This is a genomic window from Paenibacillus sp. 19GGS1-52, from assembly GCF_022369515.1.
Lineage (GTDB): Bacteria > Bacillota > Bacilli > Paenibacillales > Paenibacillaceae > Paenibacillus_AQ.
Map to the genome: position 1 here is coordinate 3,402,270 of NZ_CP059724.1, position 230,686 is coordinate 3,632,955.

The window sequence follows — 230,686 nt, forward strand, 5'->3', positions numbered from 1 at the left end:
ACAGGCGGACACTGTTTAGCTGTGCCCATCTGTCGGCAGTCCCCCGTAAGGGAGATCCGCTTGCATGCTGAATCCATGGCTCACGGGCGACCTGCTCCGGTGTAAGGTTACGAACACCCTCAAAATGATGTCCAGGAGCAAAGATGAGGACAGCTTCATCGCGGGCAATGAGCTGGAAACTGAATGATTCATCACTCCAATCTGTGCTATGCAGAACCGCCATCTGAATCTCCCGGCTCCGTAACCGCTCTCGAACAAGAGCATCTGATTGTACCGAAAGGGATAATTGGATGCCCGGATTAATATTCATGAATTGAGATATTGTTTTAGGCAAAATATAAGTAGCAGGAATATAACCAGCTTCAAGCTCCAGACTTCCCTGAGAAGTTGAAGACGACTGTTTCACACTACGTTCGGCATCTGCCGCAAGACTTACGATTTTGACTGCATATTGGTGAAGGGCTCGTCCAGCATCTGTTAGGAGCACTCTGCCGCTTCGATATTCGAATAATGAGGTTCCAAGTTCACTTTCCAGGTTTTTCATATGAAAAGATACAGTGGGTTGCTTCAGGCCTAATTCGGCGGCAACGTCCGTCACTTTTTTATATTTCTCGATCAGTACTACAATCTGAAGCTTCATAATATTCATGGCTTTCCTCCGACTGAATGATTAGCTGTATTACAAATTATATCTTTATTATAGATTATATCTATAACGATATACATATTCTATTAGTATTTTTATCTTTCCCTTTACATAACTCAGATGTTTACCTAACGAACGAGCTCTAGAATAGGAAGAGTCAGAAGCGTCACAAAACAATCAGGAGGAGACAAACAAATGCAATTTAAAAAATCGTGGGTCATGACTTTGGCTTTAACAAGTGTATTGGCACTTTCGGCATGTGGTAACAATAATGGTGGAAATAATGCAACAACCAATAATGGGGGTACTAATGCAGCTGCAACTAATGCACCAACAGAAACAAGCAGCGGCGCTGAATTAAGCGGTTCGATTCTGGCTTCGGGTTCTACAGCCTTGCAACCACTGGTAGAGCAAGTAGCTGAGAAATTCATGGATGCTAATAAAGGCGTTGATATTCAAGTGCAAGGCGGCGGCAGCGGAACTGGCCTGACTCAAGTAGCTGAGAAACAAGTAGATATTGGTAACTCCGATGTATTCGCTGAAGAGAAGTTGAAAGATGCTGACGCAGCAAAGGCGGCAACATTGGTTGATCATCAAGTAGCAGTTGTAGCTATTGCAGCAGTAACTCATCCAGATGCAGGTGTTACTACCTTGACTAAACAACAGCTGGTAGATATTTTCACTGGTAAAGTGACTAACTGGAAGGAAGTTGGCGGTGCAGACCAAAAGATTCAAATTATTAACCGTCCAAGCAGCTCCGGTACTCGTGCAACTTTTGAAAGCTTTGCACTTGGAACTAAAACTGAAGATATCCAAGGTTCGATCCAAGAGGATTCTTCCGGTACAGTTAAGAAAATGATCGGTGAAACACCAGGCGCCATCGGTTATCTGGCTCTGTCTTACCTTGATGATACTGTGAAGACTCTTAATTATGATGGTGTTGAACCATCCGTTGATAATGTCATTGCTGGTAAATATCCAGTATGGGCTTACGAGCATATGTATACAAACGGCGAACCAAATGCAACAGTTAAAGCATTCCTTGATTACCTCATGACAGATGAAGTGCAATCAGGTGATGTAGTAGAACTTGGATACATTGCAGCATCAAAAATGCAGGTTACACGCGATGTAGCAGGTACTGTTACGACAAAATAATACAACATCAGGTTAAGATATTCATTAGAATTTCAAGTGATTAGAGGCGGAATTTATCTGCCTCTCTTTTCACTTTAGAAAGAGGGAGCAGCTTGAGGGTGAAACCAAAGAAAGCACGCATTGAAAAACATCATATTGAAGATTTTATAGGACGTACATATATGTCCTTTTGTGTGGCGCTATTGATCGTAATTATTGTATCGATGGTATATTTTGTAGCCTCTAAAGGGATTTCCACCTTTATTAGTGGGGATGTCACTGTTTCTGATTTTTTATTCGGCACCAAGTGGTCACCTGACGGGGATACACCATCCTTCGGAGCCTTTCCATTTATTGCTGGCTCTTTCTTAGTTACCCTTCTTGCTGCACTTATAGCCAGCCCGCTTAGCTTATGCGCCGCGTTGTTTATGACCGAGATTGTTCCGGGTTGGGGCAAAAAGCTCCTGCAGCCTGTCATTGAATTGCTATCAGGTATCCCTTCGGTCGTTTACGGCTTTATAGGATTAAGTGTAATTGTACCGTTTCTGCGCAACACGCTGCCTGGTCAGGGTATCGGGGTAGCTGCAGGCGCGCTTGTGCTGTCGGTAATGATTCTGCCGACCATTACAAGCGTGGCTGCAGACGCGCTGGCTTCATTGCCGCAAAATTTGAAAGAATCTTCCTTTGCGCTTGGTGCCACCCGGTGGCAGACGATATCCCGGGTCATCATCCCAACTACGTTTCCTGCCATTATGACAGGGATTGTTCTAGGTATGGCCCGTGCATTTGGTGAAGCACTTGCTGTACAGATGGTTATTGGTAATGCTCCATTCATACCACGCTCGCTCTTTGAATCGGCTTCTACCTTAACAAGTGTGATCACGCTCGGAATGGGCAACACCACTATGGGCTCGGCGCATAATAATGCACTGTGGAGTATGGCGCTGGTGTTAATGCTGATGACCTTTGTATTCGTCTTCCTCGTAAGACTGCTTGAAAGGAGAAATAAAATTTGAAGCCGAGAACTGTAGACAAGATTGCTACTAGTCTGATCGTATTTTTCGCACTTTTTATCGTAGCCATTCTTGTAGGTCTATTAGGATATATTCTATTCAGGGGTTTAAGTCATGTCAGTTGGGATTTCCTTACCTCTGCACCCCAAAAGATCCGTGCAGGCGGCGGGGTTGGGCCACAGCTATTCAACTCAATCTTCTTGCTCGTATTGACATTGATTATTACGGTACCACTTGGTTTAGGCGCCGGTATTTTCATGGCCGAATATGCTCGGCCCGGCAAGCTTACCGGCTTCATCCGTCTGATCGTGGAAGTGTTGTCTTCTTTCCCTTCCATCGTAGTTGGCTTGTTCGGATTGCTATTGATTGTCAATTACTTTAATCTGGGGTTCTCCTTAATTTCCGGTGCGCTGGCGCTGACAGTATTTAATCTACCGCTGATGGTGCGGATTACGGAGCAGGCCTTCCGAAGTGTACCCAACCAGCAAAAAGAGGCAGGCTTTGCGCTTGGATTATCCAAGTGGAAGATCGTAACCTCCGTACTGTTACCGGTGGCTCTGCCAACAATTATTACCGGAACTATACTGTCCGCAGGCCGTGTATTTGGGGAAGCCGCCGCGCTGATGTTCACAGCCGGTATGAGCAGTCCACGTCTGGATTTCACTAACTGGAACCCGCTAAGCCCTTCTTCACCGCTGAATCCATTCCGTCCGGCAGAAACACTGGCTGTGCATATTTGGAAGATCAACAGTGAAGGACTGGCTCCCGATGCCGCTCAAATTGCCGCAGGGGCTTCAGCAGTGCTCGTATTAACCGTATTAATCTTTAATCTGGCCGCACGTTACTTCGGCAGATTGATATACCGCAAACTCACTGCATCAAAAAGCATGGACTAATGCGGGCTTATAGTAGAAACCTTTAGGAGGAGTAAGTCATGGGAGCAACGGCAATAGAAACACCAGTTGGTGAAGCTTTTCAAACAGAGCAGTTGAGTATTTTCTACGGAACGTATGAGGCGGTAAAAGGAATTAGTCTTCCATTTGCACAGAATACCGTTACCGCATTAATCGGCCCTTCAGGCTGCGGTAAATCAACCTTTCTTCGTTCGCTGAACCGGATGAATGACGAAATCTCCGGATCGACAACCAAAGGCAGTATCTGGATCGATGGTATCGATATCAATGCCCCGGGTACGGATGTGATCAAGCTGCGGCAGAAGATTGGCATGGTCTGGCAGAAGCCCAACCCGTTCTATAAATCTATTTATGACAATATTGCCTTTGGACCCAAATATCACGGAATTAGAGGTAAGAAGGCCCTGGATGAGATTGTGGAAAGCAGCCTGCGCCGCGCCGCACTGTGGGATGAAGTGAAGGACCGTCTGAAGGATTCAGCGTTGGCTCTGTCCGGTGGACAACAGCAGCGACTTTGTATTGCCAGAGCATTATCGGTTAATCCGCAAATATTGCTACTAGATGAGCCAGCTTCGGCTCTTGACCCTGTCTCTACTGGTAAAATAGAGGAGTTAATCAAAGAGCTGAAGGAAGATCTGCGGATTGTCATTGTGACGCATAACATGCAGCAGGCCGCTCGTATTTCTGATTATACCGCCTATTTCTACTTAGGCACGCTTGTTGAATATGATAAGACCGAGAAGGTCTTTACAAATCCAACGAATCAAATGACCCAGGAATACATCATGGGCCGGTTCGGCTGATGGAAGGAGGCACTATCCTTATGGGGATGGTGCTTTTTTTATTTATTATGCGTGCCCAGAGGCACGCATTATCTAGTTGGTGAAAGTCCAACCCAAGGAGGGGCCAAGCCACCTTGGTAGCTAGGATGCTTGCGCATGGAGAAATCTGTGTGTAAAAGCGCATCGACAAAAGTACCTGTCAGAGACAGGGCGAGCGACAATCCAGGCCGCAACATGAAGTGAATCCTGCCGCGTCGTCAAAAAGGCCCTGCAAAGGGGAAAAGAGGGTGCCGAGTCTCGAGAATATAGACGAAGGCCATGGAAACTGTGCAGAACTTGGAGCAGCAGTGAAGAATCCTCCGGCGTATAGGGAACGGCATGGGTTTGAAAGATAATGCAGTGAACTGGGGAGACCCTCCCCCACACGGGATTTTTTTTTTTTTAGGAATCCGTAAAGAGGCGCTCTATAAGTCCAGAAGACGAAATGAACCGTCTGTGGGAAGGGAGTCCGAGGGGCTCATAGTACCAAGGAACCTAAGGACAACATAACCTTAGGGAGGGAAGGAGCCCTGCTTTGTTTATGCTTTTGGAGGAGGTACGAGTGAGTGAATGCCAACCGGCTAACGACACCCAAGGAAAAAGTTCAACAACTCCAAAAAAAGCTAGGTCATGCGGCCAAGGCGAACAAAAAGCGTAAATTCCATGCATTGTATGACAAGATCTATCGGTGGGATGTATTGTGCGAAGCGTGGAAACGAGTGAAAGCCAACAAGGGAGCTGCGGGAGTAGATGCCGTGACGCTAGCAGACATTGAGGAACAAGGAGAAATATGGTTTCTCAAGACATGTGAGCGAGAACTTAAAGAAGGTAACTACCATCCGCAACCCGTAAGGCGACACTATATCCCGAAGAAAGACGGAAAGCAAAGGCCATTAGGCATACCCACCGTACGGGATCGAGTCATACAGATGGCAACCAAACTAGTGATTGAACCCATCTTTGAAGCAGACTTTGGGGAAGTATCCTTCGGTTTTCGTCCGAAACGAAGTGCTAAAGGGGCGTTGGAACGTATTCGTAAAGCCTGCAACCGCAAAGGAAATTGGGTAGTCGACGTCGATATCCAAGGCTACTTCGACAATATTAATCAAGAGAAGCTTATGAAATTGGTGCAAATGCGTATCAATGACAGGCGGATACTGAAATTAATGAGGAAGTGGCTACAAGCGGGAGTTATGGAAGAAGGAACGGTAAGACGCTCGGATTTAGGGACTCCGCAAGGAGGCGTGATTTCACCGCTCCTTGCGAATATCTATCTAAATTACTTCGACCAATTGTGGGAGAAACACGGGAAAGGAGTAGGGGAGCTCACGAGGTATGCAGACGACTTTGTAGTGGTTTGCAAAACGAAAAAGGACGCCGAACATGCGTATGAGCTCATACGCAAAATCATGGAGCGTTTGGAGTTATCCCTACACCCGACCAAAACCCGCATTGTAGGATTATGGACGGGAGACGAAGGATTCGACTTCTTGGGGATGCATCACCGAAAAACGAGAGCAGAAACATCCCAAGGCAAGGTGTACTACACCACACAACAGTGGCTAACGAAAAAGGCAGAGGAACGCATTCGAGAGGTGGTCAAAGAAAGATTGGCTCCCCCGAGCATGCGCTCGAAATCGTTTGCGGAACAGGTGAAATGGCTCAATCCAAAGATCCAAGGATGGAGAAATTATTACTACACGAACTACAGCCAAAAGAGATTAGCCAAGTTGGACTGGTATATTTTGCAGCGATTAACCCGGTGGTATGCCAAGAAAAGACAACGTAGAAGATGGATGGGTTCACTGAAAGAGGTTAGATATATTGCCGTCCAGTATGGACTTAAAACGCTATTGTAAACTGTATGCCCATGAATGACGAACATCGGAAAGCCGTATGAGGGAAAACCTCACGTACGGTTTGATGAGGAAGGGCTGGTCAGGCCAGCCCTTTACTCTAGAGCTATTTGCTAAAAAAATAAGGAGACTGTAAAATTATGTGATTATTCTCAGGTGATCAATAACCAAACAAATATACCGAAAATGAGGCGAGATTATGGCAGTAGATCAAATCATTTACTGGATCGGTGGATCGGCATGTGCAGGTAAAAGTACATTAGCGAAGATGTATGCAGATAAGTATGGGCTTGAACTATATGCTTGTGATGAACACTCTGATATACATATGCAGAAAATTTCACGTAACAAACAGTCCGCTATGCATAAAGTATCTAAGATGAAGCCTAACGAAGTTTTTTATACCAGGGATGTTGAAGAACAATTACGAGTTTATCTCCAATTCGTTAGGGAAGATTTCTCAATGGTCTTAGAGGATCTTGCTGCCAAGCCTAACCTACCTATTGTAGTTGAAGGAAATCAATTATTACCCCATTTGGTGTTACCCCATATGAGAGAAAAGCATAAAGCAATATGGATTGTTCCTACTGAACGTTTCCAAAGGGAACATTATAGCCAGAGAGTTTGGGTACAAGAATTATTACAGCAAACAGACGATCCTGCGGTTTCTTTTGATAAGTGGATGTCGAGAGATGCTCTGTTTGCTGAGCTTGTCCAACAGGAAGCCAATCATTTAAAGCTGAATTTGTTAAAAGTAGATGGAGTCAAAGGCTTGCAAGAAAATTTCAAAATCATTGTAGAATATTTCTCTTGTGAAAAAACATAGAACTTGATCAGCTCCCCAAAAGCTTAACTACTATGAGATCTGCAGTGATAATTAGGGAAGGACATCTAGTATTCATCAACCCGTTGAATGATCAAGAAACTCAATTCCTGAGCTCTACTGGCCTGGTATTTCGTCATCCTTGAAGTTATAAGCTACAATTTTGGTGTGTCCATAATTTTGAGCGCAGAAATATTCACGGAAGGGTAGATCTTCTAATTGAAATCCTGGTCGAACCAAAACTTGAGATAAAACAGTCATATCCTAGGTGTAATTTCTATATTGCAAAACTAATCACATTAGTTTATATTTAAGCTAATGACATTAGTTTATTGGAGGGATACCTATGAGAGTTACTCGTGAAGGCCAGTTGCTACAGCTTACTTGGATGCCAAGATTGTTCCCAGTGAATTGTTACATTGTTGAAGAAGAGAAAGACTTGACTCTAATAGATGCGGCGATGCCTTTTAGTGTGAAAGGAATTGTCCGCACCGCAGCGAACTTAAATAAGGAGATCACCCGAATTGTCCTGACTCACGCTCATGATGACCATGTGGGTGGGTTAGACGGACTTAAGAAAAAGTTCCCTAATGCGCAGGTGTATATTTCGGAGAGGGATGCAGGCTTGCTGCGTGGAGATCGTTCTTTACGGGTTGGCGAGCCCCAGAGTCCTATAAAGGGTGGTGTTCCCAAGAAGGTTTTGACTCAAGCGGATGTATTGCTGTATGAAGGGGATACGGTTGGATCATTGACGGCGATCAGTACGCCTGGTCATACTCCAGGTTCGATGTCATTTCTGGATAAGCGTAGCGGAGCCGTTATTGTCGGAGATGCTTTTCAGACCTTCCGGGGGACGGCCGTATCGGGGACTGTTGTTCCGTGGTTTCCTTTTCCGGCCCTGGCTACCTGGAATAAAGGCTTGGCTTTGGCCAGCGCCCTCAAGCTGCTGGAGGCTTCACCGTCGTTACTAGCAGTAGGTCATGGAGATTTGCTTAAAGAACCCGTTCACAAGATCAAGGAAGCTATTCGTACGGCACAAATTAGACAGGGACAGGAGTAGATCAACATGTCACCAAGAGCAGGCTTAGACACCCATACCCTTGTAATGGCCGCAGCGGATATAGCTGATGAACAAGGAATTGAAGCAGTAACCCTGGCTGCGCTGGCAGCCAAGCTGGGCGTGCGTTCCCCTTCCTTGTACAATCATATTAATGGGTTGCAAGGTTTACGGACTTTACTGGCTATTTACGGACTGGAACAGCTCTACACAAGGATGTCAGCAGCAGTAGAGGGAGTTAGTGGTGATATCGCAATTCACGCTATGAGCCAAGCGTATGTCGATTTTGCAAGAAGCCGTCCGGGTCTGTATGAAACAACATTGCGGGCACCAGAACAGGAGAATGTTCCACTAGAATTGGCAGGCAATCTTATTTTGTCACTGATGATTCATGCGCTAAAAGCGTATGACCTGGGAGCTGAGGGAGAACTGCATGCCATTCGAGGGCTGCGTAGTATTCTGCACGGCTTCACTTCATTGGAGCATAAGGGAGGGTTCGGTATGCCGCTTGACGCCAATATCAGCTTGTACCGGCTCATTAGTACGTTTATTGCGGGTATAGGAAATATGAAGGCTGTAGGAAAGGGATGAGAGTGCAATGAAGAGTATGGAAGAACAGGTTAGCATTACAACTTATGAAGAGGCGGCGGAAATATTAGCGAAGGTCGGTATTTTGCCACTAGCCCCGCTAATCCCTGAACATCCTTCAATAAGTGGAATCACAAAGGCAGAGAATTGGCATACCGGTACAGAGCTGGACCCCTGGGCGTGGCGTGCACGATTTCCCGGAGAGGGTCTGGCTGGATACGGAAAGTTCATCAAGAAAAAGGCAGTTTTAGTATCTAAGGAGTGGTTTCCCGTATTCGTAGCGGCAGCCGGTAGCTCCCTTGCTCTGGAAGAACGGTACAATAATGGTCTTTCCAGCCGAGAAGCGCTGACTTTATTGAAGATCATTCGTACTAATCAAGGTATAGATACACGCAGCTTGCGGGCCGAAGCAGAGATGAAGGCGAAAGAAAAGAAGTCACAGTTTGACAATGCGGTTACAGAGCTGCAAGGATCACTGGATATCGTTATTTCGGGAGTGAAGGAACGCCATAATGCGGTGGGAGAGAAGAATGGCTGGAACAGTACTTCTTTCGAAACGGCAAGTCACTGGTTGAAGGAGAGCGGTCTATCCATGAATCCTGGCACTCGGGAGGAAGCCATTCAGTGGTTGCATTCAAGAATGGATGGCATATGGACACCAGCTGCGATAACATGGATCAACAAGGCATTATCCTGGTAAACATAAAAACGGCTAGTCATAGCCCAAGGTGAGCGAGATTAGCCGTAAGCGTTCTCTATTAAGTTGTATATACATAGCCAACGATTACAGCATAGGCGCCAAGTATTCAATTACGAAGTATAGAAATCCGAATAGCAGCATGACAAAGGCGGTATATTTGATTGCATTAGATGCAAAGATACTTGAATCAGTGGGCTTTTGGTCGTCAGTCCGTTCAGTTTCTACCATGTCCATTTCTTTAGATGATGGATCCTTAATCATGTTGATCTCCTCCTTGGAAATTCAATCCTTAACTGTATTGTGACATATTTGTGAATAAAAATCAACGATATTGTGAACATATTTTGAACAAATATTCAAATTTGATGTATTTGCACGGCAGATATTCGATTCTTCGAGAAATATAAGGATAAGTTATTGGGTAAAACATATAAATTCTTATATTTACAAAAAGACGACCCGCTTTTCCTTGATAAGAAGGAAAAAGCGGGTCGTCTTCTGTTTAAGCTATTAAGGAAGTTAGGTGTTTAGGCCCAATTGCCATTTCGGAATATCGGTTCGCTTGCTCCATCATCCGTGATCCCATCAATATTCATGTCTGGAGAACCCATCATGAAGTCAACATGAGTAAGGCTTTGGTTCATGCCTTTTTCCGCCAGTTGCTCTTTAGTCATATGGATACCTTCTTGCAGGGTGAAGGCATAGGCTGCACCTATTGCCAAATGGCAGGAAGCATTCTCGTCAAACAGCGTAGTGTAGTAAAGAATTCCGCTTTCCGAGATGGGCGAGTGGAAGGGCACCAGTGCTACTTCACCAAGAAAAGCAGAACCTTCGTCCATGGAGAGTAGAGCAGCTAACGTTTCACTGCCTTCTTCTGCGGTGTAGTCTGTTACTTTTCCATTCTCCAAAGTGAGGGTAAATCGATCAATGATGTTGCCACCATAGCTGAGTGGCTTCGTGCTGCTGACCTTGCCGTTGACTCCTGTCTTAAGCGGAGCTGTAAATACTTCCTCCGTCGGAATATTGGCTACAAAAGGGACTCCGCGGCCGTTCACGGCACCGGCTTGACACCAAATATGTCCTTCGGGCAATTCGATAGTCAGATCCGTTCCAGGCGCTGTATAGTGCAGCTTGCGGTATTTTCTATTGTTTAAGGTAGTGCAACGCTTCTGAAGTCCATCGAGATGTTGCGTCCAGGCGGCAATAGGGTCCTCCTGATCCGCACGGACCGCTTTGAAAATGGCATCCCATAATAGATCAACCTGTTGTTCAGGCGGAGCAGTAGGGAATACTTTTGCCGCCCAAGATGGTGAAGGGAACGCAAGGCCGTTCCAACTGATGTGATTCCCCATCATTAGCTCACGGTAAGGAGCCATAGCCTGCCCTGTTGTCCGTTGATTGTCGGCAATTCTTCCAGCCTCTATACCGCTTAGTAGATCCGGATTGGTGGAGATGATCGTCAGAATGGCCGCACCCTTCTTGCCAAGATCCTCCATCTCATCCGCATGCCATTGCGGTGCTTCTAGAAAGGAAGCGGAGGGAGCCAGCTCGTAGCGGGCGCGTGTAACGAATTCATCACTATAAATAACTTTGACAAGCTTGGCGCCTTCCTCATAAGCCTTGCGCACAACTAAACGCACCAGTTCTGAAGCTGCGATATCGGCATTCACGACAAGAGTCTGTCCGGGTTGGATATTAACTCCGATTTTGACTGCCAGAAGCGCGTAATTCTCCAGCTTTTGCTTGAAATCCAACATGGTTTCTGCTCCTCCCAATAACTCTGGTCTCTCTAATTTCGTTCCTAAAATGCCCAATTCCCCTTCAGGAATACGGGCTCCTTGTTGCCATCAGCTGTAATCCCGTAAATATCCATCTCAGGTGAACCAATCATGAAATCGACATGAGTCACGCTTGTGTTCAGTCCGTGTTCGATCAGTTCCTCCTGAGTCATTTCTTTGCCACCCTTAAGGCAGAATGGATAAGCAGTACCAATGGCCAAGTGATTGGAGGCATTCTCGTCAAACAGTGTATTGTAGTATAAAATATTGGATTCGGAAATGGGAGACTTGTGCGGAACTAGCGCGACCTCGCCGAGGTATTTCGCACCTTCATCCAGACTGATCAAATACTCCAGCGCTTCCTGCCCCTTTTCGGCAGTTACACTTACAATTTTGCCGTTCTCGAAGGTAATAGAGAAATCGTCAATAATGTTGCCACCATAGCTCAGTGGTTTCGTGCTGTGGACCGTACCATTAACACCTGTCTTCAGCGGAGCTGTGAATACTTCTTCCGTTGGCATATTGGCCACAAAAGAATGGCCTTTAGCGTTAACACTGTCGCCTTGCGCCCAGATATGGCCTTCAGGCAGCTCAATACTAAGGTCTGTGCCTGGTGCTATGTAGTGCAGCTTCTTATATTGCTTGGCATTGAGAACATTGGCCTTTTGTTCCAACGTGTCCAGATGCTCCTGCCAGGCTGCCAATGGATCTTCACGGTCAAGGCGCACCGTATGAAAAATAGCCTCCCAAAGCTTGTTAATTCTGTCTTCGGCAGGAACGTCGGGAAATACCTTGTCTGCCCAAGCTTGGGAAGGTACGGCTACGACACTCCAACTGATCTTGTCTGACATCTGGTATTCACGGAACTTGGACATGGCCGTTCCCCGCGTTTTTTGGAAGTTGGCAATCCGTTCAGGATCAATGCCTTTAAGGGCATCCGGGTTTTCAGCGACAACGGCAAGTATAGCGGCACCATTCTCGGCAAACTCAGTCATCTCACCCGCTAACCAGGTTGGAGCTTTAGTGAACACTTCTGGTGCTGCATGCTCGAATTGCTGGCGCGTAATACTCTCGTCGCTCCAGTTTACTTTGACTAAGCTTGCACCAACGGCATAGGCCTTGGCTGTAATGAGGCGAACGAATTCTGCAGCTGTAATTGGTGCATTCACGACCAAAATCTGGCCGGGTTGAATGTTTACACCTATTTGGACAGCCAAATCTGCGTATTTACTAAGCTGAGCCTTGAAATCAGTCATTGTTATTTCCTCCATTTGTTAATAATCTAGATCTTTACAAGCGTTGCTCTAAATTATTAACCGCCGGATGAAAAAAGTCAATTACAGCTTAAAGAGAGGTAATTACAGCCCGTTCAATGATATAATGTGAGAGTTAGAATGATTAGACGAAAGGAATGAAAGCGCATGAAGGTTGAGATATTTAGTGCGGAGATGGGCCGCAAAGAGGACCGTAGTTATGTAGGGAGAACCATATTTACTCTTGAAAACCATAAAGCCCAATATGAAATAACTTTTTTTAGCACAAGAGGTACGGAATGGGATTACAGTCTCAGCTTTGCCGGTGAGCCGGGGAATGAAGAGCAATTCCTAGAAACAGATGCCTTGCTGGAAAATGATGACGATGTGTACAATCAATTGCTGGATGCAGCACTCGATGCTCAGGAAATCCCAGAAGAAGAGTAGAATCCAAAACAAGCCAGGTAACGATTGACGGTTTAATAACACCGCTTGATCGTTACCTGGCTTTGTTAGAACCTTTATCCAATAGTAATATTGCCTTCAGGATAACGGTAAAGTTCTTTGCTATTCTTGGGTTTAAGTGCGTAAGCTAGAGTGAGGGGTCCTATTCGTCCAACAAACATCAGAATAATCACAAGCACCTTGCCTAACGTAGTAAGCTCTGTAGTAAGGCCCATTGTAATGCCAGAGGTACCGAAGGCGGATATGGCTTCAAACAGCACACTCAGGAAATCAGCATTCTCCGTTACAGACAGCAACATGGTTGCGATAACTACTAACATCAGAGAGAGTAAGGTCATCGTAATAGCTTTGTAGACATTCCCTTTAGCAATTCTATTGCGGAACAATACAATATCCTCTCTGCCCCGCAATTTGGCGTACACAGCAGTCACCAGAATGGCAAAGGTTGTAATCTTTATGCCCCCGCCAGTTGATCCAGGTGCTGCACCAATGAACATCAGCAGAATCATCAGAAATTGTGTGGATTCACGCAATAATGGTATTTCGATGGTGGTGACACCTCCCGAACGTGGCGTGATGGCCTGCAGGAAAGAAGCCATAATCTTACCACTCGTATGCAGAGGTTTCAGGGTGTGATTCAATTCCAGTAAGAAAAATACTGCCGCACCGACCAAGACCAAGATGACAGAGGTAGAGAGGACAACCTTGGAATGGAGAGTCAGCCTTTTTCGTTTCGGGAAATCAATCACATCAGACAATACAATAAAGCCGATGCCGCCAAGGAATATTAACAGCATAGAGGTTAGATTGACAATCGGATCTTCCACATAACGTGTCAGCCCACTAAAGGGTCCGTGTATATCCCCAAAGAGATCAAAGCCTGCATTATTGAAGATGGAGACACTATGAAACAACCCGTAATATATGGCTTTGCCAAAAGGCATATCAGCCATAAATCTTCCCGCAAGCAGTATAGCTCCGCTGAGTTGAATGATGAGTGAATAGATCAGTACTCGTCGTATCAGCAGCACGATGCCCTGCATAGAATGCTGATTCATGGATTCTTGCAGCAGCAACCGCTCTTTTAGTGAGATTCGCTTGTTGAGCACTAAGGTGATCAAGGTCGCCATCGTTACGAATCCAAGACCGCCGAATTGAAACAGCACGAGCAATACTACTTGTCCGAAGGTGGTCAATTGTGTTCCGGCATCAATAACGGCAAGACCTGTGACACAGGTTGCTGAGGTAGCCATGAACAAAGCATCAATGAAGGAGATTCTTCCTCCAACAGATGCCGTCGGCAGACTTAATAGGGCAGTTCCAACGGCGATAAGCAACATAAAACCAAGCGACAATATTTTGGGCGGTGTCAGTCGTAAGTCGCCGAAGTTTAGGTTGGCCAATGATATTCTCCTGACGTTTTTATTAGAAATATGCTGACAAGAGTATAACACAACTGTTTATAGCTTCTCCAAGAGAAGGGAATTGACATATTATATCGAATTGGTTTAGAGTATATCCCACCCTGCAACTATAAAGAGGAGGTTTACTTACTGTGACAAGTCCGATTGTAAATCAGATTGGCGCTGTCTTCATTTCGGTTAGTGACATTGAAAGATCAAAGATATGGTATTGCAGCTTGCTCGGACTGCCGCTCGATGGAGAGGTGCTGTTCGGGCATTTGTATGTGGTTCCCATGAAGGGTCCGGGAATAGTGCTGGACAGCAAGATTTTCACCTCAGAATCGGTCTTAAATGTACCTGCCTTTCATCTGCTTACTGAAGATATTGATGCTGCATATGATTTTGTAAAAGCGAGCGGAGCGGAGATTCTAACGGATATTGAGCATGATCATTGGTTTAACTTCAAGGACCCGGACGGGAATGTCCTGATGATTTGCCGTATCTAAAGACTGATTCAGGGAGTGTGACATATGATTGTTACGTTGAGGAAGCTTGTTCCAGAGGACGCTGGTGAACTGCTTAGTCTTCAGCATCGATTGGACCTGGAATCAAGCTTCATGCTTCTGGAGCCCGAGGAGAGGCAGACAGGCATACAGAAGGTAGAAGAGATGATTGAGGGTTTTGTGGAGGCTGAAACTTCAATCTTAATTGGGGCGGAGGCAGATGGACGCCTGGCTGGTTTTATGTCTGCCAGAGGGGGAAGCGTGAACCGCAACCGGCATACTGCTTATATAGTAATTGGGATTCTGCAGCAATTCCAGGGCATGGGCATCGGCAGTGGATTGTTCCGGGAATTGGATACCTGGGCTTTAGGCAGTGGAATAGGTCGTCTCGAGCTTTCGGTCATGACTCATAATCAAAGAGCCTTGGCCTTATACACCAAAAGTGGCTTCGAGATCGAAGGAACTAAGCGAAAAGCACTTAGAGTAGATGGACAATGGGTAGACGAGTATTACATGAGTAAAATTCTGGACTAGGTTTATAATAGACAGACTTTTTTAGAAGAAGGTGAGAGCTATGTCTCGAAAATTGAATAACAGAACAGGCGCTCCGCTGACGGAACGCCTGTTTTATTATGATTAGCGTATGATTTTTTTATTACATCTATAGTGACGATTTTGCAGTACCAGCAGGCTCCATAACTAGCTCGACCTTACGAATGCGGTGCCTGTTCATCTCACGAATGGTCAGCTTTACATGATTAAGGATAATGCTCTTACCCACAGCTGGATCAGGCAAGTGACTATATAACCATCCGCCTACGGTAGTGACCTCTGCATCATCGAAATCCAGCCCCGTTAGCTGCTTAATCTCAAGCAGAGAAACCTTGCCGTCAAACAAATAATTGAACTCACTCAGTTTTTCTACATTTTTGCGTTCGTCCCCGTCGAATTCATCACGAATTTCGCCCACGATTTCTTCCAGGATATCTTCAATGGTAATCAGACCGGAGGTCCCGCCGTATTCATCCAGCAAGAGAGCGATATGCACACGCTCGAGCTGCATACGGGTTAATAGCGTCTTGACAGGTGTGACTTCAGATACGGTCAGGACCGGCTGAATCAAGCTTTTAAAATCGAAATCCGGATTGTTGTCGTACTGTAAATACAGCTGCTTCGTATTAATCATCCCAATGATATTATCTTTACTGCCCTCGGCAATGGGAAAGCGCGTATATTGCTCCTTACGGATAATATCGAAATTCTCTTTAAGTGAATTATTGCTATAAAGACATACCATGTCTGTGCGGGGAACCATGATTTCTTTGCCTAACATTTCATCAAAAGCAAAGATTCGGTTAACATAACCGTATTCTGCTTTATTGATTTTGCCGCTCTCATAGCTCTCGGACAAGATCAGGCGAATCTCATCCTCGGAGTGCGCTTCCTCATGCTCACTGGCAGGCTTCATTCCAAACACACGAACCAATAAATTGGCAGAGCCGTTTAGGAGCCAAATGAGAGGATACAGGATTTTGTAGAACAAAATGATCAATGGAGCCGTAAAGAGACTAATTTCTTCCGGTTTATTAATAGCTGCGGTCTTTGGAGCAAGTTCTCCAACTACGACGTGCAGAAATGTTGCAATAAAGAAAGCTAAGGCAAAAGAAAGAGGAAGAGAAAGGCTTCTATTAATACCGCTCCAATCAAAAAAAGGAAGCAGTAAATGTTCGAAGGCTGGCTCCGCAAGCGCACCAATTCCCAGCGCCGTAATTGTGATACCCAATTGGCAAGCGGATAAATATCCATCTAGATTGGCAGCCACACGTTGAACTGCTAATGCGTTCTTGCGCCCGTCAATGACCAATTGGCTAACCTGACTTCCTCGAATCTTTACCAATGCAAATTCCGTAGCTACAAAAAAAGCGGTTAAAATAATCAAAATGACCACCAACATCAAACTAAGTCCTATACCCATAAAATCTTTACCATCCCTCTCGTTCTATAAAATAGGTTATACTCAAATTATGAGTTCTTATGAACCTATTCTACGAACTTTTCAATGAAATATCAAATAGGGAGGGCTATCCAATATGGAAGCATTCACTTTAAGCCGAATAGAAATGTCTTGCCTGCTGCATTCACTGGCTGGGCTTTCAGACCAGAAGCCGTTACATATTCTAAAGGAGGCTTGGACAAAGTTTCATCATGAAGAGATTCAGAAGGGCATGTCCCTGCCAGCTTTTTTATCCACATATGTCCCACCCATTCTGCAGAAAATAATTAAAGGCGGCTGCGTGAAAGGTTTATCCCTTGGGGATATAGCCACATTAGGCCACCTTATAGAGTATTCCACACTTTCTGTAACTGCTATGCAAAATTGGGTGAAACGTGATTTTAAGGAATACCTGGGCTCGCCAAATGAAGGGAAGAAATATTCGGTTAATCAGGCAGCGCTGCTGTTTATGATTGATGATCTGAAGGCAGCGCTAGATTTTGAGAGTATTCGCCAGCTGTTTCGAATGTTGTTCCTGAAGCCAGAACGGGATGATGATGATTTGATCGAGCCCGCACAGTTGTACTATGCATACGCCAGTCTTTTTGAAGAGATCAAGCGTGATCCTTCCCAACAAGTCCAAGGGTTGGATGAACGCAGCTTACACCAGAAATATTCTGTAAAGGAAGATAGTCTTCTGGGGGCTTCCTCTCGAAAAATAATGATGAGACTGACCCATCTCACACGAACACAAAGTGAGGCTGTTCATAACATGTTGCTCATCGCGGCAATATCTGTGCAGACCTGTTATTTTCAAGCGCTCGCTAGACAATACTTTAATGCGGCGTTATTCCTTGATTTTTGAGCACGGCAATTTTAGAATGTGTAAGAGAAACAAGCTGTAGATAGCTTTAATAGATGGAGATGGAAAGTGAGGTCCTGAAGGTGAATCAAATGACGCTGCTGCGGAATCCCAAGCAAAGAAAGCTGCTCTTTAGCGCAGGCTTGAGTTGGATGTTCGACGCGATGGACGTCGGGATGATATCTTTTGTAGTTGCCGCTCTGGCAAAGGAATGGAAACTTGGACCGGAGCAGATCGGGCTATTGACGAGCATTAACTCTTTAGGGATGGCCGCAGGTGCTGCGGCAGCAGGTATTCTGGCGGATCGTTTCGGACGGAAGCCTGTGCTGCTGTGGACGCTGTTGATTTTTTCTGTGGCTAGTGGATTATCTGCTTTCGCCGCTGGCTTCGCGATATTATGTGTGCTGCGGTTTGTGGCTGGTTTTGGATTAGGTGGTGAACTGCCAGTCGCTTCTACCTTAGTTTCGGAAAGTATGCCTGCAGCCGAGAGAGGGCGGGCCGTTGTCCTGTTGGAGAGCTTCTGGGCAGTGGGCTGGATCGTATCTGCCTTAATCGCTTTCTTCATTATACCTGATTACGGCTGGCGGATTGCTTTTGCGATTGGTGCGGTTCCGGCTTTATATGCTCTATACTTACGGCGCGCGATCGATGATTCTCCACGGTTTGCCGAGATTAAGAAAGCTCCAGTCTCTTTGCGCAACCGTATAGCTGCTGTCTGGTCGGCAGAATATCGTCGTTCGACGATTATGCTCTGGATTCTGTGGTTTACTGTTGTCTTTTCCTATTATGGTATGTTTCTGTGGCTTCCTACGGTGATGGTCCTCAAGGGCTTCAGTCTGGTTAGAAGCTTTGAGTATGTACTGATCATGACCTTGGCTCAGCTGCCTGGATATTTTACAGCTGCTTATTTGATAGAGAAATTCGGACGTAAGTTTGTACTTGTAGTCTATCTATTATTTACGGCGGTTAGTGCCGCCTGGTTCGGAAATGCTACGACGGAAGGAATGCTCCTGGCGGCGGGAATTTGCCTATCTTTCTTTAATCTCGGGGCTTGGGGAGGGATGTACGCCTATACACCGGAGTTGTATCCGACTGCTATCCGTTCTACGGGAGCAGGCTTGGCGACATCTTTTGGGCGGATTGGCGGCATTATTGCTCCTCTATTGGTCGGGGTGCTAGTCGGGCGTGAAATGGCCATCGGCTCTATCTTTATGATATTTTTCGTGACGATTATTATCGGCGCGTTAGCCGTACTGTTCCTGGGTAAAGAAACCAAAGGAACGGAACTTCTATAGAGTGAATTCTTCGTTATCTTTACTTGAAGTTGTTCTACCAACAATGCTACTATTACAGATATGAGAAGTTTTTCGGATGAATTCGACAGAAGTGCAAAACGGTTCTTTCACAACTGTGAACAGGACCGTTTTTTACTTTTCTTTTCCAGAATGGGGTGATGGAATATGAGTAATGAAGGGAAGCAACCGCATTTCACTGAATTGGTCTGGGAAAGCGTGGAACAGAATGTGGCCATCCCTCCACGAAATTCCGCTGAAGAAGCACCGCCACAGAAGTCATCTACTAATAGAATAAAGTCAACCTCTGACGATACCGTACAACTGAAATTATGGGATATAGAGACCACCCAGGAACCTGTAACTACAACGGAAGGTCAATTCGTGCTGCGGGCTAAAGAACTGGTGCAGCGAAGCGAAACTGTGGCGGCCCTGTTTGTTCCTTTTAAGAGCTATTGGCCTACCTATGGTCATATGACAGGTGCGCAGAGCAACTGGTATTTCTATTGGCGTACTGAAGTAAGGCAGGGCAGATTCCATAAGACGGATCTTTCTTATATTTTTCTGCATGTATACGAACTTATCAATGGAGTGGGCTGGGAAGAGCCTACGGATGGTTATAGGCAGCTATGCCAATTATGGGAAGCTTATCGCGATAAATACAAACGGCTGGATCAATATCTTGGCGGTTGGATCGCTGATTTCTCCTTTGTCCATAAGCTCGATGTTCCGCTTTCAGTAATCGTTGCCCGTTCACGCGGACTTGCCGGAGATCTAGCTGAGCTTGAATTAATGCGTTGTCTGTCTTCTGCTCCTGAGCAGCTGTCCTTTGCCGTATTAACAGCTATGTCGGATTATGATATTAGCAAGTCCAAATTCTACATGGGCGAGGGTAAAGAAGCTGCTGAATTATATATTCCGCAGGTTATTGCCTTGATCGACGCTTACGTAACGCGAAAACACGGATCGAATCTGCTCGAAATGTTTCCGCCTGCCCCCCCAGTGCTGCGCGAACGTTTTTTATTCCGCAGTGCGGTATATGACATTTCATTATATGGGTATTCTGTGCTTGTACCCGTTGTACGCATCAGTAAATCCGTACCGCTACGCAGTCTCATTACACGCCTGTTCCGCCTAACTGAGAATAAGCTGCGGGAACTGCTGGGATATAGGGGAAGACTTAAAGGGATTAATGTAGACGACGATATGTCCAGTCTGGTGACACGCTTTCTGCAGCGGGAGTTCCATAAGCTCAAGCAGGAGGAGGCAGGTCCGGTGGTCGTAATTGATCAGGGTAAGCTGGAACGTCTCCAGACCGACTCTGAGATTGTTCGAACGTTGCTTACCGTTAATGATAAGGATATTATTTCTGAGACCGATGAGTCTGCTGTAAGTTCTACTGCGAGTGATGCTCCTATCACTGACCTCGAAGAGGAACCGCACGATAAAGAACCTGTATTTGAGCCCGTTGCAGAAACCGACCCTGCCAGTACTCCAGCAGGTGCTGTTACAGAATGGGAGCAATTTACGGCTGCGCTCAGTCCGCTGCAGCGGGAAGCCTTGCTGACCCTGAAGAGTGATAATGGATTGATGACGATACAGCAGTTGGCTGCTGAGAGCGGAACTATGCCGGAGCTGCTGATCGATGAGATAAATGAACTTGCCATGGACAATCTCGGTGACCTGCTAATCGACGGGGAAGAGATTGCCGAGGAATTTGTGCCTATGCTTGTATATATTAAGAGGTGACCGACTACGATGAATGAATTGAAAATACCAAAACGAATGACAACAGCAATCGTTAACTCGCTGACCGCCGGTGTAGTCCCGCGAATTGGACTGGAGCATATAGCTGTTGGACGCCGCCCTGAGGTAGAAGCCATCTTAAGAGATATGGACAATATCGCCGAAGGCGGAGCCGCCTTCAAGTTGATTACCGGCAAATTTGGCAGTGGTAAAAGCTTTCTTTTGCAGATTATCCGTAACTATGCCATGGATCGGGACTTTGTAGTTGCGGATGCTGATCTTTCGCCGGAACGGCGGCTGGTGGGGACAAAGGGGCAAGGACTCTCTACATATCGAGAGCTAATGAGCCATTTATCCACCCGAACACGTCCGGACGGTGGGGCGCTGGAGATCATCCTGCAGAAATGGATTTTCTCGCTGCAGCAGGCTGTTATGCAAGAACAGGGATATAGTCCTGATGCGCCACAGTTAGGTGAAGAGGTAGAGAAGCGGATATATGCGGTAACCTCCGAGATGCGGGGACTAGTGCACGGGTTTGATTTTGCCAAAGTGCTGGCTTCATACTGGAATGCCCACAAGCTGGCTGATGACGAACTGAAGCAGGATGCGCTACGCTGGCTGCGCGGTGAATTCGCCACCCGTACCGAAGCGCGGAAAGCACTGGGTGTAGGTGTTATTATCGACGACGATAACTGGTATGAGTATATGAAGCTGTGGGCCGAATTCACGGCTGCCATCGGCTATAAAGGGTTGCTGTTGTTTATTGATGAGGGTGTTAATCTATATAAAATCACTAACAGCATCTCACGTCAGAGCAACTATGAGAAGCTGCTCACCATGTTTAATGATACGATGCAAGGCAAGGCCGAGAGTCTGGGGATTTTTCTAGGGGGAACTCCACAATTCGTAGAAGATTCACGGCGTGGGTTGTTCAGCTATGAGGCACTGCGATCCAGATTAGTAGCGGGCCGTTATGGCGGAACGAGCATGAATAATTTCACTGGGCCTATTATTGCGCTGGATATGCTTTCACATGAAGAAATTCTGGTGCTGCTTACTAAGCTAAGAGATATTCATGCCCTGCATTATGGATATGTTGCCTTGCTGAGTCAGGAACAGCTGGTGCATTTTATGGAGGAGGCTGTGGGGAGATTGGGTGCGGACGAACTGCTTACTCCGCGAGAGATCGTGCGGGATTTCATGGATCTGCTGCATACTCTGCGCCAGCATCCGGAAATCTCTTTCGAGAAGCTTGTTGGCGAACGAACCTCAACTCCCGCCGATGCTGAACAAAGTGAGCTGGACGGGTTTCTGGCGGAGTTTGAATTATGAGCGACAATCCATTTTATCGGCTGGCTCCTTTCATTAAGGAGTTTATATATAAGAACCGTTGGGAGACATTGCGTGAGGCACAGGTCGATGCCTGCCGTGTGCTGTTCGACACACCACATCATCTACTGATTGCCTCTGGCACGGCTTCGGGGAAGACAGAAGCGGCATTCTTCCCCGCGCTTACCGAGCTCTATGAACGGCCTTCTACCTCTGTCGGGATACTCTATATCGCTCCACTTAAAGCGCTGATCAATGATCAATTTACACGACTAAATGATTTGCTTCGTGAAGGCAATATTCCGGTCTGGCATTGGCATGGGGATGTGCCACAGGCGGATAAGACAAAGCTGATGCAGAATCCCTCCGGAGTTTTACAGATCACACCGGAATCTTTGGAAGGCTTATTGATGAACCGTCCGAATGCCATTCCGGCCTTGTTCCAGGATTTACGATTCATCGTAGTCGATGAGGTACATGCGTTCATGGGAGCGGATCGCGGGATACAGGTACTCAGCCAACTGGCGAGAATTTCACGGATGGCCGGTTGCACTCCGCGCAGAATCGGACTTTCCGCTACCCTAAGTGATTACGCTTCAGTGACAGAGTGGCTGAGAGCAGGAACGAGAGAAAGTGTAGAAGTATCTGCTCCGCAAGGCGGTCGGAAGCTGCGGCTGAGCGTGGAGCATTTCTCTTTCCCGGACGCGCGGGATGAGGTACAGGCAGAACATTTAGAACGAGCCCAACGGGCTTATTTCGATTTCATATACGATCATACACATCTTAAGAAGGCACTAATCTTCACTAACAGCCGTTCGGATGCCGAGAGTGCTATTCTGGAAATGCGGCGGATAGCCGCAAAACGCGGAGAACGAGATGTATTTCACGTTCACCATGGGAGCATTTCCGCAATGCTGCGTGAAGAGACGGAAGCAGCATTGCGACAAGGCATAGGTCCTGCAGTCGCCGCCGCAACGCTGACTTTAGAGCTTGGCATCGATCTTGGCGATCTGGAGCGTGTGCTGCAGATTGGCGCACCTTATAGCTGCGCCAGCTTCGTACAGCGGCTGGGACGCTCCGGCCGCCGCGATGGCGCAGCATCCGAGATGATCTTCGTGACACCAGAGGAAGAGGATGAGGAAGCGCAGTTGCCTGCCCGCATGCCTTGGAGCCTGTTGCGAGCGATTGCGGTCATTGAGCTGTACGTCAAAGAGAAATGGGTCGAACCGCTGGTCGTACGGCAATTGCCTGTCGGGTTACTCTATCACCAGACGATGAGTATTTTGAAGAGCATGGGCGAAGCAGAGCCAGACGATTTAAGAGAGGCTGTGCTAAGCCTGCCATCTTTCCAAGGAATCGATCCTGAAGACTATGAGACTTTTATGACCTACATGTTGGGGATGGGACAGATTGAGCGGATGGACGAGGGAAATCTGCTCATTGGGCTGGCTGGTGAAAAGATCGTCAATAACTTCCGCTTCTACGCGGTATTCAAGGACGATGAGGAGCATGTCGTTTATAACGGAACTGAAGAAATTGGCTCCATTACCACGGTTCCGCCTCCAGGCTACTGCTTCACCTTAGCTGGCAAGCTATGGAAGGTCGAAGAGGTAGACACTCGTCATAAAGCAGTGTACGTCAAAACCTCCCGTGGTAAAGTGGATACCTTATGGCTTGGAACGGGAGGGGATGTACATACCCGTATTATGACGAAGATCCGTGAAGTTCTCGGGGAGACTGCCCTCTACTCTTATTTGGCCCCAAGTGCGGCAGCACGGCTGGAACGGGCTCGCCGTCTGGCCAAAGAGAGCGGCTTGCTTACGCGGTCTGTTCTGCCAGCGGGCGGTGATTCGATGTTCATCCTGCCTTGGGCGGGAAGCCGGCAGTTCCGCACCTTGGAACGTCTGCTTAAGAACAATCTGAAAGGTACACTCAAACTCCGTTCGATTGTACCGATGGAACCGTATTATATGGTTGTCGCGGGGAGCACGGATGCAGATACACTGGAAGCGGAGATCCTTGCAGAGAGTGCCGCCGCGACAGATCCTTTGTCTCTGCTATCTAAGGATGAAGCGCCTTATCTCGGAAAGTATGATGAGTTCATTCCGCACGAACTACTGCGTAAGGCATTTTCAATAGATGGACTTGATGTTCCAGGGTTAACTCATGTGCTGAAGCAATGGCGGCAGCCTACTTCCTGATTGCTGATATATTAGATTCGCTGAACCTCAATATCCATGGATGGCGAGCATTATAAAGATGTAATGAAAGAGGATATTTATTTAATTTCTGTGAGAAAATCACAACATGAGTGCGATTGAAATAAGCATGCCTCCCGCGAGGTTATATATCCATGGCGGGAGGCATCCGTTTTAATTGCGCAAGTAACTTTATGAATAAATTTAACATACCTAGAAAAAACAAACCTTAAACCTACATTTCCCGCCTTGATGGAAGCGCTTCAAAGAATGATAATAAACCTATCACTAAAACATCAATAACAGGGGGCATTAACGAATGGATAAAAAAAGAGTTAAACAATCAGCTACTTTTGCATTATCAGCTGCAATGGCACTAAGTTTAGCGGCTTGTGGAAATTCAAACAACAACAACGCCGACACCAGTACTAACGCCGCAACAAAGGCACCTGATAACGCAACAACTGCTCCAGCAAACACTGCAAGTGACAAAAAGGTCACTATCACTTTCCAAAATATTTATCCTGACCCTGCGACACCAGCTTACAAAATGATTCATGAACTGTCTGACGAGTATCACAAAGCTCATCCGAACGTAACCATTGAACTGGATACTTTGAATACAGATCAGCAAAAAGTGAAATTGAAAACACAAGCTGCTTCTAAAGAAATTCCTGATATCACGATCGTTAACCCGGCTGCACAAATGAAGCCTTTTGTAGATGCAGGATTGTTCTCACCACTGAACGACATGCTCGATCAAAACGGACTGAAAGATACTTACCAGGCAGGCTTGCTCGACTATTACAGCTTTGACAACAATGTGTACGCACTTCCTGATGGCAACAATATCGAAGTTGTGTACTACAACAAAGATCTGTTCGCCCAAGCTGGAATTGCAGCACCTCCGACAACTTACGATGAATTGCTCCAGGACGTTAAACTCCTGAAAGACAAAGGCATCACTCCACTGGCAATCGGTGAAAAAGATTCCTGGACTGGTTCATTCCTGTTCATGAATATCCTGCTTCGTACGAACGGCGGCCCTGGCTTCCTGAAAGACGTTGTAGACGGCAAGAAAACATTTGAAGATCCAGCATTCGTTGAAGCAGTTGATGCATTCCAGAAACTGGTTGCAGCTGGCGCATTCCCTGACGGTGCAACTTCCATCGATGCCAATGCGGGCGGTAACATCTTCAAATCCGGTAAAGCAGCTATGTGGGTAATCGGTACTTGGGAAACTGGCGCAATTGACGCTTCTTCTGTAGCTGGTAAAGTTGGAGCTTTCCAATTCCCTACAGTAGACGGTAAAGGCGATCCAAATGAATTCATGCTTGCACCAGGTAGTGCGTTTGCGGTATCCGCTAACAGCGAACACCTGCAGGAAACTAAAGATTTCCTCAACTTCTTCGCATCGAGTTATCCTAAAAAACAATTTGAGCTTAAAAATGCTGTAGGTCTGGGACAAAAAGTTGATGGAGACCTGAAAGCTGCTGGTTACTCTGATCTGGCTATCACTGTTGCCGGTCTGTTCAACCAAGTTAAAGGCGGCGACCTATCTTTTGACAATACGATGAACCCAGCAACATCACAAGTACACTTGAGCAGCATTCAAAATCTATTCGTACAAAAAGTAGATTCCGCTACAGTTGCCAAAGAACACCAAACTGCATTTGAAGCTAATAAATAAGTAATCGAATGATTGACTTAATCGATGCGAAGCAAGCTGATCCAAGCTTCTTCGCATCGAATTATGATAGAGATAGAAAAAAAGAATCTGCTTGTTTAGGAGGCGGGAAAGATGAAAGTACTTAAGGTACCAGCACGCACAATAGCCGTCTTCATAGTGCCATGTCTGCTCTTGTATGTGTGCCTTGTGTTTGTTCCCATATTGGTTTCATTGTATACAGGCTTATTGAAGTGGGATGGTCTTACTTCAGCGCATTTTATCGGTTTTGGCAACTTTAAAGAAATGTTCTTTCATGACCCAGTATTCTGGCCTTCGGTAAAAAGAACATTGCTGTACTCCGTAGCATCCATGCTGGAAATTCCATTATGTCTTGGAATGGCAATTTTACTTAACCGCAATTTGAAAAAGGGTAATACCTTGGTATCGATCTATTTCACACCAGTTATTCTATCCGTTGTAATCATCGGACAACTTTGGAAAACGATCTACAACCCAGCCTCCATGGGAGGCATGTTGAACGGAGTTCTGATTTCTCTGGGACTGGACAGTTGGACACACAACTGGCTCACCGAGCCCAAGATCGCCATGTTCGCACTTTATGTAGTGTCTCTGTGGCAGTATTTTGGTTACCATCTGCTGATTCAGTATACCGGGGTACAGAATATACCGGATGAACTTTATGAAGCGGCAAAAATCGACGGAGCGGATGGATTCAAAGCGGATCGTTATATTACACTTCCGCTGATCGTTCCGATCTTTAAAATATCTATTATCCTGGCGTTTATCGGTTCCCTGCAGGCTTTCGATCTGGTAATGGTAATGACAGCCGGCGGACCGGCGCATGCGACCGATGTAATCTCCACACATATGTATAACAGTTCCTTTATGTCCTTCAAGTACGGGTACGGCAGTGCTATTGCTACCTTCCTGGTTGTTGTCTGCCTTGTCTTTACCGCATTTATTAATACCATATTCAATAAACTCGAGAGAAAATACACTTAAGAAAGGAGTGCGCGAACATGTCGAAATTAAAAAAAGGAGTCGTGTATCTTCTTTTTGCAATCCCTGTAGTAACCCAATTGTATCCTTTGCTTTGGTTGGTACTGTATTCTTTGAAAACCAATGAAGAGATTATGGATGGCAGCTTTTTTTCCTTTCCAAAAGCTATTCAATGGCATAACTACTCCGAGGCTTATACATCAGGAAGCTATTTGAAGTATCTCACCAACAGCGTTTTCGTTACGGGTGTAACCATGATTTTCGTTATTCTACTGGCTTCGATGGCAGCTTATGCGATTTCACGGTTCCGCTGGAAGTACGGAAATATGGTCATGACGATCTTCCTAATGGGAATGATGATTCCTATGCAGGCCACTTTGTTGCCGCTGATGATCATCTTCAAACATATTCATGTACTTAACACGCACTGGTCATTGATCTTACCTTACGTTGCGTTCTCTACTCCAATTGCCGTATTCATCTTAACTGGATTTATGAAGGCTATCCCTCATGAAATCGAAGAATCGGCGTTTATTGACGGAGCTAATATTTACCGGATCTTCCGTAGTATTATTCTTCCGGTTTCGGTTCCACCAGTAATGACTGTATGTATTCTGACCTTCATTAACATTTGGAATGAATACATTTTGGCAGCAACCTTTATTTCTTCGGAGAAGCTGAAGACTTTGCCTTTCGGGGTCTATACTTTCGTCAGCCAGTATTCAGTCAACTACGGAGATATCGGTGCCTTCCTAGTTATGGGCGCGCTACCGGTTATCTTGATCTATTTCTTCCTTTCCAACCAAATCACAAAAGGTATGGTGGCTGGGGCAGTAAAAGGATAAACTTCATTGCAAACAAAATCGTAATAGCTTTATAATAAAGGAACGGCAGGACAGGATGTTGAGAGGAGGAGAGTCCAATGCTTAATGGCTTTCATTCCATACACCATCGTTTGTTCATGCTGTTCCTTTTTTGCATGTCAGGAATTCTGTTGATTGTCAGTCTGCTGTACTATAGCCGGACCACGGTGCAGATTCATGAGAAGATTAGTGATCTATCGCAGAAAAATGTCGCTCAAACGGCCGGATTGTTCAGTTTACTGTATAAGGGTTATGATAGTCTTTCCAAGTCGCTCAGCAATAATTTCGAGATGATTCGTTTGCTTAATGAAATAACAGATGAACCAGCAGTAGCCTATATTAATGAGCAAACGATTACGAATATTATCGGTGCCATCTTCTATTCACGCGATGACCTGATTGGTATTCACGTTATTTCTGATAAAGGGAAACTTTATAATTATGGAAACTACTTGAATGTGATGGACCCAAACTACAAGACCGAGGAGTGGTATCGTCAGATTCAGGCTTCTTCGGGCAAAATGGTCTGGCTTGGCGTGTATAAGCATTCTCTCATAGATCAAGTGGAAGACAGTCCGGTCTTTGCCTTTGGTCGGCAAATCTATGACCTGAATGAGCATAAGCCGATTGGGATCGTGCTGTATGAAACGAATCCTCAGCCTGTGCTGGATGCCTTGGATAATCTGAAGATCGGCGAGCATAGTCAGGTTTATCTGATGTCTCCGGATGGTCGTTTTGTATCGTCATCTACAGATCCGGCGCCAGACCTGAAGACTTTGCCTTCTTTGCAGAATTCCAGCAATGTTGTTGTTAAGCAAGAGAAGGGGCGTCTGATCGTCGCCTCCAAGCTGTCTTTTTCCGGTTGGTGGCTATTAAGTATAACGCCTAACCGTGATTTGAATGTGGAACTGGTGGAGATGAAGCGTTATCTGCTGATTGTGATCTCCATACTTATACTTGTATCCACCTTGATTGCTTCCATCGTATCTAAGACGATATCCTCGCCGCTCAAGAAGCTGATTCGTGAGATGAAACAGGTGGAGATCGGGAATTTTCGTGGAATGGTGAATGTGTCTTCCTATCAGGAGATCAATATTCTTGTTGCTTCGTTCAATCGAATGGTTATCCGAATTGAAGAGTTAATTGAACGGGTGAAGCTCTCCTCCGTTAGTGAGAAGAATGCTGAGCTCCATGCGCTGCAATCTCAGGTGAATCCTCATTTTCTATACAATACACTGGATATGATCTATTGGATGCTAGATGAGGAGGGCAATGAGCAGCTGGGTGAGCTCGTGCTCTCACTTTCCTCGATGTTCCGGTACAGTAGCCAGTGGGAAGACGGGGTCGAGGTAACGCTTCATGAAGAATTGGAACAGATCGGCCACTATTTAAAAATTATCTCCATCCGGTTAGAAGGCCGGGTGCAAATTGTGATGGATATTGACGAGCGTTTTTTAAATATACGTATTCCCAAGATGACAGTGCAGCCTGTCATTGAGAACGCGGTCAAACATGGCCTGGAATCATTGGGTCGTCAGGGAATCCTGAAGCTGTACACCCGAGAGGAAGGCTCTTCCCTAAAAATTATTGTTGAAGATAATGGTGTCGGCATGGATGAAGAACAACTGAATCGTATGCGTGACTCTCTTTATGGGCTAAGTCCCAAAGAGTCGGGCAAAAATGGAATCGGACTCCAGAACCTGCACAGCAGACTTCAACATATGTTCGGAGAGAGTTATGGTCTGCAAATTCAAAGTTTCCCGGGAGAAGGGACACAGGTTGCCATAGTGCTGCCGATTCCAACGGAAGGAGAAATACATTCGTGAACATTCTGATTGCTGACGATGAACGAGTCATTCGGGAAGGTATCAAGCGAAGCATCAGACAACTTTGTCCGGAATATGAAATATTTGTGGCTGCTTCCACTGAAGAAGCTATCAAAATTATGGAAGAACAACGAATTCATATCGTGTTGACCGATATTCTAATGCCGGGGATGAACGGTTTGGAGTTCATGAAGATTTCCAAACGTCGGTATCCCTATGTAAAATGGGTCGTTATTTCGGCGCACAGTGAGTTCTCCTACGCGCAAGAGGCTGTCCGTCTCGGAGCAAAAGATTATTTACTGAAGCCGATCGGTAAAAATCGATTGCTTGAGATCATCAATAACCTTGCTGTAGAAATCCAACAGGATACTGAATTATCCAAGAAAGGTGAACGACTGAAAGTAAGCCTGAAATTTCTGCGGGAAGGCGTATTTCAGCGTTTAGCCTCTGGACTCGATATCGGAAATCTCGACATTGCCTCTTTTGTGGAAGACTTCCACAACTATTATTTAATTATGGTGCAATTGGATGACGGAGATAAAAGTATCCGCTTGGAGCATTTTATTGTTGAAAATGTGTTGTCAGAACTGATCGAGCAGCGCGGGGGCGGTTTTGTTGTCAGCTATGACCGGCAAAGTCTGCTAGGACTGGTCACTTTCAAAGATGACTTTCAGATTGAGCAATTTCAAGAAGAGATCATGGTTCATCTGAAGCATTATTTGAAGATACCGTTCCAGATTATTCATTCCGGCTTATGTTTAGATTTCAATACGGTTCCGCAAGTAGTGACGCGGATGAGGAAAGCCTCGGCTTCGCAAGCCTTTGAATTAGAACCTATAAAAGGTAGCAGCGAGAAAGCCATTGACGTTGCTCTCCATTATATTAAGGAGCACTATTACGAGGATCTCACATTGGAGAAGATGGCGTCTGTAGTGTTCTTGAATCCGGCTTATTTCAGCCAATTGTTCAAGCAGAAGACAGGCCAGGGGTATAAAGAATATGTTACTTCTCTGCGACTGGAACAAGCGCAGCTGTTGTTGTTAAATCCTAAGCTGAAGCTGGCAGAAATTGCTGAACGTGTAGGGTATCAGGACATGCGGCATTTCACTCAAATGTTCCGTAAACGATTCCAGCTAACTCCTACAGAGTATCGGCAGCAGCAGAACATTAATATTCACATGGCCAATGGGACATCTCAGCAATAACAAAGAAGCTAGCACCGATGGGTATCGGCACTGGCTTCTTTTTTTGAATGAGGGTAATGTACAAATCTAAATGTTGTTGAAGTTGCTGAAGCCGTTAACGTTATCTCCGTTTAAAAATACAATCGCCAAAATAATCAAAACAATGATGACTGCATAGAGAATTGTGCCTACAATTCCACAGACCAGCCCCGCTATAGCCATACCTCTTCCTTGTTCATTGCGCATCCGGATTTCCTTCAGGGAGATCGCAGAGAAGATGATGGCGATAATTCCAAACAGTAGGCCGATGTACGGAAGAACAATGGATAAGATACCGAGCACCAGAGCAGCAATTGATTTGCCGTTAGTACGTGCCGGTGGGGGTTGGGGTGGATAATATTCCTGATTTCCATAGGGCTGATAGCTCATTATACAATACCTCCCAAATTAACTCTCATCTCATAATAAATGATTTCTCATCAAAAATATGTATATTATTTACTAAGGTATGGGTATTGAGGGTAATTAATCCAGTGTTCCAGCTTTACGACCGGTTTAAGTCCAAGGGATTCTGCTAATTGGATAGATGCATAGTTGTCCTCAAGCACGTGGTAACGCGGAATATAACCTTGTTCTAAAGTGTGAAATATTGCGGTGCGAACCACTTTTTGCGCCAACCCTTGTCTTCTCGCACACTCTACCGTATGAACCGCTCCGATTTCCCATATCTGCTGTGTATTCCTGAAAGAGAGACAGGTGCTAACAGCTACGCCCTCTTGAAATACAGACACAGAGAATGCACCTTCCTGGAAATACTCTATTATTTCCTCTATACTATATTGATTTGCTTCCCATAGCGGAATCAGTCTTTCATCGATGCTGTGATTTAATATTGTTTCTGTATCCTGAGGGGGAAATTGACCCGCCGAAGTACTGTAAGAGAAGAAACCGCGGACTTTGTGCAGTGAAAAATGTTCTGCGAGTGCAACTCTATATTCCTCCTCCTGTAGCTTGAAGACGAGGTTGGCCTGTGCTGGCAACAGTTCCAGCAGAGCCGGCAAAACGATGGGGCTGCTGTAATCCATAAATACAATGAAATCAGCTTCAGGATATACCCGGTGATCGTATGAATAGGCAGTTGAGGGTAGAAGCATAAGTATTCCCCATTGTTCCCCTTGTTCCACATGATGAACATCCATTACATCAGGATATGCGCTTAGCATTTTTAACAGGCTTATATTTCGCAAAGGGTTATTATATAATCGCTCCTTGATTAGAGCAGTTAACTCCACATTATTCAACTCCTCGATATATATACTGAATACAGTATTATTATACATAAAATCTATTGACAATGACTGATATAATATACTTAAAATTAAAGCTAGCTGTTTGTTGCACAGCCTAGATGATCGGAGGAACGCTTACACATGTCACAACCCAACGCAGTCACTGCAAGTAAAGTAGGAGGAGCAGGCTTATCCAAAAGTCTCATTCTGTTACTGGCTGCAACCTCAGGTCTTGCTGTAGCTAATCTGTACTATAATCAGCCACTTCTGGCTGATATTGGACGGACGTTTCACGCTTCCTCCAACGCTGTCGGCTATGTCTCGATGCTTACTCAGATCGGTTATGCGCTCGGAATGCTTTTATTCGTGCCCTTAGGTGACATCCGCGAACGGCGGACATTAATAACTCTTCTGCTGGTGGCTGTATCGCTCTCACTGATTGGCTTCGCTATGGCCCCAAGCTTGATTTGGCTTTATGTCGCAAGTTTCGCAATTGGTATCACGACGGTTGTACCGCAGATTATTGTGCCTCTCTCAGCACAGCTAGCTTTACCAGAGGAACGTGGCAAGGTTATTGGTACGGTAATGAGTGGATTATTATTCGGCATTCTGTTGGCCCGTACCGTCTCTGGAATTATAGGTGATGTATTTGGCTGGAGGGCCATGTACTGGATCGCTGCAGCAATTATGCTGCTGCTGTCGCTGATTTTGTACCGACTGCTGCCTGAGACTAAGCCGGAATCTAATTCCTCGTACATAGGACTGCTGCAATCGATGGGTCGATTGATACGCAAATATTCGGTGCTGCGTGAAGCATCGCTGATTGGAACCTTTATGTTTGGAGGGTTCAGTGTGTTCTGGACCTCGCTCGCTTTCTATCTGGAAGGGGCACCCTACCATTACAGCAGCTCCATTGCGGGATTGTTTGGACTGGTAGGCGTTGCCGGTGCAGCAGGTGCACCTGTTGTCGGAAGGCTGGCTGATAGGGTGGCACCCAAGAAGATTATTGGCGTTCTAATTGTACTGACATTGCTTGCTTACGGATTATTTGGATTATCCGGGCTATCCATTTGGAGTCTGATTGCCGGAGTGATTGTGCTCGATCTTGGAGTGCAGGGGACACAGGTTAGCAATCAGACACGGATATACGCGCTGGAGCCGGCCGCTCGTAGCCGGATCAACACAGTATTTATGGTCAGCACTTTTGCTGGAGGCGCCGTTGGCTCTACATTGGGAAGTTATGCTTGGCATCTGTGGGGCTGGAGTGGTGTCTGCTGGACAGGGGGAACCTTCATTGCTGTAGCACTAATGGTTTGGGGATTTCATCGTTTAGGAGGTGTCAAGCGTGGCAGAGAAGACGAAGGGCGTAGAGGTTCTTCCATATAATCCTGTGTGGAAGACAGAATTTAACAGAATTAAAGAACAGTTATTGACCTATGTAGGTGATCTTATTATTGGCATTGAGCATGTGGGCAGCACGTCAATAGAAGGGTTGTCAGCTAAACCCATTATTGATATTGATCTCGTGATGGAGAGCTATGAGGTTTTGCCAGAGATTATTGAACGATTGCAGCAATATGGCTATGAGCATCAGGGAAATCTGGGGATTGAAGGACGCGAGGCCTTCCGGAGAAGTGAGAATGACAGATTTATGAATTATCATTTGTATGTATGTCCGAAGAATGGTAAAGGTTATGTAGAGCATATCGCTTTTCGTGACTATCTACGTTCAAACACCGTGGCCCGCCTGGAGTACGAAGCGGTAAAGTTGCAGTTAGCGGAGCAATACCGACATGACATTGATGCATATGGTGAAGGGAAGACCGCAATCGTTACATCCATCCTAGAGAAGGCAATGAACTAGAGTAGCAGTTATTCTAAAGACGATCCGGACATTTCTGTAATGTTCCGGCTTGTCTTTTTTGTGCAAAGATAAAAAACTATTTTAATATAAGTTGAACTAGAAAACTTAGCGAGAGGTAAAAGTAACGGAGGGGAATTTTGGAACTGTAGGAGCGATAGCGACCGCCTGAATGCTTTCCGTAGGAAAGCTCGCATCGAAAGCAAAGGCTGTCTCCGGATTTCATCCGCAACAGCGGCCGGAAGTCCAAACATTCACCGCAGTTACGATTAAAGCCGATTCAGGAAAATCTTAAGTTCAACTTATATGAAATTAATTACTTCTTAATGATCAGCTAGTAGACTGGACTTACAGGCTAAAGTTGCAATTACTCGTATTCATGAAATCAAGCAGAAAGGAGCACTTATGAACAGAATATTGGTAATAGAAGATGAGAAGAATTTAGCACGGTTTATTGAACTTGAGCTCCAGCATGAATCTTATTCGGTAACCCTTGCCCATGATGGACTTAAAGGTCTGCAGTTGGCGTTAGATGAAGCATGGGATTTGATCCTGCTGGATTTAATGCTGCCTGGCTTGAATGGTCTGGAGTTGTGTCGTCGCATCAGAAAGGTGAAGCAGACTCCGGTAATAATGATTACAGCCAGAGATGGCTTGTCGGACAAGATAAACGGCCTGGACAGTGGTGCTGATGATTATATCCCCAAACCTTTTGCCATTGAAGAGTTGCTGGCACGTATGAGATCTTTACTTAGAAGGTCTGGTTCCCTTAATGAGGGGCGGATGCTGCAATGCCATGACCTGGAGCTGGATATTGAAGGCCGAACCTTGAAGAAATCCAATGAAATTATTGAATTGACAAAACGTGAATTTGAGATATTAATGGTGCTGATGGAGAACATAGGACGGGTGATGACCAGGGAAATGCTGATGGAGTCGGTCTGGGGTTATGATTCAGAAGTGGATATGAAGGTAGTGGATGTGTATATCAGCTATATTCGAAGCAAAATAGATGAGCCGGGACAACCGAGCGTAGTGCAGACACTGCGTGGCTTGGGGTATGTGATTCGAAAATGACTCGCTTGAGAGTAATCTTCTCACGGTTGTCCATTCGTTGGAAGCTCGCCATTTGGTCCTCCTTATTATTGTGTGTCTTATTCCTTGCCTATAACGGAATCCAGTATTTTGTCATTAACCAATGGATGTTTCATCAGGAGGAAAAGGCGATTCAGAAAAACATGGAAGAGATTCAAGGATATTTTACAGCCGAGAATGGGAATGCAGAGGAGATAATGAACAGTCACGCTTTTATTAATAGTATTAATGAGAGCCATCAGATGATTCGTATTCTGGATCAGCAAGGTATCCCCATACTTACCGTCTCGGAGATGATGCCAGAGGATTGGGTGAAACCAGAGGTTTCCATAAGGACTACTATGAGAAGCTCATGGCATGAGGAAGAGCACTTGTTGATCATCAGAAGTCCGCTGCAGACCTCTCAGTTCACAGGTACGATTGAAATCGTGAATAATCTGGAGAACTCGGACCAACTGAGTAATATGCTGCTGGCAGTTATGCTTGCGGGGTGGTTGGGGGCTATTGTGATTAGTGGCTTGGGAGGGATATTTCTGTCCCGTCAATTACTACGCCCAATACAGTCGCTAACGGACACGATGACTAATATTAAGCAAAAAGGGTTACAGGAACGAGTTGAGATTTCGAACAGCAATGATGAACTGGCTCATTTATCCATAGTTTTTAATGAACTTATGGATCAGTTGGAGCGGTCTTTTCATAACCAGAAACAGTTCGTTGAGGATGCTTCGCATGAGCTGCGGACCCCAATCTCCATCATCGAGGGGCATATCTCGTTATTGAACCGCTGGGGCAAACATGATCCTGATATTTTGGAGGAATCACTTAACGTATCCGTTCAAGAGCTGGGGCGTTTAAAAGGAATCGTAAATGAGCTGTTGGAGCTTACGCGAGCGGAAGCAGATCCTTCCTCCGGATATCATTTTTCGGCAGTTATAAGAGATACAATAGAGTATACCTTGAAGAATTTTGTTATGTTGCATACCGATTTTGGATTCCATCAGGATTTGGAACCTCTTGAACAGGCGAAGATAAATATCAATCCCAATCATTTGGAGCAAATTCTACTCATCCTGCTGGATAATGCCATTAAATATTCGGCTCAGATCAAGGAAATTTCGGTAGAGGGCTCATTAAAACATCAGAGAGTGTATATTAAGGTGACTGATCAGGGCATTGGCATTCCACAAGAGGATGTGCCTTATGTGTTCCAGCGCTTTTACCGTGTTGATAAATCAAGAAGCCGCGAGCAGGGAGGTACCGGTCTGGGTCTGGCGATCGCGGAACGACTGGTTGCCAGATATGATGGCGAGATCAGTATTACCAGCATATCTGGAAGGGGAACAATCGTGACCTTATCCTTTCCTCTTTCCAGGTAATACAGCAATCAATCGCTCATTGATTCGGATGAAAAAGTCCGGCAGCGGTTGAAGCCAAGAACGCGAGAGGAATACACTTACGCAGATGATAAAAGATAGTGCTCCGGCGCCTATAATGTCTCCTGGATAATGGACGCCTACGTATACTCTTGCAACCCCGGTCAGACAAGCCAAACCAAATGCCGCTAGGCCCCATTTGCGGTTGATAAACAACACGCTGAAGGCCAATGAAAAGGCAAGTGTGGAATGATCACTGGGAAAGGAGGGATCGGCACTATGCGGAATGAGCTGGTGGACAGTATGGCTTACGAACGGCCTAGCCTGATTAACCTCAGGTGAAATCAACAGGCTTGCCAGCAATAGTGCGATTCCGGCAGACAGGCATGCATAGAACACAGACCGTTGATCTTCTTTTGTACCAATGATCCATAATGTGACCAGCAAGGCTAGTAGTAACCATACGATATCCTGCGCAAATATTTCCATGACATCATCAAACCAGTCCATTCTCCCGGCAAAACTGTTGACAATCTTAAACAATTGATAATTCATTTCTCCACCCCTTTTTTTCTTTCGATTATAATCTTCAGTTATTAACAGACGCTTAAATTTATATATTTTTAATGATTGTTTCATAAACTGTTAATCATTGGGATGTATTGTAAATCTAAATAGACGTTACCAAAAAGGAGAAACCTACCGTGCAAATTGTCCACAATTTCCCCCTTATGGCTGCTTTGATCGCTATGATTGCCGCGCAGCTCATTAAAGTTCCTTTTAATCTGATTTGGAGTAAATCATGGAACGTTGCACTAGCAATCGGAACGGGAGGCATGCCCAGCTCTCATTCGGCTGCAGCTGCCTCTCTTACCGCAGCAATTGGCATAAGCGAGGGACTGGATTCCTCCACCTTTGCAATTGCGACCGTGCTCAGTGCTATTACGATGTACGATGCAGCAGGAATTCGTCGACATGCCGGGCTGCACGCTTCATTCTTGAATCGAATATCGAAATCTACTCCCTCACTGCTCAAAGATGATGGTCCAAAAATCATCGAGCTAAAGGAACTGCTAGGGCATCGTCCGATTGAAGTGCTTGCTGGTGCGATATTTGGGATTGGGATCAGCATTCTTTTGCATTACACGTTATATGCTTAAGAGAGTAAAGAGAGATCCAACTATTGGAGGATGGAGTGAGGCAGCATGCATCAAATCGTAGCCTGGATATCAGATACGGCCCTAAATCTTGTCAATACCATGGGTTTATGGGGCATTTGGATCGGAATGATACTGGAGAGTGCCTGTATACCGATTCCGAGTGAGGTAATTATGCTTAGTGGGGGCTTATTGGTAGCTCAAGGCACGTTAACGTTTACCGAAGTGGTGGCGGTTGGCGTATTGGGGAATCTTATAGGTTCGATTATCGCTTTTTACGTTGGGGCCGTTGGTGGTCGAAGATTGCTGGAGAAATACGGAAAGTATATCTTCTTTAATGCCCGCCACCTGGAACAATCGCAGCGTTGGTTCGACCGTTACGGGGAAAGTACTGTTTTTTTCACACGCATGCTGCCATTTATCCGTACCTTTATCTCTTTACCAGCTGGGATTGCCGGCATGAGAGCATGGAAATTTATTCTCTTTACCTTTCTCGGATCTTTACCCTGGAACATGGCGCTTGTGTATCTAGGCTACCGTTTAGGGGATAATTGGAGCATAGTGGAGACTTATCTGCGCCCTGTCAGTTACATCATCTGTGCAGCCGTAGTACTTTTGTTAATAGTATGGTTAGTACGCAGAAAAAAAGAGCGTGTTGCGTAAGTAGAAATTCCTACGCTTTAGCTCTCATTTATGCGTAATTTATTTCTGAATTCACTCGGCGACATTCCGCTCCATTTGCGAAACTGTTTGGAGAAATAAAGCGCATCATTAAAACCAACGGAGGAAGAAACCTGGTTGATGGTTAAGGAACCTCCCAGCAAATCCTTGGCTTTGTCCATTCGCACCTTGAGTAAATACTGCTTGGGTGACAGTCCCGTCTTCTGCTTGAAGACCTTGGACAGATGTGCCCGGTGATAGCCAAGGGTTGAGGCCATATGATCAATACTGATCTGTTGATAGAATTGCAGCGAGATCCAGCGGATAGCCTGGTCGATCTGGCGGTCGATCACATCCGGTAATTCCAGCGGATGGACAGGCAGGATGCTGCGATTGGTTAATCCAAAATGATGAAGCAGCAGGCGGAGCCAGCCCGAGGCCTCCAGACTTTCCAGTCGGGGATGGGCCGACTGCTGAAAGCATAAACGAATCCGTTCATAGAAGCTATAGAGCTCACTAGTGTCCTCTATGTGAATTAGTGGTTTATCTCTTGTAACGCCTATCTCACTGAGCAGTTGCTGGGCCGTATCGCCTTGCAGGGCAACCCAGACATAATGCCATGGTGTATTAAAGTCCGCCTGATAGCTGAAAAGCGATCCAGGGAAGATCACAAAAGTATCACCTGTGGTGCATTTCTGCGAGATACTTCCGCTCTGGTATGTTCCTGCTCCATCCAGTACCGTGTGAATGAGATAATAATCATGAACAGACGGTCCTATCTTATGCCCCGGGTGGGGGTTGCCTTCACCACTGAATAATACAGCTAGGTCATGTTCATCCGGCAAGAGATTAAAACCTGCGGTAAACTGATAATGTTCCGGATTCATGGACAGCCTCCTAAAGAGTAAGTATTCCTCTGAGAGTATAACAATCCTCGTTCAGATGCAACAAACATCCATATCTCTCTTGTATTTCTCCATACTCATTGTTAACACTTTAATTTATAGTTGGTAGTGAAGAGAGCAGCGAATAATACCTGCTATTCCGGCAATTATAAGCTATTCGGTTCCTTTAATAGTATCCATAATTGCGTTGACTGCGCAGGATCGCCTCTACAATAAGGAGGAGTATTTGTTATGTCCAAAATTACATTTATCGGTGCAGGAAGTACCGTATTTGCCAAAAACGTATTAGGTGACTGTATGGGAACACCCGCGCTTCAAGGTTTCGAGCTGGCCTTGTTTGATATTGATCTTCAGCGCCTTACCGATTCGGAAAATATGCTGAATAATATAAAAAGCAGCAGCGGGAGTACTTGCAAGGTCAAAGCCTATACGGATCGCAAAGAAGCGCTGCGCGGTGCAAAATATGTTATTAATGCCATTCAAGTCGGTGGTTATGATCCTTGTACGATTACTGATTTTGAAATTCCCAAGAAGTATGGCTTGCGTCAAACGATTGCCGATACGGCCGGAATTGGTGGGATCTTCCGCAATCTGCGTACGATTCCGGTCATGCTGGATTTCGCGACAGACATAAATGAGGTTTGCCCGGATGCACTTTTTCTGAATTATACGAACCCAATGGCGGTACTGACGAATGTGATGAACACTTATGGAGGTGTGCAGACGGTAGGGCTATGTCATAGCGTTCAGCAATGTATTCCCGGCTTGTTCGAGCATCTGGGGATTGATCAGACGGGAGTGCAAGCCAGGATCGCTGGAATTAACCATATGGCCTGGCTCTTGGAGGTATCGAAAGATGGGGAGGATCTATATCCCGAGATCAAACGGCGGGCTGTAGCGTTGCAACAGGAACCTCACGGTGATATGGTTCGCTATGAAATGATGTTGAAATTTGGTTATTATATTACGGAGTCATCAGAGCATAATGCAGAGTACCATCCTTATTTCATCAAACGCAATTATCCGGAGCTTATCGAACGCTTCCAAATTCCACTGGATGAGTATCCCCGCCGCTGTGTGGAGCAAATCGGGCGCTGGCAGCAAATGCGTGAGGAATTGGTCAACAACAAAGAGCTACAGCATGAGCGCTCACACGAATATGCATCTTACATTATGGAAGCCATCGAAACCAACATCCCCTTCAAGATCGGCGGCAATGTAATGAATACAGGGCTCATTACCAACCTGCCTAGAGAAGCTTGTGTAGAAGTTCCCTGCCTGGTGGACAGCAGTGGAGTCACACCAACCTTCGTCGGTGATTTGCCTCCGCAATGCGCGGCATTGAACCGCACAAATATCAACACACAGCTGCTTACGATCGAAGCGGCCGTTACAGGGAAGAGAGAGCATATTTATCATGCCGCGATGTTGGACCCACATACAGCAGCCGAACTGTCGATGGACGATATTGTAAGTATGTGTGATGAGCTAATCTCCGCACATGGAAAATGGCTGCCGCAGTATAACTAAAGGCGCGACAGCCAGATAATAAATTTTTAATTACTCAGTTACCACTCACCGGCAAGACACGGCGGGCTGTCGTATAATGCTCGTCCCACCAGCCAGTGTTCAAGTCAGTGACAGTCACTCCACCTTCCCCGAAGGTATGCAGTATTTTACCATCACCTATATAGACGGCTACATGATGAATAGGGGAGTAGAAGAACACCAAGTCTCCGGGCTGAAGCTGGCTTCTGGCTACAAACGTTCCAGCTGTGGATTGTTGTGTGGAAGAACGAGGTAGGGTGATGTTATTCTGTGCGAAGATATATTGTGTGAAAGAAGAGCAATCAAAGCTGGAGCTTCTACCTGCTTCGGCTCCGAATTCATAGGGAACACCTTCTAGACGGAGTCCATTGGCGATGATCTGATCCGCTGTGGTCTGTGCAGTTACGCTTTTAGTTGTTGATGCAGTTGCAGCGTAGGCTGTATTGGAGCTTTCAAACATTCCGATACCTGAAGCGGCTAATGCAATACTCAGACTGACACCGACACATACTTTGCGGAGTCGATTGTGGCTATTTGTGATAGACATATCCTAACCTCCTGTTTGTTTGGAATATTGGGAAACTACCTGTACAAACCTTATCACATTATAACTTCACATAAATTACCACCTGCTGCAACAATTCACGGCCACCAAGTGTTTGGGTCTGTTTATTAAAATATGATGAGAATATTAAGAATCTTTTTTCCTTGACAAGTTTTTTGAGCAGGTTTTTGAGCAGGAACGTCAAGTAGACCATAGGGATTCCCCATGGTCTTTTTGTCTTATAGTCCATATCGTAAAAGCCTATAGTCTATCTCAAAAAAATGCCAAGCAAGCGGATACCGAGTCAACCTTTATCGGCTTGTTGTTCAAAATAAAACACACTTCCGTAGCTTCCCTTGAACACGGGCTGGCCAAATTTTTCCACCCATTCTCTATATAGTTTTCCGGAGACACTGCTCTGCACAATGACATAATCAGGATGGTCGTATTTCACAATGTCCGGCAGATAATCAGAGAATCCATACATCGAACGTTCGAAAGCGGTCCAGCCCATAGCTCCAAGCGATGCTTTGGTGACAAAAGGGTCCTGTCTTCCGTCACAGAGGACATCGCCTCCCCGGAACATGACATAACCGGATGAACCGTACTTAGCCAGCACTTTGGGACGGTTCCCTTGAGGTGTGCGATCCAGAATATAGGTCATCTCCTCTACCGGATAGCTTTTGGCATCAATAACGGGTGGTACGATAAATACATAAGCCATATTAAAGAGCAATCCCAGGGCCAGACAGAGGATAAGGGTTCGCTTGCGTAATTGAAAGTTCCTGAGGAAACGTAAATTGGGAATCACTTCAAAGAACACCGCTGCAAAATAAGGGATGAACAGCCACATGAACAGATTTTGCTTGAAATTGGAAACCCCTAAATATAAAATACCAAGCATCATAAAGAAACGGAATGGCTTGCGATGAAGGGAAAAAGGCAGCGTCACCGCAAAGAACAACAGCAACAGCAGAATAGGGAAATTATCTGGTCGGTTGAACTGAATCGGCTGCCACTCATTGATCAGCATGTTAAAGTTCTTATGGGTTACCGTCAGAATATAGAGCAGACTCTTGATGCCGCCCGGATTCAGCAGCCCGACCAGTCCTACAAGAATGAACACTACAACCCTTCGCAATGTAAGCTTCTTCGCAATCAGTGCTTCAATAAAAGCCATTCCCGTAAACACAACGATAACCAGCCACACACCCGCATGAAAGTTGGCGATTGCACAAGAGAGAGCAATCATCGCTATAGCATATTTGGTTCGGGTCAACAGCTGGAATTCACGTAAATAAACGAAGAACCAGACAATCATAAATGAGGAAATCATCTGTGGTCTTCCTTTAAAGTAGTTGTAATAAATCCAGCAGGAGATGAGTAGTACAAAAGGAAGCAATAGCGGGTGCGCCTCCTGAAGTCCCAATTCTTTACGTGAGACTCTGCCTAACCGCAGCAGCCCAAGGATAAGAAAGAACAAACAAACAGCTGTCAGCACATAAACACCAGGCCACCCAAATGCTTGATATAAAGGGGCAACCAATAGCTGGAATCCGAATTCATGCGGCACATAGGGCAGCTTGTCTCCATAAAAGGTATGTATGGCATGGTGCAATATGGTTCCGTGTTCCAGCATATAGCGACCCACTTCAATGTGCCAGAAGGTATCCGGATCATTGTATGAATATTTAGGGATCATTAGCATGACGACAATAATAATTAGAGCTCCGTATAGCAATTTGAACCATTTTGATTTCATTAGTATGTATAACCCCCCCCGTGTAAGTCCAACTATACCTATACTTTCCTAATAAATGGTTAAATTGCTGACACCTTGAGATCCAAATGAAAATAAATTAATAATTTGTTAAGAGTTGTTTCACGTTCCGTTTATGATTGAGGATTAAAGTAAAGGGGAGCAAAGATAAAAAGGAGCCCTCTCATGAAACCAAATCCTGTTGTGATTATTGTATCTGCTGCCTTCGGAGACGGTCATGCCAAGGTAGCTGAGGCTATTGAACAGTCCTTTAAAGAGAAAGGAATAGACCAAGTATATATTGTGGACCTCTTCGCTGAAGTTCATCCTTATCTAAATGAACTATTCCAGAGGTTCTATTTGATTACCGCCGTCTATGTACCTAAACTTTATGGATTTTTATACAGAATCACGAGCAGAATGAAGCCTGAGCAGCCCCTCAGTCAGTTTCTGCATTCCATAGGCAAAAAAAAGGCGAAGTCCATTTTGGATGAGTTACACCCGGATATTATCATTCATACCTTTCCCTATCTTGTGGCCTCACAGCTGAGTGAAGAAGCAGGGAGTGAGGTATCTATATTTACCGTACTTACGGATTATGTCCTGCATGGCAGATGGCTTCACCCCTCTACGCTGAAGTATTTCACCGCTACGGAAAGCATGAAGCAGGCTTTGCTGTCTGCAGGTGTTCCTGAGGAGAGGATCACGATTAGCGGAATTCCGATTCGGGAAGCATTTTGTGAACCTATGGATCGGGAAAAGCTCTTGATCAAGCATGGATTCAGCAAAAGTCGACGCTATATTCTGCTGTCAGCCGGAGCCCATGGCATAATGTCCAATATCAGTATGATGATAACTACCGTACTTGAATATTCCGACTTCGATTTAGTTGTACTTTGCGGGAATAACCAAGGCTTACGGTTATCTCTAGTAGATCTTTATCTTCACAATCCCCGTATTCATATCTTGGGCTACACAGAAGAAATGCATGAACTCATGGCTGTTTCCTCCGGGCTGTTGACTAAAGCAGGAGGGATTACTCTCACTGAGGCTATTGCCATGTCACTGCCTGTTATCGTATACCGTCCGCTCCCAGGTCAGGAGGAAGGCAATGCTCACCTGTTAACTGGACTGAGGGTTATATATACTGCCTATAACAAGCATGAATTAATCCATAGATTGCGCCAGCTGGAAATCCAGCCGTGTCGGGAAGAAATGCAGCGTTTCATGCATACCATCACTCGTAAAGAGTCGTCTCAAACCATTGTTTCTGAGGTACTAGAGGCAACAGAGCAGGATCTATGTGCTCAACAAATTTAACTCCATGAGTAACATTAAAAGGGATCTGTGCCAGGACTATCTCCTTCCTTGCTTTCTGTCGTATGATTATAGGGGAGTGGTAGAATATTGTTAGAGAGGAACCCAAGTGATGTCAATTCGTATGAAACTGCTCTTATCCTATGCAGCCATGTTAATTATTCCGCTTATTCTGCTAATTGCGACCTCTCTGCTGCTTGCAGTTGTCTTTCGCGGTGATTTACAAAGTCTGAAAAGCGCCCATGAGATGAAATTTGAGGGGCTGGAAGAAAGTGATTATCATAGCCTGATCAAGTATACGATTCTGAACGACCCGGATTTACTGACGGACAAGCACTTTCTGGATGATATCTCTGCGGACATGCTCAATAAAAATACCTATCTATATATCCGCTCGGGAAGCGATGTACTGTATTCGTCGGATTATATTTTATCACAAAAAGAACTGATCGCTGGACTACCATCCTTCAAACATGCCGGTATCTGGAGTGAACTGAAAAATAAAGCGGACGGAAATGTCTGGTATCAGATTGTACAGTATGATCTCTCTACTAAGGATCTGCAGCCGGTCAGTTTGTTCCTTCTGACTGAGATTGACCCGCTCGTACATTTTGCCCGCAGCTTTTTCCCTATTTTGTTTCTTTCCACGTTGGTCATACTGGTGCTGACACATACGTTGCTGACCTATTTCATGTCCAAACGGATTATTCGGCCATTGCTTGAGCTGCGCAAGGCAGCACAGCAAGTTTCTGAGGGTAACCTTGATTTTCAGGTCCGGGTTAGCGGCAAGGATGAGATTGGCCAGCTCGGGATGGCTTTTGAAGAAATGCGATCACGCTTACAAGAATCAATCCAGATGCAGCTTCAGTATGAATCCAATCGCAAGGAACTGATCACTAATATCTCCCACGATTTGAAGACACCACTCACAGCTATCAAAGGTTATGTGGACGGTATTCTAGAAGGAGTGGCAGACTCGCCGGAAAAAAGTGAAAAGTACATGCGGACCATTGCCACGAAGGCGGGAGAAATGGATCGGCTGATTGATGAATTATTTCTGTACTCCAAGCTGGATATGCAAAAATTGCCCTTTACGTTCGAGTCTGTACCGATTTACGCCTTTTTGCAGGATTGGGCGGAGGAATTACAAATGGAACTGGAGAAGCAGGGGGTCAGGCTGAATTTGGAGATTGCAATTGAGGAAGGAATACACGTTGCGGTTGACCGCGATTCCTTTAAGCGAGTGCTGAGTAATGTGATACAGAACAGCATCAAATATATGAACAAAGAGCAGAAGAGAATCTCTTTACAGTCATTTGCCCAGAATAATAAAATCATCCTCGTTATTGAAGATAATGGTCCTGGCATTCCGGAAGCAGCAGTTCGACATATTTTCGAACGATTCTATCGGGCGGAGCAATCAAGAAATAGCTATACCGGAGGCAGTGGACTAGGATTGGCGATCGCTAAAGGCATCATGCTGGGACATAAGGGTGATATATACGCAGAAAGTGTAGAAGGAGAAGGCACACGAATTTATATTGTCTTACCGATTGAAGAGGAAGGAAGCTCGCAATGATGAATAAGAACATTCTAATTGTTGAAGATGAACCGGCTATTGCTGAACTGCAGCGAGACTATCTGGAGATGAGCGGATTCCTGACTGAAATCGCTGTGAATGGCGAAGAGGGACTGGAGAAGGGGCTGTCGGGCAAATACGATCTCATTGTGCTTGACGTAATGTTGCCAAAGTTGAATGGATTTGAGGTATGTAAAAAAATTCGCGACGAGCTTGATATACCCATCCTTATGGTTACGGCCCGTCGGGAAGATATCGATATCGTCCGTGGGCTGGGACTTGGAGCTGATGATTATATTACCAAACCGTTCAAACCTGCGGAGCTAGTTGCACGGGTAAAAGCTCATCTATCGCGTTATGACAGACTGAAGGGCCGCCGGACCTCATCCAATGAGGTCGAAGTCCGTGAGCTGAGACTGGACCCAGACACCCGCTGCACCTTTATGCGCGATGAGGAAGTAATGCTGACAACCAAGGAATTTGAACTGCTTCATTTCCTGGCGCTCCATCCGAACCGGGTATTCAGCAAAGATCAATTGTTCGAAAGACTGTGGGGGATTGATTCCTTAGGGGATACCCAGACAGTCACCGTCCATATACGCAAGCTGAGAGAGAAAATCGAGCCCGATTCGGCCAATCCCATCTACATTGAAACGGTTTGGGGCGCGGGTTACCGCCTTCGTGGCTGAGACATATCGTCACTTAAGATTTATTTAATATTCTCTTCACTAGGGATTTATATTTAGAGTCTAGACTGGTAGAGTAAGGCTAAATTTGTGTGAGAGGCAGGCTAAAGAGATGAAGAAGAAGTGGCTTATGACAGGAGGCGCTGTCGGAATCAGTGGTGTGATCATGCTGGCTACCGGTTTAACGGCGTTTGCAGGCACCTCGGGTTATGATGATTACAAGGCGGCGCTTAAGAATACCCAAGGACTAGAGAGTGTTACCGCCCAGGTATCTGCCGTTCTTAAGGATAATGGCAGTCTGCTAAGTCAGGCTCAAGGAAGCTTAAAGGCCAATTTGCAGGATGAAGCTGTAAGCGGTACTGTGAAGATTAGCGGTACAAAAGGTACGGAGTCCCTTAGTCTTTATAATCAGGCTGACGGAGAAGTATTGAAAAGTGATGCTTCCGACATTTACTACGTCTTGCCGGACAAATCCGAGCAGAAAGATAAGAGCAAGAACAAGGATGCAACATGGATCAATAATGAAGCAGAGACCGTAATTGATGCACTGGTAGGGAATTTACAGAATGAGGTCACATCGACCACTGCATCCGATGGCTCTAAGCATATTTCGCTGCAGTTAGAGAGTGCGCAGATTCCTGCGGTTGTCCAAGCTTTAGTTCCGATCGTATTTAAACATGCTTCTGCTGTTGAAGACAGACAGACTGAGGACAAGGGTGTCACGAAAGAGAATGATCCGCAAGCGCTCTTTCACCAAAGCCTGTTTGATTTCAAAGATCTATCGCTGACCGAAGGTGTGCAAATTCAAAGCGTAAGTTTGAATGCTGACATTAACGCTGCAAATGAGCTGGAAAGCCAACAGCTTATTGTTACGATTACTGGTAAAGATGCCAGCGGCACAACACATACACTAACATCCAATCTGGATGTACAGCTATCAGGCTTCAATGGAACCACTCCTGATTCTATTGACCTGACGGGTAAACAAGTGAAACAACTATCTATGCATCATGGGGATCGATTTCACGAATAAACGATAAGCAGCTTGCAATTCTAAGCATGTAACAGCGGATAAGGTGAGTTTTGCTTTATCCGTTGTTTATTTTAAAATATAAGAAGTTATAGGTTTCACACGATAACTTATCCTTATATTTCTCGAAGAAACGGGTGCCGTCCATGTAAAGGACGGCAAAGCCGTTTCTTCTTGCCAAAGGGGAGATAAGCTTGGAATGTATCGCTAAATTAAGCGGTTTGACGAAAGAATATCGGAATGGCAGAGGCATTCGAAATGTTGGACTTGAGCTGTATAAGGGAGATATTTATGGTCTGCTTGGCCCGAATGGTGCTGGCAAGACGACACTGCTCAAGATGATGACTGGACTGATCGCTCCGAAGCAAGGTTCAGTAACCTTATTTGGCCACAATACGGAGCAATCCTTTGCTGCTGCCATGAACAAGGTAGGTTGTATGATTGAATCCGCAGATTTCTATGACTATGTTACAGCAGGTCAATATTTGAAGTCGGTAGCTAGTTTCTACCCCAATGTGCAAAGGGAACGAATTCAGGAGGTACTTGAAATTGTTGGCCTCACTGCTAATGTTAAAGAAAAAATAAGACACTTCTCCACGGGCATGAAGCAAAAGCTGGCTTTGGCCGCTGCTATTATGCCATACCCCGAACTGGTCATTCTGGATGAGCCGACAAATGGCTTGGATATTGAAGGCATCGTACTCTTCCGTGAACTGGTAACCCGTTTATCAGAAACGGAGGGGATCACTTTTATAATATCCAGTCATATGATTCATGAACTGGAGCAACTATGCAATCGGGTCGGTATTATATATGAAGGAGAGCTAGTTCAGGAAGGAAACGTGTCAGAATTACTAAAGGATATTCCTTCACTGGAGCAGTACTATATTGGTGAGCTACAGAAGGCGAAAGGGGGGCCACGGAATGTATAATTTACATGCGGGACTTAAGAATGAATTACTGCTCATGTTGTATCGCCGGAAGACGCTGTTCTTCTTTATCCTTGCTGCTGCTATTCCAATTCTGCTGGCCCTGACCTTCCATGCTCTGCAGCCTATGCTGGGATTAGTCGCAGCCAGCTCTTCTTACCCTATACAAATGCTGAACCTTTATACGATTTTTATAATACCGCTGTTTCTATTCCTAACGATTGCTGATCTGTTTCCTCAGGAAATTTCGGCTCGGACTCTCAAAATAGTTCTCTTGCGGCCCATCCATCGCGTCAGTGTGTACACGGCCAAAATTCTTGCTCTGGGGATATCCATTGCTGCTGTACTTCTTATCTTGGCAGTAGTGACAAGTGCCTGTAATGCTTTTCTTGGGAGTCAGGAACTGGGAACGATAAACTGGCTTAGCTATGGAAAAGCATATATAGCCGCCTTTTTCTCGATGTGGGCGCTCTCCGCGGTGTTTGTGTTCGTTGCCCAATTTTTCCGAAGCGCCAGTGGATTTCTGGTATTCTCCATTCTTCTTTATGCGGCAGCCAAAGTTACTCCCTTCTTCTTAAAGGGTTTCTCCTCCTTTTCTCTAGCCTCCTATACGGACTGGTATATGCTCTGGTTAAGTCATACCGTATCTGCTGGAAAGTTGATCACGTCCTCATTGTTTGTTACATCCGGATTGATCTTGTTTTTCACCCTAGGCTATATTCTCTTTGATCGTAAAGAAGCTTAATGACGGAATACGATACAGCCACATCTTGGGTGCTCACTAAATGTTGTTTGCGGAACATTTAAGGTGAGCGGGGATCGTGGTTTTTTTGTTATTAGTAACAAGAATCTGTATTGATTGCCGAAGTAGGTGCTTCTGGATTGGGTTATCAGGCAGGAAATTTCAGTGAACCCACGAATACTCTATAAGGTGTATTATAGGATTCTAAATAGAGGGGGCTCATCTTGGATCAAATTAAGGGATTTATCAAACTATTTCTAATGGAGCCTAAGTGGTTTAAGGTATTTATTATGGTTACCTTGCTTACCTCGATTATTTTTAGCAGCTCAGCTTTTTCCAATATGTATTTTCAAAGCCTTTCTAAATTTGCTGCTGGCCTATTCTTTGGTGCTTATGGTATCAAAATGCGCAGGAATACTGCAATCTCACTGATCTTATTGGGTGCGGCGGTTGTATGTTTGTTTCTAGCCTGCTTTCATTTCGCGGTGGCGTATTATGGTTAGGCGTGAGGATGAGATGGATATCTATGGGGTTAAACTCCCTTTGGAAGACAATGAAGAGGTCGTATCCCAGCTTATGGGCGCCATTTCCACAGTCAAGCGGGAACGAATACGCCGCTTTGTGAAGAGGGAGGATTCCCTTAGGACGCTGATGGCCGATATCCTCTCCAGGCTTGCAATCTGCCGCAGGCTAAACATCAAGAATAGTGAAATCGAATTGAACTTTAATCGCTACGGAAAACCTTTGTTACAGGGAAATGAGACTTTGCATTTCAATAACACTCATTCCGTTAGTTGGGCCGTCTCCGCCATTTCCTCCGTACCTATCGGAGTAGATATGGAACAGATAGGCGAGGTACATCTGGAGATTGCAGAGCGATTCTTCTCCCCGCAGGAGTATAACGACCTTTTGTTGCACAAAGAAGGAGAAGCCAGACAGAAGTATTTTTTTGACTTGTGGACTCTTAAGGAAAGTTATATCAAAGCTACAGGTATGGGACTGTATCTTTCTTTGTCGTCTTTTACGATCAGGAAGAATAACGAAAGAATCGAGCTTAACACTCAGAATGAATTTAAAGTTTGTTATTTCAGACAATATGCCATCGATCCTGACTATCGGTTATCCCTATGTGCAGCGAATGATAGTTTCCCGGACCATGTGACATTACTCAGCTTTGAAGAGATGACCCAAGCCTTTCTGGAGTATATGTGATTGTGCTGGCATTCAGATGAATAATAGGGCCACCATGTGGTACGCTAGACCCATTAGGCAGCCCTTGTGAAATTGACTAATATTGAGGTTTCCCCTCAGACTTCAACGGATTTATTAGCCTTATGGAGCTGCACAATCCGTTGATCTAATTTCGTCTGCAGCGAATCCCTGTCCTCCAAGGTAGCATCGGGAATAGCATCCTCTAGATCGTCCTCCATATTGCGTAAAGGCTTGAATCTAAATCCCACTACAGACCAGATCAGAACAAGCGCTCCTACAGAGGCCATGAGTAGGCCTATTCCTCGCCCCGTGCCTACACCCAGAACAGGGCCAAGATAGGGGGTCAGGAATCCTCCCTTCTCCATTGCTTTGTTAAATACCGAATCTGCTAGTAGGCCTGACAGCCAGTATCCGATCGGCATGCTGGACATCGCGATCATCTGATTGGTAGCCAGAACCCGACCCTGGAGCTGAAGCCCCACCTTGGATTGAATTAGCGATTGCCAATGGGCATTCACGAGTGTGACAGAGAACCAAAGCCCAAAAAGGCCGACCGCGGTCATCAATATGTTAGCACGGAGTCCGGTCACGATCATGAAGAAACCCTCCAATATCACAAAACCAACCATCCCCGCAGCCCTTTTTTGGGTACCGCCCCAAAGACTCATCACAAGCCCGCCTGCCACTGCGCCAAGCGCGCCAAGCATTGTAACTGCAGCCAAATCTGCAGGCGTGCCAAAGGAAAGGACAAGTGGCTGAATTAGAACGGATGCGGCGCCGAATAGGATGTTCCCGATAAAAAAGAAAGCAATCATATACAGCAACCCCGGCCGTTTGACGATGAATTTCCAGCCCATAAGCACTTCCTTAAGAAAGGATTCTTCTTGTCTACTGAATAATGTGTTTGGAAATCTTACGATGAGCAGCGTGGTAATTGCGATAAAGAAACTAACCACATCAAGGATGAAGATATTCGCCATCCCAATCGTTGAGTAGAGAGCCACACCGAGCAGTGGTGCAATCATTTCACTGGTGGAACCGGCGAGCTGGACGATCCCGTTAGCGTGGCCCAGATACTGCTTGGGAATAATCTGAGCAATCGATGCCATGAAGGCTGGACGATGGAACGACCGTGACACCGAGCCAATGGCGGAGGAGACATAGATGTGCCAGACTTCAAGTGAATGAGTAGCCATTAATACGGCAAGCCAGGCAATGGGCAGGGCCATCATCAAGTCGCTGAATAGCATCACAAGACGACGGTCATAACGGTCAACGATGGCGCCCGCGAAAGGTAATACCAGGATGCCGGGTATCAGCGAGGCCGAAGAAATGGCTGCAAAGTCGGCTACCGACTGAGTTTGCGAATATACCCATACGCCAATTGCGATCCCGGTAAGACCGGAACCGAGGATAGACATCAGCTGACCAAAAATAACGGTGAAGAATATTTTTAGATTGGGGGACACACCTCTTTGCTTCCGCGCTATTACAGCTGGGGGGTGTGGAGAGGTGGACACTTGTATATCGCCTATATCTGTTATTAGAGCATCGTCTTTATCCTTCTGGGGAGATACAAGACCCAATGTTGCAGTTATGATTTCATTTAATTGATCCGCCTGATATTTGATGAAATAGTGACCGGAAAGCGGAATGACCGCCAGCTCCACCTGATTGCTGAAGTAGCCCCATTCCCGGAAGCGCTCTTCGTAAAGCTCGGTCGCTTTGTCTTTCTGGCCGATGATGCAGTTGATGGGGGTACTGAGCTTGGTGAATTCTTTATCCGAATAGGCAAAGGTATAGTAGTTCTCGCTCTCGCGCGCATCATGGCGTAGGCAACGTATCATGAAATCGCGTTCTTCGTTGTCCTCTACATCCGTGAACCCGCCAAGTGCCTTTAAGAACTCATGGTAGGATTTGTTGGACATGCTGCGGTCAGATGGAAACAGCTTGGAGAACCAATTGAACAGGCGGCCGGGAATTCGGGCAATCGGGAAGGTACCGCCCAGAAAGACGCCTCTTAATGGCATATTCTCCTGTTCCAGCTGTCTGGCAATCTCAATCGTCAGTGCACCTCCGACACAGTGTCCGTATAGAGCGACCGGTCCCTTGATGGAGCTTTTAATTTCCTGTATGCAGAGACGGGCAACCTCATGGATGGGGAGCAAGGCTTCTTCTTTTCTGCTGTAGTCATGACCGGGAATATCCATAGCATATAAATCTACCGTACTTGGCATATGCATCGCCAGCGGCTGGTAGGTAATCGCGCTGCCTCCCGCATAAGGAATGCAGACCAACGTCACGCGACCATTATGCTGTGGCCCAGATTTTGTTAATCTGTGCAGCAGATGATGTTCCGAAGGTTTACCTTGATCGATATATTCAGCCAAAGTACGGATTGTCGGATGTTTGAAGAAATCCATGATACCGATCCAATCCTCTAACCTCCGCACTACCTTAAGAGCTTTAAAGGATTCTCCTCCTAGTTCGAAAAAATTGTCATCAATCGAAATAGGTCCATCTCCCAGAACAGCTCTCCATACGTCTTCAATTCGCTGTTCCGTTACCGTCCGCGGCCCTTCGTCGGTTGCGTCTGCGGTATTCAGAGTCAGGTCCATAGCGGTAAGGAGAGGAAGATTTACTTTTCCATTGGGGTTAAGCGGTAAAGCATCCAACACAATAATATGATTAGGCATCATATAATCTGGCAGTATTTGCTTTAGCCTCTGCTTAAGCTCAGCGAGACTTTCCTCTACAGGGACTAGCTTGTCTAACACTGTATAAGCAACGATTCTTTTCTCTTTCTGGGTTAAAGACTTTAACAAAACAACCGCTGACTTCACGAAGGGGATAGACGTTAACACGGCTTCAATTTCCCCAAGTTCTATCCGATACCCACGGATTTTGATCTGACGATCCATGCGCCCTGTGATTTCTATCGAACCATCCTGCTGAAATCGAGCCCGGTCTCCGGTCTTATACAGCCGTTCCCCACGTTCTCCAAAGGGGCTGCGAATGAAACGCTCACTATTCAGTTCGAGGTTATTGTTATAACCCCGTGAGACCCCGTTCCCACCTATATACAGCTCTCCCGGCACACCGGCTGGAAGCAGATTCAGGTTAGGGTCCAGGATATAAGCTTGGACGTTAGCAATAGGACGTCCAATGGGCACTAGGCTTATTGAAGAGGTATCCGCATCTCCGATAATAGTAAAGGCAAGGGCAGACACTGTGGTTTCCGTGGGCCCGTAGTGGTTCTCAATCCTGCAGCTCGGCTGCAAGCTTTGGATTCTGGAGACCGTTTCCCAGCTTAACCCTTCACCCGCCAGAATGAGTATCTTATGTGGAATAATGAATTCAGGATGTTCCGCCTCTAGCAGGGCTTCACAATGACTGGGAACTATCTTCATGATATCGATTCTATTCTTCTGGAAGTATTGAGCCACTCCGTCAGGATCGCAGGAACGGTCGTAAGACAATACATGGAGCGTTCCCCCAGTGCATAATGCACCGAATATATTGGTTGTCCCTAAATCTGCGGCAAAGGTGGAGGCCAGGCAATAGCTGAACGGCTCCGTAATCTGCAGATGAAGAAGCATCCCCTGAATATAGTTGTGGAACTGGCGAAGCTCGACGCTAACTCCTTTGGGACGTCCCGTGGTACCTGATGTGAATATCATGTACATCAGGTTATGTGATTCGGTAGTCGTGACAAGATTCTCCGTATTGGCGTGAGTCAGCCATAACTCATCCTGATCAACATGCAGCAAGGCTATCTCTGCAAGTTCTTCAAGCTGGAGATCCACCGAAAGCTTGCGCTGCGTGATGAGGGTGGTCATTCTGGATTCCCGGATCATGAATTGCAGGCGGTCTCTAGGGTAGGAAGGGTCCAGCGGGACATAAGCGCCGCCCGCTTTAAGAACCGCTAGCAGAGCAATCACAACTTCGGCCGACCGCTCCATAACAATCCCAACCGTTGTCTCCGGGCCAACGCCTTGCTCCCGCAAATGATGGGCGATGCGGTTCGCGCGCGTGTTCATCTCTTCATAGGTGTAGAAGATATCTTCATTGACAAGGGCTATATGATTGGGGAACATTGCCGCTTGTGCTTCTATACACTGAACAAGATGGAAGCCTCCTTCATGTTCAGTGGAGTTCTTCACTCCGCTCCAATCTTCCAGAATTACATTACTCTCTGCTTCCGTAAGCAGATTAATATGGGCGATAAGCTGATCAGGTGCCGTGCTAGCGCGTTCCAACAGATTGCTATAATGCTCCAGCATTCCTATAACGGTTGATTCATGGAACAGATCACTGCTGTACTCTGCCTGAACCGATTCCTCAGTCGCCGAGAAGGTTAAATCAAACTTGGAGCTGCTTGTATTTCGGGAGCCATTAAAGTGCAATTGGAAATCTTGGTTATCCCCTCCGCCTACATGCATGTTCTGCAGTACAAACAGTGTCTGAAATAAGGGGCTATGACTAAGATCCCGCTCAATGGTAACCAGCTCCATAATCTTATCCAATGGAAGATCCTGATGCTCCAGGGCATCAAGCGAAAGCTGTTTTACCTGCTGCACGGTTTCTCTGAAAGTAGCGCCTTCATCAATCTGAAGCCTGAGGGGCAGCGTATTGACGAAAAAACCAATACTGCGCTCGATCTCAGACCGACTGCGATTGGCCGCCGCAGAACCCACAATCAGATCCTTCTGACCGGTATATCGATACAGAAAGATGAAATAGGCGGCCAGCATAGCCATATAAGGGGTCACATCTTCTTCCTTGCAAAATTGCTGCAATCTGGCGTATAACCCGTTCGGAAAGTTCTGGATGATTACAGCTCCATTAAAGCTTCTTTCAGGGAGACGGGGCTTGTCGGTAGCCAACTCCAGCACGGGGAGATCGCCTTGAAGCTTATCTTTCCAGTAACTTTGATGATAGCTCAGAACATCCCCAGTGAGATAATTCCTTTGCCAGCTGGCGAAATCAGCATATTGATAACGAATAGGCTCCAGCTCTAAGGGCTGATGATGGAGAAGTGCTGTGTATGCCTGCTGAATCTCATCCATGATGATCCCGATCGACCAGCCATCGCAGGCAATATGATGAATGTTCAGCAATAAACAATGCCTATTCTCATCCAGCGTATACAAATAGGCTTTAAGCGGAATTTCATCTTCCAGCTTAAAGGGTTCCAGCGACTTTTCCAGAATCAGAGCTTCCATCTGATCTGTTCTCTGTGTCTGGGGAAGATCTTCCAGATTCACCACTTCCAGCTTTAAAGTAGTGAAGGGATGAACGACCTGCAGACTTTCCTCACCGTACGTCTTGTATGTAGTGCGCAGAATTTCATGGCGCTCCACCAGCTGCTGAATGGCTTGTTCTAGCAAGATTGCATCGACCGCCATTGGCAGGTGAAAGACACAAGGAATATTGTAGGTCGGACTATCGGGTGCCCATTGATACAAGAACCAGAGTCGCTGTTGGGAATAGGAGAGGGGGAAGGTGTTGTCGAACTCACTTCTTGGGCTAGCAACCCACTCCGGTTCCGGAGTTTTACGGGCAGTTTTATCTTTGAGCCGTGCCATTAGCAATTCCCGCTTCTGGGGTGTCAGCTGGTTAATACGTTCGGATAGATGACTCAACCTTTTGCCCTCCTTTCCCCAATTGCGGTTAATAGACGTGCCCGCTGCTCTAAAGAGAGGTTGCTAATAGTCTCCATAATTTTGCTTGTAGCCTTATCTGTGGATGATGGGGCTATGGAAGAAATATTTTGGGTTGTGGTATCTACCAATTCCTGTAGATAGATTTCGAACGGTTCTATGCCCAGCTGGGCATGAAAATCTCTGGAGCGGTCATAGGAATCCATAGATAATGCGTCATAATGAACCCGGTTATCTACCAGCTCGCTCAAAGCAAGGCGCCAGGGTTCCAAATCTTGCTCAGGGATCACGGGGACAGGAATTTTACTGGCTAATACGGACTCATTAATATACTGTTTGATCGGCTGTACGGGAAGTATATAGTCAAGTCCAAGCTTGGCTTCGGGCAGACCTCCCACATGGCTGGCGATGACGGGGATACCGCGCAGCATAGCTTCCACTACGACCTGCCCGAAGGATTCTCCCCAAAGTGATGGCATTAGAAACACCTTGGTTAGCTTATAGATATCATTGATATTCTCGGAAGGTTCCAGAACGGTAATATTCGGTATGGATCTCAATGCATCCAGCTCATCATCGGTCGTAGCCCAGGTAGGAACAGCAGCAAAGGCAACATGGGGCATGACACGGGCTAAGCCTATAAAGATTGATATCCCCTTAATGGCAGACGGATTAATAACGGTAACATACTTATTATCAAAGTGTCCCAAATACGGAAAAGGGCTAGGTCCGTAAGACGGGAAATAAATGACCTTTGAATCAATGCCGGCATACGTCCAAAAATAGTTTTTTAAGTATTGGCTGACCGAAAGAATACCGTGAAGCTGCTTGTAGAGTCCAAGCTTGGAGGAATCCTCCTGGAAGCTCTCGGGACCGAAGGGAAGGGTAGCTTGGCTATGAGCGAGAAAGACAGTTCTCACCCTTGTCTCCAGTACGGTTTCGAGTAGCATATGCGTATTGTCTTCTGAGACGATTGTGATATCCGGTTGAAATTGTTCTATTTTACTTTTTAAGAAAGGAAACACTTTAAAAGTACCTTTTACCGTATGAGCTGTTACCGCTTTTTGGCGAATCGTGAATAAGTCCTCTTGATCTTCCAAAATGTCGAACTCGCCGCTGTCTACTTTGGTCTGCAGAAACTCTGCATATCCACGCACGTTAAGCGATGGTGTGATTACTAAACATTGATGCCCCCGTGCTGCCAGCCCTTCCATCAGAATACGATTTGCTTTGTGTGCTCCGCCCCAAGGGTATAAATATTCCATAGACTGAACAAGCAAAATTTTCATAGGGACCCCTCCGAGGTTTTAGTTTCGGCCGCATCCATGAGTTCAAGCTCTGTTAGCAGCTGTTCAAGCTCAAAAACATCGATCTGCTCCAGCTGATATTGCTCAATAGCCAGTGCAGTTTGTTCGATCGTTGGCACGGCATTGAAGATGATATGAAGCGGGATATCCATGTCTAAATAGGTGCGGATACGGGATACAATCTGTACGCTCATTAACGATTGTCCGCCCAATTCGAAAAAGTTATCATAAATTCCGACCTTGTCAAGCTTCAGGACCTCGCTCCATATTTCCGACAGGACATTCTCCAGGCTGCTTCTTGGTGCCGCGTACTCTATCTCCAGATTCGGTCTGCTATCTTCCATTGAGGGAAGACTATTCCGGTCAATTTTGCCGCTTGTCAAGACAGGGAATTCATCGAGGAACATAAATCTGGAAGGAAGCATGTACATCGGAAACTTGGTTAGTAGATAGTTACGGATCTGGCTGATATTAGGTCTAGGGAATATTGCGGATTTCAGATAGGCGATGATGAGATTCTTCTCCTTGTTATATAGGACAACCGCTTCTTCAACTGCCGTATATTCGCGCAGCGCAAACTCCAGTTCTCCCAGTTCAATCCGAATGCCGGATACTTTGATCTGATGATCCTCCCGACTGAGCCACTCAAGCTTTCCTTCGGAATCTTGCTGGCAAAGATCTCCTGTTCGATACAGAAATTCACTAAAACCGTCCGCATAAGGATTCGCAATAAAGGAATGGTTTGTCAATTCAGGAGCATTCAAATAACCTTTGGCTAGTCCGTTGCTTGAAATATACAGTTCACCTATCTGACCGCTAGCTACAGGTTGTAATTGATCATTAAGCAGATAGAGCGCCGTATTGGCAATTGGGTTGCCTAAATATACGGAAGTATCACTGGATTGGCATACATGCATCGTTGCACATACAGTGACTTCCGTGGGTCCGTAAGCATTGATGAAATTCAGCTTGGGTGCCCAGTACTGAACTAGCTTAAGGGTGCAAGCTTCACCTGCTGTAATGAGTGTCAACAGATCAGGAAGTTCTTCATGCGGCAAAGTAGCCAGTACAGAAGGGGTTAGTGTAACGATGGAAATTTCCTTCTCCCTCAGGATTTGCTGAAGCTTATCTCCCACTAGTAACCCGTCCTGCTGTAATAAAATAAGTGTGGCTCCAGCAATCAGTGTCGTAAAGATCTCGGAGACCGAAGCATCGAAGGCAACCGAAGCATTCTGAAGCACTCGATCCCCAACACGAAGTTGAAATTTTTTGATTTGTTCCAGAACGAGATTGGGAATGCCCTGGTGTGGGATCATGACGCCTTTTGGCTTACCGGTCGATCCGGAGGTGTAGATGATATAAGCCAAGTCCGAAGGAATGATCGGGTATAGTGGGTTGTGGCAGGGCTGCGATTCAACAAGCTCACGATACAGATCCAGGGATATATACTTAGCAGAGGAAGTATGGTTTAATTCCGCTAGCCGTTGTTCCAACAGCGAATGGGTAAGAATGATTACCGGATCGCATTCATCCAGCATGTAAGCTAGTCGCTCATTTGGAAAGAGAGTGGAGAGAGGGACGTATGCTGCCCCTGACTTTAAGATCGCAATCATTGAAATGATCATTTCAGGGCAACTTTCCTGGAAAATACCGACCAATTGGCCTGGGCCAGCGCCATTGCTTCGTAAATAGGCGGCAAGCTGGTTTGCTTTTTCATTGGTTTCCCGGTAAGTATACAGCTGCTCTCCATATTCCAGGCAAGGCCATTCGGGGTACTTTGCGGCGGTCTCTTCAATTAACGCAACGATAGATACTGCTGATTTCATAATCTTCTCTTCCTCCTCGTTATATAAACTATATGAAAGAAAAAGCCGTTTAGAGATAAACGACTGAACTACCGGACCTATCAGATAGGTTGTTAGGAGAAGATCTACACCGCTAAAATGGAGATTCAGTTAAGCGCTTTCATGAAGTGTCTGAACTGCAATTATTTCAACATGCTATGTGATTTTCTGGGAATAGCGTAGCGGAAGAGGAATAAAGAATCAAGTTGCGCAAACGTTTGCTTAACTTTTGGCATTATTATAGCACATGAAATTCCCACATGTAAATAAATAGTAATTATGCAGTTATTTCTTCATCGACGCTTGTGACAGCGGAATATTTGGGGTTAGGCTGTTCTTTTGTTGATTTTTTGATGTTTTGTCACAGATCGCCCACAAAACGCATTTACAATATGCCCCCGGGGGATATATTGTGATAATAGTTCTCAATCATAATAGATAGTTAAGGAGTGGGACAGATGAGTGAAGTCGTCATTTCCAGTGAAAACAGAGGAATTACAATCACTGAAATGTGGGAGAAGCATAGTGGCATGATCATTGCGTCTGCAAGTCTTTTGATGATCGGACTAGGTTGGATTACTGAGCGAAATGGGCTGGGGGGTTGGAGCATTATTTGTTTCGTACTGGCTTATGTTGTGGGTGGTTACCGAAAAGCCTGGGAAGGCCTGGAGACCTTGATTAAGGAACGAGATCTGGACGTAGATCTGCTTATGGTCGTAGCAGCCATCGGGGCAGCCAGTATCGGCTATTGGATGGATGGAGCGGTGCTGATCTTCATCTTTTGTCTTAGCGGAGCACTGGAGGATTACTCCATGGAGAAAACCAATCAGGACATTGCCGCAATTCTAAAATATCGCCCGGAGGAAGCCATGCGCTTAAGTGGAGATACTGAAACCAAAGTGAAAGCCTCAGAGCTGCACTTAGGGGATGTGGTGGTGGTTCGACCCGGCGAGCGTATTCCCTGTGACGGCATGATCCTAGCCGGAATCTCGGCAGTCGATCAAGCCTCCATTACCGGCGAGTCAATCCCTGTCGATAAAGCGACGAATGATCCTGTTTTTGCGGGAACGATGAATGGTCAAGGCGCACTTCAGATCAAGGTTACCAAAGCAGCTAATGATACTTTATTGTCGCGAATTATACATATGGTGCAAGAAGCCAAGAACGAACTCCCGCCTAGCCAGCTTTTCATTGAACGATTTGAAGGGATCTATGCCAAAAGTGTGGTTGGATTAGCTGTTATGCTGATGATATTACCTCCGTTTCTGTTTGGTTGGACCTGGAAAGAGACCATTTACCGAGCCATGATCTTCCTCGTTGTAGCTTCTCCTTGTGCTTTAGTTTCCTCCATTATGCCTGCCATGCTCTCTGGTATTTCCAATGCGGCCCGCAAAGGCGTGTTATTCAAAGGTGGCGTCCATCTGGAGCAGATTGGCAACGTCAACGCTGTTGCTTTTGACAAAACAGGCACCCTCACCGAAGGCAAACCTAAAGTAACCGATATCTTTCCGGTAGAAGGAAATTCAGAAGAGGATTTGCTGCGTCTCGCTGCCTCCCTGGAGCATCTTTCGGAGCACCCGATCGCCAAGGCCATCGTGGAAGCTGCACATAAGCAGAACCTCATACTTGAACAAGCGGCAACGATGCAGGCAGTAACTGGAATGGGTGTTAGTGGCACGGTAAACGGAAAGGAATGCCGAATCGGCAAAAGAGGACTGCTGCTCGGTCTTGTGCTCGATGCGGATAAATTAAACAAAGCGCAGCAACTGGAGTCCGAAGGGAAAACCGTTGTGTTTGTAGAATCGGAAGACCAATTCGCCGGAATGATTGCAGTTCAGGATATTTTGCGTACCCATGCCGTAGAGGCCATTCAACAGCTTAAGAAAATGGGGAAACATGTGGTGATGTTGACCGGAGATGCCAAGCTTACCGCAGAGGCGATTGGGCGAGCCGCAGGTGTGGATGAGATTTTTGCCGAGCTGATGCCTGACGAGAAGCTGCAGATGATTAAAAATATGACTAAGACGTACGGTAAAGTAGCCATGGTCGGAGACGGTGTTAATGATGCTCCGGCGCTGGCTGCAGCGTCCGTAGGGATTGCGATGGGAGCAGCCGGGACTGATGTAGCCTTGGAAACCGCTAATGTCGTGTTAATGACCGACGATATCCTCAAGATTCCTTATGCAATCTCCCTAGGGATACGTACAAGTCGGGTCATGAAGCAAAATATAACGTTTGCCCTTGCGGTTATCCTGGTATTGGTCAGTTCAAACTTCTGGGGCGGACTTAATCTGCCCTCCGGTGTGGTCAGTCATGAAGGCAGTACCCTGCTTGTGATCTTAAGCGGTCTGCGACTGCTGAGATAATCAAGACCCTAACTGGAGAACTGCGTAGTGAAAGCCGTCCGTAAGGATAATCAGGATAAAGTGCTGGAAGATCTGAATAGGGCGCTCGATAATTACATTCGTTAAATGTCACAGCTAACTCTCTGAAAATATGTTATTTTTGGCGAAAGTTTTTTTAAAAGATAAGAATTTATGTGATTCACATGCAGATTTGTACCTAGACCCAATAGAGGAGGCTTCAAAATGATTACACAAGAAACGCTTGAAGGTTATTATGTTACGATCGGCCGACTGAAGCAGAAATATTTATCAGAGAAATTTGAACAGGATCTGCCCACTTTCACATCACATGCGGAAGCTGCCGATTGGTTTCGTAGCTTATTTGCGGATAGCTTCGTATTTGTAGAGCAGACTGATGCAGCGGGCACGGGCGTCTACTACCTGTATGACATTATCCATGATAAAACCTTATGGGAAGCGAGACAGAAGAGCTTAAGCGAAAAGGGCACCGCCTCTGGACTGGGAATGTTACTCTGTACGCAAAGAGTCGATATTTATGAAGATGGTTCAGTTCAGTTAGCTTTTTAAGCTATAATTAATGGTATTAATAATGGTATTAATAACGTGAGAATCCTTAGATATAGAGGGTTCTTTTTTTTGTGAATCATGTGAATCAATAGTTGAGGACATATGTCCTTCTCAAATACCTGAATATATCCTTTAATAGTGGAGAGAGATAATTAGAGGAGAGAGCAGCAATGAAAGGGATTATATTTGCATTTATGGGTGGGGCTTGTATTACCTTGCAGGGAGTAGCCAATTCCCGGATTAGTCAAGATATTGGCATTTGGCAAGCAGCGACGATTACCCAGTTCACCGGATTTATTCTGGCCTTGGCTATCCTGCTGTTCGTACGCGATGGAAGAAGCCAAGGCTTTAAACAAGTGAAGCCGCTATATCTAATGGGTGGAGCTTTTGGAGCGGTCATCATTTTTAGTGAAGTCACAGCTATTCACCAGATCGGAGTTACCTTTACTATTTCAGCGTTGCTGATTGCCCAGCTCTGTCTGACGATTCTGATCGATATGAACGGTTGGTTTGGCGTGGTGAAGCAGAAGATGAGGTTGCCACAGTTCGCCGGTATTGGAATGATGATTGCGGGTGTGCTGATATTGAAATTTTGAGTGTGGATTCGGTTGAAATGGTGAATGCCTGGAGGTGACCTAAGCGTAATGGAAGAAATTCATGACCCCGAGCTACTGCAATCCTATTTGCAGGCTCATCACATCGAAGCTGTCTTTAATGCTCCATTAATGCCGCATTTGTCGTTATACCGCTTTGATCAAGGGGAACTCATCTGTTCCCAAGGAGAACCAGCACAGGTATTATACGTGCTTGTTAAGGGGAAATTGAAGACCTATACTACCTCAGCGGAAGGCAAAACCCTGATTCTTTCTTTCAAAACCCCGCTTGAGGTGATCGGAGATATTGAATACGTCCACGGGACGAACATCATCAACACGGTAGAGGCTGTATCCGCTGTCTGGATGATCGGTGTTCATCATCGATGTTTGAAACAATATGGCAGAGACCACGCACCACTGCTGCAATTTTTACTGGAAATCATCACCGACAAATTCTACCGTAAATCCACTTCCTTAAGCTTCAATTTGATGTATCCGGTAGAAGTACGATTGGCCAGCTATCTATTGTCTGTCTCCTTTGATGAATCCGATGCGTTATTTAAGGGGCAACTAAGCACATTCAGTCTAGTGGATGCAGCCAATTTAATTGGAACCAGCTATAGACATCTGAATCGAGTGATTCGAAAATTCTGTGCGGAGGGCCTAATTGAGCGGAACAAAGGGTTTATTCTTGTTAAGGACAGGGAAGGGTTAAACGTACTGGCAAGTCGGAATATTTATGAATGAATTATTGTAATGATCAGAAGAAATCAATCAAATGAGGAGTTGCAGGGATGTTTATAGGCCTATTATTGGCGCTTGCTGCCGGTTCGCTGGTCAGTATGCAGAATATTTTTAATACAAAAGTGAATGAACATACAGGGTCTTGGGCAACCACCACCTTGGTATTGGGCATGGGTTTTGTGGCTTCACTGACCATCGGCCTGCTCTTTGAAGGCAAACAGATGTTTACTTTGCCAAATATGCAGCCTTGGTACTGGATCAGCGGCCTGATCGGGGTAGGTGTGGTTATTTGTCTGGTGCAGGGGACAAAGCTACTTGGACCCACTTATGCTATCTCAATCGTGCTGACAGCACAACTCGCATTTGCACTGTTATGGGACTCCTTAGGCTGGTTAGGACTGGAACAGGTCCCTTTTACAATCAATAAGCTGCTAGGTGTATTGGTTATTGTTGGGGGCATCATTGTATTTAAATTAGGGGGTAGACGTGAGTCGCAGAAGTCCAAGGAGGCAAGTGTTTTAGGGTTGGAATAATTATTCTTCTTGACTTTCGAACGCCCAATTAAGTAGTATTAGACCCGTAACCTGATATAAGGCTTTGACCAAAGATATGATTTCCAGAGACGAGCTGTCCAGAGAGAGAAGTTCAAGCTGCAAGCTTCTCCAGCAACCGATTGGAAGATTACCCCTTTGTAGCCGTGGCGTTGAACCCGTTGATTCTAAGGATCACGGCTGTAAGCGGAACCGATTTATCCCCGATACCGGATACCAATGAGGTCTTTGCAGCTACATCCTTGGCGATCAGCCAATGGATATATTGCAGGTCGAATTAGGGTGGAACCACGAGCTGAACGCACTCGTCCCTTTCTGGGATAGATGCGTTTTTTTGCGTTCAACAGTAACAACATTTGAGAAATGGAGGCTAAATCATGGAGATCAACGTAACAGTGCCAGATGGAACAATTCGGAGGGTACTTCAAGGAACGACAATTTTAGAAGCAGCGGGTGCCATAAGTACGACACTGAAGAAAAGTGCTGTTGCGGGAAGAATAGATGGCAGATCTGTAGACCTTAATCAATCGATCTTGCATGATTGCCATCTCGAAATTGTTACGCTGGACAGTAAAGAGGGCTTGGAAATCTATAGACACAGCACAGCTCATATTATGGCTCAAGCCATCAAACGTATATATGGTCACGGGCAAGTGAAGCTTGGCATTGGACCAGTCATTGAAGACGGCTTCTATTATGATATCGATATGGAGCAACCGCTCTCCAGTGATGATCTTGTTATTATTGAACAAGAGATGGAGAAAGTCATCCAAGAAAACCTTCCTTTTGTTCGTCGAAGGGTAGACCGTACTGAAGCACTAAAGACATTTACCGAACTGGAAGAACCCCTAAAGCTGGAATTGATTCACGGCTTACCTGAGGCTGCTGAAATCACAATTTATGATCAAGGTGAATTTCTCGACCTCTGCCGTGGGCCACATCTTCCGTCGACAGGTCGGGTGAAAGCATTTAAACTCCTGAGTGTAGCGGGCGCCTACTGGCGTGGGGACTCGAATAATAAAATGCTGCAGCGAATTTATGGCACCTCTTTTCCCAAAAAAGTTCAGTTGGATGAACATCTGCATATTCTGGAGGAAGCGAAGAAACGCGATCATCGCAAGCTTGGCAAAGAGCTGGAATTGTTTATGTTCTCAGAGGAAGCGCCCGGAATGCCCTTTTATCTGCCGAAGGCGATGACCATTCGTAATGAGCTCGAAAACTTTGTGCGTGAATTGCAAAGACAACGGGATTATAGTGAAGTCCGCACACCCCTGATGATGAATAATCGGGTCTGGGAACACTCCGGACATTGGGATCATTATAAAGATAATATGTACTTCACACAGGTAGACGATACGAAATATGCGCTTAAACCTATGAATTGCCCAGGACACATGCTTATTTTCAAAAACACACTGCATTCTTATCGTGAGCTGCCTATCCGCCTATCGGAATTTGGTCAGGTACACCGCCATGAATTTTCCGGCGCTCTAAATGGAATGATGCGTGTGCGTACTTTCTGCCAAGATGATGCCCATCTATTCGTATTGCCTGAGCAGATTGAGGAAGAAATTAGCCGGATCATCGACCTGATTGACTATGTGTATCAAGTATTTGGTTTCGAATACAGGATTGAGTTATCGACTCGGCCGGAGGATTTCATGGGTTCTGAGGAGCAATGGAACCATGCTGAGGAATCTTTACAGAATGTCTTGGATAAACGCGGCATCGAGTATATTGTCAATGCAGGGGATGGCGCCTTCTACGGTCCGAAGATTGACTTTCACATCTTAGATGCGCTTAAGCGGAGTTGGCAGTGTGGAACGATCCAATTGGATTTCCAGATGCCGGAGAAGTTTGATCTCGCTTATGTGGGAGTGGATAGTCTTAAACATCGGCCAGTTGTTATTCATCGCGCTGTGTATGGATCGGTTGACCGGTTCATGGGGATTTTAACCGAGCATTTTGCCGGTGCTTTTCCACTGTGGCTTGCACCCGTACATGCGAAGCTGTTACCTGTCTCCGAGAATAATATCGACTATGCACTGCAAGTGAAGAAATCCTTGGAAGAAGCGGGATTACGGGTCGAAGTGGATATACGGAATGAGAAGCTAGGGTACAAAATTCGTGAAGCCCAGCTGGAAAAAATCCCGTATATGCTGGTAATCGGTGAGAATGAGCAGAATTCCGCAACTGTATCGGTGAGAAAACGTGGGATTGGAGATCTGGGTTCAACAAGTATTCTGGAGATTATTGCGCAGCTCAAGGGTGAGATTATACGGAAAGAGATTAATCATTAATTAACTTTATTGAGCAAAGGAGGTGACTCAGCAGCCTATTCATTCCATGGCGCTGGGCCAATCCTTTGCTCATCTTTCAATTTGGCAAATCGTAGATAAATCGCTCTACTGCCGTTATCGTGGCTTCAATATTCGGATTGGAGTTATCAATCAATATTATGCTCGAAGCAGGTAGTGGCCATTGTACAGAGCGGTTGCCAAGCGAAGCGCAGAATTCGTCCCAATGCCGAAATTTCCAATCATCCAATGATGAATGTCTGCCCCTAATCCGTTCTAGATACAATGCCTCATTGGCCAGTCCGACCAAGACGACCTTAACCTTAACATCTTGCAGGGAACGTCCAATCCGGGACAACTCGCTACCTATCCAATCCGGGTTATTGGCCTCCTGTGTAAAAGGTCCAACCACAAAGACGTCTATATCCAGACCGATATTATCGAGTGCGGCGTCCATCGTGATCCGATAGCCCAAATTGCGGCAGAGCTTCTTGTATTCGGCGGAATCCCTATCCGCTGGGTCTAGTCCATGCAAGGTCATGATGGCATCGGCTGCAGGCCGCAGTAGAATATCCATATCCAAAAAAGGAACTTTACGGCGGGAGGCAATCACTTTTGCCAGCGTAGTTTTGCCAGCGCCTCCAGGTCCTAGAAAAAAAACGAGTTTGTTCATTGTTGTGTCTCCTTAATCATCAATTCCATATGGAAGATCAATTCTATTTTCTATCATACGATATCATTCGGGAAGAGGGAAATTTATGAAGTTCATCGGACTCGATATCGGAACGACCACCATCACCGGGCTAGTCTATGATTTGGAACGCAAAACCATCCTGCATGCTATCACAGAGGATAATCCTTATTTGGACCAGAAAGGCTATGAGGAATGGGAAAGGCTGCAGGACTCCGATAAGATCTTTCTTCAAGTGGAAGATATCTTGAATAACCTGATCGGATGGGAGCCGGAAGTGCTTGGAATCGGCCTGACCGGGCAAATGCATGGGATTGTATACGTAGATCAGGAGGGGAAGCAAGTCAGCCCGCTCTATACCTGGCAGGATGGCAGGGGAAGTCTTGCTATAGACGACTCCCATTCCTATGCAGAGTATTTGAGTGAACATTCCGGATATACCATCACACCGGGATACGGACTAGTAACTCATTTCTATAATCTGCGAAACGGTCATGTTCCAGCTAGTGCGGTCAGCTTCTGTACCATTGCTGATTATGTGACACTCAGACTAACCGGCAGTGTAGTGCCCTTGATTGATCCGACTCAGGCCGCTGGAATTGGCTGCTACAGCTTTGAATTGAACGACTTTGATAAAGCGGCGATTGCTGCAGCGGGGCTTGATCCGGCCATGCTGCCCAAAGTAGTGCCTTCTGGAACGGTAATAGGCCTAACCAATCAGGGGATTTCTGTGTATGCCTCCTTAGGAGATAATCAGTCGAGTTTCCTGGGTAGTGTGCCTCATCCAGAAGAAACGGTTCTTATGAACATTGGCACGGGGAGCCAGTTGTCAGCGCTGCTTCCGGAATACTCCGGAACTGTAGTGGGAATGGAGGCCCGTCCTTATCCTGGCGGGGGAGTACTTATGGTCGGGGCAGCACTTAGTGGAGGCAAATCCTATGCGCTATTGGAAAGTTTCTTCCGTCAATTGATCGCGTCCTATACGGGGGATGAGCCAACTGACGTATACTCGCTGATGGACCAGCTCTTGAGAAATGAACAGAACGAAGCGCACGGTCTGCGCGTGAGCCCACGATTTCTCGGAACCCGGAGTGATCCAGACGCACGGGGTACTGTGGAAGGCATCTCACTAGACAACTGGACTCCAGGCAGCCTAGCCCATGCTTTTCTGCAAGGAATGATTAATGAGCTGCATGCTTTCTTTAGGGTAATTAATGAGAAAGTGGATAAACCGTTTGAGATCCTGATCGGTTCCGGCAACGCATTGCGTGCCAATCCGCTGCTGTGTACCAAAGCGCAGATGACCTTCGGGCTGCCGATGAAACTGAGTGAAGCTCCGGAAGAAGCCGCTGTCGGGGCGGCCTTGTGTGCCGCTGTGGGTTCGGGACAGATTGCCAGCTTCAGGGAAGCAGGGCAGTTCATCGTGAGCTTGCAGATATAGAGAATAGATCTTTTTCGGACCACTGCCGGAATTTACAGTTAAGTTTGAGGAACACAAGTATTAGAGGTGAGAAGATGCAAGGGAAAATAGAATGGCTAACCGAATATAGCTCTGCTGAATTAGAGGCAGTAAGAGCAGTTGAGAAAAATTTTTGTATACAATTTCCTAATGATTATCTTATTATAGCTATGAATTTTCAGGGTGGGGAACCCTCTTCTAAGATAATAGTTGTAAATGAAATCAATATAAATTTTGGATTTCTGTTGACATTTTTAGCTTTTGACGAGCTTGATATTTTGGATAAATACAACTCAGAAAGATATAATTTACCATGGAGACATTTTCCTTTTGCTATTGATGAGAAAGACAATATGTTTTGTTTTGATTATAGTGGTGGAGATGTTCCGGTTATCGTTTTTGTGGAGAAAGTAAAGGACAATACTATTAGATCTATTTTCATAGCGCATAGCTTTTCTGCTCTCATCCAAATGTTACAATAAATAGTCGCGATGGTGTAGTAAACCAGTAGAGGCAGGATCAGACGCTTTTGAACACCTATGGATGGTAGTATGAACCAGAGACTGGGACTTCAGAATAGGTTCATGCAATAGTTCTGGAATTGGAGGGAGATTATGAATTATCATAAACAACCAGCTCGTGAAAAAGCCATAGCATTAACTCAAGCGTTACTTAATAACACCTATTTCGAAGGCTTTAAATTTGATACATCATTTACTTTAAGATTTGGAAGGAATTCCAAAAAGTATTTTCAAGGGCACGAATTACCTACGGTAGTGGAACTTTATCTATTATGTGATTGGTGGTTATATTCAAGAGAAGAATGGGAAACAAGATTAACCTTTTTTCCAACGCCTGAAACAAAAGATCAAGAGGAACCTGTACAAGCTTTTGAGTTGGCGAATCTCAGATGGATTGGGAAATCTACGATTAATTCTGTAATTTTGAATGATGAAGTATTGTTTATTTCTTTTGAGAATGGAAAAACGATAACGATCTCTTGTGCCCCTGTAGATGGAGAATCATGGATATTAAATGAACATCAAGTAGAGGAAACCAATCGAAAATGGTCTGTCGTTTGTGAGAATAATGAGCTTTTTGTCAGAAATCCTCAACTATAATTTAAAATAACTATGTTTAATCACTAGCATAGAGACTATGCCATTCAAAAATTGTGGAAGGCTTGCAGGTTGCCGATGAATTTCAAGAATTTGTTCATTGATAATCCAGTTTAACATTAAGAGCAATTATCTAACGAAATATAACAAACTATGAATAAAATGGTTTCCAATGAAGGTTCCAAACTGGCCATATAAGCAAAGAAGGGCAATTGACTTTATTCGGTAAAAATTAACCCAAAAATAATGATGGGAGGAATTAAATTGGCATTAGAGGACTCTAAGAGAATTGATGCAATTGGAATTGATAAAGAGAAGAATTGCGTTACATTAGCATTAATTGATAGTCATGATTGGATAAATGAAGAGCAACATCTATTGTTGCTCCAAGAAAAACTAAACAGATATTTAAGTTTTATTGAAAGCGGTGAAATATATTCTTCTTATAAAGGAGCAGAGGGTAGAGATATAGAAATTTCTATTCATTTCAAGAACGACATTTCTGAGAATTGTACTGCTTTTTTGGATAACGCTCAGGGAACAATACGGAATGCCGGATTCATATTTAATTATCGTATCGGATAATAGGCGTATTAAACCTTGGTTGGGGCTGTTTTGAGAAAAGAGTGTTGGAGTCTGATATTTAGAAGTGGTCTTAGGAGGTATACAATGGGTATTTCAAATGAGAATAAGATGATAGCGAAATCTGCCCTACAAGCATTTGGGGGTAAACCAAGTGTTTCAAAATATTGGGATGACACAAAAGTAAGTAACATTGATTTGTTAACTGCAGTCAATAGACCTTACGATGGGGTAACATCTTACTCTACTATTGGACTATCTGACCATTTAATCGACTACAAAATTGATGGGAAGCCACTACGGTTAGAAATAGTGGGGGCGTGCGCAACAGAAAATGAGCAATATCCAAATGTACTAGCTACCTGTGCATTTTGTATTATTAACTCAAAATATACTGTTTCAATTGGAAAAGTATTTCGGGATATTGTGAAAATGTATTATCCGAGTAGTGAGATGAAGCATGTGCTATTTATATCACCTTTTCTGTGGGAAGACTTACAGACACTCGATTTTCCAGATAAAAAAGTAGCATGGTTGCTTGCCATTCCAATATCTGAAAATGAGTATTTGTTTGCACAAGAAAAAGGAACAGAGATACTTGAGGATTTGTTTGTGCAGAAAGAAATAGATATATTCGACATTGAACGAAAATCCATATTATAGATACTTTTTTACCTTGTAGAGTTTTGCAGGCATGGTTATTGGGAATTTAATGAAGATTGGGTAAATAGTATCCAGAAGGTGGTAAAGGATTTGGAGGTAATAAACCTATGAATCACCTTGATTTTTTAATTATTGATGATGACAGTGATCTGATCGTGGGAACTTGCAGAAACATACTTGGGATGACACGAGAATATGCTTTTGAAAATAACAGTGAATTATTTCATACCCTTATTGTAGAAAACCTGCAGGTTGAGGAAGAATTTAAAAGATACTACCAGTCAACTAAAGCCTCTATTTCTAATATTTATATTTCTATATTAGATAATACTGCGAATATATTAGGTAGTTACTTTTTTTCTCTTCAATCTCCGTTTTTCTTTCATAAGCTTAAGATGGAGAAAGATATAATTTCAATAGAACTAGTTGGAGCATTTGCTGAATCGCCTTCCAAAGAGGCACTGGGGATTTGGAAGATATGGAGTGAAGGCGTTCCAAAGTCTAACAATTCCTGGTCAAGGTTCACAAAAGAATATCGAACCGGATGGTTAGAGGTTGTACGATTGCATAATAGTGTGTTAGGAATACCCAAAGACCAACAGAACCTTGATTATGATTTGGATTTAACTTTGGTATCAGATGTTGTTTCTTTCTTCTGCGCGTTAGGAGAGGCAATGAATGGTCCTAGTGGATATTACGGATATGATTTAGTTAGTCTGAAAGATTGCTTATGCGGAGGGTTCGGATCCAAACCGCCTTTTACCCTTTATTTGCGAGAATCAAATATTCAAACTCAGGATTTCATTCAGGAGCAAAAGGTTTTTATCGGAAAATTTAAAGAGCTTGCTGCTGTAAATACCATAATTATCCGGCAAGAGTAAGGAAGGTGAGCGCACCATTTGGCCGCTATTGTTCAACCCTCTTGATTCTGGTGCAATTAAAGTGGATTCCTTATTAAAAAAGGACCTGACCTAGGTTAATTCTAAGTTTCACGTTAAGGTTTGGATGGAGGTGTAAGGGTGAGAACTTCGGTTGAAATTTCAGAGGATGTTTGTAGTTATTATCAATGGTTTGAAAAAAATAAATTTCCAAAAGGGTCCTCTGGATATGGTGTTTTAAGTTACAGCGGTTATTTTTTATATGGTAAAAATAAAAGAGATCACTTTATTAACCTGTGTGGTCAGTTTTTCCAGGAGATATGGAAGTTGGATGTAGTATCACAGTATACACTTTATATTCAAATAAACATCCAGGCGCGGAGTCGATCAAGATTGGATAATTACTTAAAGGTATGGAAAAATGTTCAAAGAAGTTGGGAAATAGATGCTTTTGGTAAAGGTCCTGAGGTTGAAATCGTTATGGGTGATGATATTTATTTTTCAAGTATTGCTAAAATTGAATCTTCGGATTTAACTAAGGCATTTCGTATTATGGCTACTTCTCCATATGAGGGTATGGTTTTTGCAAGTCAAAACAAGGAAATACAAAATGAAGACTCAGTCAAAGAAATGTTTCTTTGTTCCTTTGGAAACAACATTCAGCATAGGGTGAACTATCAAAACTTGGTGTTAAAGTATCAGGAGAACCTGTTCTTCAGGTGGGGAGATTCAGCAGAAGAAGCCGAATTTGCAATAATAATAAAGAACAGTCTTCTGGAAAAAATCACATTTTAGGTGACATAGGAGATATCCAATTGACTAATATTATCTGCATCGTTACCAAGCAAAGAGGATATCTAAAATTCCACTTCCATAAATTATCATTAATACTCCTAATATAATTCCGACGACGCCAGCAAAACGGTAGAAATTTCTTGAATTTGGAGTCGTATGATCTGAAACCGTTCTTCTTCCAGAATATTTCTCATAGAGTAGGATCTTCTTGCCAAAAATAAAGAAAACAGACTGAATTAAAATTGATATTCCCATAAATCTAGCAGCCCAATCAAGCAGTGACCATTCATTCATATCCGCACGCTCCTCTAAAACCTTATTAACCTTTTTTTTGACTTTCTACCCTAACGAGAGAAAAGAACGGAGTAGCTGAAATTGAATATAGAGCAAGAACAAAAAGATATTTGTATAAAGTATCAAGCTGATTTTTTTGAAGTTAGAAATGATTTGAAGGTAGGTATTTCTGACACTGTTAAAGGAAATATGCTACCCATCAATGGTCTACGTATACTTCCAAAGGGTGATACTACTGGGTGGTATATATGGGCAGGGGAGGAATTTTCAAAAGACCCCGAATTTTTTGTTCCCTTACACGTTGAGCATGTTGATGAATGGGTTCCCAACATTAAAAAATATTTAGGACTAGCCCCTGGATGGAGATTTTTGTTAGCAGGAGATTTCGAGGATGTTTGGTATGATCCTGAACTATTGAGAAATTTATAAGTGGAATTTTTGAATCAAACAAGAGGAAATGATATAGGATAGATGAAATTGAGGGTGAAAAAGTAATTCAATACACTATTGATAGTAATTTCGGCTTTGTTAAAGATGATGATGGGCATAGAGAATCTATTACAGTTCTTGCTATTTGTAGTTACGATCATAATGAATTTTACTTATTTGCATGTTGATGAATGACCTAACCTTGATCGGCTTCAGGCCTTTCAGGGTCTTCTTTTTGATGGGGCGAAGAAAGTATTTCATATAGAAGGAGAGTATGCACCATGAAAAATCCCAATGAAAAAATATCTGATTTTCATCATAAACAAATGAAGTTTGGTTTTTTACAATATGTGGTTACCCGTATTCTGAGGGTGATTTAAATGGATTGTTAAAATTACTTATTTATATGAATCAATTTCATAATCCCAAAGCCTTATTGGGCTTGAGTTTTTAAGGCATGAAAAAGGAGTACCTCCCTAAATCTCGAAGTGTTAAGTACCACTACCAAACACTGAGAGAAAGGAAGAACTCCAGATGTAAAGTATTCAACAAGAAAGTCTGTTCCGATTTATTAGAAATGTCATCCAAGGATACCTATGGTTATCTGTTTGAGACGTTAGACATCTCTCCATTCTTATGTGTGGTATCGAAAAAAGCCTTTCTGGGAGCACCGACTCCGCTCAATTATGCGGCCATGTTGCAATCCCTGTTCATTCGAATCGTCGAACGAATCCCGACGATTAAGGATCTACGGCCACGTTTGAAACGAAGTATCGAATTCAGCATGGATTGCGGGTTTAGCGGCTCCGATGGGATTCCAAGTGAAGCTTCGTACACCCGGTTAATCCAAAAGCTTCAACAATCTCAGGTATTTCAGCAATCGCAAGAAGCATTGGTTCAGCAAGCTTTTCAAGAGGGCTTAATGGATGCGACTGTGGTTGCTATGGATGCCACTCATGTCAAGGCTAGAGATCGCCAACCCGAGAAGAAGAAGGACGATGTAGAACCAACTGACACGCCACTTCCAAATAAAAAACGTAGGCGTAAACCCAAAAGCGAGCGAGAGCAATGGCTAAAGGAACAGCTAGAACTCGAAGAAAATCGTGCCTTGTTCGAGAAAAAGGTCGAAGCTCAATTACCGTACACCTATGACGAGTTGGTAAAGGAAATTCCGCTATCCCCCGCTTGGGGCGTGAAAAAGAACTCCGAAGGCAAAAAAGTATTCTGGTATGGCTTTAAAGCTGAAAGGTTTCGCTGAAAGACATCCTAACTTACCGGTGGCTCATGTGCTGGCAGATGCTGGCTATGATTTAGTACCGATTACAAGCAAGCGGAGGCCATTGGTGCGCGGTCACTTATCGATTACAATCGACGCAAGGAGCAACCGGATGTAGCAATGGGCAAATATTTCCGTAAGGAATATCCGTTTAACGAAGGACAATGCCAAAAGGTATTCAATAAGAAAATTAGCGATAATCCTAGAAAATATACCGTCCCTGCTCGTGGGAGTGACAGCCATTACGAATTGTACAAAAACGAACCTCCGTCGAACTCGTCAATGCCTACTTGAAAGAATACTTTCAGTTGAACAATATTCGTCATCGCGGAGCCCTTGCTAAGGTTGATTTCGAAATGACTTTGTGGCTTTACCCCCAAACCCCAATAAGCAAAATACCACTAAAGATAACACCCGAGCACACAATCCGCCGCAAGCCCTGCTGCTCCTTCAGAAGGAGGATGCCGAGGAAGGTAGCGAAGATCGTCCCTACCTCCCGCAAGGGGCTGATATGGGCGAGCGGGGCTTGCTTCAGCGCGAAGAGGAATAACAGGTAGGAACCCGGATTCAGCACGCTTCCGAGCAGAATGGTAGATCTGTTGAACTGCCATTCCTCGCGCAGCTTGCGTGAGGTCAGGACCGCCGGGGTCAGGCCGGCTAGAAAGCCGATATTGGTCAACTCAAGCAGCGAAAGCGGAGAGATATACTGCAGGTTCAGCTTATCGACGAATACATAACAGGTCGTGCATAGTCCTACGGTTAAGGCCATTAGAATCGGTATATAGCCTGGGTGGGTGCTCGTTAAAGATTGGCGTCTTGAACCCAGCAGCCCGCTGAGTACAGCGAATCCACCGAGCATACAGCCGATGCCGATCCATCCATAGAGAGACAAGGATTCACCCAGAAAAATCACACCGATAAGTGGGATGAGCAGGGTACTCGTTCCGCGCATCATCGGGTAGATTTGTGATAAGTCGCCCAGCTCATAGGTCCTGGATAAGAGCCATGAATATAAAGCCTGCAGAGCTACAGACAGCAGCAGCAGAGCGTAGGCACCGGCAGATAGTGGCGTTGACCACATCTCAACTATCAGGACCGGGAGCAGCAGAATTGTGGAGATCATCATGATCGACCACAGGAAGACGCTTTTACTCAGGCTTCTTTTGGTAAACATGCTCCATACAGCGTGACAAATCCCGGAAGCCAGAACCAAAAGAATTGGCAGCAGCATTGATTTTTAACTCCTTAAGAAATGATTAATGTTCTGAATTGGTAGCAGGGTCAGGTGTATGGATTGGCTGTTCCAGAAGTAGCGAGCCATCTTCAAGTCGGATCCACGTATCGAACTCTTTATCGCCCTGGGTCAATCGGATGACGCGCGCTCCCCTCATGAAGCCTTCCCGTCCATATGTATTGTAGCCGGTGGCTCGACCATAGCTGAGACGGATGCCATGCAGGCTACCGGTGAAATCATTTATATGATCATGTCCGCAAAAAGTACCCACCACATCGCCCATCTCCAAGAGAGCCGTAAACAGTCCGGAATTCAGGACTGGAGCGCAGACTTGCTCGAGCTTCTGTCCATAGCAGATTTGGGTAGCCCACATCTCAGCATATTCGGGAAGCGGGATATGGAAGAACGCCAGCGCAGGCAGTTTATCCTGGCCTGTTCCGGGATTCAGCACCGCCGATTGTTCCCTTAGCCAATTAATCTGGCTCATCCGGACCCAATTATAGCCGGGGATCTGCTCAAGCCCGGAGTAAGCCCCAGTGTCCAGCATATAGAGAAGTGCACCCGTTCTATTGTCAGTGCCTTCAATCTCGAGGCTGTAATTGCTTGAACCGGCAAGCTCCTTAGGACCGACTTCAGCTAGGCAGTGAGGATGCTCCAGCGCGATCTGCATCAGCTCGCTATAAGTAACCCCCTTCTCTGTATCATGATTACCGAATACAAAAGCCCAAGGGACACCTGACTCCTCTACAGCGGCGACGGCATTGCTGAACGCTTGCCGGGGATTCTCGCATTCCTTTTCCCCCTTAGGAACGGGTCCGGTATAGATCAGATCGCCTGTGAAAATAACCAGGTCCGGCTGCTCCGCTTCCAGCACACGCTCCATAAGCTCCCGGGTGCGCTGATCCTCAGCCCTTCCGTCCATCCAGTGAAGATCGGTGAACTGTACAATGGTGAAGCTTCCGTCCTTTTGGAAGGATAGTTTACTCTTCATGTTGAAATCTCCTCTCTGTTCATCAATCAATTACTCCACCAATCCAGTAATTCCTTTACGGTAAAATTGTATTGTTGTAGATGTTGAATGATCTTTTATTATGTTGTTTCATGTTGATTTTAGGTTGAATATTTGGTTCTGTCAATCCATAAAAGCTGAAAAAGGTAATTATTTTTACAGGAATGGCGTCATTGACAAGGGGGATTCCGGCCCATATACTGATAAAATCAACATCAATACACTCAAAACAACATTCATTATAGCTATACATAATTTGAAGGGCCAATTCACTATTTGCGAAATTACTACTACTGGAGGAAGATGGATGTCTCTGACCTATGAAGAACGCCGGCACACGATCCTCTCTCAACTAGAGCTGGAGGGGAAGGTGCAGGTACATTTTTTGTCCGAGCGGTTCGGTGTCACTACAGAGACTATACGGCGCGATCTCGACCGTCTGGAGAAGGAGGGACGTTTGCGCAAGGTATATGGCGGAGCCTTACGGGGCCGTTCTGAAATGAATGAGCCTAACTTCATGAAGCGCTCCCAGATGCATCCGCTGGACAAGCAGTCCATCGGCAAGGTGGCGGCTTCCCTGATTCAGGATGGCGAGACAGTGATCCTGGATAACGGGACGACCACGCTTGAGATCATGCGGCAGCTTAAAGACCGAGCACATGTGACGGTCATTACCAACTCGGTCCCGATCCTGAATTATGCGCTGGAACAGTTTCAGGGGAAGATTATTTTTACAGGGGGCGAAGTGAATGCCGGTTATCAGGCCGCGGTAGGTATCACCGCTCATGAACTGCTGGGTCAGTTCAAAGTGAACAAGGCCTTCATCTCGGCTGGAGGTCTGTCGCTCTCGGAGGGAATTACCGATTATCATTTGGAAGAGGCACTCATCTCCCGGAAGATGATAGAACGGGCCGAAGAATCGATTCTCGTTGTTGACCATTCTAAATTCGGCGTCACCACATTTGCCCAGATTGCTCCGATTGAACATATCTCCATGGTCCTCACCGATAGCGGCTGCTCCAGGGAATGGAAAGAGACCTTTGCCCGGCTGGACATTGAGCTGCTGACAGGTTCATAACCCGGAGCTGCAGTCGTAAGGCACAATAAGAAGCTGCGTCAGGTTCCAGCAACGTAAAAAGCGCAAACCTCTTGTAAACCATAAGGTGAACAGGGATGGCGCTTTTTGGTGTGCAACCCCTGGGTGGAGATTTTTGTTAGCAGGAGATTACGAGGATGTTTGGTATGATCCTGAACTATTGAAAAATTTATAAGTGGAAGTTTTCAATCAAACAAGAGGAAATGATATAGGATAGATGAAATTGATGGTGCAACAGTAATTGAATACACTATTGATAGTAATTTCGACTTTGTTAAAGATGATGATGGGCATAGAGAATCTATTACAATTCTTGCTATTTGTAGTTACGATCATAATGAATTTTACTGATGAATGACCTAACCTTGATCGGCTTCAGGCCTTTCAGGGTCTTTTTTTTGATGGGGCGAAGAAAGTATTTCATATAGAAGGAGAGTATGCACCATGAAAAATTCCAATAGAAAAACATCTGATTTTCATCATAAACAAATGGAGTTTGGTTTTTTACAATCAATTAATTTATTTCGTAATATTAATGATGATGGTTGTTCAGAATATTCTTTAAATATTACATTATGTGGTTACCCGTATTATGAGGGAAATCAAAAATTAATATTAAATTTTTGGGGTGTGAAAGATATTGAAATTGGTGATTTAAATGGATTGTTAAAATTACTTATTTATATTACTGATATATCAGAAGATCAAATGGAAGGAATTAACTATAGGGTGAAGGAAGATGAATATCAATTATTTTCTTTTTACTGTGAAACATTTGAATATGAAATAATCTAAATACTTAGATCCTATTCAGAAATCTTAAGCACAGATGAACTGATTAAAAAAGCAGAAGAGGTAGTTCAGTTCTATTCGGGAGTGTTCATCGGGATTAAGAAGGGTAAAGAGATCGGATGGGATTCTAACAGATTGCCAGAAACTGAAGAAAGTGAAGGATTACAGCATCCTGAGGCTGAAATAGAAATTCGACCATTTGGTACTTCATATTTTGAAATTTACGGTATGAATATCAGTGTAGAGAATCAAATCAAAACTTGCTTTCTGTAATTGGGTTGAGAGCGCCAGTAGAAATCATTTAGTAAAGGGAAATTGGCATCTTTGCTTCATTAGCTTTAGGTTGGTTAAGTTATGGAGAGGGAAAATTGCTTATTGAACAATAAGGAGGTGAGAATGTTTTGTCTAACTATTTATTGATAGCCGGAATGGTTATTATAATTTTTATATGTGTCAAAAATTTAGTGAAACCATCAAAAAAGAACATGTTCGGAAGAGAAATGAGTGGTGGCGATCAAAAAATTTCAAAATACTTGTCCCTCAGCGCTCTATTATTAATGGTAGCATTTGCATTTACATTGGTATTCAGGTGAATAAAAGAACGAGGAGAATTGGCATGTCTATCAATAAATCTTCAAATCACCTAAAAGATATCAAAAAAAACGAAATGAGTTCTGTAGTATTTATCAGAGACTACATACAATTAATTTTTGAAAATGATGAAGAAACTATTGTGACATTTTATGCTCCCTAATCAATCAAATGGTTACAAAAGTCAATCAAGTTATGGGAGATTTGGATTCAACTGAAATGAACAAGTTTATTCAAATAATTAACATGATAAGTGAAAGAGCCAAGAATTTTAACAAATGAAAAAAATCAAAAGAAATTTAAATTTAATTGTTTTAAAAAAAGATCTTTGCAAATGCAGAGATCTTTTTTTATTAGTATTGTTATTGTATATTAACACTCGTGGGAAGTATGATCATTGGAGTATAATGGTTACTTCAATATGTGATGGACAAAGGAGAAATGGGGAACGGATGCCTACTATACTAGTTGCTGACGACGATGCGAACATTCGCGAACTTGTATGTTTATTTCTACGCAACGACGGATTCGCAACTGCTGAAGCCGCGGACGGTAAGGATGCACTGGCCGTCTACACCTCAAGGCAGGTCGATCTAGTCGTACTCGATATTATGATGCCGATTATGGATGGTTGGATGTTATGCAAGGAGCTACGAAGAGCCAATCCAGACCTTCCGTTACTTATGCTAACTGCAAGAGGAGAAACGTGGGAGAAAGTAAAAGGTTTCGAACTTGGGGCGGACGATTATTTGACAAAACCATTCGATCCATTGGAGTTGACGGCTCGTGTTAAGGCATTGCTGAAACGATACCGAATTGGCTCTACGCAGACGATTCAGTTCGGCAACGTACTCCTCGATCGGCAAACCTATAAGGTGATGAGAGGGAAGGAGTCGTTCACGTTGCCGCTCAAGGAGTTTGAATTGCTGTATAAGCTCGCTGGAACACCCGGACAAGTGTTTACGCGCGAGCAGTTAATCGATCAAATATGGGGGATCGATTATGCTGGTGATGATCGAACGATAGACGTACATATTAAACGCCTGCGCGAACGCTTCGCGACTACACCCGATTTTCGTATTGAGACTATCCGTGGGCTTGGCTACCGGCTTGAGGTATACGAATGATCAGATCCTTATATACACGAGTCGTCCTGACATTTCTAATCTCCGTGATCGGAGGAACAATCATTGCTTTTTTTGTAGCGTCTTGGCTATTTAAAGATAAATTGAACGAGAACTTACAAAGCACCTTACTTGACTTTGGACAGGACATTGTCCGGATTTACGATACATTACCGTTACGTGAAGCGGACTCGTACATTAGTGAAATGAAGCAGCTTCATTCCTATTATATTCGAATTTACGAAGAAACCGGGCAGATCACGTCTTACGGAGCAAATAATGGACACAATCCTGCGACTGTTACTAGGGAACAAATAAAAAAAGTGCTAGGTGGAGAAGTTGTTCAAGTCAAGACAAATGGTGTAAATCCTTTCCTCTTTGGGCTGCCGTTGAAAACGGAAATGGGAACGAAAGCAATGTTTGTGGAGCAGCGCAGCACCTCTTCCTCCTCATTTCTCATCAAGTGGGTTTTGACCTTTTTGACCTATTCGTTAATAGCAGGAAGCCTATTGATTCTGGTGGCCGCCATGTTCCTAGTAAGGCCGATCAAGAAACTGACTAAAGCGACTAGGCGGATAGCAGGTGGAGATTTCAACGTCAAGCTAAATATTAAGCAACAGGGTGAGCTAGGTACTTTGGCTCGCAGCTTCGAAGAAATGATGCACGATCTACAGCAACTTGAGCAGATGCGTAGGGAGTTTGTCACGAACGTGTCGCATGAAGTTCAGTCGCCGCTCACCTCGATATCCGGTTATGCTATAGCACTCAAGCGAGTAGACATCGCAGATAACGAGCGAAGCCGTTATCTCGATATTATCATTGCAGAAGCTGAGCGAATATCCAAGCTGAGCGATAGCCTGCTAAAGCTGAGCTTGCTTGAATCGCAGTCACAGCAGATGCGGCTGGTTACGCTCAGACTTGATGAACAGATCAGACGCGTCATCGTCGCGATCCAGCCGCAATGGTCGGCTCGCAATATCCGTTTCGAGCTCAATTTGGGAGCAGTTAACCTAACGGCTGATCATGACCAACTAAATCAGGTATGGACCAATATACTCGGCAATAGCATCAAATTTTCCAAGGATGGCAGCATAATTAATGTCAGTATCCAACAAGATATCCAAAACGTAACGGTTCGAATATCCGATACTGGCATTGGTATTTCCCTTGAAGACCAGAAGCATATATTCGAGCGGTTTTTTAAGGCTGATCGTTCCCACAGTCGTAAGTATGATGGTAGTGGTATGGGACTCGCCATCGTTAAACAGATCGTATCATTGCATAAAGGAGATATTCGAGTGGAAAGCGAACCTGGCCAAGGAACGTCCGTTATTGTCACCTTGCCTATAACAACGCCAACAGATTAGTTAGACCGCATTCTCCATGTTACGCCTTATGTGTAAGCTTCCTTGCATGTGACGTCGTAGCATTTTTTTGCTTGTTCATACTCCGTTCATATTGCAGCCATAGGGAGTTCATCTTCATGCTATAAGCTTACCTTAACGCTTGTTAAGGTAGCTAGAGTAAGCCAAATGAGGACAGGAGTAGATAAGAGTGAAACAAAAAGAGGAAATGAAAATGAGGATGGGCAAAAGAATGAAAAAAACGCTTATCTTTATTCTTAAATCAATAGGAGTTATAACTATAGCATTAGCACTTTTTCTGGTAACTGTGTTTATAGTTAATATTGTCTGTAACAAATCGGAGCTAGGAAGAATAGAACCCTATGGCCAGTTAGTACCTGTAGATGGGAAGAACATGAACGTTACTATTCAAGGAAACGGTGCAGAAACAGTCGTGCTGCTGCCAGGTTATGGTACGGGATCTCCAGCTCTTGATTTTAAGCCGCTGGTGGAACAGCTTATTCCATATTACAAGGTAGTCGTGATTGAGCCTTTTGGTTATGGATTAAGTGACGTAACCAAGAAAGACAGAACCATCGATAATATTGTCAGTGAAACTCATGAGGTGTTACAAAAACTCCATATTAACCGTTATATCCTGATGGGCCATTCCATAGCCGGCATTTACGGACTGGAATATGTAAATAAATTCGAAAACGAAGTCACTGCATTTGTGGGGATCGATAGCAGTGTCCCAACGCAAGGTGGTATGGAAGGTGAATTCCCATCGGACACCTATAGACTTCTCAAAAAATCAGGCTTTGGCAGATTGATAATGAAACTAAATCCTGACCAGAGTATTAATCCTGAAGTGGACGATGCTACAAAAGAGCAGATTAGAATGATTTCTCTTAAAAACATGTTCAATTCCGACGTCATCAACGAGGGAGAACATATTGAAAATAACTTTAAAGCTGTCGAAAATTTAAAATTTCCTAAAAATCTTCCTCTTATTTTCTTTTTAGCAGCTAATAACAAGGATGTTGAAAGATGGGAAACGTTGCATAAAGAACAGATCAAAGATTCTGTGAATGGAAAAGTGATGTCTTTTGAAGGGGATCATTATCTACACCATACCCGTTCTAAAGAAATAGTAGATAACTTAAGGAGATTTATGGAAGAAATAAAATGAGTTGAGTATTGATTATGTTGGCTGTGAACAAGAACAAAATGGACCATTCTAAAAAGAATCATGAGTAAGAAACATTAGGAGAACAAGGAAATCGGTTGTTCTCCTAATGTTATAATAGTACTACTTCACAAAACCCGTATTTCTTTTAGTTTAACTTCAATGAATTTTTGCGCTATAAATATAATATTATTATATATTGTGACACAAGTTATTTTTTGATAATTATATAAATCCTATGCTCAACTTGTTATATATTAGATAAGCAAGGTTTGTTAAATTTTACAGTGCGATCTAAATAAGTGTAGGAATGGTGAAGAGATATGGCAATGTATGTTTTTAAGGATTCAGCAAGAAAAGTAAAGTTATTGGCGAAAGATGCTTTTAAAGAGGATAAAGGAGTTCGTTTTTATTGTCCCAATCCAACATGTGATGCCCATATGCATATTTGTAGTAGGAGTGGTAGTTCAACATTTTATTTTAGTGCACAAATTAAAGGACATGGACATATAGAAAATTGCCCTCATTATGCATCAAACAACTTTGATCCCATTAAGTACAACGAAACTGAGTTTGACTTTAATAAAGCGCTTCTAGCTTTAACCGAGAAAAGTAAGCCTCAAACCAAAAAATTAGATCCTGGTGAACATGAGCAAGGACCAGTTGTTCCAAAGCCACCTCGTACAATACGTCAAATATATGATATGTGTATAGCTTACGATTGTACTGATACATATAATGGAATTGTTATTGGTACAATGCTTCTTTATGACGGTAGCGCTTATATGTATTCAAATGCTGATGATGTGATTGGTTGGCGAGTCATTGAAGCAAAACGTGATAAGCCTAATTTTTATGATTCTGTCAAAAAGGAAATCTACTTGGTTGCTCCTATAGGGAGGCAGAAATATAAGTTTTTATTACGGTTTGATGATGAAGCTCAATACAAAGCGATGCAAAAAGAGATTTATGCAAATAAGGATAATAAAATAATTGTAGCAGGAGAATGGAATTTTTCTGAGAAACAAAATAAATTATCAACTACTGTTTTGAGCAAAAAGCAAACGAAAATTATCAAATAAATATACAACTTAGTTTTTAATACTATTTCAGTACGAGCGTTTGGAAGGAAAAGAGCATATGTGGAAGCATTCTTACTACCATATAGCTTTTTGTCTTATAAATCCGAACTAGCTATGTCTATCAGAACTGCAACAGTGCTATGCAACGAGTTGAAGATTCTACTGTATGGGATTTGGCGAATGTCAGATCGATTCATTAGGCGAATCCCCGTCACTCTACTTGGAAAAGGCGAGCTGAGGTAGCGTCCACTTCCAGTAGAAATGAACGAGGCGAAGACGCAGTAAGACATTGTCAAAAATATTTAAAGAATTCTTTTATTTTATTAAACCAAAACTTGAACATGATGAGCAGCTGTGAAGCTGCTTTTTAGTTTGGTATTCAGTTAATCTAGGATTTTAAATTGTTGACCAATAGAATTGAAAAGTTAGATGTTAATAATTCAATTTTGGATACAGCAATATCTTATTTGCTTAACAATGTAAGAATAGTCGTTAAAACAATATCGGTACATTTTCAATTTCGAAATATGGTAGCCATTACAGAGAAGATTGTAATCAATAAAAATTGTTAGCCTTCTAAATAATATAAAAAGAGGGTAGGAGAATAGGGGCTACTTAAATTTACCAAATATGATAAAATAGCCACAATATATGATGCTGTCGAATGAATAAGGTCACAGGAGATAGTTTAAAAAGCTAACGCGCAAAATTATATTGCTTAGAGGAAAAAGTGGAACTTGAGATACTGATATACACGTTAGGGGAATGAATATGGCAACCAATTTAGCAACCAATTTAGATTGCATAAAGGAAGAATACAAAAAACTCTTAAACTTAGCCAACCCAGACGCCATCGCAAAAAGACGTCGTGGATATGACTTCGAGCGCCTGTTGAATAAGATGTTTTCCTCCGAGCAACTAGAACCACGCACAGGTTACAGGCCAGCAGGCGAACAGATTGACGGTTCTATCTATCTTGATGGACGAATTTATATTTTAGAAGCTAAATGGCATGCAGAGCCCCTTCCTGCTTCGACCTTATATCAGTTCAAAGGCAAGGTCGAAGGCAAGTTGGCCGGTACAATTGGTATTTTCATCTCAATGTCGGGTTATGCAGAGGACGCAGTCGATGCACTCGTTCTTGGTAAAGCACTCAATATTATTTTATTTGACAAACGAGACTTGGACGCTGCGATCAGTCGCAATATTGGATTCACGAATATTCTCAAACTAAAGCTCCGTAAAGCCGCGGAAGAAGGGGCAATTTATTTTCCTTCTGAAGGTGAAATTGTTACCGCCGAAAAAGAGCCCTTCGTCGAAATTGATCACCTAAGGTTTGACTCGATAACAGGCAGAGTCTTAACGATGCAGTCAGTTGTTGCCACTTCAGCCGATCTGTTAATTGTGTGTGAAGGTGAAATTGATCGTGAAGTGATTGCAACACTTTCTGAGAGAATCCTAAATAATGGTGGTTCAAATCGGTCAATCAAAATTCTTGTTGCAATGGGGAAAATGACGATTCCTCGCGTGGCAAACGCACTCTGGAACACATTCTATACTGAATCCAAAATGCTTATAGTAGTCGATGGTGATGGTGACCCCGTCAGGACAAAAGAGATGTTGATGAGTGGTATCGAATTTGACGAATGGACTTCTTCTATTCCTAATCCTGCCATTGAATCTTGGCTTGAACTAGATGGTAGCGATATTAGGAAAAGTCGAATGAAAGAGCGTGCTGAGCAATACCGACAGAGTGCTAGTGAGCTTGACATTATGGAACTTAAAAAGCGAGATGAGGAGTTCGAACGGTTTTATAATGCAATTCTTGGAATTTAAAATTTTCAAGGGATAATAGAGCAATTAAAGGTTTTAGAGGGAATTAATACGTGCCAAAAGAAACGACTAACTTTTGAAATAATATTGATTCCTCCATAGAGGGTCTGAATTAATTATTATATTGAGGTGATTAGGTTATTATGTTTGAAATTGATGAAATGAAATTAGATTTTCTTAATCAATTTACTAAGTCATATCCAGAAGTTGATGTTTTGTTATGTGAAATATCTAAAGGCATATACAGCACCAAAGCTCATACTGTCTCACTACCGAAAGAAATAGATAATAATGAAGTATTTATTGCAATTCAAGAAAACATCCTTATTCAAACTTCAGATGGTTTGTCATTTATAGATAACCAGCACTTTTTGTATTTTTTAGCAAAAGTATTAATCAGTTTACGCTTTGAGGAATTATGGTCCAAAAAAGAAGCGTTTTGGAATGAGATCGAATCATTACATAGAGAATATGTCTGGTTCGCCGAACTAAAGGGCATTGAAGTAATGCTTTTGATTCTATTTGATAGACAATATGGGATAAACATATTAGGTTCAATTATCCCAATTATCGAATCGGGTAAATCAGAAAAAAACCACTGGGAACTCTTGATGTTGACTGCGGAAGTGTTACCCTACCTTCATCTAGATTCTAAATTAATCATAGAATTTTTAGAAGGACTGCCTAATACCCAAATCCCTTTCGCAAATGTTTTAGTTAAAGGTGTAGAACTGCTTTCCAAAAAACGTCCAGAGGTTGGCCATGAGATATGGGGAATTTGGACTTCAAAACCTACTTTTGAAGGAATTTGGCTTCTTAAAGCAGTTGCCATTGGTCTTGCACAAAAAGAAAGCATTCGAAGCGTATATCCTGCAGTAATGGATCTTTTAAGATCAGATCAGGAAGAACTACTCAATGTTGGCATATGTATTTGTGGACTCTTTTCTTATGAAGATACTACGCAAGATTTGTTAAATAACACTTTAGAAATATTTGATTCGTTACTGCAAAATGAATATCGTATTGAGTTACGACAAGTATTAGCCGAAGCTTATGGACGCCTAGTGACTAAGTCCAAGATTGCACAAACGGCCGTGAAAACATTGTCAACAGAGCCAATACCAGAGATTCAAGCGCAGATAGCTCACATTCTCTTTATTAATACTGATCAATACATACAAGAAGATTGGTTTCAGGAAGCATTGTTGAATTTGTCTAATGTAAAAGCAGTTCACAAAGGGATTATCGATAACTTAGACTACGTTTTAAATCAGCTTTGCTTAATTCATCTGGATGTTGTTCAAAATTTCTTAGAGAATTGGATTCAGCAGCACGATACATCGATAAAGGAAGAATCCATCGCTGATCTCTTTGATATGTTGATGCGTACACTATTGAACGAGCATAAGATATGGTTTGAAAAATTACTGACCTCTTGGTTTCTTCGAGATAATATGAAATTCCACTTACATATTCAAGAAATAGTTCATTATCTGGCTGCGCATGGCAATGTTCTTCATCTCGACCCGGATTTTATCAGCAATTTATCCTTTAAAGACGTCAAATATATAATGTTGAAGATTTTGGGGTTCGTTCGGGATAATAGAAATTTATGTCACCTCACGTTTTCATTACTACTCAAAATTCCAGAAGATGTTAAAGTTGATTTGTTAGTACGAAGCGCATTTAAAGATTACATTGCATATAACTATCCCGGCGCTACACGTGAAATAATTACAGATAAAATGGAAAATGGAACAGACAAAGAGAGAAAGATTGCTCGTGATATTCTGGGGGATTTAGATAGATATCATCAGGCTCGTAGTAAATTGCCAAGGATTAAAGAATTTTTTCCACCTGAAGGAAGGGCCGGTAAATTTGAAAGGATGCAATCAAAGCAGATGAGCCTTCAGATAGAAGAAGGGACAAATAAGAAATCTGTTTTCTTGCAGCTAGCCCATCGAGTTGTGTTAAAAGGAGGTGGATCTTCTTTTTCAAGAGTACAGGGCAAAATTTCTGCCAGAACAGAACTCTCTGAAATTTCTGTAGAAATGGAATATCCAAGAGGAGAATATTTAGACCCAACGGGAGAAGCCATGAAAAGATTAGAATGGCGAATTTGCAGAAGGGAGGATATTGAATGCGACTAATTGTTCGAGAATATTTATCCATGCTGAGAGAATCTGAGGAATTAGACGCTCTTCTTCCCGATCTTCTTCTTTCGATGGATATTCAACCTATTTATAAGCCTCAACGCGGAGTCCGTCAATATGGTGTAGATCAATCAGCTGTTGGTATTGATCCTGAGGACCAGAGGGAGAAGCTATTTCTTTTTGTCATTAAACAAAAAGATATTGATCGGAATAACTGGGACACCGGTATACAAGCTGTTCGACCTACAATAAACGAGATATTCGATGTTTATCTACGTACTATGTTAGATGACCGTTTCCGGAATCTTCCCAAAAAGATCATTTTATGTACAAACGGAGATATGAAACAAGATGTATCTATCAACTGGATTAATTATACAAATGATCATGGTTTAGCTGGGGAAATCGAATTCGATTTTTGGGGTGGTGATGTATTATCTTCCCTTGTTGTTCGGTATTTACTTAATGAGTTTGTAATGCCTGAGTCTGTTCAGAAGCTAATGCGCAAAACGTTAGCTTTTTTGGATTTGATAGAGTATGATCTGTCTCATTTCTATGAGTTAATTGAGGAGATTTTATTCAATGATTCTTTGCATGCCAAGGTTAAACCGTTAAAAACACTTAGGTGCATTCATTTGTGTTTGAATCTTGTTTATCATTGGTCTAAAGAAGCTGGTAATTTGAAACACGCCGTATTCGCTGCCGAACGGGTGATCATGCGTCTGTGGGAGTGGATGCATAGAAAAGGTGTGAAAATTGACAAAACTATGTGGGAGATTTTTTACGCGATCGACGTTACTCGCCGTGAAATTAATTACGAGTACCTTGAGAAAATCACTCCACATTGTATGGTTAGAGATGGTCTTAGTGGCTATGGTGCAGATCGAATTGAGTATCCAATGTTAGTCTTTGAACAAATCGGAATTATTTCATTGATAGGACTAGACTTCATCTATGCTGAAGATTCACTGGAACAGGATGAAGGGAATTCCTATTTGAATAATATGGCTCAAAAAGCTGCACATGTATTGCAAGGGCTTATTCTGAATCACAATATATGTCGATTGCCCGTTTACGATTCACATATTAATGATATTTCCATGGCTTTAATCCTGCTATATCGAACTAACCGTATAGAGGTAATGAAGTCATGGATATACGAGTTGTTTCTTCATATTGGTCGCGGTTACCAATTGCGTGGAAGGTTCCCACTTTTGAATGATATATATGATGATCTAATTGACGCAGAATTGGGGTTGCAAAACGCAGATCCAAGTTCTTCCACTTTATTGCCAATGTTACTGGAGTGGACAATAATACTAAATTGGTCTGAGCAATACTATTATGTTTGTGAGATGATTCATTTGATATTTGGGAAAGTTGATTTACAAATATGGTTTGCAGATGAACATACAGAAAAATACCTTTATAGAAAGAGTGCTTTGTTCGATTCAGGGGTTATGTTGACATCAATTGAACTTCCTGAAGGATTTGAACAATATCGCATAATGGTTTGCGAAGAAATAGGAACGAATGAAGAAGAAATTTCTTTCATTAAGGAATCTTTTCCGATAATTGGAGTGGTTTCTTTCCGGCATTTCCGAACGCCGATATTCCCTTTATATTGGCGGGGACTAATAAATAGTAATTTGTGATGAAAATCTATAATTCAGGTTCAAACGGAAAAAATATTACGGATGTCTGATTTGGCTAAGAATTTTCGATTGTGAAATGTTATAAACTCTGTATTTAATAATGTATTAAATCGCTTATGTAGTATAACCAGGGAATAACCAGTTTTTTAGAAGACATATAATTTAAATTATTTCATTTTGAATAGCCATTTGAACCGTAGTAACCTTCATGGACATAGCCATTGCGTAAATTCTAATATTCATCTGAATGACACTTTGATATATTAGGATTATATGCTGATTTGATCCGAGACATAATTAGTTAATTCGATTTTAGGTGCTTAGGGAGGAATATACGTGATTTTTGTCGAGAGAACTTACTTAGACGCTCCGGCTTGGTTTAAGTCTCAGAAAGCAATATCTATAAAATCTGAAATTTCGAACTTTTACTCAAATAATTCAACTGAATTATTAGCACAACGTAGTCTAAAGGAAAATCAAAATTATAGTAGAATGTTAAACCAGTTTCCTCGGATGCCTGAAATTAGATCTGAATTAAAGTGGTTGTTTAAGAATAAATGTGCTTTTTGTGAATCGTCGTTCTCTGAGTTATATGTTGCCCATTTTCGTCCCAAGTCTCTTTATGAATGGTTAGCCTTTGAATGGGAGAACTTGGTGCTTTGTTGTCGTGATTGTAATAAAGCGCAAGGAGGTAGTTTTCCCGTAAACGGAATACGTGGTGAAGTTTTGTGTTCAATAGAAAAGCTGCGGAAAATAGAAGATTATTTACTAATTGATCCTTGCTATGATTTGCCAGAGAAGCATATTAGTTTTAATTACATTGGGGAAATTTTATCTTTGACAGACAAAGGGGAAGAAACAATTCGTACTTTTGAATTGAATCGTCCTTCTCTAGTACGCGGTAGGAAAATGAGAATTAACGAAGTTGAAAACATAATAACTCGACTGAGAGAAAATTTCGAAATTAATCCCACACAAGCTATATTTAATGAGTTATCATTAAAAATTTATCAAATAATCAATTCTCCTGATCAGCCTTTTCAAGGTAGTGTAAGAGCTGTGTTCGAAAAGGAACTAGATAAACTAAGAAGAAAACTAAAGGATGAAGAGGTTCAGGGCAATTCTAACACTATAGGTAAACATGTGAACCATCTTACAAAAATCCGGAAAATATCTTCGATTAGAGTTGAGAATCTACTTGATATGGAAGACTGCGAAATTCAGTTAAACGAAGCTGACGGATCGAATTGGCTTATGATCTTGGGGGAGAACGGTACCGGTAAAAGCACGCTGCTGAAACTATTAGCTATAAATCTGGCTGGTGAAGAAAAAAGACGGTATCTGAGACAGGGTAGATTATCTCCCAAAGAGTTGGTGAAACCTGGATATAGTTCAGGCTATATTCAAATAGTGTTTACTGGCGAACCTGTAATTACGCGAAAACTAATTTTTAATTTAGACGAAACATGGGCTGGCTCAGCGGATCAGCCCTTTGATGGGAATGTACTCAGTTACGGACCCGTACGAATCGTAATGAAAGAACTCAATTATGATGACATCATTCAAAATCAATTTAATTCTTATTCATGTCTTTTGGACATGAACATGTGGCTCGTTGAAAAGTATGAAGCAGATATGTCAACATACTCTGCTGCTGTTCGTTGTATCCGAGCGATGCTACCCTTAGAAGCTGCAGTTGCTCAGAATTTTTTATTAGAACCAGATGGTAGTCGACTCGTTTTCAGGAATCTTCATCATGAACAAAATAAGATTCCTTTGGACTCTTTAAGCTCAGGTTATCGGAATGTTTTCTCTCTAGTTTGTGATATTTTTCGAAAGATAGATGGTAAAGATGAATCATCATTAGAAGGAATTGTACTTCTTGATGAGATCGATGTCCATCTGCACCCTCGTTGGAAGATGAGAATTGTCGGTCAACTCAAAGAGTTATTTCCTTCGGTGCAGTTTATTACCACAGCCCATGATCCATTATGCTTACGTGGGCTAAATAAGCAAGAAATTATTGTGTTGAATCGTATTGGAAATGGAGTTAGAGTTCATTCTGATAATTTACCTAATCCTGAAGGGCTTCGAGCAGATCAGCTACTTACATCAGAGTTTTTTGGTTTAAGTAGCACGCTAGATCCGGAAACTGAATCTATATTTACAGAGTATTACAGTTTGCTTGCAAAACGGGAGCGGGGATCTGAGGACACGAAGCGAATTGAGGAGTTTAAAGAAATACTGAAGCAATGGGGTTACATGGGAAATAATCATCGTGAGCAGCTGATGTATCGTGCAATCGATTTGTTTTTAGCTGAGGAGCGAATACTATCCACTTCAGAGCTACGCCAACATGCGCAAGATAATAATCTTATGGATAAACTTCGAAATATATGGAATAACAAAGAGTAGGTGGATCCATATGATAAAGGTTATGCGACCAATTGAGATACCTGCAACTTTGGTAAGTGAGTGCGCACCCGGTGGTAGATTGGAATATGCAATTAAGGTCTATTCAGATTACTTTACATCTCTTTCAGTTGATGGTGAAGATAAATCTGAAAAGATATACAAGTTTCTTAATTATGATGAACCTGATGTTAGACAAAAGCTAACTGAGCTTTTTCACCGTAAATGTGCGTACTGTGAGTCATTTTATGCAGGTACTGGTTTATTGGAAATTGAACATTTCAGACCCAAGGCTGAAGTTAAGCAAGCTAGAGATGTGCCCAAGCAGCGAACAGGTTATTACTGGCTTGCATGGGAGTGGAAGAATTTACTCCCTTCTTGTCATAATCGTAACTGTGTTATCAATCAATATGTTGTTGGCGGTGATACTCCTGAAGTTAAAGTTCTCAGAGGAAAAGGAAATTTATTTCCACTGTTAGACAATAAAATGAGGGTAAGTCATCATGAGAATAGCGATTCTTTGGCTAATGAAATACCACTTATTCTTAATCCTTGCGAGGATGATCCTCGAAAATATCTTGAGTTTTCTGACGAAGGTCATATTTATCCAAAAGAAAATGAAGGTGGACCTGATTGTGAAAAAGGGTACTGGTCTATCGTTACATATGGCTTAGACCGGAAGGACCTGTTTATACATCGAAATTATATAGCAAATCTCATTAAGAAACAGATCGGAAGAGTGAGAAGATGTTTGACTAAATGGATGATTGACTCTAATAATAAATGTTTAGAGGAAGAATTGATTCAGGAGCGGGACGACTTATACGACTTTATGAAGCCCGAGCGTGAATTTTCATTAATGGCATCTCAAATAATTCACCGTTTTTGCGTAGATGCAGGACTAGATTGTCCATGTTGCATAACTTCAACGATTGAATAACAAAAATATTATTACTTTACCATTTTGAGTAAAATTTCTTTTCAATTCCTAATTCTAATCTACATAAAATGGTCGATGGCACTAAATCTAAATAAACACAAATCATCAAAAACATCGTCAGAAATTCCTGACGATGTTTTTGTCGTGAAGAGATAAATTAATTTTCAACCGTTCGACATCAATAAACAGAATGATTTGAAATGTAGTACTCAATTATAATTACGTAAAATTCTGATTTGACGAATAATTATCAATAAGATATATTGAAATAAAGAGGTGTTATACATATGGATAAACAAATGAAACTACATTACATGAATCGAATTGATGAAAAACTATCCGATCTTCCCTGGTTCGTTACGGAATTTATCGACAGTAGAAAACGAAAACTCTCTCCTACAACACTCCTTAATTATTGCCATGATTATATTATATTTTTCGATTGGCTGGTTGCAGAACATTTTACCACGGCCAGCCGTAAAGATATTGGTTTAGCTTCTCTAGAGACACTAACCATCCGTGATGTGGAGAATTTCTTATCTTTTTTGGAATATAAACTAGGTAATACCAAACTCACGATTAATCGTAAATTATCCGCACTGAAATCTTTATTTGATTACTTGCAGAACAAGGCCGAAACAAGTGACCTGAAGCCTTATATTCAGCGTAATGTGATGGCCAAAATGGAATTAAACGCAATTAAAGAAAGCCAAGAAACCATGGCAAATCGTATTGAAGGGAAAATTCTCAGAGAAGACGATTTTGAATCGTTTAGACAATTTGTAGCCTATGATTTCGGAGAAATGAATAAAGAAAACAAACGAATTTATAATTTCCATCAGTTTAATCGTGAACGCGATACGGCCATCATTTCACTTATTTTAGGATCAGGGCTTAGGCTTTCCGAGGTTGCCGGAATTAACCTGGAAGACATAGATTTGAATAAAGCTTTAGTTCGGGTTATACGCAAAGGCAATAAAGAACAATACGTTTACTTCAGCAAGCAAGCTTTATTGGACATAGAGAGTTATCTGCAGATTAGAGAATCAAGATATGTACCAGACAAACTCGAAAGCTCTTTGTTCATAGCAGCTCCCATAGGTCGTAAAGGCAAAAACCGACGCCTCACTCAAAGATCTATTGAAAAGCTGGTTGAAAAATACGCCGCTGCCTTTGGGAAACCTACTTTAACCGTGCATTCTTTGAGGCATTCATTCGCGACGCGTTATCACCTGGAGAACAACGATGTACCGAGACTAAGAAATCAATTAGGCCATTCATCCATACAAACTACAATGATATATACACACTTAACAGATGAAGAGATGCGAAAAGCTGTAAACAACATGGACCGATAAACCCATGGTGTTATGCGGTTTCTTTAAGACATCTGCACAAAATCCGTATTTTGATCAATAGTTGATATAAGGCTAAGACTAAATATAAAATAGCGCACGCTGTCGGAGGACAAGAACATATATCGTTAAAGGACAAGAACATATAACTATTGTCAATTCCTTGAAGATTTTCCGGCTGAGAACCTGGTCTTGAACTGGAGATCAGCAAATACCGGCCGTAGTGAAACAGCGTTTCAAGCAGACCAAGGTCTCTCGAGCCTGATACCTTTAGCCTCTCAACGATCAGAGCCTGTATATCTTGTTCCCCGGTTAAACAAAGATTGATAATCGATGATGTGCCTTTCCTGCAGCTCAGCATAAGAAGAATTTTTCAATGCATCCAAAGTACCATAGACCCGCTCTATTACTTCATTTATATTTGTACCCGGCATCTGATCAAAGCCTTTGAAGCTTGTGCTTGCACTAAACAACAAAGTGACTGCATTTGCTTCGCGAACAATAAGTCCTGCAGTTACCGTCCCTCCGTCGGCTATTATTTGCAAACATGCTGCGAAAGGCATGGCAGGACTGGTCTCCATCTCACCATAAATAACCGGATGCTTCTGGTCATAGTAGCTGGGATCAACATGTTCGGGGGCAAGACCCTGCAAAGTAATCCGTTTGTCCACCGCTGTTACAGTGTGGCGGAGCTAATACTCAATGTTGCCTTGAAAGTCAGCATCCGTGTTTCCGTAGCTTCAAGGCGCAGAGCAATCACTCCATCTGGATAGGAAGCCAATATTTCACGGGTAGAAGAAACGCCTCCGATTTTATACTCGCTTCTGTAAATACCAGTCTGCAGATTCAGGGATCTCGAATGCTCTCTAGCTTTATCACCATGCCCAAAATGGAGATGTAAATCATCTAAAGGAATAGGCCTGGTTGTATGCACCTTTGACAAAAGATCCCTCACCTGGGGTAAAACATCAACCGCCTGCAGTTTTTTGTATCTTTGGGATAGCCTGACCACAACGTATCCTCATTAAGTTGAATGTGCTCATTCTCAACTCCGCCGAATACCATGCCGCCAAGTTTCCCATTGCCTACAGGCAACGCTTCTGTCCATTCCGCAGCAGGTTTGATGTGATTCATCAACAAGTTAACGCACTCCTTTTGATATTAAATGATACCGCGCTTACAACAAGTATTTCAGATTTTTTCAATTTTAAATATAACAGCAGCCATTCCTCTTTTTAAATAAAAGAAACCGTCCTGTCAGGTGGATATTTTTAACCTCACATTTCAACCTTCAGAATTTCTTCAGAATTCTCACCGTAATTTCTTCAGTTCTTTTCATTAAGATGACTACATCAGCAAAGAGAAGGGGTGAAAGGTTATCAGCAGCACACTTTTATCTTTAATTGACCATTACGGTTATTTGTTTTTTTATGTGGCTTTGTCTCTTGGACCCTTTGGTGTTCCGATTCCAAATGAAATCACAGTGATTACTGGAGCTATTCTCAGCCGTAGTGGTGTTTTAAATATATTCGTGACTTATGTATCCATTCTTTCTGGTCTCTTGACGGCCATTACCCTGTTTCATTTTGCAGGAAGAATTTTTGGGCAGCACTTAAAACATAAGCTTCAGCACAACCGTAAGTTTCAAAAAGCGGAGAAAATTTTGAGACAACGCGGCGACTGGGCGATGTGTATCGGTATTTTTATACCTGTAGTGAGATACTTCCTTCCCTTCCTTATCGGATTCAACAGAGGCTCACTCAAGAAATTTATGATTATTTCCTACTCCAGCGCCTTCGTATGGACACTTATCTTTTTCACAGCGGGTACAAGCTTTGGACCTCATATTTTATCCTTTTTCAGTGCATTTTAATAATAAATATATATATGGGAGAATAAAGAATGAATCAGCAAATATTTTTTTTACAGCGGTTTATGAAGAGTCCGAAGAATGTGGGAAGTGTTGCACCGAGCTCCCGTTTCCTGGCGAAAAAGATGGTTAAACAGGTTGACTGGGATAATATTAAAGCTGTTGCAGAGCTTGGAGCAGGTACAGGTCCCATTACCCGTTACATTCAATCCAATGTGAACCGGGATGCAAAGGTTTTTTTATTTGAAATGGATCATGTCATGCGGAAAAAGCTCCGATTGAATTATCCTGAGTTCTCTTCTCACGCCAATGCTACTCAATTAGTAAGTACAATTAATCAAAAAAACATCACCAATCTGGATTGTATATTCAGCGGATTACCCTTCTTTAATTTTGAACGTGAACTAAGGGATACTTTAGTGGACCAAATTGTGCGTGGCCTCAAGCCCGGCGGGATGTTTATTGCCTTCCAGTACTCCCTTCAGATGAAGAAGCAGCTCTCCGAACACTTTATTATTGAAGATATTAAATTTGTGCCTCTGAATGTGCCTCCTGCTTTTGTGTACGTCTGCCGGAAAAAGTAACAGATTTGCTGTATAATAAGCACCAACTTCAATAAAGAGAGGGCAACTGCAGATGAATACAATCCTTGTTGTTGATGACGAATCTGAGATCCGGGATATCATACATGTCTATTTACGAAATGAAGGGTACAATGTCATGGAAGCCGCTGACGGTGTGGAAGCCTTACAAATTATTCAAGCTTCGCCCGTTCAACTGGTGATTCTCGATGTTATGATGCCCAGGATGGACGGAATTACAGCCTGCCTAAAAATAAGAGAAATCTCTGATACACCAATCATCATGTTATCCGCTAAAGAAGAAGACATTGATAAGATCACCGGTCTTACCACCGGGGCAGATGACTATATGACCAAGCCCTTTAACCCGCTGGAATTACTCGCCCGTGTCAAAGCCCAAATAAGACGACAGACATTACTGAGGAAAGGAGAAAATAACTCACTCATTCTTATTAAAGACCTTGTAATTGATAAAAGTAAGCATTCAGCAAAGCTAAAGGAGCAAGATATCATTCTGACGCCTCTGGAATTTGGAATCCTGGTGCTGCTGGCCAGCTATCCAGACAAGTGTTCAGTTCAGAGCATATCTATGAAAAGGTCTGGAAGGAACCCTTTGGTTACTCTGATAACACGGTAATGGTGCACATCCGTAACCTAAGAGATAAATTAGAAGATAACCCCCGCAATCCTCAGTATATTAAAACCGTATGGGGAGTTGGCTATAAAATTGATTAGATCCGTAAAGCAATCCAAAAGAAAACAAAAGATTCAGGTTAACATTCTCTTATGCATGCTGCTTAGTTTACTTCTTGCTGTGACGCTAAACAATATACTGATTTACTTCGTTTATCAGATCGGGACTAGTATGGACTGGCTGGAAAAGATATTCCCTTATTTTATTACGCCTTTTTTTATAATTGTATTTATTATTACCTTCCTGATCTTGACACGCCGTATCGTCAATGACCTCATGACACTGGAACGCGGACTCCAAACCATTACCGAGGGTGAACTGAGCTATCGTGTGCCCGTTCAACGGCAAGATGAGCTCGGGCGGGTCGCCTTTAATATCAACCAGATGACAGAGCGTCTGGAACAGCAAATTGCAAAGGAACGAAAAGCCGAGCAATCAAAGATGGAATTAATTACTGGTATTTCACATGACCTGCGTACTCCACTGACCAGTATTATTGGATATATTGAGCTTCTAAGATCCAATTCTTTTCAGGATCAGGAAGAATACGATCGTTTTGTGCAAAACACCTATAACAAAGCTACTCACCTGAAAAAGCTCCTTGATGACCTTTTTGAATATACTAGGCTTAGCTCGATTGACCCCCATCTAAATGCACACCGGATGGACCTTTACCAGCTTCTGAACCAATTACTTTTTGAATTTGAACCTATCGCCCATGAGAATGAGCTTCATATCATCAAAGAAATCGGAAGCACTTCAGTATTTTCTATTGTGGACAGTGATAAAATCGCAAGAGCCATTGATAATTTACTGATGAACGCCTTGAAATACTCATTTAAACCTGGGGCAATCCGCATTCGGATGCTAACAGATCATAAGCAGGTTACAATCGAGGTCGAAAATCGGGGAACCCCTCTAACAAGGGAGCAGCAGGATAAACTGTTTGAACGCTTCTATAAGGTTGACCACTCCCGGAGCAGCGAAGGTATCCAGACCGGGGCAGGTCTGGGCCTTTCCATTGCCAGGAACATCGCTGAGCTGCACAGGGGATCACTTACACTTAATCATGAAAAAGACTTATTTATTTTTAAACTTGAGTTGCCGCTAGAAGCTGGAGGATTAAATTTTTGAATATTCACGAAAAGCTACTTTTTTTACGCGGGTTTATAAGAGACCCTCTAAGGGTAGGCAGTATCTTACCAAGCTCGCCTTTATTGGCCGAAAAAATCATCCAGATCATCCCTTGGCATGAAGTTCAAACCGTTGCAGAGCTTGGCGCTGGCACTGGTGCACTCACCCGCTTTATTGAGTTAAACAGGGCTGAGTCGTCAAAATTGTTCCTTTTCGAACGGGATCGGAATATGAGAGCCAGTCTGAAACTTCAGTTTCCTGCATGCAATCTCCATTCCAATGCCTCCTCCCTGTTAAAAAATCTGGATCAGGAGGGCATCAGCCAACTTGACTGCATCATATGCGGACTACCGTTCTTTAACTTTTCAAATGAGATGAAGGAAAGATTACTGCGCCAGATTGTGCGGTCGCTTAAGCCTGGCGGTTATTTCGTTGCCTATCAATTTTCTCTTCATATGAAGAAAAAATATGCAGCTTATTTTAACATTGAACGGATTGAGTTTGTTTCCCGCAGCTTCCCTCCGGCGTTTGTTTATGTTTGCCGCAAACAAAGACCGTATCAATGAAAACAGAAATCATTTGTAAAAAAGACAACTCGCTACTGTTTTCATTCGATGCATGGATAATTTCAGTTATGGATCAGATCAAGAGTATAATGATCTGATCTTGCTTTGAAGAGTGGCTTTGTTGCACACTGGATTTACGTTCGACTCAAGCATTGTTTCTGCGTTATTTTCTTTTAACACATGTGTTATTTGATATATCAAATCCGCAATAGTACCATGTTCGTGTCCATTATCGGCAAAGGGATCAAGTTCTTGTCCTGAGAAAAGGACAAGAACTTGGTCCCTTAAAATAGAAAACCCGCGCTGGGCGCCGGCTCTTATGGGACTATGTTCTTGTCTTCCGACACACGCTGCCGATTTTCCTGATCTTAGTATTTAGTCCGTATTTCAGCTGCCCTGCAGGGACGATTTCCCCGTTCCTTTGTACGACTATTGAGTTACCCATTACACAAAGTTACCTACATTATTAAAATAACCAATATTTCGTTTACTTAAGATTGCATCTCTATAATCTTGCGTCCTGTTCTTATGAAAAAAACCGCGACCTGCGGTTGGTTCAATGAATATATGTTGTCCTCTTACATATCGTCATACAATTTTTTTGATCAATAGAAGTAATTTCATCAAATAAATATACATCGGGATTACTTACAATTACTCTTACTCTCGCAATGCACAGCAAAAGCAAATAATCTTAATCCATTCCTCTATTTAACTTTTCTCTTTGAGAAGCTGCCCCAGTTGACCGATAATACAAATGAACAAGAATTGGACAGGCTGTTGCCTTGGTCTAAGACAATACCGATCTCTTGCAGAATATTTAAGAAATAGGCATAATTATGGCCCTCACTTTTAACAAGGTGGGGGCCATTTGACGTTTATAAAATCACAAGTGCAGTGATGACTCCAACCTCCTAATGGGTGGCGTTAAATATGGATCATTCAGTTAACGAAAATGTCCGTCTTACTCATTCGGATAGGATCAGCTGTGATCGAAGTTCATTCAAGCTTTAATCCAGCGCTGTTTTCCGAAGTGATTCGGACATTACAAACATTATGTTAAGCTTTAGCATGGGAGTGAAAGAGCTAAAAGTCTTTTTGCTGTTTATACCAAATTCTGTTTGGGCAGATTTAAGAGCACATTGAATTGATCGCCATGAATCTCGATTTTGATATCTCCTCCGTGCAGCTCAATGATACTTTTACAAATTGCGAGGCCTAGTCCAGAGCCTTCTGTCTGACGTGACTCGTCCGCTCTTTTGAAGCGTTGGAATAACTCCTCCGCAGCAAAATCAATTTCATAGACGGATGTGTTTTGGATTTTGAATATAATGTTATCCGTAGACTCATCTAAATAAATATATATTCTAGTGCCCGGAAGTGAATACTTCTTAGCGTTGCCAATTAAATTTTCGAAAACACGCCAAATTTTATTTCCGTCTAAATTCGCATAAATAGGCGATTTAGCTATCTTTTCACGAACCTCAAGAGACGCATCGCCAACATTGAAGCTGAATTCAGCAATAGCCTGTGTCAGCAATGTTGCTACATCGATAGTTTGGATATCCAGTTCTACTGTGCCACTGGTCATTTTGGACACTTCAAACAGGTCTTCAATTAAATACTTGAGCCTTAAAGCTTTGCGTTCAAGGACTAGGACGTAAGACTGGCCTTTTTCTGAATGCAGCACTTCTTTTTTTAATAAATCTACGTAGTTAATAATGGAAGTTAGAGGGGTCTTCAAATCATGCGACACATTAGTAATCAGTTCGGTCTTTAAACGTTCGCTTTTAACTTGACTCACTAACGCATTCTGATATCCAAGCTTCATATTATTAATGTAACCAGCCAGCCTTGATAGAGCGCCACTACCGGTTTCTTGAATCGTATACTGAATATTTCCTTCGGCAATTTCTCTCGTCGCGTTGATAATCGACATGAATTGCCTGAATCTGCTGATTGTATAGGGTACAACAAGCAGGATGTACAATACCTCATAGAGGATGAGCCATGCTACCTCACTCCTGTTAGAATTAGTAACTGCTCTCCACCCACAAATACCTGCTGTCGCTGTTAAAACAAAAATAATCAAGATGGTAAGCGTAATTTTTTTGTCTTTAATCCCACCTTGCCATAAATAAAAATAATAAATAAGTACACTTCCATGCCAAACCTCACGCTGTTTAGGAGTAAAATTTAAATGGAAAAGTGCCCTTCCCACTATTACACAGATAACAGAGGATACAAAAAAGCTTAGTATAACTAAAAAGTTTTGTTCAATATAGATATAGAAATTCCAAAAAAAGTAATAACACACAAACACAACACAAAAAAACAAGAAAGTCATAACTAATATTGTAATAAGATCAATAGGAAGTCGTTGTTTTGATTTATTTTTTTTCAATTTTGTATCCAATCCCCCATACCACCTTCAAGTATTTCGGGTCCTTGGGATTAATTTCGATTTTCTCGCGGATATTTCTGATATGCACTGCGACAGTATTTTCCGAGGATAAGATGGGCTCATTCCATACTCTTTCAAAAATCTGCTCAATTGAAAAGACCCAGCCTTTGTTCACCATCAGCAGTTCTAAAATTTTGTATTCCTTTGAGGTCATCCTGACATCTTCCCCATCCACCTCAACGGTCTTCGAGCTTTTATTTAGGACCAAACCGCCTACCTGAATGATCTCGTCATTAGTTGTCTGAAATGCACCTAAACTCGTAAATCTTCGCAGCTGGGATCGAACTCTTGCAACCAACTCTAAAGGATTAAACGGTTTGGTAATATAATCGTCCGCTCCTACGTTAAGTCCCACAATCTTGTCAGAGGCTTCCGACTTGGCGGAGAGCATAATAATAGGTATGTTTTTACTTTCACGAATTTTAAACGTAGTCTTGATCCCATCCAATTGCGGCATCATAATATCCATGATAATCAGATGAATAGTTTCTTTTTCGAGTATTTCAAGAGCTTCTAGACCGTTAGAGGCTTTAAAGACCTCAATATTGTCGCTTTTCAAGTAAATCTCGAGCGCTTCTCTGATTTCCAATTCATCATCCACGATAAGAATATTATTTGTAGCCATGTTGCTTCACCTTCAATATTAAATTGCTAATATTTATTATACTTTCCAAACGAGTACTACTATATTCATGAAAAATAACGTTAATTGGCTTAGCTGTTGTTTGCGCCAGTACGTTCGGGGATACCTCTTGATCCGTATAGAATCCATGCACACCCATACTTTGTAATAATTTCATCATTACTATGTTATTAACCGTATGAACATAGCTTTTTACCCCTATTTTATTCAGAGTGTGAACCAAATTGGGGTTAATGAAAGCACGAAGCGTGGGCATAGCAACGACCGAGATATGATTGTCCTGCACAAATTTCACTATACTCGCTGCCGAATTGTTAGATTTATAGAGCGAGTAAATTTTATTGGGAAAAGGGTATATTTTCATTACAGCATCATACATTTCAGGATTGAAAATTTCAGGAATAATTCGTTCTAATAAAGAAGCATCTGTCCTGATTGCCTCATTTACTAAATACTCAAATTGATACTGGATGCTTTCTTTGTTATTTGCTTTTGTATCAATTATCAAATTAAAATCAGGATATTCCTGCATCAAATGCAAGATGTCATTTAATGCAAGGGGTTGAAATTTTCCCAATATAAGCGAGTTCTCAAATTGCGACATCGTAAACATATGACTTTTCTGGTCTGACAGATCTGGCTGTAGCTTTTGTGACCAATCATGCCTTGCAATAAACTCCCCTTTTCCCGTTTGTAAAAGATCCACTTCGAATAAACGATATCCTCTGTGATAGTTGGATATGAAAGCATCATAGGAGTTCGTATAGATGGAACCATCAATTCCTCCTAATGCATGTGCAATAAATTCATTTTCTTCCCAATTGCTACTATGGCTGTCAGTAGCCTGATTCTCCTTCCCAAACAACACAAGCCCCCAATCGCACCAGATAAGCACAATCGCGATCAATAAGCTTAAGAATACTTTTTTCTTAACCATTTGTTTTCCTCCTCTATTATACCTGTAATCCATACTACGAGATAGTTTTCAAGGAGGACTGAGGAAAAAACGAATGAAATTATGAAGTTTTTATAGATTATCGAAGAGGCTCATGCGAATTGCATGGACCTCAACAGAAAACGTGTTAACACACCAGATTACTAAACAACAATCTAACATGACACAGCCAGCCCAATAAAATTCTGATTATAGTGATAATTATCTCATAGAAAGATTCATATTTTGTAAACGTCAAATAACTCGGTGGATGGAAAAAGAACAAAGCTTTTTATTCTATTGGCAGGCTGCTTGTACCTCCGGGCTCCATGGAAGGAATTCGCGGCCTTGAGCCTCGCTTGCATGTAGTATTCCGGATCGTTAATTTCCGATCCGGTGCTTGTCGTTTCACCGCAGTATGGACACTTAATCTCTAGGTCCAACAACCAGCGACTCTCTTTTTTAGGTCGAGTAGACGGGGGAGTTCCCCTTACAACCTCTCATTTACACTGGTACCCATAGACTGGACACTTTAAAAAAAGGTGTTCAATTAAACCGAACGTGAAGTTCTCCCTTTATTCAGCTCTTGTTATCCAATCTTGGGCAATAGTCAGACCTCCCCGTTGTAAGAGAGCCTTAGATTGCAGTGTGCAAAAAACACGAATTATGTAAGTTCCCCCTTCAATCGCTCCGTAGAAACAGCGTACCACCCCGGGTCCACTTCGAAAGCATCCCAGCGGCGATGCAAGGTTTCTGCAGCATCTGGCACCACTCCGCTACCCGCAAAAAGATCTACAACATATTCGCCTTCCTCACTACTGTTCTCAATAATGCGTTTCATCATATCTATAGGCTTCTCCGTGGGATGAATCGTTTGATTCCCTGGAATACGCGGGATCTGCCATACATCCGTTTGACTCCGCGTGCGTATCCGCCGAATGTTCTTCGTACCTTTAACTGCCATAATGATGAATTCATGCTGGTACCGATACTGCCACCCCATGCCCATATTCTTCTTGTCCCATACAATACAGTTCTTGATCGTAAACCCGGAAATCTTAAGCCACCGAGCCATATCCGGGTAGGTTCTCCAATCGATAAAGATATACACATGTCTACCTGGCTTCAGGATGCGATAAGCTTGCTTCAGCCAGGCGAGGCAAAATCTGCGGTAGTCGGGAAACGGCAGATTATCATTGGGGAAAATCTGAAAACGGGGTTTCTTACTTTTGGTTTGAGTCGTTCCTCCAAATTTCAAATTATACGGCGGGTCGGCAATCACTAAATCTACAATTTCATCTGCATTTACCTTCTAAATAAACCTTAACCGCGGCCAACTTGTAGGCTGACGTATAGGTGATTGTTTTTTCAGTTACGGATTGTACATTAGAGTTACTGATTAACTGATGTTGCTCTGTTTCAGTGAAAATTCCCTTTTCGGGAACCATCTATTTCTCCCCATTCTTGTTTGTTAAATTTGATTATATACAGAAAAACCCGAAAGATGGGCACCTTTTTTAGAAGTGTCTATCTTTCGGGTTACAGTTCAATCTAGGCTTCCGAGGCACCCTTTAATAGTCAAACTTTATCTCTTTCCTGGTATGAATTATTGCAGAATATCCACATTAATATCATTAATTCCAAAAAAATGGTAAAATCACATTATAGGATTAAATTCATAAGAAAGGGTGTTTTATTGTTGATCAGTAAAAAAGACCGTTTTTCTTTATTTACCTTAATTTTGTCGATTTTGCTTATAAACTTATTTGGTGATTTTCTAAATTCACTAATATGGGCACATTTTTCGCTATTTATGAACTGCATCTTAGCCCAAGCTTTCTTTCTTCAGTTATCAAATATTCTTATTTCAACAAAAAAACGTCCCCTATACTTTACATTCACTCTTTTAGCATTTTTGACTGGTCTAAGCACGTTTTTTGTAATTCTATTTTCTCCAATGGGACTGCTCAATCGAATTTTCTTTTTTATTGTACAGATTGCCGTGACTTATGCTGAAATAATCCAGCTTAAAATGAGTTTGAGAAACAAAGATAAGTGATGTGAAATTCCTAATAGGTATGGAGATTAACACTTCCACCACTCAGACCTTTACCTTGCCAAGATCCTATCCGTACTAGTTCCCGCTACTAGGATACTCCTTATTAAACCGAATAAATATTTCTATTCAAAAAGTAAAAGCTTCGTGCAGTTAACTGCACGAAGCTTTTACTTTTAATTAATATCCTACAGCTTCATAGGATGTGGTTGTGTAGTAGGTCCAGTAGCTGTTAGTAGGATTAACCACCAATTTTTCCCAAGTAGTAACGGTTACCATGATTCTTCCATATGTTCCGGAAGCATCAACTAAGGTATGCAGGATTGGATTTCAGCCAGTCTGTTTTCTTCAGTATAATTTGCAATCTGTTCAATCAATTTTGCTGCACTCACTACGACTACTGCAAGACTTAAATATCCAGCAACAACTTTTGGAAGTTTAGAGGCAAGAATTTGTTTTATACGACCATAACCAAAGGTTGCAATAGCCCAGCCCAGCCCAGTTACGCTTTGACCCACGCTAGCTTCAATCATGGCATTAATTTGATCTTTCGTAAAATAAACGGTTTCTGTTGAGCGGACATTAGGGCCAGGTTCGGTACTGTTAACGACTGATTGTTGATCTGACATTGTAATTCCTCCCTCTATAAATTAATATTTTCTCTTGTTTGCTCACTCGTTCTTAGATTTTCACCCATTGACAGATTGAGAGATGGATAAGTCATGTAAGGATGACATTATTTTCTGGCGGAGCCGGCGGCGGGAATAGAGCGTGGGGAATTTATCCCCAACCCAAGGATGCTTTCTGTGATCGCACTTTGGATATCCACACCTGTCTCTTGACGGCTTACCCTCCCATGTCACGCGGGGTCACTGCCCTTACATTCCTTCGTTCTGCCTCTCAAGAGGTGGATGCCGTTTCTTGCTCCTTTACAGGGTCGTTGCCCTTATGGAAATGATTCCTGCGGCTGCTCCGTGCTTCAATTGTCTTTGGTCCTTCCAGTCCGGTGAGAAACGTGAATTCGGTTTTTCTTAAGCCGCCATCTGTAACTGGGCCTGACGTATCGGCCCTAAAACGTCGTTTGCATCGTACGGAATTTGCTTCGTGCCCAGCGTATGCAGGACACGGATGAGTTTCCCGCACAAAGCCACAAGGGATTGCTTTTTCTTCAGTGGATTCTGACTTCTTGTCGTAAAGTACTGGTGCAGCGCCTTAAACTCCACGTTCTTTGCCACCATAGGCATGACCGCCCGGAACAGCAGGGCCCTTAGCCTTGCACGCCCACGTTTGGTAATGCTGGACTTGCCTTTCTTCTTTCCCGAACTGTTCTCTTTGAGATTCAGTCCAGCCAGCCGTATAATTTGCTGTCCATGCTCGTAACCGCTTAGATCCCCCACTTCTGCAAGGAAACCCGCTAGCGTCACTACTGCCACACCCGGCACGGTTAGCATCTCTGCAGTGCCTGGAATTTGTGACAGTAAACGCTCGACTTCAGTGAGAATCTCTTCGAGCTGTCTGGCGAACATTTCGTACTGTTCCAGAAGCGTTTTAATCTCGATTTTTGCTGCCGGAAGTCCTTCGGTGAGTCCGATAGAACTTCTCGCCGTATCCATAAGATGCTGTGCGCGTTTAGCGCCTACGGCTCGTTTTACGTCTTTCTTCCACCGCTGAATAATGGCTTCTGTACCTAGCTTTACGATTTCTCCAGGCGTTGGAAACTCGCCCAGCGTAAGGAGAGAAGCTTTCCCCTCCCAGTCTTTAAAGACCTCTGTATATTCCGGGAAAAAGCGATCCAGCCAGTTCTGTACCCGCCTTTGCACCTGTCCAAGGTTCACCATGATCTTCTCTCGAAGATTCATGAGAATCCGCAGATCTGCATAGACATTCGTCGGCAATTTCGGTTCGCTGTACTTCCCGTTCCGCACTAAGTCGGCAATAACTTTAGCATCTTTATAGTCGTTTTTCGTCGGTGAATTGTCTTCCAATTCTTTGCTATTGTGTACATGATGCGGATTGACAATGACCAAAGGAATACCTTCCTGTCCCAAATACTCCGCTAGGTTAAACCAGTAGTGTCCGGTAGGCTCAATACCGAAGAGGACGTCGCTCTTGACATGCTCCCGCTGAAGCTCCTTCATCCACTGAACCAGTTGTTCGAGTCCGGTGCGGGTATTCGAGAACACACAATCCTTTCCCAGTTCAATCCCCCGATAGTCGATAGCGCGAGCCACGTGGGTTTCTTTAGCAATGTCTGCGCCTACGACAAGGGTCTTGTCTGTAATTCTCATAATCCGTTGATTCTGTTTCTTTGATTGTTTATACTTCATGATAGAGTGCCTCCTGTGCTGGAATTGTTCTTTGGTCGGAACGTTTTCCAGTATACAGAAGGTGCTTTTTTCTTTCAAACCTCAAATTAATTCATTACAGGAATGGCTCCTTAATTTTAATGAGGGCACTAAGGGATTCAGAGAAGAGAAGATATTCCCAATCTCACTTACTCTGTTATTGCCTCTCATTACAAAGGGTGAAATTGGCCTATAAAAAACAACTAATTATTTAACTTTTTTTAAGCTTGGAGAAGATTTTCCCGTGACAGCAACTGCTCCAACATTTTTCCCAACCTCTCTTTACGTGATTTGTGCCTTCTTGTGCCAAAGATGAATTCTGCCCTGCCGAAGCTCCACACGGGATTCACCTCTTCCTTCTTTTCCTTTCGGATTTTCTGCTGTCATTACTCATCTTGAACGCCTAGATGCACAAATGCCTATTTCATGTTCAGCCCTTCCGCTCGTGTTGCAACACGAGAGCGTCCTATGGCGTCTACTGATTTCTGTACGTTCAGCCCTTCCTCACGGGCAGGGTTACGAACTATCTTCGCCTTCAGTACAGATCTCCCCAGGTAAGAACGCTATCTTCCTCTCCATCTATCTGCTTCATTTACTCTCGTACGCCTTTATGTTTGTCAACCTCACCCAACATACGCTAGCCTTATATGAAATTCGTGTTCCTCAGACCGGAGATTTTCCGCCGGCTTCCTTCAGATTCCACCTCGCGGAGGACACCCTTGCCTTAAGCTAATGACTACTACTGCCTTCGCCATTCGGGACTTTAACCCTAAAGATAGCGCCCATGTTGGGCGAACTAAAAAGGTCCCAGAAGGTATCTTCTGTGACCTTTTTTTAAATTGCCTTGGCGAACCGCTGAACTCGACTTCTCTTCCGCGATTTCTCCTTCAGCTGCTCCTCACCCGATGGTCCGGCCCCTGCTTCAGTACCAAAATGAACCGTGAAAAATAATTTTTATGGAAATCACAACAATTCGGGGGTATACCCCGATTGTTAGGGCAGAAAAGATTCGAAGCTCACCGGATCGGATGAACCGTTTGATTGCAGCCACAGAAAATGCAGTAAAAAACAGCAAATACCTTTTTGATCAAAAAGTGGATAACTATAACACCCTCAATCACTTATAGGATTGAGGGTGAAAATATTTGACGGGGCTATGAAGGAGAGTCTACCTACCGGTACCGGGTTTATTTGAATCTTCATTAAATCCTATATAACTTAATATTCAATATGATTCATAGTTTCTTCGTACTGCGTACTATTTGAACTCTATAGTAAGGTAGCTGCTGACCTCCGTAATAGGTTTTCTTTTAATATGATTAGTATACTCTGTTTTCCCCAACATAATCCTTTACTCCGCTAAAAACTGAAATCACATCCATCGTTTCTTTATGTTTATAACGCTGGCTTCTGAAAGATATTCAGTCCGTTTTGTCCATCCTGCAGCCATAATAAATCGTCAGTATTGCAATCAAAAATGGGCACCGGCAATCTCGAAGTGTTCATTCTTTAAGACTGCTGTGCCCTCCGTCTATACAGTACAACACTTACTGGAAACAAAAAAGCAGTGGTGGACCGATATTTATGGTCTACCACTGCTTTTTATAGATGAATCACCAACAACTATAAATTCAATTAAGTCAGCTCCATCATCGCATCTCTTGTAAATGGAACCAGATCATCGGTACGTCCTTCTTGAACTTTTTTAGCCCATGCAGGGTCGACCAGAAGTGCACGTCCTACAGCAACCAGATCAAACTCATTATTCTCAAGTCGTTGCACCAAACCCTCGATGCCGACGTTGGTTGCCCCTTTACCTTCCGTGAACAGACTTGTAAAGTCACCATCAAGACCAATCGATCCAACGCTGATTGTCGGTTTGCCAGTCAGTTTTTTGGTCCATCCAGCAAAATTCAGATCAGACCCTTCGAATTCCGGCTCCCAGAAACGGCGTGTGGAACAGTGGAAGATATCTACTCCAGCTTGAACCAACGGTGCGAGAAGTTGCTCCAGCAATTCCGGTGTTTCAGCCAGTTTAGCCTGATAATCATCTGTCTTCCACTGAGATAAACGCAGTACAATAGGGAATTCTGGTCCGACTACTTCACGGCAAGCCTCAATCACTTCAACTGCAAAACGTGTGCGAGCCATCATATCTCCACCGTAACGATCCGTACGTGAATTGGTTTTCTCATATAGGAATTGGTCGATCAGATAGCCGTGCGCTCCATGGATTTCAACACCATCGAACCCAATGCGTTTCGCTTCAGAGGCTGCTTTTGCGAATTCCTGAACGATTGTAGCAATTTCAGCTTCCGAATAATCATTAACATGACCTTTGGCTCCCATATGCCAGATCTGTGGAATAATTCGACCGCCAGCTTCATGTACTTCAGATACAACATGTACCCAGCCATTCATTGCAGCTTCCCCATAAAAGTGCGGCACATTCGCTTGATTGGATGCATCCGGGTGATTAATTATCGTCCCTTCCGTCACAATAAGCCCCACTGCGTTCTCTGCTCTGCGGCGGTAATAGCTAGCAACATTCAAACCCGGGATACCGTCCGGAGAAAATTGACGCGTCATTGGCGCCATCACGATCCGATTGGATAACTTCAAGTGACCTAACTCTATAGGTTGGAACAATGCTTCTACGGATTGAGAATAATTCATAATAACCTCCACATATTTCGTTTTATATAAGTTGACCTAGGAGATGTTAAACAGCAACCAGCCTGGTTAACAGCTAGACGTTACTTCCAAATGAATCAATACACGATTTTTAACGAAAAGCCCCAACTCCTTCAAGGTTTCGTGGTGTATTAATCCGCCTTAAATTATTTTTGACTTCGTAGTCAAAAATTTCACAAAAAAAAGATCAAGACATGATCATGCCAAATGAAGTACGCAGAACCGTCTTGATCTGTTCACGGGATGAACCTGATTTCTCCATAACTCTCACACCAAGAATGGTGTTATTTAGATAAGATGCAAGCTCTATACTCGTATACCGGTTGGAAATTAACTGTTGTTTCTGGCCACTACTTATAATCTTCTCTAATACCAGTTGAACCTCCTCTACCATGAGCTCAGCTTCGCGTGTGACCTGCTCGTCATCTGTTCCGAATTCGAGTGATGCATTCACAATTAGACACCCTTGGCAGCCAGTTTCATCGTCTAAAAGGGAATATCGTAAGGCATCGAGTTTATCACCGGGAGACGAATCCAGGGCTTCAATCTCTTTCAGTTTCGCTATAACCTGTTCACGGTAAAGTGCCAGCGCCTTCAGGAACAACGATCGCTTGTCTTTAAAAACACAGTACAAACTTTGCTTTTTGACTCCTGTAGTAAGCGTAAGGTCCTCATAAGAAGTTGCTTTGAAGCCTTGATTCCAGAACACTTCCATAGTCTGTTGTAATACACGATCGACATCAAATTCTCTTGGTCTGCTCATGGGATTAATATATCAGTTATTGACCACGCAGTCAATAACTGATCTTTTCACCTCCTATTTGAAAGAGGATGGTTACAATGGATAAACATAAATTTTTATATAAATGAACAAAAGCACCGATCCCCCCAAAGTGTGAAGACAGGTGTCAGAAGAAAATAAAGTATTAGACTGAAAATAAAGTGTTAGACTCGGAAAATAAAGTTGTATCCTGAAAACAGGAAACCCGGGTTAGAAAATAATCAAAAGCATCGCACATTCTTCCTATTAGGAGTGGAAAATAATATGAATGTATTGAAATTTATTGGAGGTATTGATCTCCACGATAGCACGGTTGAATTAGTTAGTTATGATGAAAGTTCAAAAGTGTTATCAATTACCATTGACTTATGTCACTGGCGGCAACCTTCTTATAATGAGCAGACAGACCCAGAAACGATTATCAAGACTCTAAAATTCACAGGGGTTTCTCAATATATTTCATCACGTAACACTCTAACATTCGATAGCAATGACATTCTTGATGTAAATTTCATTCCCGCAACTGATGGTGAACAGGTAGAATTTATTTTAAACAGTGACGATGATATTATTACGCTCACTATAAAAGCTGAGCATGTAGAATGGATTAACAGCTAAAAAATGATCCGTCAGGCTAAAGATTCTTTAGGACTTTTCCGCCAAGTCTACAATACAGTCGGCCAGATCGAGCAGCGGCAACTAACACTCCTGGCTCTTCTTCCGGATGCGTCCGCCGACGGTAATGACGGCACCAGTCAATGCTCAGTCTAATTCTTTATTTTCTCAAAGCCGCGTCGACTGGAAGTACAAACACCTTCTCCTAGCTATCAGTCTAAAACTTATTCCTCATAGGCTGACGATTCCTCAGCTCCAAAATCTTGTAGGATCAACAATTTCAGTCTAAGACTTTATTTTCTTTATTCAACAGGTGCTTCATATGTCCGTTTTTAAACGGTCCTTCCATTAAACTAAGCAAAAAAGAGAATGGTGATATTTAACTTAACTATACAGTGTTAGCTCCTTCTCTCCCTCACTCCTTAGGATTAACATGCATCAATCTATCCTGCAGCAGAAAATACTCTATATTCTCATACATATTCTAACCTATTTTATTTTGTATACTTCTTACCTTATATCTGACCGCCGGTCGAGGAATATGTAGTAAGTCCAAGTGAATGTCTTCGTATACATCGATAAACTTCTGATTCAAAATTCGAGGCCTGTTAGCTTTTCGAAGCAAAAACACAAAAAGAAGAGGAGCTGCTTCAGAAAGCAACTCAATATCAACCAGTAAATCGGTTCAAAAAGTCCACGCCAATAATAAACCAAACCCAATTGCAACGCCATAGATAGCTGAGCTTGTCATAGCAGAAATAGTATATGTATTATTGCGGCTGGCTTCATGGTTGCTAACGCTTTTTTTGCAACCATTAAGACATCATTGTTTATACATAATTGAAAATCGTCATAATGTAGGTAACTTTGTGTCAATAAACCACAATTTAAGTGCATTTGTGCATTTTTCATTGACACAAATGTGCCTACATAAAAAAAGAAAAGCCTGATATATCAAGCTTTTCGCGAGAAGGTTATGTAGGCAACTTTGTGTCATTGGACATTAATTAAATGTATTCGCTGAATTAAGATATGTTTCGGAACCAGTTATTAATTTACTTCTGAAGAAGCTGTACGAAAACTGTATCTACTATTCATGACTTACCTGTAATGAGGGCAAAAATCATTCAAGATTTCACTGGAATCGAATGTCTGGTTATATTCCTCGGCTTTATCATCAACTGCTGCTATCCCTTGAATGATAAGAGATTCAGGAGCCTCATCATCAATTGAATAATTAAAAGGGTAATTATTCAAATGCCATCGATTTACTTCGTAGTTTAAATAGACAATGTTACGTTTATTCTGATAACTTAGCGAGTTCCAATCAAAAGGGTCAATCACTGACAGAAAACCATTAAAATCATTTAAATCTTCCACATCAATATAATTAGTATGTACTTTTTGCTCCCATAGTTTTATTTGATTCTCAACAAAATTTTTGTTTTTTGGATATTCATTATGTTGTAACTTCCAAGTATTATATCTTTCTTTAAAATCGCTTTTGTTATCCTGCCATGTACAGAATTTCAGTAAACCCAAAATTAATATCATAGCAGTTAGTTTGATAATAAATGACATAAGCTTTGATGATTTCATTTAAGTTTCCTTTCGAGGTATTCTTAAGCACCTTAAGAATTACCATATACGTCCTTCTAGTATCGCCAAGTAATTTTAAAGGGCCAATCTCAAATCAATTCCAACTTATGCTGGTTTCTAAAAATACTATATTTCCTTTTGACAATCTTTCTATATTACATTGCTTTACTTGCCCATTTCTCAATCAGTCGGTCTATCTCTCTCCACAAATTGTTATGGCGCTCATATTCCTCGAGAACCAATCGAACTACTCCATCCTCTGGGTCTTTTATGGACCGTGGTAATTTAATGATTTGATACTGAATAATGGAATGCTTGGGGAACCCTTTGGGACGGGGATCCTCGCCCATTATAATCCCAGTTGGAGGTTTTATTGCTTCGTTTACCATTGGTACAATATAACGAGCCAAATTGTCTAAATCAATTTCTTGATCTTTTGGTGGCACATACAGGATGGTAATCTTCAAATTAATTAAGAGTGGCCATAGCACAGCGTATCGGTCCTTATATCTGTCTATCATAGACCGTATGACCTCTTTAAATGCTTCGCTATCCCCTTTTTTGGTCGGTAAACCGGTTGAGCCAAGAGGGCTGAATGGTGCGGAAATAATAAACTTTCGATGATCTTCGAAAATTTTGTCCAGAATATCGCCCTTCCCACTTTCATAGTTATTGAAAAGTAGGGACAAACCTTGAGGATCAATCCTGAAGCCTCTCATAAATGCAGATTGCACATCCTGTATATAGTACCTTTCCAATACATTCGGATCTTCAGCATCTCCAAATCCGAAATCTTGGACCATTTTAACCCTATCACGATAATCCCTTAACTTGTCATAAGCTTTTTCTAACTCATATGAATCGTGCCATTCGACCAAGTCCTCTCCACATCATAACGATAGTCACCGTCGTCTTCGGTAAATCCGGATCCACTTCGAATCATATTGTATAACTGTAAGTCTTCTAAGAAATCTCTTATTGGTGCCATTTTGATTTGAATTAACGGTTTTTCATTTTCCAGCTGAATGTGATAATTAACGATGAGTATGGCTACTTGTCTATCATCTAACAAAGGTAGCCGCAGTTTTTTCGATTCTCTTGGATAAAGCAAGTCAATATAATTCTTAGCCAATTGATGTATGCTTGGAGGGTTTCCCCTTTTTGGATAGAAATCCATTTGTAGCACTACAGGCCCTCGATACGCCCCTCGGTGATTGGAACACATATATGAATTGAGTTCATCTAGAAACCGTTGCTTTTCCTTTCCCCGCATGCTTTTTTTGCTGTATGTTTCTTGGTTAATTGAAAAAGATAATCGCTTCATGTAACGATCTCTGTAACGGTGGTAATTGCCTGGGCTTGTCCCCAGCAAATAATCAAGTTTCCTCATATATCTCCTTTATAAGTCCAGCAACTTAAAATTGTCTCATTTCGCTTCTTCTAAATTATACTAATATTTTCTCCGTACTCCAATATCTTTAATTACATCACGAACGCTATCTTATAGTTATAAAATCAAAAAAGATATCTCTGATTAGGAGATACCCTTTTTTGAGTAGGCTGCTTTTGACTCTTTTTATGGCCTCTCACAAGTATTTACTTAGTATTAGCGAACGAATTCTTTTGTTTTACCTAGCCAGTTTTTCACTTTGAAAATATAATTTTTTTTCTTAAAATAACAGACTCTACACTCGGAGTTCCACGCTTTATGAATGTTGGCAGGAATATTTTGGATTCCAGATGTTTTGGCTATACATGTCCGATGTTGTCCACTTGAAAAAGAGTAATGTCCACAAGAATGGGGATTTATCTCGATACTGTTTTGCATTCCCTTATTCTGTATGCTTTTTAACAATAATGGACAATAGTACATAGAATTGGCCTCGAAATCCCAATAGGTATCATCTTCAGTTAGCGTTCTTTCAGCTAAAGTATAACGTTTTTTCTCGCTATCAGTGAGTTGTAAAGAGCATTTTCCTGTTAACTTCCTAAAACAATCGTGCTTTGACAACATATATGTAAATTCAATTGAAGTTGGATTAAACTTATTTTCCATTGTACTCTCCTACTATTTCATTTTATATAAAGGATCAGTACGATTGTTCCCCAGCGTTTTGCTCCTTCCACAGCTCTATCCACCCCTCCATTGGTTTCTGTTGATAGAATGCTTTTTTCTTCTCAGTTACTATAGAATGCAATTGTTTCTGCAGCATCTCCATTTTCGATAAAAGGGCTGGTACGCCTTCATCCTTTCGTTGCCGAAACTGGGCTTGTACGATTTTGTAGCTGTAAATCACCCGCGGCGGTGCCAGTTCGAACAGCATATCCAAACTTGAGGCTATCCCATCTGTGATGAAGCAATCAATCTCTTTAAGAAAAAATATCATATTGTCGGACGGTAAATGAAGTTCACGCAAAAGGGTGTAAGCACGGTTTCCCAGCAGGTCAACAGGTATATCGCAGTTCTGACTGATACAGTCGATTACCTCCACCAGTTTAGCGGTAACCTCCACAGTCTCCAATTCATCTAAGTGGTCGTAGAGCAGTTCCCATAACGATTGGCTATCTGCCCCGTTGACCAGCACGGTCCATCGCAGCATGTGATCCGTCATCAGCGTCACGACGTTCTTCGGCCCGTTCGTTAATAAGTCGTCGCAGGCATCTAGAACCTGATCCTTAAAACTCATTTCGGTGATATTGATTACTCTTCGCAGCGCGTAAGAGAGCGCTGCGGGAAAAGCAGGATGCCAAGGACGCTTCAATAATTCCAAAGCTATGGATGGCCAGAGGGTATTACTGGTGTTTCCAAGAAGCTTGTATAGTTCTCCATACTCCCTCCCGTAGACCTCGATAGCGTCCGTCAGCAAGCCGGAGTCTGTCAGGTTAATTATTTCAGTGGCTGCCAGAGGCAGCGTCAATCCCTCCGGTTCCCCCAGCAGGAGACGACATATCTCCAGCGGCACCTCATCTCGTGTTAGCGCAATGGCCTTAAGCCAACGGGCATCGATTCGATCGCTCTGCAGCACTGTCAGTACCTGAACTTGCTCCTGAGGATGCAGTCTCGGCCAGTAGTTTATGTATTCGGCTAGCGACATGGATACGACATATGAATCCCTGTTGCCCAATAGACGGACTGCTAAACTTTCTCTGTAAAGGATGCTCCCAGTTGTATGCTTCAGTAGAAAATCCAGAAAGCCCATTCCATAATCGCTAGGAGACCTATACGTGATCATCCGCTCTATCCAACTGATCCACGCCTCAGTAATATGCACCACTTGATCTTCACTGAACAGGGAAGCTGCTTTAGAGGTCGATTCGAATAAGTAACCTTCGTCGATCTCAAGAAATTGAGGAGGTACATATTCCAAAAAGATCGGAAGTAGCGTGCTCCATAGATGTAGAATCTCTTCCTTATTCTGAGAGGACATATGCTCATAGTCTAGACGGAACCAATCTCTCTTCTGTGTGAACTTTATCATGAAATCATTTACAGCCACGCAGTTGATTTTGACTGTCAGCACTTCCTGTAGCCTCGTTCGTACCCGTTCGCGCGTGTCCCGAGCCCAGCTGCTCCAGCCTTGAAAGCAGCCTTGAATCCCTTGCAGTACAACGAATGGATGCGGATCTCCCAAAATGAGATCGACATGAAGCGGATTCTCACCGTATCCGCTGAGTAAGCTAAATGCTGCCGGCTCGCGAATAAACGCTTCTTTATAAGTTAGCAGTTGTTTGAGGATTATTAGCTTGATCTCAGCATCCAATGAGTAGTCATCCACGACTCGAGCGAGCTGCCATGCTTCTTCGGGAGTCACCTTAGAGGCCTCCTCCGGAGACCTAAGACGCTCAGCAATCGTATAGAACATTTCTTCAGTGATAGCCACATTATCGATTGGCAGGTATCGATTATCCTGTGTATCTTCGAACTTAGGGATTCCGTCGTGCCATTTGAAATTGTAGTCTATGAAGCGGTAATCTTTAATATAACTTGTTACAGTTTCAGCTTCATTGTCCTGCAACTCTTCGATCTGCGTAGTAAGCAATACAAGGGCTTCGTCTCGTATGTTCGGGTAAGGACTAGACAAAGATTGAAGGGCCATTCTTCTCAGCTCACTGTGGAATTCCTTTTCCTGATACGCCTCATAGATCCTCCCGAAACTGCGAATGCAGGATAACATGATACTGACAGATTCGCTGTCTAGCAGCTGCCGAAGAATGTCGAGCAGACGCTTCTTGCCATACCTACCTTGCGTCAAGGCAGTATGCATTGCCGCCTCATAATAGGTTGGATGGGAGAACATTAATCTATCATCAACATAGATGATATATCCAGCACTCTCCAGCTTCTCACAGACAGTTTGCGCCTGCGCTATACCCTCGGGAAGCCCTGATTTATCATATACAAAATTTAAGAGAGCGAAGAGGTCCCTCTCAACAATTCCGAAGCTAACACTGCTTCCCAGCACCATCGTGACAAGCAGAACGACTTCATTTTCCTGCCAACTCAGGAACACTTGACCCAAATGAACGGCATCAAACTTGGCCAGACTTGAAAGCTCCGCGTAGCTCTTATTGATCAACTCGTGCGGTTCAATGAACGCCAGATGACGGATTTGTCCTGGCTGCAATACGGCGGTAGGCTCCACATCCATTCCAGCCGCCACAATGTCCCGGATGCTATCTGGAAGTTGCTGCAACTTTGCATATTTTGACCACACTTTAATAGCGTAAGCGGAGTTGTCCACCGTCAAGTCTCTCCACTTGCTTGCACCCACACTCCAGGTAGTCTGTGAAGGATTGCCGTTGAGTTGTTGCAGTAAATCCTTCCTTGAGGTGACAATCAATTTCCGGTGTGGACCTAACTGTTCGATTAGCGTATATAAGCGGGACCACGCATTCCTGGATTCTTGATTCAGACTTGTGTAACCAAATGGATCCTCTAGGAAACAGATTCGGCTCTCACTGCTCGCTACCGTCAAATACCGATAAGCCGAGTCCAATTCAACCTCCTTAAGATACGTATAGCCTTGGTCAGCACGGTATAGCTCGGCTATCCATTCGGCCATATGCGATTTGCCGCAAAGAGAGATACCTGTTAGAAGCAGCGCGTGGTGTGTCTCCAGGTCTCTAAGGAGAAGGTCACCACCTTCTGAAGGTACGTGAATAGGTCGTGCAAATGCCCGATTCCCTGCATCCTTGTACAAGATGTCTCTCATGAGCGGGATCACGTCTTTTCTCTCATTCCGGGCCTCTCGTACCGCCTTCTCCAAATAGCCAATCACTGCCCTAGCTTTGTGTTCTGGGATATGATGATGAATCTTCAGCAAGCGAATCAACTCTGCTTCAATCGACTCAGCATCCGTCCGTTCCCAGATCAAGATGCGGCGGGATAGCTCTCTCAGAACAGATTTTTTCACTCTCAACTGCTGAGTATGTTGTATACAATAAACGTCCCTCCGCTGCTTCAATGGGGATGGCTTCGTCGTCTTGTACGTCTTCGAATAGGCCTCCAGAAACGTATCGAATAAAATTCCTTGGAGCGGGGACTCTGGATGCTCCAGTATGTCACCTATCGCATTAAGGAAGGTCTGCGTATCGTCAGAGCAACGGCTTCTTGTAATGAACAGCACCAGGCGATTGGGATCGTTCTCCACCCGATGCAATAAATTTGCGGTATCCTGATTACCAGGAAAGTGTCCCACCCATCTAACAAGGCTGCTAATCCCTAGCGTACCTTGTTCGCTTTTAACTTGTGTTTCGATAGTGAAGGTTTTTCTGTCAAAGACAAAATGAAGTTCCGCATCCTCGCCATCCTTCTTCTCTACAATAAGTTCCAGTCCATCATGCTCCCACATCAAGAGAGCCAAAAATATTGTTAGCGTATATTGATAATCATAGCCTTGTGGGCCTGTTAGCTCAATTGACATCGTCAAAATGCTCCTTCGTAAATAATTGTTTTGAAGTACACAATAATCTGTTTTATCGGTATTAAATCAGTGTCATTTTATCGTAATTTACATTGATATATTCTATTGTTTTATAATAGCATTTCCTGAATATCACTTCATTGTACTTACCATTGTTAATAATGAAAATAGAAGTATTTGTTTTGTATTTTGTCTATATTGATCCTCTCAGTTAACACTTTTTTAATCGAACTCTTTTTATTGACTAGAAAATATAACAACATGCAGAAATAATGTTGTTATAAAATCAATATATGGTGATTGTGGTTATAGTTACGAACACATGTACCTTTATTTGTGATATAATAAGGGGATGGAATATTTTATGAAAAGAGGCGGTATATATCAGTTGGATGGAAAAAAATTATTTGCGAAATCGTGTGAAAAAACAAAATATCGAAAAACCTCTAATAGATACAATCTTTAAGGTCTACGGAAACCATAAGAGTTATGGGCTTAAAGATCGTGAAGGGCAGCATAATATGTCTTTGGATATTTCTGAGGCTTATATAAACGATGAGAATGCCATGATAGAAGCGGGTGTTGGTATCGGAAAATCTTTTGGATACCTTATCCCTAGTCTTTACATTAATCATTTTATGAATCAGCCAATCATCATAGCCACATCATCCATTCAGCTATCTGAACAAATACATCAGGATCTCTTTACTATCTCCAAGAAGTTAGGATTTTCAGGCATTCGATCGATTATTGGAAAAGGTATGGGACAGTATGCCTGCAGACAACGAGCATCAGAAATATATGAGATAAAAGACAAGAAAAAGAGTGGTTTTGAAGCTATCACGCCAATAGTTGGGGGAATAATGGATATAGAAATTAATGAAAGGTCTGATATCTCTGGGGGGATAACAGATTCAGAATGGTCCAAGCTTTGTGTTAATAAGTGCAATTTTGAAAGGTGTTTTTATAAGAGCACCTGCACTTTTTACAACATGCGGAGCAAGATCAATGCCAGAAATGGGGATATTGATTTTATTATCGTGAATCAAGACCTACTTATTCGGGATTTGATCAAAAAAAGAGATGGTTTGAAAGGACTTATTACGGAGCATCCCGCTTTAATTATTATTGATGAAGCTCATAATTTAGAGTCCAAGGTTAGAGACGCGAGAACCGTCGAATTTACGCTTCGTCAAACGGAGCGGGACCTGGACAACGCATTGCAACTTCTAGTTCGAAAGACCGGAGAACGAAGTTTCTTTGCCTCCTTAAGATTTTTGAAACGAGTCATTATGGACGTGTTCAAACAGATTGAAGCTGATTTACTATACACGGCCAACCAGGACACCGATCGGATGAAAATCGGTAAATTAACCGGTATTCCCTTTAGTAAGGTTGCACAAATTTTTAAAGATATTAATCTGCGGCTATCGATCTTGGAGACTGACCGCCAGGAAAGAGACATTGATAATTCAATCACTGCTATAGTCGATCTTAACTATTTATTTGATATTTTAAGTGGTGAGGAAGAGGGATATCTCATTTGGGCCACAAAACCAAAAAAGGAAGCCACAATTAGTATTTGCCCTAAGAGAATCAGCCAAATCCTTAATTATAACCTATTTGAAGGTTCTACCCCGGTAATCTTAACTTCAGCAACAATGTGCCAAGGAGGAAATACTCTTGAAGAGGAATATGCTTATATCTCAAAATCATTAGGATATAGTGGTGAGTATAAAGATCGACAAATCTCACCGTTTGATTATAACAATCATTCAATCTTATATATATCGAATCAAATTCCCTACTACAAACATGAAAATAAGGATGCCTTTCTTGATGCTGCTTGTAGGCAGCTGATTAGACTGTGTGATTTGACCCAAGGACGAACGTTGGTTCTTTTTTCCGCCAAAGAGGATATGAGAGTCATTCAGGAGAAGTTAAGCACTGAAGAGCTCAGATGGACGCTGCATATTCAGAAAGAGGGGTCCTCACAAGATGAAGTGATTCAACAGTTTCGAGAATCTAAGGGAGTATTACTCGGTACAGGTGTGTTTTGGGAAGGCGTTAATATCGAAGGATCGGATTTAACACAGGTAATCATTGTACGCCTGCCCTTTCCAGTTCCCGCGGACCCTGTTTATGAATATAAGGCGAGTATATCAAAAGATCCGCATAATGAGATATTTTTACCGGATATGCTCCTCAGGTTACGACAAGGTACGGGGCGTTTGATACGAAGTGAAAGCGATCTTGGTGTATTAAGTATTTTGGATTCTAGGTTATCCGCTGGAGCAGCTCGAAATTATAGAAAAACTGTTTTGGATGCTTTACCATTCAAGAATGTTACTGAAGATTTTAAAGAAGTTGAGCGCTTTGTGAATGAAAATCTGAAAACTTGATAGCAAATTTATGAAGTTGTTCACTGTACTGGCATTTGTATGATCAATTGCACTTTCACAAAAGCACCACGAGCGACCTCTGTTCGTTCCACCTGCCCTCATCAATAACCAGGATACGACCCCAGAGGGAACGAACGGAGTTGCTGCAAAATCATGTGTATTGCTACTCGTCATGCTAACCCTCTAATGATATCACTCGAAGTTTATTTAATCTAGATTTTTCATTAACGTAATCTGCCCGTTACTTCAACAAACAACTAAGGAGTTGCTGCTTAGCAAACTCACAGCTATCATTCTCCGTAAGCGTAAACTTAGTTTTCAAATGCACTCTGCTCTTTCGATAAAGGCGAAAGTAAATACATAAATGACTTCCTAATCTCTTCATTGAATTCTACCTCATATGATTTTAACGAAAAATTAATACTATCATCTATATTAGTTGATACCCAATCTTCATATAGTAATGCTACTGTTCTTGCTAATTTCAAATCTGGAGTAGGTTCTGAAAAATCTGGTATCCTATGGGCCGAATATTTATTTCTCCAATTTTTAACTGATTCCCAGTAAGTTGTATATGTATCATCATCTAATTCTAATGATGATAAAATTATAGATTTGAAATCCCCTATTAAACCTAATTTTTTCCAGTGTGTTTCATTTGTATTTGTACCGAAAACCATGCACCATAGATTTATTGCTTGTAAATAATGCGCATTAATAGTATAAATCCAAAAATCTTGCGAGCCAAACTTAATCAGATTATCAAATTCTTGATGGAGTAATCTAAACCCAGAATAATGAAAGAGAAAATCTCTTAAAATATGTATTTGTTCATTAAAAACTTTTTCGTTATAGTTACTCAAATAACCCCCACCTTATTATTTATTTCTCAATTTAAATTCATCTTAAGTATCAATACTGTACCATAAAGAATAGACTTAAGCGTTGAATCCCCTTTCTTTATCATTTATCAATTACTATTCGCATCTCCACTTCACAATTCTGCCCATTAGTCTGAATAAAGGCTGCCGATTGCGTTTACTTGATCGACTGCTTATCGTGTTTGAGCTAACGTATCCCGTTAGTTGAACAAGCACAATATCTTCGTACTGTGCAACATCTAACGGGCAGAATACATATTTCCTTTGTGGATATATTAATTTTGTTTGGTGAATTAAGGTGAGAAAAGGAGAACGGCTCATGAAGGTTTTAATTTGCTTCGTAATCCTAATATCAATGCTTGGAACGCAAACTCCATTTTGCAATGCAGTTGAGAAGAAGCCGCTTGAGGACTCAAGAGAATTGCAACTTCAAGATATGCTTGTTTTGCAATTACTACCGCATATGCAAGAGAAGCTTGAAGAAGTGTACTCAAATGTATTTTCAGTACCAGGTCCACCCGATATTTATCCTTATTTTGTTGATGTGAAGCATATAGAAAGGGTTAATGGCTTCCGTGGTTTTGATTTTTTGATCACTCTTGATGTGCATCCAACAATCGGCCCTCATATCCCTGTCGGCGAAGATGTTTTTACATATCGGATTTCACCATTTGGAGTTGAACTTAAAAATTTCGAACATCTTAGCGGACCCAATAAGAGTGACTTCCCCCCCAATTATCAAGATCTTTTGAAGTAACAGAAAACTTTTGTTCAATAAACCAACAATAGTCTAGGAAATTATTTTTCAGTTTAAGATAGCTGTTGGTTTTTTATATTTGAACCCTCAAAAAAGAGCTCCTTTGGAATTCGCTAGTGAGCAGTATGCGTCAAATGCGACATAAAACCTCCACTTATCTTGTTCAACTATCCTGCCCGTTATCGCAGAGAAGGCAGCCAATTTTTATGTCGGCTGCCTCAAGTGTTGCTGAGCTAACGTGTCCCGTTAGCTCAACAATCCATCCATATGTTCCTCAGCCGCCGAATGAATATCTCAGGTTCATTTGGGTCAAATACCTCTATCCCGTTGTCTTTTATAAGCTGTCTTTTAATCAATTCGTCAATGAGTCGATCGGTTACACCGTGATAATCGTCCAATACATTTTCCTCTTCAATAAAACTAATTTGATCACCTATATTACTCAAAAGGTACCAGGTCGTCATAGCTGCTGTTACGGGATTTCCGGTTAATTCCCTTGCTTTACTCGCTGGGAGGTGGGCAAAGCTTACTATTTCTCCTTTGCTTTTATTGACTAAAACGTATCCTTGTCCCATTCAAAATGTCTCCTCATTCTCTTAGTTCACTGAACTATCGTTTCCCGTTAGAGCTTAATCGAGGTAAGTATCATTCCTCACTTACCTTCTATAACATCACTACCCGAGTGTTCGTCCTTCTCTCTTTGCTCAGCTTGCAATTTCTTGGCCATAGCAGCGATGCCCTCATATGGTGAATCACCGAATCTCAATTTCATTTCTTCTATAAAAGCTTGTTTGTAGCGTTTCTCATTTTTTTTACGTTGCCTCTTTTTCAACATATGCCCCCCCTAACGTTTCCCGTTAGTTTAGCGAGTTCAAAAAAGGCTGCATGTAGGCTCCATTATGGAATATAGGAACTACTTCGCTAACATTCAGTTCACTTGCAATAATAACATCCTCTGGAAAGCCCTTTTCTGTTAACTCACGACCAGACGAGCATTCACTCAAAATCGTTTGTATGTCGTGTTCTGCATGACTAAATGCACTAACAGCAATCTTAGCCTCTGGCGAAATAACTGATTGGTCAAACGCACTAAGAATTGCACCAGCAGCAATCAAATCTTCAATAGCTGGACGCAGCATACCATTTGCCCACTGTTCACCACATGCGATTACACTTATCACTTCATCTGGATAATGCCTCTTTATAAAATCTGAAACAGCAAAAGCATTCCGTAAACACCCAGCTATCGTAAATACATTAGACTCAGTAGCTATAACTGTACACATTGAACCATTTAGAGAAGGTAATACGATTCTTGATTGTTGTTGCAGAGAGAGTAACGATACTGGAGAAAGCGAAGGAGTCTTGCCACGCTTTTCAGCTAAAGTGGCATTAACAGACTGAGCATATTTTATTGCTGACTCATCTTTGTACCGATATGGAAACACAAAAGCTTCTCTTGAAACTGCAACTTCAACACAAGTAGTAAACGATAAAACATCAATTATGACCACAACACTCGATAATGGAGCCAGTCGTCGTACCCCTTCTGCTCCCCATTCAAATCGAATGCGATATTGAACTTGATTAAAAACATCGTCGTTTATAATGATCATCCCCCTTTGATATTGACCTTTGTTAACCTGCCCGTTACTTCAATATAAAAAGCAGATTGCATTAGCAGTCTGCTCTTTACGCTATCGTTTACCGTTAGTTAATCAGAAGGGTAACAAGCTGGTGAATTATTTTCAATGGTCCAAGAAATAATCGTCGCACTATCTCGACCTTTACCAACGTGGACGGCTGTTAGCAATTCTTGAACACATGTGTCTAAAGAAGATTCAAATTGAGATTTTAAGCATTCATATATATTTCTCGGATTGTTGTAATGACTTTCTCCGAACTCTAAAAGACCATCAGTCGTCATAAGAATCATGTTTTTCCCAGGACGAAGTTCACGTAATCCAGTGGTATAACAAGGTATTCCATAATTAAATGCACTCTGATTTCCAAGCCATTCGTAAAAGTTCCTTTGGTTCATGGCAAACTGACCCATTTTTTGCAGTTCTTCATGAAGGAGGTAAAGGACACAGTCGCCTATATTAAGCCACCATAAATATGGTCCTTTTCTAACGCAGATTAGACAAGAAGTTTCTCCGACAATGTCTTTGCATTGGTTTATGAAATCATGTGAACTGAATAAATTTACAATCAATTGTCTTATTGTTTCAAATAAATATTCAGTACATGTTAGTAAACCTTCATAAATTTCAGGCATTATTGATTCTAAGCTACGTATTACTAATTCGGCACTTTGTGCGGTATTATGGGCATCTAAAATCACTATAAATTCACAGCTATTATCCTCACTACGCCAAATAAGAGCCCCGTCCTCATTTTTGTTGGCACCAGAAGAAGTATTTCCTCCGTATATGCCAATAGTGATGTCTTTATAATTTGTTACAAAGGGGGCATCTAAGTGCTTATCTACATCACCTAACCAAATAAATTGACTTAGTTTCACAATTCCCACCTACCAACTGAAGTATTTATTGTTACTAAAGCAACAAAAAATCTATTGTCTACAAAGAGGCAATAGGTTTTTCCATCGCGGTACCACTCTTCTTGATTCGCTATTTAGTCGATAACGAATCATCTTAGAACCTAGTTACGGAGGTTAACCGTTAAGACCTTTCAACCTACCGCTCATGGGTGAGTTGGAGGAACTATCGGCTGTCTCGCACCTACCGAAAGTTCTCTGAGCAATAGATAACCTTTAATACTTCCAATCAATGCGTTTAGCCGTAAATTATTTGAATTGAGTATATAATCCCCAAATGTTCCCTGTCAACAAGCATTATTGAGTTAAACTGACCGTTAGGTTAGCGGTTCCCTCTGAACTTAATAAATCTTCCAACGAGGAAAATGTTCTTTGTTCATTTATTTGCCCTAGACTTCTTGGGGCTTACTCACCTACCATACCGTCCTTATCAGCATCGTGCATATATGGGTATAACCAGTGTTCACTTGTTATTGGCATACTATAACCTGCTGCTTTAGCTTCTTTAATCGTCACCTGTCCATTACCGTTTGTATCAACACTGGATATATCACCGTTTGTATTTGAACTAGTTGAATCAGAAGGTTCACTGCCTGTTAAACCAAGTGATGCGTTTACTTCATCAGGATTCACATTGTCGAATTTATCGATGATCACGTTACCCTTTAAAGTATAGGTATACTGATAACTTGAGGGGATTTGGGTTTTTGTATTCGGATATGTGATAATCGCTTCAAAATTAGTCGCTCCACCTGCTTTGCGTATCGCATCTTCCATATAAGCTTGATTACCATGTCGATTGAGTGTACTGTCCTGCGGGGTAATATTATACGCATTCGATACACCTCCGAGAGAATCAGCAATGACATGTCCTTCATCTAGAACGTCACTTTCGACACAAGGAACCTTTGCCTCGTCTGCGTAGTATCTGCCAGACGATAATACAGTTTCGTTAAGGTCGTCTTGCAGAATAATTTCGGTAGCAATCACACGCACTAGTTGGCCGTATTCATTCGTAAATGCCCAATATTCACGCTCCCCATAACCAACGTCAACAACAATGTTAGGTTCGCGATGCCCAGACAAATCACCACCATCAACCTCGATAAGCTTGTAACCTTGAAACTGTTCGTTATTTGGTGGGGTTTGTATTTCCTCCACAACAGGAACACTCGGCGTTTCCACTACTACTGGTTCGTCAACAACCGTAGTGACAGTTTCTTCTTTTTCATAATTTTTATTTGTTTCAACTGTGGCTACTACTTCTTGTGAAGTATTGGATGTATCTTCTACATTGGTACAACCAACCACAAAGATGATCGTTAAAAGTAAGATTATTTTTTATATTTAGGTTAGATAGGCAAAAGAGTAGATAATGAAAGGACCACACATTTTAGATATGTCTAATATGTGTGGTCCTTTATTTATTTTCTTCTTCAACTAACGTATCCGTTAGTGCAACAATAAGCATCAGTTCCTTCTCTCCACTTTAATCTTAAGTAATAGTACAGTTTTATTTTCATTTATCATCTTTGTTATTTCATTACTATCTTGATAGTCGTATGTTCTTAACGAATTCCCTGACTGTTGGTAAACTCCCAACACTTTCGTTTCCCCAGATTCTAAACCTACTTCTTCGTGACCGATTGCATAGTCCCAAGTGCTTGCCCCTCCCCGTTCTAAGATGTTTTCAACTAATTGAGGGGGAGTAGATACATCTGGCGAATAAAAGAAGAACGAAACATTTTCAAATTGGGGATTAATAATTCCAAACCCCATTGGACCTTCCGCTTCTTGGTCAGGATGTAAACCATATGATAGTTCTTTCAAACGGAAAGGAACGGTTTCTTTTCCATCTTTATAACCCTCCACCCAAAGAGTTACCCAACTTTTATCAGCTTCCGTTAGTTTCAAATTGAAATCATATAAAATTCCGAGGTGTAAATCATTAAATGTCTTTGTATATTGGGAATTATCGGTTACTGAAATGTAAGCTATCTTCTCTCCACCATTAGGTTCGTTATTACAACCAAATACTGTAAGAAATAAACAACATGACCAAATATGAAACGGTTCGATAACTTTTCAATATCGTCACCTCCAACGCAAAGCCATTGTACCATAAAATACCATATTTTAAACCTAATTTTGTTGTGGCATTGCTGAACTATCCTGCCCGTTAGCGTAATGCCCTCTTGTTTCTTTGCCCCGTGGCAATCGGACAATGTTCTTGTCATCGCCAAATGACAAGAACGTTGTCCGATAAATAAACAAGCCCGCGGTTTACGCAGATTTCATTCGGATAATGTTCTTGTCTTCCGACATTTGTCCTGTCGTGTATTTTCGATCATCAAATAATAAGTTCTAAAACCCTTCCCGAATTGTTTAATGAAACAAAACAATCCCCAATCGGATACTGGTGGGCTGATTTGCGAAATTACTATACCGCAGAGGAAGCCAAGGATCAAAAGGTTCCACTTTTGATCCTGCAGGGAGAAAATGATGCACAAGTTCATGTAGATCAGTTGCAGGGCTGGAAAGATGCTCTGACAGGACGCGATGATGTAGAATATTTGCAGTACCCCAAAATGAATCATTTTCTTGTTGAAGTGGAGCAGACTTCTACTGGCACAGAATATGAAGTTCCGGGTAATGTTTCCTCGCTATTGATCCATGATTTGGCTGAGTGGGTCAAAAAAATAGCAGGACATTCTTAAGAATGAGCTTCAAATTTGCAGGTTAATGTTTTAGGGTTACAAATCGTCAATCCTATTATCTTAGGCACAATTACAACAATAATGGACTTCCAAGAGAGCCAGAGATGGCTGCGGTTTTCTTGGAAGTTCGTTTTATCAAAGGGAATGATTCGATGTATGCAGGCAATCATATGAATCAAGTGAAGATTGATTAGGCAAAATTCTAAACAATTATAAATCAAAAACAGGCAATAATATTACTCAAACGATAAATTGAAAATGGATTGATTTTTGTGTATAATGTAACTATAGTATATATACAATATGAATAAAATTTTTTTGATAAAACGGGGTATCGGCATGCAAATTATTATTTCTAATAGTTCCAAGGAGCCGATTTACGAACAAATCACTCAGCAAATTAAATCACTAATTCTAACAGGAGAATTGCCCAAAAGTACAGTAATTCCTTCAATGCGAAATCTGGCCAAGGACTTGCAAATCAGTGTCATCACCACAAAACGGGCCTATGATGAACTGGAGAAAGAAGGATTTATCTATTCGATTGTGGGGAAAGGATCGTTTGTAGCAGAACAGAGCCCAGACATGATTAGAGAGAAGAAGCAACAGGTCATCGAAGAACAATTAGCTATGGTCATCGCTAACTGCAAGGCGATCGGACTTTCCCTTTCGGATTTGCAGCAATTAACCAAAATTTTATATGAGGAGTAATCGATATGGAGTATGTGATGGAATTGAATAACGTAACTAAGCGCTTCAAGGGGTTTTCCGTTGAGGATATGAATTTGAAAATCCAACGAGGTTTTGTAACAGGTTTTATTGGCGCCAATGGAGCGGGCAAATCGACAACAATTAAAATGATCATGAATCTGCTCAAACCAGATGATGGAAGCATCCAGGTTTTTGGACAAGGTTATGATCGGCATGAGAAGGCGATTAAGGAGCGTATCGGCTTTGTCTATGACAGCAACGTCTTTTTCGAAGGTCTTAGTCTAAAGGATATTAAACGGATCGTTGCACCGGCGTACAAGCATTGGGACGATGAGTGTTTCAAACGATATATTGAGCAGTTTGAGCTGCCGCTGAACAAAGCGATTAAGACGTTCTCTAAGGGGATGAAGATGAAGGCTTCATTGGCCATTGCCCTGTCGCATGATGCGGAACTGATTATTATGGACGAGCCTACTGCTGGTTTAGACCCTGTTTTTAGACGCGAGTTGTTGGATCTGCTACAAGAAATCATGCTCGACGGCAAACGAACGCTGTTCTTTTCCACTCACATTACAACTGATCTGGATCGCATTGCGGATTACATTACTTTCATACGGAACGGCCGCCTAGTTTTTAATCAGTCGATTCATGATATAGCTGACAACTATGCACTCGTTAAAGGGAGAATTGACCACCTGGATCGGGATACGGAGCAAGCATTCCTTCATATCCGCCGCACATCAACCGGCTTTGAAGCTTTAACGGATAATCGATCATCCATCCGGGAAATATTCGGCGATCACGTTGTGATAGAAAAAGCCAATTTGGAAGATATTATGTATCATTTAAAGGGGGATACGAAGCATGCTTAACCTGATCAGACGAGATGTCATTTTGCAGAAAAAACAACTGATGATCTTCATCCCCTATATTCTGGTCTTTATTGTATTGGGAACTCCGGCTATTCTAACCTATTTGGTGGCCTGTATCTTCATTCCGCTCAACGCCTATGCTTACGATGAAAAAGTAGAGACCAATATCTTGTTGAATTCTTTGCCGTATACGCGAACAGAGATTATCGCTTCCCGATATTTGGGAGCAATTGTGTATATGGTGGCCTCTATCGGCATAACCAGTCTGGCCTTGTTGGTACTTGACAAAACCTTTACCTGGGCAGATATCGCTATAGCGGGCGGTTTGTTTCTTCTATTTGCCGCGTTTACTTTCCCATTGTTCCAGCTCCTGAAACCGGGTTATATTTCAACTGTTATACTCGTTAGTTTTGTTCTCATTGCGCTTATTTTTAAGCGTCTATCCGATTCCTTGACCCAATATGTAACGGCTATTTCGGAGTTCATCAATCGATTTTCAATCCCGAATTTGTATGTGGGAATAGCTTTGATTGTTACGGGCCTCTATGTGATTTCTTGGCTGATGACTACAATCATTTATAAGCGAAAAGCTTTTTAAGTGAATTACTATATCTGTCTCGGCAAGTTGTAAGCTGGAAAATCTCTCTGTTGATTGACGAAGATACTTCTGTCACCAACTTTACCAAACTCCTGCACGATATGTTTTTGATATCTTTTCGTTCTTCGTCCATGACGTTTCAAGCAAAACCGCGGCGCCAGCCGCCAGCTTCTATGTCAACGAGCTGTAGATGCTCCGTTCGTCCCGCGGCCAAACGAATGTCTCCTACTCTGGCTGTTAGGACTAGCCGCAATGGACAAACTTCTCGCGGCAATCAATGCATGTTCTTGTCCTCAGTCGGGAAACGATGTAAGTTCTTGTCCTGACCAATGGACAAGAACTTACATCCATAAAATAAAAAAACCGCGCAGCATGCGGATCCTAATGAATGTATGTTCTTGTCCCCTCACACATATCTTACATCGTTACTGTCCATTGACACAAAACCATCCCCAATGATGACACAAAATAGCCCCCATTGGAATAATTGACACAAAAGTACCCCCAATCGATATATTGATTGGGGGTACTTTTGTGCAATCTTGTTTTAAGCTGAGAGCGTTGGCGATCAGCTCCATTGAACTACCGTCTCCGTTAGGTCAATAGCTTAGGGGATTACCTGTTTGTGAAACGAGAATAATTATTCTCGATTCACACATGAAGACTCATTCAAAATGCTCTTCTATTAACTCGACTATCTCTAAATAGCTATACTTTTCTTTAAGCTTTTCAGACAGCGTTCTCACACCAAAGATCTCTGTAAACGTATGACTTCCTACAATTAAATTCATACCAATGAACTGCGCATATTGTACAGTATATAAGATTTTCTCGCCTGTTATATACACATCACACCCTGCATTATGGGCATCACGAATACTTTGTGTTGAGTTCCCTGCTCCTGTTATAATACCAACTCGTTTTATAGGTTTTTCTGAGTTTCTTCACGACTTTATATCTTCATTTAGAACAGTTCTAATTCTTTCACTTAACTCATCTAAACTAAGGGGAACCCTGAACTCTCCGATACCTGGCAGGCTTCTGCCCTCATGGTGAGTGGATTGATGGATGAGTTCATTTATTCCAAGAGCTTTAAACAATGAATTGCACGTACCAATTTCAGCATAGTCGAGAGGTAAATGAACGAAGAAATGACTGATTCCATATTCCTTGAGTAGAGAATGACATTCTTCTTTCATACCAAAGACGAAATCCCATGCATCGTGATGGGTAATTATTAGATCTATTTTATTTTCCGTTGCTTGTTTGACGATTTCGGGAGTAATATTCGTTGAGTACCCTATTCGATTAATTGTTTTTTGACCAAAGTCGTAGAAAGCAAATTCCTCGCCATTATCAAATTGTGTTAACAGGTTGCCAAATATCGATTCGATTGTTTCTCTGAATTGTTCGGTATCCACTCCCACTCCCCCATTTAATCACCTATATTTGAGTTTATGCCCATTCTGCCAGTTAGCACAGAAGGTTGTCATACATTACTGTTTGCAGCCTTCTCCTATTTGTATATTAAGCTCTCGTTCCCGTTAGCATAATGGTACACCACGCTATCTGTAACAGCAAGTTTGAGGGCCATCCTTTACGGGATGGCCTTAAAGTTAATCTCTTGTGAATTATTTTTTCTTTATCGGTATCCAAATCTCCCCAGTAACATTTACTGCCATTCCATAATACATTTCGAAACTAGGGCCTTCAACCTGTTCATATTCAGATGTCGGAAACCACTCAGAATATATTCTTACCCATAGTTTCTGTAAATCACATTGCGGCTCCGGGAAAATAGCCCACGTTAATGCCGGTACAGAAATTTTTGTAAATCTCTCCGGCAACTCAAGTCCCTTTGGAAGATTGTAACATACCATGTACTTGAAAGATTCTTTAGTATGATCATATAAGGCAGCGTGCAATACGGTGTCACCAAAACGTCCCAGCAATTCGTTCATTAGATCAACGCTTCCATCATCATCACATTTTTTACGGAATTGAGGAACTTCAGAAAATGCTGTTTTCTGGTCCGAATTTATTAAACCATAGACTCCAAACATTTCAAAAGATCCTCTTTGTTCAATTCGGTAATTCATCTCGGCATCTCCTTTTATTGAAATATGAAAGGACATACGAGGATAGGCTTTTAGAGAAACGCCTTTATCGCGCGCTGATACCGGGATAACTCCATGCAGGTTCTTAAACGCCCGTGCGAACGCTTCCGGTGAGTCGTATCCATACTTCAAAGCTACATCAATAACCTTTGTATCCGTTGTCTGCAGCTCAAAAGCCGTCAATGTTAAGCGTCGGCGTCGAATGTACTCCGATAACGATACTCCCGTAATAAACGGAAACATTCGTTGAAAATGATAAGTAGAGCAACAGGCTATCTGTGCAATTTTGTCATATGAGATATTGTCCGCCAAATTTGTTTCGATGTATTCCATGGCGCAATTCATCCTGTTCAGCCAATCCATCGTTCTCCCTCCCTTCGAGATAAATCTTACCGCGGATCCTGAATGAGTGCCGTGCATTTCCTGCACGAGAAAGTCAGTTTGTATCAGATAAAAACTTGCCCTTGTTTATGGTGCGACTCAGAGCGAATGACCGTTAAACTAAACTGCCCGTTTGTTGAGTTGATAGAAGGAGGCACAGCAAGTCAGCTCCTGTACTAAAGTCCTTCGTTAGCTTAGGCTATGTAACCAGATGTGACCATCCAGGGTCGGCTTCATTCCATAGATTTTTTGGAGAGTATGGAGATGCTTCATCTTCTCATCATCAGCCTCTGTGTGGAGATACCCCTCTACAAGCCTGTACCCGAATACGAGAAGGATTATCTCGTAGACACAATGATCGGCGATTCGGGATACATTCTCATACTCCGAAAAGCCTTTGTAATACGCGGGGACGCATCGCTGGTAGTGTTCGATCATGTGATCAATATCCGGTTCATCCGCGATCAGGCTTGCGAGATCCTCGCCCAGATAACCCCATCCGCTGGTATCCCAGTCGATGAGCGCGAAATTCCCGTCAGCATAGATCAGGTTGGTTACCCAGAAGTCCCTGTGGCATAGCACGATGGGCAATTTTTCGATACGGGCGAATATCTCGTCTGCTTGCTCATCGATGTCGATGAGCATTTGCCGCACCTGCAGCGGGAATTTGCAGTCCTCCGAGCGTATATAATCGTAGACGACCGGCCATGACCGATAATGCAGATACGTATTCTTCATGAGATCCACATGGCTGAGGTTGGTCAGGCTCTGCAGCATGGCGGGCTGCTCCGCATACAACTTGCCTTGAAAGCGACCTAACTCCAGCGCGGCCTTTTCATACATGTCACCGGTCAAGTCTAAACCGGTTACGCCATCGATATATTCCAGCCACAGCTGGTATTCATTTTCTTCGGCATTGAGCTCGGCGTGATAACATGTCGGCCAGCGGAGGGCTCGCGAGAACGTCGCTCCCAAGTCAGACGAATAGAGATCATATTCCCGACGCCATGAGCCCGGATCGCCGTAACGCTCCCATTTATGCTGGATTTTCAGCACTATATGGTACCGCAATTTTTCGCCATCCAAGCGACGTAGACTACAATTTCTACAGGAACGCATCCGCACTGAACGGTCCAAGATCGGTGATCATCGATCCATTACGTTCCTGATCATTGACGACACTTGCTGTAAGAAAGATGCTTCCACAAAGCATATGGAAGCTCTAGATTACCACTTTGCTCACGATGAAAATAAAAGCATGTGGTCTCATTGCTTAGTGACTGCTCATGTTGTGACAGAAGGTCTGTCCCTTGCTTGGGATTTCCAACCTTACTTACGAGAAGCTTACTGCCAAGCGCATCGCCTTACATTCAAGAGCAAGAATGACTTGGCTATAGAGCTTTTAGATTCTTATCCTGCTAGCGAAAACGAACAGGTTTACGTACTAACTGACAGCTGGTACACAAGCAAGAAGTTCATGGATGCCTGTAACACCAAGGGATTTCATCTAATCGCTGCGGTCAAAACCAATCGTAAGATTGCACCTGCTGGCATTCGAATTTCGATGTCCAAGTTCGCCTCCGAACATGTCCGTTCCACTGATCTCCGCTCCGTTACGGTGGAGAAGCAAGGACGGTATCGGGTTTATGAATATGAAGGACCTGTAGCCGATATGGAGAACGTCAAGGTTTTGCTGTCTTGGGAAGATAAATTTGACCCTACACAGAAACCATTCTGTATCCTCTGCACGGATATTAGCCTGGATTCCGACACCATCCTGAGCTATTATCATGTTCGGTGGAACATCGAAACCGGCTATCGGTACTTCAAAGAGCGTTACTGGACTCTTCAATACTTGGTCTACAATTTCTTAGAACTACAGCGGAAGGAGTGGTCTACAAGTGATAACATCTTGACCTTGGGAGATGTGGTACGACGTATTCGGAATGAACATTTCGGACAAATCATCGTTTATGTCTACCAGCAAGCTTTGGATCACAAACCTCTGAAAGAAGTATTGGACGATCTCAAGCTGTCTGCTTAAAGCCGTTTAGTCGGTTACGCTATAGGTATGTCTACTTTTGGCTAACAGCGATCATTTTGCAAGACTCAAGTTTATAAAGTAATCAGTTAGCTTCTCATTTTCATTTTCATGCAATCGTTTATTTTCTTGTTCAAGTTCTTTATTATTCTTCTCCAACTTTTCAATCTTTCTCTTAAGAGAAGCGATTACGGCATTTTGATTGTTCTCATCACGTTTAATCCTCGAGTCCACAAATGCATTTTGTTGTTGATTTCGTAAGAAATCGATACGCTCTTTAAGCTCAGAGTGGTTATAAAGCGTTGCCTTGCTCACTCCAGCTTCTTTCGCTACGCTATTAAAGTTAATTGCCTGAGAACTCTTTGTAAGACGTTTAATAGCTTCTTCAACCTTATCTTTAGTTTCTTGCTTTCTCTTTTCGTGTAGCTGCCTTAATTGTTCTTCGCGATCAAAATTAGCCATGTTTAACACCTTTCTTTTTCTTGCGTTCTAATTGTCTCTTCATACGGTCCAAACGTCCAAAAATAACATTTCCACCCTTGATTGTTTCGTAAATGTTTTGGTATCTTTCTAAGTTTTTTTCATTTGCTTTAACCATATCTTCACGACCATACTCTTTTGAGGCTTCAATCATTTTGGTTGCACTCTCTATATGGAGTTCATATTTTTTAACATCAAAACTCGTCATACCAACAGCTAAATCAAAACAAGGTTTACCATCGTTCGCTGTGAGACAAGGAGGTTCTGCCGCTAATGGACAGTTTCCATTCACCCTTGCTCGACAAGTCCCGTAAGGGTTGTCCAATGCATTTAACTTCTCGTCTTTCCACATCATATCCATGATGTCTTCAGGAATATCTTCTGTTTCAGAAACTTGATGAATTTCCCCATTTAAGTCAAAGCTAAACACACCTTGTTTGACAACTTTTTCAAACTCTTTCCTTTTTGTATCATCAAGTAGACGAGCATATCTCATTGTCATTTCTGGAGATGCATGAGCCAGCAATTCCTGTACTGTTAAAATATCAGCTCCACCATTTAACATTTTTACGGCAAACGTGTGGCGAAATTGGTGACTCTTAAAATAAAAGATATTTCCCAATTCATCTGTAATATTCTTTTCGATTGCTAATTTATTAAGCTGTGTTTGTACCCAATTTTGCCCAAATGGTTTTCCCTTTCGGAGACCATTGTAACGAACAAAGATATATTTATTAGGATTGTTATCATCGTTACTCAGTTCCTTGGAGTTGTGTATTAATACGGCGATTATATTTGCTAGTTGATTATCAATCGGGATTTTGTGACCTTTTACATACACTTTTTCAATATCAGTTACAATAGAATATTTCCCATTTAAACGAACCAAACAATCTTGTGTTAATTCCAATACATCGCTTATACGCAATCCAGTTTTAAAGGCAACCCACACAATAGGTTGTACATCCAGATGAAGGTCGCTTAAATTATCAAACAGTTGATCTACTACGTGGTCAGGAATATAATCAATGTCGTCATCTGACTTCTTATCAAGCTTTGGATAATCCTCAGAATAGATTAGTTTAGAAGTTGATTTCTCTGGTGCGATGCTGTAATCATAGCGTTGAATATCTTTCAAAAATGTATAAACACGGTTAAGATTATTAAGTATGTGTTGTTTTGGTTTAGCATTTTTCCGCTTGAGATTGTTTTTTACATAATGGTGAAGGTATTCTAGGTATTTCTCAATATGCTGTCTTGTAAGCCCGTTTAAATCGTTCCATTTTGGCTCTGACTCACTGATGAAATTTAAGAATCTTGAAACGTATTCTAGATATATTATTGCAGTACCCCATGAAAATCTCCCTCCACCTAGCAATCTTGTTTTAATATACTTCTTTAAATACTGCCTAAAAATAACGTTTTGAATACCTGTGAAATCAATATAATACGCCGTTATCGTTGTATTGTATGGTATCCCAAATTTGTCATGTAGTACCCTAATATCCCATCTATCTTTCTCCCATTCTTCACGATTATCTGTTAAATTGAATAATTTCTCATAAATGGTACGGAAGAAGTTTGCTGTTGCTGATTTGCCCTCGTAGTCACCATATTGGATATTTTTGAATGTTCGGGTTGTTTCTACACCTTTATTGTTCAACCACCAAATCCACTGTTTCTCAGTCTTCTCAACATCTAACTCAAGGAGAGAATGGAGGTGAGGATACTTTTCGTTTAGAAACAAAACTAATTTTTTTCCGAATGTTACATAGGTATTATAAAGGCTGCTAAGACTCAGTTCATCGTTAAACAACTTATAATAAAGAACAAACTTAAGTTCTAATACAATATTATGATTTTCGGTAGAGAACTTTATTTTTTTCCTTGTTCCTCTGTATATATTGAATTGTTCTTTAAAGTTAGGAATTTGACCAATATCGTTTAGATTCCAAACAACATTGACTAAAAAGTAATCATTGTCTACAAGTCTCGTTTGTACTTTACCATCACTAGATATAATCTTAACCTCGTAAGAGGAAAGGGTGGATGTGATTAAGTCCCAATAATCGCTTTGTGGGAGTAAATTATTTGCTATGATTTTATCCAATGTCTATCCTCCTAAAATGCTAATCTAACTTAAAAAGGAAATGCTTCATCAGGAATACCTGATTGAAACTCTTCCTCCTGGTTCTCTTTGCTTCGCACAATCTCAAAAGCGTGAGCAGCTTTCTCCCATTCCTTTCGAATATCATCTTCGGAAGGATGGACGTATAGGTTTATCGTTGTTTGTAGTTGTGCATGCCCTAAACGTTCTTGCACAGCTTTAATATTCTTTGTTTGAAGGTAAAAAATAGTTCCGTGCGTATGACGAAATAGGTGGGGAGTGATGTGTATACCCGTTTTCCTCTCAATCTCTTTAAAAGTTGCATAAACATCAGAATAGGTAAGAGGTTGTCCAGTGTTCTCCCCCCAAATCTTCACAAATACAAAGTTATGATCTGGATCGAATTCGTCAAGAACCTCATACAAATAATCGTCATACAAGTCCATGAGCCCCTGGGAAATGTCTAACCTTCGCTCCCCAGTCTTCAATTTACCTCCATTTGGTAGTTCACCTCTGTCCGTCAATTGGATTTTATGTTTCCTTTGTTTTGCATCAAATTGAAAATCTTCAAGAAACAGTGACATGGCTTCTCCAATACGCAAACCAGTTTCAAAAAGCAGACGGACCAGGAATCTATCCCTAATATTCGTAGTAGAATGATAGATTTCATCGACCTGTTCCTTTGAAAATACTTTTACTCTCTTTTTTGGTTCATCTAATTTAAGAACATTTTTAGAACGAGGCTTTCCTTCATTTAAATGATGTAAAAATCCTTTGTATCCATTACCTCCAGCACCTACAAACATCTTCTTCATTAGTTTTTCAACAATGTCAGAATCGACTAAATCATTTCTGTATAAGTAATCATAAAAAGTTGTAACTATCGTAATGTAATTGTTTACTGTACTTTCGCTACGTTTAGCTTTTGTTTTTTTATGAGGTACTATTTTATTGCTCTCATATGGATTTCTAAGCCAAGCAACGAAATCGGATAGCTTCTCAAAGCTCACTTTCTGATAATCACTTTCTGTTTGACCCAAATATGTAAAGTAAAATTTTAAAGCCGTACAATAAGTCTTTAAAGTATTGCTGCTGGACTCTTTGTTATATAGGTATTTCATATATTTCGCAACGGGTTCAACTGGTATTCCTTCTGCATCAACTAAAAGATATGCCTTTCTATTACCAACAGTTATTTCTTGTACCCTCATAAAAATCACCTCCAACCAACTATTATTTTTAATAGTATTTCCACCTGTAATATTTACCGTTATTCTTGTTTCTTTAAGGTCCTCGAAACTACCGTTTCTGCAGAGTGCTGTCCTCGCACCGAGGCTACGTCCTCCTAAAAAACAAATGAATGTTCCTTGTTTATACATTCATATTAAACACTCTAAACTATATTTTCAACCCTTATTTAATTTATAAACTATGTAAATAAAAAGGATAGTCAGCCTTCATATTAGACTAACTATCCTATAATTTATTGTCTTAATTTAATAAATAGTTCATTTTCTTTTTCATTTTAGGATTCTCCTATAATAGTTTCATACTGTTCATTCTAAAAACGACGACATTAACTTATCTTACTCTATAATCCTACCATAAAAGCCTAATATGCTATTGAATTAACCTGCCCTTAAGTGCAGAGAAGGCAGCCAATTTTGTGTCGGCTGCCTCATGTGTTGCAGAGCTATAGTTCCCCGTTAGCGCAATAAATACCTGAGTTACTTCCTTTTATGAAGAGCAAAATACTCAAAACATAGAATGCATTAGAGTAGAATATCGGATATCGTTTGGGTATACGAACCATTCCTCCATTTCATATACCCAAGATGTGTGCCAGGTTCGGTTGTACTGTGCAACTCCTTAAAGTAATAACTTTTTTTAGACGAGACTAAGATTTTCGGTGGTTTCTCGCAAGAAAGGGCTTAGCATTTACTTGTGTTGTTTCTGTTACCTGGTTCACCTTGCTCACTTGTTCCGTATGAGTTCCTACGTTTTCCCATCTACAACCTCTATACCGCATGCTGTAATTACAGACACGCAACAGCACAACATAATAACCATAGCAATATTCTTGATCATTATGGCTCTCCTTTGATATCTTCTGAAATTGAGGGAAGGAGTATGGATGAAAATTATATGAAGCTGAATCAACAAAACTGATCGTTACTTAACGATTTGAAAGTGGGTATTTTTTTACAGCAACTAACTGCTTCTTATTCAAATCTAGTTGATAATACAAATCTTTGGCATCTCCTTCAGATGTACCAGCTCCAACAGGCGGAGGAACAACTAAAACATCATTCTCTATATATGGTGCTTCAGCTTCAGAATAGACAAGCGTAATAGCAACAAATTTATTCTTTGTAAGGATCTTCAATGGGAACGCGTTTCCACTTTGTTTATCGATCGCGAAAACATATCCTTCCAATCCATGCCCCGTTTGGTATTGTGGGGTGAGGAGATAAACGCCAGCATCTTTAAACCCCACCTTTTTAAAGGTTAGTATTTTATCAGATGGTTGGACAAATAAATAATCTGTCAGTTCCAATAAAACCTTATCTTGATCTCCTTGTCTGTAGACGATGGAATAATTACTCTGGAAGGTCTGATCTCCCTCTTGCCCCAGCGTACTTGATACGTTCAAATGCCCTCGTTCTTCCTTACCATTTGAAATCAAAAGCAATGTTCCCTTATCCGTTTGTTGTTCTGCCCGAATCGCTTGATCTTCATTAACAAAGTCAATGTTAATGGATTCCGCGATATCAGACTTTGGGAATACACTAGGTATATCACCTGAAGGGTTTTGTTCTTGAGTAGATAAAATGTTATTATTAGCGGTTTCTTGAATCGCAGTACTGCTAGCTGTGACTGCTTCATCGTTTTGTTGTCTATTACAACCAACCAACAGACTAAGTAATAATACCGACGATGCTATTAATAAAACATGTCCTTTAATTTTAATCTCCCACTTTCATGTAATGGTTTTTATCAAATTATACATATTTTAACTATCCAAAAAGTTTAGAAAATGTATTTTTTACCGACATTTTTACATTAGTTACCACACAATTGTTTTCATATTCAATGTTTCTATCATAAATTGAAGGCGTTCCCATGCCGTTATGGAACTTTTCATCTATAGTCAAGTGAAACCATAAGTAGTCAAGGTCTGAATACAGAAATTATAAGGAAACAAGAACAATTTTGGTCAATTCTATGAGAGCATCTGGTTAAGAGGTGTAGTGTCTAACATAAGGGTGTTTAGCCGCCATGCCTCGTTGCACTAACCTGCCCGTTAGTTGAGAAAAGCCAGTGCGGTAGACCTTTCTATATTGAACTATCACGTCAATCTTTCGGAGATAGTTTTACTTATTTCTTCAGGGTTTTTAACATCAATGATTAACTTTGATATTTCAAATTTACCAACAAGAAAATTATTCAAGTCAAAATGAAGGGTATCAACCTCATTATTAAAAAAGTAGAGATGATAACCTCCATTAAATCTAAATAATCCATTTCTTTTTCCTCCAAAAGAAGCACCATAAAGCTTGAAAGCATTTGGTATGGGTCTACCTGTTGTTATCCCTTTAATCGAAGAGTATGGAATTTGCAACCCTTTATCTAATTTTAAAAAGGGCGAATTTCCAAGATCGATATTTAAATGGGTTTCCATTAATTGAATTGTATTCATTCGTTTAGTCCACCATTTCATAACGCTTTAGTATTTTTAAAATATATTTACATATTATACCATGTATAATCTTATGTATAGAATTTATTGAGTTAATTTACCCAAGAACTGAACATGCAACCGACTATTTCGCCGGTTGCATGATGGAATATTACATTATCCTGCCCGTTAACGTAATGAGTAAATCAGTTTAGGAGTTCTAGAACTCATCGATCAACGAAATCCCTTTAGTAATACGTATTCTACTTTCTTGCAAGAAATCGCGGGTCCAATCATCGGGTTGAGTTAAATCCCAACTCCGGTACATACCGACGACTACGATAATTTCACGTAATTTAAGAAAAAGCTTTATCTGATTTTTCCATCCGTCAGGCATTTGTCGGCCATCCTCAGTGTAGCCTAGCTCGAAATGTTTAATAAAAAGTTCGTATTGTGCCTTACGTTCAGACTGCGAATCTTCCCCGAATACATATAGTAAGTAATAGAGTTGGATAGCAATGTCCTCGACATACCAACTGTACTGACACTCGTCGAAGTCGAAGAGCGTTATTTGCCCTGATTCATTGACCGTGAAATTACCTACATTGATATCTCCGTGAATTAAACCAAAATTATCAGATGTAACAGGCAGACCAGCCAGATTTGCTTTAAGTTCATCAAGGGCATGAATAATGGGTTGAAGCTCTGCCGGTAAATAATCTTTCGCTCGTAAGAGGTATTCATTACATTCCCAAGTGTGTCTTGTGGATTTAGGTTTATACAGCTTGGTCAGTTCATGAAGACGGCCTGTTATGCGACCACATTGTTCATAAAGTATTGAATTGCCTAGGCATTCTGGATATCCGATTTTTCTGCCAGGTGCATAGTTGAAAGAGGTTGCGTAAAAATCCATTGTATTTCCTTCGATATGTTCAAAATCCTTTCCATGAACCGATAGAACCGGGTCTGAGACTGACAAACGATTGTCCGAAAGGTAACGAATCCATTCTATTTCAGCTGCAAGTCCTTCCGACGTGCGAAGTGTGCTCGGAGTAAAGCGGAGAATATATTTTGATTCATCGCGAATATAGGAATAAATAAAGTTTTGAAAACCTCCAATGAAAGTCAGATCTTTTGGACTGATTCCAAAGCGCTCAGCACCTTCAGCAGCATGTTCGTCTAGGAACATAAGTTTTATTTTTGGGTCCATGATTTCTCCTTGGTAATTGAATTTAGATCGAACACTATAATTCCTAACGACATGCAAAAAACCACTTTCAAACTATTTCTATTACTAAGCAATCATACTTATCCAGCTTTTTACAGTCAATCAAAATACCTGAGTCATTGCGTTAAACTGCCCTTTAGTTGAATAGCGGCAGATTTCTAAAAGGGATCTGCCGCTATTATATGCTAAAAAAATCGTCGATACATTTCTCTCCTGCGTTCGCCACGAAGTTGTGCGTATATTTGCGTGGTTGAGGCTTTCTCATGACCTAGCATCCCTTGGATGAAATCTAATGGGGCACCGTTATCAAGGAGTTTACACGCATAGGTATGTCGAAAACGGTGTGGATAAACATTCGCTTCAATCTCTCCTCGATTTGCAAGCCGTTTTAATGCCCATCTAATCGTTGGAATAGCCATGCGTTTAGTGGGATGAGTATGTGTTACGAATAAGGCCTTACAGGTATCTTCACGACTGTTTAGGTACTTCTTTAACCATACTTTGCACTCTGTCGTAAAGTATACTTCTCTCTGCTTTGAGCCCTTGCCATTTACGACTACAGAGCAGTTTTCCCAGTTGAGATCTTCGATGTTTATCCTTTCTACTTCTCCGACTCGACAGCCACTACAATAGAGAAACTCAAGCAGTGCTCTTTCTCTTAATGACTGACAGGAGATCTTAAGGTGAATCACATCTTCCTCCATTAAAAACTTAGGAATTCGCTTGTCCAGTTTGGGCTCTCTTAGTTTTAATGAAGGATTTGAGGTCAGATATGTCTCTTCATATGCATAGCGAAATAGGGACCGAACGAAACGAATTCGATGTCCTAGACTGCTTGGTTTCAAGCGATCTGCTTGTTTCGCTAAATACTCCTTCAACATCGTCAAAGTAATTTCCGCTATCTCGGGATCACCTAGTTCCGTCATTAACATTTTGTTCTGGAGGGCGTAAGCATTCAATGTTCTCGGACTAAATCCTTGAATTCGTTTATCAGCCTCATACAGATACCATAAATCACTTATCTTCATAAATAAAACCTCCCCTTAGAAGCTAGTACATCTAAGTTTGCTTCTAAAGAGAGGTTTTAATCTTCTAACCTACTTGAACTAGCGTTTCCCGTTAGTTAATTCGTGTAAATATAAACTCATTCAGTTCAGGTAAATAAACTTGTCTACCTTCCAATAGGAAACTATCTCTGTTTAATACCAAACTTATTTTTTTATTCGATTTTAAATGTATGATTATGCGGGCAGGGCCACCTTTTGGAGCAGGACCTTTATATTGCGTTATATTATCCTTCTGCACTCCCTTTAACAATGATACAAGTGTATAAATTTCATTTTTCTTTAACATAATTCGGTTATTGACTAACCACTTGATTTCAGCGGAATTAATATCGTTTACTGATAAATTAAAGAGATCCAAATTCATCGTTTCATCTGACTTTTCATTACGAATAATATGAAAATTAATCGCTTTGTATCCATCTGTACTAGCTTTGAAAGTAATTTGAACTACATCCGAGATAGAATCTTGCTTCGTAACTCTCCCTTCAAGTATGAATTCTTGTTGAGGATAAGAATCCGATTTCTTTATCGGTATGATACGAGGGCTACCGAAGAGGAAGTTATCATACTCTTTCCCAAGTACGCTCATAAACTTAGGACGTAGTTCGAAAATAAGGACCTCTTCCAAGCACTTACGTTGAATGTCGTCATTATATTTAGTTGGTGACTCCTGGCTGTAAGCTTCAGTACAATTCATTCCTGTAAAGCTGGCTAGCCCTAATACCCAAATCAAAATTATACGTCTCCACCACATGAGAAATAACCTCCATCTTTTTTGGTTATTTTGTCCAAGTGGTTAACGAACTATCCTGCCCGATCGTATTATGAGATCAACCAGTTCTTTCTGGTTGATCCTTTTTTTATTTTCATAGAGGATTAAGGTAGCCTGGTCGAACGTACCTGCCCGTGGGACTTGATCCCGAGCGCTATAATGTTCACCCCTACTTGTCATGACCATGATTGAGGCTGGTTGGGACGTAAGATCCCGTATAACAAGCGATGCTATGGAGCGACAAGAAGAAACCGTAGGGGCTGCCAGTAAATCTACACATACAGGGAGAGATGAAATGAATCCAGTTATCGGTCTAGATATTTCTAAAGAAGAAAGCCATGGACAAGCCTTTTTAGAGCGCGGAAACCCATTCAGAGGGGCGTTCCATTTCCAGCACACTCGTGATGGTCTAGCGTATCTCCATCAAGTTTTAAGGACGTTGAGTCTGCATCTAAACAACGTCCTCTACTTATTCTAGAAGCAACCGGACATTACCAAAGCCCCGTTGTTCAGTTCCTAGAGGAGCATCAATATATTTACATTGTCATTAATCCACTCATCTCAAACCGGCTTAGGAAGTCTCAGCTTCGTAAAGTAAAGACGGATGCTGCTGACGCTTATCTTTTGGGAGAGTTGTACTACAAAGAAGAGTTTGAACCCTTTAAGAAAAGGGGTTTGCAACTTCTCAATCTACGCTATTTAACAAGGCAATATGAGTCTCTTTCAAAGATGTGTGTACAGACTAAACTGCAATTCCAAGCTGTTCTAGATCAGGTCTTCCCTGCTTACAAAGGTGTCTTTGGATCTATGTATTCAGGTATTTCGCTACGGTTTTTAAGTGAATTCCCAACCTCATATTTGGTTTTGCAGACGGATGAAGATACACTCAAAGCTAAAATGAAAGAACTGCTTTCTTCCAAACGAGGACGTTCAGAGGATTGGATTAACCAACGCGTTCAACGGCTGCTAGATGCAGCAAAACAAAACCCATTTCAGCAAACCATGTACGCAAGCCACTTAATTAATTTGAAAGTCCTTATTACCCTCATTCTTCAGTACCAAGAGCATCTTACAGGATTGGAACAGAACATAGATGCTCTGGCAGAAGAAATTGAAGAGTTTGAATTAATCCAGTCAATTCCCGGTATTGGATATAAAATTGCGGCAACAATTTTATCTGAAATTGGAGAAGTCGACCGATTTGATCATCCTAAAAAGCTTGTCGCCTTTGCAGGTATTGACCCAAGTGTCTTTGCTTCAGGTAAGTTTACAGCAACTCGAAATCGAATCACGAAACGCGGTTCTAGGCAGCTTCGATATGCACTAGTTTTGGCTGTCCAATGTGGCTTAATCCGCGCTCGCAATATACGAATCAAAGAGTTCTACGACCGTAAGAGAGCCGAAGGAAAACCACATAAAGTGGCTCTGGTCGCATGTGCCAATAAATTGGTTCATTGGCTATATGCCATCATGAAAAACAAAAAGACATTCCGGTCTGCTTAATATGAAAGCAGTGGTATAACCTTCCAAGTGAAATGAAATTGGAGGGTTATTTGGCTTGCTTACTTTTAAATATACCACATGAATAAGCTTCACTTTACTGGTAATCTTGACAAACTATTAGCTGGTATAGCTGAATAGTCAGCCGATGATATCGGCTGACTATTTATTGTCATGGTGCTATCGTTTCTCGTTAGCTCAATGATCTGAAGGAATTGTTTCGCTCAAGCTATTCCTCAGAAATCTCTACGTACTATGTAGACCCAATTTGACGCCGAAATTAGGCATTCACCTTGCCTAGGGCGAACACAGGGTGAAATCCTGCGAATTCATGAGCTAGAGTGAGGATACTGAATCATTTCGAGGGAGCGCAACGAGTTAAAATACCTTGATTAACTCCAAGTTTGCGAATGTGCTTTCCGAATGCACCATATCTCCGTAAATTCTACTTATTTGGTTAAAACCTGATCTGGTCCAGAATCTGATTGCAGGCCAGTTTTTAACTGCAACATTCGCTCTTATCTCTGGATGTATAGGATCCGCGCGGTTTTTTTAATTGCAAAACCGTCGAGCTCTGAAAAATAAGTATTAGACTGACCCAAAAAACGAAACAGCAGCAGCCATGGACGAGAAAATAAAGTCCTAGACTGCTGCTTTATTGAACTCCCCGTAATTTCACTGAGTTACTCTCATACACCGTTTCTGTGATCGGTGAGTACTTCATCGATTATGTGCCTTGCGACGCCAGCAAACACTGGGTTGGTATCTTTGTAGTAAGGGAGGGCAAACAATCCCATTGACAGTGCATAACCGCGACCACGAGCCCAGGTTGCTTCATCAGGCTGCAGCACTGCACGGAATATTTCCCTCGTCTCTGTAGTGAGGATGCTCCATGCAAATAGCATGTCACATGCAGGATCACCCAATCCCATACATCCAAAGTCAATAACGGCAGCTATCTGCCCTTGTTCGATAATCAAGTTCCCTGCATGGATATCTCCGTGAATCCAGACACCTGGCCCCTGCCACTCTGGCGCCTTCAGCGCCGATTCCCACGCTAAAGTTGCCGCACCTTGATCAATCATGCCTTTCAGTTCTTCGATTGCTTTGCGGACGCCAGTATCTCTTGGTGCCAGTGTCATGCCACGGGAAGAAGCTGGAAGCGTAACGTCAGCGAGATTGATCCGTTTCATGGCAGCTATAAATTGAGCCATAACGGTAGCTGCCTTCTCCAGATCGTCGATGCGGCCGACAATCGCGTCCTCTCCTTTGAACCACTGATAGACGGCCCATTGCCAAGGATAGCCCTCGGCAGGCATACCTATCGCAAGTGGAGCAGGAATGGCAAGCGGTAGGTGGGGGGCAAGTCTTGGCAGCCACAAATGTTCCATTTCAGCTTGCCCAGTCGCCCATTCGATACGAGGCATTCTCACGGCCATATCTTCTCCGAGCCGAAAAATCGCGTTGTCTGTCCCGCTTGACTTGACCCGTTTCAGCGGTAGCTCAGCCCATTGCGGAAATTGTGCAGCAAGTAACCGTTTGACCAGAGATGCGTCAATCTCCACCTCATTGGCATGCATTTTGGTTGTGCTATTCTGTAAATTGGAATCGTCTGAATTCGCGTCAGCAGTTAATTCCTCCAATGTGATGCCCAATACCCTTGCGATTTGAGCCATTTGCTCCGGCAGCAAGTCGTGTTCTCCGTTGAGGATATGCCCCATTGTTGATATGCTCACTCTAATCTCGTCAGCAAGCCATTGAGTCGACTTATTCTGTTGTTCTAACCAAGTCATTATTTGATTCATTATCTAAACAGTACCTCCCAGAATTATTGTTTATATTCAAAACATGTCCAGACCATTTTAATGTTTTCATTTCACTCACTCGCCTTCATACAGGATGAGGTAATTATAAAGAAGTGCTTTTCTTTCGGCAAGTCAGGGACGCATCATTCCTACCTGCCAGTTAGCCGAACAGGCTGCCGTCTATGACGGTAGCCTGAGTCTTTGTGCTATCGAGTTAGCTTAGCAGTACTAGGTTGACTTCAGAAAGGTTGAAGCTTAAAAGTGTACCATTTTCCTGCAGCTTCCATGCCTCAGGAATTATTCTGGCTACTTCAGCAGGTTTCACCACTTTGTTATTCAGTGCCTGTGCCAATCAAACACTTTATTTTCAGTCTAGAACTTTATTTTCTCCTGACAAATGTAATAAATCTGTATTCGTTGATAATTCGTACGACTTGGGGAGATTCGTCTTTGATTGCTAAAGTAATTAATGAATCTGATAATTGCTTCAATACAAACTGCAACTCTGTCCCCTTTCCACAAAAGAATTCATTGGTTTCCCCCCCTGGTAAATGATTGTAGTACTTGTAACCACTCAGTTTCGTTATGAATTAACAAAGAATATTCCTCGCATTCTTGTTTTCTATTTAACAGTTAACAACTCTGGTTGTTCCTAAGTTGATTACGGTATGCTCGTAAGTATTAGGCGGAAGAATAATGCTTGAAGTTGTCTTGCCGAATGGGTTGATGTCTTTTCTAAGATTCTTCCCATATGATTTTTAATAGTCTTTTCGGCCATATTCAAGGATGTTGCGAGATCTCGATTGTTAAATCCGTGAAAATTCAACTTTTTTACGATTTCCACTTCCCTTTTCGTTAAAGCGTAATGTCTTTCTAATGTGAGGTAACATTGGTTAATAACAGAATTTTCTGCAGATAATTCTTTCACAGGACTCACCCCTCAACTCGGAATAAGATGACTTAAATCTACGCCACGAAGGAATACAAACCACACTAGAACCATCGTAAGCCCAATACAGACGTTTTCTAAAAGAGTACCGCTTGATGTTCCGGTACTCATTAAACGAAGTTTTAAACGAAACTGGAAAGGTGGCAAAGGGCGTATACCATGATTCGTGATCGAGTCAGCTAGCAAATGCAGCAAGTATGACACACCGCCGGCGATCCAAATAGCCTGATCATAGGTATGTGTTGAAAAAAACAAAAGTAATGTCCATCCGGCGACACCATAAAAAGTATGTGTCAGACCCCGGTGAGGCACTAATGCACAGATAATAAGTAGACACCCGATAATATAATTCCAAGGTATGAACGAATGACCGAAGAGAATAAGAGCGGCACCTGCGAGAACCATGATTACATTACGAAACGTGCGAGTCGGTACGAAAAATATAGAGGCCGCTAAGATTGCAATAACCGTATTCCACGGGGCGAATGCAGAACCAGCAAAATATATAAAGATACCAATTCCAATCATCAGTGCCTTAAGTAAGCGGATTAGGTCCTTTGGAATGGTTTTAGATACAAGTAAAGAGTTCGGTTCATCAATATCTGGCAGCAGCGCACTGACTGCAGCTACTGCAACAACGGGTAAGGAGATCGAAAGATTGTTCAAACCTAATATGGAAAGCGTTACTCCTGTACTAATTGCTAAATGAGCTTTTCCCATCATGATAATCAACGCCTTTCTCAACAAGGTAGAATGTCAACGATATCTTCAAGTTTTCTTGAATATTTACATTTTGGAAGGTTACGGATAACCCTTCCTCCATATTTTTTAGTCAAAATCCGATTGTCTAAAATAATGACTGCACCCTGGCACTCCATAGATCGATTAAGCCGGCCAAATCCCTGTTTTAACTTCACGATCATCTTGGGAAACATGTAATCAAAAAAGCTATTCCGATTAGCCTTTTCAATAATCGCAAGCTGGGCCTGAATTAAGGGTTCATCCGGTTGGGGGAAGGGGAGTTTTGCAATAACAACGGTGGTTAGTGCATCACCAGCAATATCAACGCCTGTCCAAAAACTTGTGCAGCCGAGGACCACTGTCCGAGGATCGGTTTTGAGCTGTGCGATGATTTTCTCTCGATCACATCCTGGATACTGAACTAGTAGATTTAAAGAACGCTCATCACAGTAATTTTTAATTTTGCGTGCAACCTGGTTCATCATCTCAAAGCTCGTGAATAACACGAGTGTTCTCCCTTCGGTATATAGCAAAATATCCTCTATTTTGTTTGGGACATATTCTAAGTATTCGGGACTGTTTGGATCCGGAGCATCATCTGGGCAGATGATCATTGTTTTTTTCTCATAGTCAAAGGGACTGTCAACAATCAGTGAATTGTATTCTTTGACACCAATACGTCCAGCGAAAAAGTCGAAGGTTTTGCTTTCCTTCGTCGTAGATGACATCGTTGCGCTGGAGAGTATAACCGGGACCTTCGCAAACAACCCTTTGGCCAAGATAACCTTTGGATAAAGTGGTGCTGCATGGAGAATGACTTTGCTTCTACGTTCGACGGTTGCCCAGTACGCCCAAGAGTCTTTTTCCTTAGAACTGACGAAGTCAAGGTCATCATTACCTTCAAAAATCTTATCCAGGATTTCAGATATTTTTTTCAAATTCAAATCTTTTAATTTTTGGATAAAGGCAGTGAGCGTAGCACAGACTTCGGACATATCAATCTTAGAATCAAGTAATTTGAAAGAAATAACCTTCCCCTGTTCATCCTTCATTTCTTCGCCTATTTTTGAATAGACTTGCGATATCTGTTGTTCAAAGGTTTGACGATATTGAGCGAGTGCCAGCTGGTTAGCCTGATCGAGTTCTAAATAAGCTCTTTTTTCGAATAAAGCATCAAAAAGGCTTTCAAATCGATTGATATCCACCTTTTTTTCGAAAACCTTACAGCAGACATCTTCGATCTCGTGAGCTTCGTCAAAAATCACGGCGTCATAAGGTGGAAGAGAGCCGTTTCCGGTTTTTATCCTCATTTTCAGATCATTAAAGAAATAAGCGAAGTTAGTGACAATAACATGTGACGTATAAAGCTTATCTTTGAGTTCTTCCAATTTACAATTGTGAGGCTTTTTTATGGCCGGGCAAAAGGCAGCACTAATTTTTTTCCACAAACTATCATCAACATCAAACCCCAACGCGCTGCGGTCACCAATTCTCTCGTTATTAACCAAAGTAAATATCTTTCGAATAACCTTTGCTTCTTCATCATTGCTCTGAAGCTTCTCTTGCCAAAGATCTGCTAACTTCTGGTGGCAGATATAGTGGTCCTTGCCTTTTACTAATTGGTATTTAAGATGCAGTTTTTCCATCATAAGAATACTTGCAACCCGTGGCAGCTCCATGTTTACTATTTGAGTCATTAGCGGGATGGTGTGAGTACAAACGATAACAGTTTTTTTATTCACAACGGCCCAGCGCGCTGCCGGAACCAAATAGCCAAGGGATTTCCCAGTACCGGTTCCTGCTTCACAAATTAAATGCTCATTCCCCTCAAGTGCAGTCCCCACGTTTGAGGAAATTAATATTTGCGGTGATCGGGGACTATAACCAGTGACTAGCTTAGACAAATGGCCTTCTGCCCCAAAAGCCCGGTTAATAAATTCATTCAAACAAACCACCTCTATAATGGGGCTGTCCCAAAAGTAGATATTTTTAAAGAATGAGATAGCTCTTGTACTTCAAAGCCCTAAAAGCAAAAAAACGAGCCAGTCTCCGGGTTATTGGAGACTGGCTCGTTTTCGTTTTTGATCTGTAGCGGCCTGCTTTAGCAGGTTATGGGCAAGCGAAAGCCACCCGACTTCGAGCGTCACTTTTGACAACCCTCGAAGCAGGAAACGCCGGAATCCCCGGTTGTTCTTCAGTTGACCAAACACACTTTCCGGTTCCGTCATCCTTCGAACCGCAAGCGCATATCCTTCCTCGCTTCGCAATAGCTCCCTTGCCTGATTTCGGTAACGCAGAGCTGCCATACTCACGGTGACTTCCCGGTTTCCCGCGGCCTTCGTACAACTTGATTTCAGTGGACAGTTTTCACAACTTGCACTTCGGTAATGACGTTTACGAATTTCGTATCCACTTTCCGTTCTTTCTTTACTCTCGTAGCGAAAATGAAGCACTCGCCCAGCTTTACAGGTCCACGTATCTTCCTCCGCGTTGTAACGCCAGTTTTCGATCTTTCCGACCTGACTTCTCCAGGCTTTACTTTTCTCTTTGTGGTAGCTGCTATACTTAACAACGGCTTGGATTTGTTTCTTTTCCAAATAAGCATAATTTTCTTCGCTTCCATACCCTGCGTCGGCGATGAGCGTTTTAGGCAATCTCCCCAGCATCTGTTTTACCTTCTTGAAATGGGGTTCCAGACACCGTGTATCCGTAGGCCTTTGGTGGAGACTGTAGGCTAAAATAAACTGGTTTTCTGTCCCAATCTGCAGATTATATCCCGGTTTGAGCTGCCCATTTTGCATGTGATCTTCCTTCATTCGCATAAAGGTGGCGTCCGAATCCGTCTTGCTAAAGCTGTTTCGACTCCCCAGCGTTTTCTGATACTGTTCGTACTTTCTCAGGCGCGGAAGCAGATCCTTGCGGAGCTGACGTACCGCTTGCTTCAGTGGTTTATTTTTCGGTTTCTCCTGGAGCCGAGCTTCCAGCTTTTGAATGGCGGTTTCTAACTTCTCACCGGTCCATTCGGTTCCTTCGCCGAGTTCAGCCAGGTCACTGCCTTGTTGAATTTGTTCTTCCCGCTGTTCGTCAGCCTCAATGGTCGCAAAAAGGGTATGCACCTTCTCTTGCAATTTGGCCTTGTGCTTCACAACGGCTTTCCCCCAAACAAAGGTGTAGCGATTGGCATTCGCTTCAATCTTGGTCCCGTCTACAAAATAATAATCTAGAGAGACGTACTTTTCCTCGGCCAAGAACTGCAACACGGCGGTAAACACGGTTTCGAGGACCTCTTTCATGCGCTGGGAACGGAAGCGATTGAGGGTACGAAAGTCTGGGCGCTGCCTTCCGGCTAGCCACATGAAGGGAATATATTCTCGCACAGCCTTGGCGATTTGACGGGAGGAATAGATGCGCTGAGTGTAGGCGTAAATAATGACTTTGGTTAGCATTTTGGGGTGATAGCTGTCCCGACCGCCACCGGGATATGCTGCGGCAAAGATAGCGTCATCTAGCCGGTTGACGGCGGTATTGATGACACGAACGAGATGATTTTCTGGAATGTCGTCCTCTAAATCCATTGGCAGGCAAAGTTGGTCCATGGTATATTGAATGTACAAAAGAAACCTCTCCTTTGAAATGGTTGGTCGCACTTCCATTTTACCAAAGAGAGGTTTCTTTTTGCTATATTTGAAGACGATTTTAGAAAGGTTTCCGCTGAAACCAGCGGAGAGGACGGACTGATTGCGGAAAAGCGGTAGCGGTCGCCTTGCTCTCCAGATGTACACCTCTGAAAATAATTCAGTACATCTGGAGAGCACAGCGATTGGAGCAACGGTCCGTTCGCGGAGCACTGCTCCAAGTTCCTATGGATAACTTGCTAGACACCCAAGGGCCTATCCCTCTAGCCATTTCCATGGCTTTTGGGACAGCCCCAATAAATTATAATACTGACTAAATAACATCATCAGTTTGTACCACGCCAGAAACGAATCAAATGGAATTGAATCCGAAAAGCTTTTAAATTTACTATAACTTTGGCGAAAAAGATAAATAAGACAAAAATCGAAGCCAATAAACACAGGATGCGGAGTGATCCAAAAGCTTTTCAAAATAAGCACTTTCGCTAAGTAGTAAAACAAGAAAGCATAAGCTAGCGGCAAAGTCGTACGCATCATATTGGCTAATGCTAAAAACATATCCCGCTTCGCCATTCGATCATAAACAATGCTGTAAACCATAGCGAAATTCTCACTGCACGCAATGTCCATATCATAGCCATATACTTTTTTAAAGGCTTCTTTTACCGCCTGTGCTTTTTTTTGACTCATAATGACTGTAGTTTTACGACTTTGAAAAGTTACTTGACCCGCTCCTGCTTTTTTCTCAATGAGAAAAAAACATTTCATCCAATTAATTCGCTCAAGCATTCCCGACAACGTAGTTAGCAACTGACCACCGATGTAGGCAACCACAACTAGTACAGCGATAGTTCCCACCTGACCGGCGTCTTGCCAAACGGCAACTTCAGGATGCTGCCGCTGAACTTTCCAAGCAAAGCAACAAAGATTAATTCTTCAAAACCAATTAATGGCTTCGCCCTTTTAAAGAGACGAAGCCATTAATTTTTATTATTTACGTTATTCTGAATTTTAGAGTAAACTGAGTTACTGTAACCTTAAATCTCACTATAATCATAAATCGGATATAACGGTATATACTGGATACCTGGTTACTTTAATTCAAGTTTCCGGTCTAATATTTGCTTACTACTAACTGGGTTGCCTAATATACTCACATCATTTTTGAATCTAGGATTCGTTTATTCGCGCTCTTCCTCATTATGGCTTCTTTATAATTCTTAATTTATTCCCCCTCTAATTCGTCCACAAAGGTATGCAGTTGGGTATATGATTCATTGATTAAATGTGCTGCTGTAACTTTATCAGTTGCCTCTGTAGGGAAGAAAGGCAGGGCATAAAATGTTTCAAAGCGATAACTATTCACTTTATTTTGACCAGATGTTAAATAGTATGCTAAGGCAATGTAACGATCATAAGTAAACCTTTTAGGATCTGTGAACATCTTCTCATATTCGGCCAGTACATCTGCCATTGTTACAAGCGAGCCCTCGGGATAGATTGTTTCCGCAACTTTCTTCCTTTCTGAAACAGTTAGTTGGTATGGCTCTTTATCACTATGAGGAACCGCAAACCAATTTTCAAGGGCAGCATCAAAATGTTCTTGTGACAATTCCTTTTTCTCACCAACAGCCTTTTTAATATCCTGGACTAATGCTTTCTTGTCTCTTGCCGTTTTCATTGCTTTTTTTTCGATTTCTGATTTAAAAGCCTCTTCATTTAACTTTTCAATATCATCAAGCGTCTTAAGATCTTGTGGAAGGGTCGAATATTTTCCGGATTTCCATTCCTCCAGTATTTGTGAAAGAAGTTGAGTGTTATTATAACTATGATTTTCCTCAGATTTTTCCAGAACGCCACTTAAAATATTTAATCGCTCAGATGTCATCTCTAGGTATTGTTCCAATGATTTAGAAGAGACCTTTGGGTTTTGCTTGCTCTCACCTAATATTTTCATCAAATGAACAATGTAAATCTCATCAGGTACTTTATTCTCTAACAATAAAGCAGATAGCTCTGTTTCAGGCGAATCGCTTATTACAGCAATTTTTGGATCACCATTAACAACTACTGGGGTAACTGCTGATGATGTAAATCCCTGCTTGATTTCCCCTCGTATTTCGTCATTTTGTTTAGCTGTAGCTTCTTGTATATGGTTAAAATAAGAAGCACTAACAAGTAGACAAGTGATTAGAATACCGGAAGCAATCGTAAATGTTTTTTTAGAGGCCATCACTTAACTCCTTTGTATTTTGGATTGTACTTATATTAACGTAATTTTCAAGAAAAAGTTTTACAAATCCTTAATAAATTTATTATTTTTGGTAAATTGAAATATAGTATTGCGTAACGATACGCAATACTATATTATGGACTTAGAGGTTAATGCTTTCCTAAATGAATATGCCAGATACATATTTATTTAGGAATATCTGAGCATGAATTTCAAAACATAATAATTGGGAGGAAAATCAATATGGGTACATTAGCAATTAATAAAACTGGAACATCGCATAATGTAGAGGACTATAATTTTAATCTAACAGGCGGGAAGATCCTTGCAAATGAAGTCTTTGCAATAACTGGTACACATCCAGGAAACCCTTATCAATACCAGGCTATTCGTTACCGGAACTCTTCAGGGGCGCTAGCCACCGGCTACCTGTTTATAGATGGTTTCCCGGCCTTAATTTCGAACTTTAGCCCTGTATCTACTAGCAGTTTTTATGACTATTCTACTGGTGGATACTCCACATTCGGTATTTGGAATGTTCGTCGTTCAACCAATGTATATGGTCCTGATGGTGTATCCATTCATGCTGTTGTCAATTCGGGAGGACAGGTTGCAGGCCCTCTAGATGCACAGACAGGGCAGTCTCATCCTGATTGGTTGCTCGTTAAATACTTCAAACAGTCAGGTGGCAGTTGGATTCCTATGTATCAACAAACCGGAGGAGCTACCCCTAATGGGTTTGCACCTATTGGTTTGGAATATGGCTCTACGATGAGCACACTTTCGATTTATGGGGTTTAATTCATTTTTTCACACATGAATATAGCGTAATGCAATGTAACATAATATAACAATGTGTTAGTTGACTTCCAGTTAACTAGCACATTGTTATTATTTGACGATATCAGCATTTTCCTGATCACAAGTCTCATGTTTAACTTGCCATCTATAACTTCTTGCAATTATAAGAATAACTAAATACGGGAAATGATAGCTTAATAAAACATCGGCAGTCTAATTCTCTCGTACAAGGCCGCTAATTATTAATTTTACAACCCGCGTGGATCAGCCAATTCCAGTCTAAAGCTTTATTTCAACTCCACTGCCCGAATAAATTTTCATTAAATTAAGACCATGCCAAATCAACATTAAACATCGGGACTTTTTGTACTCTAACATCGGAACTTCCTTTTAAGGTAGGGTATTATAACTGAAAAAGACTGTAACTCTGGTTATACCCCTGTAAAGTAGGCAGATGAAAAAAGATATGCAGCCAGCGCGCGCCGATTGAGTATCGGCACGCGCTGTTTGAGTTTGGCCTGGAATCGCTGGTAGTAATAAAAGTAGATTTACTCTTCAACTGCTTGATGGATTTCCTCTTCTGATTTACCTTGGTGAAGATACAACTTCTCTGTTTTGAGATGCGAAAAGAAGGACTCGATGTATACGTTATCTAGGCAGGTTTCTTTGCAAGAGTGGCTGCCTTTGACACCTAATGCCTCTAATCGTGTGTTATACGACTGAGACGTATATTGGAAGCCTTAGTCTGAGTCTGAATGGAGTACAGCTTCCGAGACGTCTCTTTTTCGTTTCCACTGTTCTACCGTATCTAGGACCAGTTTCACATCGTTACGATCGGTATTTTGTCAAGCGACAATCTCATTGTTAAAGAGATCCTGAATCACGGACAGGTAATAAAAATGGGTGCCCTCCGAGATATACGTAATATCCGTGACGAGCTTCTGTTGAGAGCCAATGGCATGAAACAGAAGCTTCAATCGGTTCGGATACACCACGGACGGGGTAGCCTGCTGCCCACAAAGCTGTCCGTATTCGGGGGGATCCGAAATAGGGATGTGCCATATGAATGGCTACCATGTGCTTTTAAATTTCATGATCTGGAGCGTGTATCTCGGCCCCACCGTGATCATGGGCTCGCCACTTGAAATAACCGACCCTAGCAGCTGCAGTAGCTAATAGGCGTGTAGCGCCGTATACGATGGCTTGGTAATTTTCCGGCTCTTCGCTCTACTGGATGGGTAAAGCTGGCTAGAATAGGATCATAGATTTATCTGTTTTAATAGATTCTTAACCCCATGGTATAAAAGGGGAGGGGTACAACCCTCGACGAGCTGCGAGGGTTGGGAGTCTAAGTTTGTTCGCCGTCATGTACACCATCGCGATCAAGTTTTGGACATTACGGTAGCCCCTTGCCTTTCTCTTTGCCGCTTGGATCAGTCCGTTTATACCTTCAAGCAAGCCGTTCGTCATGCGACTGTGAAACCATCGTAGTATGCCTTCTTCGTGTCGCTTCATGGTTTTGGACAATTCCATCATTGGTTTCAGTTGGGAGCGTCTAGCCCAACCCATCGATTCCCGTAAATAGACATCGGCTAGAATATGAGGCTGTGTCCAGAGCTCCTGCAGAGATAGCTTTAAGCGGTACGCTTTCCCGGTTTGGAGGTGTCCGTCCTTTAGCTTATCCAGTTCCACCTTCTGTTCGTTCTTTAAGGTAGAGGCATTTTTTAGCAACAGATATCGACTGTTTTTCAGTTCAGGAACTTGCTTTTGTTCTTCTCTGCGAACATCATCAACGGCTTCATTCACCATCTTCATGACGTGAAACTTATCAAAGGTAATCTCAGCCTCAGGGAACTGCTCCTGAATACCTCGGATGAAGGCTGGAGACATATCACAGCAGATTTCTTGAATTTGTGTGGCTGTAGCCCCTTTGCTCATCAGATGTTGTTTGAATTTCTCTAGGGTATCCTTACTCTTGCCTTCGGTTGCAAACAATACCGTTTTGGTATCTACATCTACAAATAAAGTAATGTAGCGATGACCCCGACGAGATGAGGTTTCGTCTACAGCAATTCGTTTCACACCCGTCAAATCCAATTCATTCATGGCTCCATGGACATAGTGATGAAAAATCCGCCACATCCGTGTATCGTGTTCCCGAAGTTCTCTAGCGGCTGCATTGACCGGCATCTCAGCCATAAGTCGCATGGCCCAAGCATCAAATTGCAGCGTAAAGTGGGACAGAGGGCGTGACCACTTTACAGGGACGAGGGTCACCTTGTTGCAGTTCGTGCAGTTTGTCCGAGGGACACGGGCGTGCATATAAGTTTTCCAATTCCAAAAATCCAGATGACGCCATTCCTTCTTCTCCGCATCATAGGCTTTGCACGCAGCACCACAGGAAGGGCAAGCAAACATGACTCCTCGCTCGAAGTCGATGTATAGATGCCAGGCTTCGTCTTTGTCATCATATTCAATGTGCTCAGTTTCCAGGGTTCTTCCAGCTCTAAAGCTACTCTAACATTTCAGCAATCATATTATCGTTACTGCTTAATGAGGTCCACATCGTCATTACCACCTATTAAAGTTATTTACTAGGCAGTATCGACAACTCCTCTATTAAACAGACATCAGGCATTCACTACAGCGAGGAAGCAATTTTCCTGTGGTCTCAATTTCTCTCCTTTACTAGATTTAGATCCCGCTTTTTAGGTAGTAACCTGTGCTTTTAAGTAATTCCGCTTTTCTTCAATGCTAGCAAAAGCCGTACGGGGACGTCCTTTCATGAGACTGGAAGAGCCCTTACGGGTATCAAACACTTCCCCATTTTGATATTCCCTTACCCATACTTTCAGTTGGATGCTGTTACGAATACCCAACATTTCTGCCAATACATTATAGCTCGGTGTTCATTTTGGATATTTCCTGACCGCCACCATCTTGAAATCCTCCGTATACTGTTGAAATAATTGTCCTTTTTGGGCCATGAAAATATCCCCTCCAAGTTTACCCGTTCCTAATAATAACATTAGGTTTTTCACAAGTATCTGCTTGAAGGAGATTATACTACTCCACATTGAGTTACAGTCTTTTTCTGAGCTGTAGCTTTAACCTTCTAATGGTGATATTAAATTATCGGTAATTGTCAAGACAGTTGTCGTGATTTCATAGAATGTATGTAGTCATTTTAATTGTTCTTCATCGGTGTCCATAACTCCGTCTTTTTCAGGATTGAGCCATACTTTTTCATTCAGTTTCCAGTTGCGTGTCTCTCCAGACCAACGGCTAGGATTTTTCGCTTTTGCTGCCTCATAGACGTGCTTTCTCTTCTCAAAAATTTCTTCAGAAAGACCTGAATGTCTTTGATTGGGGGTTAAGAAATTTAACCCACTGTGGCGATGCTCGGTGTTGTACCAACGGACAAATCGTAGGGTCCATTCCCGTGCCTCATCCCTTGATCCGAAGCCTTTGAGAGGGTAGTTTGGGCGGTATTTACAGGTTCTGAAAATAGATTCCGCATAGGGATTGTCATTGCTGACTCGCGGTCTGCTGCGGGATGGAATAATGCCCAAACTGTATAACGTTTCAAGCAGAGTCGCGCCTTTCATAGGACTACCGTTGTCCGAATGCAGAATGAGCGGGCTTTTTCGAACGGCACATTGCTCACTCAACACGGTTCTCCGCATGAGCTGACTGGCATATTCGGAGGATTCTTCTTCCCAAATCTCCCAGCCTACGATTTTACGACTGTATAAATCGAGCACGAGATAGAGATAGTAAAACACGCCTTTGATCGGACCCTGCAACCAGCTAATATCCCACATCCAGACTTGATTGGGTGCGGTGGCGCAGTGGCTAGTCAGAGGTTTAGAGGTAGGCTTTAGGCTACGCCCACGGTGATGCTGTTGCTGATACTTGTGCATGACCCGATAAAAGGTAGACTCGGAACCGAGATAGATCCCTTGATCTGCGAGTCTAGGGACAATCTGACTGGGTGGTAAACTCTTAAATTCCACTTGATTGATTACGGAAACAATCTGCTGTACTTCGGGTTCGCTGAGTTGATGAGAAGGCGCTCGCTTAATGGCATGGGGTCGTTGATCTTCGAGCGGCGTTCGCTCACTACGCCAGCGCTGTAACGTTCGTTGGGTCAAAGAGAGCTCTAGACAAGCCTTTCTTTCTCTTGCTCCTGCCTGTACGGCTTCCCCGATAAGGGTGATGGCGATTTGACGATCTGAGGCAGGAATCATTCGTCCTCGGGGTCCCCCCAAATCGCTCGGGCCTTTTTTCGAAGCACCAGTAAGGCAGCGGTTTCGGCTAAGGCGGCCTCTTTTCGTTTTAACTCGCGGGCAAGGTTCTTGTTCTCTCGTTCTTTGTTACGTAGTTCTTTTTGCAGCCGGGTGGCTTGTTCAGCAACGCCTCCGTTGGCTTGCATACAGGCGTCACGCCAGGCTTCGATTTGTTCAACAAACAGACCTTTTGCTCGACAGTACTCAGACAATTCGATCTCACTTAGTGTGGCTGTCTCGACAACAATGGCGAACTTGTCTCGGGTGCTCCACTTCTCTGTTTCCTTTTCACCACCAGGGAAAACGCCACCGGTCGCCCGGGCTTCCTTCTGCCACTTATACAAGGTGCCTTCCCCGAGGCCGCTGTCCCTTGCGATCTGACTCACCGATTCATTGTTTGGGGGCATCATCCGCTGCATAATCCTATGTTTGAGTTCGTCACTGTATCTAGCCATTGTCGCTCCACCTCAGTCTCTCTTTTAATCTACTTTACATACTATTGAGAGGTACGACAACTAGCATGACACAGGGGGTTATACTCAATATTCTATTGGAATATTCTGTGAGATCATAAGTTACTATAACTAGTACGTGACGCATTTTCCTAATCAGCACTTCAAGCTTTCGAATTCAATTCATTAATACGCTAAACGGCAACTTTATATTTACGAAGATGGAAATAAACTGATCTGAGCTTAAAAACAGGAGTGCAAAAGCGCTCCTGTTTTCATTTTTGATGTCACTAATTCGTCCGTGGATTGATCCTCTGTAAAGGTATATACCACTTCTGAATCATCTTATTCAGGACTGGAGCCACTGGAGTTTTCGGTACACTATTAGCATTTTAAGTAAATAAGCGGGTCTCATCGTCACTCGGATTATCAAGCGGCGGCGGAATACGATATTTTTTTGAGCCGTTTTTTTCGGCTCTTTTCTATCTTTCACCCGATTTTGTGGTTCTTAATTTTGTGAGTTTAATCTATAAAGTTAAATTAATGTCATTTTATGGGGGTGGGATTAGTCTATACTAACATTATAATTCAGAGGAAGCGTATGCAGAAAAAGTGATCCTTAAAATAGGGGAAACACGGAAAACAGGATTTCATCCATAATCTTTAATTCGCTAAATGCAGGAGGTACATATGAAAGATAATCCTATATCTAAATATTATCTATTCATTACTACGTTTTTTTTGATTATTTTTGATCTCGTTTTATCGTTTGTATATTCCAATAACTATGATGTGAATTTATTCAAAGGAACTGGATATTTTATTCCGCTACTAATAAATGTTGGTTTTCTATTTTATATCGCAATGAGGTTTCAAAAATGGTACTTGTATATTGTACCTTCAATCCTATCTTTTTTGTTAGGGATATATTTTGTTTGGATTCTCATTACGAATTCTTTAGTTTCTTGGCAATATGATGATGTTCATTCACCAATAGAAACCGAAACTCTCACAATTAAACATCGATCAGCCATGCTGGGGGAAACTACTTTTTTTTATGAATTTTATAAAAAGTCTTTCAGGGGGCTATTTATTAAGAAATTGGATAAATCGGATCTGGAAATAATCCTTCGAGATACTCAGGGAAAAGATGACCTTGAAGTGCTTAATATTCAAAGTCCAACTTGGGTTAATGAAACTACGATTATTTTCCACACAATAGAGGGCGACAAAACAATTATTTTAGATTGATAGACCTTTAGTAAGTGAAGGAACTGGCATCGAAACTCTCAGAAAGAATCGCCGCCCTACTCGTATATGAGTGAGCGGCGATATCTTTAAAAATTAAATTTCCGAATGAAGTTTTACCTCAAGGATGTCTCCAAAAGCTTTGGCAACTTCTTCTCCTTGTTCTTCAGTATAATCAGGAACTGCGAATTGAAACTTGAAAGCAGCTCTGACACCAACTAAATCAAGTGGAGTACCAGCAGTCAATAACCGCTTACCTTCAATCTCGACATTTGACAATGTGCCGAATTTGTTTGCAACGAATAATGAATAACGATTGCTTCCATAGTTTACATCTTCATAATAAGCCCTTATCAACTCATTTAATTTACGTCCACCCGCTTGATTTAATTCAAAAGCAATATTCACTGCATCGACATCTGCTATTAAATCTTTAATATCAAACGTTCCTTTCTCATTAGTTGTACCAATAAAGTCACGAGCAGCTGCACGCACTGAGTCAAACTGACCGGCATTGTAGGCTTTGATAGCGTCTTTAGTGACAGTCAATAAATCACCTGCCCATCCTGCAAATTCAGCGGGGACGGCACCATCAACTAAATATAAATAACTATTAGTGGTAGCTGTTAGATGTGCTATATCGTAATCATCCATTATCACACCTGTAACAGGGTCGATTATAAACTCTGAAACAAAATCAGAGATTCTGGAATCCACTAATGCTACAAAGTCATTATCAATGGGACCTGCAACGACATCCCATGCGGTACCATAAAAGTGGTTCTTTCTGTAATACTGAACAACTTTTTTATTTGCACTATTTATATCCCCATTAGTATATTCTAAAGCAATATTATAAATGGTATCTAACTGTGAGAAAAAGGATGGATTTTGAGTTAAAAAGTCTAGGTTACCCCCTGCATCGACTGAGCTAACCCCAGACTCTTTACCTGAAGCGATGTTATTATCAATTTCAATAAGGCCTTCTCCACTGCCAATTTTAATCGTTGAAATTTGGTCGAAAGCCCAATTTGTAGGAAGTGGGTAGCCCAGATTGCCACTGAATCCTGTAGACATATCACAGACAAAACTAGATTCTGCATACATAGCCTTAGAGACTCTGCTACAAATATTTCTAGGTCCATAAATCCCTATTCGATATTTTGGAAAACTTACTTTATTCATCATATTAAATATTCCACGGAAATGAGGTATGATGTTACTCGTAACTTGATCATCTCTGGCATCAAAATCCACAGAAAAATATATGATTGTATTATCTTTAAATCCATAGCCCTGCGCAGCTTTTCTTGCAAGAAGAGCATCTTTCGAACCTTGGGAAGCGTTAAAATAATCAATTCCGTTTCCCGATGTCTGATAGATAGGGAATACCTTTAATCCTGCAGAAAATATAGTGTTCAATTCGCCGGGTTTAATCTTCTTTGATAAAGTGGTAGATTCCGTCAAATAACGTCCTACGATTTGATATCCGCTTGACTTGAGTGCTAGAGCGCGGGCTGGTGTAATGGTTGTTATACAATCGCAAGCAGTTCCCTTTCTGTTCTTATCACCAGTACTAACAAGTAAAGAAGCCATTGTCTGTTTACCTGCAATCCCATCGGCACCCAATGCAGCAAAACTTTGAAAACGGGTAACAACAGATTTTAGGGTGGTGTCATAAATACCGTTAAATCCTTGAGGATCATAGTCGTTCCCCATATTGACATAAAGACCGTATTGCAAAATTAAGATAAATTTTGTTTTGGTACTGCCGACAGATAGGGTCGGGATTAAGGAAAGAGTATTAGGACCAAAGATTCCATCCGGAGCAGTGCTACCTTCTTCGATTTGTAAACCATAAAGGAGCGCCTTATTTGTAGCCTTCGAATAGATCCCATCACACGGGATCAGACCAAGATTACTCCCATAAATATTTGAATAATCACGATTAAGTCTTTGTTGAATGATGCGGATATTTGCATCACCCACATTTATAAAGGCATCCATATTAAGCAATGCTTTTAAAATGACAGGAGTTGTTACACCATCGGGATTAGATAAACCCGCATGAGTTTTAAACTTAATAATAGCCGATGTAACTCCGCTTCCGTATGCCCCGTCTAATCCATTTGGACTGTAACCTTTACAATAAAGTGCTCCTTGAAGAATATAAATTAATCGCTCATTACTTGTACTTGCGGACAGTGTTGGGCATGCGGCTAAGGTAGCAGGACCCATTACACCATCTGCGGGTGAAATCATAAGTTCAAATTGTAAAGCTTGGATAAGTGCCTTTATTGTAGACCATCCAGTAATTCCGTCTTGATCTACATAAATATATTCCTGTTTTGACAAATAATAAGTTTGATTAAGCCAAATCTGGGTTCTTTGCACCATTTCATCCATATCAATAACCTCTTTCTTCGTAATAGAGTGTATCGGCCGATACGAATACAATATCACGTAACGTGTTAATACGCAATATTTATTCGCGGTCGCTCTTTTAAGATGGGAAGGACGGATGCTTTTCCCTCGAATAAAGCATGCGTTATTGAGCTATACCACCGTGATAATTTTTGAACATGTTTTGCAGTCCCACCCTATGATTAATGTGTGTCCGCAGAACCAAAATCGTATCCTGCATGCTTTTTATCTTCTGATGGAACTTCATCTCCATAATCTGTTTCGTGACTTTCTGTAGTTCTTCTTCAAACTTTTCCTATATCTTTATCCTCATCCTGATTACCTCCAGTACTAACAGTCATGTTTATATCGCATTAAGTTATAAAGAAAGTAGAAAACGACGAGCAGGATCGCTATCCCTAAACCCAAATCATTCTTGCCACAGTATTACTTGAATTTGCCCCAAACTAAATATAAATGTTTGTTCCAAGGACTATGACGTCCCGTCTCTTGCCGCTATATCGTCCGACCAGCCGTCGTCTGTTCCTGGTGTCGCCTTCACACTCTCCTCATGCTGTTTCACGGCCAGACCACTGAGGCTGGCACTGGAAATATATGGAATATTATCAAAAGTGATTATCAAGCACCTCATGGTTTTGTTGCAAAGGATCTTTCAGAAGTTCATAGAGAATAAAGTATTAGACTGTCGCTGTTTTATTGAACTATTGTGTCCCTAGGAACACATCCGGTTGCTGTTCGCCCCTACTTGTAGAGGCCATGTTTAGGCTAGTTGAGAACTAGATCTCCGTGCGATGCTGTGGAACTCCAAGCAGATATCATAGGGTTACTACAATCAGAGAGTGTGAGAAGGATCATGAGTATCTCAAAAGGCCAAACATTCTTAAATAAAGGGGAACCTTACGGTAAACATTTCAGATTTCTTCATACATAGAAAGGGCTGGAAGAGTTATTTAATATAGTGAAGATCCTCCAATCTAAAGCTGGAGTTTCACCCACTGTCATTTTAGAATCAATCATTTTCGTTTGAACGGCGAATCAAGTTCATTTTAAATTCTTCAGAAACATTGAAACTACTCCGTTGTATCCCCACACTTAACAGTTATATTCGGGCCTGATACTGCTCCAACATAAGTTACGATGGCTGAGTGGTCTGCTGCCCCATAACTTCACTTCCAACTTTCCCCGTTCCACTGGTATAACTACCATCTGTTCTATACGCACTTGAGCTATTCATCCAATGATTATTAGTCGAACTTGTTGAATACCATGCATATGAATGACAATTATAACTAGGATTCTGTGCACTCACAACTGTTGCATTAGGAAAAAATGCTATCATTGAAGCTTGTATCGCCGAGCCCTATAGAGCTGTATACCCATGATCAGTCCAAGTCAAATCTTTAAATGTTGATATGCTAGAACCCCTAGGTGTTGCTACAGAACTGTTAGTAAAGTATGGAGAAATAACACTATTTTAACTAACAAGACTATCAGATTGGATGCAAGCTTCACTTCATCGACAAGTACTGATTTTGTATTCTTAGCATATTTAAACCGTTCGTAATTTGTCTTCGATAAAATAGCCGATTCTCCAAATTAAAAACGATTTTTAATAGATTCTCGGCCATGTTCAAGGATATTCATAAAGTCTATTGTTGTTCTAATGTGAATTAATATTGTTTAATAACAAAGTTATCCGAAAAAAATTCTTTCACAGGACGCCCTCCTCAGCTCGGAATAAGATGATTTAAATTTACGTCACGAATGAATACAAACCACACTAGAACCATCGCAAGTCCAATACAGACGCTTTCTACAAGAGTACCGCTTGATTGTTCCGGTACTTGCTTTAAACGAAACTGGAAAGGTGGCCAAGGACGTATACCATGATTCGTGATCGAGTCAGCTAGCAAATGCAGCAAGTATGACACGCCGCAGGCTAACCAAATGGCTTAACATAAGTATGGGTTAAAAAATAAAAGTAATGTCCAACCAGTGACACCATAAAAAGTATGTGTCAGACCCCGGTGAGGCACTAACGCACAGATAATAAGCAGACACCCGATAATATAATTCCAAGGTATGAGCGAATGACCGAAGAGAATAAGAGCGGCACCTGTTAGAATCATGATTACATTACGAAAAGTGCGAATTGGCATGAAAAATATAGAGGCCGCTAAAATCGCAATAACCGTATTCCACGGGGCGAATGCAGAACCAGATAAAAGACCAATTCCAATCATCAGTGCCTTAAGTAAGCGGATTAGGTCCTTTGGTATGGTTTTAGATACGAGTAAGGAGTTCGGTTCATCAATATCTGGCAGCAACGCACTGACTGCAGCTACTGCTACAACGGGTAAGGAGATCGAAAGATTTGTCATACCTAACATGGAATCCTCTATTTTGTTGGGTACATATTGCAAGTACTCGGGCCTGTTCGGATCCGGAGTATCGTCTGGACAAAAGATCATTGTTTTTTTCTCATAGTCAAAAGGACTGTCAACAATCAGTGAATTGTATTCTTTGACACCAATACGTCCAGCGAAAAAGTCAAAGGTTTTGCTTTCCTTAGTGGTAGAAGACATCGTTGCGCTGGAGAGTATAACCGGGACCTTCGCAAATAATCCTTTGGCCAAGATAACTTTTGGATAAAGGCTGTGAGCGTAGCACAGACTTCGGACATTTCAATCTTAGAATCAAGCAATTTGAATGAAATAACCTTTCCCTGTTCATCCTTCATTTCTTCTCTTATTTCTGAATAGACTTGCGATATCTGTTGTTCAAAGGTTTGACGATATTGAGCGAGAGCTAGCTGGTTAGCCTGATCGAGTTCTAAATAAGTTCTTTTTTCGAACAAGGCATCAAAAAGGCTTTCAAATCGATTAATATCCACTTTCTTTTCAAAAACCTTACAGCAGACATCATCGATCACGTGTGCTTCGTCAAAAATAACGGCGTCTAAGGTGGAAGAGAGCCGCTTCCGTTTTTTATTCTCATCTTCAGATCATTAAAGAAATAGGCGAAGTTAGTGACAATAACATGTGACGAATAAAGCTTATCTTTCAGTTCTTCCAGTTTGCAATTGTGAGGCTTTTTTATTAGCCGGACAAAAGGATGCACTGATTTTTTTCCATAAGCTATCATCAACATCGATTTAGTAAAGAGCGCAACCGCAGTTGAGACTATTACGATCTACTGTTGGTCTTTAAATGGTCAAAAACTTACGTTTTCTTATGGAGATCCCTCAATGAGCAGAATAGCAATATATAACGTGTTTTATAACACTTTTGCTTATGTACCCAGAGAAACAAGTACTATCTCTACCGCTTTTATTATCTGGGATAAAAAAGGAGTCTTCATAAACTTTTCCAGTTAATCCCCCTCAGATACATTCAAATTCTATAGATACTCCTTTGATTCCAAGAAAGTCAAAGTTATAAGCGCTTTAACTTTAAATGAAATGATTGAAATTGTAAACATTAAGAAATAGTCATAAAGTGAATAACCCCCTCCTATGAGGGGGTTATTCACTTTATGCGATGGTAATTTTCCCAACACCGCCTCCAGCAGCAGCTATCGCAGACATTAAAGTAGCTTGGTTTAAATTGCTAAGCCGAATACATCCATAAGTCGGACGCAAAGGATACCAAGAGCGCAATGACTCAGTAGCAGCATCTCCACCGTGAATCATAATCTCATCGCGACCATTATTTTGAGCAATAAGCGCATTACCACTCAATGCTTTATTAAACCAAACTCTTTTATGAGGACCAAACGAAGAATTAGGAGTTCCAGCGGCCAATTCTGTAGTTTCATACACGCCGGTAGGAACATCAGAATTTTTAAGGTTCCAGTTTGAATGGTCATAGTTATTTGCCGCATCATTACTTCCACGACCCAATGCTTCAACTGGACCAAATACGAGAACTCCACCGTTATTATACATTTTGAGCGTCCCCTTGTTATCTCTGTTAGTGGGGAAACTAGCCATAATATGATAATTCATAGTAAAACCTCCAATATATTATTTGGTTTTATTAAAGAGAAGGGTTTTACAACTTTCAATGCACCCTTTGCATCAATAATTGTAACTCTTTTATGTTCGAATTATATTATATCACGTAACGTTACGCGATAAATATATTTGCTTTTCTCTTGCATTTAATATCGTACTGCATCTCCAGATGGAGTATGGTAGATTCTTTAACAGCAGCACAAAATGCCATCCCAAGGAATGGCGTTTTGTGCTGCTGTTATTCTATACCAACGATTCTGCTGATAATCGACGTTATAAATCGAAACGTTAGCTTCATTGGTAAGTGCAATCGGCCGAAGGTCATTACCTATATTGAAAATAAGCATATGCATCAGCACACCGCTCCGTTCATAGCTACGATTCTATAGCAGCTTCATTGTTTCATCAGATCGTGAACCAATCTGGATTTATCGATATACAGTAATGGAAATGGGGCTGTCCCAAAAGCCATGGAAATGGCTAGAGGGATAGGCCCTTTGTGTGTCTAGCAAGTTATCCGTAGGAACTTGGAGCAGCGCTCCGCGAACGGACCGTTGCTCCAATCGCCGTGCTCTCCAGATGTACTGAATTATTTTCAGAGGTGTACATCTGGAGAGCAAGGCGACCGCTACCGCTTTTCCGCAATCAGTCCGTCCCCTCCGCTATTTTCGGTGGAAACCTTTCTAAAATCGTCTTCAAATATAGCAAAAAGAAACCTCTCTTTGGTAAAATGGAAGTGCGACCAACCATTTCAAAGGAGAGGTTTCTTTTGTACATTCAATATACCATGGACCCACTTTGCCTGCCAATGGATTTAGAAGACGACATTCCAGAAAATCATCTCGTTCGTGTTGTCAATACCGCCGTCAACCGGCTAGATGACGCTATCTTTGCCGCAGCATATCCCGGTGGCGGTCGGGACAGCTATCACCCCAAAATGCTAACCAAAGTCATTATTTACGCCTACACTCAGCGCATCTATTCCTCCCGTCAAATCGCCAAGGCTGTGCGAGAATATATTCCCTTCATATGGCTAGCCGGAAGGCAACGCCCGGACTTTCGCACCCTCAATCGCTTCCGTTCCCAGCGCATGAAAGAGGTCCTCGAAACCGTGTTTACCGCCGTGTTGCAGTTCTTGGCCGAGGAAAAGTACGTCTCTCTAGATTATTATTTTGTAGACGGGACCAAGATTGAAGCGAATGCCAATCGCTACACCTTTGTTTGGGGGAAAGCCGTGGTTAAGCACAAGGCCAAATTGAAAGAGAAGGTACATACCCTTTTTGCGACCATTGAGGCTGACGAACAGCGGGAAGAACAAATTCAACAAGGCAGTGACCTGGCTGAACTCGGCGAAGGAACCGAATGGACCGGTGAGAAGTTAGAAACCGCCATTCAAAAGCTGGAAGCTCGGCTCCAGGAGAAACCGAAAGATAAACCACTGAAGAAAGCGGTACGTCAGCTCCGCAAGGATCTGCTTCCGCGCCTGAGAAAGTACGAACAGTATCAGAAAACGCTGGGGAGTCGAAACAGCTTTAGCAAGACGGATTCGGACGCCACCTTTATGCGAATGAAGGAAGATCACATGCAAAATGGGCAGCTCAAACCGGGATATAATCTGCAGATTGGGACAGAAAACCAGTTTATTTTAGCCTACAGTCTCCACCAAAGGCCTACGGTACTCGGTGTCTGGAACCCCATTTCAAGAAGGTAAAACAGATGCTGGGAAGATTGCCTAAAACGCTCATCGCCGACGCAGGGTATGGAAGCGAAGAAAATTATGCTTATTTGGAAAAGAAACAAATCCAAGCCGTTGTTAAGTATAGCAGCTACCACAAAGAGAAAAGTAAAGCCTGGAGAAGTCAGGTCGGAAAGATTGAAAACTGGCGTTACAACGAGGAGCAAGATACGTGGACCTGTCAGGCTGGACAAACGCTTTGTTTTCGCTACGAGAGTAAAGAAAGAACGGAAAGTGGATACGAAATTCGTAAACGTCATTACCGAAGTGCAAGTTGTGAAAACTGTCCACTGAAATCGAGTTGTACGAAGGCCGCGGGAAACCGGGAAGTCACCGTGAGTAGGGCAGCTCTGCGTTACCGAAATCAGGCAAGGGAGCTATTGCGAAGCGAGGAAGGATATGCGCTTGCGGTTCGAAGGATGACGGAACCGGAAAGTGTGTTTGGTCAACTGAAGAACAACCGGGGATTCCGGCGTTTCCTGCTTCGAGGGTTGTCAAAAGTGACGCTCGAAGTCGGGTGGCTTTCGCTTGCCCATAACCTGCTAAAGCAGGCCGCTACAGATCAAAAACGAAAACGAGCCAGTCTCCAATAACCCGGAGACTGGCTCGTTTTTTTGCTTTTAGGGCTTTGAAGTACAAGAGCTATCTCATTCTTTAAAAATATCTACTTTTGGGACAGCCCCATTCTCTTTAAATATTCGGCTAATTTTCACTGTCAGAAGAAAATAAAATATTAGAATCAGCATGAAAAGCCTTCAACCAATTGGATTCGGAATAAAGTATTTAGGCTGCACCAGTTAGTCTCGCATCCCCAGCGGTGACCACTCATAGTCCCCGCCGTGTCTCACTATTGACCGCTCTTATATTATATTTTGACAATTACTTAAGACAAACCATTCCTGTGCTATTTTCTCGATTATATTATAATTTTTCATAAAAATACTTTATGATCCATTTTAGCGAAATTTTCTAAACGTCTATATCGATTATAATCTATTTCACAGCCAACATCATTGTGAAATTTTATCGTTATTATTTAGCATAAAACATCTCACAACTGTAACCTAAACATCTATAAAAAAACGGAACATTCTACTTCTAAAATGTGTAAAATAACTAATAAGGATGACGACAATGTGCGAACAAAGTTTCAGAATTAGCACAATAAACACTGGGGATACCCCAAATTATGATAATCTATGAAAATAAGCTTTCTAATTATCTTCATTTGTTTGTAAGAAAGCTCTTCCCTCCACGTATGAAGCAACAAATTGTAGAGGTCATAGACACAATTTACACCTCTCAAAATAGAAGTTTGCTTACCCAACATTAATGTTTTTTGCTTGAACACAACCACTTAGAAGTATATATTAATTTTCTTCAACTTTGACTCGATCTGAGAAGAAGATTACATATATTAGATTAGAGCCATGCCCTTAGACGGTTTTTCTCTCAATTTCCTATCATTCAGTGGATTCTTTTTCCTTTTTTATGCGTTCATATTCTTCTTCTATGGTTTTGGATAAAAGTTCGGTTGCCGTCATGTTAAGCTTTTTGGCAGCTTCAGCCAATTGCTTTTTAATGTAGGCTGGTACATCATAATGAAACTTCACCTTATTCCCGTATGTCAATGTTTGACCTCCTATCCTATGACTTCTTGATATTTTTTTTCAATGATCCGGATTAGTAATTGCGTAGCCGACAAGTCTTGTAAAGATGCAGCTTCAATCAGCTTTTCCTTTATCTCTGGTTGAAACTCATAAGGTAATTTGAGTTTTGGTTCTACCATTCGGCCATCTAGTGTTTTTTCAGCGTCTATGGCAAGCTCCAGTAATGTTTTAAACGAAGAAACACTAGATGCATCTCTACCATATTTTGGCAATACACGCACTAGATATTGCTTTAGTGCTTTTTGATTTTCTTCCGTTATTTCAATACTCAAGCTCTCACCTACAACTTTAAGCTCACATTCTACATTGTAGCCGAACAAGTTAATCGAGTATTTCATTTTCAACCTCCTCTAATATTTTTTTGTTATTATATAGTGACTCGTGATATCCCACAATATTCCCCCTTAATTTTGTAGCAATTACTCTCATATTATCAACACAAAACCCATCAACCCAGAAAAAAGTTAGAATTATTCAGTGAATATATTCCCGCCACAATAAGCTACGTCTGTTATAATCTTATGCTCCCAGGCATACGTGCTAATTCTTTTTTTTTGCTGTCTCGAGTCAGCCTAGGGGGCTTCAATTTCATCTTTTTCTTATCTTTTTATTCTAGTATACCGCAAAATATATATCTTTATAACATATATTAAAGGAAAAATATAGTATAGCGTTACACAACAAAATATTATATTTTTCACTACTAAGATTTTCCTTTAATGATTGCACAAAATGTCGTTTAATTTATTGGCAATGATAATTTCTATTTGCTCTATCCCTCTTCCTTTTTTCGATATATGGTAATGCATGTTCGAGTCAAAGACCCATCCATCGATCCCTTCATTTTCTAAGCATTGATAAACTGCGTCTACTTAATACATCAAAGTTTTTTGCGCACCTACTATATTCGGACTTTTCTTTATCGATTTCATTGACTCATACATGGAAAATGCTTGTACTATAGCAGCTCTGAAACTTTATGAGTAATATCTTATGTCACCCGGAACCTTGTAAAAATGACATCCTGTACTGGATCATTTTGAACATAGCACTCTGTTACTGCACTCTAATTTAATCTCATTATTCGCATTTTTTTCGGGTTCTGTTGAAATAACTAAATATCATCAATCTATTCTATTTCAAAAAAATATATCGTTGCGTTACGTTGCACATCATATGATTAGCATGTATAATATATTTATTAATGGGATTATTTTGTATTAATTTGATATAGTTCCATTAATAATGTCATCTAACTGAAACATCATTGTCTATTAGTACGTAATATAATTACTATTAAGGAATATTCCCCCTTAACATGCGAACACTCGTTTGGTATAATGAGTAAGCCAATACTTCATCTGCATTTACAAAAAGAAAAAGGGAGGATCTCTCACATGCTTATCTATGAAAACGAATTTCCTGAACTTATTAATACGGTGTCTGAGATACTATTTCCAAATGATGTGAAACTACATATTAAAGCGATCACGGAAGATTCAAGTTCTAAATTTTACTGTCGTATAGATGATGAGGCTTCAACAGTTTATGTTTATCTACTAGAACATAATCTTGAAGAACTATATACTATTTGCCATTTATTTTCTTATGACCACATAGGTTCGGATTATCTTTACCAAAGCCTACCCTTAGAACAAATAAAAGTTTTTTTACAACTTCCCTTCCCGTCTTCTATAATTTAGTTTCATTTTTTTCGATTTTGACGCGTTCGTACTCTTCTTCAATAGTTTGTGATAACAGTTCTGTTGCAGTCATATCTAGTTCATTAGCCACTTCTGCCAGTTGTTTCTTAATGTAAGCTGGCACATCATAGTGAAACTTAATTTTATTACTGTATGTCAATGTAATCCTCCTATCCAGTGACTTCATAATATTTTTTTTCAATAAGTAGAACAAGTAATTGTGTAGCAGATATCTCTTGTAAATGTGCCGCCTCAATCAGTTTCTCTTTAATTTCCGGTTGAAATTCATAAGGCAATTTTAGTTTGGGTTCCGACATTCGACCATCTAGTATTTTTTCAGCATCAATAGCAAGTTCCAATAGCAATTGTAACGATGATGCACTAGATGTTTCTCTTCCATACTTAGGCAATACGCGTAAAAGATATTGCTTAAGTACTCTTTGGTTTTCCTCCGAAATTTCAATAGTTAGTTTTTCGTTATCAACACTAATTTCACAATTCAAGTTATACCCAAATAAGCTAATAGAATATTCCATATTCCCCTCCTTATTATCTCTATTATTATATAGTGATTCGTTACGTAGTACAATATTTAATGCATTTTTTTTGTTTTTTATTTGATTCCAATACTAGTAATTCCGCAAAATCCCTCCTTATTACAATTAGCTAATATATTCTTTTTTTGGCTAACTATCCCTCCCCGACTATAAAGTAATATATTCTCCTGTTATTCGCTTATTTTTAGATTTTACTCTTTCGACCTGGAAGGATAACTCTTTATTCTTGCTTACCATTTGCATTACACAATGGAATAGTAAAATCTCTCAGCCAAGAACCTCCACGCTTGGTAATGCCCGTTCTTTCATTCACCCGAACTATCTTCTTTTAGATTCAGACCCGCCAAGCGAATGATATGTTGCCCATGTTAGTAGTGATTTAGATCCCCAACATCGGCAAGAAATCTTGCAACCGTGACTGCATCTACGCTGGGGATATTCAACATTTGCGTGGTTCCCTAGATCTCGTTCAAGTTCTCCATAAAGTTGTTTCAAACTGCATACTGAACAGATCGTATTGCTCCAGCAACCTCATAGCTCTATTCTCACTGCCCGTAGTCCTTCACACAATCCAATGGATCTTCTGATCTTTCCTGCAGTAGCGAAGAACTGCTCGACTCTCTTGATACCCACTTCATGCTTCACTTCTGTTTTTAGTACTAGAATGTCTCTGCCACCTGTAGAGACATTTTTCTTTGGGGTGGGAAATTGTAGCAACGTCATGAGCGATAATTTGCCTTCCCAGTCCTTAACACTACGGCTACTCCAGAAAATATTATCCAGCCAGTTATGCACACGCACTCGTACTTGACTGAAACTTTCCATCACTCTCTACCAAAATTCATGAGAATAGATAATCCGGAATATTCCTGCGTCGGTAATTTCGGCTCTCTATTTTCCATTTCGAATGAGATTGCGATGACATTCATACTCATTTACTTTTGTTTACATGATGTTGATTCACAATGACCACTTTGATATCTTGAAACTCCAAAAAGGTTGCTTGTTCGAACTAGTTGTGTACAAGGCTCAATTCAGTATACCTGTTATCTAATATGTAAAGCTCTTATTCATGTCGTTAGCTTTTGTTAGTTCCTCTCAATCACTATGGAACACACATTCTTAACAATGCATAATACCAGGAAATTCACAGCTCTTGCGACATGATTTTCTTTGTAATATCTGCTGATACAACATGAGTTTCTTCTGTAATCCGAATAGTTCATTGATTCTATTTTTGTTCATTTATACTTCATCCGTAAATTTTTTTTCGTATTCAGTTTGACCTTCCCAAAATAATAATTCACAGTATATTAGAGGTGTATTTTTCATTCAAAGCTTAAATTAATTCATTATAAGAATAGTTCCAGTTCTTATTTATCAATTTAATATAGCGTAACGTCACGTATTATAATATAATATATGTATTAACAGAAGAAAGGAGGATTTCCTTATGGATATGCAAACCATGATTCAACTAGTTGGGAATGTTGGATTTCCAATCGCTTTGTCTCTTATTCTTCTCCAAACAATTCTAGTTAAATTTAATAAACAAATGGACGGATTAGAGAAGCGATTACTTCAACTTGACAAGACCATGAATATGTTGGTTAGAACATTTCATCAAAACGGTTTGAATTCAACAATACAAGTAGAAAAAAAGGAAAACTAAGCGAAATAGAAAGATTGAAGGGAGCAGCTTGGCGCGGAGCTGCTCAGAATTCGGAACTACGGGCGGGGTACTCAGTCACTTTATAACTTTATTTTCTCTTGACACTAATTTTTCTTGATGGAAGAACATCTATATTGTTAAGCGTCTGCTTCACTGCTGTAGGGTAGGTTTCTCCCGAAGCGCACCTCTCCCCTTTACCGAACATGGCCAGACAAGATGTGTTTGCAAGACGAAAACTCCAGGCACGACCAGATGGGATATATCAGAACCTCCTGAAGCTGCAGGGCAGGAAAGTTTGCGAGGGATTGGCGTAAATATTCCCGTTAGTAATGCGGTGCCTTCATTCGAAAGAATATCCAGGAGTGCCAGTTAAAGAACACTGTTAAGTAAACTGCCGAAAATCCACAATAACAACAACTCGGCTCTATTGTTTTTCAATAAAGAATCGAGTAGGAGGGGGCGGCTAGCCCCCGACCTCTCACACCACCGTACGTCAGACTGTCTAACAACTGATAGCTGAGTACTCTTTAAAACGTGGATTCATGCTATTTTTCTCAAATATAGGTTATGCCTATTTAATATTAAAGGAGTTCGGTCTCTTAAGAGACGTATGAGCTCCTTCACGCCTATTATTTTGATTCTCTTTAAATTATAGACAAGACAAATCAAATTGGTCTCAGTACCTACTGATGCCAACCCTCGTGTTAAAAAGTATGTATAGCCCCAGTGACGTTTTATCGTCCCGAAAGGGTGCTCCACAATATGTCCTCTTTGCTTATAAATATTACTTTGTTTACGCGTGTTTTCGGTAATCTGTTCGATCACTTCTTCGTCACTAAGTCTGGTTACCGACCTTCCGCCTTTGGCAGAAGTACAGGACTCTTTTTGTCCGCAAAAATCGAAGGCTTCGCAAGTGTAACGCCTATACTCTTTCCCATCTTGTTTTCCATTCTATTTGAAAGCTAATTCATAACCCAACGGGCAAATATATCTATTATTTATGGAATCATATTTAAAGCTCGCTTTATCAAATCCACTTTCTATCTTTTTTTGCTTTCCTTTTTGCGGCTTGATTAAGAGTGGACCTCTGTCAACAAAGTGGACGTTCATGCGACCGATTTTCTGTTAAATTGCTCGGCAAAACGGGCAGGCGAAAGATACCCTAGTGCACTGTGGATTCGCTTGCGGTTGTAGTAAAACTCAATATATTGAAAAAGAGCCGTGTACGCCTGCTCTTTGTTTTTGAAACGCGGATTGCAGTAGATGAGTTCTTTCTTTAGAATGCTGTGCCAGGACTCAATGCAGGCGTTATCGTAGCAGTTCCCTCTGCGGCTCATGCTGGCTTCTATGTGGTAGGTCTTCAATTGGTCACGGTACTCGTGGGAGGTGTACTGGGAACCCCGGTCAGAGTGGTGCAAGAGTCCTTTACCCGGTCGTTTAGCGGTGTAGGCATCCTGCAAGGCATCCAGGACCAGACGGGTTTCCATATGGTCGTATAAACGCCATCCTACAATTTCACGCGTACACAGATCCATGACGCTCGCCAGGTACAGCCGGCCCCCACGGCATGGAATATACGTAATGTCTGTCACCCATACTGTATTGGGTGTAAGGACTTTAAACTGCTGGTTCAGGGTGTTCGGGGCAATCGGATGGTTATGGTTAGAGTTGGTGGTCTGGACACGATACGTCTTGGATACAATGGAGCGGAGCTTCATTTGCCGCATATACACACTTACGGTACGTTCCGTAATGGTAAAGCCTTCTTGGTGCAGCAGCCGGGTAATCTTGGGACTCCCATATCGCCCCTTCTGATCCTTGAAGTGATATTGAATTCGCTTCAGGATCGCTGCTTTTCGAAGCTTATACGCCGTTGAAGGGGATCCCGTCCGCCACTTATAGTATCCGCTCCTGGACACCTGTAGGATTTCGCACATCTTCTCCAAGCGGAACTCGGAGCGATGGTTCTCCATGAACTGGAATTTCAGTTCCTTGGTTTGCTGAAGATGTGCACTGCTTTTTTTACGATTGCGAGTTCTTCCTCTACATCCGAGAACTTGCTCTCTTTCTCTTGCAGCAGCCGGTTCACTTCTTTCAACTGGGCTTCGAGTTCCCGGACCCGATCCATGCTGGCTGCCGGTTCATTCTTTAATTCCCGGTATTGGCTCATCCACTGATGCAGCGTGCTTTTGGGGATATTAAGTTCTTCCGCCAAATCCGCCACCGTTTTCGTTTGCTCTTGAATGAACTGCACTGTCTGTTTTTTGAACTCTTCGTTATAGCGTTGCCGATGTTCTCCCATTGAACACACCTCCGTTAGTCTCATTATCGGCCAGTCTGTTAACGGGCGTCCACCTTTTATTCTAACTGCAAATTAGCCTATAGCTGTCGTAGAAATAAAAATACACCGTAATTACTTACTTAAGTAAGTAATTACGGTGTACAAAAAGCTAGAACGAACACAAACATTCAAGTAGCGCGAACTTCTAAGATTGAACTTTTGAAAAAACATTACTTTGTGGAATATAAAAAAATAGCTCTTGGGATAAAAACTGCTAAGAAAATAAAACCGTTAATTAGCAAAGCATATCGTCTCCGCATAAGTGCAATTTTAATTAGCAAGTGGTTCATGAAAGTCATAATAGCCATATATGCACCTAGTAACAAAACTGACACAAGAATCAGAGCAAAAAGTATGCTTTCTTCTCCGTTTTCCTGATACGCTGTTACAAATCCTAAGTAATACCCAATAAGATAAAAACATCCAAGTATCATTTGCAGCACATAATAAAAGTAATATCCCAATACCGCATTTACTAATCCACTAAAAAGAAAAAGTAATAATTTTTTCATTCGTTCCTCCTAAATAATAGAATGTTCTCTTACAAGTTTATTGTATTTTTCAAATACTTGGTAGTATTTAAACGTTTCATTTCCGTAATTTGTTGCAGCATCATTTGTACCGTTGTATCTGGAAAGCACTTTTTTTATATCTGTTTCTGTATAACCATAATAATCGGAATCAAGTTCAACTTGATTAGCTGCTCTTAACAAAACCAGCGCACAAGTTGCCAAATTAAACTCTACATTACTGTTCAATTGGGTCCAAATGTACATAACATCTTTCCAACTACTGTAATTATATGTGTTACCAGATGCAATTCCATTATTTACAGCATAATTAATCGAATCAATTGCAGTTTTCGCGAAGATTTGACCAAATCCTGTACTGGCATCCTCTCTACCTAAGATTGGATAGGTAGGCGCTGGAGTTATGGCCTTTACAGCATCCGGTAACTCTAGCCACGCTTCATACGCCTCTTTATAAGCATAATGTTCTTTTACGGCTGCATCTGCAGCAACGTCTGTTACATTCTCAAAGCTTAATTCTCTAAGTACAACACTTTGCAACATTGCCTTTCTGAAGTTGTATTTTTGACTCAATTGAGTAATTAATTCATCATATTGAAAGATTACATTAACGGCGGTCTGAGGCGATCTTAGTGTAATGAGTTCCTGGGCGAAACTAAGATGATCTGAAACAATTGGGACAACTTCATTTGAAATAGCATCAGTGTAATCACTAAGCAAATAGTTATCGTCCAAGGGATTAAGAATAGCTACGCTACTAACACCCATGTCCAGACCAGATTGAATATTATTATCAATTTCAATGGCGCCATCCCCAGCACCGATGCTTATCGTGGAAATCTGGTCAAAAGCCCAATTATTGGGTAGAGGGTAACCCAAATTCCCACTAAATTTTGTAGACATGTCACTCACAAAGCTCGTAACGGCATATCTCTCTTTAAATACACGGCTACAAACGTTTCTCGGGCCATAAATACCAATTCGGTATTTCCCCCCAGGGATTGCATCTTGTTGTAAACAGCACGAAAATACGGGATGATGTTTGTTGTGACTTGTCCATCCACTGCATCAAAATCAACTGCAAAGTAAATGATAGTACCTACATTAAAACCATAACCTGTAGCGGCGGCATGGGCATCACGCGCATCCGAGGCACCTTGAGCTTCATTAAAATGTTCAATTCCATCGCCGGATCGTTGATAAATAGGAAATACAGTGAGGCCTGCACCAAAGATCGCATCTAACTCGCCCTGCTTGATTCTTTTCCAATCGCGCACAAGATAGCGACCAACAGTTTTGTAACCATTTTGTTTTAAAGTTTGTGCTTTTAAAGTTGTAATGGTAGTTACACAATCACAGGCCGTTCCTTTACGATTTTTATCACCGGTACTTACCAGCAGAGATGACCAAACCTGCTTACCTGCAATTCCATCTACCGCAAGCTTAACAAATGTTTGAAAAGCGCTGACTGCATTTTTAACTCCATTTCCATATTTACCATCAAATCCGTTAGGGTCAAATCCATTTACGTACAAGGAAAACTGAAGCAGTAAGATGAATGCTGTTTGCGTGTTTCCTGAAGAGAGTGTTGGCAAGAGAGAAATCGTGGTTGGTCCAAGTACACCATCGGCTACAGTTTGACCTTCTTCAATCTGAAGAGCTTGCACAATAGCTTTATTAGTGTCTTTTGTATAATTCCCATCCGTCGGAACCAAGCCAATAGTGTTTGAATACTTATTATTTAAAGTTTGCTGAATTTGATGGACTTTTGTGTCCTTGATTCTCAAGTCGCCTACTCCCAAGTAAGCATCCATATTTAACAAAGCTTTAAATACCATCGGGGTAGTAATACCACTAGGGTTTGGCAGACCAGCATTCGCTTTAAATTTGGTAATTGCGGCAGCGACACCACTTCCATACGCACCATCAAATCCATTAGGGTTAAACCCTTTGCAATATAATGCACTTTGTAAAATAAAATTCAAATTGCTTGTCAATGTGCTTGTGTACAATGTAGGGCAGACTGCCAATGTTCCTGGACCAAAATCACCATCGGGAGTTAAACCAATCTCAATTTGTAAAGCTTGAATGAGCTTTCTTACAGTCGCCCAGCCTGTAATCCCATCTTCATCAAGGATGGGAAGTTCATAATGTCTTTGGTATGTTACGTTCAACCATATTTGTACTTCTCTTACCATTGCATCCATTTTAATTCCTCCTCATAATGTCTATTTTCTGAGCTTTAGCCACATTAGATTTTTCCATTAACATAAATGTCTTAATTATTCTAGTTTATAGAATTCTTGAAATTGCTCAGATATTTAGCCAATGAAGTGTATCTGGCACCTCATTAGTAAAAACAAATCAAGCCTCTATACATATAATAATATATAACGTATCGTTACGCAATATAATTAAAGAAATTTCTTTTTTTTATTCTTCTATCCTAAAGGGAAGATCTTCAATGTAAGAGAGCAAATTATTTGATACACCAAATACAAGACTTATAACCATAATAAAGTAAAGCAACCGTTCACATGGCTCCCTCTGGGTAAAAGGGCCACTTATGTGATGACCCACCGCCCCCATACTCCACATCTGCACTTTCATTCATCCTTGCGGGGTTTTAGCTTGGACTTTTCTATTAACATCGAAGTCGTAGGTTCCCACGTTCTGAACACAAAACTGTGCTACGTTCACGACACCTTCATGCCGACCACCATCTGGACAGTAAACATGTGTTCTCCAAACTAATCCCAAGATAACAACTCCCTGACATCACTACGCTTTCGACACTTTATCAGCCATTGGTTTGTGTTCGTCTCCGTAGCACTCACCACCTGACAAAGTCTTGCTATGCCTTCTCTTTTACGCTCACCACCACGACTTTTGTTCGCAGCGGCTTAAGCCTCCGCCTGCATAGCGGATCCTAAGGGCTTACCTTCATCTTTTGTTCAGCATTGCTTTTGTACTTAACTACACGCAGCATATTCGTGGCGCGCAATTGTCAGCGAAGCGCGCCAGTCTGCACCCTCTGTCCGTCATTTCATAATCGAATCGATTCAGTACATGTTTGTCATAAAGTAAACATGCGCAGAACTGCAGCAGCATCATGCCATGCCGTCGACGCCGTATTCTTTAACCAAATTGATTAAGAGCTCCTATTATATTTAGGTCTGTAATATAGAATGGCGGAACTTTCGTATTTTCTTAATGCTGCGTTTAGTAGAAACTGATATAAAGTTATATCATCGTCTGATATGTCCAACTCCCACTAGGGAAACTCTATAATGTGAACCCTTGAATCAGGATGTTTTTTAAGGATATTGGGGAGTTGATGGTGGTTACTTTCAATTATTGAAATGCGTCTGTCTATCTTAAGTGACATTCCTACATATAGAACATTTGCATTTTCAAAAATGATATATAAACCAGTAACATCGTAATCAATACGTTCAAGACAATTTTTAAGAGGAAAGCTATTCCTAAACAGACTCGAGGGAAAGGAATACAATACCCTTGCATTATATAACCACTCCTAACTTATAGGTATACTCCTGGAGTAAAGATAATGAGTAACTACTAACTAAACATCACATTAAGGCTAGATTAATTCCGACTTATATTATCCTAAAAAAATATTTTTTGAAATACAGCTCCTGAAATGGTCATAGATTTCACTAAGTAAATTAATCAATTCCAAAAGTTTCTGGTATCGGAAAAGGAGATATTGCTAAATCCAGTTGCTCATTTTTTTCTATAACGATCCCCCATTTAATAAACAACGCCAGCATATCTTCAACATTCTCGGGATACTGGTAACCTGCGTTCTCAAGAGAGAGTCTTATCTCAGTTTCACGTTGGCGATTTTCCCAAAAATCGAGCTGTTCATTTTTATCTTTAAATTTATGACGCGGGACAAAAAAATTAAAACGTGTGTCATCGGAGTAATGTTCATATAAGTAGCGAATTATATCGTTCTTTTGCATTCTCTTAGAAATAGTTAATGCTAGGCCCATTAACACAGGTGTTGCTATTGCAGGAGCTTTTACAAGCCAGCCATTGTCTACAAAGCCATTCGGTAGTATAGTATAACCACTCTCAATTTTACTGTCCTCAATTAAACCAAGTAAGGTTTCCATAGCTTAATAATCCCTCCTCATCAATAGTTGATACAAATTTCACTAGTGAAATCCTTGTACTGTTAAATCAAGTTTAATTCTAGTTACGTCTAGGAATTTCAAAAAAACAGATGAGGAAGTTCTTCGTTTTTCTTTATAAGATCTAGGATCTTATCATAAATATTAAGAATACTCTCAGCCGACATCAAAAATAAATGAACAGACCAATAATTCTCCGCCTGAATATTTCCTGGTTTATGATAATGAACGATTCTTGACTCAAGATCTATTTCACTTGCCATAAACAAACCAAAGCAATTGGGATGACAGAATTCAGATAAATGATCATACGAAGTCCTGAACATCTTCTCCTTGATTCCACTTAATTTCCTGAAGTAATCATCAATGGCATCAATAAGATCCATAACACCTATGGGATCTGGCATGTCTACATGTTCTTTCACACGGGCACCGAGAGAAAGAACATGTAAATCTCTATCCAATGTATCATAATCAATATTCCCTTTATAAAAACTTACAAGTCGTTTATACAGAAAAGCAATAGTACCAGTGATTTCAAAATGTGAGCGGACTCCAAGGATAGCCAAGAGTATGTTGTTATTGTTTAATGATAACTATTTGAAGTGGGAAGGGGAAGTTCTAGGGGTCACGGGGTCTATTTTGCGAAGCTAGTATTTAAATTGTTGTGGCGTGACCCCGTGGCTGTGGCACCAGACGAACATGGTTTGTCTGGTGGTCCAATATTCGATAGTCCGCGTTGGTTCAGTCCATTCCTTCTGGTGTTGCTGTGATTTCGTCATCTGGCAGTCCTACTTGATTTAAGGTATGCCTATGATCTCATGATTGACGTATGGTGGTTTAGAGGCTTATTTAGGAAGAGGCATTAAATGAAGATCAGAAGGATAAGAGTAGTCTATTGGTAGGTGCCTGAAAAGACCATTCTATTATTTTCTTAATCTTAGATGCTCGGTAAGCATGAAGAAGAGGCGATGTGGAAGATCGGCCTAACCGAGAAGACGAGGGATGTAACCTGAAACCAAGATTTTAATGATCTATCATTATCATAATTTAGCTATCTACGAACTTGAAATAAAGCAGAGTTAGTTTGTACACCCACATTTGATACCTAAATTACAAAGAACAGGCACCTTAGGCTCAATATTTCAAGCAAAAGAGCCTGCCTATTTTATTCGCGACTTTTTCAATAACCTTCTAAAAGGCGGGGAATCTGCTTCATTTCATTACCATAATCAGTAGTCATTATGTTGACAACTAAGGGTTAACATGATCTGTTGTGCTGCCTCTTGTACCACCCGAATTATAAGTATCTCCACGTGGAGCTGCTACATTGATTTTTGTACCATCCGAATTATAAGTATCTCGACGTGGAGCTGGTACTTTGATTTCTGTACCATCCGAATTAAAAATATCATCATGTGGAGCTGCTAGATTGATTTTTGTACCATCCGAATTATAAGTATCTCCACGTGGAGCTGGTACTTTGATTTCTGTACCATCCGAATTAAAAATATCATCATGTGAAGTTGGTACATTAATTTTTGTGCCATCCGAATTAAAAGTAGCTCCACGTAGAGTCGATACATTAATTTCTGTAACATCCGGATTAAAAGTATCCCCAGGTATAGTTGGTATATTGATTTTTGTACCATCCGAATTATAAGTATCTCCACGTATGATTGGTGTATTTATTTTGGCACCATCCGAATTGAAAATACCATGACCCTCATAGTTTAATTTTTGCAAACCATTACTAACGAATGGTTCTCTAACAGCAAAAATTAAAACTAAACCAACAGCAATACCAGAAGATAATATATATTTCTTCATCACATAAACACCTCCATATTCAATAATTCTAAATCTAAATGTAAAATAAAACAACTTTTACAAATATATATATCGAAACGTGGTAGTACTTTGTTGAATTAGTGATAGGAGAAGACTCTAATGAGTTCCCTAGATTTACTCAGAGCTTAACTGAAGACAGGGTAAGGAACTCACCCAATTGGCTAAAATGATCATAGAACTATCTAGAGTTTTAGACACCTTTCGTGGATAATGAAGATTGATGCCTTTATTTATTAGTGGGCTATTTGCTATAGGTAGGCTATGTGTGGGTGTATTTAATCACATATAGAAAAATAAAAATTGAGGAAGGACATAGTCCCTTACAAAATCCTCAGTTTTAAGGAAATGAGGACGCTAAGAGGGTAAATATAATTGAAATAGAAAAAAGCAGCCTATACACTCGTCAGAGGATGGGCTGCTTTGCTCAATTAGCTGAACCATTCATTTTTCATTTAAAACAAATGCCGTGAAATCCATTAATTCGTAAGATAAATTGGACTTGAGTTAGCAACTAATAGGGTACGGTTACTGGCATCAGCCCAGGTTACCCTCACATGGTAGGTGCCACGCATATCCGTCGGCAAAATCTGAATAGGATTTGTGAATGTGGTTCTTCCCTTCATTCCCGTAACTGTATTAATAACCAGCGTATAATCCTGAGCATCATAGATAAGTGACACATAAGCATGGTCAAAATTATTTGGATCGTAAGGAACGCTGTTAGCCGAAATATCGATGCTTCTCGCATTCGGACCATAGTATACAGAATCAGTTTGAACATAAGCCATATTAATCAATCTCCCTTAAATTTTTTTTACAGCATGTGTCGGGGAAAACATCAAATTAGGAAATTCCCTGTTCCAACTTAATGAGACCAGCTGCTTACTTATATAATATAATATAACGTAACGTAACGCAACATACTTTTTGTTTTTTTTTAAAATTTATCACCCATACACTTTGGGGATAAGCTCGAGAGTTGCTATCTATCCGAACCGCCAATGTACTTGAAATCAATTCAGTAAAAAACGAGCTACATATATGTGGCTCGTTTTTTACTGACCTATTCTATTCGTAGAGACTATTAAGTGCAGAACCAAGAGCTACGTTTTGTCCTGGTTCCGTTTGCGACCTGTTGTCCATTTTGGTAAGTACCGACACTGAAAACATTATGGATACCGCTTCAAGATTGGATGCACGTACCGGGAAATGAAACAGGTCATTGGTACTTTTTCGGGGAAACCTGGTACGCGAAGCTGCTTCCCGGATCATCTCGTTCATCTGTATCCAGAAGCGACCTGGAATTCGTAGTATACAGCTTCTGGAGCTCACCCCCGATCTCCCAGAAGCGTACCGATGAAGTAACACAACAACGTGGGTCACACACCTGCGAGTGCTTCTTGGGGATCTACCTCAGTGTAACGTGGGTTAGCCAAAAAAATGGATCACACAGCTACTTCTGTACCCGTCGGATACCCGTTAGCATGCGGTGAGTTGACCGACAAACCCGGATTCAGCTGCGGCTGGCACTACTGAGGGTCTGATGGCTATTAAGAGAAAATACATAATAGACTGGAAACGTTCGTTGATTTCCCAGAAATAGCGGAACTAAAATCGTCATATCAACAAAATGAAGTTATACGCTGAATCAAAAAAAGATACGGGAGGCTGTGACATGAAAAAAAATAAAATCTAGACTCTCCAGTGGCTGGAAGAGCGTTCAGTTACAATGCCGGTTTCACTTACCGCCATTCTTAGAAAAAACGGCATTCTGCCGCTTTTGGAGTTTCAGGAACGATGAGCTACTTTTTGACTAACCCTTTGACATACCATTTTCCAAGTAGCAATATTGCAATCGAGTAGGAGGGGGCGGTGAACCCCCGACCTCTCACACCACCGTACATACCGTTCGGTATACGGCGGTTCATGAAATATTCCGTATGGAGTTGTATCTGTCCAACAAGCTCTTAAGTCCATTGCATTCCCAGTATTGGTTATTCAATGCTCGCGACAAAATTGGACTCCCTGCAATTCGCCAGTACCCTTTACGGGTATTCCCCCACTCGTAGGCTTTATTCTTAGGCATGCCTAGGGATAAAAGCCTTTTAACTTTGGTTCGCGGGTTCTTCCATTGCTTCCATAGGCACATTCTTAGCCTTCTTCGAATCCACGCGTCCATCCTTTGAAAGATACTTGGCGTATCCCCAAGCGAGAAGTACCCGCACCATCCCATAAGATAGTGGTTTAGTTCCTTCATTCGCTCTTCCATTTTCATTGATTTCTTTCAGGAGGTTATCTCTCGAATTCTGACCTTCGCTTTCTGTAAGGACTGCTTTGCAATTCTCACTTTCGGCTCTTTGTCTATGCTAAAACTAAACCCTAGAAACTTCCGTTTCCATGGATGGTCTACTGCGCTCTTCGCTTGGTTGACCTTGAGTTTTAGCCTCGTCTCGATGAATCGGGTGACGGATGCCTTGACTCGTTCACCTGCTCTTGGCGTTTTCACGTAGATATTACAGTCGTCCGCATAGCGGACGAAGCGGTGTCCACGTTTCTCTAGTTCCTTGTCCAATTCGTCCAAGACGATGTTGGATAGTAACGGACTCAGAGGACCGCCTTGTGGCGCGCCTTCCGTAGTCGGCTTTACTAACCCGTTTTCCATCACGCCCGACTGAAGGTATTTACGAATCAGCAGAAGAACTTTCTTGTCCTTCACTTTCTCCGCAATCTTCATCATTAGACGGTCATGGTTGACGCGGTCAAAGAATTTCTCCAAGTCCAGATCGACTACGAATCGATAGCCTTCTTTCATGAATTCTCTAGCTCTCCTCACCGCATCATGTCCCCGCCTTTGGGGGCGAAATCCATAACTATGCTCGGAAAAGGGTGGATCGAACAATGGGGTTAACACCTGGGCGATCGCTTGTTGAAGCATTCGGTCTGTCACCGTAGGGATGCCTAACTTCCTGACACCTCCGCCATTCGGTTTCGGGATTTCGACCCGACGTACGGGGCTCGGCTCATAGGTTCCCTCTTCTATCGCTTGCCGTATCTTCTGCCAGTTTTGTACGATTTGTTCGCGTAAGGATTTTACGGACATCCCATCTACGCCATGGCTTCCTTTATTCGATTCGACTCGTTTTAACGCTTGTAGAAGATTTTCCCGTGACAGCAACGGCTCCAAGATTTTTTTTACCTCTCTTTACGTGATTTGTGCCTTCTTCTTGTGCCAAAGATGAATTCTGCCCTGCCGAAGCTCCACACGGGATTCACCGCTTCCTTCTTCAGTCAGGTCCTTTCGGATTTTCTGCTGTCATTACTCATCTTGAACGCCTAGATGCACAAATGCCTATTTCATGTTCAGCCCTTCCGCTCGTGTTGCAACACGAAAGCGTACTATGGCGTCTGCTGACTTCTGTACGTTCAGCCTGTCCTCACGGCCAGGGTTACGAAATATCTTCGCCTTCCGTACAGATCTCCCCAGGTAAGAACGCTATCTTCCTCTCCATCTATCTGCTTCATTTACTCTCGCACGTCTTTGGCAGTATGGACTTTGGCTTGTTTAGCAACCTCATCCAACGTATGCTAGCCTTATATGAAGTTCGTGTTCCTCAGACCGGAGATTTGCCGCAGGCTTCCTTCAGATTCCACCTCGCGGAGGACACCCTTGCCTTAAGCTAATGGCTACTACTGCCTTCGCCATTCGGGACTTTAACCCTAGAGATAGCGCCCATGCTGGGCGCACTAAAAAAAGATCCTGAAGTAATTTCCTCCAGGATCTTTTGAAACATGTTGAATCGCTTAACACAATTAAATTTGATTAGGCTCACACTTTCGAACTTGCCGGAAGTACAGTCATTGAATAATCCAATGGCGATCCTTGGTGCTGGCGATTGGAAGGGTTCTTCTCAGTGGAGCTTGGTGGTGTCGAGTTGGAACTATTTACAGCCACCCACGTATTGCTAGTGTTTTTGTGCATCAAACCACTAGCAACTAATTGGTTATGAAGTACACCTCATGCAGGTAGCGTATTAGGTACTTGTGATGCATCCTCATAGGTTAAATGATTAGCTGCGTTAATTAGGCGTGCTTCCGTAAGAGAATCTGTTGACCCAAAGTCCCGTACAAAAGTTCTCACTTCGGTAGAATTAACATAGAATCTCAATCTCCGTTTGGTGTAGCCTGATTGCACAACGTCATCCATGGTAAGTTTAAGATTCACAGTATCACCACTGTGAAATTGCCCCCAGTCTCCATCCTTTTGGATTCCTCCATAGTAGAGTTACTAGTCGCACAAGTCCAGTGCCATTGATCAAGTTTATAATGGTTAATATCTGTTGAGAGTATAATTTTAGCCAATACGTCACTTTCATGTGATTAACATCGTTGCTCCGGCACGTTGATGTTCATCTGGCTGCTTCTCCTTGATTCTAACAATAGAAGCTGTTGTATTTAAGTTAAGTGCAACTGTCTTTATCAATGAAATTGCTGCAAAGGTCAATAAATTAGCTTACGGTACTGATTCGATGCCAACTTCATCAATATTTGCTGAATCCAAGTTTGATTAGATATTCATCAAATCGGCAATAGTACCATGTTCTTGTCCATTTTCGGCAATGGATACATGTACTTGTCCTTTGCTCGGGACAAGAACATGTATCCATAAATCAAAAAAACTCGGCCAGCGCGGGTTTCAATAAATATATGTTCTTGTCCTCTTACAGTTGTCCCAGATTGACGGTGACATGTCGGAGGAAAAGAACATGTATCTATTGTCGTAAACACTCCCCTTTTCATACAAAAAAAGCACTGATTTCGATTAATCAGTGCTTTTTTAGAAATTGTATTTTTTCACGTATGAATCAACATAGTTTTTAGAACATTACCCTTGAAATTTATTGCTACATGTAATGGAGAAAATGGCTTCATCCTTGAGATATTTCTTCTCTTTTTCACTGTATCATTTGGTCAGATATAACTTCGCATCGGTCCAGCCTTTCTTGATGTGTAGGAAGGGATTTTCTTCTGAACTGCTTCGTCAATCGGTATCCGGATTGCTGATTTAAAATAGATTATTAATAAATACATAAGTTTTAGGAGCAAATACGCTCAACTTTTCTTTGTAAATTTCATTAGAAAAATATAATGCAAAACACTCGGCAAAATATTCATCTTGATTGTCAGATACATGTGAAAGATACTCTTCACTATCACCTGTAAAAACATTTTGATTAAAGAGGTCTTTTACTTCTTCACTCATAGCATTTTTGAAATCGGAATTAGTAGAATACCGCATTTTTTCATAACTGTTTCCCCAGTCGAATGCGTGCCCCACTTCGTGTAATAATGTTTTTGAAGGATCGATTGTAGTGAATTCAACCATAATCAACCTATTTTCGATATCATGTTTTCCGTTGGATTTGGTATTTCCATTCTTAGATACATCCGAGATATCACTTACAAGATATATCTCATACTTGTTTTCAACTAGTATATCTTTAATGCTTTGAGGCAAATGTTTAAGACTATTTCTAATCGTTATCAGATGTATATTGTTCGGATTGATTGTTTTTTGAACGTACACATTAACAACTTCTGAAAATATCAGTTCAGCATTTTTCGGCCTGATTAACTCTTCTTTTTCATCTTGTGATGATGTGCATGAAGTCAAAGTTGTTAATAATACAATTGTCAGCGTTACAAGCATAAAGATCTTTTTAAATAAGGTGTTCTGGATTATTGATACTCCCATGCTTGTCACCTCCGAAATAATGCGATTAGTAGTAGAAATATCGACAGTCATAGACGAAAAAAATCATAGACTGCCGATGTTTTGTTGGGTTAAAATATAGCGTTTGCTTAATTTACAAGAACTTCAATAGTATACGGTTGATTTCATGACGAGCTTGGATCCTAATTTCGCTGAATTGACTTTTTAGTTCATTATCTAATACATCGACTCCGTAGATGAACTGAAGCAAGATGTTGCGTATCTCGGGAGTCATTTCTGCATTTGTGGATTCTTTGTTAACTTCTTCAACTAACTCCTCTTGTTCAACTTTTACTTCCATAGCCTCATTAAATTCATTCACTTCGATCTCATTAGACGACACCGAAAAAAGTTTATTTGCTTGTGTGGACATCTCCATCCAGCCATAAGAATCCGCCAGTCTTTTGCTAATTAACTTCACATCATGGCCGTTTAATGTTTCATTGTTGTTATTTGCAGCTATTACAAGTGTGAACCCATGATTAAACACATCAATCAGTTTTCCTTTGTATCTTTGGGTAGAACTATAATAGGAGTTGAAGGCTTTCACAACGTTTTGAATGTCGTCGATGTGTTTACGGCAGTTAGCTGAGTTGCTTGGATACTTGATCAGTAATTTAGTTTCCCAATACTTCATAATATCACCTCAGAGTTCTTTTAAAGAACTTTAATCGTTCTTACTCCTTGATATTAACACTTTAAAGAACTTTATTCAACATTTGTATTCTTATAAGTTCTTTAAATCTTTATAAATTCTTCTATTCTATTTTTTCATACCGAAAAGCGCAAAAACAGGCATCCCATAACTAAAGATGCCTGCAAACAGGGCTTCTCCTCTGTCCCCTGCTCCTGCTGACTTCCCGTGCTGAAGGCAACGCCCATATGACGGATACATCGGAACGGACAAGCGGTGAACGTCAACGCCAAGACACTTAATATGATCGACAAGCCGGATCTGATGGAGGAACTGGCTGAACGACTGCGAGTTAAAGACATGAAGGTGGAAGCTTTTAAACGCAACTGAGACTTTGTTCCCTCGATTCCGTTTTTCTCGAACAACCATTTGCTCCGTTCTTTCAAATCGATAAGCAATACATTTGCCTCTTCGGCTATCCGTCCGACAACATCCAAAAATCGAGTATGTGTGTCTTTCAGAGATCAATATATGAGCTTTTTTCGGTACAGATTTATTGTTAGCTTCATCAATAACTTCTGTAATGCCAACCAAATATCAAAGTTTGATCACCGGTCTCATACCTGGAACCAGAATGAGTTGATAATTAGATATTGATCGAATTGGCAATAGCACCATGTTCTTGTCCTTTACGTATTAGATGAATTCAGGTAACGACGATATACTTGATAATTCTTTTTGCCCCAGACAGGGTTTAAACCTTCTCAAAGCCCAACGGATTATCAAGCTCCAATTCCCAATTTATAGGACTGTGCTTTTGTCGCACAGTCCTATAAATTGGGAGTTATTTTATACCTACTACGCGCTCAAAACACCTCGTCTATCGTATCTTCAGTACCTGCAGCTACTAATTCCTTACTGGCTTGTGCAGCAACCATCTCCTCCAACTGAGCAATGCTTGTCCATTCAAGCGCACCTTCAGGCGGAACTTTACTATGATCCAGAAGAGCATCCAGCAGTTGTTCCACCTTTTCGAATCGTTGCTCATCGTGTTGCAAATGAATAATTGCGTTGTAGGGTTTCTCACTACTTACTTCCTCCCCAAAATACGCTTTCTCAAAATTCCCCAGTGAGGCTAGTAGTCGAACATTTGAAGTATGCGGTCGATCTTGTATCGCTGCATATATTTTTTCGTTATGTGCCCATGCCGGATTTTTTATCGTTTTTCCCTTTCTAAGGGTTGTCGGCTTATCACTATCATGCAGGACAGAATAACGAGAACCGAAATGATTTAGTATTTTGACTAATGAAATAATGGTAGCTTTTCCTCTTGCTCTAATAATATGTACATCCTTATATATTCCCGGCTTTGTTGCCATGATGTGCTTAAACGCCGTATATTCCGTGTCCCCTTCTACGATAATGCAGCGTCCCCCAAAGAAGAATTCGGCAACATAAGGGTCAAAAATGTTCATAAGCTTTAAAAGGGAGCGGTCTTCATCATCTAATTTGACTCTCTCCGGACGAAATACCGTTGTCCCGGAAATGTGTCCATTAATCTGTTCTACTCGAATAATGGTTGTGTTATCGCGAGAGATGTCAATAAAAGCAGGAGAGTGTGTCGTTACAATCACTTGCCAGTTTCCCGTATTCGGTAAATCGTATAATACCCGGCAAGCCTCTCTTACGGCGTTTGGATGAAGGCATAGCTCCGGCTCGTCCAAAAGAAGGACATGAGGCCGATTCTCCTCACCTTCTATTGCTTCTTTTTTTGCCCCTTTCTTAACCCCTTTATTCACATTCGTCTCTGCAATCATTCGTAAGGCACTCCACAATAAGGTACGTCTTGCACCACTTCCTTGACGATCCAGTGTGGTTAAATGTCCATTTTCACCATGTCCCATTTTTAGCTGTGCGTTATTTACTTTTTGAAATAGATTAAGGTCACTCTCCGCTTCCTCTTCTGCCCGAGGATCAAATTTAACAACGTATCCGGGGAAAACTTCACTGAGTAGCTCCGAGACCTGTAGTTCAATTTTTTCGATATGCCCGATGGATTCATTGATTACTTGCTGTCTTAATGTTGCGATCGTACGAAGCAAATGTTTGTATTGAGATTCCCCCGCCTCTTCTTGAACATCTTTTACTCTCTCTTTTATGACATTGCTCAGCAGTTTGACGATGACATCCGCTTGCACTTTAGGATCTGAAAAAGCATCAACTCGATGTGGCTTTGGTCGATTATAGTTGGCGACATTGGGTGCACCCCATGGAACCGCATCTTCAGCCCAAATGTTTTTTTCTATATCGAAGCCTTGACGCTTGGGTGCACCTGGAGCAGCCCACGTCCATCTCTCCTTGACTACCTTCTCTTGGGTAAGTGAATCCGTATGTATCCATCTCGCTCCAGGAGCATGATCCTGAACAACCGTATGAAGCTCGATCATGGGGAGAGACTCGTGATGTACCACACCACCTGGAAAGTCATCCTGCAGCAGAATTGCTTCATTGGAGCCCTCGGACATTGCTACCTCATAGGCCCGAAGAATGGAGCTTTTACCAACATTGTTTGGCCCTACTAAAACGACAATCTTATCCAGTTCAATTGTGACTGGATGATTTCCTATTCCGCGAAAATTTTGAATGATCAATTGCTTCAGTCGAGGACGCCCTTGATTCAACGATTCTATCGTACGCTGCTGCTCGCTCATTTCTATTCCTCCCATACATCGTTCTTCACCTCAACAGTAAACTACCTAATTATGGATTTCAATCTTTTTATAGATCGGTCTTCCATTCCCTTCAATGATAATTACAGTTACGAATGGCGACATGCAAAAAAGGGATTATTTCCCTCTTAGGAAACAATCCCTTCATTAACACGATGCAAATTAAAACCTAGTTAAGGATAAAAATCTCTCAACATATCGCGCATTTCCTCTTGATATTAATATCCGAACGTTTGCTTCCCGGTCGGTTCCAGCGGCGGGATGGCCGGCTGCAGCAGCATCGCGCACCTGGTTGCTTCCGGGCGGCGTCGGCTTTATAGACTGATCCACGATTAACATACGTAAAAGAGCAAAAACAAAAAAATAAAGTATTAGACTGACTGTACACAGGTGCAGCAGCTGGTCGTCCACCTTATTTTTTTCCTGCTGACGGTTTATCAAACTCCAAAACACCATAATATCAACAAATTCAGTCTACGACTTTATTTTTTTTCTACATCTGCAGCCGATTACGGCGGCCATTTACTTTGTGAAGCTTCTTTTTGTAGAAAGAAAATAAAGTGTTAGACTGAAAATAAAGTATTAGACTGTGATAATAAAGTTGTAGACTGGTGCTCCGGATGAAGCCGGGCTTCTCGTTCGGCGCGGCCCGCACGATTTCCTGGTTCTCTTTAGAAGCCCCAGACAGCGGACCGTCAACCGGTTACGTCGACCAACTGCTTCTCAAGCTTCATTCTAATACTTTATTTTCTGTTTTGTTCGTTTTGGGCACTCTTTGATGCTTCAGTTTAATACTTATTTTTTATTGCCTGACGATTTTCATTACCGTAAACCGCGTAAAATCTCAAATCGGCCATAGTACCATGTTCTTGTCCATTATCGGCAATGGGATCAAGTTCTTGTCCACCTACACATAATCCTTGCTTTGCAATCTACCACCAGACGCTGTTCCATGACGGGTACAAATTCACCGTGCACAATAAACTGCGTGGCGTCGTCAATAAACACCATCAGGAACACTTGCTTCATCGTTCCTCCTTCGCCAAGGGGTAGATACGGGCCATACTTCAGGTCAGATTGCCACAATGGTTGCGGTGGCGCTGCTGAAAGCGCCGGGCGGCCACGCCCGATTCGGCGTATATTCGTAAATGACGCGAACTGTAGCCATGGGCCGTTAGCCGTTCCTGAAGCGTACTTCGCTTGACTTGGCCGGGGGCAATTCGGTCTTCCCATTCCAGAATTTGAATGAGCTGCGCCACACTGCGGCCGGGGACCTCCCGGCGCAAGAGGATCGCTTGCTCCAGAACGTCGCCTGGAATGGCCTCGTCCGAGAGCGGCCTTCCTTTACCTTTGGGCTTCAGCCCGGTAAATCCTTCACTTCGGTAACTCGCCATATACCGGCGCAGCGTGCGTTTGGAGAGTCCGGTCTGTTCACAGATTTTCGTCTTCATCTCCCGGGCTTTTGGCCGGATCCAGACCGTCCACAAGCAGAGGAGCGAGAAGTTGCATCCGCTCAGCGAATAGGGCTTCGGCTTAAGTTGGGTCTTTCATTGGGGAGGCTCCTTCCTTCTTTGAACTCAAGGAAAGTTTACCGCAGAGAGGGGGCGGACAGGTAGGCAAAACGGGTAAATACCCATAACTGGGCATTAGCGATGGGGCGGACAAGTCTGGCCAGCCGGGTCCTTCGTGGCGGAAAGTCTCTATGGAGACAACGGGCGAAGCAAAGGAAGCCTCGCGGGGCAGAGAAACTTACGCCGGTAAATCGGGTGCTCAGCGCTCGCAAGACCAGCATGAAGTAGACTGCAAGCACCCGAAACCAGGATTTCCAGCGTCTTCGTAGATGTTTCTGCGCAGACGCTCACGGACGCCTCCGGCTCCGTGAGCACCTGTTCCATACTCCCCGATTCATAGCGTTTGTAGGGCACGAGTAGATCTGGAAGCTCGTGGTGAATCTTGCGGCTTCCCGCACACCGTAGCCTGCGAATCACGAGCAGGCGCAGCTCACCACCCCCACCCCGGACCTTTCGTTCCCGGCTACCGATCACCATTAGTTTTTCTGTGCAGCACGGGCAGGGCACCTCCTCCGCATCCCTCACCAAAAACACTAGGGATCTTTTCAACCAGCGCATACTTGTTACGATGACCATGTCTAGTGATGAAGGATATTTCCGGTGCGGCCTGTTTCAGCAGGTAACCAACGCCACGGAGGTATCCTTTTTCCTTTGTTAGAATACGGTCATTATATCCGGCAACTTCCGGACAGGCAATCCCGCCAGCTTCGCGGCGTTATGGTTCCCCTACTAAACGCTCTATTCGTTAAAAATTCTAAGCATCTTTGTGTTATGAAATTTAGACACAAAGATGCCCACCAAATTTATAAAATGAAGCATCGCCTGTAATTTAGGCAAAAAAATATCATACAAACTTCCTACGCTTGAAGTGGAAATCATAATTATACCATTAAATCAATCCATAACTCTGCAAATACCGGTGATGTTCACTCATGTTTTGTGTATAGTCTAGATTGAATTTATTTGCATATTGTTCGAGGTTTAACTCTTGAACAGACGGCCAAAAAACTAAAAGTTGATGAAAATTTTGAAGACTTCTATCTTCTACGTAATTAAAGATTATATCGGCATATTTTGGGTTATCAACGACACTCATAAATCTTATAATTTTATCCGAGCTAATTTTCATAAGATCAGAAGAATTCAGAACTGCTGCTAGCGCAAATTTAAGTGTCTCGTAAAAGGGATGAAAAATATGCGGTTCTGTGAGTACAGTAGATAGCATCTCAATTGATTCTCCATATTTGCCGCTTATAAATTTCAATAAAGATTGTTTATAAATCATAGTATTCCTTACCGACTTTGTATTTTGGGATTTTCCTTTTCCAAATAACTCTATATAAGAATGTATCCTGAAGTTACATTCGGATATAAGGCCATTTTTTAGTGAAGGCGCACCGATTTCTATTATTGAGCTCATCAAATAATCAATTAATGCTGATTGTGGAGTCTCACCCTTAGGGGTGAGTTTTATTCTTTCATCAAATAATAAATATCTTTCTTTATCAAATAAAGTGTGATTAAGAAATCCAATTTGTGAATCTGTATGTAACGGTAATAGTGCGTCATATGATTCATTTATCGATTCAAGAAGTACACTTAAAGCAGACCCATCTATGAGTTCAAGATTTTTACCTCTCGAAAACTCTTGAGCCTGTTTAGTAAAAGAGCTAGAGGTTACCAAAATTCCCTTAAGCGCATTCTCGGAGACTGTAGTTCCATATAAATCACGAAGTTCCGGCTCTCCAACGGTCCCCTTCCATCTCTTGCACTGAATTAAATATTTCCCTTTGAAAACAAGCCCATCATAATGGGCTATCAAATCTATTCCACCATCACCGCTCGCTTTAGTAAGCTGAACCCTAAATCCAAGCTTGGTAAAAAGATTATATATAAGATTTTCGAATTCTATCCCTGACAAAGTGTTAATATCACTATTCTTCATTATTTCGCCCCATGAATTCATGTGAATTTTCTAAAGCAAAGTTCTAGTGCTAATTAGCACATTGATAATACTCGTATATGGTCTTTTTCTCGATAAGGAGCAGTAGCTACGCCTCTAATCCGCATATTCAATTGCCATGCCCAGTTTTATGATGAAGAATTTCTATTGGTTTGACAGTCTCATGCGGTTGCAGTCCATCGCCACTTTGAAGATCGATCTGCCTTCTAGAGACAGAGACGATAGGAACAGAGCGCCAGCTCCTAAATCTCTTCAGGTTTTTGCGCGAACTAATCTGCACTAGAATCATGTTCTTGTCCCATTTCGTCAACAAAAAAACCAATTCTTGTCCCTAACAAACCTATATATTTAATACTTTTTGATACATACCAATTTTGTGTCTGAATGAATCTTCTCCTCCTTCCAAATAATTGATTATGTGACGGGTTATTATATCATCATCTGGGTATCCTTTGTTTATTACCCATCCATGCCTGTGGTCTGATTCAAGGACGATTACTTGTTCCGCATCTGCATTAGTAACAATAGTTGAACTATGAGTAACGATTATGATTTGTCGTGAATTTTTGATAAGCTTTAAACTGTTCACAAGATTCCTATAAATATATTGATTATCTAGATTGTCTTCAGGTTGATCAATGATAAGAGGTGTACTATCGTTAAAAAACTTCCCATATTCAAAAATGAAAGTTAATATAGTTACTACTTTTTGACCTAAAGATAACTCACTAATATCTTTCATACGGTAATTGTCAAGACAGTTGTCGTGATTTCATAGAATGTATGTAGTCATTTTAATTGTTCTTCATCGGTGTCCATAACTCCGTCTTTTTCAGGATTGAGCCATACTTTTTCATTCAGTTTCCAGTTGCGTGTCTCTCCAGACCAACGGCTAGGATTTTTCGCTTTTGCTGCCTCATAGACGTGCTTTCTCTTCTCAAAAATTTCTTCAGAAAGACCTGAATGTCTTTGATTGGGGGTTAAGAAATTTAACCCACTGTGGCGATGCTCGGTGTTGTACCAACGGACAAATCGTAGGGTCCATTCCCGTGCCTCATCCCTTGATCCGAAGCCTTTGAGAGGGTAGTTTGGGCGGTATTTACAGGTTCTGAAAATAGATTCCGCATAGGGATTGTCATTGCTGACTCGCGGTCTGCTGCGGGATGGAATAATGCCCAAACTGTATAACGTTTCAAGCAGAGTCGCGCCTTTCATAGGACTACCGTTGTCCGAATGCAGAATGAGCGGGCTTTTTCGAACGGCACATTGCTCACTCAACACGGTTCTCCGCATGAGCTGACTGGCATATTCGGAGGATTCTTCTTCCCAAATCTCCCAGCCTACGATTTTACGACTGTATAAATCGAGCACGAGATAGAGATAGTAAAACACGCCTTTGATCGGACCCTGCAACCAGCTAATATCCCACATCCAGACTTGATTGGGTGCGGTGGCGCAGTGGCTAGTCAGAGGTTTAGAGGTAGGCTTTAGGCTACGCCCACGGTGATGCTGTTGCTGATACTTGTGCATGACCCGATAAAAGGTAGACTCGGAACCGAGATAGATCCCTTGATCTGCGAGTCTAGGGACAATCTGACTGGGTGGTAAACTCTTAAATTCCACTTGATTGATTACGGAAACAATCTGCTGTACTTCGGGTTCGCTGAGTTGATGAGAAGGCGCTCGCTTAATGGCATGGGGTCGTTGATCTTCGAGCGGCGTTCGCTCACTACGCCAGCGCTGTAACGTTCGTTGGGTCAAAGAGAGCTCTAGACAAGCCTTTCTTTCTCTTGCTCCTGCCTGTACGGCTTCCCCGATAAGGGTGATGGCGATTTGACGATCTGAGGCAGGAATCATTCGTCCTCGGGGTCCCCCCAAATCGCTCGGGCCTTTTTTCGAAGCACCAGTAAGGCAGCGGTTTCGGCTAAGGCGGCCTCTTTTCGTTTTAACTCGCGGGCAAGGTTCTTGTTCTCTCGTTCTTTGTTACGTAGTTCTTTTTGCAGCCGGGTGGCTTGTTCAGCAACGCCTCCGTTGGCTTGCATACAGGCGTCACGCCAGGCTTCGATTTGTTCAACAAACAGACCTTTTGCTCGACAGTACTCAGACAATTCGATCTCACTTAGTGTGGCTGTCTCGACAACAATGGCGAACTTGTCTCGGGTGCTCCACTTCTCTGTTTCCTTTTCACCACCAGGGAAAACGCCACCGGTCGCCCGGGCTTCCTTCTGCCACTTATACAAGGTGCCTTCCCCGAGGCCGCTGTCCCTTGCGATCTGACTCACCGATTCATTGTTTGGGGGCATCATCCGCTGCATAATCCTATGTTTGAGTTCGTCACTGTATCTAGCCATTGTCGCTCCACCTCAGTCTCTCTTTTAATCTACTTTACATACTATTGAGAGGTACGACAACTAGCATGACACAGGGGGCATAGAAGGAGGTATTGTCTTAACATTTTCTTTAGAGTTAATGTTAAATAAAAGTGAAAAATCATCCACTGCTTCAAAATAATTTTCTAAACAGTATGTTACGCTTTTCTTATTGGCTAAAATTTTATCTCTGATTCCTCGATACACATCTATTAGATTATCTTTATTAAGATTTTTCCGCTCCTGATATATGCTTTCAACACTAGTGGCATCTTGGTTGGCATATAATATTATCGAATTATAAGACTCTATATTACGAAACTTATTATTTACCAAAAGGATCAAAAAGTTAATGAATCCTATTTTTTCACATACTGTTAGCATAAATCTCTCGATATTATCCCAAGTAATATTATACCCGAGCAAATATGAACCCTTTCTTCTTAGCGCGAAAAGTAATATTTCAAGGTAAAATCTATCAGGTTTTGCTTTGGGAGAGTAAACTACTTGAAATTGCTTGCTATACAGCTTGTTAAATGAGTTCAATTTACTATAGATCTCCTCTTTTCTATGGTCAAGAGCAGCATTTACTAACGTGAGTTCCAGTGATAAGAATGTTCTTGTTTTAGTTGACGATATACTTCTGAAGGCACGAAGAAAGTCCTCTTTTCTTTCAAAAGGCACTCCATTAAATACAACTTCTTTAATGAAGTCACCTGTTTTATGATGATTTATTTGATTAATAATATTGTTTATTGAATAACTCTTTCGATAAACATTTTCTAAAATATTGGAGACTTCATCTGGATCTTCTATTTTATGAAATAAAGATTCAGTCCTGGCATGCACTACTTTATACAGTTCTAACCAATGGTGCTGTAAAATATAGTGTCCTGACTTTTTGTCTTCTTTAACAAAAGCTTTTTCTTCAAATATGTCTTCTGAGGTGTAATTTTTTTTCTTAACCTGTGGTATAAATCTCACTAAAAATTCAGAGTTCTCACAAACAAAATTCACTATAATGTATTCGTTTCTACATATGAAACTCAGAGTTTCATATGAATTACATTCTAGAGTGAAAATAACCTCTAATATATTCAGAACTGTACTTTTCCCAGTCCCCCTACCTCCTATAATACAATTAAGATCATTTGAAAAATCAACTATAAATGGACCCTCTCCATTCTTACCCTTCAGGTATCCCATCCTTCCCGGTTCTACAAGCATTCCTTTTATGTACTTATCTGTTATATTTGGCTCTTCAGTAAATACACAGATTTTATGGTTGTAGAATGCCTTTTTCAATGAACTAAACCCAACCCTGCTCATTTTTATCCATGTATTTTTTTTGCCTAATTCATCAATTTGATGAGAATCTCCTTCATAAACAAAACAAAATTTTTCATGTGGATTAACAGCCCCATGTGATTGAAGAATTCCCAACTGCCGATCTACTTCTAAAGCTGTTAATCCTATTACATTTAGGTTTTTATTATTCAAGAGCGTTTGCTTATAAAGACGTGTAGTATTCTTTAAATCCGCTGTATTGATGTGAGCTATATAAGCAATACCTCCGAATGAGCTAATCTTTTCAATCATTGATAAACTTGTTTCATATGTACCCAACTCTTGAGAAGGAATATGATTTCTAATCAGATCATTAACTCTATCGAATAGCTCTTCATCAAAAATACCTACTAAATGTATTTTTTCCGAACATGAAATTTCAATCCCAAGCAATAGTTTAATCATCTCTTTTTTTTGCTCAGTACCTTTTAATCTTTCTATGTAATAGTCACATATTGCTCCCTCCAATTTTTTATAACCGGAAATGGTATTGTGATCAGATATTACAGCAATTTCCACTTGATTTTCATATAGTTTGTGCGCAATTAATTGGTAAGATAAAAATTCTTTAAACGAATTGTAGCCTTTTTCGGCAAAATACTGAAGAGAACTAATATCATTTAATTCTCCATTCAGATATTTATAAAGTATTAAATCTCGTTGATCTTCATTGTAATAATTTTCGTTATAAGCAAAATGAATTATTTCTTCAACAGTTATATTCTGGTACTCTTTATTATTAATTAATCTATAATCATGAGATGCCGGAGTATGAATGTGAAATTCACATTTTCTTAATTTCCCGTATTTACGACGAACATTGATGAGCTTTCTATAGTTCTGTGGTAAAGAAGTACTCATTAATACACCTCTCAGAAATTCATTAGTCAAAAAGACGCTATAAACCGAAATAGATTATGAATAATTTAGAATACGTCCTTTTCGCTGTATTAACATTGTACCATCAGGAAGTGAATGTATTTGTGTCAAAGTTAGTTGTGAAAGAATATAGAGAAATAAACAGAAAAGTATTATATAGATTAAATTATATACTTGATGCTGTGCAGAGCATCAGAGGGAGACTTTGAGTACAGGAGCGATAACGGCGGTCGGTCGTCTTTGGTTACTATATTTCAACTATGAGGAGCGGAATAATCAAGGATTCTGGGAAACAACGGCCGGAAGTCCAAACATTTACCGCAATTGTGGTGGTAAATGCTTCACTACAACTTTAATATGTTCAATATATAGAGTTAGGAATAACTTTAAAATTGTCTTTGGTGATGGTCGTCGGCTCAAGCGGCGCAACCTTCTCACTTTACACGCACGGACAAGCCGATATGTGCCTCTCAGGATCCGCGTACCTGCTTTTTTATCAAGTCCACCTGATCAACTACACCACATACTCCTGATTTCTCCAGACAGCGTGTCGCTGGGCTGAGTTCATGAGAGCTATCGGTCTTTTAAGTATAATAGCACTAGTATTTTTTGAGGATTTAATAGTCGGCGCGGCGGGGGTTGCCTACAATCCAGAGCATATTGGATGCTGTTCCCACCAGCATCCTGTATATACGATGAAGTCTGGCTGAGCAGGAAAATGACATAGATAACATAGCATCTGGCTCTCCCCAGACCGCTAGCCGGCTGCCACCGCCTTTCAAGAGGATTCACCACCCAATTGATACCAATCCATCCGCGTTGGGTGGTAAGGCTGATGCTGCTCCTGCCAACGTCCGGTACTTCCGTCAGGGCTGAAGACCATGTCAAAGAGAACGTGACCTCCCGGCCCGCCCCTGTTTTTATAAGATTGCATTTCACCTAAGCGGGGGGTGTTACGGCTGCTGCTTGACGGAGCGGCGGCGCTACCGTGGCAGCTGGCTCCATCAGCGCCTCATGATTCTGTTCCTCGGGTAACTTCTATCGAAGTAGTTGCATTTCAGATCAGGGGGGCCCAAGTACATCTATAAAAATCGTTGAGCCAGTCCCAGCTCCAGCCGATAGACTCTGCAACTGAATTAACGACGCGAATAACACACCTTGCAGCGCGTCAGCCACCTTTGTTCACTGACAGCGACCAAATGACCTTTTCCACACGTCGTACAAAGAATCCGGACACGAACTAACAACCATTCTAGCTGAGCCTCACTAAATTCGTATTTGTTGTCCTTATCAGATGGATTCGGCTTATCCTGCTTCGCAGCGTCTACTAGGCACTTTTCGCACAATTGCCGACCCCGGTACACCTGGAGTTTCACACGCCTAGAGTGTCCCCAATCAAGCCCTTCTACCTTACCGCAACTCGCACAGATCTTCCCAGCACGAATCAGTTCCATGCGTTCTTTCTCGCGCTGACATCCTGCTTCATCTACAGTAGTATAATATCCGACTTCCTCCATACGATGACCGCAGTTATAGCAATTTAGATCGCGTTTTGGTGCATTAGGAGCATCGAACTCATAATAACTGCCACCATGCTTTAAATCATCGACCCAATAAGAAGCCTCATAACGTTAACTATATTCGAAAATCCACAACTTGGACAAACATGCGTATCAATCTGTCTCCGACAATCCGAGCAATCACAAGGACGCCCCCAATCACAATTAGCCATGAGTAAAACCTCCGAATCTTCGAATTACGGCATTAACTAGTTTGTTAAAGGAACTTCTTCAACATTCCCATCTACATTGACAGATACTACTTCGGTGTTATAGAGCTGGAATGAAATGTGCACTGCACGAGAGATGTCGTCATGCAATAATGCTTCCGATAGCTTTGGTGTTAAGGAGTCATCACTACGTAAATACATTTTAGTACCTAAATCTCTAATAACATACATTAGTACTTTTCTTGCGTCTTCTTCATTCGGATCTTTAAACATTTCTATAAATTCATTATTCAAAGTAATATACGCCCTTTCTTGCATAATTTACGATTGTTTAGTCCCTTTATTCGCACATTAGTTTGCAATTCACTTCTATTGCTCTGGGTTATGTCGTTTTTCGAACTAAGCTGCAGCAGATCAGTCTACTACTTCTTTCTTCATATTTCTATTTGATTTCAGAGCAGTACTGGATTCAACGCCCCGGCATTATACTATTGATACCAGCCCGCTTGTGCGGGTAGGTATGCAGATGAAACTCATTTTAAACCAAATAATGTATCTTCTATTTTAGCATTCATTTATCCGGCTCACCCAATCATTTGTCACCAACTTAATTCCTGCGAAATAAGGTCATAAACACTTCCCCGGCTTTCGTTCTTGTCCAGCCGAACAAGGCTTCCATACAACCCTTTAATGACGGTCGTGGAATCACTATCGCAGTTGGCCATATTCAGCGGGTCCATCAAGATCGACAATTCTTCTATTCCTATTCGTAGCCCTGCTTCTCTGTAACTACAGCAGCGAAACCCTTGGGGGCTTATACAAAATGGTACAACGGTTGAGACAGCAACGAGTGGGGACTGCCGCCGGATTAAGGTGTTGTAACTTCACGCATCTGGTACTCCAGCCTTCACTAGATGCGCTGTAACACGGAATGGAATACCATTGAATCAAGCTGCAGCAACTTCACGCTTCTTCCAATTCCAGACGCCGTTGGTAGAGTAGAAATGCGACGGAGACAATTGCCTGACCAAGTGGTGTTAGCTCTAGCTCATGGTGCTCCGAGTTTCGCTTTTGTTTTCTGAGTTTACTATTATATATTTTCTGAGCCTATTACTTTATTTTCTTATGACAAAGAGGGCGTTGACCGTGGCCCCCCCTAATGCTGCTGAGGCAGACCGCCACTTAGCTCAGCTGTCCTCTCCGTCTTGGTTGCGAACGAGTCTCTTCAATCAGGCGGCCTAGACGGCATTCCTTTGTTCAGCTTGAAGCTACTTATTACCTAACTTATTTTTGCGTTTTATTTTTTCTAAAATCAACCTACATTGTTGCAATATAAGGAACTCTCTACTTTGTTTGTTTTTTTTACAGAGTTGTTCATATCCTTCATTTAATGAAAATCGATCTATTACATTTGGATTTTTCAATTGCACTATTTTTATAAAATTCTTCTCCAGTCCATGTTTCTCAATTTCTTCGAGATTGTGAGTATAGAAAACTTGGACCTTATGTAGCTTAGAATTCAAGTAATTTAGTGCTTTCGCATATTCAATCTGAAAATCTGCATTCCAATTAGAATTAGAATATCTATGCTCATAGTTTGATTCACAAAAGACCAAGATTTCTCCCCCTTCAATCTCAAGTTCTTTAATCACTGATTTTACGTTCTTTATGAATTCTGATGATTGCAGAGGAAGGTATTTCTTAAGTAATTCCGGATATTTTTTCTGTAGTAATTTGGAAATTCCAGAGTTTGAGTAAAACATAAAATCACATTTATTTTCTTTAGCTTTTGCTTTGCACTTTTCAATCTCATCATTCTGGGGATCAAAGTTCAGAAAAGAAACGCATAAAGCACCAATGTTTCTTTCTAATTTCTTTAACTGGATAATACTTTTTTCTAGATCATTCAGGATTTTCCCTTTACTAGAATCCCCTGTAGCTTGTATATAAACTAAAGTGCCGTCTTCACATTCACACCAAGCATCAGGAGTACCTTTTCTAGTTTTATTTGTACCTTCAACCCCACCACTTTTATGGATTACTCCCCAATTTGTATGTAAAAGAGTCAGTAAATCACAAGCTAGTCTCTGAAGAGCTCCCGGATCCAAGGCCTTCAGCATTAATTCAGTTGTATCCATTAAAATTTCTCCTCCATACAAAATGAATAGTTTATCTTATTTGATACAAATTGTATACATTTTAATTTCCTTTTAAAATAGAAAGAAACTTGCTACAGAGCAATTCTTATTCGATTGCAGTACCACCAAAGCGCTGTTTGATAGAATTCATCATTTGAGAAAGATCCGTTCTTTAGAATCATCTTCAAATAGATCGAGTTGAGTAACCACCGTATCGTCACTAGATTGGTTAACCCCCTTGAGCGCATTGGCCATTCGATATAGATAGTAAATACGCACGGGTTGGCGACCAACTTCACCATTTGCAATTGTTAGTCTAAAAAGTTCAACGATTAGTCGAAGAATCTACGTACTCCATATACTCTTTCCAGTCCATAACTTTTGTACTGATGCCGAGCCTTTGATATATGAGAGTAGAGCGATCCTTAAACTTTTGATCCATGGTTACAAAAATATCCGTACCGGCTGCATAAGCCATATGCTCTATATCATGTGCACTGCTCTTTATTGCACGGTTCTTATCTGTCTTGTATCCTAGATTATCCAACGCTTTAACAAGTGCATGTATCGCTTGATGAACGTAATTAACTTGTTTTAAGCGTCCCTTCTCGTCGGTGAGTTCGTAATCTTGAAACTTCTCACTAATCGCGGCGACTGTCCGATGGTTAAACACTTGGTCGTAAACTTCTTAAATAGACTTGATCTGTACGTTCAGGATGAAATATTTTACGGTCATCAGTGGCAATAACGCGGTATGCTTCGACATCCGTTGTTTCATTACCCTTCGAATACCATAATCCGGGTCCTCGTAGGCAAGACTTAATTCGCTACCTTCATAATGGGAAATGAAGAGCGAAGAAGTGATTTTCCGGATTGTTGATATTATACTATTTTCCTCTTCATTATTATTCATCCGTTTTATTTCCTCGAGATGGGAAGGACTGTAGACGTATTGGATGTCTGCATAGCCAGGAACTAATCTTTTCGACTTTTCTTCTTCTTTATGGAATTTGTCCATCACATTATGGTCTAAATATACAAGCGGTTTATTGTTCGTGATGAATGGGCGCCTGCAATAATCCTCAGGCTTTATCTCAATCGATGACAAGTGTCTGAGAATTTGATCCCGTCCTCTTGCTTTTCTTACATGTTGATACTGTTGTATTACCCATTGCTGGTCTTTGTTTTTAAACAAGTAACCGTACACTATCCGTCTGTTCTCGACAAATGACATGCATCCATCACAATCTAGACATGGCTCTTCAAATTCTGTCTCCAGTTGTCTCTCAAGATTTATGCAATCTATTTTCAAAGTGTGATTATCTATTGATTTCCCCAGTTTTATATCTTCTAATATCATAGAGAAAGCTTGAGCTAGCACGCCATAGATTGAGCAGCTGTCCATATTCATTCCCATAGGTTTTTCTTTCGAGACATAGTTAATCATCCTTTAAAAGTTTTGTAATTAGGCCTTTCTTTAATCTTCAAACAATTCGTCCATTAGGACTTTAATCTCATCTTTTCTCTTCTGGGTATTAACCTTATCCATAAGAACTTGCCCCTCATCAAAAATTAGGAAATCACCGACCTTTGCTAATTTAGGCAATTCACTTTTTAGGATGGTCTCCGTTTTTCCATCAAACTCAATCACTACATATTCACCTTCGAAGCGATCAATGATTTCCTTCCTGATTTGGATGCCCCCTTGGTTGTTGTAAAAGTGATTTTGCTCCCATCACTGATTGCAGTAATAGTACCTTTCAAGTCAGTACGAAATACGGTGGCATTTGCATTTTTTAACCGAGTGAGTATTCCCGAGTTCGGATATAAAATGGCTCGAAAATCTGAGCGCATACATTCTCGCAGGTCAATTAGTAAACTCGGCTGTATAATCGATTAACTGTAATACCGTCAGCTGCTACTGTTGGTATTCTGCTTTAAAGCATCTCTTACAGTATCTCGGCAAACAACTTTTTAAATGCTTTTTGAGCATCCTGCGCGGACACCAGTTTATTCTCCTTGATGAACTCTCAGAGTTTCTGTTTCGTCCATAACTCCATGTGTACTCCCCAACCTACTTAAAACTATAAATGTTACTCGATGCTCTTTTTTTGATTATCAAAAATAACTTTTCGTAATTCTTATATGAGCAGAATATTACAAATCATATAAGATTCTCATTATTTCTTTATCACATTTACGCTGTATTATATCGGGGATATCTAATGTACCTTCTCTATGCACTAGGTATAAATATACTTTTGTTTCATCCGTAAACTTATCAAATGCTTTTTTATTAAAATATATATTTTGTGCATTAATTAGAAATTCTTCTTTAATAAAAGGCCACAAGCACTTAAGTCTTGCTCTTTTATTTGATTGGTTCAACTCGAATTTTTCTTTCAATTTATCAAACATAACGATTCTTCCATTGTTTTTATAGTAAGAAACTATGATATACGGTTTTTCCGCATTAATAACATTCGTATAACAAATTGTGCCCTCTATAACCATAATTTCCGAAAGAGAAAAATTAACTTTGTTCAATGGTAATTCGAAGGAAACGGTTATTAACTCTGGTTCTACGCCATTTTCTATTATTAGCTTAAGCTCCACTAATATTTTTAACATCAGAGGGTATAAATCAACATCAATCATGGTCTTTCAACAGTTCTCCAACGATAAATTCCGTTATCATAACCATAGTATTTCGCTTTAAATTGTTCCATTGCTGCTTTGAATTGACCGAGAATTAGAACCGCATCACTATTTTGTGGTAACAATTCATCATCCAACAAATCAAGGTAGGTAATGCTCTGATCTGAACTCAATATATCTTTAATGTCCGCTAAGAGTCGATTAAGTACTCTTACCTTTAATGGATTCAATATTCCGTCTTGCTTCTTTTTTGAAAACTCACGCATTTCCAATAGCGCCGAATCTAGATGGGTGCGAACATTTCAAATTTACTTACAGATTCTTTTGTCGGTAAATTAGTTCTGTTATTATATGACATATAATTAATTTCTCCTTTTTAATAATTACCAAGATATTTTCTTTGGGGGAGCCGTAGGTATATCAGTCTTAACTCCATTCTTTTTCCAGAACCAACGTATATTATTTTGGACAATATTATCAGCCCTAAGTTTTTCTAAACAATTCAAATACTGTGATAAAATCAATAAAACATCACTATTTGTTGGAAGACTCTCGTCGTCAAAAAGCTCAAAATCTGAAAAAGGTTTATATTCTTTATCCAACAAATCATTTGCTTGTGACAATATTGGATTAATGATTTTAAGCTTAAACTTGTTGATAGCATCATCGGGCTTCTTTTTAGATAGAGTTCCAATTTCATCAAACAAACCTTGCAGCTGTGCCTGTGTTTTTTCAAAAAAGCTAACATTGATCATTTTAAACCTCTCCTTTAAATATTATGATGGACAACTGCGTCTGAACTCCAAATATTTTTTTTTAATTACTTCAATCGGATGGCGCTGTTTACTTTCATACACCGATATCATCATTTTCAGGTCCTCATCTGTTAGTGCAATAATACATCTCCTTTGACCAGACCATAGATCAATCGTATTTTTAAAAATCGATTTTGGTAAAGGGTTTCTAGTAACGAGAATTCCAAATCTACCGAAAGATTCCGTTAGATAACGATTAAGTTGATTGACATGATCTCGTTCAACTTTTGCGACATTCTTTAATTCCATAACAATTTGTCGTGTTTGAAAATCGTCATATATATCTTTTAAAAAATCATAAGACCGATTATTATAAAAAATTAAATCTCTTATTTGTGTCCCTGAATCAGTTCTGCTTTGTGCTTCAGCAAAATCCAAATGAGGATAAAGTGCTGAGGCCATAACTTGACAAACGGAATCTTCATACTTTTTATCAGAATTATCTGTTTTTCCAGATGGTAATTTAATAATTGAATCTAATTTTCTCTTTGCCGACAATATTGGAATTTGCTTGAACAAAGGATCATTTTTGCAATCATCAAGAGTTCTTTCTTTTTCTTTAATGTAGCTTTGAACTACATCATAGTTTTTTCGATTATATTCTAGAATTTCAACTCTTGAAGGCGGGTCATCTTTTCCCTGTAATATCTCTTTCACAAAATAACCATTAAAATAGTCTTCATAATTAATCCAAGGAATATACCTAAGCCAGCGCTTTGGAACAAACAGAATCGGTTTTTTTGTTTCGGGATTTATTGGCAAATAGGTATCTTCTTCTATGAACAAATTTTTCTTGTAATCGTATAGATCATAAATTCTCACTTTTTCAATAGGTACCTGATGTGATTCACTTTGTTGAATTGTATAATCTATTAAGAACGACTTTAAAAAGTTGCAAGCAATATCACTCACTCTATCCTTAGAAATTTGATCGATGTATAGCTGTATTTCTTCAAAATGAGTAAAGCCGTTATTTGATAATTGAGGAACACTTAAAAAAAGGTTTAATATTGAAGTTGCTGTCTTTTCACCAATTTTCATTCCTGTTCTATTAGCTGAGGAACCCATCCCAACTTCAGTACATTCAGAGGATCTCATTAGGATATTCAGGGCATCTTTTGTTTGACATTTCTTTATAAGGTAGCCCAAGTGGTTGAAAGAATTTGAAATAGCGGTATGTAAGGAATTGTCTTGCAAAGATGGTGACTTCCATAATAAAAATGGATCCAAGTATAATGGTATATCTTCATTTAAAAAAGGAATGGCGAAATCAACTTCTTCCTGTGTAAATGAAAGGTTATGAAAATCGTTTAGTCTAGGCCTTATTAACATGAATAGTTCCTCCATCACAGTCAAAAGTGTATTAAAAATTTGGATATACGATCCTCTAGCATAGTTCCACCTCTCATAGATTTAGTATATCAACTGATTTAGAATTCTTTTGTCGAATTGTGTTACAATCACCAAGATTCGGTTGACCTATTTTTATACATCTTTATGGATTAAATCGGTCTTTCAGCTAAAATATTTATCGTTCTAGGAAGTCACTCTGCATTCTGAATTTCTGAAAAGTTCTCTTAATAGATGGTGTTTCACCTTATAATACTTACACAGTTAGCATTTTACATTCCTGATAAGTAAATATGAGTACTTCCTTATGGAGCTCTTTTAAATACTATAAATTTTATCTTTACAATTTAGCTGTATGCGAAAGAAGTTGTGAGGGCTTTGCACCATATCGGTATATTGTGGTGATTTACTGAAGAGGATTTTGGTTGCCAACAGCAGATTAAATGCATTTATTCGTTAATCAGCAAAAGTCGTCCATTACGAACAAATTTCTCTCTAAAATTAATGTAATTTTTTGAACATATCAAAATTAGACACTTATCAAATCGACAATAGTTACATGTTCTTGTCCATTTTCGGCAATAGATACATGTTCTTGTCCTGAACGAAGGACAAGAACATGTATTCATCTATCAAAAAAACCGCGCTGGACGCGGTTTTCAATAATTATATATTCTTGTACTCTTACAATTGTTGTCCAATGACATAAAGTTGCCTACTTAAATGACACAAAGTTACCTACATTATTAAAATAACCAATATTTCGTTTACTTAAGATTGCATCTCTATAATCTTGCGTCCTGTTCTTATGAAAAAAAACCGCGACCTGAAGTAATTTCATCAAATAAATATACATCGGGATTACTTACTCTTACTCTCGCAATGCATACCCGCTGTATTTGTCCTCCAGAGAAGTTTAACCCGCCCTTAATCATTGGCGTAGATATCGCCCAAGAAGTCCATATGGCCCGCGCCGTCAGTGGTATAACCTTTCAAATAAAATAAAATTGGAGGGTTATTTGGCTTGCTTGCTTTTAAATATACCACATGAATAAGCTTCACTTTACTGGTAATCTTGACAAGCTATTAGCTGGTATAGCATAACGAAAACAAGGAGCATCTCTGCCGTAGCAAACTGCTCCTTGTTTGATTCAACTAACTTAGCCATTCATGCAGCGCAAGATCGGCACTGCACCACAGAGGATGAAAATGGATACCTATGACTATACTGTTTGGACGGCTGGCGAAGAAGGTCGATAAGCTATGGTGCCATAGAGCCCAACCGTTGCTTCGTAAGCTTTTTGTATAAGGATACATTTCGGTCTTTTAACGCATCGCGTTCTTCGGTAAGATGTTGAATCTCCCTTTGCAAGCATTCGATAGTCGCCACCGTTTGATCAATTGTCTCTTGAAGTACGTTAGGTTTAGCCATGGGGCGCCTCATATCTCGTTTTGCTTTGAATCTAATTCAACCAGGATTTCATGAGGTTAACACAACTTTACCTTTAAAAAAATAGTGAACGCTACCTCCGTGCGAGTGGCCGAATCTGAATAATTCAAAGCCCCTTTGCTATCTATGCGGACAATTCCTTTATTGACCACTGCCTGAACGATCTCTAGACTCCACCAGTCTGAATTTCGATCAACAATTTTTACTTTGGGCAGGGAGAGTTTTGAAGTTGAAGGGCGAATCTTAGTTTAAAATAGTTAACTGGGTTATTGCTATGTAATGCCGCCCAACCTATTACTAGCCAGATGATTAAGGATTGGAATTGCACTAAATGCGTCTAATAGGTTGCTTGTTCGGTTATAAACTTAAGTGTGTTTTATTTAATTTTTAATATTTCTAACTTTTCACTCAGTATGTTTCGGTCCCATAACACGACATGGTTAGTGGCAGCAAGTTCTCTCGCAGAGTCCGTGAAGTAACTATTGGTGATCACCATACCTTGATCTAGTCCATAATGACCAATACCCGCAACGACTTCTTGTATGGCTGTATTGTTCACTTTACCTGTATAGCATTTGGTTTGAATACCTATCTTTCTACCCATACGCTCAGCAATCACATCGACGCCCTGGTCTCCCGAACCTTTGGTAACGTGAGCCTTATATCCCATCCCTATAAATATGCGTTGTATTAACACTTCAAAATCGTGTCCACTTAAGAGATCGACATCAACAATCTTAAAGTAAGATTCTTCTTCTTGGGATAGTAGCTTTTGTTCAAATTGCTCTAATTGGATAGCCTTATGCTTTTTAGAGATACCTTTCACTAGAGATTCATATATATCTTCTAAATAGCTAATAGTTAACCCTCGCTTATAGGTCAAATAATAGGTTAACCACATCGTATGTTGAGCAGATGTGTGATTGAGCATGGGAATCGCAAAGTACGCATCAATACATTTTTCATAATGATTAATATTTACTTTTGAAAAGCAGTGACCGTACTCTTCTTCAAAAGAAGTGGCATATTTATAAAATGCGGTATCTCTAATCATTTTCCAAGTTATAACTGCACACTCTTCTGGACTCTTAAACTTATGTTTATTCCCAATAATTTGAGTGAATAGTTGAAAAGGATGTACATCTGTCATCTCCCATTGGGATGATTGGTTTCCTTTATTCTTTGATACGATACTTGGTAAGAGATCTTTAGCATCGGGATATGTGTTAAAGAACATATCTTCATATCCATGTAGCCCTTTAAAAGATAAGAATTCGCTATTCATCGACCTTTCAATAAAGGAGATTACCAATCGGTGTACCTCCTGACTTTCGAGTAAATTGATGCTCGTTTTTTCTATATGTAGGATCAGTCTCTCATTCAATAGTCTTTTTTCTTCCTCCTTACGTTTCTTTTCTAATCGTTTCTCTTCAGCCTTTTGTTGGTTCTCTAATTTCTTATTTTCTTCTTCCTTACGTTTCTTTTCTAGTCGTTTCTCTTCAGCTATTTGTTGGTTCTCTTCAGCTATTTGTTGGTTCTCTAATTCCTTGAGCAGCTTCTTTTTTTTAGCTTCAAATATAGCTCGATTTTCAGTTACTTTCAGCAATCGAGCTTCACGCTTTTTATTTTCCAGTTGTTCATTGGCCAATCGCTGTTTTTCCTCTTTTTCTTTTAGTTCTTTTAGCCATTGCGGCATATGTATTTCTACTTTTTTTATGGTTATCGCAAGATTTTGTATAGCTTGCTTATATTGCATATCTTCATCATCCATTTGCTTACGCTCAATCTCCAATTGTGCTTGTTTCGTTCTCTCAAATTCGATTTGTGCTAATCGCTGTTTTTCCTTTTCTTTTTTCACCCGTTGCAGCATATGTATTTCTACTTTTTTTATGGTTATCGCAAGATTTTGTATAGCTCGTTTATATTCCATATATTCATCATCCATTTGCTCAGAAGCGATTCGATCAATCGTCAATTGTACTTGTTTCGCTTTCACCTTCTCATCGATGACTTCTTTTGTTACCAAATAAGTTTCATATTTCTGATCTTCATTATAGTTTTTTGTCACACCACCTTCAGTATAGGTGGCAGGAAAATTCTTTGGACGTAATCTTTCCTTTTCCGCTTCTCTTTCTACTTGCTTCTGCTCTTCCCTTTCCTTTTTGGCGAGTAGTTCCTGTTCCCGCAGTTCTTCTGCCCTTTTTTTCGTTTGTTTTTCTTCCTCGTCTCTTTTCTCTCTCCATTTATAGTTACTTTCTTCTATCTCTTTTTTTATTCGTTTCGCTTCATACTCCTCTTCTTCTTTCCGTTCTCCATACTTTTTCGAGCTCCAATACAGTAAGAGAAAGATTCCAAATATAATGACGAAAGATAAAAAAACTGGTGTACCAGAACCCACTAATATTAAAAAAAACATTAAAAATATAATTCCTAGTAAACAACCCATGCAATTCACTCTTTCTTGATGTCATTTATGTTAGTTTAGATTTACCACTCATACACTATTATCGTAGACTGGCTACTCGTATGATAAATTGTCTTGCACTTTCGCAGCCTATTTATCCCTCGCGTCTATTTCCTTACGCATATCACTTCACGCTGTGGTTTGAGTATGCCATAGTACTGGTTATGCTAATGAAGCCTTGACCTACAGCTTTTGTGATTTCAGCTTCACTCCATCTACCTACATATCCGAGAAAGATACAGTTGCTCCTGTCTCAGCATTATTCGATACACGGGAGATTAGTGCAGCAAACTATTCACGAGTTACTTGAGAGTTTGGCTTAAATGTGCCGTCACTGTACCCTTTGAAGTATCCCTTAGCCACAGCTTGGTCTATTGCATATTTTGCCCAGTGACTACTAGGTACTTCTTTGAAGGAACCATTGCTGGACATGCCAACCGTGATTACTTTGATTCTTCTAGAATCTTCCATGGAAGTCATGCTTATATCCACGCTTTGATGAATTGCGGGAGCAGCTTTATAACTCTCAGCGGCTGCAACGTTTACACCTAGATGGTCTGCTTTGACTGCCAGCTCACCAGTCCTGTAGCAGTTATAGTTTTTTTCATGACATTTCCTCCCCTAGTAGTGTGTACATCACTATTTAGAATCTGATCATCAAGATTGGTTATTCAACTGTTTTGCCAGCAGTACAGGTAATGCTATTTCCGGCTGTCAGCAAAAGTTCCTTCACGTCACCCTGATGGATTGGCAGCAAACTATCAGGGTGAATGAGTCTTTCGTTGCTGATTTGGTGCTGAATTGACTCTACCGCGGCTTCCAGATACTCATAAACCATCTGAAAACAGCATATGGAGTAACAAGCATTCAAACGAACCACTTACGGCCGTAGTTTCATCCTTTCTGCTTCAAAACCAGCCAGAACGCTTTCCGGAAGCTTACGTTTTTAAGTGTGTGCCGGTATATCATCTAAGCAATATATCATGGATTCGCGGTTTCAATTCGGAATCCTTCCAAGCAGCACCCCTCCGCATTGCTCAAGTTCTTTTTTACACTTCAGATATTTGTGATTGAATAGGAGCGATTCCGCCCCCCGCTCCGGTAGCACACGCCAGTTCTCTGATCTTGTGGTGATGTCGGTGGATTTTCTTTAATACTATAACGCTTTCCGTTATCTTGACACCAGTTAATAATAGTTTTTCCTCTTGGTTTATCATCAGGTCCAACCCAATTATCAACACCAAATACAGGATCAAGTAGCGCTATATAATCTGGATACGTATACTGTGTCGAGATACTCTGCATGCTGCCCAGCCTCCAAAACTATGTCCTACTAGGGCAAGATAAATAGGTAGTTTAGAACGATTTTCAATGACTCCGGCCAATATCGCCTGCCACATCAGATATCTTGTCTCCAATAAGCCAAGGACTTAATCCCATGTCGGACAAGAACTTGGTCCCTTGTTGTTGTAGTATGTATAAGTGGTTATCGCTTTACAGGAGATCCCAAATCAGGAGTCATTGATTTAAGGGATGATATTATAGATAAATTTCCTTCAAATAATAAAGCACATCCTTGTCTAGAAAATCAGCTTTCAAACCTTGCTCACAAATTTCTTGTGTATACGTTTCATGCTCCATTTATAGTTCCAATTTAGCGGATCATAATATCACTAAATCAGAAAACCCTTACTAGCGTGGGCTCGCTGGGGCTATCTTCTTGTCCATCAACTAGTTAATCAGGTGTGCGGAGCTCCTTCAGTCAGCCCGTTGCCATTACAGTCTGTGAAGTAGCGTTACTGCAGCTGACCAGACCGCTACCGGTACAGTCCGGAAACAATCAAATGCACAGTGTTGCTTCAGACGGCCACCCCACCGCTAGTAGCATTAGGGAGGTGAACAGGGGTGCAGTGATTCAACTGGCTGCTTCTCGCAGCCGATTCCGTCGGAACACCCGGAGCGGGATGCTACAGCTGGCAGCTCTTCGCCGGTACCGTCGGGGAAGCAAGACCTTTGCAGAGCTAGCGGGCCGCTATACGATTCCCACCGCTTTTCCTGATTTCCTTGCTCGGGCTGGCCCAGCTTTCTTTCTTTGAATACTGGCAAGCCTAATCCCGGCTTTTCACCTGCAGCCCAGCTCCCTCTAGCGCACGAACAATGCAGTGACCGCAACTGTGCGAAACGTCCTGCTCGGTGCAGCGGAGTCACCTTTGTGACGTCGCGGTGCTGATTCCATATGTACTACTGCAAACACCGGCCCGGTCCGCGTGCCGTCACTCAGCCTAAGCCCTTTTCTGACTTCTCTACACACGGCTGCCCCGGCTTCGTCCAGAGTACAAGGAGCACGAGCTCAGCTGCTCCTGTCGATCACCGCCGGCCAAACCGATCAGGAAACTCTGCTTCCGGAGCACCAGTCTACAACTTTATTTTCCGAGTCTAATACTTTTCTACAACCGGCCCTTTATGATTTCCTTACGCCAGCAGCGCCTTGCTGATTATGACCAATAGTAATAATCGAACCTGCTGACGGCGGCAAACCCTGCACTTCGTCTAAAGCTCAGTTGGTGCGCGGTGCTCTTGTAGCCAGCTTTCCCGCCGCCGATACCATCCAGGAAGCAATCAATTGCGCGATGTTGGCACCGGCCAACACGCCCTGATAGCGTCCGAGAAGCAACTAGGTGTGTAGTGCTCCTCCATCTTGCCTGCCCGCAGCCGATACTGTCCGAATACAACCAGTGGTACACAGTGTTGCTGCAGTCGGCCAGTACTTTGCCACTAAGATACGGGAAACAACCAGGTGCGCAGTGCTTTTAGAGCTGGCCAGATCGAGCAGGTGCCGCCCAAGAAATGTAGTCCAAGAACTTGGTCCCTTAAAACAGAAGACTCACGCTAAGCGTGGGCTTTTATTGGAACATAAAAAATAAATAAACTCCATCTGTCGGAGTTTATTTAGCGTTTAGGATTTGTTAATGAATTTATCTGATTAAAGCTGTATATCAATCACCGTATTTTATCAAATAAGAATCCCTCGCTGAAGCTGATACCACAGTATCCCCCCGGCAAAATTTGCATACATCACCTCTAAGTCCGGTAGTTCCACTACCATTGCAGCGTGGACACGAAACCTCATCCAAATTCTTCACGTTAAATTCAACATATTCTTTGCGTGTCACGACAGTATCACCATTACAGTAAGAACAAACAGTGCCCGACCATCCAATAGTTCCTCTTCCATCACATCTTGGACAATCCACTTGATCTATGTCCTGCGGATCGTAACCATCTGCTTCTTGATTAGAGACTGTACATGAACCTCCACAAAACCCACAAACAGTTGAATTTAATCCAATCGTTCCTCTCCCACTACAATGAGGGCAGTCTACTTCATCAATATCATTCAGGGTATAACTATCAGCACTTTCTTTAGTAACAACACATGAGCCTTGGCAATAACTACACACATCTCCAACTAGGCCAGTTGTTCCTCTTCCAAAACAATGAGGACAATCAACTTCATCGAGGTCATTTGGGTCGTAATCATCCGCTTCTTCTTCCGTAACTACACATGAACCTTGACAGTAACCGCATATATCTCCTACTAGTCCAGTTGTCCCCTTCCCATGACAATGAGGACAATCCACTTCATCGATTAGAGTAGGGTTATACTCTTTTGCACTTTTCTCGGATACATAACAAGAACCCTCACAATACCTACAAATATCACCAACCAATCCAGTTGTTCCTCTACCATTACAATGAGGACAATTCACCTCATCAAGTTCAATAATAATTTCGTTTGTTTTTTCAGCAATATTAGCCATCATCTGTGATATTTCATTCTTATCGTTCTTAGCATGCATCCCCTGTATAATTTCACTTATTGAGGGCATGTTTTTTAAAATTAGCTGATCGGCTTTATCAATGATTTGATCCTTGTTCCCTTCTTCTCCTGCTTTTCTAATTAAATCAGGAAGCCTTTTCAAAAAAATCTCTCCCTCAGTAATTACGGAAACTGTTAGTCTTTCTGGTTCTGACACTACCTTTTCATGTAACTCTTTAATTATTTTTAATGATTCAGTGATGACCTTTGTAACATTTTGTTCTTGTCGCATCATACGGCGACGATTTCTTCGCTTCATTAACTTAGCGGCACGAACTTCCTCAAGCGTTAGATTGCTAGCAATCTTATATCCTTTATCATATTGAGTATGGTGGTTAGGACATAGATAAATAAGATTATCAGGGCCGTTGTTTAAAGTTTCTGCTACAGCTTCGATATGTGCGATTTCTCCATTATTAAGATCACCACAAATAGCACAGGAAAAAGACGATTCTAGTTTAATATCTCGTGCAATTGCTGCAGGAATGTTCGGTCTTCCTCCGCTAGGTGGCAAAGGCCATGGTTCATTCAAATAGCCATTAAACCTCACCAAATCCGCTTCATCAACCAATAATTCACCGTTCGCTATTTGTGTAACTGGTAGTTTTACCGTTTGATTTGGTTTTGGACATCTACTAATAAAGAAATCTAATAGTTCCATACTTATCCCTAACTTTATAGCTGCATCAATTTTAGACAAAAAGACCATATCATCACTCCAGTTATATTTTTCAATAAGGGGTTCTGCATTACAAAGTTATACATTCGATTCTAATTTAAAAAAACCTCTATACATTACAGTCTACACTCAACTTGTTCACATTCGGTGTGACTGGTATCGCGGGGAATTTTGTGATTATACGCTTCAGGAGTTGTTGCTCTAACAGACCCGAAATCCTCGACTACGTATATCTGAATTCACAAAAGGAGCGGGTGAAAAGATCGGAACGACTCCAGTCAATATCGCCTGCCACATCAGATATCTTGTCTCCAATAAGGTATTGGGATTTGATTGGGAGGAAACCCCATTCAGTATCGACCTCCCCATATCGAACCTAAATATAAGGGAAATGGGGTTCGAGATAACACAACAGAAAGACAAAAGCATTGTCATAGTCCAGGCTGTCTCCTCGTTAAACAGATTCTTAGGATGTCGTCTGACGCAGCTGAAATATCTGCGGAGCGAATTGTTTTCGCGAACACCCGTGTTGTTTTCTTCCTTGCTACACCTCATCAGGGAGCGGATCTGAGTGAGTTGTCCAGACTTCGAGTTAGTGAGTACGAAATCATGGTCACTCGGCGATGCGTTTAAGAACTACGACGTCGCAGGTAAACCTAGAAGGGCAATGACTTTCAAGTAGTAAATTGGAGTAAACAAGCGGGACTTTACAACTAGAAATTTCATGATATAAATAGTTGTAGATGAAAATAATTCCAAAATATCACTATTATTGATTATTCATCATGTGAAACACCTCAATTTAAACACTTTTGACAGATGAAAAGAACATGAAGCTCATCAAATGTGTCAATTTAGCAAGCAAGTCTTAGATATCAAAGGAGAAATAAATTATGATTAAAAGGAAAAATTATTTACCATATAAAGTAATAGATTCTAAATTTGCTTCTGGCGGAAACGCAAAAGTAATGTTAGTTGAAGACAAAAATAAAAACCAATATGCTTTAAAAAGCTTGCGAGTCAATGAATCTAGAGATGCCACGAAAGTGAAAAGGTTTCTTAATGAAATTAAAATTGTGGAAAAGTACCAAAATAAAATTAAAGGAATTGTACCTATTAGGTATAAATATATTCCAGAGGAATTTGAGAATGATTTTAAGTATTCGGATCATTTTAAGGGGCTTGAGATTTGGTATGTCATGGATTTGGCTGAATCTATAGAAAATAAATTAGGTAACTGTGATGAGTTAGAAATAATAATTGATTGTTTGATATCTTTGTCTGAAACATTAGCAGAATTACATAAACATCGAATCGTTCATAGAGATATTAAACCAAGCAATATATATTATTATAAAAACAAGTGGGCTTTTGGTGATTTTGGTCTAGTTGCATATCCAGAATTCGATGATGGTTTAACACAAATTAACGATAGAATTGGGAATTATGCTACAATTGCGCCAGAAATGCGACGAGTTAAATTAGCAGAAGATGCAAGACCTGCAGACGTCTGGTCTCTTGCAAAAACACTGTGGATGCTTTTAACAAATAACTGGGTTTCTTGTTTCGAAGGATTATATAATTCTAAGGATGAAGCAATTTCAATTACCAAATACTGGACTAATGTCCCAATTGCACATTTAGAGAAAATTCTTGAAAGGGCTATTCGTTACGAGCCACAACATAGAGTTGATATTAATGAGTTTTTAGTTTTATTGAATGAATATAAAGTTCTCTTAAACGAAAAAAAGAGTATTTTGAGTTATGAAGAGTTACAAGTATTACGGGAAGATTCAGAGGGAGGAATAGTATATCAAAACTCTGCAGACAGGACAGTTGATACAAACGAATTAATTTGGGATTTTCACTATAAATGGGTGTCTAAAGAAATCAAATTCATTGAAGCCGGTCTCGATGATGAGGTAAGTGTATTAAAGTATATTAAGATGAAGTTGGAATTTTATAGCAGTAACGAATTTATTGTGTCTCCGGTAATTAGTCACTATTATAATCCAACAATGCCAGCAATTAAAATTTTTATAAAATATACAGCGAAAATGTCAAAGTTTGTTACATTTATGATATGTGCAGATAAAAAGATTCATGAATTTACCCATGGATATACATTAAATTGTTACTATGATTCCGACGAAAATATTGATTTTAAACTAGTAGATAAAATCATAGACAAAATCTATGAAATATCGATGAAATCAGCTGGGAACAAAAACAACAAAAATGCCTAAGGTTTTCTAATCACACATTTCACCCAGTTATATATGACATTTTCACTTTCAACAAAAATTATTTTTCTTTACTCGATATTATTGTATGAAAGTTAGATCCATGTCATGTCTTGTCAATCATGCTTAGGCGTTTAGCTAATAGGATATTTAGACCAATAAAACAGTGACAGTCTAGGACTTTATTTTCCTTGAACAATAACTCTACTTTCCAATTTTAAGGATATGAAATAACTTTTTCCTCAAATGTGAAATATGCAACAACTTTTTCTTCAACGTACAATTTAATTTATAAATTGAAATCCCCATAGCTCGTTACAAATGTATCTGTTGTAAAACCATTTCTTCTAAACTTTTAATTGAATTCGAAAAAAATTTTCCTAATGTTTACTTACTCACTTTTTTTCGATTGTTTCACTTCAAATACTGTATTTACAAACATTAAGATTTTTGCAGTTATACAAAACTTCTGGAAATGAGCCTTATCTTAGTGTTTATAGCAAATATAGAAGCTATTATTTGGTTTTTGCATATCTCTTTTCTTCCTTTTATGAAAGTAATAAGCTGCAATCACGCTTTCTCCCGATTACTTACCTTGAATAATTTTTTTCTTGATTCCTCCACAAGAGTGCACCCCATAACCACGTGTATTACAAATACATATCCACTGTTAAAATATCATATTTAAGAAATTCAAAAAAGGGGCTGTCCCATAAGCCAGAAATGGCTGCTTGGGACAGCTCTTTTTTTGGAGTCAGATAGACATTGCGCTTGTGAGGACGCTCCGCGAACGGACCGTTGTTTCAATCGCTGTGGTCTCCAGATTTTTTTCATTCCCCTTAGCGGTGAAAATCCGGAGACCAAGGCGAACGCTATCGCTTTTCCACAATCGTTCCGTCCTCTCCGCTGTTTAAGCGGAACTCGTATCTACAATCCTTCTAAAAATCATAAAAAAAGAAACCTTTCTTTGGTAAAATGGAAGTGCGACCAACCATTTTAAATCAAGGAGAGGTTTCTTTTGTACATTCAATAGTCCATGGACCAACTTTGCTTGCCAATGGATTTAGAGAACGACATTCCAGAACATCACCTCGTTCGTATCGTCAATGACGCCGTTAACCGGCTGGACGACGCCATCTTTGACGCTGCCTACCCGGGTGGTGGCCGTGACAGTTACCATCCTAAAATGCTGACCAAAGTCATTATTTACGCCTACACGCAGCGCATCTATTCCTCTCGCCAAATCGCCAAATCCATTCGGGAGAACATCCCCTTCATGTGGCTCGCCGGTCGGCAGCGACCAGACTTTCGGACGTTGAATCGATTTCGTTCCCAGCGGATGAAAGACGTCCTTCAAACCGTATTTACCGCCGTGCTTCAATTTCTGGCTGACGAAAAATACGTTTCCCTGGAGCATTACTTTGTGGACGGAACCAAAATCGAGGCGAACGCCAATCGCTACACGTTTGTTTGGGGGAAAGCCGTCAGTAAACACAAACTCAAACTGCAAGATAAGGTGCATGCCCTGTTCGCTGACATTGAAGCGGCAGAAGAACAGGAAGAACAAGAGAATTCAGGCAAAGACCTGGCTGAACTCGGCACAGATTCCGAAGTGAGCAGCGTGAAACTTGAACAGGTGGTGCAAAAGCTCGAAGCTCAGCTGGCCCAAAAACCGAAAGACAAACCCTTAAAAAAGGCTGTTCGGACGCTGCGCAAGGATTGGCTTCCCCGACTGCTGAAGTACGAACAATACCAAAAGCTTCTGGGTGACCGGAACAGTTTCAGCAAGACAGATCCAGAGGCAACGTTTATGCGGATGAAAGAAGACCACATGCGAAATGGCCAGCTGAAACCGGGATACAATGTGCAAATCGGGACCGAAAACCAATTTATTTTAGCCTACAGTTTACACCAAAGACCGACCGACACCCGCTGTTTAGAGCCGCATATGGAAAAAGCGCAGCAGATCCTCGGAAAACGGCCAAAGACAGTCATTGCGGATGCAGGCTACGGCAGCGAAGAAAACGACGCCTATCTGGAAAAGAAAGAGATTCAGGCGGTGGTGAAGTACGGCAGCTACCACAAGGAAAAGAGCAAAGCCTGGAAAGCGAATGTTGGTAAAATCGAGAACTGGACATACGATGCAGCCGAGGATAACTGGACGTGCCCCGTCGGGAAAGTGCTGCATTTCCGCAGAGAAAGCAAGGAAATCTCACAGAGTGGATATGAAATTCACAAACGTCATTACCGAAGTCAGAGCTGCGAGGGCTGTCCGCTGAAGGAACGCTGCACGAAGGCAGCCGGAGATCGGGAAGTGGTTGTTAGTATTGAACGACTGCGTTATCAAAAGCAGGCTCGTGAGATCTTGCGAAGTGAGGAAGGTTACGCTCTGGCCGTACGCCGAATGACAGAACCGGAAAGTGTATTTGGACAACTGAAAAATAACAGGGGCTTCCGGCGCTTTCTGCTTCGCGGCATGGAAAAAGTGACGCTTGAGGTCAGTTGGCTTTCGCTTGCCCACAATTTACTGAAGCGAGCAGCCATAGACCAAAAACATAGAGCAGCATTCCTCCAATAACAGGAGGTGTGCTGCTCTGTTGACTTTTATGCTTTTGAAATTGAAGGTGGCCTGTCTCTGCTCGTAGAAAATCTACTTTTGAGACAGCCCCTTTTAATTGAAGAATTAGCATTACTCAAACCCATTAGACGACAGAGAGTTCTTAGCATTAAAGGATTGAAGTCGGATGGCTTGCTAAGAGAAGTACTTCCACCACATCCTGCGATAATGCATGAGTCTCGGTGATGATACGTCATATGAGTTCATTAAGGTTTTCCTGATTATGTTGTAGGTTAGGGAATCATTTTATATACTAGATAGCCGAGATGATCAGTAAGACAATAATTCTACACTACATTGATTAAAGAAACTCTCCATATTATTGAAATTACTTCCCTAAAAATTCGATCCAGCTCGAATCATTGTGTAATGCTTGGTACAAAGCAGTTCTCCAATGATTCTTTTTAAAGGCTAAGTTACTATCATATCTATCCTTAACATCAGCTATTAATCCATCTATATTCATTTGTTCAAGATATGTATATATTGATTGTAGATAGCCACTAAGTTCGTCACTTGCAAATCCTGTGAAACTAGTCTGTAAATCAAAAACTTTAAAATGAGTCTTTATTCGCTCGTACAAAGAACTATTAAAAACTGATTGATCAACTCTATATTTAAAAAAAATGCTATCACTGCAAATAACTTCACAAAATAACCATTGCTCGTTTTCAACATTATCATAATATGGATGAAGCGTAACATCAGTTGAGGCTAATTTAGTAGTATTACAACTATAACAACTTGGAACTAAGTTATTCGGGTAAACAGCATAAATTGGATATTTGCTTTTTGGAAGATAATGATCGAGTGTTGATACTGTTCCAAAACCACAGTATGGACACTTAGTAGTCATCTCTCTTAAGGTCTTATAATATTTTCTAACTTGAGTCTTTTCCTGTGTCATTTTATCATAAAGCAATATCATGTTAGCCTTTTGATCAACTCTTTTGACTATATTGTTGTAATTACGATTAACTAGAATATTAAATGTACCTAAAGTTGCATAGTTATCATAATGATTATATCTTCTTTTAAAAAAGTCTTTGCTCTCTTCGATTTTTTGTTTTAATTCTTTACTACGTATATTTTCCTTTGAGGAAATCAATACTTCAAGGGCATCCATATTTGGCTTATCTAGATGCTTCATTTTAATTTCTTTCCTCCTTGCTGAACAATAAGGATCTTGCTATAGTTTTCCCTTCAAATCCAAGCTTCCCGTTAAAATAATTAATTATGTCATCATAATTATCAAATTCAGATACGGCTTTACTAATTAAACCATGAAAACCTGACTTGTGAACCTCTAAGCCAAAAACGTCTCTAGTTAAAACCCCTATATTTTCTGCAAATGTTTCATCTTCAGGCCTATCAAAATTAATTTGGTCATAATATCTATTGATTATCCATACGCATTCTTTAGGTATTTCCTGCAAAATTACAGGAGAGTGTGTAGCAATAATCGCCACTGCATTTCTAGAAATCATAAGATCTGATAATGCTCTTGTAAAAGAAGAAAGTAATGGTGGATGTAAATGCATCTCAGGCTCATCTAAGATTACTAGACTTTTTTCTTCGACTGTTTCAACTAACTTTGTAATGGTTAATAATACAATTTTATGCCCTGAACTTAATTTTTCAAAATAAAGATGCGCTCTAGAGATATATTCATTCTTTATAAAATATTTTACTCCTATCGCTGAGAATATGGGATCACTATCTAAAGTAGTAATAGCATCAATCCAGCGAGATGACTTTCCATTATTTATGATTGATAAAAGGCTATCAACAAACTCTTTTTTCAAATCATCTAAAGTTTTTGGTATGAAGTTAATTTCGGTGATCTTCTCATCCAAATCAACTCCTGATTTTTCTAATTCTTTTAACATACCAATTGAAATATATTTTAAAGTGTCTGAACTTTTAAACTTCACGTAATTCCCTGTATCGAATGCACTAAATGCTACCGTAATTAAATTTGCGAACAATACTTCTTGCTTCGTATCCTCTGTTACGATTATTTCTCCATATTCATCTGAATTCGTGAGCACAGTTGCCACTAAATTTGTTAATAACGTTGTTTTACCAACACCATTTCTGCCTATTAAAACATGCAAGTTAGTTGAAGGGATTTGCGTTGGATCAACCTGAATATGCATATAGATCTTATTTTCATTGTTGGGTAGATTATAAATGAAGTCATACTTTGTCAATTCTGCATTGCCATGTGCTAACCTACTGTATTGCCCCCTTATAGAAGAAATACTTACATCTCTTTTCAAAGCTCTTGTAAACATGTACTCAAATCGAATAACATCATAGATACTTTCATCTAGTGCAATATCATTTAGGCACTTTAAAATAATTAATCTATCATCTTCTTTGAATTTATAAAGATTGTAATAGTAAGTTACGTCCTGACCCAACGAATAAAATTGATCAGGTAGTTGTGTACAATCGTTAGGAATGCTTGGTATGAGAATTTTATTATCGTCAGGTTGTAATCCTTTCTCTCCAACTTTTACACTTCCTAGAAATACATGGTCATACTTGGTACAATAACTTACATGATATAAACATTGATATTCCCACCAGTCGTTCCATCCATCTAGTCTAAGATGGATATAAGGCTCATTTAGGTCGGCTGGCACATCTTTTGAACTGATAATACGCATACATTTGCTCCTCAACAATGATTTCAAAGTACTCAATACGTATATATTTTCTCATCTAGTTACCAGTATCAGTTACGTGTATATTAATCTTTGTAATTTGAACCCGCCAAAGGGATAATCACCGTTGGATTAAATGAACCACAATATTATATTAAAGAAAAAAAGAGCCAAGGGATACTTTCCGCTTGACTCTTTATCCGATGCTTTCGGACTCAATAAATTATATTGCGAATGTATTATTTTGTAAAGGGATTATTATACAATTCCCAATTCAGTTTAGTTACTATTTTTTCTCCAAACGTTAGATGGAAGAAATGTATTTGAAGGATCTCCATACTCTCCCCCTTTAATTATTAACTCCATCGGCACAGAAAATGCATCACCAACTAATAGTGCCGAGCTAGTGGTTAAATACGTAATACGTTGTAACTGCGAGTCACTAATATAAGGGATACTTCTTCTCATCTGTTCCAGATCTACGTTACTTCTGATTCTATGAAGAATGAAATTGTTACATTGAGACAACACTGTCTTTGACAGTTCCTGGTTATGAACATCCAGATCCGAGCAAAAAGTGTAAATTTTCTGATTTACTACAAACTTGTTTCAGTACATTAGAAATATCTTTTTTTGATTCTTAATATCATTTCCTTCATTTATATTAAATACCATTTCTAAAATAATATAAAGAAGGTTTGATAACGGGAAGAATGGTTGTCATATTTATTCACCTTTTTTATAGCTGAGACTTATTTTTATAAGTCTCATTAAGCCAAGGCTTTTCAACTTTCTTCCTTGAATTGTACTTTTGGTACATTCGAAAAATCCCCAGAATATAATTCCGGGGACCTATAAAATGCTCTTTTAGACATTAGTCCTCAAAAAGATCTTCAGATGCCTGATGTTGTGACTCATATTCATAGGAAGCAGCCAACTGACGAAGTATGTCTGCCAAGCGATGGTATCCATGAAGCTCTACTTCTTCTGCTTGCTTCCTATATTTTTCAGCCAATTCTTTTTCCTCTTTACCTGCTGTCCAAGAGTGAACTCCTCTCGAGTTAAACAATTCAGTTCTATAACCTTCCCGTATATCCTTAGCATCTTTTTCATTTAATACCTTGGCTGCAGAATGATGTATCCAAAGTCCATCTGGATCAGCAGGTGTATAAATGAGCACGTGTCCAACCATAATAAGTGCGACTTCCAAATGGCCTGATTCACGAGTATGTTTTTTCACTTCCTCAAGCCAATTAATCAGAAAATCACCATCAAATGTCCCTTCCCGACTACCTGGAGGTTTACTCCATTCTCTAAGTAAGTTATAAGCATTTGATGCTATATTTTCCTTATCCTCCGATGAATCTTCTTCAGTATGTTGCTCTTCGTTTTTGGAGCGAAACACTGTGCGTATAACCTGACAAAAAAAAGTTGGTTGTTCAGCTAGTTGTTGCTCTAAAAGTTTTGGTGTTGCATCAGGATAATGTCGAAGTAAAGTCAAATAATTCCATTCGATTTGTGCAAGGTCATCTTGATTTGTTTTCTCTTCATTTTGTAGAGCTTTAATAATCTCAACAATGTCATGAGTATAAATTGATTGAATACCCTTAGGAGAAGCAAGCACTGCTTGTAGCACACGCACAGCTTGTTGGCTATCAATAGTGCCTTTTTCATGTAATAGTTTGTCCAAGCATTTGACAGCGGCATGCGGTCGATTATATTTAAGTAAACAATTAATTGCCCAATCCAATTGTTCTTCTGTTTCATATGGATTTGCATTTGTTAGGGACCAATATAGTATTTGGTCCTCTCCAAGAAGTTTTTCTAACCTCCCCCATGTTTCAGAACTAAAAGGTAGGTATACAAGCAGTTGTGCTATTTGGGGGTTACTCCAATTTGTAAAATCGAGATTATCAACCCATTGCCACCCATTTTTACGGAATGTCCCCAATATAAAGCCACCAACAAACCTCGAGATTGAATCTATATCCGAAGCAATTAATGCTGGAAGAACAGCTTTTTCGATAATGTCTTCACCTAGTACTCCTGAAGCAAGTCCTACATACATTGGATGCTCAACAACCTTAGCAAAATTTAGAAGCTCTTCAACACCCCCTGCGACCAAAATTTCCCTTACAGCCTTCTGTCTAAGCTCATCTAGCTTTTTCTGTTGTTCTTGATAATTCCCAAGTTCCTCAAATAGATGTGAATCATAGTCATTAAAGATTCGTTGGTTTCGATAAAATGGTTCTATAGGAGAAAGACTGTCGGCAACAGTTTGAATATTATCAACTATTTTCGAAGGAATTGCCCACTTTGCATCAGAAAACTTTCGGTGTCTTAAGACAAGAACCGTAAGTTCATTCCATAATTTTAAGCGAGCTTCTTGTGGTAAACAAAGTACTTCTGATGAACTCAAGTAACTTAACAGTTCATCAGCCACTGGCTGGGGCAAGTCTGAGAAACGTGATATTAATTCATTTAGTTTTGAAAAATCATGCTTAGAAGCTTCTATTATTAATAGTGCATATCCGGATATCTGCTCCCAATACTCTTGATTCGTAACACCTTGAGTCCAATCATCTGCAATTAGTTCTCTCCACGATGGTTTATGAGAACCTGATGAAACTTGATGTGAACTAGGAAGAAGCTCTAACAGTAATTTCCACGCAACATCAGGAAATTCTAGGAAAAGAGTTGTGACAGCTACTTTTCTCTTTGAAACTGAGGCGCTAGTCTGAGGAAACCACGGCAATAAGATAGTCGAGAGAGAATTAGCTGGACGATTAGCCCAGTTTCCTCCTGGATCTTTTTGAGCAAGTTCTCCAAGTATGATAACTACACGTGTTAAATATTCAGCATCCCAAGCTAAGGTTTCCAATGCCCAAAGCAATCCTGTCATGTAATTGTGCCCCATCAATCCTGTTCCCTCTTGCGAAAAAACGCTCTCAAATGGAGAGTATTTGCTCGCTAATGCTTCTTCAACTGAATTAAGAAATTCATTTGGAGCCGCCTCAGCAAATAATGGTAAGAGATCATTCAGACTGGCCCAAAGTATCCAATCTGCATCAAAAAAGAGTTCCCTAATTGTAGTGGAAGCCGTCATTACAGCTTTTGCTGAAGAACATGATATCAACGCTTGTGGTTGGCTTCCTAGAAGTGCTAATGTTTCTGCTACCCCTTTCCTTATTAGTCTTGAATGATTTAAAGTCTTACCATATATACTAGCCGCATACCTCTGATCACCAGGTAAATCGAATTGAGGATCACGTTCTTTTAGAACAGTCAATGCTATTTCTTTAAATCGGTCGAGAAGTTCATCATATATTCGTGGTCCAAGGGCATACCATCCCTCGTATCGCAAAACAACCTTCCAGTTACCCTCTCTATTAATTAGGGGACTGCTCGGACGAAGCGAAATATCACGAATCTTTCCGATCCAATCCCCGTAAAAGTTTCCCGAAAGTTTCTCCACGATTGATTTATCCGCATCAGACCGTTCATTCCATGCACCAAGTAGTTCCGCAATAACAAGTTCAGCTGCATCCGTTCTTTGAGCCCATTCCGGCATTAAAGAAAGATGTTGGATACA

At 41.5% G+C, this 230,686-nt stretch carries 192 protein-coding genes and 14 pseudogenes (2 of these 206 only partly in view); 90 read left to right on the forward strand and 116 right to left on the reverse strand.

Going from position 1 to position 230,686, the window contains the following annotated elements:
• Nucleotides 1-649, reverse strand: the 5' portion of a protein-coding gene (locus H1230_RS15980) for a LysR family transcriptional regulator (RefSeq protein WP_239716956.1). It extends 239 nt beyond the left edge of the window; 649 of the gene's 888 nt are visible here — the first part of the coding sequence; it begins with the start codon at nucleotides 647-649; its stop codon lies beyond the left edge, outside the window.
• Nucleotides 650-841: 192 nt separating this feature from the next.
• Here H1230_RS15980 and H1230_RS15985 point away from each other — a divergent pair, with 192 nt between their 5' ends.
• The 4 genes from H1230_RS15985 (at nucleotide 842) to pstB (ending at nucleotide 4,513) form a co-directional block, all read left to right on the forward strand.
• A complete protein-coding gene (locus tag H1230_RS15985) occupies nucleotides 842-1,804 on the forward strand; it encodes a phosphate ABC transporter substrate-binding protein (protein WP_239716958.1) in 963 nt (320 codons plus the stop codon).
• A gap of 92 nt (nucleotides 1,805-1,896) precedes the next feature.
• The gene (gene pstC, locus H1230_RS15990; protein WP_239716960.1) at nucleotides 1,897-2,799 is read left to right on the forward strand and encodes a phosphate ABC transporter permease subunit PstC; all 903 of its coding nucleotides are present in this window, start codon (nucleotides 1,897-1,899) and stop codon (nucleotides 2,797-2,799) included.
• Nucleotides 2,796-3,692 (forward strand): phosphate ABC transporter permease PstA, encoded by an 897-nt coding sequence (gene pstA / locus H1230_RS15995; RefSeq protein ID WP_239716962.1) that lies wholly within the window; start codon nucleotides 2,796-2,798, stop codon nucleotides 3,690-3,692. Before pstC ends, pstA begins: the two co-directional genes overlap by 4 nt.
• Before the next feature lie 38 nt (nucleotides 3,693-3,730).
• Complete coding sequence (gene pstB, locus H1230_RS16000) at nucleotides 3,731-4,513, forward strand: phosphate ABC transporter ATP-binding protein PstB (RefSeq protein WP_239716964.1); 783 nt, start codon at nucleotides 3,731-3,733, stop codon at nucleotides 4,511-4,513.
• Nucleotides 4,514-4,581: 68 nt separating this feature from the next.
• Here pstB and H1230_RS16005 read toward each other — a convergent pair whose 3' ends face one another.
• Nucleotides 4,582-4,728: a hypothetical protein gene (locus tag H1230_RS16005; protein WP_239711185.1), complete on the reverse strand. Its 147-nt coding sequence runs from the start codon at nucleotides 4,726-4,728 to the stop codon at nucleotides 4,582-4,584.
• Between the two features lie 369 nt (nucleotides 4,729-5,097).
• On the opposite strand from H1230_RS16005, the gene ltrA (H1230_RS16010) reads away from it, so the two are divergent.
• The 5 genes from ltrA (H1230_RS16010) to H1230_RS16030 all read left to right on the forward strand — a co-directional run bounded on the left by ltrA (H1230_RS16010) (nucleotide 5,098) and on the right by H1230_RS16030 (nucleotide 9,555).
• Complete coding sequence (ltrA, locus tag H1230_RS16010) at nucleotides 5,098-6,390, forward strand: group II intron reverse transcriptase/maturase (RefSeq protein ID WP_239716966.1); 1,293 nt, start codon at nucleotides 5,098-5,100, stop codon at nucleotides 6,388-6,390.
• Between the two features lie 196 nt (nucleotides 6,391-6,586).
• Nucleotides 6,587-7,213 (forward strand): hypothetical protein, encoded by a 627-nt coding sequence (locus H1230_RS16015; RefSeq protein ID WP_239716968.1) that lies wholly within the window; start codon nucleotides 6,587-6,589, stop codon nucleotides 7,211-7,213.
• A gap of 343 nt (nucleotides 7,214-7,556) precedes the next feature.
• Entirely contained in the window at nucleotides 7,557-8,270 is a 714-nt protein-coding gene (locus tag H1230_RS16020; protein WP_239716970.1) for an MBL fold metallo-hydrolase, read from the forward strand.
• Nucleotides 8,271-8,276: 6 nt separating this feature from the next.
• Entirely contained in the window at nucleotides 8,277-8,858 is a 582-nt protein-coding gene (locus H1230_RS16025; RefSeq protein ID WP_239716972.1) for a TetR/AcrR family transcriptional regulator, read from the forward strand.
• Between the two features lie 7 nt (nucleotides 8,859-8,865).
• Nucleotides 8,866-9,555: an AlkZ-related protein gene (locus H1230_RS16030; RefSeq protein ID WP_239716974.1), complete on the forward strand. Its 690-nt coding sequence runs from the start codon at nucleotides 8,866-8,868 to the stop codon at nucleotides 9,553-9,555.
• An 84-nt stretch (nucleotides 9,556-9,639) separates the two neighbouring features.
• On the opposite strand, the gene H1230_RS16035 is transcribed toward H1230_RS16030, so the two are convergent.
• From H1230_RS16035 to H1230_RS16045, 3 genes are all read right to left on the reverse strand, one after another.
• The gene (locus tag H1230_RS16035; protein ID WP_239716976.1) at nucleotides 9,640-9,816 is read right to left on the reverse strand and encodes a hypothetical protein; all 177 of its coding nucleotides are present in this window, start codon (nucleotides 9,814-9,816) and stop codon (nucleotides 9,640-9,642) included.
• 266 nt (nucleotides 9,817-10,082) lie between these two features.
• Entirely contained in the window at nucleotides 10,083-11,312 is a 1,230-nt protein-coding gene (locus H1230_RS16040) for an aminopeptidase (RefSeq protein WP_239716978.1), read from the reverse strand.
• 44 nt (nucleotides 11,313-11,356) lie between these two features.
• The gene (locus H1230_RS16045) at nucleotides 11,357-12,589 is read right to left on the reverse strand and encodes an aminopeptidase (RefSeq protein WP_239716980.1); all 1,233 of its coding nucleotides are present in this window, start codon (nucleotides 12,587-12,589) and stop codon (nucleotides 11,357-11,359) included.
• 165 nt (nucleotides 12,590-12,754) lie between these two features.
• On the opposite strand from H1230_RS16045, the gene H1230_RS16050 reads away from it, so the two are divergent.
• Nucleotides 12,755-13,033 carry a hypothetical protein gene (locus tag H1230_RS16050; RefSeq protein ID WP_239716982.1) on the forward strand — a complete coding sequence of 93 codons (279 nt, stop codon included), beginning with the start codon at nucleotides 12,755-12,757 and terminating at the stop codon, nucleotides 13,031-13,033.
• Nucleotides 13,034-13,107: 74 nt separating this feature from the next.
• On the opposite strand, the gene H1230_RS16055 is transcribed toward H1230_RS16050, so the two are convergent.
• The gene (locus H1230_RS16055) at nucleotides 13,108-14,454 is read right to left on the reverse strand and encodes a TrkH family potassium uptake protein (RefSeq protein WP_239710579.1); all 1,347 of its coding nucleotides are present in this window, start codon (nucleotides 14,452-14,454) and stop codon (nucleotides 13,108-13,110) included.
• A gap of 152 nt (nucleotides 14,455-14,606) precedes the next feature.
• Between H1230_RS16055 and H1230_RS16060 the strand changes: the two genes are divergently transcribed.
• Nucleotides 14,607-14,960, forward strand: coding sequence for a VOC family protein (locus tag H1230_RS16060; protein ID WP_239710581.1), 354 nt, complete (start codon nucleotides 14,607-14,609; stop codon nucleotides 14,958-14,960).
• A gap of 24 nt (nucleotides 14,961-14,984) precedes the next feature.
• On the forward strand, nucleotides 14,985-15,491 hold the full coding sequence (locus tag H1230_RS16065; protein WP_239710582.1) for a GNAT family N-acetyltransferase: 507 nt from the start codon (nucleotides 14,985-14,987) through the stop codon (nucleotides 15,489-15,491).
• 127 nt (nucleotides 15,492-15,618) lie between these two features.
• Here H1230_RS16065 and H1230_RS16070 read toward each other — a convergent pair whose 3' ends face one another.
• Nucleotides 15,619-16,932, reverse strand: a complete 1,314-nt coding sequence (locus H1230_RS16070) for a hemolysin family protein (protein ID WP_239710583.1) — start codon at nucleotides 16,930-16,932, stop codon at nucleotides 15,619-15,621.
• Nucleotides 16,933-17,047: 115 nt separating this feature from the next.
• Here H1230_RS16070 and H1230_RS16075 point away from each other — a divergent pair, with 115 nt between their 5' ends.
• The 10 genes from H1230_RS16075 to H1230_RS16120 all read left to right on the forward strand — a co-directional run bounded on the left by H1230_RS16075 (nucleotide 17,048) and on the right by H1230_RS16120 (nucleotide 30,960).
• Nucleotides 17,048-17,815, forward strand: coding sequence for a DUF1836 domain-containing protein (locus tag H1230_RS16075; RefSeq protein ID WP_239710584.1), 768 nt, complete (start codon nucleotides 17,048-17,050; stop codon nucleotides 17,813-17,815).
• An 89-nt stretch (nucleotides 17,816-17,904) separates the two neighbouring features.
• Entirely contained in the window at nucleotides 17,905-19,107 is a 1,203-nt protein-coding gene (locus tag H1230_RS16080) for an MFS transporter (protein ID WP_239717375.1), read from the forward strand.
• Nucleotides 19,108-19,272: 165 nt separating this feature from the next.
• Nucleotides 19,273-20,853 carry a TerB N-terminal domain-containing protein gene (locus H1230_RS16085; RefSeq protein WP_239710585.1) on the forward strand — a complete coding sequence of 527 codons (1,581 nt, stop codon included), beginning with the start codon at nucleotides 19,273-19,275 and terminating at the stop codon, nucleotides 20,851-20,853.
• A gap of 9 nt (nucleotides 20,854-20,862) precedes the next feature.
• The gene (locus tag H1230_RS16090) at nucleotides 20,863-22,182 is read left to right on the forward strand and encodes an ATP-binding protein (protein WP_239710586.1); all 1,320 of its coding nucleotides are present in this window, start codon (nucleotides 20,863-20,865) and stop codon (nucleotides 22,180-22,182) included.
• Nucleotides 22,179-24,380, forward strand: a complete 2,202-nt coding sequence (locus H1230_RS16095; protein ID WP_239710587.1) for a DEAD/DEAH box helicase — start codon at nucleotides 22,179-22,181, stop codon at nucleotides 24,378-24,380. Before H1230_RS16090 ends, H1230_RS16095 begins: the two co-directional genes overlap by 4 nt.
• A gap of 316 nt (nucleotides 24,381-24,696) precedes the next feature.
• Nucleotides 24,697-26,067, forward strand: coding sequence for an extracellular solute-binding protein (locus H1230_RS16100; RefSeq protein WP_239710588.1), 1,371 nt, complete (start codon nucleotides 24,697-24,699; stop codon nucleotides 26,065-26,067).
• 111 nt (nucleotides 26,068-26,178) lie between these two features.
• Complete coding sequence (locus H1230_RS16105) at nucleotides 26,179-27,069, forward strand: carbohydrate ABC transporter permease (protein WP_239710589.1); 891 nt, start codon at nucleotides 26,179-26,181, stop codon at nucleotides 27,067-27,069.
• A 17-nt stretch (nucleotides 27,070-27,086) separates the two neighbouring features.
• On the forward strand, nucleotides 27,087-27,911 hold the full coding sequence (locus tag H1230_RS16110) for a carbohydrate ABC transporter permease (protein WP_239710590.1): 825 nt from the start codon (nucleotides 27,087-27,089) through the stop codon (nucleotides 27,909-27,911).
• Between the two features lie 77 nt (nucleotides 27,912-27,988).
• Nucleotides 27,989-29,755, forward strand: coding sequence for a sensor histidine kinase (locus tag H1230_RS16115; RefSeq protein ID WP_239710591.1), 1,767 nt, complete (start codon nucleotides 27,989-27,991; stop codon nucleotides 29,753-29,755).
• Nucleotides 29,752-30,960 (forward strand): response regulator, encoded by a 1,209-nt coding sequence (locus H1230_RS16120; protein ID WP_239710592.1) that lies wholly within the window; start codon nucleotides 29,752-29,754, stop codon nucleotides 30,958-30,960. Before H1230_RS16115 ends, H1230_RS16120 begins: the two co-directional genes overlap by 4 nt.
• A 66-nt stretch (nucleotides 30,961-31,026) precedes the next feature.
• On the opposite strand, the gene H1230_RS16125 is transcribed toward H1230_RS16120, so the two are convergent.
• Both H1230_RS16125 and H1230_RS16130 read right to left on the reverse strand, forming a co-directional pair.
• The gene (locus H1230_RS16125; protein ID WP_239710594.1) at nucleotides 31,027-31,368 is read right to left on the reverse strand and encodes a DUF4190 domain-containing protein; all 342 of its coding nucleotides are present in this window, start codon (nucleotides 31,366-31,368) and stop codon (nucleotides 31,027-31,029) included.
• Between the two features lie 65 nt (nucleotides 31,369-31,433).
• The gene (locus tag H1230_RS16130; protein WP_239710596.1) at nucleotides 31,434-32,231 is read right to left on the reverse strand and encodes a GNAT family N-acetyltransferase; all 798 of its coding nucleotides are present in this window, start codon (nucleotides 32,229-32,231) and stop codon (nucleotides 31,434-31,436) included.
• A 138-nt stretch (nucleotides 32,232-32,369) separates the two neighbouring features.
• On the opposite strand from H1230_RS16130, the gene H1230_RS16135 reads away from it, so the two are divergent.
• The 4 genes from H1230_RS16135 (at nucleotide 32,370) to H1230_RS16150 (ending at nucleotide 36,563) form a co-directional block, all read left to right on the forward strand.
• The gene (locus H1230_RS16135) at nucleotides 32,370-33,614 is read left to right on the forward strand and encodes an MFS transporter (RefSeq protein ID WP_239710598.1); all 1,245 of its coding nucleotides are present in this window, start codon (nucleotides 32,370-32,372) and stop codon (nucleotides 33,612-33,614) included.
• Nucleotides 33,574-34,092 carry a GrpB family protein gene (locus tag H1230_RS16140; RefSeq protein ID WP_239710600.1) on the forward strand — a complete coding sequence of 173 codons (519 nt, stop codon included), beginning with the start codon at nucleotides 33,574-33,576 and terminating at the stop codon, nucleotides 34,090-34,092. Before H1230_RS16135 ends, H1230_RS16140 begins: the two co-directional genes overlap by 41 nt.
• Nucleotides 34,093-34,494: 402 nt before the next feature.
• Nucleotides 34,495-35,166, forward strand: coding sequence for a response regulator transcription factor (locus H1230_RS16145; RefSeq protein ID WP_239710602.1), 672 nt, complete (start codon nucleotides 34,495-34,497; stop codon nucleotides 35,164-35,166).
• Nucleotides 35,163-36,563, forward strand: a complete 1,401-nt coding sequence (locus tag H1230_RS16150; protein ID WP_239710603.1) for a HAMP domain-containing sensor histidine kinase — start codon at nucleotides 35,163-35,165, stop codon at nucleotides 36,561-36,563. Before H1230_RS16145 ends, H1230_RS16150 begins: the two co-directional genes overlap by 4 nt.
• On the opposite strand, the gene H1230_RS16155 is transcribed toward H1230_RS16150, so the two are convergent.
• Nucleotides 36,540-37,115 (reverse strand): phosphatase PAP2 family protein, encoded by a 576-nt coding sequence (locus H1230_RS16155; RefSeq protein ID WP_239710605.1) that lies wholly within the window; start codon nucleotides 37,113-37,115, stop codon nucleotides 36,540-36,542. The genes H1230_RS16150 and H1230_RS16155 overlap by 24 nt on opposite strands.
• A 149-nt stretch (nucleotides 37,116-37,264) precedes the next feature.
• On the opposite strand from H1230_RS16155, the gene H1230_RS16160 reads away from it, so the two are divergent.
• Nucleotides 37,265-37,720 (forward strand): divergent PAP2 family protein, encoded by a 456-nt coding sequence (locus H1230_RS16160; protein WP_239710607.1) that lies wholly within the window; start codon nucleotides 37,265-37,267, stop codon nucleotides 37,718-37,720.
• A 45-nt stretch (nucleotides 37,721-37,765) separates the two neighbouring features.
• Nucleotides 37,766-38,380: a DedA family protein gene (locus H1230_RS16165; RefSeq protein ID WP_239710609.1), complete on the forward strand. Its 615-nt coding sequence runs from the start codon at nucleotides 37,766-37,768 to the stop codon at nucleotides 38,378-38,380.
• A gap of 17 nt (nucleotides 38,381-38,397) precedes the next feature.
• Here H1230_RS16165 and H1230_RS16170 read toward each other — a convergent pair whose 3' ends face one another.
• Nucleotides 38,398-39,264 (reverse strand): AraC family transcriptional regulator, encoded by an 867-nt coding sequence (locus H1230_RS16170; RefSeq protein ID WP_239710611.1) that lies wholly within the window; start codon nucleotides 39,262-39,264, stop codon nucleotides 38,398-38,400.
• A 249-nt stretch (nucleotides 39,265-39,513) separates the two neighbouring features.
• Here H1230_RS16170 and melA point away from each other — a divergent pair, with 249 nt between their 5' ends.
• Nucleotides 39,514-40,812, forward strand: a complete 1,299-nt coding sequence (melA, locus tag H1230_RS16175; protein ID WP_239710613.1) for an alpha-glucosidase/alpha-galactosidase — start codon at nucleotides 39,514-39,516, stop codon at nucleotides 40,810-40,812.
• A gap of 34 nt (nucleotides 40,813-40,846) precedes the next feature.
• Here melA and H1230_RS16180 read toward each other — a convergent pair whose 3' ends face one another.
• Nucleotides 40,847-41,377 carry a C40 family peptidase gene (locus H1230_RS16180; protein ID WP_239710616.1) on the reverse strand — a complete coding sequence of 177 codons (531 nt, stop codon included), beginning with the start codon at nucleotides 41,375-41,377 and terminating at the stop codon, nucleotides 40,847-40,849.
• 301 nt (nucleotides 41,378-41,678) lie between these two features.
• Complete coding sequence (locus H1230_RS16185; protein ID WP_239710619.1) at nucleotides 41,679-43,136, reverse strand: hypothetical protein; 1,458 nt, start codon at nucleotides 43,134-43,136, stop codon at nucleotides 41,679-41,681.
• Nucleotides 43,137-43,319: 183 nt separating this feature from the next.
• Between H1230_RS16185 and H1230_RS16190 the strand changes: the two genes are divergently transcribed.
• The 8 genes from H1230_RS16190 to H1230_RS16225 all read left to right on the forward strand — a co-directional run bounded on the left by H1230_RS16190 (nucleotide 43,320) and on the right by H1230_RS16225 (nucleotide 50,628).
• Nucleotides 43,320-44,453: an MGDG synthase family glycosyltransferase gene (locus H1230_RS16190; RefSeq protein WP_239710621.1), complete on the forward strand. Its 1,134-nt coding sequence runs from the start codon at nucleotides 43,320-43,322 to the stop codon at nucleotides 44,451-44,453.
• 109 nt (nucleotides 44,454-44,562) lie between these two features.
• Nucleotides 44,563-46,029 carry a sensor histidine kinase gene (locus H1230_RS16195; RefSeq protein ID WP_239710623.1) on the forward strand — a complete coding sequence of 489 codons (1,467 nt, stop codon included), beginning with the start codon at nucleotides 44,563-44,565 and terminating at the stop codon, nucleotides 46,027-46,029.
• The gene (locus H1230_RS16200; RefSeq protein ID WP_239717377.1) at nucleotides 46,029-46,718 is read left to right on the forward strand and encodes a response regulator transcription factor; all 690 of its coding nucleotides are present in this window, start codon (nucleotides 46,029-46,031) and stop codon (nucleotides 46,716-46,718) included. The genes H1230_RS16195 and H1230_RS16200 overlap by 1 nt, the downstream gene beginning before the upstream one ends.
• A gap of 109 nt (nucleotides 46,719-46,827) precedes the next feature.
• Entirely contained in the window at nucleotides 46,828-47,748 is a 921-nt protein-coding gene (locus H1230_RS16205; protein WP_239710625.1) for a hypothetical protein, read from the forward strand.
• 191 nt (nucleotides 47,749-47,939) lie between these two features.
• Nucleotides 47,940-48,677, forward strand: coding sequence for an ABC transporter ATP-binding protein (locus H1230_RS16210; RefSeq protein ID WP_239710627.1), 738 nt, complete (start codon nucleotides 47,940-47,942; stop codon nucleotides 48,675-48,677).
• Complete coding sequence (locus H1230_RS16215; RefSeq protein WP_239710629.1) at nucleotides 48,670-49,419, forward strand: ABC transporter permease; 750 nt, start codon at nucleotides 48,670-48,672, stop codon at nucleotides 49,417-49,419. Before H1230_RS16210 ends, H1230_RS16215 begins: the two co-directional genes overlap by 8 nt.
• A gap of 221 nt (nucleotides 49,420-49,640) precedes the next feature.
• Nucleotides 49,641-49,919 carry a hypothetical protein gene (locus H1230_RS16220; RefSeq protein WP_239710631.1) on the forward strand — a complete coding sequence of 93 codons (279 nt, stop codon included), beginning with the start codon at nucleotides 49,641-49,643 and terminating at the stop codon, nucleotides 49,917-49,919.
• Nucleotides 49,912-50,628 carry a 4'-phosphopantetheinyl transferase family protein gene (locus H1230_RS16225; protein WP_481857071.1) on the forward strand — a complete coding sequence of 239 codons (717 nt, stop codon included), beginning with the start codon at nucleotides 49,912-49,914 and terminating at the stop codon, nucleotides 50,626-50,628. Before H1230_RS16220 ends, H1230_RS16225 begins: the two co-directional genes overlap by 8 nt.
• A gap of 95 nt (nucleotides 50,629-50,723) precedes the next feature.
• On the opposite strand, the gene H1230_RS16230 is transcribed toward H1230_RS16225, so the two are convergent.
• The 3 genes from H1230_RS16230 to H1230_RS16240 are packed head-to-tail and all read right to left on the reverse strand — an operon-like array spanning nucleotide 50,724 to nucleotide 59,424.
• Nucleotides 50,724-56,273 carry a non-ribosomal peptide synthetase/MFS transporter gene (locus H1230_RS16230; protein ID WP_239710633.1) on the reverse strand — a complete coding sequence of 1,850 codons (5,550 nt, stop codon included), beginning with the start codon at nucleotides 56,271-56,273 and terminating at the stop codon, nucleotides 50,724-50,726.
• A complete protein-coding gene (locus H1230_RS16235) occupies nucleotides 56,270-57,580 on the reverse strand; it encodes a glycosyltransferase family 4 protein (protein ID WP_239710635.1) in 1,311 nt (436 codons plus the stop codon). Before H1230_RS16235 ends, H1230_RS16230 begins: the two co-directional genes overlap by 4 nt.
• On the reverse strand, nucleotides 57,577-59,424 hold the full coding sequence (locus H1230_RS16240) for a non-ribosomal peptide synthetase (protein ID WP_239710637.1): 1,848 nt from the start codon (nucleotides 59,422-59,424) through the stop codon (nucleotides 57,577-57,579). The genes H1230_RS16235 and H1230_RS16240 overlap by 4 nt, the downstream gene beginning before the upstream one ends.
• Before the next feature lie 476 nt (nucleotides 59,425-59,900).
• Between H1230_RS16240 and H1230_RS16245 the strand changes: the two genes are divergently transcribed.
• The 6 genes from H1230_RS16245 (at nucleotide 59,901) to thrS (ending at nucleotide 66,566) form a co-directional block, all read left to right on the forward strand.
• Nucleotides 59,901-61,808, forward strand: a complete 1,908-nt coding sequence (locus H1230_RS16245) for a heavy metal translocating P-type ATPase (protein WP_239710640.1) — start codon at nucleotides 59,901-59,903, stop codon at nucleotides 61,806-61,808.
• A gap of 222 nt (nucleotides 61,809-62,030) precedes the next feature.
• On the forward strand, nucleotides 62,031-62,375 hold the full coding sequence (locus H1230_RS16250; protein ID WP_239710641.1) for a hypothetical protein: 345 nt from the start codon (nucleotides 62,031-62,033) through the stop codon (nucleotides 62,373-62,375).
• Between the two features lie 170 nt (nucleotides 62,376-62,545).
• Nucleotides 62,546-62,971 (forward strand): DMT family transporter, encoded by a 426-nt coding sequence (locus tag H1230_RS16255; RefSeq protein ID WP_239710643.1) that lies wholly within the window; start codon nucleotides 62,546-62,548, stop codon nucleotides 62,969-62,971.
• A gap of 48 nt (nucleotides 62,972-63,019) precedes the next feature.
• Nucleotides 63,020-63,718: a Crp/Fnr family transcriptional regulator gene (locus H1230_RS16260; RefSeq protein ID WP_239710645.1), complete on the forward strand. Its 699-nt coding sequence runs from the start codon at nucleotides 63,020-63,022 to the stop codon at nucleotides 63,716-63,718.
• Nucleotides 63,719-63,765: 47 nt separating this feature from the next.
• Entirely contained in the window at nucleotides 63,766-64,248 is a 483-nt protein-coding gene (locus H1230_RS16265; RefSeq protein ID WP_239710647.1) for a DMT family transporter, read from the forward strand.
• Nucleotides 64,249-64,643: 395 nt separating this feature from the next.
• Entirely contained in the window at nucleotides 64,644-66,566 is a 1,923-nt protein-coding gene (gene thrS / locus H1230_RS16270) for a threonine--tRNA ligase (RefSeq protein WP_239710649.1), read from the forward strand.
• A gap of 76 nt (nucleotides 66,567-66,642) precedes the next feature.
• Here thrS and H1230_RS16275 read toward each other — a convergent pair whose 3' ends face one another.
• A complete protein-coding gene (locus H1230_RS16275) occupies nucleotides 66,643-67,236 on the reverse strand; it encodes a P-loop nucleotide/nucleoside kinase family protein (RefSeq protein WP_239710651.1) in 594 nt (197 codons plus the stop codon).
• 85 nt (nucleotides 67,237-67,321) lie between these two features.
• Here H1230_RS16275 and H1230_RS16280 point away from each other — a divergent pair, with 85 nt between their 5' ends.
• From H1230_RS16280 to H1230_RS16310, 7 genes are all read left to right on the forward strand, one after another.
• A complete protein-coding gene (locus H1230_RS16280; RefSeq protein WP_239710653.1) occupies nucleotides 67,322-68,695 on the forward strand; it encodes a sedoheptulokinase in 1,374 nt (457 codons plus the stop codon).
• A gap of 74 nt (nucleotides 68,696-68,769) precedes the next feature.
• A complete protein-coding gene (locus H1230_RS16285) occupies nucleotides 68,770-69,195 on the forward strand; it encodes an SMI1/KNR4 family protein (RefSeq protein WP_239710655.1) in 426 nt (141 codons plus the stop codon).
• A gap of 132 nt (nucleotides 69,196-69,327) precedes the next feature.
• The gene (locus H1230_RS16290; protein WP_239710657.1) at nucleotides 69,328-69,834 is read left to right on the forward strand and encodes a hypothetical protein; all 507 of its coding nucleotides are present in this window, start codon (nucleotides 69,328-69,330) and stop codon (nucleotides 69,832-69,834) included.
• Nucleotides 69,835-70,095: 261 nt separating this feature from the next.
• Nucleotides 70,096-70,416 carry a DUF6572 domain-containing protein gene (locus H1230_RS16295; protein WP_239710660.1) on the forward strand — a complete coding sequence of 107 codons (321 nt, stop codon included), beginning with the start codon at nucleotides 70,096-70,098 and terminating at the stop codon, nucleotides 70,414-70,416.
• Between the two features lie 84 nt (nucleotides 70,417-70,500).
• Entirely contained in the window at nucleotides 70,501-71,076 is a 576-nt protein-coding gene (locus tag H1230_RS16300; RefSeq protein ID WP_239710663.1) for a suppressor of fused domain protein, read from the forward strand.
• A 107-nt stretch (nucleotides 71,077-71,183) separates the two neighbouring features.
• A complete protein-coding gene (locus H1230_RS16305) occupies nucleotides 71,184-71,957 on the forward strand; it encodes a barstar family protein (RefSeq protein ID WP_239710666.1) in 774 nt (257 codons plus the stop codon).
• Nucleotides 71,958-72,095: 138 nt separating this feature from the next.
• Nucleotides 72,096-72,749 (forward strand): hypothetical protein, encoded by a 654-nt coding sequence (locus H1230_RS16310; protein ID WP_239710668.1) that lies wholly within the window; start codon nucleotides 72,096-72,098, stop codon nucleotides 72,747-72,749.
• A gap of 42 nt (nucleotides 72,750-72,791) precedes the next feature.
• Here the strand turns inward: H1230_RS16310 and H1230_RS16315 are convergent, their stop codons facing one another.
• Nucleotides 72,792-73,043 carry a hypothetical protein gene (locus H1230_RS16315; RefSeq protein WP_239710670.1) on the reverse strand — a complete coding sequence of 84 codons (252 nt, stop codon included), beginning with the start codon at nucleotides 73,041-73,043 and terminating at the stop codon, nucleotides 72,792-72,794.
• An 81-nt stretch (nucleotides 73,044-73,124) separates the two neighbouring features.
• On the opposite strand from H1230_RS16315, the gene H1230_RS16320 reads away from it, so the two are divergent.
• The gene (locus tag H1230_RS16320; RefSeq protein WP_481857072.1) at nucleotides 73,125-73,472 is read left to right on the forward strand and encodes an immunity protein Imm33 domain-containing protein; all 348 of its coding nucleotides are present in this window, start codon (nucleotides 73,125-73,127) and stop codon (nucleotides 73,470-73,472) included.
• Nucleotides 73,473-74,049: 577 nt separating this feature from the next.
• Nucleotides 74,050-75,122, forward strand: a pseudogene (locus tag H1230_RS16325) (transposase); the annotation flags it as partial.
• Here H1230_RS16325 and H1230_RS16330 read toward each other — a convergent pair.
• Nucleotides 75,119-75,979 carry a DMT family transporter gene (locus H1230_RS16330; protein ID WP_239710673.1) on the reverse strand — a complete coding sequence of 287 codons (861 nt, stop codon included), beginning with the start codon at nucleotides 75,977-75,979 and terminating at the stop codon, nucleotides 75,119-75,121. The pseudogene H1230_RS16325 and the gene H1230_RS16330 sit on opposite strands and share 4 nt — an antisense overlap.
• Before the next feature lie 25 nt (nucleotides 75,980-76,004).
• A complete protein-coding gene (locus H1230_RS16335; RefSeq protein ID WP_239710675.1) occupies nucleotides 76,005-76,973 on the reverse strand; it encodes a metallophosphoesterase family protein in 969 nt (322 codons plus the stop codon).
• A gap of 325 nt (nucleotides 76,974-77,298) precedes the next feature.
• Here H1230_RS16335 and H1230_RS16340 point away from each other — a divergent pair, with 325 nt between their 5' ends.
• From H1230_RS16340 to xerS, 14 genes are all read left to right on the forward strand, one after another.
• Nucleotides 77,299-78,069, forward strand: a complete 771-nt coding sequence (locus H1230_RS16340; RefSeq protein WP_239710678.1) for a DeoR/GlpR family DNA-binding transcription regulator — start codon at nucleotides 77,299-77,301, stop codon at nucleotides 78,067-78,069.
• A gap of 462 nt (nucleotides 78,070-78,531) precedes the next feature.
• On the forward strand, nucleotides 78,532-78,882 hold the full coding sequence (locus tag H1230_RS16345; protein ID WP_239710681.1) for a hypothetical protein: 351 nt from the start codon (nucleotides 78,532-78,534) through the stop codon (nucleotides 78,880-78,882).
• Between the two features lie 132 nt (nucleotides 78,883-79,014).
• Nucleotides 79,015-79,152, forward strand: a complete 138-nt coding sequence (locus H1230_RS16350; RefSeq protein ID WP_239710684.1) for a hypothetical protein — start codon at nucleotides 79,015-79,017, stop codon at nucleotides 79,150-79,152.
• Between the two features lie 343 nt (nucleotides 79,153-79,495).
• A complete protein-coding gene (locus H1230_RS16355) occupies nucleotides 79,496-79,633 on the forward strand; it encodes a hypothetical protein (RefSeq protein WP_239710687.1) in 138 nt (45 codons plus the stop codon).
• A gap of 289 nt (nucleotides 79,634-79,922) precedes the next feature.
• Nucleotides 79,923-80,597: a response regulator transcription factor gene (locus H1230_RS16360; protein ID WP_239710689.1), complete on the forward strand. Its 675-nt coding sequence runs from the start codon at nucleotides 79,923-79,925 to the stop codon at nucleotides 80,595-80,597.
• Entirely contained in the window at nucleotides 80,594-81,961 is a 1,368-nt protein-coding gene (locus tag H1230_RS16365; protein WP_239710692.1) for a sensor histidine kinase, read from the forward strand. Before H1230_RS16360 ends, H1230_RS16365 begins: the two co-directional genes overlap by 4 nt.
• 187 nt (nucleotides 81,962-82,148) lie before the next feature.
• Entirely contained in the window at nucleotides 82,149-83,129 is a 981-nt protein-coding gene (locus H1230_RS16370) for an alpha/beta fold hydrolase (protein ID WP_239710695.1), read from the forward strand.
• A 320-nt stretch (nucleotides 83,130-83,449) separates the two neighbouring features.
• Nucleotides 83,450-84,208, forward strand: a complete 759-nt coding sequence (locus tag H1230_RS16375; protein WP_239710698.1) for a hypothetical protein — start codon at nucleotides 83,450-83,452, stop codon at nucleotides 84,206-84,208.
• Between the two features lie 771 nt (nucleotides 84,209-84,979).
• Nucleotides 84,980-86,044, forward strand: coding sequence for a restriction endonuclease (locus tag H1230_RS16380; protein WP_239710701.1), 1,065 nt, complete (start codon nucleotides 84,980-84,982; stop codon nucleotides 86,042-86,044).
• 140 nt (nucleotides 86,045-86,184) lie between these two features.
• Entirely contained in the window at nucleotides 86,185-88,191 is a 2,007-nt protein-coding gene (locus tag H1230_RS16385; protein WP_239710704.1) for a hypothetical protein, read from the forward strand.
• Nucleotides 88,182-89,849 (forward strand): hypothetical protein, encoded by a 1,668-nt coding sequence (locus tag H1230_RS16390; RefSeq protein WP_239710707.1) that lies wholly within the window; start codon nucleotides 88,182-88,184, stop codon nucleotides 89,847-89,849. The genes H1230_RS16385 and H1230_RS16390 overlap by 10 nt, the downstream gene beginning before the upstream one ends.
• A 336-nt stretch (nucleotides 89,850-90,185) precedes the next feature.
• Entirely contained in the window at nucleotides 90,186-92,264 is a 2,079-nt protein-coding gene (locus H1230_RS16395) for a retron system putative HNH endonuclease (protein ID WP_239710709.1), read from the forward strand.
• A 10-nt stretch (nucleotides 92,265-92,274) separates the two neighbouring features.
• Nucleotides 92,275-93,201, forward strand: coding sequence for an HNH endonuclease family protein (locus tag H1230_RS16400; protein ID WP_239710712.1), 927 nt, complete (start codon nucleotides 92,275-92,277; stop codon nucleotides 93,199-93,201).
• Nucleotides 93,202-93,488: 287 nt separating this feature from the next.
• Entirely contained in the window at nucleotides 93,489-94,559 is a 1,071-nt protein-coding gene (xerS, locus tag H1230_RS16405) for a tyrosine recombinase XerS (protein WP_239710715.1), read from the forward strand.
• A 10-nt stretch (nucleotides 94,560-94,569) separates the two neighbouring features.
• On the opposite strand, the gene H1230_RS31690 is transcribed toward xerS, so the two are convergent.
• The 4 genes from H1230_RS31690 to H1230_RS31405 are packed head-to-tail and all read right to left on the reverse strand — an operon-like array spanning nucleotide 94,570 to nucleotide 95,690.
• Nucleotides 94,570-94,917 (reverse strand): glycosyl hydrolase family 95 catalytic domain-containing protein, encoded by a 348-nt coding sequence (locus H1230_RS31690; RefSeq protein ID WP_481857073.1) that lies wholly within the window; start codon nucleotides 94,915-94,917, stop codon nucleotides 94,570-94,572.
• Nucleotides 94,835-95,227 (reverse strand): hypothetical protein, encoded by a 393-nt coding sequence (locus H1230_RS16410; RefSeq protein ID WP_239710717.1) that lies wholly within the window; start codon nucleotides 95,225-95,227, stop codon nucleotides 94,835-94,837. Before H1230_RS16410 ends, H1230_RS31690 begins: the two co-directional genes overlap by 83 nt.
• A gap of 5 nt (nucleotides 95,228-95,232) precedes the next feature.
• On the reverse strand, nucleotides 95,233-95,499 hold the full coding sequence (locus H1230_RS16415; protein ID WP_481857074.1) for a glycoside hydrolase N-terminal domain-containing protein: 267 nt from the start codon (nucleotides 95,497-95,499) through the stop codon (nucleotides 95,233-95,235).
• An 8-nt stretch (nucleotides 95,500-95,507) separates the two neighbouring features.
• Nucleotides 95,508-95,690: a glycoside hydrolase N-terminal domain-containing protein gene (locus H1230_RS31405; RefSeq protein ID WP_275591255.1), complete on the reverse strand. Its 183-nt coding sequence runs from the start codon at nucleotides 95,688-95,690 to the stop codon at nucleotides 95,508-95,510.
• A gap of 298 nt (nucleotides 95,691-95,988) precedes the next feature.
• On the opposite strand from H1230_RS31405, the gene H1230_RS16420 reads away from it, so the two are divergent.
• The 6 genes and pseudogenes from H1230_RS16420 to H1230_RS16445 form a co-directional block, all read left to right on the forward strand.
• On the forward strand, nucleotides 95,989-96,429 hold the full coding sequence (locus tag H1230_RS16420) for a DedA family protein (RefSeq protein ID WP_481857178.1): 441 nt from the start codon (nucleotides 95,989-95,991) through the stop codon (nucleotides 96,427-96,429).
• 29 nt (nucleotides 96,430-96,458) lie between these two features.
• The gene (locus H1230_RS16425; RefSeq protein ID WP_239710721.1) at nucleotides 96,459-97,010 is read left to right on the forward strand and encodes a class I SAM-dependent methyltransferase; all 552 of its coding nucleotides are present in this window, start codon (nucleotides 96,459-96,461) and stop codon (nucleotides 97,008-97,010) included.
• A gap of 52 nt (nucleotides 97,011-97,062) precedes the next feature.
• A pseudogene (locus H1230_RS16430) lies at nucleotides 97,063-97,742 on the forward strand (response regulator).
• Nucleotides 97,735-98,835: a sensor histidine kinase gene (locus tag H1230_RS16435; RefSeq protein WP_239710724.1), complete on the forward strand. Its 1,101-nt coding sequence runs from the start codon at nucleotides 97,735-97,737 to the stop codon at nucleotides 98,833-98,835. Before H1230_RS16430 ends, H1230_RS16435 begins: the two are co-directional and overlap by 8 nt.
• Nucleotides 98,832-99,401: a class I SAM-dependent methyltransferase gene (locus H1230_RS16440; RefSeq protein WP_239710727.1), complete on the forward strand. Its 570-nt coding sequence runs from the start codon at nucleotides 98,832-98,834 to the stop codon at nucleotides 99,399-99,401. Before H1230_RS16435 ends, H1230_RS16440 begins: the two co-directional genes overlap by 4 nt.
• 675 nt (nucleotides 99,402-100,076) lie before the next feature.
• Nucleotides 100,077-100,232 (forward strand): annotated as a pseudogene (locus H1230_RS16445) (transposase domain-containing protein); the annotation flags it as partial.
• A 274-nt stretch (nucleotides 100,233-100,506) separates the two neighbouring features.
• On the opposite strand, the gene H1230_RS16450 reads toward H1230_RS16445, so the two are convergent.
• From H1230_RS16450 to H1230_RS16485, 8 genes are all read right to left on the reverse strand, one after another.
• Nucleotides 100,507-101,817: a sensor histidine kinase gene (locus H1230_RS16450; protein ID WP_239710729.1), complete on the reverse strand. Its 1,311-nt coding sequence runs from the start codon at nucleotides 101,815-101,817 to the stop codon at nucleotides 100,507-100,509.
• Nucleotides 101,792-102,490 (reverse strand): response regulator transcription factor, encoded by a 699-nt coding sequence (locus H1230_RS16455; RefSeq protein WP_239710730.1) that lies wholly within the window; start codon nucleotides 102,488-102,490, stop codon nucleotides 101,792-101,794. The genes H1230_RS16450 and H1230_RS16455 overlap by 26 nt, the downstream gene beginning before the upstream one ends.
• Nucleotides 102,477-103,445, reverse strand: coding sequence for a phosphatidylinositol-specific phospholipase C/glycerophosphodiester phosphodiesterase family protein (locus H1230_RS16460; RefSeq protein WP_239710732.1), 969 nt, complete (start codon nucleotides 103,443-103,445; stop codon nucleotides 102,477-102,479). Before H1230_RS16460 ends, H1230_RS16455 begins: the two co-directional genes overlap by 14 nt.
• A gap of 661 nt (nucleotides 103,446-104,106) precedes the next feature.
• Nucleotides 104,107-104,724, reverse strand: coding sequence for a DNA-methyltransferase (locus tag H1230_RS16465; protein ID WP_239710734.1), 618 nt, complete (start codon nucleotides 104,722-104,724; stop codon nucleotides 104,107-104,109).
• A 1,082-nt stretch (nucleotides 104,725-105,806) separates the two neighbouring features.
• Nucleotides 105,807-106,127 carry a hypothetical protein gene (locus H1230_RS16470; protein WP_239710735.1) on the reverse strand — a complete coding sequence of 107 codons (321 nt, stop codon included), beginning with the start codon at nucleotides 106,125-106,127 and terminating at the stop codon, nucleotides 105,807-105,809.
• A gap of 402 nt (nucleotides 106,128-106,529) precedes the next feature.
• Nucleotides 106,530-107,825 carry an IS110 family RNA-guided transposase gene (locus H1230_RS16475; protein ID WP_239710737.1) on the reverse strand — a complete coding sequence of 432 codons (1,296 nt, stop codon included), beginning with the start codon at nucleotides 107,823-107,825 and terminating at the stop codon, nucleotides 106,530-106,532.
• Between the two features lie 1,653 nt (nucleotides 107,826-109,478).
• Nucleotides 109,479-110,519 (reverse strand): NADH:flavin oxidoreductase, encoded by a 1,041-nt coding sequence (locus H1230_RS16480; RefSeq protein WP_239710739.1) that lies wholly within the window; start codon nucleotides 110,517-110,519, stop codon nucleotides 109,479-109,481.
• 205 nt (nucleotides 110,520-110,724) lie between these two features.
• Entirely contained in the window at nucleotides 110,725-111,300 is a 576-nt protein-coding gene (locus H1230_RS16485; RefSeq protein WP_239710741.1) for a TetR/AcrR family transcriptional regulator, read from the reverse strand.
• 282 nt (nucleotides 111,301-111,582) lie between these two features.
• Here H1230_RS16485 and H1230_RS16490 point away from each other — a divergent pair, with 282 nt between their 5' ends.
• Nucleotides 111,583-111,936: a hypothetical protein gene (locus tag H1230_RS16490; RefSeq protein ID WP_239710743.1), complete on the forward strand. Its 354-nt coding sequence runs from the start codon at nucleotides 111,583-111,585 to the stop codon at nucleotides 111,934-111,936.
• Between the two features lie 1,098 nt (nucleotides 111,937-113,034).
• Here H1230_RS16490 and H1230_RS16495 read toward each other — a convergent pair.
• The 5 genes from H1230_RS16495 to H1230_RS16515 all read right to left on the reverse strand — a co-directional run bounded on the left by H1230_RS16495 (nucleotide 113,035) and on the right by H1230_RS16515 (nucleotide 119,456).
• A complete protein-coding gene (locus tag H1230_RS16495; RefSeq protein WP_239710745.1) occupies nucleotides 113,035-113,532 on the reverse strand; it encodes a hypothetical protein in 498 nt (165 codons plus the stop codon).
• 155 nt (nucleotides 113,533-113,687) lie between these two features.
• A complete protein-coding gene (locus H1230_RS16500) occupies nucleotides 113,688-114,410 on the reverse strand; it encodes a hypothetical protein (RefSeq protein ID WP_239710747.1) in 723 nt (240 codons plus the stop codon).
• Nucleotides 114,380-114,922: a hypothetical protein gene (locus H1230_RS16505; RefSeq protein WP_239710749.1), complete on the reverse strand. Its 543-nt coding sequence runs from the start codon at nucleotides 114,920-114,922 to the stop codon at nucleotides 114,380-114,382. The genes H1230_RS16500 and H1230_RS16505 overlap by 31 nt, the downstream gene beginning before the upstream one ends.
• A gap of 216 nt (nucleotides 114,923-115,138) precedes the next feature.
• Entirely contained in the window at nucleotides 115,139-115,588 is a 450-nt protein-coding gene (locus H1230_RS16510; protein ID WP_239710751.1) for a ParB N-terminal domain-containing protein, read from the reverse strand.
• 34 nt (nucleotides 115,589-115,622) lie between these two features.
• Nucleotides 115,623-119,456 carry an nSTAND3 domain-containing NTPase gene (locus H1230_RS16515; protein WP_239710752.1) on the reverse strand — a complete coding sequence of 1,278 codons (3,834 nt, stop codon included), beginning with the start codon at nucleotides 119,454-119,456 and terminating at the stop codon, nucleotides 115,623-115,625.
• 392 nt (nucleotides 119,457-119,848) lie between these two features.
• Here H1230_RS16515 and H1230_RS16520 point away from each other — a divergent pair, with 392 nt between their 5' ends.
• Nucleotides 119,849-121,858, forward strand: coding sequence for an ATP-dependent DNA helicase (locus H1230_RS16520; RefSeq protein ID WP_239710754.1), 2,010 nt, complete (start codon nucleotides 119,849-119,851; stop codon nucleotides 121,856-121,858).
• Between the two features lie 311 nt (nucleotides 121,859-122,169).
• Here H1230_RS16520 and H1230_RS16525 read toward each other — a convergent pair whose 3' ends face one another.
• Nucleotides 122,170-122,721: a hypothetical protein gene (locus H1230_RS16525; protein WP_239710756.1), complete on the reverse strand. Its 552-nt coding sequence runs from the start codon at nucleotides 122,719-122,721 to the stop codon at nucleotides 122,170-122,172.
• 337 nt (nucleotides 122,722-123,058) lie between these two features.
• On the opposite strand from H1230_RS16525, the gene H1230_RS16530 reads away from it, so the two are divergent.
• Nucleotides 123,059-123,496, forward strand: a complete 438-nt coding sequence (locus H1230_RS16530; protein ID WP_239710758.1) for a DUF3888 domain-containing protein — start codon at nucleotides 123,059-123,061, stop codon at nucleotides 123,494-123,496.
• A gap of 251 nt (nucleotides 123,497-123,747) precedes the next feature.
• Here the strand turns inward: H1230_RS16530 and H1230_RS16535 are convergent, their stop codons facing one another.
• The 6 genes from H1230_RS16535 to H1230_RS16560 form a co-directional block, all read right to left on the reverse strand.
• Complete coding sequence (locus H1230_RS16535) at nucleotides 123,748-124,071, reverse strand: hypothetical protein (protein WP_239710760.1); 324 nt, start codon at nucleotides 124,069-124,071, stop codon at nucleotides 123,748-123,750.
• A gap of 77 nt (nucleotides 124,072-124,148) precedes the next feature.
• Nucleotides 124,149-124,331, reverse strand: coding sequence for a hypothetical protein (locus H1230_RS16540; RefSeq protein WP_239710762.1), 183 nt, complete (start codon nucleotides 124,329-124,331; stop codon nucleotides 124,149-124,151).
• Between the two features lie 22 nt (nucleotides 124,332-124,353).
• Entirely contained in the window at nucleotides 124,354-125,112 is a 759-nt protein-coding gene (locus H1230_RS16545; protein ID WP_239710765.1) for a 2-phosphosulfolactate phosphatase, read from the reverse strand.
• Between the two features lie 98 nt (nucleotides 125,113-125,210).
• Nucleotides 125,211-126,020: a PP2C family serine/threonine-protein phosphatase gene (locus H1230_RS16550; RefSeq protein ID WP_239710767.1), complete on the reverse strand. Its 810-nt coding sequence runs from the start codon at nucleotides 126,018-126,020 to the stop codon at nucleotides 125,211-125,213.
• Nucleotides 126,021-126,461: 441 nt separating this feature from the next.
• On the reverse strand, nucleotides 126,462-127,367 hold the full coding sequence (locus tag H1230_RS16555) for a DNA/RNA non-specific endonuclease (protein WP_239710771.1): 906 nt from the start codon (nucleotides 127,365-127,367) through the stop codon (nucleotides 126,462-126,464).
• Nucleotides 127,368-127,526: 159 nt separating this feature from the next.
• The gene (locus H1230_RS16560) at nucleotides 127,527-127,970 is read right to left on the reverse strand and encodes a hypothetical protein (RefSeq protein WP_239710773.1); all 444 of its coding nucleotides are present in this window, start codon (nucleotides 127,968-127,970) and stop codon (nucleotides 127,527-127,529) included.
• A 467-nt stretch (nucleotides 127,971-128,437) separates the two neighbouring features.
• Between H1230_RS16560 and H1230_RS16565 the strand changes: the two genes are divergently transcribed.
• From H1230_RS16565 to H1230_RS16580, 4 genes are all read left to right on the forward strand, one after another.
• Nucleotides 128,438-128,773 carry a prolyl oligopeptidase family serine peptidase gene (locus tag H1230_RS16565; RefSeq protein WP_275590889.1) on the forward strand — a complete coding sequence of 112 codons (336 nt, stop codon included), beginning with the start codon at nucleotides 128,438-128,440 and terminating at the stop codon, nucleotides 128,771-128,773.
• Nucleotides 128,774-129,112: 339 nt separating this feature from the next.
• Complete coding sequence (locus H1230_RS16570; protein ID WP_239710776.1) at nucleotides 129,113-129,484, forward strand: GntR family transcriptional regulator; 372 nt, start codon at nucleotides 129,113-129,115, stop codon at nucleotides 129,482-129,484.
• A 5-nt stretch (nucleotides 129,485-129,489) separates the two neighbouring features.
• Complete coding sequence (locus tag H1230_RS16575) at nucleotides 129,490-130,356, forward strand: ABC transporter ATP-binding protein (protein WP_239710778.1); 867 nt, start codon at nucleotides 129,490-129,492, stop codon at nucleotides 130,354-130,356.
• A complete protein-coding gene (locus H1230_RS16580) occupies nucleotides 130,349-130,954 on the forward strand; it encodes an ABC-2 transporter permease (RefSeq protein WP_239710780.1) in 606 nt (201 codons plus the stop codon). The genes H1230_RS16575 and H1230_RS16580 overlap by 8 nt, the downstream gene beginning before the upstream one ends.
• A 665-nt stretch (nucleotides 130,955-131,619) precedes the next feature.
• Here H1230_RS16580 and H1230_RS16585 read toward each other — a convergent pair.
• From H1230_RS16585 to H1230_RS16595, 3 genes and pseudogenes are all read right to left on the reverse strand, one after another.
• Nucleotides 131,620-132,381 (reverse strand): annotated as a pseudogene (locus H1230_RS16585) (Nif3-like dinuclear metal center hexameric protein).
• Nucleotides 132,382-132,585: 204 nt separating this feature from the next.
• Entirely contained in the window at nucleotides 132,586-133,434 is an 849-nt protein-coding gene (locus tag H1230_RS16590; RefSeq protein WP_239710781.1) for an AraC family transcriptional regulator, read from the reverse strand.
• A gap of 207 nt (nucleotides 133,435-133,641) precedes the next feature.
• Nucleotides 133,642-134,535 (reverse strand): annotated as a pseudogene (locus H1230_RS16595) (aminoglycoside phosphotransferase family protein); the annotation flags it as partial.
• A gap of 34 nt (nucleotides 134,536-134,569) precedes the next feature.
• On the opposite strand from H1230_RS16595, the gene H1230_RS16600 reads away from it, so the two are divergent.
• Nucleotides 134,570-135,496, forward strand: a complete 927-nt coding sequence (locus H1230_RS16600) for a transposase (protein WP_239717383.1) — start codon at nucleotides 134,570-134,572, stop codon at nucleotides 135,494-135,496.
• Between the two features lie 51 nt (nucleotides 135,497-135,547).
• Here the strand turns inward: H1230_RS16600 and H1230_RS16605 are convergent, their stop codons facing one another.
• From H1230_RS16605 to H1230_RS16640, 8 genes are all read right to left on the reverse strand, one after another.
• A complete protein-coding gene (locus H1230_RS16605; protein WP_239710783.1) occupies nucleotides 135,548-135,955 on the reverse strand; it encodes a DUF6262 family protein in 408 nt (135 codons plus the stop codon).
• A complete protein-coding gene (locus tag H1230_RS16610) occupies nucleotides 135,948-138,083 on the reverse strand; it encodes a tyrosine-type recombinase/integrase (RefSeq protein ID WP_239710784.1) in 2,136 nt (711 codons plus the stop codon). Before H1230_RS16610 ends, H1230_RS16605 begins: the two co-directional genes overlap by 8 nt.
• Nucleotides 138,084-138,112: 29 nt before the next feature.
• Nucleotides 138,113-139,291: a tyrosine-type recombinase/integrase gene (locus tag H1230_RS16615; RefSeq protein ID WP_239710786.1), complete on the reverse strand. Its 1,179-nt coding sequence runs from the start codon at nucleotides 139,289-139,291 to the stop codon at nucleotides 138,113-138,115.
• A 965-nt stretch (nucleotides 139,292-140,256) separates the two neighbouring features.
• Nucleotides 140,257-140,994, reverse strand: coding sequence for a hypothetical protein (locus H1230_RS16620; RefSeq protein WP_239710789.1), 738 nt, complete (start codon nucleotides 140,992-140,994; stop codon nucleotides 140,257-140,259).
• Between the two features lie 435 nt (nucleotides 140,995-141,429).
• A complete protein-coding gene (locus H1230_RS16625) occupies nucleotides 141,430-141,780 on the reverse strand; it encodes a hypothetical protein (RefSeq protein WP_239710790.1) in 351 nt (116 codons plus the stop codon).
• 199 nt (nucleotides 141,781-141,979) lie between these two features.
• Complete coding sequence (locus tag H1230_RS16630) at nucleotides 141,980-142,969, reverse strand: phosphotransferase enzyme family protein (RefSeq protein ID WP_239710792.1); 990 nt, start codon at nucleotides 142,967-142,969, stop codon at nucleotides 141,980-141,982.
• Between the two features lie 203 nt (nucleotides 142,970-143,172).
• Entirely contained in the window at nucleotides 143,173-144,015 is an 843-nt protein-coding gene (locus H1230_RS16635) for a tyrosine-type recombinase/integrase (protein WP_239710794.1), read from the reverse strand.
• A gap of 91 nt (nucleotides 144,016-144,106) precedes the next feature.
• A complete protein-coding gene (locus H1230_RS16640) occupies nucleotides 144,107-144,808 on the reverse strand; it encodes a hypothetical protein (RefSeq protein WP_239710796.1) in 702 nt (233 codons plus the stop codon).
• Nucleotides 144,809-145,121: 313 nt separating this feature from the next.
• On the opposite strand from H1230_RS16640, the pseudogene H1230_RS16645 reads away from it, so the two are divergent.
• Nucleotides 145,122-146,329, forward strand: a pseudogene (locus H1230_RS16645) (IS110 family RNA-guided transposase).
• 686 nt (nucleotides 146,330-147,015) lie between these two features.
• Here H1230_RS16645 and H1230_RS16650 read toward each other — a convergent pair.
• The 7 genes from H1230_RS16650 to H1230_RS16675 form a co-directional block, all read right to left on the reverse strand.
• Complete coding sequence (locus H1230_RS16650; RefSeq protein ID WP_239710798.1) at nucleotides 147,016-148,131, reverse strand: phosphotransferase; 1,116 nt, start codon at nucleotides 148,129-148,131, stop codon at nucleotides 147,016-147,018.
• Between the two features lie 661 nt (nucleotides 148,132-148,792).
• Nucleotides 148,793-149,068, reverse strand: coding sequence for a helix-turn-helix transcriptional regulator (locus H1230_RS31695; protein WP_481857075.1), 276 nt, complete (start codon nucleotides 149,066-149,068; stop codon nucleotides 148,793-148,795).
• A gap of 3 nt (nucleotides 149,069-149,071) precedes the next feature.
• Entirely contained in the window at nucleotides 149,072-149,803 is a 732-nt protein-coding gene (locus H1230_RS16655; protein ID WP_239710799.1) for a metal-dependent hydrolase, read from the reverse strand.
• A gap of 17 nt (nucleotides 149,804-149,820) precedes the next feature.
• Nucleotides 149,821-151,767, reverse strand: coding sequence for an ATP-dependent DNA helicase (locus tag H1230_RS16660; RefSeq protein ID WP_239710801.1), 1,947 nt, complete (start codon nucleotides 151,765-151,767; stop codon nucleotides 149,821-149,823).
• Nucleotides 151,768-151,875: 108 nt separating this feature from the next.
• Nucleotides 151,876-153,435 carry an IS1182 family transposase gene (locus H1230_RS16665; RefSeq protein WP_239710802.1) on the reverse strand — a complete coding sequence of 520 codons (1,560 nt, stop codon included), beginning with the start codon at nucleotides 153,433-153,435 and terminating at the stop codon, nucleotides 151,876-151,878.
• 276 nt (nucleotides 153,436-153,711) lie between these two features.
• Complete coding sequence (locus H1230_RS16670) at nucleotides 153,712-154,314, reverse strand: hypothetical protein (protein WP_239710804.1); 603 nt, start codon at nucleotides 154,312-154,314, stop codon at nucleotides 153,712-153,714.
• A 367-nt stretch (nucleotides 154,315-154,681) separates the two neighbouring features.
• Complete coding sequence (locus H1230_RS16675; protein WP_239710806.1) at nucleotides 154,682-155,689, reverse strand: hypothetical protein; 1,008 nt, start codon at nucleotides 155,687-155,689, stop codon at nucleotides 154,682-154,684.
• Nucleotides 155,690-155,932: 243 nt separating this feature from the next.
• Here H1230_RS16675 and H1230_RS16680 point away from each other — a divergent pair, with 243 nt between their 5' ends.
• The gene (locus tag H1230_RS16680) at nucleotides 155,933-156,490 is read left to right on the forward strand and encodes a hypothetical protein (protein WP_239710809.1); all 558 of its coding nucleotides are present in this window, start codon (nucleotides 155,933-155,935) and stop codon (nucleotides 156,488-156,490) included.
• Nucleotides 156,491-157,335: 845 nt separating this feature from the next.
• On the opposite strand, the gene H1230_RS16685 is transcribed toward H1230_RS16680, so the two are convergent.
• The 3 genes and pseudogenes from H1230_RS16685 to H1230_RS16695 form a co-directional block, all read right to left on the reverse strand.
• Entirely contained in the window at nucleotides 157,336-157,485 is a 150-nt protein-coding gene (locus H1230_RS16685) for a hypothetical protein (RefSeq protein WP_239710812.1), read from the reverse strand.
• Between the two features lie 292 nt (nucleotides 157,486-157,777).
• Complete coding sequence (locus H1230_RS16690) at nucleotides 157,778-158,908, reverse strand: ISL3 family transposase (RefSeq protein ID WP_239710813.1); 1,131 nt, start codon at nucleotides 158,906-158,908, stop codon at nucleotides 157,778-157,780.
• Nucleotides 158,909-159,672: 764 nt separating this feature from the next.
• Nucleotides 159,673-161,234: pseudogene (locus H1230_RS16695) on the reverse strand (IS3 family transposase).
• Between the two features lie 687 nt (nucleotides 161,235-161,921).
• Between H1230_RS16695 and H1230_RS16700 the strand changes: the two are divergent.
• The gene (locus H1230_RS16700; RefSeq protein WP_239710815.1) at nucleotides 161,922-162,482 is read left to right on the forward strand and encodes a hypothetical protein; all 561 of its coding nucleotides are present in this window, start codon (nucleotides 161,922-161,924) and stop codon (nucleotides 162,480-162,482) included.
• Nucleotides 162,483-162,575: 93 nt separating this feature from the next.
• Here H1230_RS16700 and H1230_RS16705 read toward each other — a convergent pair whose 3' ends face one another.
• The 5 genes from H1230_RS16705 to H1230_RS31410 all read right to left on the reverse strand — a co-directional run bounded on the left by H1230_RS16705 (nucleotide 162,576) and on the right by H1230_RS31410 (nucleotide 169,563).
• Nucleotides 162,576-164,885 carry a glycoside hydrolase domain-containing protein gene (locus H1230_RS16705; RefSeq protein WP_239710817.1) on the reverse strand — a complete coding sequence of 770 codons (2,310 nt, stop codon included), beginning with the start codon at nucleotides 164,883-164,885 and terminating at the stop codon, nucleotides 162,576-162,578.
• Nucleotides 164,886-165,375: 490 nt separating this feature from the next.
• The gene (locus H1230_RS16710; protein WP_239710819.1) at nucleotides 165,376-165,525 is read right to left on the reverse strand and encodes a hypothetical protein; all 150 of its coding nucleotides are present in this window, start codon (nucleotides 165,523-165,525) and stop codon (nucleotides 165,376-165,378) included.
• Nucleotides 165,526-166,855: 1,330 nt separating this feature from the next.
• Nucleotides 166,856-167,539, reverse strand: a complete 684-nt coding sequence (locus tag H1230_RS16715; protein ID WP_239710820.1) for a metal-dependent hydrolase — start codon at nucleotides 167,537-167,539, stop codon at nucleotides 166,856-166,858.
• Nucleotides 167,540-168,435: 896 nt separating this feature from the next.
• Complete coding sequence (locus H1230_RS16720) at nucleotides 168,436-168,909, reverse strand: L,D-transpeptidase family protein (protein WP_239710822.1); 474 nt, start codon at nucleotides 168,907-168,909, stop codon at nucleotides 168,436-168,438.
• A 522-nt stretch (nucleotides 168,910-169,431) separates the two neighbouring features.
• The gene (locus tag H1230_RS31410; RefSeq protein WP_275590890.1) at nucleotides 169,432-169,563 is read right to left on the reverse strand and encodes a hypothetical protein; all 132 of its coding nucleotides are present in this window, start codon (nucleotides 169,561-169,563) and stop codon (nucleotides 169,432-169,434) included.
• Between the two features lie 124 nt (nucleotides 169,564-169,687).
• Between H1230_RS31410 and H1230_RS16725 the strand changes: the two are divergent.
• Nucleotides 169,688-171,246: pseudogene (locus tag H1230_RS16725) on the forward strand (IS1182 family transposase).
• 870 nt (nucleotides 171,247-172,116) lie between these two features.
• On the opposite strand, the gene H1230_RS16730 reads toward H1230_RS16725, so the two are convergent.
• Together H1230_RS16730 and H1230_RS16735 are read right to left on the reverse strand one after the other, a co-directional pair.
• Entirely contained in the window at nucleotides 172,117-172,284 is a 168-nt protein-coding gene (locus H1230_RS16730; RefSeq protein WP_239710824.1) for a hypothetical protein, read from the reverse strand.
• 11 nt (nucleotides 172,285-172,295) lie between these two features.
• Nucleotides 172,296-172,661, reverse strand: coding sequence for a hypothetical protein (locus H1230_RS16735; protein WP_239710826.1), 366 nt, complete (start codon nucleotides 172,659-172,661; stop codon nucleotides 172,296-172,298).
• Nucleotides 172,662-173,720: 1,059 nt separating this feature from the next.
• Between H1230_RS16735 and H1230_RS16740 the strand changes: the two genes are divergently transcribed.
• Nucleotides 173,721-174,026: a hypothetical protein gene (locus tag H1230_RS16740; protein WP_239710828.1), complete on the forward strand. Its 306-nt coding sequence runs from the start codon at nucleotides 173,721-173,723 to the stop codon at nucleotides 174,024-174,026.
• Here H1230_RS16740 and H1230_RS16745 read toward each other — a convergent pair.
• The 3 genes from H1230_RS16745 to H1230_RS16755 form a co-directional block, all read right to left on the reverse strand.
• Nucleotides 174,016-174,186: a hypothetical protein gene (locus tag H1230_RS16745; protein ID WP_239710831.1), complete on the reverse strand. Its 171-nt coding sequence runs from the start codon at nucleotides 174,184-174,186 to the stop codon at nucleotides 174,016-174,018. The two genes, H1230_RS16740 and H1230_RS16745, sit on opposite strands and share 11 nt — an antisense overlap.
• Before the next feature lie 10 nt (nucleotides 174,187-174,196).
• Entirely contained in the window at nucleotides 174,197-174,562 is a 366-nt protein-coding gene (locus H1230_RS16750; RefSeq protein ID WP_239710833.1) for a hypothetical protein, read from the reverse strand.
• A gap of 552 nt (nucleotides 174,563-175,114) precedes the next feature.
• Complete coding sequence (locus tag H1230_RS16755; protein ID WP_239710835.1) at nucleotides 175,115-175,408, reverse strand: hypothetical protein; 294 nt, start codon at nucleotides 175,406-175,408, stop codon at nucleotides 175,115-175,117.
• 628 nt (nucleotides 175,409-176,036) lie between these two features.
• On the opposite strand from H1230_RS16755, the gene H1230_RS16760 reads away from it, so the two are divergent.
• Nucleotides 176,037-176,255, forward strand: coding sequence for a YvrJ family protein (locus tag H1230_RS16760; protein ID WP_239710838.1), 219 nt, complete (start codon nucleotides 176,037-176,039; stop codon nucleotides 176,253-176,255).
• Nucleotides 176,256-176,795: 540 nt separating this feature from the next.
• Here the strand turns inward: H1230_RS16760 and H1230_RS16765 are convergent.
• The 11 genes and pseudogenes from H1230_RS16765 to ltrA (H1230_RS16815) all read right to left on the reverse strand — a co-directional run.
• A pseudogene (locus H1230_RS16765) lies at nucleotides 176,796-177,182 on the reverse strand (transposase); the annotation flags it as partial.
• A gap of 179 nt (nucleotides 177,183-177,361) precedes the next feature.
• Complete coding sequence (locus tag H1230_RS16770; RefSeq protein WP_239710840.1) at nucleotides 177,362-178,228, reverse strand: IS3 family transposase; 867 nt, start codon at nucleotides 178,226-178,228, stop codon at nucleotides 177,362-177,364.
• Nucleotides 178,229-178,239: 11 nt separating this feature from the next.
• Nucleotides 178,240-178,557, reverse strand: a complete 318-nt coding sequence (locus H1230_RS16775; RefSeq protein ID WP_239710842.1) for a transposase — start codon at nucleotides 178,555-178,557, stop codon at nucleotides 178,240-178,242.
• A 209-nt stretch (nucleotides 178,558-178,766) separates the two neighbouring features.
• Nucleotides 178,767-179,108 carry a hypothetical protein gene (locus H1230_RS16780; protein WP_239710845.1) on the reverse strand — a complete coding sequence of 114 codons (342 nt, stop codon included), beginning with the start codon at nucleotides 179,106-179,108 and terminating at the stop codon, nucleotides 178,767-178,769.
• Between the two features lie 9 nt (nucleotides 179,109-179,117).
• Nucleotides 179,118-180,128, reverse strand: a complete 1,011-nt coding sequence (locus H1230_RS16785; RefSeq protein ID WP_345773437.1) for a glycoside hydrolase domain-containing protein — start codon at nucleotides 180,126-180,128, stop codon at nucleotides 179,118-179,120.
• Nucleotides 180,035-181,333, reverse strand: coding sequence for a peptidoglycan-binding protein (locus H1230_RS16790; protein WP_239710848.1), 1,299 nt, complete (start codon nucleotides 181,331-181,333; stop codon nucleotides 180,035-180,037). Before H1230_RS16790 ends, H1230_RS16785 begins: the two co-directional genes overlap by 94 nt.
• Nucleotides 181,334-182,815: 1,482 nt before the next feature.
• Nucleotides 182,816-183,268, reverse strand: coding sequence for a DUF6042 family protein (locus H1230_RS16795; RefSeq protein ID WP_239710850.1), 453 nt, complete (start codon nucleotides 183,266-183,268; stop codon nucleotides 182,816-182,818).
• A gap of 98 nt (nucleotides 183,269-183,366) precedes the next feature.
• Nucleotides 183,367-183,855, reverse strand: coding sequence for a hypothetical protein (locus H1230_RS16800; RefSeq protein ID WP_239710853.1), 489 nt, complete (start codon nucleotides 183,853-183,855; stop codon nucleotides 183,367-183,369).
• Nucleotides 183,856-184,540: 685 nt separating this feature from the next.
• On the reverse strand, nucleotides 184,541-185,119 hold the full coding sequence (locus H1230_RS16805) for a hypothetical protein (RefSeq protein WP_239710856.1): 579 nt from the start codon (nucleotides 185,117-185,119) through the stop codon (nucleotides 184,541-184,543).
• 494 nt (nucleotides 185,120-185,613) lie between these two features.
• Entirely contained in the window at nucleotides 185,614-185,925 is a 312-nt protein-coding gene (locus H1230_RS16810) for a hypothetical protein (RefSeq protein WP_239710859.1), read from the reverse strand.
• Between the two features lie 1,136 nt (nucleotides 185,926-187,061).
• A pseudogene (gene ltrA / locus H1230_RS16815) lies at nucleotides 187,062-188,324 on the reverse strand (group II intron reverse transcriptase/maturase).
• A 158-nt stretch (nucleotides 188,325-188,482) separates the two neighbouring features.
• Here ltrA (H1230_RS16815) and H1230_RS16820 point away from each other — a divergent pair.
• Nucleotides 188,483-188,818, forward strand: coding sequence for a hypothetical protein (locus H1230_RS16820; protein ID WP_239710861.1), 336 nt, complete (start codon nucleotides 188,483-188,485; stop codon nucleotides 188,816-188,818).
• A gap of 1,381 nt (nucleotides 188,819-190,199) precedes the next feature.
• Here H1230_RS16820 and H1230_RS16825 read toward each other — a convergent pair.
• The 26 genes and pseudogenes from H1230_RS16825 to H1230_RS16940 form a co-directional block, all read right to left on the reverse strand.
• Nucleotides 190,200-190,889, reverse strand: a complete 690-nt coding sequence (locus H1230_RS16825; protein WP_239710863.1) for an anthrax toxin lethal factor-related metalloendopeptidase — start codon at nucleotides 190,887-190,889, stop codon at nucleotides 190,200-190,202.
• 112 nt (nucleotides 190,890-191,001) lie between these two features.
• On the reverse strand, nucleotides 191,002-191,544 hold the full coding sequence (locus H1230_RS16830; RefSeq protein WP_239710865.1) for a hypothetical protein: 543 nt from the start codon (nucleotides 191,542-191,544) through the stop codon (nucleotides 191,002-191,004).
• Nucleotides 191,545-191,678: 134 nt separating this feature from the next.
• A complete protein-coding gene (locus H1230_RS16835) occupies nucleotides 191,679-191,999 on the reverse strand; it encodes a hypothetical protein (RefSeq protein ID WP_239710867.1) in 321 nt (106 codons plus the stop codon).
• A 408-nt stretch (nucleotides 192,000-192,407) separates the two neighbouring features.
• Entirely contained in the window at nucleotides 192,408-194,252 is a 1,845-nt protein-coding gene (locus tag H1230_RS16840) for an ATP-dependent nuclease (protein ID WP_239710869.1), read from the reverse strand.
• 948 nt (nucleotides 194,253-195,200) lie between these two features.
• A pseudogene (locus tag H1230_RS16845) lies at nucleotides 195,201-195,779 on the reverse strand (transposase family protein); the annotation flags it as partial.
• A gap of 191 nt (nucleotides 195,780-195,970) precedes the next feature.
• Nucleotides 195,971-196,348, reverse strand: a complete 378-nt coding sequence (locus H1230_RS16850; protein ID WP_239710873.1) for a DUF6431 domain-containing protein — start codon at nucleotides 196,346-196,348, stop codon at nucleotides 195,971-195,973.
• A 382-nt stretch (nucleotides 196,349-196,730) separates the two neighbouring features.
• Nucleotides 196,731-197,786, reverse strand: coding sequence for a restriction endonuclease (locus tag H1230_RS16855; RefSeq protein ID WP_239710875.1), 1,056 nt, complete (start codon nucleotides 197,784-197,786; stop codon nucleotides 196,731-196,733).
• A gap of 358 nt (nucleotides 197,787-198,144) precedes the next feature.
• A pseudogene (locus tag H1230_RS16860) lies at nucleotides 198,145-198,546 on the reverse strand (AAA family ATPase); the annotation flags it as partial.
• Nucleotides 198,547-198,593: 47 nt separating this feature from the next.
• A pseudogene (locus tag H1230_RS16865) lies at nucleotides 198,594-200,155 on the reverse strand (IS3 family transposase).
• A gap of 66 nt (nucleotides 200,156-200,221) precedes the next feature.
• Nucleotides 200,222-202,381: pseudogene (locus tag H1230_RS16870) on the reverse strand (Spaf_1101 family AAA-like ATPase); the annotation flags it as partial.
• Nucleotides 202,382-203,177: 796 nt separating this feature from the next.
• On the reverse strand, nucleotides 203,178-203,333 hold the full coding sequence (locus H1230_RS16875; RefSeq protein ID WP_239710883.1) for a hypothetical protein: 156 nt from the start codon (nucleotides 203,331-203,333) through the stop codon (nucleotides 203,178-203,180).
• An 834-nt stretch (nucleotides 203,334-204,167) separates the two neighbouring features.
• On the reverse strand, nucleotides 204,168-204,422 hold the full coding sequence (locus tag H1230_RS16880; protein ID WP_239710885.1) for a hypothetical protein: 255 nt from the start codon (nucleotides 204,420-204,422) through the stop codon (nucleotides 204,168-204,170).
• Nucleotides 204,423-204,727: 305 nt separating this feature from the next.
• Nucleotides 204,728-204,880: a hypothetical protein gene (locus H1230_RS16885; protein WP_239710887.1), complete on the reverse strand. Its 153-nt coding sequence runs from the start codon at nucleotides 204,878-204,880 to the stop codon at nucleotides 204,728-204,730.
• Between the two features lie 516 nt (nucleotides 204,881-205,396).
• A complete protein-coding gene (locus H1230_RS16890) occupies nucleotides 205,397-206,266 on the reverse strand; it encodes a hypothetical protein (protein WP_239710889.1) in 870 nt (289 codons plus the stop codon).
• A 325-nt stretch (nucleotides 206,267-206,591) separates the two neighbouring features.
• Nucleotides 206,592-206,939, reverse strand: a complete 348-nt coding sequence (locus H1230_RS16895) for a hypothetical protein (protein WP_239710891.1) — start codon at nucleotides 206,937-206,939, stop codon at nucleotides 206,592-206,594.
• Nucleotides 206,940-206,954: 15 nt separating this feature from the next.
• On the reverse strand, nucleotides 206,955-207,179 hold the full coding sequence (locus H1230_RS16900) for a hypothetical protein (protein WP_239710893.1): 225 nt from the start codon (nucleotides 207,177-207,179) through the stop codon (nucleotides 206,955-206,957).
• Between the two features lie 564 nt (nucleotides 207,180-207,743).
• Complete coding sequence (locus H1230_RS16905) at nucleotides 207,744-207,965, reverse strand: DUF3006 domain-containing protein (RefSeq protein ID WP_345773438.1); 222 nt, start codon at nucleotides 207,963-207,965, stop codon at nucleotides 207,744-207,746.
• Between the two features lie 458 nt (nucleotides 207,966-208,423).
• Nucleotides 208,424-208,924, reverse strand: coding sequence for a hypothetical protein (locus H1230_RS16910; protein ID WP_239710897.1), 501 nt, complete (start codon nucleotides 208,922-208,924; stop codon nucleotides 208,424-208,426).
• Nucleotides 208,921-209,190: a hypothetical protein gene (locus H1230_RS16915; protein WP_239710899.1), complete on the reverse strand. Its 270-nt coding sequence runs from the start codon at nucleotides 209,188-209,190 to the stop codon at nucleotides 208,921-208,923. Before H1230_RS16915 ends, H1230_RS16910 begins: the two co-directional genes overlap by 4 nt.
• Nucleotides 209,191-209,307: 117 nt before the next feature.
• The gene (locus H1230_RS16920) at nucleotides 209,308-209,679 is read right to left on the reverse strand and encodes a hypothetical protein (protein ID WP_239710902.1); all 372 of its coding nucleotides are present in this window, start codon (nucleotides 209,677-209,679) and stop codon (nucleotides 209,308-209,310) included.
• Between the two features lie 21 nt (nucleotides 209,680-209,700).
• Nucleotides 209,701-211,071: a hypothetical protein gene (locus tag H1230_RS16925; protein WP_239710903.1), complete on the reverse strand. Its 1,371-nt coding sequence runs from the start codon at nucleotides 211,069-211,071 to the stop codon at nucleotides 209,701-209,703.
• Between the two features lie 824 nt (nucleotides 211,072-211,895).
• Entirely contained in the window at nucleotides 211,896-212,024 is a 129-nt protein-coding gene (locus H1230_RS31700; protein WP_481857076.1) for an ATP-binding cassette domain-containing protein, read from the reverse strand.
• A 326-nt stretch (nucleotides 212,025-212,350) separates the two neighbouring features.
• Nucleotides 212,351-212,521 carry a hypothetical protein gene (locus H1230_RS16930; protein WP_239710905.1) on the reverse strand — a complete coding sequence of 57 codons (171 nt, stop codon included), beginning with the start codon at nucleotides 212,519-212,521 and terminating at the stop codon, nucleotides 212,351-212,353.
• A 394-nt stretch (nucleotides 212,522-212,915) separates the two neighbouring features.
• A complete protein-coding gene (locus H1230_RS16935) occupies nucleotides 212,916-214,985 on the reverse strand; it encodes a restriction endonuclease (RefSeq protein ID WP_239710908.1) in 2,070 nt (689 codons plus the stop codon).
• Between the two features lie 309 nt (nucleotides 214,986-215,294).
• A complete protein-coding gene (locus H1230_RS31705) occupies nucleotides 215,295-215,483 on the reverse strand; it encodes an S-layer homology domain-containing protein (protein ID WP_481857077.1) in 189 nt (62 codons plus the stop codon).
• A 576-nt stretch (nucleotides 215,484-216,059) separates the two neighbouring features.
• Nucleotides 216,060-216,308 carry a hypothetical protein gene (locus H1230_RS16940; protein WP_239710910.1) on the reverse strand — a complete coding sequence of 83 codons (249 nt, stop codon included), beginning with the start codon at nucleotides 216,306-216,308 and terminating at the stop codon, nucleotides 216,060-216,062.
• Between the two features lie 605 nt (nucleotides 216,309-216,913).
• Between H1230_RS16940 and H1230_RS16945 the strand changes: the two genes are divergently transcribed.
• Nucleotides 216,914-217,099, forward strand: a complete 186-nt coding sequence (locus H1230_RS16945; RefSeq protein ID WP_239710913.1) for a hypothetical protein — start codon at nucleotides 216,914-216,916, stop codon at nucleotides 217,097-217,099.
• A 900-nt stretch (nucleotides 217,100-217,999) separates the two neighbouring features.
• Here the strand turns inward: H1230_RS16945 and H1230_RS16950 are convergent.
• The gene (locus H1230_RS16950; protein WP_239710915.1) at nucleotides 218,000-219,592 is read right to left on the reverse strand and encodes an HNH endonuclease; all 1,593 of its coding nucleotides are present in this window, start codon (nucleotides 219,590-219,592) and stop codon (nucleotides 218,000-218,002) included.
• A gap of 863 nt (nucleotides 219,593-220,455) precedes the next feature.
• Here H1230_RS16950 and H1230_RS16955 point away from each other — a divergent pair.
• Both H1230_RS16955 and H1230_RS16960 read left to right on the forward strand, forming a co-directional pair.
• Nucleotides 220,456-221,808, forward strand: a complete 1,353-nt coding sequence (locus tag H1230_RS16955) for a protein kinase domain-containing protein (RefSeq protein ID WP_239710918.1) — start codon at nucleotides 220,456-220,458, stop codon at nucleotides 221,806-221,808.
• A gap of 1,033 nt (nucleotides 221,809-222,841) precedes the next feature.
• The gene (locus tag H1230_RS16960) at nucleotides 222,842-224,383 is read left to right on the forward strand and encodes an IS1182 family transposase (protein WP_239710920.1); all 1,542 of its coding nucleotides are present in this window, start codon (nucleotides 222,842-222,844) and stop codon (nucleotides 224,381-224,383) included.
• A gap of 367 nt (nucleotides 224,384-224,750) precedes the next feature.
• Here H1230_RS16960 and H1230_RS16965 read toward each other — a convergent pair whose 3' ends face one another.
• The 3 genes from H1230_RS16965 to H1230_RS16975 form a co-directional block, all read right to left on the reverse strand.
• Entirely contained in the window at nucleotides 224,751-225,572 is an 822-nt protein-coding gene (locus tag H1230_RS16965; RefSeq protein ID WP_239710923.1) for an HNH endonuclease, read from the reverse strand.
• 1 nt (nucleotide 225,573) lies between these two features.
• The gene (locus tag H1230_RS16970; RefSeq protein ID WP_239710926.1) at nucleotides 225,574-227,097 is read right to left on the reverse strand and encodes an AAA family ATPase; all 1,524 of its coding nucleotides are present in this window, start codon (nucleotides 227,095-227,097) and stop codon (nucleotides 225,574-225,576) included.
• Between the two features lie 871 nt (nucleotides 227,098-227,968).
• Nucleotides 227,969-230,686 carry the 3' portion of a hypothetical protein gene (locus H1230_RS16975; RefSeq protein ID WP_239710928.1) on the reverse strand. It continues 1,080 nt past the right edge of the window, so 2,718 of the gene's 3,798 nt are visible here — the last part of the coding sequence; the start codon falls outside the window, past its right edge; its stop codon occupies nucleotides 227,969-227,971.

What these genes read in the sequence shown, in the direction of transcription:
- H1230_RS15985 (WP_239716958.1), top strand. Translation starts at nt 842, where the DNA reads ATGCAATTTAAAAAATCGTGGGTCATGACTTTGGCTTTAACAAGTGTA.
- pstB (WP_239716964.1), top strand. Translation starts at nt 3,731, where the DNA reads ATGGGAGCAACGGCAATAGAAACACCAGTTGGTGAAGCTTTTCAAACA.
- H1230_RS16005 (WP_239711185.1), bottom strand. Translation starts at nt 4,728, where the DNA reads ATGTTGCGGCCTGGATTGTCGCTCGCCCTGTCTCTGACAGGTACTTTT.
- H1230_RS16015 (WP_239716968.1), top strand. Translation starts at nt 6,587, where the DNA reads ATGGCAGTAGATCAAATCATTTACTGGATCGGTGGATCGGCATGTGCA.
- H1230_RS16020 (WP_239716970.1), top strand. Translation starts at nt 7,557, where the DNA reads ATGAGAGTTACTCGTGAAGGCCAGTTGCTACAGCTTACTTGGATGCCA.
- H1230_RS16025 (WP_239716972.1), top strand. Translation starts at nt 8,277, where the DNA reads ATGTCACCAAGAGCAGGCTTAGACACCCATACCCTTGTAATGGCCGCA.
- H1230_RS16030 (WP_239716974.1), top strand. Translation starts at nt 8,866, where the DNA reads ATGAAGAGTATGGAAGAACAGGTTAGCATTACAACTTATGAAGAGGCG.
- H1230_RS16035 (WP_239716976.1), bottom strand. Translation starts at nt 9,816, where the DNA reads ATGATTAAGGATCCATCATCTAAAGAAATGGACATGGTAGAAACTGAA.
- H1230_RS16040 (WP_239716978.1), bottom strand. Translation starts at nt 11,312, where the DNA reads ATGTTGGATTTCAAGCAAAAGCTGGAGAATTACGCGCTTCTGGCAGTC.
- H1230_RS16045 (WP_239716980.1), bottom strand. Translation starts at nt 12,589, where the DNA reads ATGACTGATTTCAAGGCTCAGCTTAGTAAATACGCAGATTTGGCTGTC.
- H1230_RS16050 (WP_239716982.1), top strand. Translation starts at nt 12,755, where the DNA reads ATGAAGGTTGAGATATTTAGTGCGGAGATGGGCCGCAAAGAGGACCGT.
- H1230_RS16065 (WP_239710582.1), top strand. Translation starts at nt 14,985, where the DNA reads ATGATTGTTACGTTGAGGAAGCTTGTTCCAGAGGACGCTGGTGAACTG.
- H1230_RS16070 (WP_239710583.1), bottom strand. Translation starts at nt 16,932, where the DNA reads ATGGGTATAGGACTTAGTTTGATGTTGGTGGTCATTTTGATTATTTTA.
- H1230_RS16075 (WP_239710584.1), top strand. Translation starts at nt 17,048, where the DNA reads ATGGAAGCATTCACTTTAAGCCGAATAGAAATGTCTTGCCTGCTGCAT.
- H1230_RS16080 (WP_239717375.1), top strand. Translation starts at nt 17,905, where the DNA reads ATGACGCTGCTGCGGAATCCCAAGCAAAGAAAGCTGCTCTTTAGCGCA.
- H1230_RS16085 (WP_239710585.1), top strand. Translation starts at nt 19,273, where the DNA reads ATGAGTAATGAAGGGAAGCAACCGCATTTCACTGAATTGGTCTGGGAA.
- H1230_RS16090 (WP_239710586.1), top strand. Translation starts at nt 20,863, where the DNA reads ATGAATGAATTGAAAATACCAAAACGAATGACAACAGCAATCGTTAAC.
- H1230_RS16095 (WP_239710587.1), top strand. Translation starts at nt 22,179, where the DNA reads ATGAGCGACAATCCATTTTATCGGCTGGCTCCTTTCATTAAGGAGTTT.
- H1230_RS16100 (WP_239710588.1), top strand. Translation starts at nt 24,697, where the DNA reads ATGGATAAAAAAAGAGTTAAACAATCAGCTACTTTTGCATTATCAGCT.
- H1230_RS16105 (WP_239710589.1), top strand. Translation starts at nt 26,179, where the DNA reads ATGAAAGTACTTAAGGTACCAGCACGCACAATAGCCGTCTTCATAGTG.
- H1230_RS16110 (WP_239710590.1), top strand. Translation starts at nt 27,087, where the DNA reads ATGTCGAAATTAAAAAAAGGAGTCGTGTATCTTCTTTTTGCAATCCCT.
- H1230_RS16115 (WP_239710591.1), top strand. Translation starts at nt 27,989, where the DNA reads ATGCTTAATGGCTTTCATTCCATACACCATCGTTTGTTCATGCTGTTC.
- H1230_RS16125 (WP_239710594.1), bottom strand. Translation starts at nt 31,368, where the DNA reads ATGAGCTATCAGCCCTATGGAAATCAGGAATATTATCCACCCCAACCC.
- H1230_RS16135 (WP_239710598.1), top strand. Translation starts at nt 32,370, where the DNA reads ATGTCACAACCCAACGCAGTCACTGCAAGTAAAGTAGGAGGAGCAGGC.
- H1230_RS16145 (WP_239710602.1), top strand. Translation starts at nt 34,495, where the DNA reads ATGAACAGAATATTGGTAATAGAAGATGAGAAGAATTTAGCACGGTTT.
- H1230_RS16150 (WP_239710603.1), top strand. Translation starts at nt 35,163, where the DNA reads ATGACTCGCTTGAGAGTAATCTTCTCACGGTTGTCCATTCGTTGGAAG.
- H1230_RS16155 (WP_239710605.1), bottom strand. Translation starts at nt 37,115, where the DNA reads ATGAATTATCAATTGTTTAAGATTGTCAACAGTTTTGCCGGGAGAATG.
- H1230_RS16165 (WP_239710609.1), top strand. Translation starts at nt 37,766, where the DNA reads ATGCATCAAATCGTAGCCTGGATATCAGATACGGCCCTAAATCTTGTC.
- H1230_RS16170 (WP_239710611.1), bottom strand. Translation starts at nt 39,264, where the DNA reads ATGAATCCGGAACATTATCAGTTTACCGCAGGTTTTAATCTCTTGCCG.
- melA (WP_239710613.1), top strand. Translation starts at nt 39,514, where the DNA reads ATGTCCAAAATTACATTTATCGGTGCAGGAAGTACCGTATTTGCCAAA.
- H1230_RS16180 (WP_239710616.1), bottom strand. Translation starts at nt 41,377, where the DNA reads ATGTCTATCACAAATAGCCACAATCGACTCCGCAAAGTATGTGTCGGT.
- H1230_RS16185 (WP_239710619.1), bottom strand. Translation starts at nt 43,136, where the DNA reads ATGAAATCAAAATGGTTCAAATTGCTATACGGAGCTCTAATTATTATT.
- H1230_RS16190 (WP_239710621.1), top strand. Translation starts at nt 43,320, where the DNA reads ATGAAACCAAATCCTGTTGTGATTATTGTATCTGCTGCCTTCGGAGAC.
- H1230_RS16195 (WP_239710623.1), top strand. Translation starts at nt 44,563, where the DNA reads ATGTCAATTCGTATGAAACTGCTCTTATCCTATGCAGCCATGTTAATT.
- H1230_RS16200 (WP_239717377.1), top strand. Translation starts at nt 46,029, where the DNA reads ATGAATAAGAACATTCTAATTGTTGAAGATGAACCGGCTATTGCTGAA.
- H1230_RS16205 (WP_239710625.1), top strand. Translation starts at nt 46,828, where the DNA reads ATGAAGAAGAAGTGGCTTATGACAGGAGGCGCTGTCGGAATCAGTGGT.
- H1230_RS16215 (WP_239710629.1), top strand. Translation starts at nt 48,670, where the DNA reads ATGTATAATTTACATGCGGGACTTAAGAATGAATTACTGCTCATGTTG.
- H1230_RS16225 (WP_481857071.1), top strand. Translation starts at nt 49,912, where the DNA reads ATGGTTAGGCGTGAGGATGAGATGGATATCTATGGGGTTAAACTCCCT.
- H1230_RS16235 (WP_239710635.1), bottom strand. Translation starts at nt 57,580, where the DNA reads ATGAAAATTTTGCTTGTTCAGTCTATGGAATATTTATACCCTTGGGGC.
- H1230_RS16240 (WP_239710637.1), bottom strand. Translation starts at nt 59,424, where the DNA reads ATGAAATCAGCAGTATCTATCGTTGCGTTAATTGAAGAGACCGCCGCA.
- H1230_RS16245 (WP_239710640.1), top strand. Translation starts at nt 59,901, where the DNA reads ATGAGTGAAGTCGTCATTTCCAGTGAAAACAGAGGAATTACAATCACT.
- H1230_RS16250 (WP_239710641.1), top strand. Translation starts at nt 62,031, where the DNA reads ATGATTACACAAGAAACGCTTGAAGGTTATTATGTTACGATCGGCCGA.
- H1230_RS16255 (WP_239710643.1), top strand. Translation starts at nt 62,546, where the DNA reads ATGAAAGGGATTATATTTGCATTTATGGGTGGGGCTTGTATTACCTTG.
- H1230_RS16260 (WP_239710645.1), top strand. Translation starts at nt 63,020, where the DNA reads ATGGAAGAAATTCATGACCCCGAGCTACTGCAATCCTATTTGCAGGCT.
- H1230_RS16265 (WP_239710647.1), top strand. Translation starts at nt 63,766, where the DNA reads ATGTTTATAGGCCTATTATTGGCGCTTGCTGCCGGTTCGCTGGTCAGT.
- thrS (WP_239710649.1), top strand. Translation starts at nt 64,644, where the DNA reads ATGGAGATCAACGTAACAGTGCCAGATGGAACAATTCGGAGGGTACTT.
- H1230_RS16275 (WP_239710651.1), bottom strand. Translation starts at nt 67,236, where the DNA reads ATGAACAAACTCGTTTTTTTTCTAGGACCTGGAGGCGCTGGCAAAACT.
- H1230_RS16280 (WP_239710653.1), top strand. Translation starts at nt 67,322, where the DNA reads ATGAAGTTCATCGGACTCGATATCGGAACGACCACCATCACCGGGCTA.
- H1230_RS16285 (WP_239710655.1), top strand. Translation starts at nt 68,770, where the DNA reads ATGCAAGGGAAAATAGAATGGCTAACCGAATATAGCTCTGCTGAATTA.
- H1230_RS16290 (WP_239710657.1), top strand. Translation starts at nt 69,328, where the DNA reads ATGAATTATCATAAACAACCAGCTCGTGAAAAAGCCATAGCATTAACT.
- H1230_RS16300 (WP_239710663.1), top strand. Translation starts at nt 70,501, where the DNA reads ATGGGTATTTCAAATGAGAATAAGATGATAGCGAAATCTGCCCTACAA.
- H1230_RS16305 (WP_239710666.1), top strand. Translation starts at nt 71,184, where the DNA reads ATGAATCACCTTGATTTTTTAATTATTGATGATGACAGTGATCTGATC.
- H1230_RS16315 (WP_239710670.1), bottom strand. Translation starts at nt 73,043, where the DNA reads ATGAATGAATGGTCACTGCTTGATTGGGCTGCTAGATTTATGGGAATA.
- H1230_RS16330 (WP_239710673.1), bottom strand. Translation starts at nt 75,979, where the DNA reads ATGCTGCTGCCAATTCTTTTGGTTCTGGCTTCCGGGATTTGTCACGCT.
- H1230_RS16335 (WP_239710675.1), bottom strand. Translation starts at nt 76,973, where the DNA reads ATGAAGAGTAAACTATCCTTCCAAAAGGACGGAAGCTTCACCATTGTA.
- H1230_RS16340 (WP_239710678.1), top strand. Translation starts at nt 77,299, where the DNA reads ATGTCTCTGACCTATGAAGAACGCCGGCACACGATCCTCTCTCAACTA.
- H1230_RS16345 (WP_239710681.1), top strand. Translation starts at nt 78,532, where the DNA reads ATGAAAAATTCCAATAGAAAAACATCTGATTTTCATCATAAACAAATG.
- H1230_RS16355 (WP_239710687.1), top strand. Translation starts at nt 79,496, where the DNA reads ATGTCTATCAATAAATCTTCAAATCACCTAAAAGATATCAAAAAAAAC.
- H1230_RS16360 (WP_239710689.1), top strand. Translation starts at nt 79,923, where the DNA reads ATGCCTACTATACTAGTTGCTGACGACGATGCGAACATTCGCGAACTT.
- H1230_RS16365 (WP_239710692.1), top strand. Translation starts at nt 80,594, where the DNA reads ATGATCAGATCCTTATATACACGAGTCGTCCTGACATTTCTAATCTCC.
- H1230_RS16375 (WP_239710698.1), top strand. Translation starts at nt 83,450, where the DNA reads ATGGCAATGTATGTTTTTAAGGATTCAGCAAGAAAAGTAAAGTTATTG.
- H1230_RS16380 (WP_239710701.1), top strand. Translation starts at nt 84,980, where the DNA reads ATGGCAACCAATTTAGCAACCAATTTAGATTGCATAAAGGAAGAATAC.
- H1230_RS16385 (WP_239710704.1), top strand. Translation starts at nt 86,185, where the DNA reads ATGTTTGAAATTGATGAAATGAAATTAGATTTTCTTAATCAATTTACT.
- H1230_RS16390 (WP_239710707.1), top strand. Translation starts at nt 88,182, where the DNA reads ATGCGACTAATTGTTCGAGAATATTTATCCATGCTGAGAGAATCTGAG.
- H1230_RS16400 (WP_239710712.1), top strand. Translation starts at nt 92,275, where the DNA reads ATGATAAAGGTTATGCGACCAATTGAGATACCTGCAACTTTGGTAAGT.
- xerS (WP_239710715.1), top strand. Translation starts at nt 93,489, where the DNA reads ATGGATAAACAAATGAAACTACATTACATGAATCGAATTGATGAAAAA.
- H1230_RS31690 (WP_481857073.1), bottom strand. Translation starts at nt 94,917, where the DNA reads ATGCTGAGCTGCAGGAAAGGCACATCATCGATTATCAATCTTTGTTTA.
- H1230_RS31405 (WP_275591255.1), bottom strand. Translation starts at nt 95,690, where the DNA reads ATGAATCACATCAAACCTGCTGCGGAATGGACAGAAGCGTTGCCTGTA.
- H1230_RS16425 (WP_239710721.1), top strand. Translation starts at nt 96,459, where the DNA reads ATGAATCAGCAAATATTTTTTTTACAGCGGTTTATGAAGAGTCCGAAG.
- H1230_RS16455 (WP_239710730.1), bottom strand. Translation starts at nt 102,490, where the DNA reads ATGGCTACAAATAATATTCTTATCGTGGATGATGAATTGGAAATCAGA.
- H1230_RS16460 (WP_239710732.1), bottom strand. Translation starts at nt 103,445, where the DNA reads ATGGTTAAGAAAAAAGTATTCTTAAGCTTATTGATCGCGATTGTGCTT.
- H1230_RS16470 (WP_239710735.1), bottom strand. Translation starts at nt 106,127, where the DNA reads ATGTCAGATCAACAATCAGTCGTTAACAGTACCGAACCTGGCCCTAAT.
- H1230_RS16475 (WP_239710737.1), bottom strand. Translation starts at nt 107,825, where the DNA reads ATGAAGTATAAACAATCAAAGAAACAGAATCAACGGATTATGAGAATT.
- H1230_RS16480 (WP_239710739.1), bottom strand. Translation starts at nt 110,519, where the DNA reads ATGAATTATTCTCAATCCGTAGAAGCATTGTTCCAACCTATAGAGTTA.
- H1230_RS16485 (WP_239710741.1), bottom strand. Translation starts at nt 111,300, where the DNA reads ATGAGCAGACCAAGAGAATTTGATGTCGATCGTGTATTACAACAGACT.
- H1230_RS16490 (WP_239710743.1), top strand. Translation starts at nt 111,583, where the DNA reads ATGAATGTATTGAAATTTATTGGAGGTATTGATCTCCACGATAGCACG.
- H1230_RS16495 (WP_239710745.1), bottom strand. Translation starts at nt 113,532, where the DNA reads ATGAAATCATCAAAGCTTATGTCATTTATTATCAAACTAACTGCTATG.
- H1230_RS16505 (WP_239710749.1), bottom strand. Translation starts at nt 114,922, where the DNA reads ATGAGGAAACTTGATTATTTGCTGGGGACAAGCCCAGGCAATTACCAC.
- H1230_RS16510 (WP_239710751.1), bottom strand. Translation starts at nt 115,588, where the DNA reads ATGGAAAATAAGTTTAATCCAACTTCAATTGAATTTACATATATGTTG.
- H1230_RS16515 (WP_239710752.1), bottom strand. Translation starts at nt 119,456, where the DNA reads ATGTCAATTGAGCTAACAGGCCCACAAGGCTATGATTATCAATATACG.
- H1230_RS16520 (WP_239710754.1), top strand. Translation starts at nt 119,849, where the DNA reads ATGGAAAAAAATTATTTGCGAAATCGTGTGAAAAAACAAAATATCGAA.
- H1230_RS16530 (WP_239710758.1), top strand. Translation starts at nt 123,059, where the DNA reads ATGAAGGTTTTAATTTGCTTCGTAATCCTAATATCAATGCTTGGAACG.
- H1230_RS16535 (WP_239710760.1), bottom strand. Translation starts at nt 124,071, where the DNA reads ATGGGACAAGGATACGTTTTAGTCAATAAAAGCAAAGGAGAAATAGTA.
- H1230_RS16540 (WP_239710762.1), bottom strand. Translation starts at nt 124,331, where the DNA reads ATGTTGAAAAAGAGGCAACGTAAAAAAAATGAGAAACGCTACAAACAA.
- H1230_RS16545 (WP_239710765.1), bottom strand. Translation starts at nt 125,112, where the DNA reads ATGATCATTATAAACGACGATGTTTTTAATCAAGTTCAATATCGCATT.
- H1230_RS16570 (WP_239710776.1), top strand. Translation starts at nt 129,113, where the DNA reads ATGCAAATTATTATTTCTAATAGTTCCAAGGAGCCGATTTACGAACAA.
- H1230_RS16575 (WP_239710778.1), top strand. Translation starts at nt 129,490, where the DNA reads ATGGAGTATGTGATGGAATTGAATAACGTAACTAAGCGCTTCAAGGGG.
- H1230_RS16580 (WP_239710780.1), top strand. Translation starts at nt 130,349, where the DNA reads ATGCTTAACCTGATCAGACGAGATGTCATTTTGCAGAAAAAACAACTG.
- H1230_RS16590 (WP_239710781.1), bottom strand. Translation starts at nt 133,434, where the DNA reads ATGGATTGGCTGAACAGGATGAATTGCGCCATGGAATACATCGAAACA.
- H1230_RS16605 (WP_239710783.1), bottom strand. Translation starts at nt 135,955, where the DNA reads ATGGCTAATTTTGATCGCGAAGAACAATTAAGGCAGCTACACGAAAAG.
- H1230_RS16615 (WP_239710786.1), bottom strand. Translation starts at nt 139,291, where the DNA reads ATGAGGGTACAAGAAATAACTGTTGGTAATAGAAAGGCATATCTTTTA.
- H1230_RS16625 (WP_239710790.1), bottom strand. Translation starts at nt 141,780, where the DNA reads ATGAATACAATTCAATTAATGGAAACCCATTTAAATATCGATCTTGGA.
- H1230_RS16630 (WP_239710792.1), bottom strand. Translation starts at nt 142,969, where the DNA reads ATGGACCCAAAAATAAAACTTATGTTCCTAGACGAACATGCTGCTGAA.
- H1230_RS16635 (WP_239710794.1), bottom strand. Translation starts at nt 144,015, where the DNA reads ATGAAGATAAGTGATTTATGGTATCTGTATGAGGCTGATAAACGAATT.
- H1230_RS16640 (WP_239710796.1), bottom strand. Translation starts at nt 144,808, where the DNA reads ATGTGGTGGAGACGTATAATTTTGATTTGGGTATTAGGGCTAGCCAGC.
- H1230_RS16650 (WP_239710798.1), bottom strand. Translation starts at nt 148,131, where the DNA reads ATGAATCAAATAATGACTTGGTTAGAACAACAGAATAAGTCGACTCAA.
- H1230_RS16655 (WP_239710799.1), bottom strand. Translation starts at nt 149,803, where the DNA reads ATGATGGGAAAAGCTCATTTAGCAATTAGTACAGGAGTAACGCTTTCC.
- H1230_RS16675 (WP_239710806.1), bottom strand. Translation starts at nt 155,689, where the DNA reads ATGGCCTCTAAAAAAACATTTACGATTGCTTCCGGTATTCTAATCACT.
- H1230_RS16680 (WP_239710809.1), top strand. Translation starts at nt 155,933, where the DNA reads ATGGGTACATTAGCAATTAATAAAACTGGAACATCGCATAATGTAGAG.
- H1230_RS16690 (WP_239710813.1), bottom strand. Translation starts at nt 158,908, where the DNA reads ATGTTTGCTTGCCCTTCCTGTGGTGCTGCGTGCAAAGCCTATGATGCG.
- H1230_RS16700 (WP_239710815.1), top strand. Translation starts at nt 161,922, where the DNA reads ATGAAAGATAATCCTATATCTAAATATTATCTATTCATTACTACGTTT.
- H1230_RS16705 (WP_239710817.1), bottom strand. Translation starts at nt 164,885, where the DNA reads ATGGATGAAATGGTGCAAAGAACCCAGATTTGGCTTAATCAAACTTAT.
- H1230_RS16720 (WP_239710822.1), bottom strand. Translation starts at nt 168,909, where the DNA reads ATGAATTATCATATTATGGCTAGTTTCCCCACTAACAGAGATAACAAG.
- H1230_RS16735 (WP_239710826.1), bottom strand. Translation starts at nt 172,661, where the DNA reads ATGAAATACTCGATTAACTTGTTCGGCTACAATGTAGAATGTGAGCTT.
- H1230_RS16740 (WP_239710828.1), top strand. Translation starts at nt 173,721, where the DNA reads ATGCTTATCTATGAAAACGAATTTCCTGAACTTATTAATACGGTGTCT.
- H1230_RS16750 (WP_239710833.1), bottom strand. Translation starts at nt 174,562, where the DNA reads ATGGAATATTCTATTAGCTTATTTGGGTATAACTTGAATTGTGAAATT.
- H1230_RS16755 (WP_239710835.1), bottom strand. Translation starts at nt 175,408, where the DNA reads ATGGAAAGTTTCAGTCAAGTACGAGTGCGTGTGCATAACTGGCTGGAT.
- H1230_RS16760 (WP_239710838.1), top strand. Translation starts at nt 176,037, where the DNA reads ATGGATATGCAAACCATGATTCAACTAGTTGGGAATGTTGGATTTCCA.
- H1230_RS16770 (WP_239710840.1), bottom strand. Translation starts at nt 178,228, where the DNA reads ATGGAGAACCATCGCTCCGAGTTCCGCTTGGAGAAGATGTGCGAAATC.
- H1230_RS16775 (WP_239710842.1), bottom strand. Translation starts at nt 178,557, where the DNA reads ATGGGAGAACATCGGCAACGCTATAACGAAGAGTTCAAAAAACAGACA.
- H1230_RS16780 (WP_239710845.1), bottom strand. Translation starts at nt 179,108, where the DNA reads ATGAAAAAATTATTACTTTTTCTTTTTAGTGGATTAGTAAATGCGGTA.
- H1230_RS16790 (WP_239710848.1), bottom strand. Translation starts at nt 181,333, where the DNA reads ATGGATGCAATGGTAAGAGAAGTACAAATATGGTTGAACGTAACATAC.
- H1230_RS16795 (WP_239710850.1), bottom strand. Translation starts at nt 183,268, where the DNA reads ATGGAAACCTTACTTGGTTTAATTGAGGACAGTAAAATTGAGAGTGGT.
- H1230_RS16810 (WP_239710859.1), bottom strand. Translation starts at nt 185,925, where the DNA reads ATGGCTTATGTTCAAACTGATTCTGTATACTATGGTCCGAATGCGAGA.
- H1230_RS16820 (WP_239710861.1), top strand. Translation starts at nt 188,483, where the DNA reads ATGCCTATTTCATGTTCAGCCCTTCCGCTCGTGTTGCAACACGAAAGC.
- H1230_RS16825 (WP_239710863.1), bottom strand. Translation starts at nt 190,889, where the DNA reads ATGGGAGTATCAATAATCCAGAACACCTTATTTAAAAAGATCTTTATG.
- H1230_RS16830 (WP_239710865.1), bottom strand. Translation starts at nt 191,544, where the DNA reads ATGAAGTATTGGGAAACTAAATTACTGATCAAGTATCCAAGCAACTCA.
- H1230_RS16840 (WP_239710869.1), bottom strand. Translation starts at nt 194,252, where the DNA reads ATGAGCGAGCAGCAGCGTACGATAGAATCGTTGAATCAAGGGCGTCCT.
- H1230_RS16855 (WP_239710875.1), bottom strand. Translation starts at nt 197,786, where the DNA reads ATGAAGAATAGTGATATTAACACTTTGTCAGGGATAGAATTCGAAAAT.
- H1230_RS16875 (WP_239710883.1), bottom strand. Translation starts at nt 203,333, where the DNA reads ATGCAATCTTATAAAAACAGGGGCGGGCCGGGAGGTCACGTTCTCTTT.
- H1230_RS16890 (WP_239710889.1), bottom strand. Translation starts at nt 206,266, where the DNA reads ATGGATACAACTGAATTAATGCTGAAGGCCTTGGATCCGGGAGCTCTT.
- H1230_RS16900 (WP_239710893.1), bottom strand. Translation starts at nt 207,179, where the DNA reads ATGAATAATAATGAAGAGGAAAATAGTATAATATCAACAATCCGGAAA.
- H1230_RS16910 (WP_239710897.1), bottom strand. Translation starts at nt 208,924, where the DNA reads ATGATTGATGTTGATTTATACCCTCTGATGTTAAAAATATTAGTGGAG.
- H1230_RS16915 (WP_239710899.1), bottom strand. Translation starts at nt 209,190, where the DNA reads ATGCGTGAGTTTTCAAAAAAGAAGCAAGACGGAATATTGAATCCATTA.
- H1230_RS16920 (WP_239710902.1), bottom strand. Translation starts at nt 209,679, where the DNA reads ATGATCAATGTTAGCTTTTTTGAAAAAACACAGGCACAGCTGCAAGGT.
- H1230_RS16925 (WP_239710903.1), bottom strand. Translation starts at nt 211,071, where the DNA reads ATGTTAATAAGGCCTAGACTAAACGATTTTCATAACCTTTCATTTACA.
- H1230_RS31700 (WP_481857076.1), bottom strand. Translation starts at nt 212,024, where the DNA reads ATGATTAAGGGCGGGTTAAACTTCTCTGGAGGACAAATACAGCGGGTA.
- H1230_RS16930 (WP_239710905.1), bottom strand. Translation starts at nt 212,521, where the DNA reads ATGGCTAAACCTAACGTACTTCAAGAGACAATTGATCAAACGGTGGCG.
- H1230_RS16935 (WP_239710908.1), bottom strand. Translation starts at nt 214,985, where the DNA reads ATGGGTTGTTTACTAGGAATTATATTTTTAATGTTTTTTTTAATATTA.
- H1230_RS31705 (WP_481857077.1), bottom strand. Translation starts at nt 215,483, where the DNA reads ATGACTTCCATGGAAGATTCTAGAAGAATCAAAGTAATCACGGTTGGC.
- H1230_RS16940 (WP_239710910.1), bottom strand. Translation starts at nt 216,308, where the DNA reads ATGCAGAGTATCTCGACACAGTATACGTATCCAGATTATATAGCGCTA.
- H1230_RS16950 (WP_239710915.1), bottom strand. Translation starts at nt 219,592, where the DNA reads ATGGTCTTTTTGTCTAAAATTGATGCAGCTATAAAGTTAGGGATAAGT.
- H1230_RS16955 (WP_239710918.1), top strand. Translation starts at nt 220,456, where the DNA reads ATGATTAAAAGGAAAAATTATTTACCATATAAAGTAATAGATTCTAAA.
- H1230_RS16960 (WP_239710920.1), top strand. Translation starts at nt 222,842, where the DNA reads ATGGACCAACTTTGCTTGCCAATGGATTTAGAGAACGACATTCCAGAA.
- H1230_RS16965 (WP_239710923.1), bottom strand. Translation starts at nt 225,572, where the DNA reads ATGAAGCATCTAGATAAGCCAAATATGGATGCCCTTGAAGTATTGATT.
- H1230_RS16970 (WP_239710926.1), bottom strand. Translation starts at nt 227,097, where the DNA reads ATGCGTATTATCAGTTCAAAAGATGTGCCAGCCGACCTAAATGAGCCT.